The organism is Polaribacter sp. Hel1_85 (assembly GCF_000766795.1).
Classification (GTDB): Bacteria; Bacteroidota; Bacteroidia; order Flavobacteriales; family Flavobacteriaceae; genus Polaribacter.
This window is the reverse complement of the sequence record NZ_JPDS01000002.1, coordinates 1,216,103-1,446,788: the sequence shown is the minus strand read 5'-3', so window position 1 is coordinate 1,446,788 and position 230,686 is coordinate 1,216,103. Positions and strand designations below refer to the sequence as shown.

Annotated in this window: 230 protein-coding genes, 1 other RNA gene and 3 pseudogenes (2 of these 234 cut by a window edge); 103 read left to right on the top strand and 131 right to left on the bottom strand. The window is 29.0% G+C overall.

All coding sequences use genetic code 11. The annotated features are described in order from the left end of the window. Positions 1-1,161 carry the 5' portion of a chromosomal replication initiator protein DnaA gene (gene dnaA, locus PHEL85_RS13625; protein WP_036825966.1) on the bottom strand. It extends 267 nt beyond the left edge of the window, so only the first 1,161 of its 1,428 coding nucleotides appear in the window; its start codon is at positions 1,159-1,161; its stop codon lies beyond the left edge, outside the window. A 170-nt stretch (positions 1,162-1,331) separates the two neighbouring features. Here dnaA and PHEL85_RS13620 point away from each other — a divergent pair, with 170 nt between their 5' ends. Next, positions 1,332-1,730, top strand: coding sequence for an acyl-CoA thioesterase (locus tag PHEL85_RS13620; protein WP_036825963.1), 399 nt, complete (start codon positions 1,332-1,334; stop codon positions 1,728-1,730). A gap of 20 nt (positions 1,731-1,750) precedes the next feature. On the opposite strand, the gene PHEL85_RS13615 is transcribed toward PHEL85_RS13620, so the two are convergent. Genes PHEL85_RS13615 through PHEL85_RS13590 form a run of 6 tightly spaced genes read right to left on the bottom strand, consistent with a single transcriptional unit; the run spans position 1,751 to position 5,930 of the window. Beyond that, positions 1,751-2,335: a hypothetical protein gene (locus PHEL85_RS13615; protein WP_036825961.1), complete on the bottom strand. Its 585-nt coding sequence runs from the start codon at positions 2,333-2,335 to the stop codon at positions 1,751-1,753. A gap of 9 nt (positions 2,336-2,344) precedes the next feature. Then, positions 2,345-2,953, bottom strand: coding sequence for an IMPACT family protein (locus PHEL85_RS13610; protein ID WP_036825958.1), 609 nt, complete (start codon positions 2,951-2,953; stop codon positions 2,345-2,347). A gap of 1 nt (position 2,954) precedes the next feature. Further along, positions 2,955-3,818, bottom strand: coding sequence for an EamA family transporter (locus PHEL85_RS13605; RefSeq protein WP_036825955.1), 864 nt, complete (start codon positions 3,816-3,818; stop codon positions 2,955-2,957). Next, positions 3,815-4,426, bottom strand: coding sequence for an HAD-IA family hydrolase (locus tag PHEL85_RS13600; protein WP_036825953.1), 612 nt, complete (start codon positions 4,424-4,426; stop codon positions 3,815-3,817). Before PHEL85_RS13600 ends, PHEL85_RS13605 begins: the two co-directional genes overlap by 4 nt. After that, positions 4,419-5,462: a bifunctional diaminohydroxyphosphoribosylaminopyrimidine deaminase/5-amino-6-(5-phosphoribosylamino)uracil reductase RibD gene (gene ribD / locus PHEL85_RS13595; RefSeq protein WP_036825950.1), complete on the bottom strand. Its 1,044-nt coding sequence runs from the start codon at positions 5,460-5,462 to the stop codon at positions 4,419-4,421. The genes PHEL85_RS13600 and ribD overlap by 8 nt, the downstream gene beginning before the upstream one ends. A 9-nt stretch (positions 5,463-5,471) precedes the next feature. Then, entirely contained in the window at positions 5,472-5,930 is a 459-nt protein-coding gene (locus PHEL85_RS13590; RefSeq protein WP_036825948.1) for an LEA type 2 family protein, read from the bottom strand. Between the two features lie 52 nt (positions 5,931-5,982). On the opposite strand from PHEL85_RS13590, the gene PHEL85_RS13585 reads away from it, so the two are divergent. The 3 genes from PHEL85_RS13585 (at position 5,983) to PHEL85_RS13575 (ending at position 9,042) form a co-directional block, all read left to right on the top strand. Then, on the top strand, positions 5,983-6,474 hold the full coding sequence (locus PHEL85_RS13585; protein ID WP_036825946.1) for a GNAT family N-acetyltransferase: 492 nt from the start codon (positions 5,983-5,985) through the stop codon (positions 6,472-6,474). Next, entirely contained in the window at positions 6,471-7,379 is a 909-nt protein-coding gene (gene prmC, locus PHEL85_RS13580; protein WP_156109218.1) for a peptide chain release factor N(5)-glutamine methyltransferase, read from the top strand. Before PHEL85_RS13585 ends, prmC begins: the two co-directional genes overlap by 4 nt. Before the next feature lie 193 nt (positions 7,380-7,572). Beyond that, positions 7,573-9,042, top strand: coding sequence for a LuxR C-terminal-related transcriptional regulator (locus PHEL85_RS13575; protein ID WP_036825941.1), 1,470 nt, complete (start codon positions 7,573-7,575; stop codon positions 9,040-9,042). A 7-nt stretch (positions 9,043-9,049) separates the two neighbouring features. On the opposite strand, the gene PHEL85_RS13570 is transcribed toward PHEL85_RS13575, so the two are convergent. Further along, the gene (locus PHEL85_RS13570; RefSeq protein WP_036825939.1) at positions 9,050-10,378 is read right to left on the bottom strand and encodes a sugar MFS transporter; all 1,329 of its coding nucleotides are present in this window, start codon (positions 10,376-10,378) and stop codon (positions 9,050-9,052) included. A gap of 107 nt (positions 10,379-10,485) precedes the next feature. Then, on the bottom strand, positions 10,486-11,322 hold the full coding sequence (locus PHEL85_RS13565; RefSeq protein ID WP_052108574.1) for a TIGR00266 family protein: 837 nt from the start codon (positions 11,320-11,322) through the stop codon (positions 10,486-10,488). A gap of 174 nt (positions 11,323-11,496) precedes the next feature. Here PHEL85_RS13565 and PHEL85_RS18015 point away from each other — a divergent pair, with 174 nt between their 5' ends. Further along, positions 11,497-11,643 (top strand): hypothetical protein, encoded by a 147-nt coding sequence (locus PHEL85_RS18015; RefSeq protein WP_200882359.1) that lies wholly within the window; start codon positions 11,497-11,499, stop codon positions 11,641-11,643. A 1-nt stretch (position 11,644) separates the two neighbouring features. Here PHEL85_RS18015 and PHEL85_RS13560 read toward each other — a convergent pair whose 3' ends face one another. Beyond that, positions 11,645-12,100 (bottom strand): DUF4442 domain-containing protein, encoded by a 456-nt coding sequence (locus PHEL85_RS13560; protein WP_036825936.1) that lies wholly within the window; start codon positions 12,098-12,100, stop codon positions 11,645-11,647. A gap of 223 nt (positions 12,101-12,323) precedes the next feature. Here PHEL85_RS13560 and PHEL85_RS13555 point away from each other — a divergent pair, with 223 nt between their 5' ends. The 5 genes from PHEL85_RS13555 (at position 12,324) to PHEL85_RS13535 (ending at position 16,240) form a co-directional block, all read left to right on the top strand. Further along, complete coding sequence (locus PHEL85_RS13555; RefSeq protein ID WP_036825933.1) at positions 12,324-12,758, top strand: DUF4870 domain-containing protein; 435 nt, start codon at positions 12,324-12,326, stop codon at positions 12,756-12,758. Between the two features lie 19 nt (positions 12,759-12,777). Continuing rightward, positions 12,778-13,122 carry a PadR family transcriptional regulator gene (locus tag PHEL85_RS13550; protein WP_036825930.1) on the top strand — a complete coding sequence of 115 codons (345 nt, stop codon included), beginning with the start codon at positions 12,778-12,780 and terminating at the stop codon, positions 13,120-13,122. Continuing rightward, on the top strand, positions 13,115-14,794 hold the full coding sequence (locus PHEL85_RS13545; protein ID WP_036825928.1) for a PspC domain-containing protein: 1,680 nt from the start codon (positions 13,115-13,117) through the stop codon (positions 14,792-14,794). The genes PHEL85_RS13550 and PHEL85_RS13545 overlap by 8 nt, the downstream gene beginning before the upstream one ends. A gap of 94 nt (positions 14,795-14,888) precedes the next feature. Continuing rightward, positions 14,889-15,614, top strand: coding sequence for a head GIN domain-containing protein (locus tag PHEL85_RS13540; protein ID WP_036825924.1), 726 nt, complete (start codon positions 14,889-14,891; stop codon positions 15,612-15,614). Positions 15,615-15,715: 101 nt separating this feature from the next. Next, entirely contained in the window at positions 15,716-16,240 is a 525-nt protein-coding gene (locus PHEL85_RS13535; protein WP_052108573.1) for a nuclear transport factor 2 family protein, read from the top strand. Positions 16,241-16,435: 195 nt separating this feature from the next. Here PHEL85_RS13535 and PHEL85_RS13530 read toward each other — a convergent pair whose 3' ends face one another. Continuing rightward, complete coding sequence (locus PHEL85_RS13530) at positions 16,436-16,843, bottom strand: DUF2721 domain-containing protein (protein ID WP_036825923.1); 408 nt, start codon at positions 16,841-16,843, stop codon at positions 16,436-16,438. Between the two features lie 88 nt (positions 16,844-16,931). Between PHEL85_RS13530 and trmD the strand changes: the two genes are divergently transcribed. From trmD to PHEL85_RS13485, 9 genes are all read left to right on the top strand, one after another. Continuing rightward, the gene (trmD, locus tag PHEL85_RS13525; protein WP_036825920.1) at positions 16,932-17,609 is read left to right on the top strand and encodes a tRNA (guanosine(37)-N1)-methyltransferase TrmD; all 678 of its coding nucleotides are present in this window, start codon (positions 16,932-16,934) and stop codon (positions 17,607-17,609) included. Further along, positions 17,602-19,080 (top strand): glycosyltransferase family 39 protein, encoded by a 1,479-nt coding sequence (locus tag PHEL85_RS13520; RefSeq protein WP_036825918.1) that lies wholly within the window; start codon positions 17,602-17,604, stop codon positions 19,078-19,080. Before trmD ends, PHEL85_RS13520 begins: the two co-directional genes overlap by 8 nt. A gap of 111 nt (positions 19,081-19,191) precedes the next feature. Further along, positions 19,192-19,542 (top strand): 50S ribosomal protein L19, encoded by a 351-nt coding sequence (gene rplS / locus PHEL85_RS13515; RefSeq protein WP_036825916.1) that lies wholly within the window; start codon positions 19,192-19,194, stop codon positions 19,540-19,542. Positions 19,543-20,410: 868 nt separating this feature from the next. Then, positions 20,411-22,636 carry an NADP-dependent isocitrate dehydrogenase gene (locus PHEL85_RS13510; RefSeq protein ID WP_036825912.1) on the top strand — a complete coding sequence of 742 codons (2,226 nt, stop codon included), beginning with the start codon at positions 20,411-20,413 and terminating at the stop codon, positions 22,634-22,636. A 162-nt stretch (positions 22,637-22,798) separates the two neighbouring features. Beyond that, complete coding sequence (locus PHEL85_RS13505) at positions 22,799-25,168, top strand: TonB-dependent receptor (RefSeq protein ID WP_036826397.1); 2,370 nt, start codon at positions 22,799-22,801, stop codon at positions 25,166-25,168. Positions 25,169-25,172: 4 nt separating this feature from the next. Further along, positions 25,173-26,009, top strand: coding sequence for a DUF4249 family protein (locus tag PHEL85_RS13500; protein ID WP_036825910.1), 837 nt, complete (start codon positions 25,173-25,175; stop codon positions 26,007-26,009). A gap of 208 nt (positions 26,010-26,217) precedes the next feature. Continuing rightward, entirely contained in the window at positions 26,218-27,030 is an 813-nt protein-coding gene (murQ, locus tag PHEL85_RS13495) for an N-acetylmuramic acid 6-phosphate etherase (protein ID WP_036825909.1), read from the top strand. Next, positions 27,027-27,269, top strand: a complete 243-nt coding sequence (locus tag PHEL85_RS13490) for a DUF6095 family protein (RefSeq protein WP_036825905.1) — start codon at positions 27,027-27,029, stop codon at positions 27,267-27,269. The genes murQ and PHEL85_RS13490 overlap by 4 nt, the downstream gene beginning before the upstream one ends. A gap of 4 nt (positions 27,270-27,273) precedes the next feature. Further along, complete coding sequence (locus PHEL85_RS13485; RefSeq protein ID WP_036825902.1) at positions 27,274-28,266, top strand: DUF6695 family protein; 993 nt, start codon at positions 27,274-27,276, stop codon at positions 28,264-28,266. 12 nt (positions 28,267-28,278) lie between these two features. Here PHEL85_RS13485 and PHEL85_RS13480 read toward each other — a convergent pair whose 3' ends face one another. Next, positions 28,279-28,776 carry a DinB family protein gene (locus tag PHEL85_RS13480; protein ID WP_036825900.1) on the bottom strand — a complete coding sequence of 166 codons (498 nt, stop codon included), beginning with the start codon at positions 28,774-28,776 and terminating at the stop codon, positions 28,279-28,281. 248 nt (positions 28,777-29,024) lie between these two features. Between PHEL85_RS13480 and PHEL85_RS13475 the strand changes: the two genes are divergently transcribed. Further along, the gene (locus tag PHEL85_RS13475; protein WP_052108572.1) at positions 29,025-29,936 is read left to right on the top strand and encodes a hypothetical protein; all 912 of its coding nucleotides are present in this window, start codon (positions 29,025-29,027) and stop codon (positions 29,934-29,936) included. 156 nt (positions 29,937-30,092) lie between these two features. Here PHEL85_RS13475 and PHEL85_RS13470 read toward each other — a convergent pair whose 3' ends face one another. The 16 genes from PHEL85_RS13470 to PHEL85_RS17790 all read right to left on the bottom strand — a co-directional run bounded on the left by PHEL85_RS13470 (position 30,093) and on the right by PHEL85_RS17790 (position 38,666). After that, positions 30,093-30,344, bottom strand: a complete 252-nt coding sequence (locus tag PHEL85_RS13470; RefSeq protein ID WP_036825897.1) for a hypothetical protein — start codon at positions 30,342-30,344, stop codon at positions 30,093-30,095. Positions 30,345-30,348: 4 nt separating this feature from the next. Beyond that, positions 30,349-30,834, bottom strand: coding sequence for a thermonuclease family protein (locus tag PHEL85_RS13465; protein WP_036825894.1), 486 nt, complete (start codon positions 30,832-30,834; stop codon positions 30,349-30,351). A 25-nt stretch (positions 30,835-30,859) separates the two neighbouring features. Beyond that, positions 30,860-31,768, bottom strand: coding sequence for a hypothetical protein (locus PHEL85_RS13460; protein ID WP_036825891.1), 909 nt, complete (start codon positions 31,766-31,768; stop codon positions 30,860-30,862). Between the two features lie 3 nt (positions 31,769-31,771). After that, positions 31,772-33,043, bottom strand: a complete 1,272-nt coding sequence (locus PHEL85_RS13455) for a hypothetical protein (RefSeq protein ID WP_036825890.1) — start codon at positions 33,041-33,043, stop codon at positions 31,772-31,774. Between the two features lie 2 nt (positions 33,044-33,045). Beyond that, positions 33,046-33,438 (bottom strand): hypothetical protein, encoded by a 393-nt coding sequence (locus PHEL85_RS13450; RefSeq protein WP_036825888.1) that lies wholly within the window; start codon positions 33,436-33,438, stop codon positions 33,046-33,048. Between the two features lie 2 nt (positions 33,439-33,440). Beyond that, positions 33,441-33,686, bottom strand: coding sequence for a DUF4236 domain-containing protein (locus PHEL85_RS13445; protein ID WP_036825885.1), 246 nt, complete (start codon positions 33,684-33,686; stop codon positions 33,441-33,443). A 2-nt stretch (positions 33,687-33,688) separates the two neighbouring features. Then, complete coding sequence (locus tag PHEL85_RS13440; RefSeq protein WP_036825882.1) at positions 33,689-33,889, bottom strand: hypothetical protein; 201 nt, start codon at positions 33,887-33,889, stop codon at positions 33,689-33,691. A gap of 5 nt (positions 33,890-33,894) precedes the next feature. Beyond that, positions 33,895-34,047, bottom strand: a complete 153-nt coding sequence (locus PHEL85_RS18010) for a hypothetical protein (RefSeq protein WP_200882358.1) — start codon at positions 34,045-34,047, stop codon at positions 33,895-33,897. 90 nt (positions 34,048-34,137) lie between these two features. After that, the gene (locus PHEL85_RS13435) at positions 34,138-34,320 is read right to left on the bottom strand and encodes a YegP family protein (RefSeq protein WP_036825879.1); all 183 of its coding nucleotides are present in this window, start codon (positions 34,318-34,320) and stop codon (positions 34,138-34,140) included. Positions 34,321-34,411: 91 nt separating this feature from the next. After that, entirely contained in the window at positions 34,412-34,897 is a 486-nt protein-coding gene (locus PHEL85_RS13430) for a DUF5763 domain-containing protein (RefSeq protein ID WP_156109216.1), read from the bottom strand. A gap of 49 nt (positions 34,898-34,946) precedes the next feature. Further along, entirely contained in the window at positions 34,947-35,228 is a 282-nt protein-coding gene (gene yidD / locus PHEL85_RS13425) for a membrane protein insertion efficiency factor YidD (RefSeq protein WP_036825873.1), read from the bottom strand. Further along, complete coding sequence (locus PHEL85_RS13420; protein ID WP_036825871.1) at positions 35,225-35,461, bottom strand: hypothetical protein; 237 nt, start codon at positions 35,459-35,461, stop codon at positions 35,225-35,227. The genes yidD and PHEL85_RS13420 overlap by 4 nt, the downstream gene beginning before the upstream one ends. Before the next feature lie 10 nt (positions 35,462-35,471). Next, positions 35,472-35,783: a hypothetical protein gene (locus PHEL85_RS13415; RefSeq protein WP_036825869.1), complete on the bottom strand. Its 312-nt coding sequence runs from the start codon at positions 35,781-35,783 to the stop codon at positions 35,472-35,474. Positions 35,784-35,878: 95 nt separating this feature from the next. Further along, on the bottom strand, positions 35,879-36,547 hold the full coding sequence (locus tag PHEL85_RS13410; RefSeq protein WP_036825865.1) for a response regulator: 669 nt from the start codon (positions 36,545-36,547) through the stop codon (positions 35,879-35,881). A gap of 3 nt (positions 36,548-36,550) precedes the next feature. Next, complete coding sequence (locus PHEL85_RS13405) at positions 36,551-38,461, bottom strand: sensor histidine kinase (protein ID WP_036825858.1); 1,911 nt, start codon at positions 38,459-38,461, stop codon at positions 36,551-36,553. Positions 38,462-38,492: 31 nt separating this feature from the next. Beyond that, a complete protein-coding gene (locus PHEL85_RS17790; protein ID WP_156109214.1) occupies positions 38,493-38,666 on the bottom strand; it encodes a hypothetical protein in 174 nt (57 codons plus the stop codon). 371 nt (positions 38,667-39,037) lie between these two features. Here PHEL85_RS17790 and PHEL85_RS13400 point away from each other — a divergent pair, with 371 nt between their 5' ends. Beyond that, positions 39,038-39,778, top strand: coding sequence for a hypothetical protein (locus tag PHEL85_RS13400; RefSeq protein WP_036825853.1), 741 nt, complete (start codon positions 39,038-39,040; stop codon positions 39,776-39,778). Between the two features lie 79 nt (positions 39,779-39,857). Here the strand turns inward: PHEL85_RS13400 and PHEL85_RS13395 are convergent, their stop codons facing one another. The 18 genes from PHEL85_RS13395 to PHEL85_RS13310 all read right to left on the bottom strand — a co-directional run bounded on the left by PHEL85_RS13395 (position 39,858) and on the right by PHEL85_RS13310 (position 58,886). After that, positions 39,858-41,237 (bottom strand): OmpP1/FadL family transporter, encoded by a 1,380-nt coding sequence (locus PHEL85_RS13395; protein ID WP_036825851.1) that lies wholly within the window; start codon positions 41,235-41,237, stop codon positions 39,858-39,860. Between the two features lie 129 nt (positions 41,238-41,366). Beyond that, the gene (gene ettA, locus PHEL85_RS13390; protein WP_036825846.1) at positions 41,367-43,058 is read right to left on the bottom strand and encodes an energy-dependent translational throttle protein EttA; all 1,692 of its coding nucleotides are present in this window, start codon (positions 43,056-43,058) and stop codon (positions 41,367-41,369) included. A 53-nt stretch (positions 43,059-43,111) separates the two neighbouring features. Next, positions 43,112-43,294: a CAL67264 family membrane protein gene (locus PHEL85_RS13385; protein WP_036825843.1), complete on the bottom strand. Its 183-nt coding sequence runs from the start codon at positions 43,292-43,294 to the stop codon at positions 43,112-43,114. A gap of 146 nt (positions 43,295-43,440) precedes the next feature. Beyond that, entirely contained in the window at positions 43,441-44,433 is a 993-nt protein-coding gene (gene lpxD / locus PHEL85_RS13380; protein WP_036825838.1) for a UDP-3-O-(3-hydroxymyristoyl)glucosamine N-acyltransferase, read from the bottom strand. Positions 44,434-44,543: 110 nt separating this feature from the next. After that, positions 44,544-45,125, bottom strand: a complete 582-nt coding sequence (locus tag PHEL85_RS17425) for a hypothetical protein (RefSeq protein WP_052108571.1) — start codon at positions 45,123-45,125, stop codon at positions 44,544-44,546. Positions 45,126-45,218: 93 nt separating this feature from the next. Beyond that, a complete protein-coding gene (locus PHEL85_RS13370) occupies positions 45,219-47,243 on the bottom strand; it encodes an NADPH-dependent 2,4-dienoyl-CoA reductase (RefSeq protein ID WP_036825835.1) in 2,025 nt (674 codons plus the stop codon). Positions 47,244-47,365: 122 nt separating this feature from the next. Further along, positions 47,366-48,082, bottom strand: a complete 717-nt coding sequence (locus PHEL85_RS13365; protein WP_036825832.1) for a pirin family protein — start codon at positions 48,080-48,082, stop codon at positions 47,366-47,368. Between the two features lie 2 nt (positions 48,083-48,084). Then, a complete protein-coding gene (locus tag PHEL85_RS13360) occupies positions 48,085-48,522 on the bottom strand; it encodes a MarR family winged helix-turn-helix transcriptional regulator (RefSeq protein ID WP_036825829.1) in 438 nt (145 codons plus the stop codon). 2 nt (positions 48,523-48,524) lie between these two features. Next, positions 48,525-49,058 carry an NADPH-dependent FMN reductase gene (locus PHEL85_RS13355; RefSeq protein WP_036826388.1) on the bottom strand — a complete coding sequence of 178 codons (534 nt, stop codon included), beginning with the start codon at positions 49,056-49,058 and terminating at the stop codon, positions 48,525-48,527. 1 nt (position 49,059) lies between these two features. After that, positions 49,060-49,467: an OsmC family protein gene (locus tag PHEL85_RS13350; protein WP_036825826.1), complete on the bottom strand. Its 408-nt coding sequence runs from the start codon at positions 49,465-49,467 to the stop codon at positions 49,060-49,062. Further along, positions 49,460-49,819 carry a DoxX family protein gene (locus PHEL85_RS13345; protein WP_036825824.1) on the bottom strand — a complete coding sequence of 120 codons (360 nt, stop codon included), beginning with the start codon at positions 49,817-49,819 and terminating at the stop codon, positions 49,460-49,462. The genes PHEL85_RS13350 and PHEL85_RS13345 overlap by 8 nt, the downstream gene beginning before the upstream one ends. A 314-nt stretch (positions 49,820-50,133) precedes the next feature. Continuing rightward, the gene (locus tag PHEL85_RS13340) at positions 50,134-51,825 is read right to left on the bottom strand and encodes a hypothetical protein (RefSeq protein WP_036825822.1); all 1,692 of its coding nucleotides are present in this window, start codon (positions 51,823-51,825) and stop codon (positions 50,134-50,136) included. Between the two features lie 104 nt (positions 51,826-51,929). Next, complete coding sequence (locus tag PHEL85_RS13335; RefSeq protein WP_036825819.1) at positions 51,930-52,445, bottom strand: hypothetical protein; 516 nt, start codon at positions 52,443-52,445, stop codon at positions 51,930-51,932. Between the two features lie 45 nt (positions 52,446-52,490). After that, positions 52,491-53,726 (bottom strand): DUF6638 family protein, encoded by a 1,236-nt coding sequence (locus tag PHEL85_RS13330; protein ID WP_036825817.1) that lies wholly within the window; start codon positions 53,724-53,726, stop codon positions 52,491-52,493. 1 nt (position 53,727) lies between these two features. Beyond that, entirely contained in the window at positions 53,728-54,312 is a 585-nt protein-coding gene (locus PHEL85_RS13325; protein ID WP_036825813.1) for an NUDIX domain-containing protein, read from the bottom strand. Further along, positions 54,305-56,263, bottom strand: a complete 1,959-nt coding sequence (locus PHEL85_RS13320) for an AAA family ATPase (protein WP_036825811.1) — start codon at positions 56,261-56,263, stop codon at positions 54,305-54,307. Before PHEL85_RS13320 ends, PHEL85_RS13325 begins: the two co-directional genes overlap by 8 nt. Before the next feature lie 150 nt (positions 56,264-56,413). Beyond that, entirely contained in the window at positions 56,414-57,463 is a 1,050-nt protein-coding gene (locus PHEL85_RS13315; RefSeq protein WP_036825809.1) for a hypothetical protein, read from the bottom strand. Positions 57,464-57,542: 79 nt separating this feature from the next. Beyond that, the gene (locus tag PHEL85_RS13310; protein WP_036825806.1) at positions 57,543-58,886 is read right to left on the bottom strand and encodes a coiled-coil domain-containing protein; all 1,344 of its coding nucleotides are present in this window, start codon (positions 58,884-58,886) and stop codon (positions 57,543-57,545) included. 278 nt (positions 58,887-59,164) lie between these two features. Between PHEL85_RS13310 and PHEL85_RS13305 the strand changes: the two genes are divergently transcribed. Next, entirely contained in the window at positions 59,165-64,636 is a 5,472-nt protein-coding gene (locus tag PHEL85_RS13305; protein WP_162179438.1) for a T9SS type B sorting domain-containing protein, read from the top strand. 65 nt (positions 64,637-64,701) lie between these two features. Continuing rightward, a complete protein-coding gene (gene uvrB / locus PHEL85_RS13300) occupies positions 64,702-66,690 on the top strand; it encodes an excinuclease ABC subunit UvrB (RefSeq protein WP_036825803.1) in 1,989 nt (662 codons plus the stop codon). Positions 66,691-66,895: 205 nt separating this feature from the next. Here uvrB and sucC read toward each other — a convergent pair whose 3' ends face one another. Next, positions 66,896-68,098, bottom strand: a complete 1,203-nt coding sequence (sucC, locus tag PHEL85_RS13295; RefSeq protein ID WP_036825801.1) for an ADP-forming succinate--CoA ligase subunit beta — start codon at positions 68,096-68,098, stop codon at positions 66,896-66,898. A 276-nt stretch (positions 68,099-68,374) separates the two neighbouring features. Between sucC and PHEL85_RS13290 the strand changes: the two genes are divergently transcribed. From PHEL85_RS13290 to PHEL85_RS13245, 10 genes are all read left to right on the top strand, one after another. Continuing rightward, on the top strand, positions 68,375-70,765 hold the full coding sequence (locus PHEL85_RS13290) for a DUF5916 domain-containing protein (protein WP_235318279.1): 2,391 nt from the start codon (positions 68,375-68,377) through the stop codon (positions 70,763-70,765). Between the two features lie 94 nt (positions 70,766-70,859). Further along, complete coding sequence (locus tag PHEL85_RS13285) at positions 70,860-71,519, top strand: ABC transporter ATP-binding protein (protein ID WP_036825797.1); 660 nt, start codon at positions 70,860-70,862, stop codon at positions 71,517-71,519. Positions 71,520-71,525: 6 nt separating this feature from the next. After that, positions 71,526-71,936, top strand: coding sequence for a hypothetical protein (locus PHEL85_RS13280; RefSeq protein WP_036825794.1), 411 nt, complete (start codon positions 71,526-71,528; stop codon positions 71,934-71,936). A gap of 58 nt (positions 71,937-71,994) precedes the next feature. Further along, entirely contained in the window at positions 71,995-72,555 is a 561-nt protein-coding gene (locus PHEL85_RS13275; RefSeq protein WP_036825791.1) for a hypothetical protein, read from the top strand. Positions 72,556-72,558: 3 nt separating this feature from the next. After that, complete coding sequence (locus PHEL85_RS13270; protein WP_036825788.1) at positions 72,559-73,323, top strand: TIGR02757 family protein; 765 nt, start codon at positions 72,559-72,561, stop codon at positions 73,321-73,323. A gap of 76 nt (positions 73,324-73,399) precedes the next feature. Further along, the gene (locus PHEL85_RS13265) at positions 73,400-75,349 is read left to right on the top strand and encodes a BatA domain-containing protein (RefSeq protein ID WP_036825784.1); all 1,950 of its coding nucleotides are present in this window, start codon (positions 73,400-73,402) and stop codon (positions 75,347-75,349) included. Further along, entirely contained in the window at positions 75,346-76,602 is a 1,257-nt protein-coding gene (locus PHEL85_RS13260; RefSeq protein WP_036825781.1) for a dihydroorotase, read from the top strand. Before PHEL85_RS13265 ends, PHEL85_RS13260 begins: the two co-directional genes overlap by 4 nt. A gap of 5 nt (positions 76,603-76,607) precedes the next feature. Further along, entirely contained in the window at positions 76,608-76,934 is a 327-nt protein-coding gene (locus PHEL85_RS13255) for a hypothetical protein (RefSeq protein WP_036825779.1), read from the top strand. Positions 76,935-76,956: 22 nt separating this feature from the next. Beyond that, the gene (locus PHEL85_RS13250; RefSeq protein ID WP_036825777.1) at positions 76,957-77,598 is read left to right on the top strand and encodes an alpha/beta hydrolase; all 642 of its coding nucleotides are present in this window, start codon (positions 76,957-76,959) and stop codon (positions 77,596-77,598) included. Between the two features lie 136 nt (positions 77,599-77,734). Next, entirely contained in the window at positions 77,735-78,970 is a 1,236-nt protein-coding gene (locus tag PHEL85_RS13245) for a DEAD/DEAH box helicase (RefSeq protein WP_036825774.1), read from the top strand. Between the two features lie 138 nt (positions 78,971-79,108). Here the strand turns inward: PHEL85_RS13245 and PHEL85_RS13240 are convergent, their stop codons facing one another. The 3 genes from PHEL85_RS13240 to PHEL85_RS13230 all read right to left on the bottom strand — a co-directional run bounded on the left by PHEL85_RS13240 (position 79,109) and on the right by PHEL85_RS13230 (position 81,135). Continuing rightward, positions 79,109-79,714 (bottom strand): thioredoxin family protein, encoded by a 606-nt coding sequence (locus tag PHEL85_RS13240; RefSeq protein ID WP_036825771.1) that lies wholly within the window; start codon positions 79,712-79,714, stop codon positions 79,109-79,111. 18 nt (positions 79,715-79,732) lie between these two features. Next, positions 79,733-80,236, bottom strand: a complete 504-nt coding sequence (locus PHEL85_RS13235) for a TlpA disulfide reductase family protein (RefSeq protein WP_036825768.1) — start codon at positions 80,234-80,236, stop codon at positions 79,733-79,735. 116 nt (positions 80,237-80,352) lie between these two features. Beyond that, entirely contained in the window at positions 80,353-81,135 is a 783-nt protein-coding gene (locus PHEL85_RS13230) for a S1/P1 nuclease (RefSeq protein WP_036825764.1), read from the bottom strand. Between the two features lie 122 nt (positions 81,136-81,257). On the opposite strand from PHEL85_RS13230, the gene PHEL85_RS13225 reads away from it, so the two are divergent. The 9 genes from PHEL85_RS13225 to PHEL85_RS13195 all read left to right on the top strand — a co-directional run bounded on the left by PHEL85_RS13225 (position 81,258) and on the right by PHEL85_RS13195 (position 89,990). Then, a complete protein-coding gene (locus PHEL85_RS13225; RefSeq protein WP_036825761.1) occupies positions 81,258-82,118 on the top strand; it encodes an SPFH domain-containing protein in 861 nt (286 codons plus the stop codon). 55 nt (positions 82,119-82,173) lie between these two features. Continuing rightward, positions 82,174-82,332 carry a DUF4177 domain-containing protein gene (locus PHEL85_RS17680; protein WP_081965141.1) on the top strand — a complete coding sequence of 53 codons (159 nt, stop codon included), beginning with the start codon at positions 82,174-82,176 and terminating at the stop codon, positions 82,330-82,332. 2 nt (positions 82,333-82,334) lie between these two features. Then, on the top strand, positions 82,335-82,835 hold the full coding sequence (locus PHEL85_RS18005; RefSeq protein ID WP_200882357.1) for a hypothetical protein: 501 nt from the start codon (positions 82,335-82,337) through the stop codon (positions 82,833-82,835). Continuing rightward, a complete protein-coding gene (locus tag PHEL85_RS13215) occupies positions 82,832-83,632 on the top strand; it encodes an alpha/beta hydrolase (protein ID WP_235318278.1) in 801 nt (266 codons plus the stop codon). The genes PHEL85_RS18005 and PHEL85_RS13215 overlap by 4 nt, the downstream gene beginning before the upstream one ends. A 125-nt stretch (positions 83,633-83,757) precedes the next feature. Continuing rightward, a complete protein-coding gene (locus PHEL85_RS17675; protein WP_081965140.1) occupies positions 83,758-83,922 on the top strand; it encodes an Arc family DNA binding domain-containing protein in 165 nt (54 codons plus the stop codon). Positions 83,923-84,057: 135 nt separating this feature from the next. Further along, the gene (locus PHEL85_RS13210) at positions 84,058-87,246 is read left to right on the top strand and encodes a VPS10 domain-containing protein (RefSeq protein ID WP_036825759.1); all 3,189 of its coding nucleotides are present in this window, start codon (positions 84,058-84,060) and stop codon (positions 87,244-87,246) included. 19 nt (positions 87,247-87,265) lie between these two features. Then, positions 87,266-87,940, top strand: coding sequence for a DUF2490 domain-containing protein (locus PHEL85_RS13205; protein WP_036825756.1), 675 nt, complete (start codon positions 87,266-87,268; stop codon positions 87,938-87,940). Between the two features lie 2 nt (positions 87,941-87,942). Continuing rightward, a complete protein-coding gene (locus PHEL85_RS13200) occupies positions 87,943-89,250 on the top strand; it encodes a DUF819 domain-containing protein (RefSeq protein WP_036825753.1) in 1,308 nt (435 codons plus the stop codon). A 38-nt stretch (positions 89,251-89,288) separates the two neighbouring features. Then, complete coding sequence (locus tag PHEL85_RS13195) at positions 89,289-89,990, top strand: DUF4369 domain-containing protein (RefSeq protein ID WP_036825750.1); 702 nt, start codon at positions 89,289-89,291, stop codon at positions 89,988-89,990. Positions 89,991-90,073: 83 nt separating this feature from the next. Here the strand turns inward: PHEL85_RS13195 and PHEL85_RS13190 are convergent, their stop codons facing one another. The 38 genes from PHEL85_RS13190 to rpsL form a co-directional block, all read right to left on the bottom strand. Beyond that, positions 90,074-90,988: a dimethylarginine dimethylaminohydrolase family protein gene (locus tag PHEL85_RS13190; protein ID WP_036825748.1), complete on the bottom strand. Its 915-nt coding sequence runs from the start codon at positions 90,986-90,988 to the stop codon at positions 90,074-90,076. Positions 90,989-91,061: 73 nt separating this feature from the next. Next, positions 91,062-92,348 carry a citrate synthase gene (locus PHEL85_RS13185; protein WP_036825746.1) on the bottom strand — a complete coding sequence of 429 codons (1,287 nt, stop codon included), beginning with the start codon at positions 92,346-92,348 and terminating at the stop codon, positions 91,062-91,064. 175 nt (positions 92,349-92,523) lie between these two features. Beyond that, positions 92,524-93,813, bottom strand: coding sequence for a phosphopyruvate hydratase (gene eno / locus PHEL85_RS13180; protein ID WP_036825744.1), 1,290 nt, complete (start codon positions 93,811-93,813; stop codon positions 92,524-92,526). Positions 93,814-94,097: 284 nt separating this feature from the next. Further along, on the bottom strand, positions 94,098-95,204 hold the full coding sequence (carA, locus tag PHEL85_RS13175; RefSeq protein ID WP_036825743.1) for a glutamine-hydrolyzing carbamoyl-phosphate synthase small subunit: 1,107 nt from the start codon (positions 95,202-95,204) through the stop codon (positions 94,098-94,100). A gap of 72 nt (positions 95,205-95,276) precedes the next feature. Next, positions 95,277-95,963, bottom strand: a complete 687-nt coding sequence (locus PHEL85_RS13170; RefSeq protein WP_036825740.1) for a hypothetical protein — start codon at positions 95,961-95,963, stop codon at positions 95,277-95,279. Positions 95,964-96,090: 127 nt separating this feature from the next. After that, positions 96,091-96,810, bottom strand: a complete 720-nt coding sequence (locus PHEL85_RS13165) for a hypothetical protein (RefSeq protein WP_036825738.1) — start codon at positions 96,808-96,810, stop codon at positions 96,091-96,093. A gap of 99 nt (positions 96,811-96,909) precedes the next feature. Then, positions 96,910-97,383 carry a 50S ribosomal protein L17 gene (gene rplQ / locus PHEL85_RS13160; RefSeq protein ID WP_036825736.1) on the bottom strand — a complete coding sequence of 158 codons (474 nt, stop codon included), beginning with the start codon at positions 97,381-97,383 and terminating at the stop codon, positions 96,910-96,912. Between the two features lie 60 nt (positions 97,384-97,443). Further along, positions 97,444-98,436: a DNA-directed RNA polymerase subunit alpha gene (locus tag PHEL85_RS13155; RefSeq protein ID WP_036825734.1), complete on the bottom strand. Its 993-nt coding sequence runs from the start codon at positions 98,434-98,436 to the stop codon at positions 97,444-97,446. 94 nt (positions 98,437-98,530) lie between these two features. Continuing rightward, positions 98,531-99,136, bottom strand: a complete 606-nt coding sequence (gene rpsD, locus PHEL85_RS13150; RefSeq protein WP_036825732.1) for a 30S ribosomal protein S4 — start codon at positions 99,134-99,136, stop codon at positions 98,531-98,533. Positions 99,137-99,217: 81 nt separating this feature from the next. Then, on the bottom strand, positions 99,218-99,601 hold the full coding sequence (gene rpsK / locus PHEL85_RS13145) for a 30S ribosomal protein S11 (protein ID WP_036825729.1): 384 nt from the start codon (positions 99,599-99,601) through the stop codon (positions 99,218-99,220). 76 nt (positions 99,602-99,677) lie between these two features. Then, on the bottom strand, positions 99,678-100,043 hold the full coding sequence (rpsM, locus tag PHEL85_RS13140) for a 30S ribosomal protein S13 (protein WP_036825726.1): 366 nt from the start codon (positions 100,041-100,043) through the stop codon (positions 99,678-99,680). Continuing rightward, positions 100,043-100,159, bottom strand: coding sequence for a type B 50S ribosomal protein L36 (gene ykgO, locus PHEL85_RS17670; RefSeq protein WP_004568720.1), 117 nt, complete (start codon positions 100,157-100,159; stop codon positions 100,043-100,045). Before ykgO ends, rpsM begins: the two co-directional genes overlap by 1 nt. A gap of 13 nt (positions 100,160-100,172) precedes the next feature. Further along, the gene (infA, locus tag PHEL85_RS13135; protein ID WP_004568721.1) at positions 100,173-100,388 is read right to left on the bottom strand and encodes a translation initiation factor IF-1; all 216 of its coding nucleotides are present in this window, start codon (positions 100,386-100,388) and stop codon (positions 100,173-100,175) included. 1 nt (position 100,389) lies between these two features. Continuing rightward, on the bottom strand, positions 100,390-101,712 hold the full coding sequence (gene secY / locus PHEL85_RS13130; protein ID WP_036825722.1) for a preprotein translocase subunit SecY: 1,323 nt from the start codon (positions 101,710-101,712) through the stop codon (positions 100,390-100,392). Between the two features lie 13 nt (positions 101,713-101,725). Continuing rightward, positions 101,726-102,175, bottom strand: a complete 450-nt coding sequence (rplO, locus tag PHEL85_RS13125; RefSeq protein WP_036825720.1) for a 50S ribosomal protein L15 — start codon at positions 102,173-102,175, stop codon at positions 101,726-101,728. A gap of 14 nt (positions 102,176-102,189) precedes the next feature. Next, positions 102,190-102,372, bottom strand: a complete 183-nt coding sequence (gene rpmD / locus PHEL85_RS13120) for a 50S ribosomal protein L30 (protein WP_036825717.1) — start codon at positions 102,370-102,372, stop codon at positions 102,190-102,192. Between the two features lie 11 nt (positions 102,373-102,383). Further along, positions 102,384-102,908, bottom strand: a complete 525-nt coding sequence (gene rpsE / locus PHEL85_RS13115) for a 30S ribosomal protein S5 (RefSeq protein ID WP_036825714.1) — start codon at positions 102,906-102,908, stop codon at positions 102,384-102,386. 3 nt (positions 102,909-102,911) lie between these two features. Further along, positions 102,912-103,262 carry a 50S ribosomal protein L18 gene (gene rplR, locus PHEL85_RS13110; RefSeq protein WP_036825711.1) on the bottom strand — a complete coding sequence of 117 codons (351 nt, stop codon included), beginning with the start codon at positions 103,260-103,262 and terminating at the stop codon, positions 102,912-102,914. An 11-nt stretch (positions 103,263-103,273) separates the two neighbouring features. After that, positions 103,274-103,819, bottom strand: a complete 546-nt coding sequence (gene rplF / locus PHEL85_RS13105) for a 50S ribosomal protein L6 (protein ID WP_036825710.1) — start codon at positions 103,817-103,819, stop codon at positions 103,274-103,276. A gap of 9 nt (positions 103,820-103,828) precedes the next feature. Further along, positions 103,829-104,227 carry a 30S ribosomal protein S8 gene (rpsH, locus tag PHEL85_RS13100; protein WP_036825708.1) on the bottom strand — a complete coding sequence of 133 codons (399 nt, stop codon included), beginning with the start codon at positions 104,225-104,227 and terminating at the stop codon, positions 103,829-103,831. Positions 104,228-104,389: 162 nt separating this feature from the next. Continuing rightward, a complete protein-coding gene (gene rpsN / locus PHEL85_RS13095) occupies positions 104,390-104,659 on the bottom strand; it encodes a 30S ribosomal protein S14 (protein WP_036825705.1) in 270 nt (89 codons plus the stop codon). 3 nt (positions 104,660-104,662) lie between these two features. Then, positions 104,663-105,214 (bottom strand): 50S ribosomal protein L5, encoded by a 552-nt coding sequence (rplE, locus tag PHEL85_RS13090; protein ID WP_036825703.1) that lies wholly within the window; start codon positions 105,212-105,214, stop codon positions 104,663-104,665. A gap of 8 nt (positions 105,215-105,222) precedes the next feature. After that, complete coding sequence (rplX, locus tag PHEL85_RS13085) at positions 105,223-105,525, bottom strand: 50S ribosomal protein L24 (RefSeq protein ID WP_036825700.1); 303 nt, start codon at positions 105,523-105,525, stop codon at positions 105,223-105,225. Between the two features lie 12 nt (positions 105,526-105,537). Beyond that, entirely contained in the window at positions 105,538-105,906 is a 369-nt protein-coding gene (gene rplN / locus PHEL85_RS13080) for a 50S ribosomal protein L14 (protein ID WP_004568733.1), read from the bottom strand. A 1-nt stretch (position 105,907) separates the two neighbouring features. Further along, positions 105,908-106,165, bottom strand: coding sequence for a 30S ribosomal protein S17 (gene rpsQ, locus PHEL85_RS13075; protein WP_004568734.1), 258 nt, complete (start codon positions 106,163-106,165; stop codon positions 105,908-105,910). Between the two features lie 20 nt (positions 106,166-106,185). Beyond that, positions 106,186-106,377 (bottom strand): 50S ribosomal protein L29, encoded by a 192-nt coding sequence (rpmC, locus tag PHEL85_RS13070; protein WP_036825697.1) that lies wholly within the window; start codon positions 106,375-106,377, stop codon positions 106,186-106,188. Between the two features lie 11 nt (positions 106,378-106,388). Continuing rightward, a complete protein-coding gene (gene rplP / locus PHEL85_RS13065) occupies positions 106,389-106,820 on the bottom strand; it encodes a 50S ribosomal protein L16 (protein ID WP_036825694.1) in 432 nt (143 codons plus the stop codon). 22 nt (positions 106,821-106,842) lie between these two features. Then, positions 106,843-107,562, bottom strand: a complete 720-nt coding sequence (rpsC, locus tag PHEL85_RS13060; RefSeq protein WP_036825693.1) for a 30S ribosomal protein S3 — start codon at positions 107,560-107,562, stop codon at positions 106,843-106,845. 11 nt (positions 107,563-107,573) lie between these two features. Continuing rightward, positions 107,574-107,978 carry a 50S ribosomal protein L22 gene (rplV, locus tag PHEL85_RS13055; RefSeq protein WP_036825691.1) on the bottom strand — a complete coding sequence of 135 codons (405 nt, stop codon included), beginning with the start codon at positions 107,976-107,978 and terminating at the stop codon, positions 107,574-107,576. A gap of 6 nt (positions 107,979-107,984) precedes the next feature. Further along, positions 107,985-108,263, bottom strand: coding sequence for a 30S ribosomal protein S19 (gene rpsS, locus PHEL85_RS13050; protein WP_018943594.1), 279 nt, complete (start codon positions 108,261-108,263; stop codon positions 107,985-107,987). Positions 108,264-108,269: 6 nt separating this feature from the next. Beyond that, entirely contained in the window at positions 108,270-109,094 is an 825-nt protein-coding gene (rplB, locus tag PHEL85_RS13045; RefSeq protein ID WP_036825688.1) for a 50S ribosomal protein L2, read from the bottom strand. Positions 109,095-109,106: 12 nt separating this feature from the next. Then, a complete protein-coding gene (rplW, locus tag PHEL85_RS13040) occupies positions 109,107-109,397 on the bottom strand; it encodes a 50S ribosomal protein L23 (protein WP_036825685.1) in 291 nt (96 codons plus the stop codon). Between the two features lie 9 nt (positions 109,398-109,406). Continuing rightward, positions 109,407-110,036, bottom strand: coding sequence for a 50S ribosomal protein L4 (rplD, locus tag PHEL85_RS13035; RefSeq protein WP_036825683.1), 630 nt, complete (start codon positions 110,034-110,036; stop codon positions 109,407-109,409). Next, complete coding sequence (rplC, locus tag PHEL85_RS13030; protein ID WP_036825681.1) at positions 110,036-110,653, bottom strand: 50S ribosomal protein L3; 618 nt, start codon at positions 110,651-110,653, stop codon at positions 110,036-110,038. The genes rplD and rplC overlap by 1 nt, the downstream gene beginning before the upstream one ends. Positions 110,654-110,938: 285 nt before the next feature. After that, the gene (gene rpsJ / locus PHEL85_RS13025; protein WP_004568745.1) at positions 110,939-111,244 is read right to left on the bottom strand and encodes a 30S ribosomal protein S10; all 306 of its coding nucleotides are present in this window, start codon (positions 111,242-111,244) and stop codon (positions 110,939-110,941) included. Between the two features lie 19 nt (positions 111,245-111,263). Beyond that, positions 111,264-113,381, bottom strand: coding sequence for an elongation factor G (gene fusA / locus PHEL85_RS13020; protein ID WP_036825677.1), 2,118 nt, complete (start codon positions 113,379-113,381; stop codon positions 111,264-111,266). A 5-nt stretch (positions 113,382-113,386) separates the two neighbouring features. Then, complete coding sequence (gene rpsG, locus PHEL85_RS13015; protein ID WP_036825675.1) at positions 113,387-113,866, bottom strand: 30S ribosomal protein S7; 480 nt, start codon at positions 113,864-113,866, stop codon at positions 113,387-113,389. A gap of 26 nt (positions 113,867-113,892) precedes the next feature. Beyond that, positions 113,893-114,267, bottom strand: a complete 375-nt coding sequence (rpsL, locus tag PHEL85_RS13010) for a 30S ribosomal protein S12 (RefSeq protein WP_018943587.1) — start codon at positions 114,265-114,267, stop codon at positions 113,893-113,895. 176 nt (positions 114,268-114,443) lie between these two features. On the opposite strand from rpsL, the gene PHEL85_RS13005 reads away from it, so the two are divergent. The 7 genes from PHEL85_RS13005 to rlmB all read left to right on the top strand — a co-directional run bounded on the left by PHEL85_RS13005 (position 114,444) and on the right by rlmB (position 126,724). Further along, positions 114,444-116,108 (top strand): ShlB/FhaC/HecB family hemolysin secretion/activation protein, encoded by a 1,665-nt coding sequence (locus PHEL85_RS13005; RefSeq protein WP_036825672.1) that lies wholly within the window; start codon positions 114,444-114,446, stop codon positions 116,106-116,108. Positions 116,109-116,301: 193 nt separating this feature from the next. Next, the gene (locus PHEL85_RS13000; RefSeq protein ID WP_036825669.1) at positions 116,302-119,457 is read left to right on the top strand and encodes a SusC/RagA family TonB-linked outer membrane protein; all 3,156 of its coding nucleotides are present in this window, start codon (positions 116,302-116,304) and stop codon (positions 119,455-119,457) included. Positions 119,458-119,468: 11 nt separating this feature from the next. Further along, positions 119,469-120,887, top strand: coding sequence for a SusD/RagB family nutrient-binding outer membrane lipoprotein (locus PHEL85_RS12995; RefSeq protein ID WP_036825664.1), 1,419 nt, complete (start codon positions 119,469-119,471; stop codon positions 120,885-120,887). 14 nt (positions 120,888-120,901) lie between these two features. Then, a complete protein-coding gene (locus PHEL85_RS12990; RefSeq protein WP_156109212.1) occupies positions 120,902-121,702 on the top strand; it encodes a hypothetical protein in 801 nt (266 codons plus the stop codon). Positions 121,703-121,728: 26 nt separating this feature from the next. Then, on the top strand, positions 121,729-122,604 hold the full coding sequence (locus PHEL85_RS12985; protein ID WP_036825661.1) for a hypothetical protein: 876 nt from the start codon (positions 121,729-121,731) through the stop codon (positions 122,602-122,604). Between the two features lie 82 nt (positions 122,605-122,686). Then, positions 122,687-125,869, top strand: coding sequence for a PA domain-containing protein (locus tag PHEL85_RS12980; protein WP_036825658.1), 3,183 nt, complete (start codon positions 122,687-122,689; stop codon positions 125,867-125,869). A 90-nt stretch (positions 125,870-125,959) separates the two neighbouring features. Next, positions 125,960-126,724 (top strand): 23S rRNA (guanosine(2251)-2'-O)-methyltransferase RlmB, encoded by a 765-nt coding sequence (gene rlmB, locus PHEL85_RS12975; protein WP_036825655.1) that lies wholly within the window; start codon positions 125,960-125,962, stop codon positions 126,722-126,724. Between the two features lie 62 nt (positions 126,725-126,786). Here the strand turns inward: rlmB and PHEL85_RS12970 are convergent, their stop codons facing one another. Beyond that, the gene (locus PHEL85_RS12970) at positions 126,787-127,452 is read right to left on the bottom strand and encodes a rhomboid family intramembrane serine protease (protein ID WP_036825653.1); all 666 of its coding nucleotides are present in this window, start codon (positions 127,450-127,452) and stop codon (positions 126,787-126,789) included. 77 nt (positions 127,453-127,529) lie between these two features. On the opposite strand from PHEL85_RS12970, the pseudogene PHEL85_RS12965 reads away from it, so the two are divergent. Beyond that, positions 127,530-128,800 (top strand): annotated as a pseudogene (locus PHEL85_RS12965) (replication-associated recombination protein A). Here the strand turns inward: PHEL85_RS12965 and PHEL85_RS12960 are convergent. The 4 genes from PHEL85_RS12960 to PHEL85_RS12940 form a co-directional block, all read right to left on the bottom strand. After that, positions 128,797-129,363: a hypothetical protein gene (locus tag PHEL85_RS12960; protein ID WP_036825649.1), complete on the bottom strand. Its 567-nt coding sequence runs from the start codon at positions 129,361-129,363 to the stop codon at positions 128,797-128,799. The pseudogene PHEL85_RS12965 and the gene PHEL85_RS12960 overlap by 4 nt on opposite strands. A 234-nt stretch (positions 129,364-129,597) precedes the next feature. After that, the gene (locus tag PHEL85_RS12950) at positions 129,598-130,929 is read right to left on the bottom strand and encodes a DUF5723 family protein (protein WP_235318277.1); all 1,332 of its coding nucleotides are present in this window, start codon (positions 130,927-130,929) and stop codon (positions 129,598-129,600) included. 40 nt (positions 130,930-130,969) lie between these two features. Continuing rightward, entirely contained in the window at positions 130,970-131,515 is a 546-nt protein-coding gene (locus PHEL85_RS17420; protein WP_052108569.1) for a hypothetical protein, read from the bottom strand. A 38-nt stretch (positions 131,516-131,553) separates the two neighbouring features. Next, positions 131,554-132,240: a YjjG family noncanonical pyrimidine nucleotidase gene (locus PHEL85_RS12940; RefSeq protein WP_036825644.1), complete on the bottom strand. Its 687-nt coding sequence runs from the start codon at positions 132,238-132,240 to the stop codon at positions 131,554-131,556. 29 nt (positions 132,241-132,269) lie between these two features. On the opposite strand from PHEL85_RS12940, the gene PHEL85_RS12935 reads away from it, so the two are divergent. After that, on the top strand, positions 132,270-133,526 hold the full coding sequence (locus PHEL85_RS12935; RefSeq protein ID WP_162179437.1) for a lipopolysaccharide biosynthesis protein: 1,257 nt from the start codon (positions 132,270-132,272) through the stop codon (positions 133,524-133,526). After that, positions 133,523-134,125 carry an acyltransferase gene (locus PHEL85_RS17415; RefSeq protein WP_052108568.1) on the top strand — a complete coding sequence of 201 codons (603 nt, stop codon included), beginning with the start codon at positions 133,523-133,525 and terminating at the stop codon, positions 134,123-134,125. The genes PHEL85_RS12935 and PHEL85_RS17415 overlap by 4 nt, the downstream gene beginning before the upstream one ends. Here the strand turns inward: PHEL85_RS17415 and PHEL85_RS12925 are convergent. From PHEL85_RS12925 to PHEL85_RS12910, 4 genes are read right to left on the bottom strand one after another with little or no spacing between them, the layout of a single operon-like run. Next, positions 134,122-134,985 (bottom strand): hypothetical protein, encoded by an 864-nt coding sequence (locus tag PHEL85_RS12925; protein WP_036825638.1) that lies wholly within the window; start codon positions 134,983-134,985, stop codon positions 134,122-134,124. The two genes, PHEL85_RS17415 and PHEL85_RS12925, sit on opposite strands and share 4 nt — an antisense overlap. Position 134,986: 1 nt before the next feature. Then, a complete protein-coding gene (locus PHEL85_RS12920) occupies positions 134,987-136,291 on the bottom strand; it encodes a polysaccharide deacetylase family protein (RefSeq protein WP_036825636.1) in 1,305 nt (434 codons plus the stop codon). 39 nt (positions 136,292-136,330) lie between these two features. Then, a complete protein-coding gene (gene radC / locus PHEL85_RS12915; protein ID WP_036825632.1) occupies positions 136,331-137,017 on the bottom strand; it encodes a RadC family protein in 687 nt (228 codons plus the stop codon). 37 nt (positions 137,018-137,054) lie between these two features. Then, positions 137,055-139,304, bottom strand: a complete 2,250-nt coding sequence (locus tag PHEL85_RS12910) for a tetratricopeptide repeat protein (RefSeq protein ID WP_235318276.1) — start codon at positions 139,302-139,304, stop codon at positions 137,055-137,057. Between the two features lie 187 nt (positions 139,305-139,491). Between PHEL85_RS12910 and trkA the strand changes: the two genes are divergently transcribed. From trkA to PHEL85_RS12885, 6 genes are all read left to right on the top strand, one after another. Next, entirely contained in the window at positions 139,492-140,838 is a 1,347-nt protein-coding gene (trkA, locus tag PHEL85_RS12905; protein WP_036825629.1) for a Trk system potassium transporter TrkA, read from the top strand. A 4-nt stretch (positions 140,839-140,842) separates the two neighbouring features. Further along, positions 140,843-142,342 carry a TrkH family potassium uptake protein gene (locus PHEL85_RS12900; protein WP_036825626.1) on the top strand — a complete coding sequence of 500 codons (1,500 nt, stop codon included), beginning with the start codon at positions 140,843-140,845 and terminating at the stop codon, positions 142,340-142,342. A gap of 145 nt (positions 142,343-142,487) precedes the next feature. Further along, on the top strand, positions 142,488-145,793 hold the full coding sequence (locus PHEL85_RS12895) for a Calx-beta domain-containing protein (protein ID WP_036825624.1): 3,306 nt from the start codon (positions 142,488-142,490) through the stop codon (positions 145,791-145,793). A 28-nt stretch (positions 145,794-145,821) separates the two neighbouring features. Beyond that, positions 145,822-145,989 (top strand): hypothetical protein, encoded by a 168-nt coding sequence (locus PHEL85_RS18000; protein WP_200882356.1) that lies wholly within the window; start codon positions 145,822-145,824, stop codon positions 145,987-145,989. Positions 145,990-146,077: 88 nt separating this feature from the next. Next, positions 146,078-147,217, top strand: coding sequence for a hypothetical protein (locus tag PHEL85_RS12890; protein ID WP_036825621.1), 1,140 nt, complete (start codon positions 146,078-146,080; stop codon positions 147,215-147,217). Beyond that, positions 147,207-148,304: a nucleotidyltransferase family protein gene (locus tag PHEL85_RS12885; RefSeq protein WP_036825617.1), complete on the top strand. Its 1,098-nt coding sequence runs from the start codon at positions 147,207-147,209 to the stop codon at positions 148,302-148,304. Before PHEL85_RS12890 ends, PHEL85_RS12885 begins: the two co-directional genes overlap by 11 nt. On the opposite strand, the gene PHEL85_RS12880 is transcribed toward PHEL85_RS12885, so the two are convergent. Continuing rightward, positions 148,288-149,640, bottom strand: a complete 1,353-nt coding sequence (locus PHEL85_RS12880; RefSeq protein ID WP_036825615.1) for a UDP-N-acetylmuramate--L-alanine ligase — start codon at positions 149,638-149,640, stop codon at positions 148,288-148,290. The genes PHEL85_RS12885 and PHEL85_RS12880 overlap by 17 nt on opposite strands. 154 nt (positions 149,641-149,794) lie before the next feature. Here PHEL85_RS12880 and PHEL85_RS12875 point away from each other — a divergent pair, with 154 nt between their 5' ends. From PHEL85_RS12875 to PHEL85_RS12855, 5 genes are all read left to right on the top strand, one after another. Next, on the top strand, positions 149,795-152,698 hold the full coding sequence (locus PHEL85_RS12875; RefSeq protein ID WP_036825612.1) for a gliding motility-associated C-terminal domain-containing protein: 2,904 nt from the start codon (positions 149,795-149,797) through the stop codon (positions 152,696-152,698). 15 nt (positions 152,699-152,713) lie between these two features. After that, positions 152,714-153,649: a type IX secretion system membrane protein PorP/SprF gene (locus PHEL85_RS12870; RefSeq protein ID WP_036825610.1), complete on the top strand. Its 936-nt coding sequence runs from the start codon at positions 152,714-152,716 to the stop codon at positions 153,647-153,649. 11 nt (positions 153,650-153,660) lie between these two features. Beyond that, positions 153,661-155,730: an OmpA family protein gene (locus PHEL85_RS12865; protein ID WP_036825608.1), complete on the top strand. Its 2,070-nt coding sequence runs from the start codon at positions 153,661-153,663 to the stop codon at positions 155,728-155,730. Positions 155,731-155,904: 174 nt separating this feature from the next. Further along, the gene (locus tag PHEL85_RS12860) at positions 155,905-162,303 is read left to right on the top strand and encodes an alpha-2-macroglobulin family protein (protein ID WP_036825606.1); all 6,399 of its coding nucleotides are present in this window, start codon (positions 155,905-155,907) and stop codon (positions 162,301-162,303) included. A 46-nt stretch (positions 162,304-162,349) separates the two neighbouring features. Next, positions 162,350-162,769, top strand: a complete 420-nt coding sequence (locus PHEL85_RS12855) for a hypothetical protein (protein WP_036825602.1) — start codon at positions 162,350-162,352, stop codon at positions 162,767-162,769. Positions 162,770-162,804: 35 nt separating this feature from the next. Here the strand turns inward: PHEL85_RS12855 and PHEL85_RS12850 are convergent, their stop codons facing one another. Next, the gene (locus PHEL85_RS12850) at positions 162,805-163,161 is read right to left on the bottom strand and encodes a TfoX/Sxy family protein (protein WP_036825600.1); all 357 of its coding nucleotides are present in this window, start codon (positions 163,159-163,161) and stop codon (positions 162,805-162,807) included. After that, the gene (locus PHEL85_RS12845) at positions 163,161-164,147 is read right to left on the bottom strand and encodes a M28 family peptidase (protein ID WP_036825598.1); all 987 of its coding nucleotides are present in this window, start codon (positions 164,145-164,147) and stop codon (positions 163,161-163,163) included. Before PHEL85_RS12845 ends, PHEL85_RS12850 begins: the two co-directional genes overlap by 1 nt. 67 nt (positions 164,148-164,214) lie before the next feature. Here PHEL85_RS12845 and kdsA point away from each other — a divergent pair, with 67 nt between their 5' ends. Both kdsA and PHEL85_RS12835 read left to right on the top strand, forming a co-directional pair. After that, complete coding sequence (kdsA, locus tag PHEL85_RS12840) at positions 164,215-165,033, top strand: 3-deoxy-8-phosphooctulonate synthase (RefSeq protein WP_036825595.1); 819 nt, start codon at positions 164,215-164,217, stop codon at positions 165,031-165,033. A 24-nt stretch (positions 165,034-165,057) separates the two neighbouring features. Next, positions 165,058-166,005, top strand: coding sequence for a transglutaminase domain-containing protein (locus tag PHEL85_RS12835; protein ID WP_036825592.1), 948 nt, complete (start codon positions 165,058-165,060; stop codon positions 166,003-166,005). Here the strand turns inward: PHEL85_RS12835 and PHEL85_RS12830 are convergent, their stop codons facing one another. Then, complete coding sequence (locus PHEL85_RS12830; protein ID WP_036825589.1) at positions 166,006-166,377, bottom strand: DUF1801 domain-containing protein; 372 nt, start codon at positions 166,375-166,377, stop codon at positions 166,006-166,008. It lies immediately after the preceding gene. Between the two features lie 49 nt (positions 166,378-166,426). Between PHEL85_RS12830 and PHEL85_RS12825 the strand changes: the two genes are divergently transcribed. From PHEL85_RS12825 to PHEL85_RS12800, 6 genes are all read left to right on the top strand, one after another. Next, positions 166,427-166,969: a hypothetical protein gene (locus PHEL85_RS12825; protein ID WP_052108567.1), complete on the top strand. Its 543-nt coding sequence runs from the start codon at positions 166,427-166,429 to the stop codon at positions 166,967-166,969. Positions 166,970-167,040: 71 nt separating this feature from the next. Beyond that, positions 167,041-167,649, top strand: a complete 609-nt coding sequence (locus PHEL85_RS12820) for a hypothetical protein (protein WP_036825583.1) — start codon at positions 167,041-167,043, stop codon at positions 167,647-167,649. A gap of 27 nt (positions 167,650-167,676) precedes the next feature. Beyond that, on the top strand, positions 167,677-167,973 hold the full coding sequence (locus PHEL85_RS12815; RefSeq protein ID WP_036825580.1) for a winged helix-turn-helix domain-containing protein: 297 nt from the start codon (positions 167,677-167,679) through the stop codon (positions 167,971-167,973). Positions 167,974-168,026: 53 nt separating this feature from the next. Further along, complete coding sequence (locus tag PHEL85_RS12810) at positions 168,027-168,866, top strand: hypothetical protein (protein ID WP_036825578.1); 840 nt, start codon at positions 168,027-168,029, stop codon at positions 168,864-168,866. Positions 168,867-168,926: 60 nt separating this feature from the next. After that, entirely contained in the window at positions 168,927-169,616 is a 690-nt protein-coding gene (locus PHEL85_RS12805; protein ID WP_036825576.1) for a hypothetical protein, read from the top strand. 695 nt (positions 169,617-170,311) lie between these two features. Further along, entirely contained in the window at positions 170,312-170,521 is a 210-nt protein-coding gene (locus tag PHEL85_RS12800) for a hypothetical protein (protein WP_036825573.1), read from the top strand. A 308-nt stretch (positions 170,522-170,829) separates the two neighbouring features. On the opposite strand, the gene PHEL85_RS12795 is transcribed toward PHEL85_RS12800, so the two are convergent. Together PHEL85_RS12795 and PHEL85_RS12790 are read right to left on the bottom strand one after the other, a co-directional pair. Beyond that, positions 170,830-171,051, bottom strand: coding sequence for a DUF3820 family protein (locus PHEL85_RS12795; RefSeq protein ID WP_036825570.1), 222 nt, complete (start codon positions 171,049-171,051; stop codon positions 170,830-170,832). Beyond that, entirely contained in the window at positions 171,052-172,257 is a 1,206-nt protein-coding gene (locus PHEL85_RS12790; RefSeq protein ID WP_036825568.1) for an NAD(P)-dependent oxidoreductase, read from the bottom strand. 309 nt (positions 172,258-172,566) lie between these two features. On the opposite strand from PHEL85_RS12790, the gene ssrA reads away from it, so the two are divergent. Beyond that, positions 172,567-172,959: a transfer-messenger RNA gene (ssrA, locus tag PHEL85_RS17665) on the top strand. 668 nt (positions 172,960-173,627) lie between these two features. Here the strand turns inward: ssrA and PHEL85_RS12785 are convergent. Genes PHEL85_RS12785 through PHEL85_RS12775 form a run of 3 tightly spaced genes read right to left on the bottom strand, consistent with a single transcriptional unit; the run spans position 173,628 to position 176,192 of the window. Then, positions 173,628-174,356: a glycosyltransferase gene (locus tag PHEL85_RS12785; protein ID WP_036825566.1), complete on the bottom strand. Its 729-nt coding sequence runs from the start codon at positions 174,354-174,356 to the stop codon at positions 173,628-173,630. Between the two features lie 30 nt (positions 174,357-174,386). Beyond that, on the bottom strand, positions 174,387-175,487 hold the full coding sequence (locus PHEL85_RS12780) for a glycosyltransferase (protein WP_036825564.1): 1,101 nt from the start codon (positions 175,485-175,487) through the stop codon (positions 174,387-174,389). A gap of 18 nt (positions 175,488-175,505) precedes the next feature. Next, a complete protein-coding gene (locus tag PHEL85_RS12775; RefSeq protein ID WP_036825561.1) occupies positions 175,506-176,192 on the bottom strand; it encodes a cell division ATP-binding protein FtsE in 687 nt (228 codons plus the stop codon). Between the two features lie 162 nt (positions 176,193-176,354). On the opposite strand from PHEL85_RS12775, the gene PHEL85_RS12770 reads away from it, so the two are divergent. The 6 genes from PHEL85_RS12770 to PHEL85_RS12745 all read left to right on the top strand — a co-directional run bounded on the left by PHEL85_RS12770 (position 176,355) and on the right by PHEL85_RS12745 (position 185,891). After that, a complete protein-coding gene (locus tag PHEL85_RS12770) occupies positions 176,355-179,429 on the top strand; it encodes a tetratricopeptide repeat protein (RefSeq protein WP_081965139.1) in 3,075 nt (1,024 codons plus the stop codon). Continuing rightward, positions 179,429-181,192, top strand: coding sequence for a TonB-dependent receptor (locus PHEL85_RS12765; protein ID WP_052108565.1), 1,764 nt, complete (start codon positions 179,429-179,431; stop codon positions 181,190-181,192). Before PHEL85_RS12770 ends, PHEL85_RS12765 begins: the two co-directional genes overlap by 1 nt. 66 nt (positions 181,193-181,258) lie before the next feature. After that, positions 181,259-181,975 carry a CDC27 family protein gene (locus tag PHEL85_RS12760; protein WP_081965138.1) on the top strand — a complete coding sequence of 239 codons (717 nt, stop codon included), beginning with the start codon at positions 181,259-181,261 and terminating at the stop codon, positions 181,973-181,975. Then, entirely contained in the window at positions 181,965-182,591 is a 627-nt protein-coding gene (locus tag PHEL85_RS12755; RefSeq protein ID WP_235318275.1) for a hypothetical protein, read from the top strand. Before PHEL85_RS12760 ends, PHEL85_RS12755 begins: the two co-directional genes overlap by 11 nt. A gap of 236 nt (positions 182,592-182,827) precedes the next feature. Beyond that, a complete protein-coding gene (locus PHEL85_RS12750) occupies positions 182,828-184,261 on the top strand; it encodes a M20/M25/M40 family metallo-hydrolase (protein ID WP_036825555.1) in 1,434 nt (477 codons plus the stop codon). Between the two features lie 7 nt (positions 184,262-184,268). After that, positions 184,269-185,891: an amidohydrolase gene (locus tag PHEL85_RS12745; protein WP_036825553.1), complete on the top strand. Its 1,623-nt coding sequence runs from the start codon at positions 184,269-184,271 to the stop codon at positions 185,889-185,891. 13 nt (positions 185,892-185,904) lie between these two features. Here the strand turns inward: PHEL85_RS12745 and PHEL85_RS12740 are convergent, their stop codons facing one another. Both PHEL85_RS12740 and PHEL85_RS12735 read right to left on the bottom strand, forming a co-directional pair. After that, positions 185,905-188,121, bottom strand: coding sequence for an FUSC family protein (locus tag PHEL85_RS12740; protein ID WP_036825550.1), 2,217 nt, complete (start codon positions 188,119-188,121; stop codon positions 185,905-185,907). 220 nt (positions 188,122-188,341) lie between these two features. Further along, positions 188,342-188,575 (bottom strand): CDGSH iron-sulfur domain-containing protein, encoded by a 234-nt coding sequence (locus PHEL85_RS12735; RefSeq protein WP_036825548.1) that lies wholly within the window; start codon positions 188,573-188,575, stop codon positions 188,342-188,344. 112 nt (positions 188,576-188,687) lie between these two features. On the opposite strand from PHEL85_RS12735, the gene PHEL85_RS18350 reads away from it, so the two are divergent. The 4 genes from PHEL85_RS18350 to PHEL85_RS12710 all read left to right on the top strand — a co-directional run bounded on the left by PHEL85_RS18350 (position 188,688) and on the right by PHEL85_RS12710 (position 190,976). Further along, positions 188,688-189,518: an FKBP-type peptidyl-prolyl cis-trans isomerase gene (locus PHEL85_RS18350; protein WP_410477248.1), complete on the top strand. Its 831-nt coding sequence runs from the start codon at positions 188,688-188,690 to the stop codon at positions 189,516-189,518. 153 nt (positions 189,519-189,671) lie between these two features. After that, positions 189,672-189,998, top strand: a complete 327-nt coding sequence (locus PHEL85_RS12720) for an FKBP-type peptidyl-prolyl cis-trans isomerase (RefSeq protein WP_052108564.1) — start codon at positions 189,672-189,674, stop codon at positions 189,996-189,998. Between the two features lie 162 nt (positions 189,999-190,160). Then, positions 190,161-190,571 carry a hypothetical protein gene (locus tag PHEL85_RS12715; protein ID WP_036825542.1) on the top strand — a complete coding sequence of 137 codons (411 nt, stop codon included), beginning with the start codon at positions 190,161-190,163 and terminating at the stop codon, positions 190,569-190,571. A 66-nt stretch (positions 190,572-190,637) separates the two neighbouring features. Then, the gene (locus tag PHEL85_RS12710) at positions 190,638-190,976 is read left to right on the top strand and encodes a T9SS type A sorting domain-containing protein (protein ID WP_036825540.1); all 339 of its coding nucleotides are present in this window, start codon (positions 190,638-190,640) and stop codon (positions 190,974-190,976) included. A gap of 51 nt (positions 190,977-191,027) precedes the next feature. On the opposite strand, the gene trpA is transcribed toward PHEL85_RS12710, so the two are convergent. From trpA to PHEL85_RS12655, 12 genes are all read right to left on the bottom strand, one after another. After that, positions 191,028-191,795: a tryptophan synthase subunit alpha gene (gene trpA, locus PHEL85_RS12705; protein ID WP_036825537.1), complete on the bottom strand. Its 768-nt coding sequence runs from the start codon at positions 191,793-191,795 to the stop codon at positions 191,028-191,030. Next, the gene (locus PHEL85_RS12700) at positions 191,796-192,131 is read right to left on the bottom strand and encodes a hypothetical protein (RefSeq protein ID WP_036825534.1); all 336 of its coding nucleotides are present in this window, start codon (positions 192,129-192,131) and stop codon (positions 191,796-191,798) included. Between the two features lie 34 nt (positions 192,132-192,165). After that, positions 192,166-193,350, bottom strand: coding sequence for a tryptophan synthase subunit beta (trpB, locus tag PHEL85_RS12695; RefSeq protein WP_036826358.1), 1,185 nt, complete (start codon positions 193,348-193,350; stop codon positions 192,166-192,168). Between the two features lie 75 nt (positions 193,351-193,425). Next, positions 193,426-194,133 carry a phosphoribosylanthranilate isomerase gene (locus PHEL85_RS12690; protein WP_036825531.1) on the bottom strand — a complete coding sequence of 236 codons (708 nt, stop codon included), beginning with the start codon at positions 194,131-194,133 and terminating at the stop codon, positions 193,426-193,428. Positions 194,134-194,135: 2 nt separating this feature from the next. Further along, positions 194,136-194,924, bottom strand: a complete 789-nt coding sequence (gene trpC / locus PHEL85_RS12685) for an indole-3-glycerol phosphate synthase TrpC (RefSeq protein ID WP_036825529.1) — start codon at positions 194,922-194,924, stop codon at positions 194,136-194,138. A 74-nt stretch (positions 194,925-194,998) separates the two neighbouring features. Next, positions 194,999-195,169, bottom strand: a complete 171-nt coding sequence (locus tag PHEL85_RS17995) for a hypothetical protein (RefSeq protein ID WP_200882355.1) — start codon at positions 195,167-195,169, stop codon at positions 194,999-195,001. A 94-nt stretch (positions 195,170-195,263) separates the two neighbouring features. Continuing rightward, positions 195,264-196,253, bottom strand: a complete 990-nt coding sequence (gene trpD / locus PHEL85_RS12680) for an anthranilate phosphoribosyltransferase (protein WP_036825527.1) — start codon at positions 196,251-196,253, stop codon at positions 195,264-195,266. Positions 196,254-196,367: 114 nt separating this feature from the next. Next, on the bottom strand, positions 196,368-196,955 hold the full coding sequence (locus PHEL85_RS12675) for an anthranilate synthase component II (RefSeq protein ID WP_036825525.1): 588 nt from the start codon (positions 196,953-196,955) through the stop codon (positions 196,368-196,370). A gap of 193 nt (positions 196,956-197,148) precedes the next feature. After that, positions 197,149-198,540 (bottom strand): anthranilate synthase component I family protein, encoded by a 1,392-nt coding sequence (locus PHEL85_RS12670; RefSeq protein WP_036825522.1) that lies wholly within the window; start codon positions 198,538-198,540, stop codon positions 197,149-197,151. A gap of 278 nt (positions 198,541-198,818) precedes the next feature. Continuing rightward, the gene (gatB/aspS, locus tag PHEL85_RS12665) at positions 198,819-202,154 is read right to left on the bottom strand and encodes a bifunctional amidotransferase subunit GatB/aspartate--tRNA ligase AspS (RefSeq protein ID WP_036825519.1); all 3,336 of its coding nucleotides are present in this window, start codon (positions 202,152-202,154) and stop codon (positions 198,819-198,821) included. Then, positions 202,154-203,554, bottom strand: coding sequence for an amidase family protein (locus tag PHEL85_RS12660; RefSeq protein WP_036825516.1), 1,401 nt, complete (start codon positions 203,552-203,554; stop codon positions 202,154-202,156). The genes gatB/aspS and PHEL85_RS12660 overlap by 1 nt, the downstream gene beginning before the upstream one ends. 2 nt (positions 203,555-203,556) lie before the next feature. After that, positions 203,557-203,823: a hypothetical protein gene (locus PHEL85_RS12655; protein WP_036826355.1), complete on the bottom strand. Its 267-nt coding sequence runs from the start codon at positions 203,821-203,823 to the stop codon at positions 203,557-203,559. A gap of 337 nt (positions 203,824-204,160) precedes the next feature. Here PHEL85_RS12655 and PHEL85_RS12650 point away from each other — a divergent pair, with 337 nt between their 5' ends. The 12 genes and pseudogenes from PHEL85_RS12650 to PHEL85_RS12600 all read left to right on the top strand — a co-directional run bounded on the left by PHEL85_RS12650 (position 204,161) and on the right by PHEL85_RS12600 (position 214,367). Further along, positions 204,161-204,676, top strand: a complete 516-nt coding sequence (locus PHEL85_RS12650; protein ID WP_036825514.1) for a DUF2975 domain-containing protein — start codon at positions 204,161-204,163, stop codon at positions 204,674-204,676. Position 204,677: 1 nt separating this feature from the next. Further along, positions 204,678-204,884: a helix-turn-helix domain-containing protein gene (locus PHEL85_RS12645; RefSeq protein ID WP_036825511.1), complete on the top strand. Its 207-nt coding sequence runs from the start codon at positions 204,678-204,680 to the stop codon at positions 204,882-204,884. A 72-nt stretch (positions 204,885-204,956) separates the two neighbouring features. Then, entirely contained in the window at positions 204,957-205,829 is an 873-nt protein-coding gene (locus PHEL85_RS12640; protein ID WP_036825509.1) for an ABC transporter ATP-binding protein, read from the top strand. Between the two features lie 2 nt (positions 205,830-205,831). After that, a complete protein-coding gene (locus tag PHEL85_RS12635) occupies positions 205,832-209,014 on the top strand; it encodes an ABC transporter permease/M1 family aminopeptidase (RefSeq protein WP_036825507.1) in 3,183 nt (1,060 codons plus the stop codon). A 142-nt stretch (positions 209,015-209,156) separates the two neighbouring features. Beyond that, positions 209,157-209,657 (top strand): GNAT family N-acetyltransferase, encoded by a 501-nt coding sequence (locus PHEL85_RS12630; RefSeq protein WP_036825505.1) that lies wholly within the window; start codon positions 209,157-209,159, stop codon positions 209,655-209,657. A gap of 207 nt (positions 209,658-209,864) precedes the next feature. After that, positions 209,865-210,113, top strand: coding sequence for a type II toxin-antitoxin system ParD family antitoxin (locus PHEL85_RS12625; protein WP_036825503.1), 249 nt, complete (start codon positions 209,865-209,867; stop codon positions 210,111-210,113). Then, positions 210,106-210,405 (top strand): type II toxin-antitoxin system RelE/ParE family toxin, encoded by a 300-nt coding sequence (locus PHEL85_RS12620; protein ID WP_036825501.1) that lies wholly within the window; start codon positions 210,106-210,108, stop codon positions 210,403-210,405. The genes PHEL85_RS12625 and PHEL85_RS12620 overlap by 8 nt, the downstream gene beginning before the upstream one ends. Before the next feature lie 344 nt (positions 210,406-210,749). Beyond that, entirely contained in the window at positions 210,750-211,208 is a 459-nt protein-coding gene (locus PHEL85_RS12615) for a helix-turn-helix domain-containing protein (RefSeq protein ID WP_036825498.1), read from the top strand. Next, a pseudogene (locus PHEL85_RS17785) lies at positions 211,166-212,002 on the top strand (IS3 family transposase); the annotation flags it as partial. The gene PHEL85_RS12615 and the pseudogene PHEL85_RS17785, both read left to right, overlap by 43 nt. 164 nt (positions 212,003-212,166) lie before the next feature. Next, positions 212,167-212,595 carry a helix-turn-helix domain-containing protein gene (locus tag PHEL85_RS17410; RefSeq protein ID WP_052108563.1) on the top strand — a complete coding sequence of 143 codons (429 nt, stop codon included), beginning with the start codon at positions 212,167-212,169 and terminating at the stop codon, positions 212,593-212,595. Positions 212,596-212,606: 11 nt separating this feature from the next. Continuing rightward, positions 212,607-213,173: pseudogene (locus tag PHEL85_RS17405) on the top strand (IS30 family transposase); the annotation flags it as partial. A 120-nt stretch (positions 213,174-213,293) separates the two neighbouring features. Then, complete coding sequence (locus PHEL85_RS12600; protein ID WP_036825491.1) at positions 213,294-214,367, top strand: Fic family protein; 1,074 nt, start codon at positions 213,294-213,296, stop codon at positions 214,365-214,367. 119 nt (positions 214,368-214,486) lie between these two features. On the opposite strand, the gene PHEL85_RS12595 is transcribed toward PHEL85_RS12600, so the two are convergent. After that, positions 214,487-215,455 (bottom strand): IS110 family transposase, encoded by a 969-nt coding sequence (locus tag PHEL85_RS12595; RefSeq protein ID WP_081965153.1) that lies wholly within the window; start codon positions 215,453-215,455, stop codon positions 214,487-214,489. A gap of 469 nt (positions 215,456-215,924) precedes the next feature. Between PHEL85_RS12595 and PHEL85_RS12590 the strand changes: the two genes are divergently transcribed. Then, positions 215,925-216,884, top strand: a complete 960-nt coding sequence (locus PHEL85_RS12590; protein WP_036825487.1) for an L-threonylcarbamoyladenylate synthase — start codon at positions 215,925-215,927, stop codon at positions 216,882-216,884. 88 nt (positions 216,885-216,972) lie between these two features. Here the strand turns inward: PHEL85_RS12590 and PHEL85_RS12585 are convergent, their stop codons facing one another. Beyond that, on the bottom strand, positions 216,973-217,371 hold the full coding sequence (locus tag PHEL85_RS12585; protein ID WP_036825485.1) for a DUF1842 domain-containing protein: 399 nt from the start codon (positions 217,369-217,371) through the stop codon (positions 216,973-216,975). Positions 217,372-217,624: 253 nt separating this feature from the next. Between PHEL85_RS12585 and PHEL85_RS18285 the strand changes: the two genes are divergently transcribed. Next, positions 217,625-218,167, top strand: coding sequence for a hypothetical protein (locus tag PHEL85_RS18285; RefSeq protein WP_316931380.1), 543 nt, complete (start codon positions 217,625-217,627; stop codon positions 218,165-218,167). Between the two features lie 220 nt (positions 218,168-218,387). On the opposite strand, the gene PHEL85_RS18280 is transcribed toward PHEL85_RS18285, so the two are convergent. Further along, on the bottom strand, positions 218,388-218,516 hold the full coding sequence (locus PHEL85_RS18280; RefSeq protein ID WP_316931379.1) for a hypothetical protein: 129 nt from the start codon (positions 218,514-218,516) through the stop codon (positions 218,388-218,390). 4 nt (positions 218,517-218,520) lie between these two features. On the opposite strand from PHEL85_RS18280, the gene PHEL85_RS18275 reads away from it, so the two are divergent. Beyond that, positions 218,521-219,300 (top strand): RluA family pseudouridine synthase, encoded by a 780-nt coding sequence (locus PHEL85_RS18275; protein ID WP_316931378.1) that lies wholly within the window; start codon positions 218,521-218,523, stop codon positions 219,298-219,300. On the opposite strand, the gene PHEL85_RS12575 is transcribed toward PHEL85_RS18275, so the two are convergent. The 3 genes from PHEL85_RS12575 to PHEL85_RS17400 all read right to left on the bottom strand — a co-directional run bounded on the left by PHEL85_RS12575 (position 219,297) and on the right by PHEL85_RS17400 (position 223,252). Beyond that, a complete protein-coding gene (locus tag PHEL85_RS12575; protein WP_036825482.1) occupies positions 219,297-219,833 on the bottom strand; it encodes a hypothetical protein in 537 nt (178 codons plus the stop codon). The two genes, PHEL85_RS18275 and PHEL85_RS12575, sit on opposite strands and share 4 nt — an antisense overlap. 64 nt (positions 219,834-219,897) lie before the next feature. Then, positions 219,898-220,524, bottom strand: a complete 627-nt coding sequence (gene aat, locus PHEL85_RS12570) for a leucyl/phenylalanyl-tRNA--protein transferase (protein ID WP_036825479.1) — start codon at positions 220,522-220,524, stop codon at positions 219,898-219,900. Between the two features lie 76 nt (positions 220,525-220,600). Further along, entirely contained in the window at positions 220,601-223,252 is a 2,652-nt protein-coding gene (locus tag PHEL85_RS17400) for a chondroitinase-B domain-containing protein (protein ID WP_052108561.1), read from the bottom strand. 104 nt (positions 223,253-223,356) lie between these two features. Here PHEL85_RS17400 and PHEL85_RS12560 point away from each other — a divergent pair, with 104 nt between their 5' ends. Both PHEL85_RS12560 and PHEL85_RS12555 read left to right on the top strand, forming a co-directional pair. Further along, a complete protein-coding gene (locus tag PHEL85_RS12560; protein WP_036825476.1) occupies positions 223,357-223,989 on the top strand; it encodes a YqaA family protein in 633 nt (210 codons plus the stop codon). Positions 223,990-224,019: 30 nt separating this feature from the next. After that, on the top strand, positions 224,020-224,265 hold the full coding sequence (locus PHEL85_RS12555) for a DUF1456 family protein (protein ID WP_036825474.1): 246 nt from the start codon (positions 224,020-224,022) through the stop codon (positions 224,263-224,265). Positions 224,266-224,408: 143 nt separating this feature from the next. Here PHEL85_RS12555 and PHEL85_RS12550 read toward each other — a convergent pair whose 3' ends face one another. Together PHEL85_RS12550 and PHEL85_RS12545 are read right to left on the bottom strand one after the other, a co-directional pair. After that, complete coding sequence (locus tag PHEL85_RS12550) at positions 224,409-224,777, bottom strand: DUF3127 domain-containing protein (RefSeq protein WP_036826345.1); 369 nt, start codon at positions 224,775-224,777, stop codon at positions 224,409-224,411. A gap of 5 nt (positions 224,778-224,782) precedes the next feature. Then, positions 224,783-225,643 (bottom strand): flavin reductase family protein, encoded by an 861-nt coding sequence (locus tag PHEL85_RS12545; RefSeq protein WP_036825472.1) that lies wholly within the window; start codon positions 225,641-225,643, stop codon positions 224,783-224,785. A gap of 78 nt (positions 225,644-225,721) precedes the next feature. Here PHEL85_RS12545 and PHEL85_RS12540 point away from each other — a divergent pair, with 78 nt between their 5' ends. After that, positions 225,722-226,870, top strand: coding sequence for a sensor histidine kinase (locus PHEL85_RS12540; RefSeq protein WP_036825469.1), 1,149 nt, complete (start codon positions 225,722-225,724; stop codon positions 226,868-226,870). Here PHEL85_RS12540 and PHEL85_RS12535 read toward each other — a convergent pair. From PHEL85_RS12535 to greA, 3 genes are all read right to left on the bottom strand, one after another. Further along, a complete protein-coding gene (locus PHEL85_RS12535; RefSeq protein ID WP_036825466.1) occupies positions 226,856-227,329 on the bottom strand; it encodes a hypothetical protein in 474 nt (157 codons plus the stop codon). The genes PHEL85_RS12540 and PHEL85_RS12535 overlap by 15 nt on opposite strands. Next, positions 227,330-227,719 (bottom strand): HIT family protein, encoded by a 390-nt coding sequence (locus PHEL85_RS12530; RefSeq protein ID WP_036825463.1) that lies wholly within the window; start codon positions 227,717-227,719, stop codon positions 227,330-227,332. Positions 227,720-227,973: 254 nt separating this feature from the next. Then, positions 227,974-228,447 carry a transcription elongation factor GreA gene (greA, locus tag PHEL85_RS12525; protein ID WP_036825460.1) on the bottom strand — a complete coding sequence of 158 codons (474 nt, stop codon included), beginning with the start codon at positions 228,445-228,447 and terminating at the stop codon, positions 227,974-227,976. A 107-nt stretch (positions 228,448-228,554) separates the two neighbouring features. Between greA and PHEL85_RS12520 the strand changes: the two genes are divergently transcribed. The 3 genes from PHEL85_RS12520 to purE all read left to right on the top strand — a co-directional run. Continuing rightward, positions 228,555-228,971: a Rieske 2Fe-2S domain-containing protein gene (locus PHEL85_RS12520; RefSeq protein WP_036825457.1), complete on the top strand. Its 417-nt coding sequence runs from the start codon at positions 228,555-228,557 to the stop codon at positions 228,969-228,971. 58 nt (positions 228,972-229,029) lie between these two features. Beyond that, complete coding sequence (locus PHEL85_RS12515) at positions 229,030-230,184, top strand: 5-(carboxyamino)imidazole ribonucleotide synthase (RefSeq protein WP_036825455.1); 1,155 nt, start codon at positions 229,030-229,032, stop codon at positions 230,182-230,184. An 83-nt stretch (positions 230,185-230,267) separates the two neighbouring features. Then, a protein-coding gene (gene purE / locus PHEL85_RS12510) for a 5-(carboxyamino)imidazole ribonucleotide mutase (RefSeq protein WP_036825454.1) crosses the window boundary here: on the top strand, positions 230,268-230,686 show its 5' portion. It continues 61 nt past the right edge of the window; the window shows 419 of its 480 coding nt (coding positions 1-419); the start codon lies at positions 230,268-230,270; the stop codon falls past the right edge of the window.

The following is a 230,686-nucleotide window of genomic DNA, read 5'->3' as shown; positions in this document are numbered from 1 at the left end:
AATGTAATCTATAGAAACTTCTTTCTTCGTATTTTTTACAAACTTATCTACAATCTGTTTTGCTAGTTCTATAGAAAATTCTCTTCTGTTAAAAGAAGCTTGGGCAATCATCGAAATAATAACACCTTCTAATTCTCTAACGTTAGATTTTATATTCTTAGCAATATATTCTACAATTTCTTCTGGCATTTCTACACCATCTCTGTACAATTTGTTTTGCAAGATAGAAATTCTAGTTTCGTAATCTGGTGCTTGTAACTCAGCAGATAATCCCCATTTAAAACGAGATAATAAACGTTGTTCTATATCTTGCATGTCTACAGGCGCTTTATCCGAAGTTAAAATTACCTGTTTTCCATTTTGATGTAAATGGTTAAAAATATGGAAGAATACATCTTGTGTACCAGCTTTACCTGATAAGAATTGAACATCATCAATAATTAACACATCAATCATTTGATAAAAATGAATAAAATCATTTCTAGTATTCGATTTTACTGAATCTATAAACTGTTGTGTAAATTTTTCTGAAGAAATATATAAAACTGTTTTGTCTGGATATTTATCTTTGATATCAACACCAATAGCGTGTGCTAAATGTGTTTTACCTAAACCTACTCCACCATAAACTAATAGTGGATTAAAAGAGGTTCCTCCAGGCTTATTAGCAACTGCCATACCTGCAGAACGTGCTAACCTATTAGAATCTCCTTCAATAAAGTTTACAAAACTATAATTAGGATTTAATTGAGATTCAATTTTTACTTTTTGTAATCCTGGAATTACAAACGGATTTCTTAATTCTCTTTTATTAGATTCTAAAGGAATTGTAACTCTTTGAGGTTTTAAAGGATCTCTATTAGAACTAGGTATTTTAACAATTTGCGGTCTGTTACTGCTATAATTGTTTTCCATTTTCACATCGTAAATCAATTTGGCATCATTTCCTAATTGTCTTACTAATGCAACACGTAATAATTTAATATAGTGTTCTTCTAACCATTCATAAAAAAATTTACTTGGCACCTGAATTGTTAATGCTTCTCCTGAAAGTTTTACTGGCTTTATTGGTTCGAACCAAGTTTTAAAAGCTTGTGGTTTGATATTGTCCTTTATAAAAGACAAACATTCATTCCAAACTGAGTCAGCAGTTACAGTCATTAATTTAAGTGAATTATTAGGTTAATATATTAGGTTAAAAATGGACTTTCTATTCCTTTTTTTAAAGCTATACAAAAGTGTGAATAAAAAACAGGATAAAAAAATCAATTTGCTATTGATTATTAATTATTTTTTACGTAAAATACCATAAATCTAATTGTTCACTACTATTGAAAAATTCATCAACAAAAACTAGAATTCGATATTCAGAAACCGATCAAATGGGCGTTGTCTATCATGGAAATTACGCTCAATTTTTCGAATTAGGACGTACAGAATGGTTACGTTCTTTAGGAGTCACATACAAAGATATGGAAATCAGCGGAATAATGCTTCCTGTTATTTCTTTAAATTGTAATTTTATAAAATCAGCCTTATATGATGACGTTTTAACGATTAAAACAATTCTTAAAAAAAAGCCTATGGTTAAAATTGAGTTTGATTATGAAATTGTAAACCAAAATGATGAATTAATTTGTACAGGAAATACAACTTTGGCTTTTATGAATAGTAAAACAATGAAACCAACACGTTGTCCTGATTATTTATTGAAAAGTTTAGGGTATTAATTAACAAAACTCCCCTTTTATCAACTTTTAAATTTTTGAATATAAGCTTCTGTTTCATTTTTCAATTCAACAAAATCATATTCAAAATCAGATTCCCATTGAATTTCATTCACAGAAAAACCATCGAAACATTCTGTAGGAATCATATTAAAGGCTTTTAATGTGATAAAAAAACGCTCTAAACCTCCAAAAGGAAAATTACCTGTAGAAAATTCTATAATTCCATTTGTAGCATTTATTTCAAGGTGATTAAAATCTACTTCGAAACCAAATTCTAAGTAATTAAATATTGATAATACTTTTTGGGTTCCTAATTGTCCTAATTTGTCATTATCAATTTTAAGATATTTTTTTAAAAATGAAGTTGCATACTCTGGAATCGTATTTTGACATCTCTCTAGTTCTAATGCAACTTTATCAGAAGCTTCATCTATTTTTATAAACGCTTCTTCCATTTCTTTTTGACTCATGCTATTCCAATCAAAATCTGGCTCCTCATTTCCAAAATCAAAATCAGGTTGTCTTACAGCAACTAAATGATTGTACAATTTTTTAAAATCGTTAAATTTTTCGGTTTCATTTATTTTGAATTTGACGTATAACATGTTCTAAGTTTAATCTAAAGCTTTAATTTCTACTTTATATAAGTTCTCAAAAATACTAAAAATTGAATCCGCATCTTTTTTTCGTACAGAAATAATATACTCGCAATTCATTTCTAATTTTTGATTGACAATCTCTAATTGTTTTTCTTTCACAATTCTTTGCACAGCATTCATCATATCATAATTAAAAATTAATTTATACTGAATATTAATTGTTTTTTCTAAAATATCTGATGCTTCTAATGCTAATTGTGCTGAAGTTTTATACGCAGAGATTAAACCGCCAACGCCTAATTTTGTTCCGCCAAAATATCTTACAGAAACTACTAAAACATTGGTAACTTCAAAAGACTGTATTTGACCGTAAATTGGCATTCCTGCAGAATTACTTGGCTCACCATCATCATTTGCTCTAAATCTTGTTTTTTCAATGCCTAATTGATACGCATAACACCAATGGCGAGCAGAATGATGTTTCTTTTTCAAATCATCCAAAAAAGTTTTTACATCATCTTCAGACAAAACAGGAAAAGCATATCCAAAAAATTTACTTCCTTTTTCTTTAAAAAGTGTTTCTTTTGAAGGCTTTTCGATAGTTTTATAAACATCTTCTAACATATTACGCAATAGTTACTAATATGATTCCTACAATTGCTAATGCGACACCTATTTTGTTTTTTGTACTAAAATGTTCTTTAAACAACAACAAACCTACCAATGTAGAAACGATTACAACACCTACATTATTTACTGTAAAAAGTGTAGAACTTTCGAAACCTTCTGTTTGCAAAGCTTTTATTAAAAACACAATTGAAAAGTAATTAGGAACTCCCAAAACAATACCTGCAACAATATTTTTTAATCCAAATGCTTCTCTTTTCTTGATGGTTTTAATTGCTAAAACAATGAAGCCAAAAATGGCTGCAAAACCAAATAAACTACCAGAAAAAATAGAAACTTCTTCTTTAGGCACGAAATTAACCTCAACATATTTCAGCGTTGTATCTATTGCGCCAGAACCAAAGAAAAGTAAAATTGGAAATAACAATCCTGCTTTCTCTAAATTACTTTTTTCTTCTTTTACAGATGCTAAATAAACTGCAACTAATGCAATTACAATTCCTGCTACTTTTAAAGGAGTTACTGATTCATTATACAATAATACACCAAATAAAATAGGTATTACAACAGACATTTTACCTGCAACCGAAGCAACTGAAACTCCGTTATTTTGAGCAGTTTTTGCCATCACAAAAAAGATTGAAACAAATAACGCCCCTAAAACTGCAGCTCCCAAAGCCCAAGGTTGTTGATGAATTTCTGTAATAGCAATACTTTTTTCTGCTAAAGCAAATCCAATTATAAAAGCTACTATATAATTGATAAAAATCGCCTTTAAAATGTCTACTTTATAAATACCAAAGTATTTAAAAATAACAAATAAACCTGTTGCAAAAAGAATGCTTAATAGTAAATAAATCAAAATTGAATTTCTTTTTTGGTGAATAATTGAGTAACATCTTCTTGCCCTGGAATTAAATTCCAAGTATGAATTCCTATTGAATTTGCAGAATCTGTATTTTCTTTTAAATCATCTACAAATAAAGTTTCGCCCGCAATTAAATCATTTTCATTTAAAACAAACTTGTAAATTTCTGAATCTGGTTTTCTAAAATTAATTTCGTGAGATAAATAAAATTGCTCAAAATTGTTTTTAAACTCATTGTACAATTTTACTCCCCAATTATTTATCACCCAAGAAATATGCAAATCATTTGTATTGCTTAATAAAAACAATCTGTATTTTTTACTAGCAGCTAATTCTTTTAAAAACTCTAAACGTTTTTTTGGGAAATCTAATAAAATAGAGTTCCAAGCAAAAATTAAATCTTCGTTTTTAGTTCCGAATTTTTCATGATAAAATTTGATAAACGTATCTGTTGACATTAGTCCTTTTTCATATTGATGATACACAGCAACCATTTCATCAGAAATTTCTGTAACACCTAATTTTGCCATTTCTCTTAATGTTGCTGGTTTATCTAGGTTGATAAAAATATCGCCAAAATCGAAAATGATGTTTTTAATCATTTGTATATATTTTTAAAACATCTGTTTTGATGTTTATTTCTTCTTTAATTACTTTATTAAATTTAGGTGCTTTAATTCCTTCTTTAAGTTCTGTTTCACCAACAAAAACTCGAGCTTCATCCCACAAGTTTTCGTCAATAAATGTTTGTAAAGTTTTTGATCCTCCTTCAATAATAACAGATTGAATTTGATGTTTCATTAGAACTTCGCAAATTTGACTTGCTATGTTTTTTGAAAAATTAATAGATTCAAAAATTAGTTCTCGACTGCGCTCGAACTGACATTCTTGCTTTTCTGTAATAAAAATTGTTTTTACACTTCCGTCAAAAACACTTAAATTATTAGATAATCTTAAAGTTCTATCTAAAACAATTCTAATCGGATTCTGTCCAGACCAACTTCTTACATTCAATTTAGGATTATCTGCAATTACTGTATTTGTCCCCACTAAAATGGCGTGTTCTTCACTTCTCCATTTATGTACCAATTGTTGAGAATATTGATTAGAAATCCAAACTGGTTTCTGCTCATCTTTAGTTAATGGAGCAACAAAACCATCTTTAGTTTCTGCCCATTTTAGTATAATATAAAGTCTTTTTTTATCTTGAACAGTAAAAAAACGTTTGTGATGTTCTCTGCATTCATCTTCCAAAACACCAACAGTTACATTAATTCCTGCTTTTTCTAAACGCTCAATTCCTTTACCAGCAACCAAACTATTAGAATCTACACATCCAATAACAACATTTTTTAGTTGATGTTTTACAATTAAATCTGCACAAGGTGGTGTTTTTCCAAAATGAGAACAAGGTTCAAGAGTTACATATATTGTTGCTTCTTTTAAAAGCGATGTATCTTTTACAGCGTTTATAGCATTTACTTCTGCATGATTTCCACCATAAGCAGCTGTAAATCCTTCACCAATAATTTTATTTTGATGAACAACAACTGCTCCTACAGAAGGATTTGGGCGTGCAAATCCAATTCCGTTTTTGGCAATTTGTAAACAGCGTTTTATGTAAGTTTCGTGATTGATAGCTAAAAATTAAAATTTAATTTCCTGAATTTGATCAACAGGATAAACACTAGAATACCCAAAAACCTTGTACTTTATATCTCCTATAAATTGTACTTTAATAGATTTATTTAAAACAGAGTTTAACAATCCTCCTAAAATTCCATTTTTGTTATTTTCAAACACTTTTCTTGCTGGTATTACCACATTTAAAGGAATTGTAAAATCTTTTCTTGCAGGCACCTTAAATTCTTTTGAAGATACTTGTGCAACCTCTGCTCCATTTACAATTACCTTAATTTCATCTGTAGAAATTTTGCCACCAACATCATTTGGGTTTTTAAAAAAAGCTTCTGCTTTTAAACGAATAGTATCTCCTTTAAAAGAAGTAACTTTTACGTTATCAACATTAACAAATACGGGTTGTTTATTTACTGAACAGCTAGAAATAACGAAAATTATTATGGTAAAATATAAAAAGTTTTTCATCTAAAATAATTAAAAAAATAAGTAAATTGCTCATGCAAAAATACAGTATTAAATGACAAATCAAGATTTTATCATTAGAGAAATAAAACCAGAAGACAATGAACAATTAGCAATTGTAGTTAGAGAGGTTATTTTAGAAATGGGTGCTCCTAAAACAGGAACTGCTTATGAAGATAAAGCCACTGATAAAATGTTCGAAAATTTTGACAAACCAACATCATTTTATTTTGTTGTAGAACATAAAAACAAAATTGTTGGTGGAGCAGGAATTGCTCAATTAGATAATTTTAAAGGAACTACTTGCGAACTTCAAAAAATGTATTTTCTGCCAATAGCTAGAGGCAAAGGTTTAGGATCTAAATTGATAAAAACTTGTTTAGAAAAAGCAAAAACTTTAGGTTTCGAAAATTGTTATTTAGAGACCATGCCTTATATGGAAGCTGCAAGAGCTTTATACAAAAAGAATGGTTTTGCAAATCTTGATAAACCAATGGGAAACACGGGGCATTATTCCTGTAATGTTTGGATGATAAAAGAATTATGATTTTAAAAGAATTTAAAACTTTTTTTTCTGATGAATTATCAGATATCTATCCAAAAACAGAGATTGATTCTTTCTTTTTTTTGTTGATAGAAGATAAACTAAACTTACAAAGAATTGACACTGTTTTAAAACCAGATTTTCTTATTAATGAAACAGTTTTATTAGAATTAAAAAGCATTATTAATAGACTTCAAAAAGAAGAACCTTTACAATATATTTTAGGTGAAACTGAATTTTATGGATTGCCGTTTAAAGTAAATAAGAATACATTAATTCCAAGACCAGAAACTGAAGAATTGGTTGAGTGGATTATTCAAGAAGTTACAAAGAGGCAAAGTGATAAAGTAGTAAAGTTTAATACGGATGTCATTTCGACAAAGAATAAGGAGAAATCTCTTTCTATTCTTGATATAGGAACAGGAACTGGTTGTATCCCTATTTCTTTAGCTAAAAATTTAAAAAACGTTACTGTTTCTACAATTGATGTTTCTTCTGAAGCATTAAAAACTGCCAAACAAAATGCAATTTTAAACAATGTAGATATTTCATTTTTAGAAATGGATATTTTGGTTGCTGAAAAGTTACCTCAACAATATGATATTATTGTTTCAAATCCTCCCTATGTTAGAGAATTAGAAAAGGTTGAAATTAAAAATAATGTATTAGAAAACGAACCACATTTAGCATTGTTTGTTGATGATGAAAATCCTTTAATTTTTTATTCAAAAATTGCAGACTTAGCCAAAACATATCTTGCTAAAAATGGGCTTTTATTTTTTGAAATCAATCAATATTTAGGAAAAGAGACTAAAGAAATGTTAAACCAAAAAGGATTTAAAAACATTGAACTTAAGAAAGATTTGTTTGGTAATGACAGGATGACAAAAACGCGTATTAATACCTAATTTCGTTATTTTTTAACAATTTTGTTATATTATTATTACTTTTACAGTAAATCAACTAACAAAATCTCATGAAAAATCATTTAACTAGGAGGATAATATATTTTCATTTTAAGAATCGGAATACTTTAAATTTTTGATTTTTAATAAAACTCCAGAATATATATTTTTATAAAATTAATTTAATTCCCCAGTATTGATTAAGCCTGTTAAATTAAATCTATTTATAGTTATATTATGCTTTTTTTATTCTCTTAAATTTAATGCCGAAAGCTTTAGTTACATACAAGAAGAAGATAAAAACTTAATTGATTATACAATATTATATCACAGAACAACAAACTCAGACTCAGAAAAGACTATTACTTTTAAAGAGTTTAAAACGATGCCAAAAAGTAACAGTTTTGGTGTTGTAAATGGTGAGTATTGGTTTCGATTAGTTATTAATAAATCAACAGAATATAAAAATTTTATCGCCTTTATACCAACACATAATATTGCTAAAATTGATATTTATGAATATAAACACAATACATTAAATTACATTTCATCAACAGGGAATAATATAAAAAGAGAACAACTCCCTGTAAATTATAAGTTTCCAGCGTTTAAAATTAACGCTAAACAGAAATCAACCTTATATCTAAAAGTAAATTTCCCAAAAGAAGCTAATTTTCCATTAAAAATTATTTCTGAAAAAGAATTTGTCACTTTTACATCAAACAAACAAGTACTAAACAGTTTTTATTACGGAACATGTATCGTAATTATACTTCTAAACTTATTCTTCTATATTAAATTTAAAGATGAAAACTACCTGTACTACCTTCTTTTTCTTTCTTCATTAATGTTCATTTTTTTATTATATGATGGCTCATTGGTACATCTATTTAGAAGCAATACATTTTATTTTAAAATAGAGTTTTTAATTCACCTATCTGCAGCAATTTGGTTTATGCTGTTCTCAATTAAATTTTTAAACCTTAATTCTAGACATAAATTCAAAACCAAACTACTCTATATATTTCCTATTGGAATTACAATTTTTTACATCTTTTATTTTGCTACAAATAATTTCACTATTGCTGCTATTGGTGATGCTTTTGGAATAACACTTTTACCCATTTTATGGCTATTTGGCATTTATTATTTAAAACAAATACCTTACGCTAAGTTTTATGTTTTAGGTTACTTATTATTAATCCCTTTAGCTGTTTTTTTTATGATAGGCTTTCCATTTGGCCTTTGGGAAGTCAATGGCGAAATGTTGATTATAAAAATTGCTAGTTGGTTGGATATGTTTGTATTCACCTTTGCATTAACCTTTAGAATGAAAAATCAAAATGAAAAAAACATAAACACAATTGCTTTTTTACAAAGTACTATTCAGAACTCTAATGGTGGAATTAATAACAGAAAATCACTCACTTTAACAATCCCATATCATACTCTTTTAAAAGAAAATAATTTATCATCAAAACCACTTACATTAAGAGAGCTTGATATTTTAAAAGCCATTTGCGAAGGACTAACAAATAATCAAATTAGTGAGCTGCTTTTTATTTCTAAAAACACAGTTAAATATCACATTAGAAATATTTACACTAAGATTAATGTGAATAACAGAAATGAGTTAAAGAATAGAGTTCATGTCTTTGATAAATAATTTTATTTTACTTTTTTAAACCAACTTTATGTCCCCAAAAAGCAAAATATAAAATGATGATATAACAAGGCAATAAAATCCAATATCCAAAAGAAGAAGCTTCAATAAGTGCACTACTTTCATTTATTCCAGAAGAAATTAATGCTTCTTTTTTGTTATCAACTAGAGCACCATATAAAGGAGGAATAATTGCCCCTCCAGAAATTGCCATAATTAACAAAGCTGAAGCTGTTTTAGTAAATTTACCCAATCCTTCTAGAGCTAATGGCCAAATAGCTGGCCAAACTAATGCATTTGCAATTCCTAAAGCAGCTACAAAAAGCACAGAAGTAAATCCAGTTGTATACACAATACAGAAGGAGAATATAATTCCTAAAATTGCACTCGCTTTTAAAGCAAAAGACTGACTCATATATTTAGGAATTAAAAACACACCTAAAGCATAAGTAACCACCATTGCCATTAGTGTGAATAATGTAAAAAATTTAGCATCTTCAACAGGAATATTTAATGAAATTCCATAGGCAATAATAGTATCTCCAGCAACTACTTCTACACCAACATATAAAAACAACGCTAAAACCCCTAACCATAAATGTGGAAATTGAAAAATACTTGTTTTTGTTTTTACATCAGAATTAGTTTCTTCAATTGCTGATGGTTCTACATGTGGTAATGGCGCTTTTCTTATTAAGATTCCTAACAAAAATAAAACTACAGCCATTACAATATATGGTGTAACTACACTATCTGCCATTCTATTTAACAAACCTGCTTTTTCGATTTCATCAACAATGGTTAACTTTTCTTTTATTTCAGCAATTCCTGATAATAAAATAGCTCCAAATATTACAGAACCAAGAGCTCCTGCAACTTTATTAGCAATTCCCATAATTGCAATTCTTTTTGCAGCACTTTCTAAAGGCCCTAAAATTGTTATATAAGGATTTGATGCCGTTTGCAATAAAGTCATACCTGCACCTTGAATAAAAATTGCAGTTAAAAACATCCAATAAGTTCTTTCATTAGCGGCAGGAATAAATAATAATGCTCCAATAGCCATTACTATTAAACCTAAAGACATTCCTTTTTTGTATCCAATTTTATTGATAATATAAGATGCTGGCAAAGCCATAACAACAAAAGAAATATAGGATGCTGAGGCTACTAAATAAGACTGAGCGTCTGTAAGTTCATTTATGGTTTTCATAAACGGAATTAATGCTCCATTAATCCAAGTTACAAAACCGAAAATAAAAAATAAACCTGCAATAATAATTATTGGTACAAGTGTATTATTTTTTGAGTTATCAGAATTCTGAACAGTATTAGACATAAAATATGTTTTTAATAATTATAAGAAAAATGAAATATACGTATTAGTATATTGAATTTGTATTATAATTTTAAATTTCAATAAAATGTCTGAAAAATTAATCGATTTTAAAAACGATTATCACCATCTAATAAATCTCCAATTCCGCCTAAAACACTGCCTTCTCCTCTCTTTCCATTACCGGTTCTTGGCGCCATTGCTAAAACTCTACCTGCTAATCTGCTAAATGGTAAAGATTGTATATAAACTGTTCCTGGTCCTTTTAAAGTTGCAAAAAATAGTCCTTCACCTCCAAAAACGGTGTTCTTAATTCCACCAACAAATTCGATATCATAATCTACATCTTGTGTAAAACCAACAATACAACCTGTATCAACTTTTAAAACTTCTCCAGGTTGCAAAACTTTTTTTGCCATGGTTCCTCCTGCATGAATAAAACCTAATCCATCACCTTCCATTTTTTGCATGATAAAACCTTCTCCTCCAAACAAACCTCTTCCTAATTTCTTAGAAAATTCAATTCCAATAGAAACTCCTTTTGCTGCACATAAAAATGCATCTTTCTGACAAATAAATTTTCCACCAAACTCCATTAAATCAATAGGTACAATTTTACCAGGATAAGGAGAAGCAAAAGAGATTTGTTTTTTACCAATTCCTGCATTCGTAAAAACAGTCATAAATAAACTTTCTCCTGTTAAAATTCTTTTACCCGCAGAAAATATCTTTCCTAAAAGTCCTTTTTCTTGATTAGATCCATCACCTAAAATTGTATTCATTTTAATTTGATCGTCCATCATCATAAAAGTCCCTGCTTCTGCAACAACACCTTCTTCTGGATCTAATTCTATTTCTACAAACTGCATTTCTTCTCCAAAAATTTTATAATCTATTTCGTGTGCATTTCTATTTGATGAATTTTGAGGTAAGTTATCTTGATACATAATAGTTTGTTTTATGATTATATAATATTAGATGATTTGATTACAGTTTTGTTACAACATTCTCTAGGTTAATTTTACATCAACAAAAATTAATTAAACTTAATTTCTAATATTAATCCTTATTTTTGATGTATATAAAAAACTAAAAATACCTACTCATTAAAAAAAGTAATTATGAAGTATTTATCTCCAGAAATTGAAGCTTTATCTAAACAACATGAAATTACAAAATCTTTGGCACGTACAAATGTATCTTGTGGTATTTTTCAAGATTGTGATTATAATGAAGAAAGACCTCAACTTTATAAAAAGAAAAAATAGGTTATGGTTTTACTCTTAAACTCCAATGAAATTGGAATTTAGAAACTACTACTCCATCTTTATTAACACCTTCAGAAGTTAAAACAATAACTTGTCCTTCTCCTGTTTCTATAGATTTTTGAATTGCTTCACGAATTTCATTCCCACCTTTACAAGAAAATAAAATCCTACCAGTTGCTTTTTTATAAAACTCAGCTTCTTGTTTTGTTACTAACATAGAAACTTTTCTTTTAGAGTCTGTTATTGCCTTCATAACTAAAACACCCGTTGGCATTTCTGCTGCCATTCCTTGAGCAGCCCAAAACATACTATTAAACGGATTTTGATTCATCCATCTATGTTTTATAGAAACTACAACTTCTGTATCTGTTATAGAACGAACTCTTATACCTCCTAAATACGCCAATGGAAGCTTTATAAGGTTAAAAAGATTGACTTTTTTAGGTGTAAATTTCATTTTTATGTTTTAAATAATTTTAACAATAAATCTTTGGGATGACAATATAGCTAAAATAAAATTAAACAAAAACTCAATGTTTACAAGTAATACAAAGCTTTTACAAATCAATTTAAATACAAATACAAATGTTAAAAAAATGTTAATTATAGTACTATGTATTGCATAATACCTTCTTAAAGATATATATTTGCATAAGAAAGTATTATATAGTTTAGAAATTATGAAACAAAATAACGAAAACACCAATGCATTTTTAATACATATTTCTGCTTTTGCAGGATTTCTATTTCCTTTCGGAAATATAATTACGCCATTAATTGCATGGCAAACTTTAAAAGACAGAAGTGCTTTTTTAGATGAACAAGGTAAAGAAGCAGTAAACTTTAACATCAGTTATTCTTTATACATCTTTATTTTAACAATGTCTTTTGTTCCAGTTTTTATTGGTTCAATTTTTAGAAACCTTGACAATTTTGATAATTTTAATCATATAAATATCGATTTTGATTCTCATAACTTTTTTGGAGTTATTGGTTTAGCTTCATTAGCAGGAATTGTTGGATTAATAAAAGTAGCATTGATAATTATTGCCGCATTAAAGGCAAAAGAAGGAGAAAATTACAAGTACCCTTTTACAATAAAATTTATTAAATAATCATTTAAAACCACAATAAATGAAGATAGAAAACACAAAAGCACAAATGCGAAAAGGTGTTTTGGAATATTGCATTTTATCCATCTTAAAAAATGGAGATGCATACACTTCTGAAATTCTAAAAACGCTAAAAAGTGCTGAAATGATTGTGGTTGAAGGAACCATATATCCGTTATTAACACGTTTAAAAAACGCAGGCCTACTAACTTATAGATGGGAAGAATCAACCTCTGGACCACCAAGAAAGTATTATGTTTTAACAGAAAACGGAGGCATGTTTTTAAAAGAATTAGATAAAACATGGAGCAATTTAGTAAACGCAGTTAACCAAGTAATTAGCACAAAAACAACTAAAAATGAATAAGACTATCAACATAAATTTAGGCGGGTTTTTCTTCCATATAGATGAAGTTGCCTATCAGAAATTAAAACGATATCTAGAATCGATTTCTAGATCGTTAAGCGATGATCCGCAAGGAAAAAACGAAATTATTGCAGATATAGAAGCACGTATTAGCGAACTTTTATCTGAAAAAATTACGGATGCAAGACAAGTTGTAAATGAAGGTGATATTGATGATATCATTAAAATTATGGGACAACCAGAAGATTATGCAGAAGCCGAAGAAGAATATAACGACGCAAGCTATTCTTATAAAAGAAATAGTACTTCTGGAAAAAAATTGTTTAGAGATGGAGATGATAAATTTATAGGTGGAGTTGCTGCTGGTATTGCTCATTATTTTAATGTAGATACTATTTGGATTCGTCTTGGATTATTAGCTTTATTCTTTGGTGGTGGTTTTGGAATCATCCTTTATATTATCCTTTGGATTTTATTACCAGAAGCTAAAACTACTGCAGAAAAATTGCAAATGGAAGGTGAGCCAGTAAACATCGATAACATTGAAAAAAAGATCCGTGAAGAATTTAATAATGTTTCAGAAAACGTTTCTGTTTTAGCAAATAAAGCATCAGAAAAAATAAAAGATGGTGCAAATGAATTTTCAGAAAAAATGAATCAAACTTTTTCGGGAAAGACAAGAAAAAATAACGGGTTACAAGATTTTATCGATACATTAGGCAAGATTATTCTTGTGTTTTTTAAAGTGATTGGTAAATTTATTGGAGCAATATTAGTATTTGTTGCCGCTGCTGTTATTTTATCACTAATCATTAGTGGGTTTTCTGTTGGGAGTTTAGAATGGTTAAATGTTGATGGAGAATTTTTACAATATCCACCATTTTTCTATGACGCTGTTTTACCTAGATGGGTATTAACATTAGCAATGTTTTTATTGATTGGAATTCCGTTTTTAATTCTATTTGTTTTAGGGTTAAGAATATTATCTAGCAGTGTAAAACAATTTACAAAAGCAACATCTTTAACCTTATTGGGTATTTGGATTGTAGCCTTATTAACAATGATTTTTACAGGTTTAGACTTTGGTACATCTCATGCAAATTATGGTCAATCTGTTAAGAAAACAACTATAAACCTTGCAGAAAAAGATACTTTAACTTTAAAAATGGTAAATGATGATGAAATCTATTACAGACATAATTTAAGAAGAAGTTCGCATAAATATGAAGTTGATGTAGATGGAACACCAAAAGTATATTCTAACTATGTAAAAGTTGATGTTAAAAAGAGTAATTCTAACGAAGCTTACTTAATACTTCAAAAAGAATCTAAAGGTAAAAGTAAAAGTAGCGCAAGTAAAAATGCTGAAAAAGTTGAATATAAATTTGAAATTATTGATAACACTATTGTTTTAGATGCTTACTATTTATCAGAATATAAAAACATGTGGAAAGATGAAGAAATAAATATCACGTTTTATATTCCAGAAGGAAACACTGTTTATTTTGATCATTCTGTGAAAAACTTCTTATACAATGTAGATAATGAAGCAGATATTTATGATAAAGACATGGCAAATCATCACTTTAAAATGACAGATAAAACACTAAAATGTACAGACTGTATCGAAGAATTAAAAGATGATGAAATTATTGAACAAGAAAGTATTTAATACAATTCAACTATAAAAATCAACAATTGAGTAACCATCCTTTGATTTTAAGCGTCTAATAAAAGACATTTATCATCTAATTAAAACTAAACTCATGAAAAATTCAATATCAAAAGTTATTACAATATTATTTATAGCAACTATTTTCACTTCTTGCAGTGTAGATATGTTTAATAGAGTGAATGGTAATAAAAATGTTATTTCTGAAGTAAGAAAAACATCTAGCAAGTTTTCTGGCATAAAAGTCAGTACAGGAATTGATTTATATATTACGCAAGGCGAAAAAAACAAAATTATTGTAGAAGCTGATGAAAACTTGCATGATATTATTATGACAGAAGTAGAAGATGGTGTTTTAAAAGTGTATTCAGAAAAAAGTATTTGGAGAGCTAAAGCTAGAAAAGTACATGTTACTATAAAAGATTTAACATTACTTAAAGCCACAAGTGGAAGTGATGTTTATGGAAAAGGTATTATTAAAACTGATGAAATTTCTATTGCTGCTACAAGTGGTGCAGATATAAAAATTACGGTAGATGCAACAAGTGTAGAAACAAGTTCTACAAGTGGATCTGATATTAGAATTTCTGGAACCACTATTAATCATGCTTCTAGCGCAACAAGTGGCTCTTCTATTTATGCTTACGAATTAGAAAGTAAAAATGTAATTGCAAAAGCTACAAGTGGAGCAGACATAGATGTTTATGCATCAGAAAAAATAGAAGCCAAAGCAAATAGCGGTGGAGATATTGATTTTAAAGGAAATCCTAAATCAGTAAATAAAAAATCTAATTCTGGGGGAAGCGTCTCTAGAAAATAATTTCACCAAAAGACGATACCAACCAAAAACCAAATTTCTTGAGGTTGGAAACAACCTCAAGATTTTATAAGAAATCAACCAAAATTAACCAACCAATAATTATGAATTCTTTTTTAGAACCTTTTAGAAATTCATTTGTTTTTAAAGTGATTGTATTTATAGCAATGTTATTTTATAACTTTGTCTTAAATGCACAAGTTGATAAAAATTCTGACTTGTACAAAACATTAAAGTCTAATGACAGTGTCATTTTTGAAAGAACTTTTAACTTATGTGAAGTTGAAAAACTAGATGCTATTATTGCTGATAATTTCGAATTTTATCATGATTTAGGAGGTATACAGAATAGAGAAGGGTTTATAAAAGCTATTAAAGATGGTCTTTGTTCTAAACCTGGAAACAATAAAAGACAATTAGTTGTTGGTTCTTTAGAAGTACATCAATTAAAAAATAATGGTGTTTTATATGGAGCCATACAAAAGGGAAAACACACATTTTTACAAAAACAAAATTCAGAATTTAAAACTGTTGGGATTGCAGATTTTACACATCTTTGGATTCTTGAAAAGAATCAATGGAAATTAAAAAGGGTTTTAAGTTACAACCATAAACCCTACTCAGAATAAAAATTTATTAGAATAGCTAACTCTAATAATAGTTACTAATACTTGGTTTTATTAGTTTACTTGGTAAGTCGTCGTTTTGTAAAAAACGACGCTTACTTTTTTAGTTTGTTTCTAAATGCAAAAAAATATAACTTCGCTTACTACTGATGTAAAATATTAAAACGATTTTATATTATTGTGTTAGCGAAAAATTCACTACTTCTTTTCCAAATGTTCTTCAATATCAGCAATATGGTATTGTAAAGCTTGTGCAGAAATTTGTATCTCTTTTATTAATAAAGCTAAAGAAACTATTAGTAAAACTAAAGCAAAACCAAACACCCAAACTGCTGTAGTATGTAAATGTACATATATCAAAAACATTGTTAAAACACAGAACAACAGACTAGAAATGCCAAAAATTTGCATCCATCTTGTTAAGTTTAAACGTAATTTTAAATTCTTAATTTGCCTTAATAAAGAGGTGTCTTTTTTTTCTAAATAAATACCATGTAAATTTCTTATAACTGCTGCATATGCTAAAAAACGATTCGTATATGCTAACATAATTAATGAAATTGCAGAAAATAAAAGTGCCGGTGTTGTTAATGTTAATTCTTCCATATAAAAACAAAATTAATCAATAAAAAGAATTCTATTCTAAGCAAAATAGAATATTTCTAAAACGAACAAAAATGTTACATTTGCAAATATGCGAATAGACATTATTTCAGTTGCTCCCAACTTATTAGAAAGTCCTTTTAATCATTCTATAGTTAAAAGAGCAAAAGACAAAGGTTTGGCAGAAATTATAATTCACGATTTACGTGAATATGGTTTGGGGAATTACAAACAAATTGATGACACTCAGTTTGGTGGTGGCGCAGGTATGGTGATGATGATAGAACCAATTGCAAATTGTATTAAAAAATTACAAACTGAGAGAACGTATGATGAAATCATTTACATGACTCCAGATGCAAAAACCTTAAACCAAGGAACTGCAAATACACTTTCGTTAAAAGAAAACATTCTAATTCTTACAGGGCATTATAAAGGAGTAGATCAAAGAATTCGCGACAAATATATTACCAAAGAAATTTCTATTGGAGATTATGTTTTAACTGGCGGAGAATTAGCTGCTGCTGTTTTAGTTGATGCTGTTGTACGTTTAATTCCTGGTGTTATTGGTGATGAACAATCTGCTTTAACAGATTCTTTTCAAGACAATTTATTATCACCACCTGTATATACAAGACCTGCAGAGTTTGAAGGAATGAAAGTGCCTGATGTTTTACTATCTGGTAATTTCCCTAAAATTGATGATTGGAGAAGTGATCAAGCGTATAAAAGAACTGAAGAAATAAGACCAGACTTATTAGATGACTAAGTTTTTATCATTCACAAAAAACAACAAAGCCATTTCTTGGGTTTTAGGATTTCAACTTTTTAGGTTGATATTATTACCTTTTATGGGTTTAATGCCTCAAGATGCTTATTATTATTTATACGGACAAAATTTGTCACTTTCTTATTTTGATCATCCAGGAATGATTGGATACATTTTAAGAATTTTCACAGATATTTTTGAGCAATCTATTTTTGCAATCAAATTTGCAGATTTTACAATTACCTCATTAACAATATTGAGTTTTTATAAACTTGCTTCTTATTTTTTATCAAAACAAAAACTACAAAAAGCCCTAATATTATTAGCTTCTACCATTTTTGTTTCCATATTATCGTTTAATTCTACTCCAGATGTTCCACTATTATTATTCTGGACATTGAGTTTAATTTGTTTATACAAAGCTATTTTTGAAGAAAAAAAATTATTTTGGATTTTAGGTGGAATTGCAATGGGATTAGCCTTTAACAGTAAATACACAGCATTATTATTACAAATAGGACTAATTGCTTTTCTAGTATTCTCGAACAAATACAGAAAACTTTTACTTTCTCCATGGTTTTGGATTTCTTTAGTAATTTCTGTTGCAGTAACATTTCCTGTTTGGTATTGGAATTATCAAAACGAGTTTGCCTCTTTTGCTTTTCAATCATCAGAAAGAACAAGTTCTATTTCAGAATTTAAAATTTCTCCTAAAAACTTCTTTGGTGCAATTGGGCATCAAATGTTTTTATTATTGCCCGTTTTATTTTTAATTTTTATCACATTTACTTATAAATATGTAAAAAGGGCGTTATTAAAATTTAAAATTCCACAAGCTAAAACATTATTTTTGTTGGCATTTTTTGTTCCAAATTTTGTTGGATTTTTTAGCCTTACTCCTATTTATTGGGTAAAATTAAATTGGATGATGCCTTCTTATATTACAGGAATCATTTTAGCAGGCATGTTTATCAATAAGAGACTACTAAAAACTCAAATTATAATTTCTATTGTATTTCATGTATTGGTTAGCCTGCAAGTATTATTCTATTTAGTGCCTATTAAAAGTGATGATACTTGGGTTGGTTGGGAAGAATTAGCCATAGAAACCGAAAAATTACAGGAGAAATATCAAAATACCTTTGTGTTTTCTAATGATAATTATAAAACATCTGCGTGTTTAAACTTTTTTATGGATGATAAAGTGTATGCTCAAAACATTATAGGTTTACCTGCATTGCATTTCGATTATTTAGGTGATAATTTATCAGCTTTAAATAGCAAAAACGCTTTATTTATAGATTCTGACAAACGTTTTAAAAATAAAAACCTTAAAGGAGATTATCATCCTTTATTAAATAATCATTTTAAAAAAGTAACAGAATTAGAACCAATTATTATTAAAATTAACGGTAAAGAATCTAGAAAGTTCTGGATTTTCTATTGTACTAACTATCAAGCAAAAAAATAATTAGTTTTAGTTTTTTCAACAAAAAATATTGTTTACTTTTGCAACCGCTAAATTAACCTCTGACGAAAAAATCGTGAACGTTGCTTTACAAAACCAATTAAATTAAAAGATATGGAATCTTTAGTAAAATTTGTTCAAGACGAATTTGTAGCAAGAAAAGAATTTGCAGAATTTGCAGCAGGTGATACAATCACTGTTTATTACGAAATTAAAGAAGGAAACAAAACACGTACTCAGTTTTTTAGAGGTGTAGTTATTCAAAGAAAAGGAGTTGCCGCTTCAGAAACTTTTACAATCAGAAAAATGTCTGGTACTGTAGGTGTTGAAAGAATTTTCCCTGTAAACTTACCTTCTATTCAAAAAATTGAAGTTAACAAAAGAGGTAAAGTACGTAGAGCTCGTATATACTACTTTAGAGGTCTTACTGGTAAAAAAGCTAGAATTACTGAAAAAAGAAGATAATCTCTTTTACATAAAAGTATTAAAAAGCGTTGTGAATTTTCACAACGCTTTTTTTTAATGAACAAATGTTAATAACCGTAGTTAATATTGTGTTGATTTCTAATTAGTTAAAAATTTTTCAAATTCGAAAAACGTATCTATATTTACATAGGATTTACAAGCTAATTAAAAGTATTAAGTCTTCAAAAACTAATATAATTATCAAGTAAATACAATAAAGTAACGTTCTTTATATATTGTTTTTCTCATAAACTAAAGATTGGTTTATTTATATAAGTCGAAAATTGACAAATTATAGTAGATAACTTTTAATTTAAAAAGGGAACTTTAAACATAACAAAGGAAACATGGATGAAAATTTATGGAAACTCTGAGATAAATAAAGGTAACTTAATTAAAATAAAGGCTTTTTACAATAACTAAGTTAGAATAAACTTACATAAGCATATAGATTAGTATAGAGGTTTAGAAAAAAACAATTGAAACATTAATAAAAATTTTAGAAAAGTTGAATGCTTCTTTAAAATTAAGGATGTTTCAAAACAGAGGTAGTAAAAAGTAATTTCTTTGTTAAAAAAGAAATATAAAAGGCAACTTTTATTTGAACATTGCAGCAATGCAAGACAGTACAGGATACTATTTCTAGGAAGCCATATCACTGCAAGAAATTGTATGATATGGCTTTTATTTTGCGATAAACTCATATTCGTACAAATACCCTTTATTTATTATTAAATACCTATAAAAATGAGGTAATTAATAAAAATTAATCAATAAAAATATCACTTTTAATTCATAAATTTGCTTCGCTTTTTTCACGAAAACCATTTCGTAGAAATTAAATAAAATCTAAAAAAAATAACTTAAAATGAGCAAAATAGCTAAAATTGTATATACAAAGACTGATGAAGCTCCTGCTTTAGCAACACGTTCTTTCTTGCCTATTGTAAAAGCTTTTACAAAATCTTCTAATATAGAAATTGAAGTAAAAGATATTTCTTTAGCATCAAGGATTCTTGCTAATTTCTCAGATTATTTAACTGAAGAACAAAAAGTTGAAGATGCATTAGCTTTTTTAGGTGATTTAGCAAAAATGCCAGAAGCTAATATTATTAAGTTACCAAATATTAGTGCTTCTGTACCACAATTAAAAGCTGCAATTTCTGAATTACAGGCATTAGGTTATGCCTTACCAGATTATCCAGAAGAAGCAAATACAGATGAAGATAAAAAAATATTAGCCCTTTATAATAAAGTAAAAGGTTCTGCAGTAAATCCTGTTTTACGTGAAGGTAATTCTGACAGAAGAGCTCCAAAAGCAATTAAGAATTATGCTCGTAAAAACCCACATTCTATGGGAGCTTGGAGTTCTGATTCTAAAACACATGTTGCTACTATGAATGCAGGAGATTTTGCTCATAATGAAAAATCTGTTACTGTAGAGAACGCTACTACTGTTAGTATACAGCATATTGCAACTAATGGTTCTAAAACTACTTTAAAAGAATCGATTGCCATATTAGATGGAGAAATTATTGATGCAACAGTAATGAGTAAAAAAGCATTACTTGCCTTTTTAGACAAAGAATTTACTGATGCTACAGAACAAGGAGTGTTACTTTCTTTACACATGAAAGCAACAATGATGAAAGTTTCTGATCCAATTATTTTTGGGCACGCAGTTAAAACTTACTTTAAAGACTTATTTAAAAAACATGCAGCAACTTTTGAAGAAATTGGAGTTGATGTAAATAATGGATTTGGAAACTTACTAAGTAATCTTGATGAAGTTTCTGCTGAAAAGAAAGCTGAAATTTTAGCTGATATAGATGTTGCTTTTGCAAAAAATGCAGATTTAGCAATGGTAAATTCTGATAAAGGAATTACAAACTTACATGTTCCTTCAGATGTAATTATTGATGCATCAATGCCAGCAATGATTAGAACTTCTGGTAGAATGTGGAATTCTAAAGGAGAATTACAAGACACTAAAGCAGTAATACCAGATAGTTCTTATGCAGGTATTTATTCTGCAACAATAGATTTCTGTAAAAAGAATGGTGCTTTTGATCCTACAACAATGGGAACTGTCCCTAACGTTGGTTTAATGGCACAAAAAGCAGAAGAATATGGTTCTCATGATAAAACTTTTGAAATTGCTTCAGCAGGAAAAGTAGTTGTTGAAGATGCTTCTGGAAATACACTTTTAGAGCATACTGTTGAAGAAGGAGATATTTGGAGAATGTGTCAAGCTAAAGATTTACCAATTCAAGATTGGGTTAAATTAGCAGTTACTAGAGCAAGAGCTTCACAAACACCTGCAGTTTTTTGGTTAGATGAAAATAGAGCTCATGATGCAGAAATCATTAAAAAAGTAAACAAATATTTACCAAACCACGATACTTCTGGTTTGGATATTAGAATATTATCACCAATAAAAGCAACTGAATTTACTTTAGAAAGAATTGTAAAAGGAGAAGATACAATTTCTGTTTCTGGTAACGTTTTACGTGATTATTTAACAGATTTATTCCCAATATTAGAAGTGGGTACTTCTGCAAAAATGTTATCTATTGTTCCGTTAATGAATGGTGGAGGATTGTTTGAAACTGGTGCTGGAGGTTCTGCCCCAAAACATGTTCAACAATTTTTAGAAGAAAATCATTTACGTTGGGATTCTTTAGGTGAATTTTTAGCATTAGCAGTTTCTTTAGAACATTTAGGAACTACAAATAACAACTCTAAAGCTTTAGTTTTAGCTGAAACTTTAGATGACGCAACAGATAAATTCTTAGAAAATGATAAATCTCCATCAAGAAAAGTAGGAGAATTAGATAATAGAGGAAGTCACTTTTATTTAGCAATGTATTGGGCAGAAGGTTTAGCCAATCAAAATAGAGATGCAGATTTAAAAGCTTCTTTTACTAAAATAGCAAACAACTTAAAAGACAATGAAGCTAAAATTATTTCAGAATTAAATGAAATCCAAGGAAACGCGAACAACATTGGTGGTTATTATCAACCAACTGATAGTTTAGCAGATGCAGCAATGAGACCAAACGCAACATTAAATACAGTTTTAGAATCGATTTAATTTTCTAAAACAAATACATTTTTAATAAAAGCCGATGTTTTTCATCGGCTTTTATTGTTATTAACAACTATTTTAAAAAACTTCTTTTTTAACATTTTATTATCTTTTAGAGTTGTATTTTTGTTTAAAATATCAACCCAATTATTAAACAAAAAATTGTCTGTGAAAAAATTACTCTCTTTGTTATTATTTTTGACTTTTTCATTATTTAGTCAAGAAAAAAACACCATTAGTGGTACCATTTATGATGATAGTAATAATGAAACCTTAATTGGAGTTTCTATTTACTTTCCAGAAATAAACACGGGAACCACAACCAATGAATATGGATTCTATTCTGTTACTTTACCAGAAGGAACTTACAAAATTCAAATAAGTTATTTGGGATATTCAACTATTATAGAAACAATTAATCTTAAAGAAAAACTTTCCAAAAACTTCAAATTAAAAGAAGAGACAGAAAGTTTAGATGAAATAATTATTGAAGGTAATATTGAAAATTTGAATGTTAGAACTCCTCAAATGAGTGTAAACAAACTAACTTCAGCTACAATCAAACAAATCCCTGTAGTGTTAGGAGAAGCAGATATTATTAAATCTTTAATCTTATTACCAGGTGTTACAAGTGCAGGAGAAGGTGCTTCTGGTTTTAATGTAAGAGGTGGAGCTGCAGATCAAAATTTAATTTTACTAGATGAAGCAACCGTTTTTAATTCTTCACATTTATTTGGTTTTTTCTCTGTTTTTAATCCTGATGTAATTAAAGATGTAAAATTATATAAAGGAGGAATTCCTGCAAAATACGGAGGAAGATTATCATCCGTTTTAGATATTTATCAAAAAGAAGGAAATAGCAAAAAGTTTAAAGCTACTGGTGGAATTGGCTTAGTTTCTTCAAGATTATTAATTGAAGGACCAATCAAAAAAGAAAAAATATCATTTTTAGTAGGTGGTAGATCTTCATATGCACATATATTTTTACCACTTTTTGATAATGACAACACTGCTTATTTTTACGATTTAAACACCAAAATTAACTATAGAATTAATGATAGAAATAGCATTTTCTTTTCTGGATATTTTGGAAAAGATGTGTTTGGAATTAGTGATAGTTTTGTAAATAAATATGGAAATACTGTTGCCAATTTACGTTGGAATCATTTATTCTCAGACAAATTATTTTCTAATTTATCTTTAATCTACTCTGATTATTTTTACGGATTAATACTTGATTTTGTTGGTTTTGAATGGGATTCTGGAATTACAAATTATAACCTTAAATATGATTTTAAACATTACATAACCAGTGATTTTAAATTGAGTTATGGTATTAATAATATACACAGTAAATTTAATCCGGGTAAAATTAAACCCAACAGAGAAGATTCTGGTATTATTGCTGAAAAATTAATTGATAAATATGCTAATGAATTTGCGGCATATCTAGATGCAGAACATAAAATTAGCAACAAACTAAGATTACAATATGGAATTCGTTTTAGTAATTTTACAAGATTAGGACAAAGTGAATTAAATGTGTATACAAATGATGAAGCTGTTATTTATAATAGTGAATTTAAAAAATACGAATCTGCAGAAGCAATTGGCACAGAATCTTTTAAAAGAAGTGATGTTATTAGTAGTTTTAATAATTTTGAACCAAGAGTTTCTATGTCTTACATTTTAGACCAAAACACTTCTATTAAAGCTAGTTATAATAGAATGGCACAGTATTTACATTTACTTTCTAACACCTCTTCTCCTACTCCATTAGACGTTTGGTCACCAAGTGGAAAATATATAAAACCTCAACTTTTAGATCAATATGCAATTGGGTATTTTAAAACATTAAAAGAGGGAGATTACTCTATAGAAACAGAAGCTTTTTACAAAGACATTCAAAATAGAATAGATTATATAAATGGTGCAAATTTAGTTGCAAATAACGAAATTGAAACAGTTATATTAAACGGAAAAGCAAGAGCTTATGGTTTAGAAGTTTTGCTTAAAAAGAATGAAGGGCGATTTAAAGGTTGGTTGGCTTATACTTTATCTAAATCAGAGCAATTAACAGCAGGTAGAACTGTTAATGAACCAGGAATTAATAGTGGAGAATGGTATAACACACCATATGATAAAACACACGATTTTTCAATTAATGCTAGTTATGAATTAAATGAAAAATGGAAGTTTAATACCAATTTTGTTTTTCAAACTGGGCAACCAACAAATTATCCAGTTGGTCAATATGAGATACAAGGTTTAAATGTACCTATTTATGATGATAATAGAAGAAATGCAGACAGATTACCAGCTTATCATCGACTAGATATTTCTGCAACTTTAACTCCAGAAAAAAATAAAAACAGAAAATGGCAAGGAGAATGGGTTTTTGGTATTTATAATTTATATGGAAGACAAAATGCGGCTTCTATTAGTTTTTCTCAGAATAGAGAAACTTATAGAAATGAAGCTGTACAAACTTCTATTTTTGGAATGGTGCCTTCTGTTACTTATAATTTTAAATTTTAACAAGATGAAAAAGATATATTTACTTCCAATTTTAGCAATACTCTTTTTTATCAGTTGTGAAAAAGTAATAGATGTTGATGTTCCTTCAATTGAACCTAAACTAATTATAGATGCTTCTTTTGAAGTTTTGTTTGACCAAAACCCCGTAGTTGCAAATACCGTTGTAAAACTTAGTTTATCTAAAGATTATTTTGATGAAGAAATTCCAGTAGTTACAAATGCAACTGTGTTTTTAACCAACTTATCAGACAATAGTATTATTAATTTTTCTGAGTTAAATTCAGACGGAGATTATATGCCAAATTTTAATTCAAATTTTATTCCAGAGGATGATGTAGAATATGAGTTAACTATTATATACAATAATGAGACTTATAAAGGAAAAGCTACAAAAGTAAAATCGACAGTGATAAATGAAATTCAACAAGGTGATGATACACTGTTTTCTGGTGATGAAATAGAATTAGAAATTTCTTTTAAAGATGATGCTGCTTTAGAAAATTACTACTTATTTGATTTTACTAATGATTTATTTGTAACAATTGAAGATCGATTTTTAAATGGCTCTGAATACAATTTTTCCTATTATTTAGAAAGTGAAGAAACAGAATTACCATCAAAAAGGCTTGTTACCCTTTCAGGTATAACTAAAGAATATTTTATTTATTTTAGAATACTTCAAAATCAAAGTGGACAAAATGGTGGAGGTCCTTTTCAAACTGTTCCTTCATCATTATTAGGTAATATGATAAATACAACTAATGAAGAAAACTTTCCTTTAGGTTATTTTCATATTTCTGAAACTGACACTTATATAATAGATTTAGTAGAAAAAAATTAAATTCATTTTTAAACTTGCCTTTGCGTTAGGGATTGAAACGGCATCCTTTTTATGCTAAACTCGCAATAATATTTTTAGTAAATAATTTAATTTGTTAAGATTATGTATATACTGAAATAAATTCAGCATAAAAAGATATAGTGGAAAGCCCGTTAAAACGCCCAAAAAATAATACAGAATTTAACATAGAATTCTGTATTTTTGAATGATGACTTTTATAAAAACCACAGAACAAGATTCTAAATACAATCATCTAGAAAAGATGTCTGTAGCAGATTTATTAACGAATATTAATAACGAAGACAAAACAGTACCATTAGCTGTAGAAAAGGCTTTACCGCAAATTGAAGCGTTAACAGAACAGATTGTCAATAAATTGCAAAATGGAGGAAGATTATTTTATTTAGGCGCAGGAACTTCTGGAAGATTAGGTGTTGTAGATGCTTCTGAATGTCCGCCAACTTTTGGTGTGCCTCATGAATTGGTTGTTGGGATTATTGCTGGTGGAGATATTGCCATTAGAAAAGCGGTTGAATTTGCAGAAGATTCTAAAAACCAAGGTTGGTTAGATTTACAAGATCATAAAATTACAAACAAAGATGTAGTTGTTGGTATTGCTGCTTCTGGCACAACTCCTTATGTAATTGCTGCATTAGAAAAATGTAATGAAAACAATATTATTACGGGTTGTATTTCTTGTAATAAAAACAGTCCTTTATCTAATACTGCTCAATTTCCTATAGATGTTGTTGTTGGCCCAGAGTTTGTTACAGGAAGCTCTAGAATGAAAGCAGGAACTGCTCAAAAGCTAGTTTTAAACATGCTTTCTACAGCAACCATGATTCAATTAGGAAAAATTAAAGGCAACAAAATGGTTGACATGCAACTCTCTAACAATAAATTGGTAGAAAGAGGACAGAAAATGTTAGCTAAAGAATTAAATATCGACCAAGAAAAAGCTGCAAGTTTATTGCAAGAGTTTGGTAATGTAAGAAATGCCATTAAAAACTATGTAAAATGAGTACAGATGTAAATTTATTAGGCAAAGGATTAAAATATTTAGGCCTTTTAATTTTTCTATTTATTGCTTCTCCCATAACATTAACAATGGGTTTTAAAGCTTTAAAAAAGTTTGAAAATACACCTAAAGAGTATTTGTCTTATGTGATTTTATTTGTTGCAGGAGTTTTAGTGGTTTTTACAATTTACTTTGCGTTTAAAACTTTTAAAATTTTATTAAAAGCCTTATTTAATAATTAAAAGAATGCAAAATTCTGACGGAATAATAGTAATTCTCTCTTATCCAGATACAGTTGTGAGGCCTGCTTATTGGGAAAAATCTAGTAAGATTTGGCCAAAAATAGGTATTGGAGGCAAACATGCTGTACAAGCTGGTCATGCTGCATTGTTATTGATACAAAAAGGGAATTCAGAAATCAATTATTTCGATTTTGGAAGATACATTACTACTTATGGAAATGGACGTGTTCGCTCTAAAAAAACAGACCCAGATGTAGAAGTTGGTATAAAAGCTACATTTGAAAATGGTGAATTAAATAATCTAAAAGAAATTTTACTTTGGATTGAAAAACATCCAGAAAAAACACATGGTGATGGTAGATTAGTTGCCAGTACAAATGAAAAAATCGACTTTAATAAAGCTAAAAATTTTATTCATCAACTTATAGATGAAAAGGAAATTCCTTATGGCGCTTTTATAAAAAACGGAACTAATTGTGCTCGTTTTGTTACAGATACAATTATTGCTTCTTCTACAAATGAAAAAATTACTAAGCAACTAAAACAATCTAATTTATTTACTCCAAGTCCTATTGGAAATGTAATAAAAGGAAGTACAAATAATTGTATTTACACTATTTACAATCAACAAATTAAAAATTACAAAAACAGATCTATTACAAAAGAATACAAAGCTTCATTTTTTAAAAAATTTAAAGGAGAGCCCAATTTAATTGGAACGGAATTACCCAATAAAAAAGTTTTTGAATTAAAAAAAGGAACTTGGTTAGGTGGAATTGGAAGTGGTGCTTGGTTTATAATAGAAATACAAATCGATATTGAAACTTATAAAATATCAAGATATAATTCTAAAGGAACAAAAGACTTTGAAGCTCTATTTTGTATAGATAAAACATGTTTTAATCATCAAAAAGAATATCAATTTCTACATCCTACAAACTGTTCTGAAGTTTTTGTAAAGCAAAATGATACCGTTTATATTTTACAATTAAACTAAAGAGAATTATTCTCAATTTCTTTCTGCTCTTATTTTTGGAGTTGTAGGGTTAAAACCAAAATCTGTATCTGGTAATTCAATTCCTAATTGATATATTATATAACCAATACTAGCAAAATGATGTGTTGCATGACTATGCGCTTGCATTAAAATTGCTGATAATGTATAATCTGCTGATTCTAAACCTGCTCCTAAATCGTCTGTAACTGAAATCGTTTTGGTAAATTCTGTTGGATTTATTCCTTTAAGTTTATGAATAATTTCATTAAAATACTCAATACCTAAATTGGTATTCAATTCTAGCAATTCATTTCTATTTCTTTTATTCAAGTAAATTTTATTTGCTTCTAATCCTTCAAAAACACAAGAGAATACATCTAAAACATGACGTATATGACATCCTATACTAGAATAATATGGAGCAACAGAGGCATCTGAATATTGTTCGTTTGAAATCGTATTTAATAAGTTTATTCCTCTTTGTAGGTTTTTCTCGATGGCATCAATCATAAATCTCTTTTTGATTTTCTTAAGTCGTTAAAATTTTGTTCAATTTACAAGTTCTTATCGATTATTTAAAAAATAATTACCATTAACTTTAATTCATTAAAAATCAACAAAATACACAATTATACTTAAAGCATAATACGTTTTATTAATAGTCTTGTATTTTTTTGGCACACTCTTTGAAATTATGATAATCAAATACGGAAGCCGAAAAGTATTTAGAGTAGGCAAAACCCTTAAAACCATAAATTATGAAAAAAGGTGTACTTATATTATTAGGAATGTTCATGATGGTTTCTACTGTTGAAGCCAAAAACGGCAACGAATTACCAAACAGAATTGGGTTTAGTTACTCTTACAACAATGCTGTAAATTTTGTTGAACGTGGAGTTGAATTCTTCATTTTCACAAACGGTGAATTTGATTTTAACTCACATTATAATGATACTTATTACGATTATAACGGTAATCGTACCAGAAGAGAAAGCGGTATTAACATTGATAGAGATTATAGAGGAAGAATCAGTAGAATTGGAAACTCTTTTATTAACTACGATAGAAATGGAAATGTAACCAGAATTGGAAATGTTTTTATGAGATACTATAGAGGTAAATTAACCAATGTAGGTAACTTAACAGTGAGGTATAACTATTGGGGAAATCCTACTTTTTACGGAAATGTAAAGAATAATTATTACAACTATAATGGTTTTAGAATTAATCTGAATATTGGAGATATCTTTAATTACAATGATGCATATTTCTATAGAAATGATTTTAGAAGAAATTATTTTAAAATTAGAGAAGACAAAAACTATTATTACTATAGAGCGAACCCTAATGCTAATATTGGTAAAAGAAGTAAAACTTTAAGAAGAAGAAAACCAGCTTCAACTATTTTAAAGAATTCAACTAAAACGAATACAAGAAGAGGCAATACAACTTATAGAAAACCAACTTCTGTAAATTCTGATAGAAAAGTTATTACTGAAAAAAGAAACACAAATTCTACTACTAGAAGATCTAATGTAAATACTAACAGAAATTCAGTTTCTAAAAATAAAATTGAGAAAAGTATTAACAGAAAACCAACTACTACAAATAGATCTACAAAAAGAAAGGTTGATACAAAGAAAACGATTGAAAGAAAAAGAAGAAGTTAAAAAACAGGTATTTATACGCGGTTTGTTGTCAAGGTAGTTTTCTAAATTTGTAATATCAATTTTTAAATTAAATGTCAACTAACTACTAATTAGTTGTGATAGAAAAAGTAGAAGTTAAAAGCCTCATTTCGTTAAAGAAATGAGGCTTTTTATCTATTATGATTTTTCTTTAGTTTTAATCTCTTTCTTCTCTAATTTACATAAAATTCTCCCTACATTTTCAGCTTTCTTTTTTGTTATTTTTTTTATTTTAGACTTACATCGCTTTAAACCTTTACATTCTTTTTTTAAATGATACGTTTTACTTGATTTTGTAGTACAAATAAAAACTTCCTTTTCTTGTGTTTGAAAGGCAGTTAAAAAAATAAAAAGACTAAAAGTTAAAAGTAGTTTTTTTGTATTTGTCATTTTTTTAATTATTTCTAAAATTCCAAGGTTCTATTACATTTTGTTGAGACCACATACCTACTTTATTTTGTCTTGCTTCTTTTTCAATTATGTTGTAGCTAATATCTTTTGAATATTTTTTAAAGTGCATTGCTAATCCATTTAACACAAGTAATTTATTCAAGTTTTCTCCATTTTCAAATTCTACAACAGCAATTAGCCTTTTCCACCTATCTATTTTACCTTTTGAAATTATTATTACTTGTTTCCCAAAAATATTATCAGATACAAATTGTTTTGCTTTCTTACCAAAAGGCTGTCTTTTTTCTGGGCAATCAATATGCTCTAAACGAATAATAATTGGTTTGTTTTCAAATAAGACTTCAATTGTATCCCCATCTTTAATCCCTATTACTTTTGCTGTAAATTCATTTAAGTTTTGACGGTTTACAGAATTATTATGACAACTCAATAAGATTGTTAAAAACAATAAAAAAATTATTTTTTGCATTTTTTTCAGTTAATGACAATTAGTTCTAAAGAATAAAATCTTTGATAATTTTATCCATATTAGATGGAAGTCCAGCATTTTTAATTTCATATTTATTCACTTTCATGACTTTAAACCAATCATTCCAATATTTAACAATAACATCTTGTTCATAAGCATTTTTCTTGTCTGGGTTGATACCTAAAACCAATACTTCTAAATTATTTAAATTTTCAACAGCAGGAATAAATCCATAATTTTCTTTCTCAATTCTCTCTTTCCAATTTCTACTTGTTAATTTGAATTTTCGAATATCTTGTGGCGTTAAATAGCTTGTTTGGTTGTCTTCTATTATTTTGGTATTTCTATGATAAATATATCCATCTGTTAAAATTACTAAAATATTTCTGTAATTTTCTTCAATGCAATAATCTTTGACTTTATTTTTAAAAAAACGCCAAGTATCTGAGCCAATGTATAGATTATCCTCAATAGCTAACTCATAAATTTCTTTTGGTCTAAAACTATAAACTTCTTTGATTTCATCTAACAACTCTAGGTTTACATTGTCTCTTGAAATATGATATTTTAATTGACTCGAAATTCTGTTTATATTTTCATTTAATGGAGCTGGATCAAAATACATTTGTATCCTATCATTCATTTGTCGCACTCTTTTGTTTCGTAAATGCATATTAAAAGCTTCATAAACCGATTTAATATAAGCGATATCCCTCTGATAGAATTCCATGGATTCATTTGGATATTTTTTAGGATCAATTCTATCAGAAAGATCCAATAGAAAACTAATATTTAAATTCTGTTTACTTGTGTTCTGTCCTGAATCTTTATTTTGTATAATTTTCACTTCTTCTTTTTTTATTGAGCCTTTGGCACAGGAAAAAAAAAGAAAAAATAAAGTACAAATGGAAATTATGTTTTTTATCGTTTTCATTATTTAGCTTTTAGAAAATACTAGTTGTTGAAAATCCATATCTAGTAATTTTAATTCACTTAAATGTTTTTGTGCAACTTCTTCACATTCATTTTTTAACTCATTTAATTGTTTTTGAGGAAACTTTAATTCTGAATTAATAGCTTGATACCAACCTTCTTTGTATTGATAGTGATAATGTAAATATTCTTTTACAGGAAAGATAAATCCATCAATCTTTGATTGTAATTCAGAGATTTTTCCTTTTATGGATGTCAATTCATGCTTCAAGTCTTCAACTTTAGTTGCTAATTCAACACTATTACTATTTAAGTTTTTGATTTCTTCTTTTTTAGCGCTTATAAAAGCTCTTATTTTATCAACATTTTCATGCTCTTTCATAACAAAATCAAAGACTAATCCCCAAATAATATAGACAATAAAACCAGCAAAAATAATACCCCAAAAATTCACACTACTTATTGCTATTGAAGGAGAAAAGCTTTCACCTAATACCCTTTCAAAATCAAAAATCTTTTTTTCAATTAAATAAGCTAATATGACATCAAAAATAAATGTAAGCACAAATAAAGCCGCTAATTTTATAAATGAGGAAACACCTTTTGTTTTCTGAAACATATGAACTAAATATCCTAACCCCATAAAAACAAATGGAATTGTCCCTACAAAAACAGCTTCTAACCAACCATCTGAAATAGCATTTGTTAATGCATTTGGGGCAAATATTGCTGCAGTTAAACTACTAGTTTCAAAATCTTTAAAAAAAGCAGAATAAGATGCAGAAACATAAAAAACAAACAAGTAGATTGTAATTGGTAATAACAACACAAGACCTATGTAAAACTGTGCTTTTGGTCTTTTATCTGCATCAATACCATAGGTTTCTGGATTTTGTTTGACATCTATCATTTGAAATTTTAAATTGTCAATTTCTTTTTTAATAGTTTCTTTTTGTTCTTCATGAATAGACAATGCTGTATCCCTCTTTTTTAGTTCTGTTCTTTGTTTTTCTTGTTCTTCAGCATAAGGTTGTTTTAGTATTTGCTGTTCATTTAATTGTTTTCTACATAAATTCTCAAAACTATTGTACAAATTTTGAAGACCTACACTAAATGTAAGTGCACCTCCAGATGCTTTGGTTGAAGCTCCATAACCACTTTGGTAGTAAGTAACTCTCATTTGCTCTCTTGCCTCTTCTGTGTCTTCTCCTATTTCTGTTTGTTGTTTAGAAACAGTATTGTTTTTTAGTTTAAACAAATTTTTAATTGCTTCCATTTTTATGAATTTACACTTTTAATAATTTCTTCTTTACTGATATTTTTTTTAGCCGAATCCAATAAGTAGTCTGCTAATTGAGTAATGTTTTCATCTAAAAACTCAAATTTTTTACAATACTTTTTTAGTGTTGTGTATTCATCTTCTGTAACTTCTTTGTCTGCCCAAATCATTACAGCTAAATCATATAAATATTCAACTCTTAATTCTAATGATTCTGGTATTGAAGAATCATGAAAAGGGTTTAATAAAATTTCGTTCAATTGTTCTTTTGATATTTCTCTTTCTTCTGCAAACTTATAAAGCATTTGCATTTCTAAAACATCAAAATTATCATCAGAAAATGCCATTTGATACAATCTTAGAAAATGACTTTTTAATTCGGTTGAAATCATAATTATTTAATTAATGTGAATATTGAAATACTGAAAGTGAGTAGTAATAAAAAAAAACCTAAACAACCACCAGAAGATTTAGAAAACGTTTTTCTAAACGTTAACCCAGGAATACCAGTTCTTACAGAAAACCCTTTTGTACCAATTGTTCCTTTTTTGGTTCTTAAGCTTGATGAAATTCCAGATTTACTGAGATTCAACCCAAAACCTTTTCCTAGTTTTATTCTTTTTTGATATCTGAACCCCATAATTAACAATTATTACATTCAGATCTATCTACATACGTTTTGTTATTATTACTATTGTAATAATAACAACCTCCTTCTGGACCTGTATATAATGTTTTTCCATTATGAGTTCCACATGTCCATTCTTTATCTTCTTCTGATTCACAAGAGATAAAACTTGAAACACTAATTAGAAATATAAAAATGATGGTTAGCTTTTTCATATTACTTAATTTTTACAACCATCTTTATTACAAGAAATTGATTTATAAGTATTTTTCCAGTGTGTAGGTTTTTCAGTTGTGTCTATTCCACAACCTGTATTTCCACCTTTAAACCCTTTATGTACTTTTCCATTGTGTTCTGTATGTTCTACTGCCATAATTTTAAGTTTTAAATTAATATTAATTCAAAAGTAAACTCTATAAAAAACAAAACCTTACGGGTTTCCGTAAGGCTTAAAAAAATGTAGTTACAAATCTTCATCTACTCCTGCTTTTGAAGCATTTTCTTTAACAGACTCAATTCCATTTTTACATCCACTTTTAGTTTCATACATTTCACTAGTTGCAATAACTTTAAAGTTAGTAGCATACAGATTGAAATAATACTTATTATTACTACTTTTTCTAATTACAAATTTTGGGTAACTCATCTTTTTTATTTTTAAATTAATATTTAACCAAAAATACCTCCTCTATTAAACAAAACTTTACGGAAATCAGTAAGAACTAAAATTATTTGATTTATTTATGCTGATAACAAAAATCTCCACCTTTTACTTTTCGCTTACACGGCTTACCAGATTTAGTTCTTGCGCCACAAAGAGTTGTAGTATTTTTTGAAGAAGAAAAATAAGTTTTTCTAACACTCTTTTTTTTATCTTGACTTGTATGTTGGTAACAATAGCCATTTGCTATTTTGGTAAAATGCTTACATATTGTTCCTTTTTTTGTAATGCCTTTGCATCTAACAGATTTAGAAGAGCCAATAGCTTTATTTGTAAAATTATTAGTTTTTACTAAATCTTTAAAAACAGGCGGTTTACAAATTTTACATGGAGTTAAGCTATATTTTGAAATATCATTTTTACCTAATAACTTTTTTGAAACATTTTTAACCATTCTGCATGAAGACAAATGGTATTTTTTTCCTGATGGAGTTTTATAAACATTCTGAGCCTTTATAATAAAGCTCAGAAAAAATATAACTAAAAATAAAAAATACTTCATAATTTATTCTTTAAAAACAAAACCTTACGAAAATTCGTAAGGTTATTGACTATTCTAATAGTCTTTTAGCAATTTCCCCTTCATTAATTATTTCTTTATTAGGAAGAATCATATAAGTTTTTTTATTAATGGGATTAATAAATAACTCAAAACCATATTTACAGTTACTAATTCTAAATTTTAATGCTTTTAACCCTGATATAAATCCTTCTTTATACGTTTTATCATATACATAATGAGAACAAGATTTTCTAAAAATACAACAGGGAGGTTTTTCTTTTGATTTTAAAACCCAATAGAATTTAATAAAGTAAATTAAAATTAGTCTCACTTTGTTTTACTAAAAACAATCATTTGTCTTGAAGTTGTATAACCAGGTTTTGCTCCTAAACCAAAACAACCTGCATCTGGTTGAATAAACGTTTCTACACTCTCTAAACGAACATAACACCAACCTTGATTAGAATGATGTTTAATAATATCTTCTAATTGTAAAGCGACTTCTGTAGAGTTTTCTTTATTTCTATTTATTGACGGTACAAATGGTATTACTTTATATTCCATAATTTGAACTTTAACAATTTACTTCTACATCAATATTATCAACGCAAGTTTGTTTTTTTGAATGATTATTTGCTGTTTGAAATAAATCTGAATTAAGTTTTAAATCTTTAATTTTACTTATTTCAATACATCTCCAATTTTTAAAAGGGTTTGAACTTAATCCAGAACTAGAGTTACCTCCATATTGATAAAATAACGCTTGCTTATTTCCATTTTTTGTTCCAATCACGTGTGGTGTCATTTTTCTTACATAACCATTATAAGAACAAGTTATACATTCTCTATCTAAAATGGCTTGTCTAATTAAATCATAGTTTGACATATTATTTTGTTTTAAATTATTTTCAAAACTAATTCTCTAAAACAAAAAAAGACTACGGGTTTCCGTAGTCTGAATAATTTATACTTAAAATGTTTTTAAATCAACCCAAAATCTTTAGCAATAGCAACTAAATGTGTAGGATTATTAGCATCAAAATGTTCTTTTAAAAATTTTAATCTTTTTTCTACTGCACTAACACTAGAAGGTGATAGTTCTTTTTCTTTTAACTTTTCACTAATTGCTTCTTGTAAAAGTCCTTTAGATAGCGCTTCAATTAAAAAAATATCGTATTCAGTAATTTCAATCGCTTTTTTAGGGTGAATTGCAGAACTTAATTCTTCTGAAATATAAAATTCTTCGTTAGAATAAATATGCTGTATTGCCTTTTTTAGTTCTTTTTGCCCGTTTCTATTCTTCCAAACGTAGGCATTAATTTTTAGGGTTTTATATAAATGCTGAATTCTAAATGATTTGTCTTCTACAGAAAAAACAATAATTTTTAGGTTTGGAAACTCTTCTCTAACTTTTGCAATTAAAACATCACCAGAAGTTAGTTCTTGGTGATGATGATCTTTTACAAAAGACAAGTCTGAAATTAATAAATCATATTCAGCACCTTCTAACTTTCCTTTTTTTAATTTTAATAACGCTTCATCACAATAAGAAACATGTGCAATCTTAGAAATATTCATTTCTTCTAAAGCAGCTTTCAACCCACTATTTATAATATCAAAATCTTCTGCAATTAAAACTTTTTGAAACATCGTTTACTTTTTAAAATGGATACTTACTTTTAAACCTTTATCTGGCTTATTTTCAAAATTAATTGTTCCATTAATAGTTTTTATACGGGTTTCCATATTTTTAAGTCCGTTTTTAAAAACAATTGTATTTTCTTTAAATCCTACACCGTTATCAACATAGATTATTTCTAAACTTTTATTTTTTTTCTTACAAGATAAAACGACTAAACTCGCTTTACTATGCTTTTTCATGTTTACAAATAATTCATTAAAAACTCTATAGATTACAATCTGCTTGTCTTTGTTTAAATTATTTAAATCTAAAGAAGATAAATCTTTTAAAATGATCTTACAAGTAACTGAATTATAACTTGACACTAAGTCTTTAAAATAGTTTTCAAAGTCGATACCGGTTTCAATAGCGTCGTTTTCATGAGAAATTGCACGGGTTTTCAAATATATTTTATCGAGATCATTTATAATTTCTTCATTTTCAAACTTTGGGTTCTGAACTTTTATAATTGCATTATAAATTCCATTGCCTAACTCGTCATGTAACCTCCTGGCTATTCTTGTTTCAGTATTATAATTCTCCTGTAAAATTTGTTTTTTATGTTGCTGCTTTCTTCTATATATTAAAAACAACAAACCAGATGTTAGTAGAATACCTATAATTAAAACATTTTTCTTCTGATTATTTTCTTGCTCTGCAATTAACTTATTTTCAGTGGCCAATGTTTTAAATTTTAATTTTTGCTTTTCTTCTTCTTCGTAATTGTATTTAATTTTAGCAAACTTGTACTGCCTCTTTGTTTCTGCTTCTTTTAAACTATCTCTTAAACGAATACTTTCTTTATAATACTTAATAGATTTTTGTGATGTTTGAAGTGCAACAATTTTATCGATTGCTTCTATTTGATCTTGAGGGCTTTTTTCTTGTTTTGATATTACATACATTTTATTTGCATAAAACAATGATTTACTTTTATCCTTTTTAAAAAAATATTCAGATAAATGACCGTAACTTGCAATCAGTCCGTTAGTATCATTTTCATTTATTCTGATTGATTTTGCTAATAATAAATCTTTTAAAACTTTTTTATTTGAGTTTTGCAACCATTTTATATGAGCTAAATTATCGATAATTCTTGCTTTTGTTTTTAGATTAGTAATTGTATCTTTTAATAAGTTTTCTAGAGTTGAAATTGATTTTGAATAATCTTTTTGTTCTTTATAAACATTTGAAATATTATTCTGAATAGTATTTTTTTGATTTTCAGTTAATGAATATGACAATGTTTTTTTATAATTATAAATTGCTTGATTATAAAGTTGTTGTTTTTTTGAATTTATTGCCAAACAATTATAAAGTGAAATTATTGATTTATCTTGTTTACCATTCAAATATTTCAACCCATTAACAGCAGAAATATCGCTGTTTGTATAATCTCCAAAATCAGATTCAATAATTGCAATATTTCTATATCTATTTGCAATATTTATACTATCATTTATCTTTAAAAATTCATTTTTTGAACTTATGTAATAGTAATATGAACTATCTTTTAAATTTTTCCTGTAATTATAATATCCTAACTTATAGAAAATTTTTCCTTTTAAGCCTTCTTTTTTATTTAAAAAATCCAAATAGAACATTTTTTTTGTACAAAAAATAGCACTATCTACATAACCTAATTTATTATATAAAAAACTTAAATTATTAAGAATCAAATACCTTACAGAGTCATTTACTTTTTCTTCTCTTATTATTTTCTTTGATAATTCTAAACGCTTTCTATAACTATAATCTTTCTTTATTGATATTGTATACAAGCTATCTAAAATATTATTTTCTAATAAGTTCTTTTTATTATTTTCACAGGAAGAAAAACATAATAGAAATAAAAAGAGGAATGTAACTTTTACTAGTTTCATTCCTCTAAAGTACTATAAAAATTCAATAATATTAACCTCCATTAGCTGGATCTTCCTCTTCCTCTGGTAATTGCCCATCTTCTCCTCCTGTGGCTGATATTTCAGATTTTACTGGTTCCTTTTCTAAGTTTTCATCTAAATCTGTACAAGATGTAAAAACACTGTTTGCAAGTAATATTGCGAATACTAAAAATACTTTTTTCATAATAGTTCTTTTAAAAATTAAACAATAGTGTTGCTATCCGAATTTTAGAATTCAGCTTGTTTGTTGTTCACAACACATAAAAATTTAAAAGAGTCGCGCGCCTCTTTAGCGGGAAATTGTAGAATGAAATAGCGTAACAATCTTGTTTTCCCAATCAAAAAAACACCACTATAGCATTCTGCTTTTTTAGTAATAATTCTCTTCTTTTTTTTTTTAGAAAATTATCTCTACTGCAAATATCGGAAGTCATTTAAAGTTAGCAGTAGCCAACATTTGGACAATTTAGAACCAACTATAAATTGTCTAATTTTAGACAGTTTTAACGATGGTCTGTCTAAATTGTCTACTTTTGGACAACCAAACAACTTACTATGATTAAAGCACTTGTAACTGATTTTTTTAATGAGATTGAAAAAAAGGAACTTAAGAAGAATAAAAATGCGCAAGCAACTTTTTGGGTAGAAGAACTGCAAGAAGTTACCTCTATTCATAAAAATTATATCAGTGTTAGAAAAGCAACACGTTTATATAATAAATATGTTGAAGAAAGAGAAAATGTAATTGTTAAAGAGCCAAATAAATATCTTTTAGACTTTATGTCTCAGTATTTGGGTTGTACAGACTTTGAAGTATATCAATCTAAAAAAGAATCAAAAGAAGAAATTATTGAAGAAAAAGTTATTCCTAAAAACACTGAAGAAGAATCTTTTCTAGAAAAATATAAAAAACCCATTATTGGTGTTTCAATATTAGTCACTTTTACGTTACTGTTTTTCATCAATAAATACAATACTAATAATTCAGAAACTTGTATTATTTGGAAAGAAACTCATTTTGAAAAGAGTGCTTGTACAATAAAAAATGCAATCGATAATTCTATTTATAATATCAATATTGAGAAGTTCGAAAAAATAAAAGTTTCCAAAGAATTTCCTTTTTTTAAAAATGGAAAACCACTAGTTTGGTATGGGAAATCTGTATCAGGAAAAATGGAGTATTTTACACAAAGAGGCATACACCCAGAAACCTTAAAGGAATTAGATCCAATTACAGAATACATTATTAATAAATATATCTTCACAGAAAAGAGCGATAAAACTATTGTAAACTAAAAAAGCAGCTAATAAAATTAGCTGCTTTTTTTAAAATATAATATCAGTAAAAAACCGTTAATTAACGATTCTTATCTAGTTACTTTTTAAAATTATAAGTAATACCAAACTGAATCATGCTTGTTGTCATTTCATAACCAACTTTACTGTTAGGGATTTTCCCAAGTGGATTTGTAGTTGCATTCCAAGGACCTCCCATAACATCTGGAGTAGGGTTAAGCAAAGTTCCTTCTGTTTTCCCATCACTTGTTCCATAATGATACACACCATTTAACATTAAATTATCTGTTAATGGATAACTAAAACCAAATTGAAAAGCATTTGCAATAACTGCTGTTGCAGGTATTGAAAAGAAAGCCAATTCATCATCAATTGGATTACTACTGTACGTATAACCAACTCTTAAAGGTAGTTTTTCAATTCCTTTATACTGAAGTCCAACTGAAAGAATATTAATGTTTTTCCACCCAAAACCCTTTACAGCTCCTGTTGGAAATCCATTTTCAGCTATTACCCATCCTTCCTCAGCAAAACCATCTGTGTTTTCATAATCAACATGTCTATAATCCAATGCAAAATCAACATCTCCTTTAGAATACCCTAAACCAAATGATAATATTGCTGGGTAATCCATGTTAAAAGTTGTTTCAGGTGCTACTGAACCATCTAAATAAGTGTTTTTAAACTCTAAATCCCCAAATGATTGCCCAGTTTTGTATGATGCTCCTAATTTAATTCCTCCTGGTGAATTATAAAACATACCAAATTGCGCTCCAAAACCTAAAGCAGATGCTTTATCAGTAGTTGGATATCCAAGTGTTTGACTTGGAGCTGAAATTGGGCTCGGTGCTAATTCTAAAGCTCCATAATTAACTGTTGGCTGTATACCAAATGAAAAGTTATTAGAAATTTCATAAGCCCAAGTGAAACCAACTTGTAACAACATATAATCAGACTCTAAATGACCAAAACCTCCTGCCATTTGAGGAAAACTAATTGGGTTTACCGGTTGTGTTTGATCAAAATTAGGGTTTCCATTTCCCATACGATCTTGAGGATAATTAGAATTTTCTGGAAATGTAACTCCAAAACCACTAATTCCAAATGCTGAAACTCCAAAAGTATGTTTACTATCTTCTTTTCCCCAAACCATAGCAAATGCTGGCATTGGAGAAACACCTCTATCATCTTCAGTTACACCTGACATAGTACCATATGTAGAACTCAATTCTGGAGAAGAAAAGAAAGCTCCAATATTAAAGTCTATTATTTTATTATCGAATACAGATATTGCTGCAGGATTCCATTGTAAAGCACCACTAATATCTAACGGTTGTGCTGTTGATGCACCACCCATAGACATATTAACTGCTCCAACTCCTTGCATAATATGCCCTGCCTGTCCGTAAACTAAAGCTGATAGCATTAAAAATGCAAAATTTAAAAAATATTTTCTCATAATACTTCTGTTTAATTATTGTTAAAATTGTACGTTTTATACAATGAAATAAAGGTATGTATTACCCTATATCTCAACTATGACTTTTATCATAACTCAACAATAATTAAACAAAAGCAACCTGATTATTTATCGAATTAACTTTCTATATTTAATTCGTTTAGGCATTAAATCACCACCCAAACGTTTCTTTTTATTTTCTTCATATTCAGAAAAACCACCTTCAAAGAAGTAGACTTCACTATTACCTTCAAAAGCTAAAATGTGTGTACAAATTCTATCTAAAAACCATCTATCATGAGAAATTACCACTGCACAACCAGCAAAGTTTTCTAAACCTTCTTCTAACGCTCTTAAAGTATTTACATCCAAATCATTTGTTGGCTCATCTAATAGAAGAACATTTCCTTCTTCTTTCAATGTCATTGCTAAATGCAATCTATTTCTTTCTCCACCAGAAAGCGTATTTACTTTTTTGTTTTGCTCACTTCCAGAAAAATTAAAACGACTTAAATAAGCACGAGAATTTACTTGCTTTCCTCCCATCATTACTAAATCTTGTCCATCAGAAAAATTTTCCCAAATTGTTTTTTCTGGGTTAATATCTGAGTGTGCTTGATCTACATAAGCAATTTTGGCAGTTTCACCCACCTTAAAACTCCCTTTATCCGGAGTTTCTTCTCCCATAATCATTTTAAAAATTGTTGTTTTACCAGCACCATTTGGACCAATAATACCAACAATTCCTGCTTGAGGAAGATTAAATTCTAAATTATCATATAATAATTTATCACCATAAGCTTTAGAGACTCCAGTAGCTTCAATAACATTTGTTCCTAAACGAGGGCCATTTGGAATGTAAATTTCTAATTTTTCATCAACTACTTTCTGGTCTTGACTCATTAACTTGTCATAATTTTTCAAACGTGCTTTCTGCTTTGTTTGACGACCTTTTGCTCCTTGACGAACCCAATCTAACTCTCGTTCTAATGTTTTTTGACGTTTAGAAGCAGTTTTGCTTTCTTGAGCCATTCTCTGAGATTTTTGGTCTAACCAAGAAGAGTAATTTCCTTTCCAAGGAATTCCTTCTCCTCTATCTAACTCTAAAATCCAACCTGCAACATTATCTAAGAAATATCTATCATGCGTTACAGCAATAACAGTTCCTTTATATTGTGCTAAATGATGCTCTAACCAATGTACAGATTCTGCATCTAAATGGTTTGTTGGCTCATCTAATAATAAAATTTCTGGTTCTTGTAATAACAATCTACATAATGCAACACGTCTCTTTTCACCTCCAGAAAGTACTCCAATTTTTTTATCAGAATCTGGAGTTCTTAAAGCATCCATTGCTATTTCTAATTTGGTATCTAACTCCCAAGCATTAGCAGCATCAATTTTATCTTGTAACTCTGCTTGTTGAGCCATTAATTTATCCATTTTGTCTGCATCAGAATATACTTCTTCTAGACCAAACATATCGTTTATTTTGTTGTACTCATCTAAAATTGCTACTGTTTCTGCAACTCCTTCCTTTACAATTTCTAAAACTGTTTTCTCTGGATCTAATTGAGGTTCTTGCTCTAAATATCCTACATTATAACCAGGAGAAAAAGTTACATCTCCTTGAAAGTTCTTTTCTACACCCGCAATTATTTTTAATAAAGTTGATTTTCCAGATCCATTTAAACCTAGAATACCAATTTTTGCTCCATAGAAGAAGCTTAAATAAATATCTTTTAAAACTTGTTTTCCTGTTGATTGATAAGTTTTAGACAACTTATTCATCGAAAAGATTACTTTCTTATCGTCGCTCATTATAATATAATTGTATTTAATTTAAAAAATGCTACTGAAAGCTGTAGACTTTGTTATACTCTTCCTTTTAAGGCATTAAATACCCAAGCAATTGCAAAAAAACCAACACCAACAGCTGCAAATCCCCATGCTGAAACTTCTCTGTATTTAAAAATACCGATTGCTATTAGTCCCAATCCTACAACTATCATTATTAAAGTTGCCAATCCAAGCACTGTATTCTTATTCATTCCCATAATTCGTAATTAGTTAGTTTGATTCGCAAATATCGTATTTATTTGGTAAAAAATCTTATTAAATTAATACATAAGAGAGTAATAATGCCAAAAAAATAAAATATTGAATCGTAAATTTGAAATTTTTATATAAAATGAATTAAATACTAATTTCTTGCAAGCTTTCGTAAAGCAACCCATTGTTTCATTTTTTCTCTAGAATCACAAGCTGGATAACCAACAACTGTTTTACCAGCAGCAACATCTGCAATAACTCCAGATCCTGCACCAACTTTTGCTCCAGAATGAATAGTAACATGATCTTTTATAGAAGCACTTCCTCCAATAATTACTCCATCTCCAAGAGTTACAGAACCTGCTAAACCGCTACTTCCTGCCATTATACAGCATCTTCCTAAAACAGAATTATGTCCAATTTGAACTAAATTATCAATCTTACAACCATCACCCAAAATTGTAGAGCTAAACTTACCACGATCTACACAAGAATTAGCACCAATTTCTACTGCATTTCCAATTACAACATTTCCAATATGAATAATTTTAACCAAACCTCTGCCATCATTACTTGGTCTATATCCAAAACCATCAGCACCAATACTAACATTTGTATGAAAAATACAATGACTTCCAATTATACTTCTTTCTCTGATCACTGTTCCAGACCAAACGACAGTTTCATTTCCAATAGTTGTATCATCAAAAACAGAAACATTTGGGTAAATTGTTACATTATCTCCTAAAACTACATTTTTACCTATATAAGAATTTGCACCAATTTTACAACCTTTTCCTAATTTTGAGGTTTTATCTATTACTGCAGTTGGATGAATTTCTGTTTCAAAATAAGGTGATTCTGGCTCAAATGCTTCTAAAAGAATTGCCATAGCCAAATCAGGATTTTTTACTTTTATAAAAGCTTTATTCTCTTCTGGAGTTATTTTTATGCCTTCATACACAATAGCAATACTTGCTTGAGAATTCTCCCATAACTTTGCGTATTTTGAATTTCCTATAAAAGTAATATTGCCTTTTACTGCTTTTTCAATTTGTTCTGGTGCATTTATTTGATCGTTACAATTTCCAATAAGTTCACCATTAATCAGTGTTGTAATTTCTTGAGCAGTAAATAATTTCATATATAGTTTTTATGTTTTGCTAAAAATAGCGTTTTTATTTTTAACCTTTTTTTGATGAGTCTTAGAAACAAAAAATCCTACTTAAGTAGGATTTTTATGAAGTTAATCTTTTATTGTCTTCTCATTCCTCCACCATTCTGCATTTGTCTCTGGCCTTGTCTCTGGTTATTTTGAGGTCTTTTCGGTTGAAAGCTTTCTTTCTTTTTCTTTTGATATTTCAACCATTTTTTAAATTGTTTTTCTGATAAAATTTTCTCTAAATTATCATTTAACTCTTTTTCTATTTCATGAATATCATCTCTTACAGGTTTGATTAATTCATCTACCTTTTTTCTTAGGTTTTTTCTTGCTTCCATGTCACCTCCTTTAGAAATCGAGTTTACTACCACATCCAAATCTGTAAATTTTTTAGAATTTAAAAATGAAATCTCTTTCACTTTAAAATTATAATTTTTCAATTCTTTACTCACTAAAAACTGATTATTATCTCCTTTAACCTTAGTTTTCTTGATTACTTCTTTTATGTCGTAATAAAAAACACCAGCCATATTACTAGCATTAAATTTCACTTCTTTTTGTGTTTGATTTGATTGTGGAGATTGGCCTTGTTGCCTTCTACCACCTCCTCCTGGAGGTTGAGCAAAAACATTAAAAGATAAAAAAGTTATTACAATAAAAATTACATTCTTCATTATTGATATTATTTTGAGATAAACACTATTTGTTTAGATGCAACTATTCTAAAAAACTTGCAAATTATTTTAGTTTAATAACACTAAAAATAATTACAATTTAGCTGCTAATCTAGCACCTTGGTTAATAGCTCTTTTTGCATCTAATTCGCTAGCAAAATCTGCACCACCAATTACATGTACATTTTTACCTAAGTCTAATAATGGTTGATATAATTCTTTAAAAGGCACTTGACCTGCACAAATTACTACATTATCTACTTCTAGAATTTTGGCTTCTTCATTTTGAATATAATGCAAACCTTTATCATCAATTTTAGTATAAGAAACTTCACCAATAAATTGAACTTTTTTCTTTTTTAATGTAGACCTATGAATCCAACCTGTTGTTTTACCTAGGTTTCCACCAAACTTTCCTTTACTTCTTTTAAACATAAAGACTTCTCTAAGTGAAGCTTCAAATTCTGGCTTTACGTTTTCAATACCTGCTCTTGCTTCTAGCGATTTATCGATTCCCCATTCTTTTAGCCAAGCATCAATATTTTGTGAAGTAGCTTCACCTTCATGAGTTAAATATTCTGAAACATCAAAACCAATTCCTCCTGCTCCAATTACCGCAACACGTTTTCCTACTGGCTTTTTCAATTTTAAAACATCAATATAACTCAATACTTTCTGATGATTGATGCCTTCAATTTTTAATTCTCTTGGTTTAATTCCTGTAGCAATTACAACTTCATCAAAATCTGAATCTTTTAAATCATCAATAGAAACTCTAGTATTTAATTTAACAGCAACATTATATATTTGTATTTGTTTATTAAAGTAACGCAAAGTTTCATAAAACTCTTCTTTACCCGGAATTTGTTTCGCTATATTAAACTGACCTCCAATTTCTTTATCAGCATCAAACAGAGTAACAATATGTCCTCTTTCTGCTGAAATTGTTGCTGCTGCTAAACCTGCAGGACCTGCACCAATTACTGCAATCTTCTTTTTATTTTCTGTTGGATGATAATTTAATTCTGTTTCATGACAAGCTCTTGGATTTACCAAACAACTTGCTACTTTTTGCTGAAAAACATGATCTAAACATGCTTGATTACAACCAATACAAGTATTAATTTCATCATCTTTTTCTTGTTGTGCTTTATTTACCCATTTTGGATCTGCTAAAAATGGACGTGCCATAGAGATCATATCTGCATCTCCTTCTGATAATATTTTCTCAGCAGTTTCTGGCATATTGATTCTGTTAGAAGTTACTAAAGGAATTGAGAGTTCTTCTTTCATCTTTTTGGTAACCCAAGTAAAAGCTGCTCTTGGCACTGATGTTGCAATTGTTGGTATTCTAGCTTCGTGCCACCCAATACCTGTATTTATTATTGTTGCTCCAGCTTTTTCTATTTCTTTTCCAAGCTGAACAACTTCTTCCCAAGAAGAACCATTTTCTACCAAATCTAACATAGATAATCTGTAAATAATGATAAATTCTTTACCAACAGCTTCTCGTGTTTGTTTTACCAATTCAATTGGTAAACGCATTCTATTTTTATATTCTCCACCCCAAGAATCAGCTCTTTTATTGGTTCTTTTTGCAATAAATTGATTGATTAAATAACCTTCTGAACCCATAATTTCGATTCCATCATAACCTGCAACTTTAGACAGTTTTGCACAGTTTACAAAATCGCGAATTGTTCTTTTAATTCCTGATTCTTTTAACTTAAACGGTTTAAAAGGTGTTATTGGCGATTTAATTTTTGAAGGTGCAACATTAAATGGATGATAACCATAACGACCAGCATGTAAAATTTGCATACAAATCTTACCTCCTTCTTTATGAACTGCTTCTGTTATTTTTTGATGATGTTTTGCGTGTTTATTTGTAGACATTCTTGCAGAAAAAGGTGCAGTCCAACCTTGTACATTTGGTGAAATTCCTCCTGTAACAATTAACCCTACGCCACCTTTTGCTCTTTCTGCATAATAAGTAGCAATCTTATCTATTCCATTCTTTTCTTCTTCTAAACCTGTATGCATAGAACCCATTAAAATTCTATTTTTTAAAGTTGTAAATCCTAAATCTAACGGTTCAAAAATGTGCTTATATTTCATGTCTTTTGGAATTAAATTTATTATGCATGCATAATACTTTGCAAGATATGTTTATTTTTTGGAAAGAAAAAACCTCAAAGAAATGATTCTTTGAGGTCTAAATTATTTTATAAAAATGATTTCTACATAGGTACTTCTATTAGTAATAATTCTGAACTAGATGAAGTATTGATCGTAAAACTATCTGTTTCATAAACTCCTATAGCATCTCTAGAACTCATTTTTGTTTCACCAATAGTAAAGCTGCCAGAAATTGTCATTATGTAAACACCATGTTTCTTAGATTTTAATTTATATTTAAAACTTTGATTTTCCTCTAAATCTATTCTAGAGATTTGAGCATCTTGGTGTATTTTTAAACTATTTTCATCATCAGAATTAAACGAACTTACTAATATTTGTAATTTATTTCCCCTGTCACTAACATCAAATTCCTTTTGGTCATATCTTGGTTCTACACCATTTTTTTCTGGAATTACCCATAATTGGAACAAACTTAAATGTTCTGTTGCAGAACCATTTATTTCTGAATGATATACACCTGTTCCTGCAGACATTACTTGAACTTCTCCTGGTAAAACAGGAATCCAATCATTTGCCATATTATCTTTATGCTTTAAAACACCTTTTAACGGAATTGTAATAATTTCCATATTATCGTGAGGATGTGTTCCAAAACCCATGCTTGGAGCAATTAAATCATCATTTAAAACTCTTAACGCTCCAAAATGTGTTCTGTTTGGATCATAAAAATTAGCAAAACTAAATGAATGATTTGCCTGTAACCAACCATGATCTGCATGACCTCTTGAGGTTGCTGTATGAATTATTTTTTTCATAATTATCTTATTTTATCTAATAAATCACTCAATATAACTGCTTCATCATCAGACAAATTGTCTAAAAAAGAAATATTTTTATAATCATCGATTGTTGATAATAATTCTAAACCAGGTTTTGTGATTTTTACATATACTACTCTCCTATCATGATCACAACGCTCTCTTTCAATTAAATTTTTATCACATAATTTATCCATTAAACGTGTTGCATTTGGCGCTCTTTCAATCATTCTATCTTTAACAATTTGTACCTTAATTTTGTCTTTTGCTCCACGTAAAATTCGAAGTATATTATATTGTTGTGGAGAAATTCCATAAGGTTTAAAAAACTCAGTTTCTTTGCTACTTAACCAATTTGCAGTATATTTTATATTGATTAATGCCTTTACTTTATTACTAACAAACTTCGATTTTATGTCTTTAGAAATATCACCCATTTTTACTGATTTACTGCTTTCTCAAATAAATTTACTTGCACTTTCAAAGAAGCCAATAAATCTTCATTTATTATTTTACCTTCTTTAAAATTGTCATAAAAGTTAGGTAAAGAATACGTAATTAATTCTTTTGCTCCTTGTCTTGAAAATCTTTGTTCTCCAGCAGCTAAAACAAATTTACCTCCCATTCCTCCAGGAGAAGTTGCCATTAATAACAAAGGTTTATCTCTAAAAATTTTTCCTTCAATTCTTGAACTCCAATCAAAAATATTTTTAAAAGCGGCAGCGTAAGAACCATTATGCTCTGCTAATGATAGGATAAAACCATCATAATTATCTAACAAAGAAGTAAATTTCTTTACAGCTTCTGGAAAACCATTTTTTTCTTCATCTTCACTAAAAATTGGTAAAGTAAAATCTCTTAAATCAATTACATCAAAAGAAGTGTTTTCTAGATTTTCTGCAGCAAATATTGCTAATTTTTTATTAATAGAAGTAGAACTCGTACTTCCTGCAAATGCTAATACTTTTTTCATTTTAAATAATTTTTGATTCAATTAAAGTTTCTCCTTTTACCATTTTAGCAACAGGACATTTTCCTGCAATAACCAACAGCCTTTTCTTTTGATCTTCTGTAATTTCTTTTTCGAAAGAAATATCTTCTTCCAACCATTTTTTAATTCCTTCTGAAGTTTGCTCTTCCTTTTGAAAAACATTGACGGTTATTTTACCAACGTCCCAACCCTTTCTTTCTGCATACATTCTTAAAGTAATTGACACGCAACCACCTATTGCTGTAAGTAGGTATTCTACTGGAGTTGGACCATTATCATCACCTCCAGAAGCTACAGGTTCATCTATTGTTAAAAAATGATTTCTTGTTTTTGCTTCTGCTAAATAGTTTTTATTTGATAAAACTACCTCAGCGTTTTTAACTTTATCCATTTGTAATTTTTTTATTTGTTATATAAGATGTAATTAATAGAATCATTGCCAATATTGCTCCCATTTGTTCTCCATCACTAATCATTATATGTGCAAAAAAAGCAAATATAAAAGCGAAGAAAAAACCTGCATACGCCCATTCTTTTATTGTTTTATTAACAACAAACCATAAAGCAACCAAACCTAATATTTTTGCAATTGCATAAGGATAAATTATATAGGTTGGATATCCAAAATTGGAAAACATACTTGCTACTTCTGCATGATTGAAGAAGTACATTCCTGCAGAAAAAAGCATTAATAAAGTTAATAATCCTGTAGAAACGTAGTAAATAATTTTAGTTGTTTTCATCTTGAATGTTTTTAAATTCTAGACAAAGTTACAAAATAAAAATTTATTTACCAAGGAAAATAAATCCAAGGAAACATAAATCAATTCTTTTAAAAAAAGAGCTATGTATTTTTCTAAATTATTAAAACACATAGAAACATAAAAAACAAAGGCTTACTCTAATATTCTAAAAGTTAGCAAACGAGTTTAGCCCTGATTGAACGACTTGTTTGAGCTCTTTTGAGGAACGAAAAAAGCGAGTAGTGAAAGCAGGAAATAGCTACAAATCTTTCGACTGCGCTCAAGATGACATCCTGAAATAAAATTAGCACTGACTACTGATTATTTTTAATAGAATCTATTTGCTTCTGAAGTTTTTCTATTTCTTGACGTTTCTTTTCTTGCTTAGTTAACAGCTTTATAGAGTCTAAAATTTGTTGGTTTTTCTCTAAAACTGTATGCTCTTTTTCGAAATAAATATTTGACCCTTCACTTGTTCTCCAAGCTTCGTTTAATTGATTATACACCTCTTCATTCCAAGTACTTGGTTTTTTAGCGTTGATCCAAACTACATCTCTATATTCGCTATCTACCAAAGCCAAATCTGGTGTTGCAGAACCATCAAATTGTTCTGGATTGTTGGCACTTATTGTAGAAACAGTTCCTAAAAAGAACATACGTTTTCTACCCGCAATTTCTTTAATATATGGTCTAAATTCTACAGGTGTATTCGAGTTCCAATCGTATTCTTTTTTAGATTCTTTTACTTTTAAAGGCATTGCAGAAACACCAGCATAACCTTGTTTTTTTGATGCATGATCGTAATAATACAACTTATCTGTACCATCTGCAGGAATAAAAACGCTGTAACTTAAACTTGTTCTTTCGCTACCAACAGGCTCTAAACCAAACCAATGATATAAACCGCTAAAAGCGTCTGTTTTTGAATCTGAAAAATTAAAATCTGTAACATAAGGTTGTGCATTTTGATCTTTTGGAGCTTCTGGAATTTTTACAGCACTTTCCATATTCCAAGGTAATGGATCTGAAAAACCTGCTAAAAATTTTAAGCTTTCTGCTTGCAAACGTGAAACTCTTTCTGATAAGGTATTTTGCTTTGTTAAATAAGCATAGTTTTTCATTTCTGATGGAGAAATATAAGTTCCTTTACCAATGGTAATTCTTTCTAAATAATCTTTAATATCATGTTCTCCGTTTTCTATAACCATTACACCTCCAAAAGTTGGATAAGGAAAAAAGAAACCTTTCCATCTTATTAAACTTACCACCTCTACCCAAGCACCTTTATCATTTTTCATGTAATAGGTGTCACTTGGTTGGTAATTGAACAACATCCATGGATTTAAACGTTGTACAACTGCATTGTAGGTATTTCTACTAAATTTTAAAGATTCTCCAATAGAAAATGTAACTGGAATTCTATTTTCTGATGAAAAACGCGGAAATGGTGTTGTACTAGATACAGAAAAAACTTCTTCTGTATTGTCTTTAATTCCTTGCCAAACATATTTTTCTGTTGGCTGAATTGCCATTGTCCATTGATTTTTTCCATCAACCCTAACTAAATGAGGCAATGAAACATCTTTTGTTTCTCCTACAGATTCATTTGCCATTGAAAAAATATTTCTTAAAGGCTGAATTCTTTCGTTTTGAGTTAAAGGTAATTCGCTAATTTCTACTTTATTTAAATCGTTAAAAACATTATATGTTTTCATATAATCGTAGAAATTCATACTCCAACCTACATAATATAAAACCCCAAAAAAGAGCGATAAGAAAAATAAAATTCCGATTCTTTTACCAGTACTTGCAGATTTTCTAAAGTTTCTCAATCCTAAAAACAATAAAAAAGAGCACAATACTATGATGAAAATAAATTTTCTAATAAATAATAATGCTGGCTGATAATCGTCTCTTAAAAAGAACAATAATCCAATTAAAATTATACTAAATAGTATGACTCTTTTCTTTTGTTTTGATCCTTTATTCCAATAATTTTTTAACATAAATAAGCCCACCTTAATCCTCCCAAAGGGAGGAAACTTGCAGCGTGAGTAACTGTGTTTAATTTGTTTTTATCTTCTAACTGAAAACTGCTACTGTTTACTCTTTATTTCAAAAATCCTTTATCCTTTAATCTTTCTCTTGCACTTTTGGTTTCTGCTTTAGGTGCTTCTTTTGGAAGCTTTACATCTTCTGCATCTTTTGTTTGCAAATCTTCAATAAAATCTTTTCCTTTTTCTATAACTTCATCAAATTTTTCTTCAATAGCATCTGATTGTTCTTCTATAATTTCTGACGATTTAAATATAGCTCCTGCAATATAGGTTCCTATTAAAGTTCCAACAATCATAGATGCAAATAATGAAATTGTAGTGTAATTTATTGGAATTAAAAATTGAATAATTAAAATTCCAACTAGAAAAAAAGCAGCAATATAAACCAATCTTAAAATTAAGTTTTGCTTAAAAACAAACCCTTTTTTATCTGTTGGTTTCATTTGTAATTCTTCTGAATTCATTATTTTATTAAAAAATCTATAGATTTTATTTCCTTGAGATTCTCGCCAATAAATAACAACTCCAAATAAAATTGCTGCGATAAATATGATGATTTCTAATGTCATGATTTTAAAATGTTTGAAGTTCTCTATAAAATTAGTCTATTTTTTCTAAAAATTGTTACAAATTGTTTCAATTACCCAATCTTGAGTAGAATCTTCTAAATTTTTATACACTTCATAAAACTGCTCTTTATCGTACCAATATAAAAACAACACATCTTTTGGTGCAATATTCACTAACAAATGCCAAATTAAATCTTGATGATTTGCTCTTAAAGACGAATGTGGTTTATGCAATGAAAAATAAAATTCTTCATCAATTATATCTTTAATTTTTATGTCTTTATTAATTGTTTTTTTATCCATATAACGCTCAACACTCATTACTTTTTTACGAGAATTTATGTCGATTTTATTCAAATAACTTTTAAATAACATCTTGTCATTCAAAATCTCTTTTATTGGATGTTGTGTTTCTTTTAAAAATTCTGAAAAAATAAATTTCTTGATTCTTTCATATCTTTTAGTTGTTACTTCTTCTGATAAATTACACTCAATAATTACATGATCTTTTAATTGAGCTATTAATTCTGTTTGAGAAATATGAAACATCATTACATCAAAAGTAGTATCATTTATAGCTTCTTTGTATGCATTTTTATCTTCGAAAATTAAAATAGGCGAAATGAAGTTTCTTAACAGATATACTCCTCCGAAAGCTTTTGTAAAAAAAGAATCTGTTGTAAAAACAAGCTCTTCTAAATGTAGATTTCTTTCTCTTAAATCTCCGTATTTTTTTGCTGATTTTAAAAGTTGCTGATGAATATCTTCATCAATAAAGTTATTCTCATGATTGAAAATTTCAACCAACTTTAACTGCTCTTCTTTTGCCTTGTTTAAGTTATCTATTAAATGAAATCTAATTGTAATATCTTTATATCTTAAAATATCTAATGGCTCATAAAACGCATCAATTTTTTGATCAAAATCAACACAAATAGCAGAATCTCTTGTAATATCATTAATACTTTTTTCATGTTTTTTAAACACAACTTTCATCAATGCTGCATCAAAAGAATGAAACGGATTATACACTGGCAATCCTTTTTGTTTTGGAGTAATTATAATTGCATGTGTGTTTGCTTCACCATTATTTAGGTAAAAAGGTGCTCCTTTTTCTTCAGCAATTTCAGGACTCCAACCTACTCCATCAATCGTAAATTTTTTCAATTTGGTTTCTGAAAAACCAAGTTTTACTAAACATTTATTGTAGCGTTCTACCAATTTTCCGCTCACAGAAATTGATTCGCTTCTATATAAATTGGCTTTTATTAGTTTATCCATATTAACCTAATAATTGATTAATTTGTGCATATTGTAATAAAACAATCGTTCTTGTATCTATAATTTCTCCGTTTTCTAACATTTTTACAGCTTCTGTAAAAGGCATTTCTAAAACTTCAATATCTTCTGTTTCACTTTCTAAACCTCCTCCTTCACTCACTTTCATATCATCTGTATATTCCCCAACAAAAAAGTGCATTTTTTCCGTTAAAACTCCAGGGGAAGAATATCCTTCATATACTTTTTTAACAGATTTTAAACGAATACCAACCTCTTCTTCTGTTTCTCTTATAACACATTGTTCTGGATTATCTTCATCTAATAAACCAGCAGGAATTTCAATTAAAAACCCTTCTTTATTGTCGTGTAAAAAAGTAGGCAGTCTAAATTGTTTGATTAAAATCACCGTCTTTTTAGTTGTATTGTACAACAATATTCCTGCTCCATGGCCACGTTCGTATACTTCACGCATTTGGTTTACCCAACTTCCATCTGGCATTTGATAATCAAAATTAAACTTATGAAGCGCGTAATAATTATCCGACAATAAAGTCTTTTCTATATTTTTGATTCGATTATTACTCATTCTCAAAATTTCTTCTTGCTTCTAAATCAATATTCATTTGATTCACTTTTGCATCTACTTTTCGTTTAAAATCTGTATCTGCAATGGTTGCTACATTATCTAAATAACGTACAACTTCTTGCCTTCTTACTTCAGAAAAATTTAAACCTTTCATATTTGCTTTCATCAATTCTTGCAACATGTTAAACTTTGTTTCATATTTCTGTTTGAAATAAATTTCAGGATTAGAAAACCAATCTTCTTCTAAATCAAAATCTGTTAATCGCAATGAAATTGCAGATTGAATATTACGTACATCTCTAGACGAAAAGAATGGAAATATTTTCTGAATTTCTTTGTACAAAATCGCAAAAAACAAATGTTCATTCGATTTATGATTTCTTTCTGCTCTATCATATGCTTCTAAAACTCTTTCTTCGGATGGTTTTTCTATAGAACTTAAAATTTCTCCCATATTTTTTGTCAAACCTTGGTCTTTTAAAAACTCGTAATTTGATGGGTCTTGCATATTCACAAAATCTGGCATTGTTTTTTCAAACTTTTTCCACCAAATATAATCTTGATCTAAGAAGTCGTGTTCTGTTCTTGCTCCGTCAATTTTAAATCTACCTTGTACACGAGAAATAACAGCTTTGTCTAACATTTCTGGTAAATTGGTAAATAAACCTATTGAAGAATTTCCATAATTTACGGCATAAGCTCCTTCTGTATAACGTAAGAAAACACCAATTACTTCTTTAACTCCGGCAGAAACTCCTTGTGCAGTTCTTTCTTGTAAATTATTTTCTGCATCATCAATTGGTGCAAAAATTAATTTTGTTGGATCTTGCATCGGCTTCATCCATTCTACCATTTTTTCTGCAGATCCTCCTTGAAAAGTAGAAATCAACGTATCTGGCATTGGATGAAATAAAAACGGAATGTCTAAATTGTCTGAATGCTCTTTTAAACGAGTTGCAATTGCTGCAATTAACATCGATTTTCCTGTTCCTGGAATTCCATAACCCATAAAAACAGGCATAAAACCACCTAATTCTTGAAACGGATTTTTCTTTGCATCAAAATCGTAACTCAACATTCTTTCTGTTAATCTGCGTGCAAAATGTTTAGCATCTTTATTCCCTACAATTTGCTCAAATTGAATTTTATTAAACTCAACACTTTTTGCAGTTCCAGAAAAAACGTTTTCCCAACCAGAAACTGCAAATTCAGAATTTTCTAATTTATAGGTTCTATCTACAATGGTTTCTGTGTATTCTAAACTGCTTTTTCTAAGCTGAATTTCATCAATTAAGGCTTCATAAAAAACCACTGTAAAATCGATTACATCTTTGTCTGATTTTACAATTTCTGGATGTCCTAAATATTTATCAAAATAAAATAAAGAACATGCAATTCCTTTTAATGGTGATAAAAGAGAAACTTCAGGAATACCAGCAAATTTTTGTTTCATAACTGATAAATCATCTGAAGCATGGGGTTTTAAATCGTGTAAAATTTTATAAGCTGTTGCAAATAATTGAAACGCAGTTGCTGTTTGCATTTTACTTTCAAACTCACGTTTTCCTTGAGAATCTAATGCAGATTTTCGCTCATTTAATGATGATAATCCTGATGAATCGTAATAATTATCTTTAATCCAGATTCCTAAAGTAATTCCTTCTTGCACAGCATATAAAGTCTGATTTAAATACACAGGAATTGCAATTGAATCTGGTAATAAACGTTTTTTTAAGGCTAAAATAGTTTTTGAAACTGAAGTAATTTCTACATTAGATCCTGAATTTGCTCTTGACAAATACAATAAAATTGAATCGTCTTTTGCATCATTTTCTTTACTTTTTGCTCTATTACTTTGCTCCCATTGAACTGATTTTAAATAACCAGAAGCTTCATCGCGAAGCATATCTAGTTCATTCTGTTTTATTGGAAAAGTTGAGTTGTGTTCCATATTTTTTTAGTCTGCAGTTGGCAGTCTTCAGTAAACAGTTCACTCTGCTTTTATTACTCTGCCTGTTATTTTTTTTCTTTTAATTTTTTATTTCACAATCTTGCTGACTGTAAATTGCTGACTGAAAACTGTCAACTATTTACTGTCAACTTATATTTTATCAATTTTTAAATCTGACATTTCTATTGGGGATTTTGCTAACTTATGTAATGTTTCTGGCGCAACATTGTGCAACAACTGTATAATTCTATGTGGTGCAAAAACATACTTTTGTTTGATAACATCACTCCATTTTTGCATGGTTTGTTTCGAGAAAAAACCACCTTCTTTAAAAGTATCTCCAGAAAACACTTCATCAATTTTTAGTGATAAAGCATACGATTCTAAAGGAATTTCCTTACGCGCAATTCCTCCTAAAATAGCGTGTGTAATTTCGTTTTCATCTTTAGCAAACACATTATGAAAAGGACCTAAATCTATTCTCTTAATATGTTTTGGCTGAATGTTTTCTAATTTTCTATCAATAGAATATGCCATAGTATCTAAAGACATTTCTCTATCTGCACTTTCTTTTAATACTTGATATAACTTTTCTTTATCATCTGAAATACGTTTGCCATCATAATTAAAATACATGTAGCAAATATATGGTCTGTTTGTAGTTACATCATAAAAACTCCAACTTGTCATTAAATTTCCATGACCATTTTTTGGGGTTTCTATAATTTTACCTTGCACAAATCTGTTGAAAATATATTGCTGTTTTACAGATTGATAATAAACTATTGAAGAAGCTTGAAAAAGTTTATCTCTTTTTATAGGTTGTTTCTTTTTTAATAGGGTGTCTAAAAACTCCTCTTTTAAATTTTCTTTTCCTTTTAGTTTACCAACATATTCATTCTTCAATTCTAAATCGTTGTACAAAAACCTGAATTCTAAATAATTAGGAAAACCAGAATCTGTTAAATCGACTTTCATATTATCTTCTTCATCATACATATATTTAATACGCATTGCCTCAATAGAATATAATAGTAAGTCTGAATATTGCTTAAAAATAAGCAACTCTTGATGATTGCATAGTTGTTCTTGTTGTACACTTACAATCAATTCTTTTAGCACAAAATCTACCATTTTATGATAAAAAACGTATTGCTCTTTAGAATTTAAAATTGCTGAATCTAAAGGTGTTGTAATCATAGGATTTTAGTTTTCAGTATTCAGTAGCAGTTCACAGCAATCAACTGACTGCAAACTGCTACTGTAAACTGCTTACTTTTTAGGATAATAAATCGTCGTCTGAAGTATCTTTTTTTGGAGCTTCTGTTGGCTCACTATCATCTCCTTTTGGTGCATTTGCATCTGCCTTGTAATAATCTTCAAAAATCTCTTTCATGTCGATTCCATATCTATCTGCAAAATTCTTTTGAATATCGATATCTTTTTCACGAATTTCGTGTAAAGCCTCTGCATACGTACTGTAAACACCTTTCATTACTTTTTCGTGAACAGGAATATTGTCCATCATTTCTTGACGAGCTCTTGCACTTGCAGAATGCATAGATGCTAGAGTTTCTCCAATATGTTCATCAGTTTTTACACCTAAATGTTCTAAAATAGCGGCAAATTCTTGATCAGTTCTTGCTTTTAAAGCAACTACATAACCATCATAATATTTTAATCTTTCTTCTGTATCTGACTTTAATTTTGCTCTATGCGTTTGTAAATTAGAACGTAAAGAAGTTAATACTTTAATGGTTAAATTGTGTTTGTGTACAAAACTATCCTTACTTGCAGCTAAAGTTGTATAAGCGTTTTTAAGACCTTCTAACTCCTCTACTTTTTGCTCTATACCAGTCATTTTTCCAATTGCTTCTGAATAGGCTGTAGATTGTTTATCTGCAATTTCATCTAATTCTTGACGAGCTTGTTTTAACAAGGCATATTGCTCTTCTAATTGATCTTCTACTTCTTTCTTTTTTTCTAAAGCTTTTGTATGATTTTTAGAAGCTTCAACAATCGCATCTTTTAACTTCTCTTCTACTTCTTTAATTTCTACTTCTCTATTTTTAAGTCGCGTAACTGCTGCTTGAGATTTGTATGAAAGTTCACTCAACAAAGTTTGAATGTCTGCACTTTCTATACGTTCTTGAAACATTGCTTTTGCCTTATTATCTGCACCTGCTCTTACTTTTTCTGCTTCTTTAAATTCTATTTGCTCTCTTTTAATCTTAGATTTTCTTCCCCAAAGATTATTCCACCAAGTATCTGGTTTGTTTTCTGCATCTTCTAATTCTACTCTTGCTCTTTCTAATGCTTTTTGGGCATCATCAATAACTTTTTGTTCTGTAGGATTTAATGCAGAAAATTTCTCGAACATAATACCAACTTCGTCTTGATAATCTGTTAAATCTTTAATGGCATCTAAAAGTGTAGTTCTATCTTTTTCTGCCATGTGTACAACATCATCTAATGTTGCGTTTAAAATTTTCTGGCGAGATTCTGGATCATCTTCTTGCGCCAATTTAGATTTCATGGTATCAATAGCTTTCCCCCAGTTTACATCTACTTTTTCAGTTTTTTTGTTAGAACTAGTTTCTAGTAAGTCAAAATCATCAGACATAGTTATTTTGTGTTTTTTAAAAGTTGAACAATTTTTAGACAAGCAATTTCGTTAAAAATTTCGAAATAAAATAAAATTACTTCTAATTATATGTAGCAATTAAACCTTATTTGTTACAAGAAGTCTAATAAATTTAAAACTTTATCTATTTCTTGCAGATTTCTTGTTATTTTTAACAGCCAATTTGCTTTTTTAAGTCCTTTATGTTGAAATCTAAATTATCAATCTTATTTATTATCATATTTAATATAATTTGTGTTAATAATATTCAAGCTCAATTGAGTAAAAAACATTTTATTCCGCCTTTAACTTATGCAGAAACAGGAAATGCAAATCCTGAAAATCAATATTTTTATATTTCTACACCTAATAATCAGAACGTAAGTTATACTATAAAGCAAATAGGAAATTCTTCTGGTGATATTACAGGTTTTGTTTCAAGTTCAACGCCTCAAGAAATATTAATTGGTTCTGGTGATAGTCAACTTTTTGTAGATTCTAGACAAACAAGTGTAGTTCATTCTGATAAAGGTTATATTATAGAAGCTGATGACGTTATTTATGTTTCAATTCGTGTTTTAGCTGGTGGAGGAGCACAAGCTGGAGCATTAGTTAGTAAAGGTGCTTCTGCTTTAGGCACAACCTTTAGAGCTGGAATGTTTACCAATGAAAATCCGCAAGACAACTACTTGAACTTTATTTCTGTTATGGCTACAGAAAATAATACAAAAGTTACTTTTGATGATTTACCTACAGGTATATTAATTAAAAACTACACAGGAAATCTACCAATTACAAATATCCTTTTAAATGAAGGCGAAAGTTATATTGTTGCTACAAATGCAGTTGATAATACAATTAACAGAGATGCTTTAATTGGTACTTTAATAACCTCAGACAAACCCATAGTTACAAATGTTGGTTCTGCTAATGGAAGTTTTCATAACGGCGGAGGAAGAGATTATGGAATTGACCAAATTGTTGGAATTGATAAAATTGGAAGCGAATATATTTTTGTAAAAGGTGATGGTTCTGATGGTTGGGAAAACGTTTTAATTGTAGCACATGAAGATAATACATCTGTGCGCATTAATGGAAATGCAAATTTATCAACAGTTATAAATACTGGGGAATATTATTTAATTGAAGGTGCTAGTTATAACAGCAATGGCAATTTACTTGTAGAAACTTCAAATCCAATTTTTGCTTATCAAGGAGTTGGCGCAAATAATAGTGAAGCAAATCAAGGTTTATTTTTTGTTCCTCCTTTAAGTTGTGAAAACAGAGGAAAAGTAGATAATATTCCTAATATAGAAAATATTGGAACAGTAACTTTTACTGGAGGAATTACAATTGTTACCAACAAAGGAGCTACTGTAAATATTAATTCTCAACCAATATCAAATTTCACAACATCAGGCCCTTTTGATGTTGATGGAAATACAGAATATATAACTTATAAAGTAACTAATTTAACTGGTGATATTTCTATAGACAGTAGTGGCGAATTGTATTGTGCTTATTTTAATCAAAATGGAGCAGCCACCTCTGGAAGCTTTTATTCAGGTTTCCCTTCATCACCAGAAATTAATTTTGATGCCACTGTTTCTGCTTTAGGAAATTGCATACCAAATGTAACTTTAGAAGCTGCAAACACAGATCTATTTGATGAATTTGAATGGTTTTTTGATGATGAAAATGGTGGTGGTTTTGTATCAACAGGAAATACAAACCCTACTTATACACCTACAAATCCAGGTAGATATAAATTAATTGGAAAAATAACCTGTTCTGGTTCAACTTTCGAGTCTGTAGAAGTTCCTGTAAGTATTTGTCCTGATGATTATGATGGTGATACAATTATTGATAATATCGATGATGATCTTGATAATGATGGAATTTCAAATTGTAACGAATCAATAGGCAATGCAACATTAAATATTGCAGATTCTAATAATCCTAGTATCATTTTTCAAGATAATTCAACAAACAACAGTACAACTAGTGTTTATACAGAAACTGAAACTAGTAATACTTTTTCTGGAGACAACATAGGGAATTTCACATCTGTAATAAACCCTGCAACAGATACAAAACTAAAATATGAATTAAAGTTTAATCAAAATATAAATTTTAAATTTAGTCAAAACAAAGCTTTAAACCATACTATTTCTAATGGTGAATTTTTCATCATTAAAATTGTCCCAAATAATAAAAATATTACTCTTATAGACCCTGATGACCAGCTTTTAGTTGATACAAATTTTGATGGAGTTTTTGAAGCAGGAGTTACCAACCTATCAGCTTCAGAAATTTGGTTTAAATACGCTGCAAATACAACTGGAGCAACAAGTACATATGAATTTGTTGCTCATCAAGTAAATCAAATTGATTTTAAACATCAATCAACTGGAATTACAACAACCTCAACTTTTAACGGAAACATTCAATTAACCTGTTTCTCAAGAGATTCTGATAGTGATGGAATTGAAGATTCTTTAGATTTAGATTCTGATAATGATGGAATTCCAGATTTCTACGAAACAGCAAATGATAGTGATAACGATGGAATTCTAAATTACCTAGATATAGATTCTGATAATGATGGTATTTTTGATTTGGTAGAAGCTGGAAATAGTAATTTAGATACTAATTTTGATGGAGTTATTGATAATGCTATTTCAAAAATTGGTATAAATGGTTTGGTTGATAACTTAGAAACAACTCCAGATGATAAAACACTTGCTATTAATTACACAATTGTAGACACAGATACTGATGGTATTTTTAATTTTATAGAATTAGATTCTGATGATGACACTTGTTTCGATGTTATTGAAGCTGGTTTTACAGGAAATGGTTCTGGTATTTTAAACACATCTACTTTTGCAGTTGATAATTTTGGAAAAGTTATTAATAATACTGATGGATACACAATCCCTAATGTAAACTACTTAACGAGTGCTCAAATAAGTTTAAATACTACTTTTGATGATGTTGCTTTTTGTGAAAGCTCAATTGAAACTATAACAATAGATTCCAATGCAGATGGTTTTCAATGGCAGGTTTCTACAGATAATGGTACCGTTTTTAATAACATTACAAATAATACTATTTACAATGGAGTTACTACAACTTCTTTACAAGTTTCCAATATTCCATTAACTTATAATAACTATCAATATAGAGTGGTTTTAACTAGAACTGGTAATAGTTGTCCTTTTACATCAAATGCAATAAAACTAACAGTTAATCCATTACCTATTCCAAAAGAAAATCCTACAGAATTAAAACAGTGTGACTCTGATCCTGATAAGCAAACAACTTTCAATTTAACATTAGCAGAAAGTAATATTTCTAGCAATTCAAAAGATACTTTTCAATATTTTACAACAGCAATTAATGCCAATACTGGCTCACCTCAAGTAGCAGATAAAACCAGTTATTTTGTTGACACAGCAGGTGAAGCCTGGGTTAGAACAATTTCAGAATTTGGTTGTTATACTATTTCCAAAATCAATTTAACAGTTAGCTACACACCTAACGAACCGTATGAGGAAACTTTTTTAGAATGTGATGATTTTTTAGATGCTGATGGAAATAATACTGCTGCAAATTCTGACACAGATGGAATAACCTTTTTCGATTTCAGTACTGCTCCAAGTAAAATTTCTATCGATCCGGATATTAGAATAGAGTTTTATGAAACTGAATTAGAAAGAACACAATCCATAAATGAAATTCAACTTTTGCAAAATATCTCTAATTATAGAAACAATAATATTCCAAATATAACTGGAAATAAATTCCCGATTTTTTATAAATTAATTAGTAAATCAAATAACGATTGTTCTGGTTTAGGACAAATTTATCTACAAGTAAATCCTGTTCCAATAGCTGTTACAACTTCAAATTTAGAGTTTTGTGATGATGATTTATCAGGAAGTACTGCAGATGGAGAAAATGCAAATATAAATCTTAGAGATCATGTTGTTGACATCTTAGGAACAACTCAAACTGAAGCAGATTATATCGTTTCTTTTCACACAACAGCAAATGGAGCTAATACAAATACTGATGTTATTACTAATGACACCAGTTTTACAAATACGGCTCAAAATGGTTTTACTTTAGGTGATATTAGTGAGCAAACTATTTTTGTGCGTGTACAAGATAGAAATGGAACTCAGCAATGTTTTAACGACCACGTTTCTTTTAAAATAATTGTAAATCCTGTTCCTACTATTTCTTCAACTGTAGTTGATTTTGCAGTTTGTGATGTCCCTACTTCTTCTGATAGCGATACTAGAAATCGAATTGCTCAAAATATCGATTTAACTTCTAAAGACATCGAAATTTTAGATGGTAAAACAAATCATAGAGTTGCTTATTATGCAACGCAACAAGATGCTGAAAATGGTAACGAAATTACAAATCCTACTGATTTTCAAAACATAACGAGTCAAACTGTATTTCCCACTAATTTTAATACAGATGATCCAGGAATTGAAACCATATTCTTTAAAATATTTGATTTAGGTGGTAATATGTGTGAATCTGTTTTTGCAACTTTTCAGTTATTGATTTACCCAGAACCTAATATTCCAATCAATATTTCTAATTATTCTGATTGTGATAATATTTCAGATAGTTTTGCTGATGATGATAATGGTATAAATGGAGATATTTCTCTTAAAAATAAAATACCAGAAATTCTTATCAATTATCAGCCCGCTGAATTTGCAGATTTCTCGGTAACTTTTTACACTTCTTTAGCTGATGCAGAATCAGGAAACAGTTCTTTAGCAATTGATGAAAATATATTTGAAAATAACAACAACAATCAAACAATTTTTGTACGTGTAGAAAACACAAAAAACACGCCAATTATTTGTGTAAATACCCAACTCTCTTTTAATATTAATATTATTTCTTTACCCGAATTTACAGTTACTGGAGAAGATCCTAATAATCCTCAAATTCTGTGTTTAAACTACACAACTCCACATATTCTTGAAGTAGAAAATCCTGCAGCTGGTTATGATTATGAATGGGAAGATAAAAACGGAACTGTATTAGGAACCAATTCCACTTTAACCATTAGTGAAGGTGGAGAGTACACTGTAAAAGCAACAGATATTACAACTACATGTAACAAAAGTAGAACTATTTATGTTGAAGAATCTGAAAAAGCAACCTTGCTACAAGAAGCTGTCACAATTATTGACGAATCTAACAATATTGGGAGTAATGATAATATATCTATTTTTATAGATACTGTTAAAAATCCATTAGGCAAAGGAGATTATCAATTTGCTGTTAGAAATGATGATTATGGAGATATGTTTCCTGCAATTGGGTTTCAAGATGAACCACTTTTTGAAAATCTTGAAGGTGGAATTTACACTATTATTGTAAATGATAAAAATGGTTGTACTCCAGATGAAGAATTGCAAATTTCAGTAATTCAATTTCCTAAATTCTTTACACCAAATGGAGATGGAAAGAATGATACTTGGGTAATTAAAGGTGCAAACAAAACATTTTATCCTAATAGCAGCATTAATATCTTTAATAGATTTGGGAAATTTGTTGCACAATTACCAATTGATAGTCAAGGTTGGGACGGAAACTATAATGGTAAAATATTACCTTCTGATGATTATTGGTTTAATATTCAGCTAATTCCTGCTGATATTACAAAACCAACTATTAATAAAAAAGGACATTTTTCTCTATTAAGGAAATAAATATTACTTTTTAAAAGTTAAAAAAATACGGATATTTTTATACAAAGTATCCGTATTTTTACATCATGGAATTTAAATTGGTATCAGAATTTTCTCCAACAGGAGATCAACCTCAAGCAATAAAAGAACTTACAGAAAGTATTCTTGGAGGTGAAAAATTTCAAACTTTATTAGGGGTAACAGGTTCTGGTAAAACATTTACGGTTGCAAATGTTATAGAAGAAATAAAAAAACCAACCTTAGTTTTAGCACACAATAAAACATTGGCAGCTCAATTATATTCAGAATTTAAACAATTCTTCCCTGAAAATGCTGTAGAATACTTTGTTTCTTATTACGATTATTATCAACCAGAAGCATACATTCCTGTAACAGGAACTTATATCGAAAAAGATTTGTCTATCAATGATGATATTGAAAGACTTCGTTTAAGCACAACTTCTTCCCTACTTTCAGGTCGTAGAGATGTTTTAGTAGTAGCTTCTGTTTCTTGTTTATACGGAATTGGAAACCCTGTAGAATTCAAGAAAAACGTAATTCCTATTCATGTAGACCAACAAATTGCAAGAACAAAATTTTTGCATCAACTAGTTCAAAGCTTATATTCTAGAACAGAACACGAAATAAAAAGTGGAACTTTTAAAGTAAAAGGAGATGTAGTTACCATTTACCCTTCTTATGGTGATAATGGTTATAGAGTTCATTTTTTTGGTGATGAAATTGAAGAAATAGAATCCTTCGATTTAGAAAGCAATACTGTACTTGAAAAGTTTGAAGAACTCACCATTTACCCAGCAAACCTGTTTGTAACTTCTCCAGATGTATTACAAAACGCGATTCATCAAATTCAAGAAGATATGATGAAACAAGTAGATTATTTTAAAGAAATTGGTAAACATTTAGAAGCAAAACGTTTAAAAGAACGAACAGAATTCGATTTAGAAATGATACGCGAATTAGGATATTGTTCAGGAATTGAAAATTATTCTCGTTATTTAGATGGTAGAGAACCAGGAACAAGACCTTTCTGTTTGCTAGATTATTTTCCTGATGATTATTTAATGGTGGTTGATGAAAGTCACGTTACAATTCCACAAACACATGCAATGTATGGTGGAGATAGAAGCAGAAAAGAAAACTTGGTAGAATATGGTTTTCGTTTACCTGCAGCAATGGACAATCGTCCGTTAAAATTTGAAGAATTTGAAGAAGTTCAAAATCAAGTTATATATGTTTCTGCAACTCCTGCAGATTATGAATTGCAAAAAACTGAAGGTGTTTTTGTAGAACAAGTAATTCGTCCTACAGGGTTATTAGATCCAGTAATAGAAATTAGACCAAGTTTAAATCAAATTGATGATTTAATTGAAGAAATACAAACTCGTGTAGACAAAGACGAACGTACTTTGGTGACCACTTTAACCAAAAGAATGGCAGAAGAGTTGACCAAATATTTAACAAGAGTTGCAATTCGTTGTAGATATATACATTCTGATGTTGATACTTTAGAACGTGTCGAGATTATGCAAGATTTACGTAAAGGTTTGTTTGATGTTTTAATTGGAGTAAATTTATTAAGAGAAGGTTTAGATTTACCAGAAGTTTCTTTAGTTGCTATTTTAGATGCAGATAAAGAAGGTTTTTTACGCTCTCACAGATCGATTACACAAACTGTGGGTAGAGCAGCAAGAAATGTAAATGGTTTGGCAATTTTATATGCTGATAAAATAACAAACAGTATGCAAAAAACGATTGATGAAACAGAACGTAGAAGAGAAAAACAAATAGCTTACAACACAAAACATAATATTACTCCTACTCAAATCAATAAAAAGATAGATGACACTCTATCTAAATCTGCAGTTTCAAGTTATCATTACGACAATGCAAAACAAGTTGCTGCAGAACAAGATTTACAATATTTACCAAAAGAAGAAATAGAAAAACGTATTAGAGAAAAACGCAAACATATGGAAGCTGCTGCCAAATCTTTAGATTTTATTGTTGCTGCCCAATTAAGAGATGAAATTGCAGTTTTAAAAGAAAAATTGTAAATTCTTTATGAAAAGAGGTGTTTTTACCTATTGATTTTTTAACTCAAAAAAACTAACTTCGCTAACGCCGATTATAAATCACTTGTGCTGAACTTGATTCAGTATTAAAACGGACATCATAATCGTCTTAAGTTAGCGAAACTCATAAAAAAAAGCCTCACAATTAATTGTGAGGCTTTTTTTACTAAATATATTTTCTAAGAAACTACTTAGAGGCTTCTAAAACTTCTTGTACTTTATCAGCAGCTTCTTGAAATTCTGTAGCAGAAATAATTTCCATTCCAGAATTATCTATTAATTCTTTTGCTTCTTTTGCATTTGTTCCTTGTAATCTACAAATAATAGGTACATTAATTTTGTCTCCCATATTTTTATAAGCATCTACAACACCTTGCGCTACTCTATCGCAACGTACAATACCACCAAAAATATTTACTAAAATTGCTTTTACTGCTGGATCTTTTAAAATAATTCCAAAAGCAGTTTCAACTCTAGCTGCATCTGCAGTACCACCAACATCTAAAAAGTTAGCAGGTTCTCCTCCAGATTCTTTAATTAAATCCATAGTTCCCATTGCTAAACCAGCTCCATTTACCATACACCCAACGTTTCCGTCTAAATCTACATAGTTTAAACCTGCAGCTTTAGCTTCAACTTCAATTGGGTTTTCTTCACGTAAATCACGCATTGCTGCATAATCTCTGTGTCTGTATAATGCATTTTCATCTAAAGAAACTTTAGCGTCAACAGCCATAATTTTAGAATCAGATGTTTTTAATACTGGGTTAATTTCAAACATAGAAGAATCCGATCCAATGTATGCTTTGTATAAATTAGTAACAAACTTTGTCATTTCTTTAAAAGCAACACCAGATAATCCTAAATTAAAAGCAACTTTACGTGCTTGAAAAGGCATAATTCCTAATAAAGGATCAATTTCTTCTGTAAAAATTAAATGTGGAGTTTCTTCTGCAACAGTTTCAATATCCATTCCACCTTCCGTAGAATACATAATCATATTTTTACCAGTTGCTCTGTTTAATAAAACAGACATGTAGTATTCATCTGGTTCAGAATCTCCTGGATAATAAACATCCTCACAGATTAAAACTTGATTTACTTTTTTTCCTTCGGCAGAAGTTTGAGGTGTAATTAACATCATTCCAATAATATCATTGGCAATGCTTTCTACTTCTTGTAAGTTTTTAGCCAACTTAACTCCTCCACCTTTTCCACGCCCACCTGCATGAACTTGCGCTTTAATAACATGCCAACCTGTACCGGTTTCTGCTGTTAATTGTTTTGCTGCATCTACAGCTTCTTTATGATTGCTAGCAACAATTCCACGTTGAATTCTAACGCCAAAACTGCTTAAAATTTCTTTTCCTTGATATTCGTGTAAGTTCATTTGTAAATGTTTAAAAACGTTGTCAAAAATACAAATTCATATACAAAACCATGCATAGTTTTCATTAAAAATTAATTATCATTCTTTTTATCTCAAATTTTCTTTAAGAAACATTTAACACTCCAAGAATGTAACACTTCAAATTTTAAGATGTCTTTCTTATAATTAACACGATTTTAAGAATTATCTCTCAATTGATAAATACTTTAGCAATGTGTTTACACATAATCAACCAAAAATTACATGTTAAAAAAAACCATTTTACTACTGCTTGTAATGTTATCATTACATCAGTTACCAGCACAAAACAAAGAAAATCGGAAAACAATAAAAACCACAAGAATTAAAAAAGCACCTAAAATTGATGGTGTATTAAATGACAAAGCCTGGAAAAATGCAGAATTAATTACAGACTTTATTACTTTAAGACCAGATAACGGCAAACCTGTTTCATCAGAATACCAAACCATTGTTAAAGTTGTTTATAACAATGATGCTATTTACATTTCTGCTCAGATGAATGATCCTGATCCAGAAGGAATTCCTCAAGAATTTGCAACAAGAGATAATTTTAGTATTGCAGATTTCTTTTTGGTAACTATAAATCCTAATGACGATGGCCAGAACCCTTTCGAATTTGTTGTTCAGGCTACAGGAAACCAAGGTGATGCAAAGGTTTCTAATGGAAATGAAGACTTTAATTGGAGTGCCGTTTGGAAAAGTGCTACAAAAATTACAGATAAAGGATGGAATGTAGAAATGGAAATTCCATACAGAGCATTACGTTTTGCTAATGAACCAATACAATCTTGGGGATTTAATTTTCACAGAAGATTAGAAAAATTAAACCAACAACATACTTGGACTCATATTGATAATTCTGTTGGAAGATGGACACAATATGATGGTTTGATAACCGATTTTAAAGATATTAAACCAACTACACGTTTAAATTTATACCCATATGCGTCTGCTACAACTACCACATTTGAAGGTCAATCTGAATTTGATTGGAGTGTTGGAATGGATATTAAATATGGTCTATCAGAAAACTTTACTTTAGATGCTACTTTAATTCCAGATTTTAGTCAAGTAGGTTTCGACAATGTTGAATTAAATCTTGGTCCTTTTGAGCAACAATTTTCAGAACAACGTCAGTTTTTCACAGAAGGTACTGAACTTTTTAATATTGCAAATTTATTTTACTCAAGAAGAATAGGCTCTTCTCCTATTGATCAATTTGATGTTTACGGAAATTTATCCGCAGATGAAGAAGTAACAGATTACCCAGGAAAAGTAACCATGTTAAACGCAGTTAAAATTTCTGGAAGAACAAAAGGCGGATTAGGTATTGGATTTTTTAATGCTATTACAGAAAAAACAAATGCAACTATAAAAAACACAAATACTGACGAAATTAGAAAAGAAGTAATTGCTCCTTTTACAAACTATAATATTATGGTGCTAGATCAACAGTTTAATCAAAACTCAACTGTTTCTTTAATTAACACCAATGTTACTAGACATGGTGAGTTTAGAGATGCTAATGTTACAGCTTTAGACTGGCATATTGAAACCAAAGACAGCAAATATAATGCAGATGGTTCAGTTAAAATGAGTAATATTTCTGATGATGTCAATAATAATGGTACTGGATATTATTTTGATAACAGTTTTGGATACAACTCTGGACATTGGAACTGGGAAATTGGCTATAATTTTGAAAACAAAGACTACAACCCAAATGATTTAGGTATTCTTTTTAGCAATAACCAACAAACAATTTATGGCAGTGCAGGTTGGAGAACCTTACAGCCTACCAAAAAATTTAATTCTTACAATTTTTACTTTTATAATAATGCAGAATTTCAACATTTTTCGGGAATTTACACAGGATATCAAGCTAGTTTTGGTGCAAGTGCACAAACAAGAAATCGCTTCTACTTTGGAGGTAATATAAATTATGAAACAGAAAGTAAAGATTTTTTTGAACCAAGACAGGGTACAACTAGCGGTATTTACTTTTTACAACCTGAAAGAAAAAATATAAATACATGGATATCTACAAACTCACAAAAAAAGTTTCAAGTAAATGCAGATGTATGGTATACAGGGTACTCAAATAACCCAAAAGTAGGATATGGTTTCAGTATTTCTCCTCGTTATCGATTTACAAATCAATTTTCTTTACAATATAGTTTGAATTACAATCAATTTTATGACGACCAAGGTTATATAAATGAAGATGATACAAACATTATTTTTGGAATGAGAGACAGAAAAAACTACACAAACACTATTTCTGGAAAATATAGTTTTAGCACAAACTCTTCTCTTTCTTTAAGTTTTAGGCATTATTGGGGTTCTGTAAATTACAATAGTTATCACAACTTAAATTCTGATGGAAACTTAAACCCAAACACAACATATATTGGAGATGATGTTAATTTTAATAGCTGGAATTTAGATTTAAATTACATTTGGCAATTTGCTCCTGGAAGTCAATTAATTGCATTTTATAGAAATTCTATTTTTAACGAAGACACAAAATCTAATTTAGATTTCTTTAAAAATTTAGATAATTTATTCGATCAATCACAAAGACACACATTCTCTGTAAGATTTGTTTACTTTATAGATTATAACAAACTTAAAAATATTTTCTAGTTAGATATTTTGATATCTTTAGTTCATTAGAAATCAGAAAAGCTTCATCGTTTTTCTGATTTCTTTTTTATACATTCGTTACAAAGTTTTAAGTATGATAATTGGTAAAAACATTCACAAATATTATGGGGATGTAGAAGTTTTAAAAGGTTTAGATTTACATATAAAAAAAGGAGAAATTGTTGCTATTGTTGGCCCTTCTGGAGCAGGCAAAACAACATTGCTTCAAATTTTAGGAACTTTAGACAAGCCCCAAAAGGAAGAAAACTACGAATTAAAACTAAACAACGTTTCACTTAACAACCTAGCAGATAACGAGCTTTCTTCTTTTAGAAACAAGCATATTGGTTTTATTTTTCAATTTCATCAATTATTACCAGAGTTTACTGCTTTAGAAAACGTCTGTATTCCTGCCTTTATTGGAAATAAACCAAAACAAGAAACAGAAAAAAGAGCAAAAGAAATTCTTGAATTTTTAGGATTATCTCATAGAATAAGCCACAAACCAAACGAACTTTCTGGTGGAGAACAACAAAGAGTTGCTGTTGCTAGAGCTTTAATAAACAATCCTTCTGTTATTTTAGCTGATGAACCAAGTGGAAATTTAGATAGTGAGTCTGCTAAAAACTTACATGAACTATTTTTTAAACTTCGTGATGAATTCGGACAAACCTTTGTAATCATTACTCATAATGAAGAATTGGCAAACATGGCAGACAGAAAGTTGACTATGAAAGATGGAAAAATAATTTAACCAAATATGAAAAAGTTAGGTCTATCTTTAATTACGATTCTAATCTTAAATTCTTGTGCATCCATATTAAATGGTAAAAAGACTTCTGTTAAAATTTCAGCAGATAAAGAAAGTAAAATTATTTATGAAAAAGACACACTATCTATCAATAGAAAAGGAGTAATTATAAAACCTGTTCGTTCTAAAAAAACGTTAACGATTACAGTTTTAAAAGATAGCTTAAAAGAAAAATTTTATTTAAAACGAAAATTATCTAATTTCTTTTGGCTTAATATTTTTAATAATTATGGTATTGGAATACTTGTTGACTTTACTACAGACAAACGTTTTACCTATAAACATAATTTGCATTTTGCTACAGATAGTATTACAAAAAAAATAATTTTAAGTACAAAAAAAAATAGCACTACTTCCTAAAAATAAATTTTTCATATACACATCCCCTTTGCAGTTTCTTGATTTTATTTCCATACCTATGGGGACCTTAGGTACAGAATATTTTATAAAAGACAATATAAGTTTAAGCGCTGAATATGGTTTTAGAAATACAAGTTATCCCAATAGTGACTCTAATGTTTTATACCTAAAAGAAAAAGCAAGTACTTATAGATTTGAAACAAAGTTTTACAATAACATCAACCTAACAAACAATGTTCATTTAAACGAATATTTAGCACTTGAAGTTCGCACAATAAAAAGCCAATATAATGACTACATTAATTATACCGTAATTAACGATATAGATACACACGAGTACATAACCGATGATTTTGCTACTAAAAAAACCGTAACAATAATTAATTTAAAGTATGGATTACTTGTACCTATTGGAGAAAAATTTTATTTCGACTTTTATTCTGGCTTAGGCGTAAGAACTAAAAAATATCAACATATAAACTTAGAATATAATAAGCTTATCCATCAAACTAATTTTTCTGATGATATATCGTTATTTGATTATAAACGTTTTAAAAGTTATGAAAAAAAATCATTTTTAAACTATTCATTAGGATTCAAATTTGGAATTAAATTATAAAAAATGAAGAAATCTGAACTAAAAGAATTCTTAGATGAGAAAGTAAAGCTTTATAACAATCCTAAATTTATAGAATCAGATCCAATTCAAATACCACATCAATTTTCTAAAAAAGAAGATATTGAAATTGCCGCTTTTTTAACAGCTACCATTTCTTGGGGAAACAGAAAAATGATTATCAAAAATGCAACTAAAATGATGGATTTACTTGATAACGCTCCCTATGATTTTATCTTAAACCATCAAGAAAATGATTTAAAGTCTTTAGAAGGTTTTGTTCATAGAACTTTTAACGCAATAGATTTACAACAGTTTATAATATCACTAAAAAACATTTACAGCGACCATAAAGGGCTGGAAAACGCATTATCTATTAAAGGTAATGATACAACATATAAGAATGCTATACATCACTTAAAACAGGTGTTTTTTGAAGTTTCTCATCATCAAAGAACAAAAAAACATATTTCTGATCCCTTGAAAAATTCTGCTGCTAAGAGAATAAATATGTTTTTACGTTGGATGGTTAGAAAAGATAATTCGGGTGTAGATTTTGGGATTTGGCAAACTCACAAACCGGCAAATTTATCTTGTCCTTTAGATGTACATTCTGGAAATGTTGCCAGAAAATTAAAACTACTTTTACGAAAACAAAACGACTGGAAAGCACTTTCTGAACTCGATAATAATTTACGAAAATTAGACAAAAATGATCCTGTAAAATATGACTTCGCATTATTTGGTTTAGGTGTTTTTGAAAAGTTTTAATTAGTAGTTAACAACTAGTCTACTCTTTATAATTTTTATAATAAATTAGTATTTTAGAAAATACGTGAAAAAATAAATGCAATTTAAAAATCCAGAAATCTTATACTTTTTAGGACTACTAATTATTCCTATTTTAGTACATCTTTTTCAACTACAAAAATTTATAAAAGTACCATTTACAAACGTTGCATTTTTACAAAAATTAGCGCAGCAAACACGTAAAAGTTCACGCATAAAAAAGTGGTTAATTTTAGCTTCTAGAATGCTTTTATTTACAGCGATAATTTTTGCATTTTCTCAACCTTATTTTAGCAACAAAACATCAAACAAAAAGCAACATAATTTTATATACTTAGACAATTCCTTAAGTACAAATACTAAAGGTGAAAAAGGAAATTTACTACAAATATCGGCACAAGAAATTATAGAAAATGTTTCAGAAAAAGATGTATATTCGTTGCAGACAAATTCAGGTTTTTATGATAAAATTACAAAAACTGAATTAAGAAATGTTTTACTAAACATTAAAGAAACTTCAAAAAGAGTAGATTTATCTACAGTTTTACTAAAATTTAACGCCAATTTAAATAATGAAACAAAAAGTTTAAATAAGACAATACTTATATCTGATTTTCAGAACACTTACAAAAACGAGTTTACAAATGTAACACCCTCTTTTTCTGCCATAAAATTAGAATCTTCTACAAAAAACAACATTTCAATAGACAGTGTTTTTATAAGCAACTCAAATGCAAGTAATTTTACTTTAAATGTTCTTGTAAAAAATCATGGTGAAGCAAAAAACAATATTCCTATAGCAATATACAACAAAGCCAAACTTATTAGCAAAAGCTCCTACTCTTTTGAAAAGGACACTCAAAAAATAATTGAGTTTAAAATTCAAAACCAAGAAGAATTTAACGGAAAAATAACAACAACTTTTAGCGATACTTTTGCGTTCGACAACGTGTTTTATTTCACCTTTAAAAACGATCAAAAAATTAATGTTTTATCTATTGGAAAGAAAGCAGATTTTCTTTCAAAAATTTACAATAAAGAAGCCTTTAACTTTACACAATCTACACTTCAAAACACCAACTACAATTCAATACTAAAACAGCAATTAATTGTTTTAAATGAGGTTGAAGATATTTCAGAAATGGTATCAAAAAAGATAATTGAGTTTTCAAAAAATGGAGGAAACTTAGTTATTATTCCAAATGAAAATTTAGATATTATCTCTTATAATTCATTTCTAAAAAAATTAAATGCAGGAAAAATTCAGGCTAAAAAAATTGATACTTTAAAGATTACAAATATCAATTATACCCATCCTTTATTTCAAAATGTTTTTTCAAAAAAGGTAACCAATTTTCAATATCCAATTGTTAAGAACCACTACCCTATTTCATCAAAAAACGCAAGTAATATTGTTTCATTTGAAAACAATACATCTTTTATTTCTCAAATTAAAAATAAAGAAAGTAACGTCTATTGGATCTCAAGTTCTTTAGATAGAAAAAATAGCAATTTCATTAATTCACCATTAATTGTTCCTGTTTTTTACAACTTCGGGAAATTGAGTTTTAAACATCCTCAATTATTTTACAGAGTTGCTACTGAAAACAAAATTGATATTAAAACAATCATTGATAAAGATAAGGTCTTAAGAATTGCTAACTCAGAAATTTCTTTTATTCCTTTGCAACAGAAATTTCAGGATAAAGTTAGCATCATTACAAAAAACCAGCCTTTAAAATCTGGCCTGTATAGTATTTTAAAAAACAATGACACTATACAGAAATTAGCTTATAATTATCCAAAAGAAGAAAGCTTACTAAACTTTATGGATTTAAATGATTTGAAAAAAGCAAATAAAAATATTACCGTTTCTAGTTCTATTTCCGATATTTTTCAAGAAATAAATAAAAAAAATGAAGTTCATTGGCTTTGGAAATGGTTTTTAGCGCTGGCAATTGTATCTTTGCTACTAGAAATTTTGATTTTAAAATTCTATAAACCATGACCACGCTTATAAAATCGGCAACGATTATAGACCCTTCAAGCCCATATCATAATCAACAAAAAGACATTTTAATTATCAACGGAATCATTGATAAAATAGCTGATTCTATCACAAAAAAAGACAGCTATCAGTTAGTAGAGCTAGATAACTTACATGTTTCTTGTGGTTGGTTTGATACTAGTGTTTCTTTTGGAGAACCAGGTTTTGAAGAAAGAGAAACTATTAAAAATGGATTAAATGTTGCTGCAAAGAGCGGTTTTACTGCTGTTGCAATAAATGCAAACTCTAACCCTGTAATTGATAATAAAGCTGCGGTTGAGTATTTATTACACAAAGCAAATGGTTTTGCTACAAACCTCTACCCTATTGCTGCTTTAACACAAAAAAGCAAAGGTATAGAAATGGCAGAATTGTTTGACATGCAACAATCTGGCGCCATCGCTTTTGGAGATTACAATAAGCCCATTGCAAATGATAATTTAATGAAAATTGCACTTTTGTATGCTCAAAATTTTGATGGTTTGGTTTTTAGCTTTCCTAAAAACAATTCTATTGCTGGAGAAGGAATTGCAAATGAAGGAATTAACAGCACAAAACTTGGACTCAAAGGAATTCCTGCTTTAGCAGAACATATACAAATTGCTAGAGATTTATTTTTATTAGAATATACAGATGGAAAGTTACATATCCCAACTATTTCTACTGCAAAATCTGTAAGCTTAATTAAAGAAGCAAAAAAGAAAGGATTACAAGTAACTTGCAGTGTTTCTGCACATCATTTAACATTAAATGATGATGAATTACATGGTTTTGATAGTAATTTTAAGGTAAATCCTCCTTTAAGAACTAAAACGGATGTTAAAGCTTTACAAAAAGGAATTAAATCTGGAGTTATTGACATAATTACCTCAGACCATAATCCTATTGATATTGAACATAAAAAACTAGAATTTAGCGAAGCAAAAGATGGAACTATTGGTTTAGAAAGTGCTTTTGGAGCTATAAATTCAGTTTTAGAATTAGACAACTTTATTGAAACTATTACAACAAAACCAAAAGCAATTTTTGGTTTAGAAAATTACTCTATCAAAGAACAAAATAAAGCAGAAATTACTTTATTTAATCCAGAAAATGAATATACTTTTAACAAAAAAGATATTTTATCAACCTCAAAAAATAGTGCTTTTTTAAATAAAAGTTTAAAAGGAAAAGCATATGGAATTTACGCTAACAACCAACTAATAATAAATTAAATATCATGGAAAATCATACAGCAAACGAAGGAAAAACAACAGCAATTATTAGCCATTTATGGGTTATTGGACTAATTATAGCTTTTTTTATGAATAATAGTAAGAAAAATTATTTTGCGAGTTTTTACATAAGACAAATGATAGGATTAAACTTATTACAAATTTTAAATGGATGGATCATTTATAAATTCATAGGATCTACCGCAGGTGCAATAGTAGGATTTATTATTTTCGTTTTATGGGTAATTTCTTTGATAGGAGCTATAAAAGGTGAAGAAAAAAGTGTACCCGTTTTAGGTGATCAATTTCAAGATTGGTTTAAAAACATTTAATCTCTAAAAAAGTAGTCAAAGAATGAGCGATTTACAATACCTAGTAAGACAACCAATAACAGCAGTTGAAAACCCGCCTTTATTAATTTTATTACATGGTTATGGTAGTAATGAACAAGATTTATTTTCTTTTGCAGAAGAATTACCAGATGAGTTTTTAATTATTAGCGCACAAGCACCTCTACCAATGGGAGGTAGAAGTTACGCTTGGTATTCTATTAATTTTGATGACAAAAACGGTAAGTTTTCAGATTTAATACAAGCAAAAGAATCTATAGATAAAATAGCTGTTTTTATTGATGAAATAAAGACAAAATACAATACAAACCCTGAAAAAACATTTTTATTAGGTTTTAGTCAAGGCGCAATTTTAAGCTACTCTTTAAGCTTTTTCTACCCTAATAAGGTACAACATGTAATTGCGTTAAGCGGTTATGTAAATACTGAATTACTTCCTGAAACTATTTCTAAAGAAATTAAAACGGATTATTATGGTTCTCATGGTTCTGTAGACCAAGTTTTACCTGTAGAATGGGCTAGGAAAAACAAACCTTTTCTAGACAACTTAGGTTTAAACAATGTATATTCTGAATACCCTGTTGGACACGGAGTTGCTCCACAGAATTTTTATAGTTTTAGAAAATGGATTGAAGAACGTTTGTAGATTTATTTTTTATTTTAAAACAGACTTCATAATCATCTTAAGTTAGTAGATTCTATAAAAAGCTACTTTTTTAAAATGCAAAAATCAACAAAAACAATAGTTTCTTTTAAACTACCTTTGCATTAAAAAATAATCAATGCAGTTTTCTGAATTACCTTTACATAAATCAATCTTAAAAGCAGTTGCTGAAGAAAGGTTTCACACACCAACTCAAGTACAAGAGAAAGCAATTCCTTTAGTTTTAGCTAAAAAAAACATTATTGTTTCTGCTAATACTGGTACAGGAAAAACTGCAGCTTTTGCATTGCCTATTATTCAGCTTTTGCTGGATAAAGAAGCATCAGAAAAAGGAAAGAAAAAAATAAAATCTTTAATTATTACTCCAACTCGTGAATTAGCTATACAAATTTTAGAAAACTTTAAAAGTTATAGCAGACACACAAATTTAACCACTACAGCTGTTTTTGGAGGTGTTTCTTTAGATCCTCAAAAAGAAATTTTAGCTAAAGGTGTAGATATTTTAGTTGCAACTCCAGGAAGATTAATTGACCTTCAAATACAAGGAAACATAGATTTAAGTGCCATTGAAATTTTTGTGCTTGATGAAGCAGATTTAATGCTAGACATGGGCTTTATTGCAGATATAAAAAAGATTGAAGCCTTATGCCCAAAGAAAAAACAAACGCTACTTTTTTCTGCTACAATTCCAGAAAAAATAGATGAATTAGCAAATCGGATTCTAAAAAATCCTATTAAAATTGAAATAAATCCACAAGAAACAACTGCAAAAAATATTGGTCAGTTATTATATTATCTACCAAAGAAAAACAAAACAGATTTGTGTTTGCATTTATTGAGAAATACCATCAATGGAAAAATAATCATCTTTAGACGTACAAAATTTGGAGTTGATAAATTAGAAACCTCTTTAAAGAAAAATGAATATAAAGTTACTAGTATTCATGGAGATAAAACCCAAGCGATAAGAAATAAAGCTATTGAAGATTTTAAAAATAAAAAAGCAAATATCTTAATCGCTACTGATGTTGCTGCACGTGGAATTGACATTACAAATGTAGATGCCATTATTAATTTTGATATTCCTAATATTCCTGAAACCTATATTCATAGAATTGGTAGAACTGGTAGAGCAGGAAAATCTGGAATTGCATTTTCTTTCTGTTCACCAGATGAAAACGCTTATATTAAATTGATTGAAGCTTTAATTGAAAAACCAATTAAAGTAATTACTGAACACCCTTACCTTATTGCTCCTCCAAAACATAGAAAAAAGCAACCAAACACAATTAGTAAACATAAAAAAGGAAGAAAGTCTGAAGCTTCTAAAAAGAAGAAAAAACGTTGGTACTAAAATAATTTAATCCCAATGAATTTAACTTTAAAACATCTCCTTGAAAACTCAAAAAGGTTTTATAAAAAATAGAGCATGAAAAAACCCCAAGTTAAAACTTGGGATTTTTTATATAGTCAAAAATTAATTAATCTTTTCTTATTGCACTTTTATAGAACAACCAATGGCTCTTGTTTGTGTTTTTGAAGGTTTTTTACCTGCTAACAAAGCTTCTATAACATCTTCTACATATTTTTCAGTTACTTTATCTGGGTTTCTAGAACTATTGTCAATTGCACCAATATATTCAACTTTCATTGTTTGCTTATTTACAACATAAACATGTGGCGTTTTGCTTGCTCCGAATTTTGGATACACTTTTTGGCCTTCATCAAACAAATAAGGAAAAGTAAATCCTTTTTCTGATGCACGTACTTTCATATCCTCAAAACCATCACCTCTAGAAGCTTTTGGGTCATTAGGATTTATTGCAATTACCGGAAAACCTAATTTTTTATACTTTTTATCTAAAGCAATTATTCTATCTTCATTTGCTACTGAATATGGACACATGTTGCATGTAAAAATGATTACAAATCCTTTTGCATCAGAATAATCTGATAAGGAAACCATTTGATTATCAATATTTTTTAATTTAAAATCTTCAATCTTATCACCAACTTTATAACCTTCAGTTACTTTGTTTGTAAATGCTGTTGCTATTATAGCTACAAATAATAATAGAATCGTTTTTTTGAATTTCATATTGTTCTTGTTTAAAGTTTATAATAAAGATTTTAATTCAATTTCTAATTTTTCATAATCAAAAGATTGCTCATAGAATTTTCGGCCTTTTGAGCTATAAATTAAAGTAGCTGGTATTGCTCCAGACCAAGTAGAATCTATTGCTTTTATCCAAACATCTTCATTTACATCATCTAACAAAACAACTTTAGATTTTAACTCCTTTTTGTTGATAAACGGAATCAATCTTTTATCAACTTGTTTTGGAAAATCTAGACTCACTAAAATTACTTCAACATTTTTAGTAGCATACTCTTGTTTTAATTTTTCGAAAGCAGGTAACTCCTTAACACAAGGTGCACACCAAGTTGCCCAAAAATTGATAACATATGTTTTATCATCATTTTTTTCTAACAATGGTTTTAACTCATTATATGTGTAAGATTTTACAGAAGTTACCTCTAATTTATCATCTTTAACAACTTCTTTTTTACATGAAGAAAAGCCTATAAAAATTAAAAGAATAAAAATTGATTTTTTCATGATTTTTTAAAATTACATTTTTTAGGAGTGTAATAAAAATAATTAACTCATTATTAACAATAAAGACCTTATAAAATTAATTTTACAAGGTCTTTATTTATTTGATTTATAAATGTTTAACAAAAAATTTCATTCAATATTTTTGCCAATCTAATTCCACCTTTTTGTAGTTGAGTTCTAACGGTTCCAAAATGGTCGTAAGAATATCTGTATTTTAAATTTTCACCAACATTTGCAGACTTATACACTTCTTTGGTAATTTCATGAACCTCATCAACCCATTCAATAATAGTTCCCTTTTGAATTGCCTCAACTTGTTTTTTAGACAAATCTTTTGCATTACCAGCTAATTCTAAATAACTCATGTTCCATTCTTCAATCATTTTTGTATCCCAAACTGAGTGCAAATTTGTTCCTCTACCAAACCATTGAACTTGCACAGTATTACCTCCTTTATCTTCACGTTGGCCAATATGCATTGGTTGATGTAAATCTCCAACAAAATGAACCAACATTTTCAAATAAAAGACTTTGTCTTCTTCAGCACTGTTTTTATCTTTTAAAACTTCAATACATTTATTAATTCCCGTTACTAAATCTCCTCTTGGATTTTTCTCTGCATCTGCATATTTTTCATCCAAATCCATATTAATATAATGCCAAGAATAAAATTCGCTGAATTTTCTATCAGATTTTATTTCATCTGCATATGTAGAAACAAAAGCTAAACTCTCTCCTTTTAACAATTTATCAATTTTTCTTTTTGCCCTATTTGTTAAATGTTTTTCAGCAATTTTACCTGTAGTTCTGTGTCCTGTTGGCCCCCAAAATACAGTTTCCTCAATTGTAGGGTTTGAGAAAAAAAATAGTGATATCAATAAAAATAATTTAATTTTCATCTTGAATTTTTAAAATTAGGTTTCTACAAATTTATAAAAATAATCATCACAAAGTTTGTAAAATCAAAAAAAAATAATATATCTTTGTGATATCATTTTAATATCATAATAAAATTAAACACATGAAAGCAGAGAAAATTATTAAACCAGCAAATGGTTATTTAATGTTACTAATCGTTTTACTATTGTTTTTTGGAGGAATAGCAATAACGATTAATCAAGAGACTCCTATTTACTTAATTGCTACTCTAATTGGTTTTATTGGTTTCTTCGGATTTATCCTTGTAAATCCAAATACTTCTAAAGTAATTTTATTATTTGGTAAATATGTAGGTACTATAAAAGATAATGGTTTGTATTGGGCAAATCCACTGTTCAGAAAAAAAACAATTTCTTTAAGAGCTAGTAATTTTGATAGCGAACGTTTAAAAGTAAATGACAAATTAGGAAACCCAGTAATGATTTCTACTATTTTAGTATGGAGAGTTACAGACACTTACAAGGCTGCTTTTGATGTTGATAATTATGAAAACTTTGTACGTGTACAAACAGATGCTGCAGTTAGAAAATTAGCTAGCATGTATCCTTATGATAATTTTGCAGATGAAGGCCACACAGAAGATATTACGTTACGTTCTAGTGTAAATGAAGTTTCTGAAGCTTTAGAAAAAGAAATTGAAGAACGTTTATCTATTGCAGGAATTGAGGTTTTAGAGGCAAGAATTGGATATTTAGCGTATGCACAAGAAATTGCTTCTGCAATGTTAAAAAGACAACAAGCCACAGCAATTGTAGCTGCAAGACATAAAATTGTTGAAGGTGCTGTTAGTATGGTAGAAATGGCCTTAGAAGAACTAAACAAAAAAGACATTGTTGAGTTAGATGAAGAACGTAAAGCTGCTATGGTCAGTAACTTAATGGTTGTTTTATGTGGTGATAAAGATGCTTCACCCGTTTTAAACACAGGAACTTTAAGCCATTAAAAAGCCTTTCTATCTTCTTAAGAAAAGAAACTCATGATAATTAAAGAAATTAAAAATGAAAGAATATAAAGTAGTAAATTGGAAAATGGGGTTGACAAGAAATAATGAAAAACTTGAAGATACCCTGAACCAATATGCAAGAGAAGGTTGGATTTTAAAACATATAGCAGAAAATACATCTAGAATTGTTTTAGAAAGAAATAAAAACAGATAAAAGTGAAAGTTTTTAAAGAAGAACAACGTTTTACACAAACTTGGTTAATTGTACTTTTAGCTTTTAGTATTATTGTTCCAATTGCAATAATTGTGAAAGAATATTTTAAAGAAAATACTAAAATGACAACAAATGAATTTGTTTTAACATTAGCAGGAATATTAATTTCTGTGCTATTCATCTTCTTGTTTAAACTAACTACAAGAATTGATGAAAAAGGGATTCATTATCAGTTTTTTCCTTTTCATTTTTCAATGAGATTAATTGCTTGGAATGAAATTTCTAAAGCAGGAATTAGAACCTATTTCCCTATAAGTGAATTTGGTGGTTGGGGTTTAAAAGGCGGTTTCTTTTTTAATAAAGGAAGAGGAAAAGCAATTAATGTTTCTGGTGATATTGGCATTCAATTAGTTTTAAAAAATGGTGAAAAATTATTAATTGGGACACAAAAAAAAGAAGAAGTAAATAGAGTGTTAGAAACCTATAAAAACAAACTAACATGATACGTATAATTGCATATTTAATAATTTCAATATTCGGAATTGCAGTTTCTTTAGCTCAAGTAAAATCAGAAGAAATTTTACTTAAAAATGGAAAGATAGAATTACCAGGAACGTTAACGTTTACTCAAGAAAATACTCCTTTAATAATTTGGGTTCATGGCTCTGGACCCGTAAATAGAAACGGTAATCAACCTGCACAAAATATAAAAGCAAATTATATAAAACAATTTAGAGATGCTGTAAATAAAGAACAAATTGCATTTTTTAGTTTTGACAAAAGAACTGCCAATAAAAATAATATTAAATTTTTAACAGATATAAAACTTCAAGATTTTGCTTTAGATGTTGAAGAAATCATAAATTATTTTCATTATGAAAAACGTTTTTCTAAAATCATTTTAGCTGGTCATAGTCAAGGTTCTTTAATTGCAATGTTAGCAGCAAAAAAAGCTGATAAATATATCTCTATTGCTGGAGCAGGAGAAACGATTGATAAAACTATTATAAAACAAATTAGCAAAAACAATTCTACTTTAGGTGAAGCCGCAAAAAAACAATTTGATACACTAAAAACAAAAGGAAAAATTGAAGTTGTAAACCCGTTTTTAATGAGTGTTTTCGCAAAACAAAATCAATCTTTTTTATTTTCTTGGATGCAAATAAATCCTTTAGAAAAAATCAAAAAACTAACGATTCCTATTTTAATTATTAATGGTAAAAAGGACATACAAGTTCAAGTTTCTGATGCTGAAACATTAAAAAAAAGCGCAACCAAAGGCAAAATTAATTATTATTGAAAACATGAATCATGTTTTAAAGAATATCAATAAAGATGAAGACAATCTAAAATCGTATTTTTCACCAGATTATCCTATATCAGAAGAACTAATTAGTACCATCGTAAAATTTGTAAGAGAATAACATGGCAAAGAAGAAAGCATTCGCGTTGCGAGTTAATGAAGACATGATAAAAGCAATTGAAAAATGGGCTGCAGATGAATTTCGTTCTACAAATGGGCAAATAGAATGGATGCTAATGCAAGCGCTTAAAAATGCAAAAAGAGAACCTAAAAAGAAAGAGGAATAGATTCAGATTCTTTAAACTAAGCTCATACATAAATATTAAAATAGAAAAAACATTAAAAGAAACGTTCAATTTTCATTGAGCGTTTTCAATTTTTGTATCTTGTTGCCATTAAACTTAACTCCAAAATAACATACTATGAAAAAAATATTTACATTACTTTTTTTATGTGCTACTACCCTACTATTTTCACAAGATTTTTCTATGGATTTGGTAAAAAACATGAAACCAAGAAATATAGGTCCTGGAGGAATGTCTGGACGTGTAACTTCTATTGATGTTGTAGAAGCAAACCCAGAAATAATGTATGTTGGTACAGCTTCTGGTGGAATTTGGAAATCTACTTCTGGTGGAACAACTTGGAAACCAATTTTTGAAAAAGAATTAACAGCTTCAATTGGTGCTGTTGCAATTCAACAATCAAATCCAAGTGTAATTTGGGCAGGAACTGGAGAAGGAAATCCAAGAAATAGCCTAAATGGTGGATTTGGAATCTATAAATCTTTAGATGCTGGTAAAACCTGGAAATCGATGGGCTTAGAAAAAACAAGACATATTCATCGCGTAATTATAGATCCTACAAACCCTAATACTGTTTACGTTGCAGCAATTGGTTCTCCTTGGGGAGAACACAAAGAACGTGGTGTTTATAAAACTATTGATGGTGGTAAAACGTGGAAACAAATTTTGTTTACAAACATAAAATCTGGTGCTGCAGACTTAATTATGGATCCAACAAATCCAAATAAATTAATTGCTGCAATGTGGGAACACAAACGTGATCCTTGGTTTTTTAAATCTGGTGGAACAGGAAGTGGTTTGTATATGACGCATGATGGAGGAGAAAATTGGAAACAAATTACAGAAAAAGAAGGTTTTCCTAAAGGTGAATTAGGTAGAATTGGAGTTGCAATAGCACCAAATAACCCTGAAATAATATATGCTTTAGTAGAAGCTAAAAAGAATGCACTTTATAAAAGTGTAGATGGAGGTTTTAAATGGACAAAAATAAATGATAAACCAGGTATTGGAAATCGTCCTTTTTATTACTCAGAGATTTATGTTGATCCACAAAACGAAAATAGAGTATATACAGTCTTTACTTACGTAAATGTATCACAAGATGGAGGTAAATCTTTTAAACAATTAATGCCTGCTTATCGAGCAAATAATGGAGTTCATCCAGATCATCATGCTTGGTGGATTCATCCTAAGAATGGTAAATTCATGATTGATGGAAATGATGGAGGTTTAAACATTTCAAAAGATGGAGGTAAATCTTGGCGATTTATTGGTAACATTCCTGTGGCACAATTTTATCACATAAATGTAGATAATGAATATCCTTATAATGTTTATGGGGGAATGCAAGATAATGGTTCTTGGAGAGGTCCTGCTTATGTATGGAAAGCACAAGGAATTAGAAATTCTTATTGGCAAGAAATTAGTTTTGGTGATGGTTTTGATGTAGTTCCTGATAAAGATGATTCACGTTATGGTTGGTCAATGAGTCAACAAGGTTCTGTGTTAAAATATGATTATATCACAGGAAATAATTACTCTGTAAAACCTACACATCCAGATGCAAAAGTGAAATTACGTTTTAATTGGAATGCAGCCATCAACATGGATCCTTTTGATAATGCTACTTTATATTTCGGAAGTCAGTTTGTACATAAATCAACAGACAAAGGTTTAACTTGGACTGTGATTTCTCCTGATTTATCAACCAATAATCCAGAAAAATTAAAACAAGCAGAAAGTGGTGGTTTAACTATGGATGCAACTGGAGCAGAAAATCATTGTACAATTTTAGTAATTGAGCCAACAGTTTTAGAAAAAGACGTTTTGTGGGCTGCAACTGATGATGGACAAGTACACATTACAAAAAACAGTGGAACAACTTGGACAAATGTTGCTAAAAACATTAAAGGTTTACCTGCAAATAGTTGGATTACTCAAATAAAAGCATCCAATAAAAATAAAGGTGAAGCATTATTAGTTGCCAATGATTACAGACGTTTTAATTACACTCCCTATGCTTACAGAACTAAAAATTATGGTAAATCTTGGGAACGAATTGTAGATGAAAACGATGTACAAAGCTATACACTTTGTATAATTGAAGATCCTTTAAATAAAAACTTATTGTTTTTAGGAACTGATGATGGTTTATATATTTCTATAAATGCTGGAAAAAAATGGACAAAATGGACAAATGGATTTCCTACAGTTCCTGTAAAAGATTTAGTAATTCAAACAAGAGAAAATGATCTAGTTATTGGAACTTTTGGAAGAGCTGCTTGGGTTTTGGATGACATTAAACCTTTAAGAACAATTGCAAATGGAAATATTACTTCGAAAAGATTAGAGTTATTTGCTCCACCAGTTGCTTATCAAGCTGCAACACAACAACCAACAGGAAGTAGATTTGGTGCAGATGCAATATATCAAGGTGAAAATCGAAAAAGAGGAGCTATTATTTCTTATTACATCAATGCACCTTTAGATAAAAAAACAAATAATAAACAAAACGAAAATGACTCTAAAGAAACTGAAAATACTGTTAAATACGATTCTATAAAACTTGAAATATTTGATAGAGTAAGAAAAATTAGAACATTAAAAATAAAAACTCCTAAAGAAAATGGAATTCACAAGACAACTTGGGGTTTAAGAGAAAAAGGAGTTGCAAGAGCATCTAGAACAATTAGAAAATCTAAAAGAGAACCAAGTGGAGTTTCTGTGAAACCTGGTGTTTATAAATTAAAAATGACTTATGGAGATGCTATTTCTGAGCAAAATATTAAAGTAGAATTTGATCCTAGATTACAAATTTCTCAAACAGCAATTAATCAAAAATATGATGCAAGTAAAGAATTAGAAGCCTATCAAGAAAAAATAGCCAACGTTGTTAAACAATTAGTTGAAAACAAAAATGCTGCAACAAACTTAAAATCTCAATTATCTAAAAAAGATAAGAAAAAGTATAAGAATGAAATAAAATCTTCGACAGAAATTATTGAAAAAATTGATAATTTAATTGCTCTTTACCTTGGTAAGGTTGATAAAAGGCAAGGAATTACACGTAACCCTGAAGTCACTGTAAATCAACGTTTTTCTTTAGCTAGTAGATATATTCGTTCTCGTTTTGGAGAACAAACTTCTACAGAATCTATTTTAATGAATCAATTTAAAATGGAATTTAAAAAAGCTTTAGAGCAAACTAATAAATTTATTAATTCTGAATGGAAAGCATATAGAAATACTACTGAAAAAATTAAAATATCTCCTTTTAAAGAACCTATAATTTATGTTATTAAATAGATTGTAGTTATTAAAAAAAATGAGAAAATTAATTATTATTTTATGTTTTAGTCTGTTTTCATTTGTGGCAAAAGCTCAAAATTCCCCTGAACACAAATTAGGAAGTTGGTACATGTATAATGGTTCTCACAAACTATCTAAAAATATAAAACTTAAAACAGGTGCACATTTTAGATATTTTGAACTTGCTTCAGAATATCAACAAGAAATTTATCGAATGGGGCTCAATTATAGTCTTAATAAAAAAGTAAATTTTACTGGTGGTGCTGTATATTCAATTACAGATACATCTTATAAAACAGATTTACCAGACTTATATGAATATCGCTTTTATCAAGATTTAAATATTAAAGTTAATTGGAATACAATTCAAGTAAACCATAGAATTAGATTAGCACAAAGGTTTAAAAGGCAAAATTTAAAAGATGAAGTAAAACATAGAATAAGATATGGGTTATTTTTAAAGTATCCAATATTTCAAAAATGGGAAACCTATGCATTTAGTGAAATATTTATAAAATTTGCAGCAAAAGCATTTAGTCAAAATAGAACTGGTGCCGGATTAATTAAAAAAATTAATGAATCAGTAAAGCTAAAAATAGGCTATTTTTACACAAAATTCTCAAATAGTAGTCTTCATAGAGTACAATTAGGCATTATTTTAAACACAGATTTTACAAAAAAAACAATATAAATATGACAGCACCTACTTTTACAAACGATGCAATCGTTTTTGGAATATTAATGTTATCACTCGGGTTCGTTTTCTATACAGAAAGTAAAACAAGTGGTTTTTGGCACAAATTTTACAAAATTGTTCCTGGTTTATTTATGGCATATTTTATTCCTGCAATTTTTACAACTGCCGGAATTATATCCCCAGAATGGGAAACGACAAATACTGTAGGAGAAATTGTAAAAGAAGAATCTCAATTATATTATGTTTCTAGTCGTTTTTTATTACCTGCAGCATTAGTTTTAATGACATTAAGTATCGATTTAAAAGCTATTTTTAACTTAGGTTCTAAAGCATTAATTATGTTTTTTACAGGAACTATAGGAATTATAATTGGAGGTCCTATTGCAATCTTATTAATCTCAATTTTTTCTCCAGAAACAGTTGGTGGAGCAGATTTTGATGCGGTTTGGAGAGGGCTTTCTACACTTGCAGGAAGTTGGATTGGTGGTGGAGCAAACCAAACTGCCATGTTAGAAATTTACCAATACAATCCTCAAAAATATGGAGGGATGGTTTTTGTTGATATTGTTGTTGCCAATATTTGGATGGCTATTTTATTAATAGGAATTGGTAAAAAAGATAAAATTGATAAATGGCTTGGAGCAGATACTTCTGCAATCGAAGAATTAAAAGAAAAAGTTTCTGCCTTTTCTCAAAAAACAAAAAGAAACCCTACGTTAACAGATTTAATGATAATGTTAGCAATTGCATTTGGTACAGTTGGGTTTGGTCATTTTGCTGCATCCTATTTAAGTACTTTCTTTAATAATTTAGTTTCAGGTATTGAATCAGAAACCTGGAGAAATGTCTTTACCTTTTTAGGGTCTGGCTTCTTTTGGTTAATTAGTATCTCTACAATTGTTGCAATTATATTATCCTTTACAAAAGCAAAAAATTACGAAGGTGCAGGTGCTAGTAAATTAGGTAGTATTTTTATTTATGTATTAGTAGCTTCTATTGGTATGAAAATGGATTTGGCTATGATTTTCGACAATTTAGGTTTAATTGCTATTGGTGTTGTTTGGATGACAATTCATGCTGGTTTACTAATTTTAGTAGCAAAATTGATAAAAGCACCTTATTTCTTTTTAGCAGTTGGTAGTCAAGCAAATGTTGGTGGTGCTGCTTCTGCCCCTATTGTTGCTCAAGCTTTTCATCCTTCTTTAGCAACAGTTGGTGTTTTATTAGCTGTTTTTGGATATGCAATAGGAACTGTAGGTGCAATTTTGTGTACTATTTTATTAGAATTATCAGCGACTCTTTAAATAAAAATGAGCATATTTGCAGACGAAAATTTAGATTTATGAAGAAAATTATTACTCTTTTAGTACTATCAATTTTAATAACAGCATGTTCTTCTAAGAAAGAAGGAAACATGATTGTAAAAGGACAAATTAAGGGTCTTAAAAAAGGAACTTTATACCTGCAAAAAATGAAAGATACACTTTTAGTATCTGTAGATTCTGTAAACTTAATAGGAAGTGATAAATTTATTTTAACTGATAATATAGAATCTCCTGTATTATATTATTTAACTTTTGATGGAAATACTACTGATAAAAGAATCTTATTTTTTGGAGAAAAAGGTACAATTACTATTAATGATAAAGTAGAACAGTTTGGCTATACTCCAGAAATTTATGGATCCAAAAATCAAGAACTTTTAGATAAATATAATAAAATCAAAAGAAAATTTCAAAACGATCGTTTGGAGTTTATCAAAAAAGATTTTGATGCTAAAAAAGTAAATGATACAGAGCTTGTTGCTCAATTAGAGAAAGAATATAACAAATTAGCAAAAAAAAGAGTTTTGTTTACAACTAATTTTGCTATTACAAATGCTGATATGGAAGTTGCTCCATATATTGCGCTTACAGAAATGTATGATGCCAGTTTAAAAATGCTAGATACAGTAAATAGTTCTCTATCAGAAAGAATTAAAAAATCTGATTACGGTAAACGTTTTGAAGAATACGTTAGTAAGATAAAATCAAACGAGAAATAATAATTTCTCATAGTATATAATTACATAAAACCGAGCAAATTGCTCGGTTTTTTATTGTGAAAAATTTATAAAAAAAGTCTTACTTAATCTCTTATTAAAGGTAATGTAGAACATCGCAACAAACCTTCTTGTTTAGCTATTTCTGCATAAGGTACTTCTTCTACAGTAAATCCATTTGATCTAAGCCAGGTATTAAGTCTAGTAAAGTTTTTTTCTGAAATAATAACTTCTTCAGAAATAGAAAAAACGTTACTATTCATACTATACATTTCTTCTTTTGTAATTTCAAAAATATTTTCTTTTCCAAAGAAATTAACCAACCATTCATATTCTTTTTCAACTAAAAAACCATTTTTATGAAGAATTGCTTTATCTTTTCCTATAGGCTGAAAACAACAATCTAAATGCAGTGCATTTTCTTTTGCATTTGTATTCGATTTTCTTAGCTCAAAAGACTTCACTATTTTATGAGGGAATAATTCCTGAATGGCAATTACAGCATCAATATTTGTTCTAGCTGTTATATAATCTGCATAATCATTTCCAGAATAAGTACCAATAAATATATAATCATTCCATGGCATAACATCTCCTCCTTCTACATGACATTCTTCTGGTAAAACAATAACTTTATCTGGATTTATTTGAGAAATCACTTTATCTATAGCCTTATACTCTCTTTCTCTATCTGGTAAAATATTTGCTTCAATAAATATATCATCTATAACAAAAGCAATATCTCTAGAAAAAATCTGGTTATAATTTTTAATTATATCTGGTCTAAAAACTTTTACATCATACTTATTTAAAACTTTAGCAACTGCCTCCATTTCTAAGAGCATGTCTTCCTCTTTTGGATATGTACCTGCTAAAACATGCTCAACACTTTTTGGGTCATAGCAATCTTCTACTTTAGGAACATTTCCATTACTTTGAGCTGTACCTAAAATCACAGCTCTTAACCGAGAAGTTTCGTTTTTTATATTTAATTGTAACATTATTTATAATTCGATAAAAAAAGCTTCATAAATCATGAAGCTTTTAAATTTTCTGTAAAATAATACTATTTTTTTATCTTTTCTCTAATTCTGTAAAATGTCTTAAATTTTCTCCTATATAAATTTGACGAGGACGACCAATTGGCTCTTTTCTAAGACGCATTTCTTTCCATTGTGCAATCCATCCTGGTAAACGACCTAAAGCAAACATTACTGTGAACATATCTGTAGGAATACCCATTGCTCTGTATATTATTCCAGAATAGAAATCTACATTCGGATATAATTTTCTTTCAACAAAATAAGGGTCATTTAATGCTTCTTTCTCTAAACCACGAGCAATATCTAAAATTGGATCATCAACTCCTAAATCATTTAAAACTTCATCAGCTGCAGCTTTAATAATTTTAGCTCTCGGATCAAAGTTTTTATAAACTCTATGACCAAATCCCATTAAACGGAAGGGATCATTTTTATCTTTTGCTTTAGCCATGTACTTTTTAGTATCTCCACCATCAGCTTTAATAGCTTCTAACATTTCTAAAACTGCTTGATTTGCTCCACCATGTAATGGCCCCCAAAGTGCAGAAATTCCTGCAGAAAGAGAAGCAAATAAACCCGCATGAGAAGAACCCACTATTCTAACAGTAGATGTAGAACAATTTTGCTCATGATCTGCGTGTAAGATTAATAATTTATCTAATGCATTTTTAATGATTGGATTTACTACAAAATCTTCATTAGGTTGTTTAAACATCATGTACATTAGATTTTCAACATACCCTAAATTTTTTCTTCCATAATTTAAGTGAAATCCTTTTTTCTTTCTCATTGTCCAAGCTACCAAAGTAGGAAACTTAGCAAATATTTTAACAATTGCAGTATACATTTCTTCACGAGAATTTATATCTACAGAAGAAGGATTAAAAGCTGTTAAAGCACTTGTTAAAGAAGATAATACTCCCATAGGATGGGCGTTTCTTGGAAATGCTTCAATAATTTTTCTTACATCATCATCTACTAAAGAATGACGCTTAATGTCTGCATCAAATTTTGCTAGTTCTTCTTTGTTTGGTAAATTACCAAAAATTAAAGCATAAGATACTTCTAAAAAATCTGCTTTTTCTGCTAATTCTTCAATTGAATAACCTCTATAACGTAAAATTCCCTTTTCTCCATCTAAAAAAGTAATTGCGCTTTCACAAGAACCTGTATTCTTATAACCTGGGTCTATTGTTATTATTCCATTGGTTGCTGTTCTTAATGTTTTAATATTAATGGCAACTTCATTTTCGGTTCCTTTTACAAGTGGAAATTCGTAAGAATTATCTCCAATCTGTAATTTAGCTGTATCTGACATTTAATGATGATTTAATGTGTTGTTTAGTTTTACAAAGATATCATATTTTACAGGATTTTCAAGGGTTGAAGCAATAGTTTTTAGATATTTTAAGATAACATAAAATTATATAAGAATTCCACAAAAAAACCTCATAATTTCTTATGAGGTTTCATTTATAAAAAGAGAAGTTTTCTTAAATATTAAAAGCTTTTTCTTTTGGGAAATAAGCTACCTCACCTAATTCTTCTTCGATACGTAATAATTGATTGTATTTTGCCATTCTATCAGAACGAGAAGCAGAACCAGTTTTAATTTGACCACAGTTTAATGCTACTGCTAAATCAGCAATAGTATTATCTTCTGTTTCTCCTGATCTATGAGACATAACTGAAGTAAATCCAGCATTTTTAGCCATATTTACAGCTGCAATAGTTTCAGTTAAAGAACCAATTTGGTTTACTTTAATTAAAATTGAATTTGCAATTCCGTTTTCAATACCTCTAGATAAACGCTCTACGTTTGTAACAAATAAATCATCACCAACTAATTGTACTTTATCTCCGATTTTTTCAGTTAAATATTTCCAACCATCCCAATCGTTTTCATCCATACCATCTTCAATCGAAATAATAGGGTATTTACCAGCTAATTCAGCTAAATAATCAGCTTGTTCTTTACTAGTTCTAATCTTACCTGTTTCACCTTCAAATAAAGTGTAATCGTATTTACCATCTTTATAAAATTCTGCAGCAGCACAATCTAAGGCAATTTTAATTTCATCACCAAAAGAATATCCAGCATTTTTAACTGCTAGAGCAATAGTTTCTAAAGCGTCTTCTGTACCTCCTGCTAGGTTTGGAGCAAAACCACCTTCATCACCTACAGCTGTAGATAAATTTCTATCATGTAATACTTTCTTTAAATTATGAAAAATTTCAGAACCCATTTTCATAGCTTCCGTAAAAGTTTCTGCTTTAACTGGCATAATCATAAATTCTTGAAATGCAATAGGTGCATCAGAATGAGAACCACCATTAATAATATTCATCATTGGCAAAGGCAAAGTATTAGCAGAAACACCACCTACATATCTATATAAAGGCATTCCTAATTCATTTGCAGCAGCTTTAGCGGCAGCTAAAGAAACTCCTAAAATTGCATTAGCACCTAATTTAGATTTATTTGGGGTTCCGTCTAAATCAATCATTAATTGATCAATTGCATTTTGTTCGAAAACTGATGTTCCTAATAATTCTGCTGCAATAATGTTGTTAACATTATCTACTGCTTTTAAAACACCTTTACCCATGTAATCTTTACCTCCATCACGTAATTCAACAGCTTCATGTTCTCCTGTAGAAGCTCCAGAAGGAACTGCTGCTCTACCTAAAACACCATTTTCTGTAGTTACATCTACTTCTACTGTTGGGTTACCTCTTGAATCAAAAATTTGACGTGCGTGAACGCTGATTATAATACTCATTTTATTATTTTTTAATTAATTTTAAATCTTCTAATTACGATTGCTAAATTACGAAATGTATAAGGCATTTAATAGTTTGTCTTTAATTAATTACGAAAACGTTTGCTAAGAAGAATTTGAGTAAATAAAAAACCCACTCACAGAATGAGTGGGAAAATTGCTATGAAAAAGAATGTGATTTTTACATCACAATTCAAAAATAGTTATATAATACTTTGTAAACATTAAAAAGTAGATGAATGTCCAAAAACATTCGACCAATAATAATAAAGTTACGATATAACTTATTTTGATCCTTTGATATTTTCTATAAATTGATCAAATAAATATTCTGAATCATGTGGTCCTGGACTAGCTTCTGGATGATATTGTACAGAAAATGCATTCCTGTTTTTTAATCGGATTCCTGCAACAGTATGATCATTTAAATGAACATGTGTAATTTCTACATTCTCATTAGATTCAGCATCTTCTCTATTAATTGCAAAACCATGATTTTGAGAAGTAATTTCACCTTTACCAGTTAATAAATTCTTAACAGGATGATTTATACCTCTATGACCATTATGCATTTTGTAAGTTGAAATTCCGTTTGCTAATGCAATAACTTGATGTCCAAGACAAATACCAAATAAAGGTAAATCTCTTTTAATAATTTCTCTTGCAACTTCCTGAGCTTCAATTAATGGTTCTGGATCTCCAGGTCCATTTGAAATAAAATATCCATCAGGATTAAAAGAAGCTAAATCTTCAAAAGAAGAATTATAAGGAAATACTTTTATACAAGCTCCCCTTTTAGCTAAATTTCTTAAAATATTCTTTTTAATTCCAATATCTAGAGCTGATATTTTAATGTCGGAATTTTCATCTCCAACTAAGTAAGGTTCTTCTGTTGAAACTTTAGAAGCTAATTCTAAACCTTCCATACTTGGTACTTCTGCTAATTGTTTTTTTAAGTCTTCAATGTTATCAACATTTGTAGAAATAATTGCATTCATTGCACCATTATCTCTTATATATGCAACTAGTGCTCTTGTATCTACATCAGAAATAGCTACTAAATTATGTTCAGTAAACCAATCTTTTAAGTTACCATCAGAATCAACCCTTGAATGAGTAAAACTAAAGTTTCTACAAATTAAACCTGAAATCTTAATTCCATCAGATTCTACTTCATTATTATTTACTCCATAATTACCAATATGTGCATTTGTTGCAACCATTAACTGACCAAAATATGATGGATCCGTAAATATTTCTTGATAACCTGTCATACCTGTATTAAAACAGATTTCTCCAGTAGAAGTTCCTTCTATTCCTACAGACTTTCCATAAAAAATTGTTCCATCTGCTAATAAAACTAAAGCCTTCTTTCGTGTTTGATATTTCATTGATTGTTGTTGTTGTGTGTTGGTGCAAAAATATAAAAAAAGGGATAAACATTTACGTTTATCCCTTTTAGTTTATAATGAATTGTAATGTTTAAATAACTTTGTAATATCAACTTCTTTTCTATAAGAAATTTTATTTTTTTTAATAAAACTTTTAATTTCTTTTCTTTTATCTTTTAAAAGAGATAATACATCTTTTTTATTCAATTTAATTTCAAGCAGATCGCCATTAATAAATGCAAAATATTTATTTTTGATAGCATAAGTATCTTTTATCATTTCCTTATGTGTCATAGGATTAATCTTCCCTTTTTTAACATAGATAATGTTCTTTTTTAAAAAACTTATTTTATTCCCATTAAAAAGAACTGCTAAAAAATGATCTGCAGAATGAAAATAATATCTTTTATAAATAACATTATTTAACTCAACATACTTTATATTATTATTATCAAATTCAAAAATTGAATCATTAGGAAATTTAGTAACAAATTTACTTTTTATTAAATCGAAATTAGAACGATTAAGACTGTAAGAATTTTTATCATTTGTATAAATGATCATTTTGTTTAACCAATTTGTAAGTAAATACGTGGTCCCTTTTATATCGTTGTTTTCAATATTCTTGGTCCAAATTCCTCTTCCAAGTCCTCCATTACCTGTACTATTTTCTCCATTAAGACTATTGTTGACAATTATAGTCTGAGAAAAAGTACTGATAAAAATAAATAATACAGGTAAAATAATTAGTTTCTTCATAATAGTATGTATTTAACTTAAAACTTAACAACAAAAATTATGCCATAATATAGAATTTTAGAATTATTTTTTTTTATTCCCCAAATATAAAAAAGAGGATAAACGTAAATGTCTATCCTCTTTTAATTCATAATGAGTTATAATAATTAAAAATATTTATAAGATCTGTTTGTTTATTAATTAACAAATTATTCTTTTTTATGTGCTTTTTTACTAAACCTTTTTTATTGGACAATAATTTTAGAATTGTAGATTTTTTTAATTTGATTTCTTTTAGTTCACCCCCTTTTTCAATATATAAAACATTATTAATTACCACTCTATCTTTTCCAATTTTTCTTTGAGTCATTGGATTTACTGAAGCATACTTAATTTTAGACACATAAGCTTTATACAAAGAAAGTTTATCACTTTCATAAATAACTTCTAATAATTGACTTACACCTAAATCAATGTCTTTTGAAACAAAAGTTGTATTTTTAATATAAAATTTACTAATATCTTTAGAATTAAAAGCATATATATTTTTATTACCATCCTCCAATTTAGCTTCAATTCTATTAAGTTTAATGTTAAAATTACAATTTAATAACTTGTAACCTTTATTATTAAAATCAAAGATCTGAGCCAAATTAGTCCAATCATCATATAAGTAAAAACTACCATCAATTGCCGTTTTAGTTTTATTTTTTACCCATTCACCTTTAACAAAATTCATATAATTATTAGATCCACCTCCAAAACCATTGGAACCAGAAGGTAAATTAGATGAATTTCCTTGTGGGCCCTGAGCAAATGAGGGAGAAACTGATAATAATACAATTAAAATATATGTTGCTTTTTTCATGAAATAATATTTAGTTTAATTAAAGCTCTAAAAATATAAAATAAAAGGGATAAACGTAAACGTTTATCCCTTTTATATAATTTAAAAAATTTTCATTTTTTATTCTTCAGACTTTTCCTCTGATGCATTTCCTTCTACTTGAGCAGAATCAGCTTTTTTGCTTCTTCCTCTACGAGTAGTTTTCTTTGCTTTTTTACCATTAGGGTTATAGATTTCGTTGTAATCAACTAATTCTACCATTGCCATAGGAGCATTATCTCCCTGACGATTTCCTAACTTGATAATACGAAGGTAACCTCCTGGTCTATCTGCTACTTTTACAGAGATTTCTTTAAATAATTCTGTAACAGCATATTTATCACGTAAATGAGAAAATACAACACGTCTATTGTGAGTAGTATCACTTTTAGACTTTGTTATTAATGGTTCTGCGAAAACTCTTAATGCTTTTGCTTTTGCCACTGTTGTGTTAATACGTTTGTGTTCTATTAAAGAACAAGTCATATTAGCTAACATCGCCTTTCTATGCGAAGTTGTTCTTCCTAAATGATTATGCTTTTTTCCGTGTCTCATGACCTTTGTTTTATTGTTTCATCTTGCATCAACTCATTATGAGGAGCAAAATATGAAAAATTAATCTCTATCTAATTTGTATTTTGTTAAATCCATTCCAAAACTTAAACCTTTAACAATAACTAATTCTTCTAGCTCTGTTAATGATTTTTTACCAAAGTTTCTAAACTTCATTAAATCACTTTTATTAAAAGAAACTAAATCTCCTAATGTATCTACTTCTGCAGCTTTTAAACAATTTAAAGCTCTTACAGATAAATCCATATCAATTAATCTAGTTTTTAATAACTGACGCATATGTAATGATTCTTCATCATATGTTTCTGTTTGTGCAATTTCATCTGCCTCTAAAGTGATACGCTCATCAGAGAATAACATAAAGTGGTGGATTAATATTTTTGCAGCTTCAGTTAATGCATCTTTTGGATTGATTGAACCATCAGTATCAATATCGAAAACTAATTTTTCATAATCCGTTTTTTGTTCTACACGAAAATTTTCGATTGCATATTTTACATTCTTAATTGGTGTGTAGATAGAATCTGTAAAGATTGTTCCTATTGGTGCAGAAGCTTTTTTATTTTCTTCAGCAGGTACAAATCCTCTACCTTTTTCTATAGTAATTTCTGCATTTAATTTTACAGATTTATCCATATTACAGATTACTAAATCTGGGTTCAATACTTGAAAACCAGAGATAAACTTCTGTAAGTCTCCAGCAGTAAATTGCTCTTGACCAGATACTGATATGGATACAGTTTCTCTATCAGTTTCATCTATTTGTTTCTTAAAACGAACTTGTTTTAAGTTTAAGATAATTTCTGTAACATCTTCTACGATTCCAGGAACTGTAGAAAACTCGTGCTCAACACCATCAACTCTTAATGATGTGATTGCAAATCCTTCTAAAGAAGATAATAAAACTCTTCTTAAAGCATTACCCACTGTTAAACCAAAACCTGGTTCTAAAGGTCTAAACTCAAATCTACCAGAAAAATCTGTAGATTCAATCATTATAACTTTATCGGGCTTTTGAAAATTTAAAATTGCCATTTTTCTTCGTTTTAATTGTTATTTAGTTGCGCGGTTTATAAATGTGAAGAAATAATTATAAACCCTTTGGCTAAATTTCAATATGATTAATTTATTACTTAGAATATAATTCTACGATTAATTGTTCTTTGATATTCTCTGGAATCTGTAATCTTTCTGGTACTTTAACAAAAGTTCCTGTTTTAGTATCAGAATTCCAAGTTAACCATTCAAATACATTGCTGTTAGATGCTAATGCATTTTCGATAGCTACTAAAGATTTAGATTTTTCTCTTACAGCAACAACATCTCCTTCGTTTAAACTATAAGAAGGAATATTAACGATTTCACCGTTAACAGTAATATGTCTGTGAGAAACTAATTGACGAGCTCCACTTCTAGAGTTAGAAACCCCCATTCTGTAAACAACGTTATCTAAACGAGATTCACATAACTGTAATAAAATTTCACCTGTAATTCCAGAAGCAGATTGTGCTTTTTTAAACAAGTTACTAAACTGACGTTCTAAAATACCATAAGTATATTTAGCTTTTTGCTTCTCCATTAATTGAGTTGCATATTCAGATTTTTTACCTCTTCTTCTAGCATTTCCATGCTGTCCTGGAGGATAATTTCTTTTTTCGAAGTTTTTGTCTTCTCCAAAGATTGCTTCGCCAAATTTACGAGCAATTTTAGTTTTTGGTCCTGTATATCTTGCCATTTCTTTTTTGTTATAGATAGGGATTATGAATTAAGGCTTACTCCTTCGATAATCTGATTCCTATCAAGTTAAAATATTTAATTATACTCTTCTTCTCTTTGGTGGACGACATCCATTATGAGGAATAGGTGTAACATCAATAATTTCTGTTACTTCAATACCTGCATTGTGAATAGATCTAATAGCAGATTCTCTACCATTTCCTGGTCCTTTTACATAAACTTTTACTTTACGTAAACCTGCTTCTTTTGCAACGTTTGCACAATCTTCTGCTGCTAATTGAGCTGCATAAGGAGTATTCTTTTTAGAACCTCTAAAACCCATTTTACCTGCAGATGACCATGAAATTACATCACCTTTCTTATTTGTTAAAGAAATAATGATATTATTAAAAGATGCAGTTACGTGCGCTTCTCCAATAGCATCAATAATTACTTTACGTTTTTTTGAACTTGCTTTTGCCATAATTTTTCAGTTTTAGTAATTTAGTTTTCTAATTCTATAGTTAAAACTATTATTAGATCTTGATTACTTATCTAACTTATTTTTTCTTGTTAGCTACAGTTTTTCTCTTACCTTTTCTTGTACGAGAGTTATTCTTAGTTCTTTGCCCTCTTAATGGAAGACCAAGTCTGTGACGAATTCCTCTTTGACAACCGATATCCATCAAACGTTTGATGTTTAACTGTACTTCAGAACGTAATTCTCCTTCAATTGTGAAAGATCCTACTTGTTCTCTAATTGCTGCGATTTGATCATCTGTCCAATCTTGAACTTTAATGCTCTCATCTACTTTTGCTTCTGCTAGAACTTTAATTGCTCTGCTGCTTCCTATACCAAAGATGTAAGTTAAAGCAATAACTCCTCTTTTATTCTTTGGAATATCAATACCTGCTATTCTTGCCATTACCCTTGTCTTTGTTTAAATCTAGGATTTTGTTTATTAATCACGTATAATCTACCTTTTCTGCGAACTATTTTGCAGTCGGCACTTCTTTTTTTAACTGATGCTCTAACTTTCATCTGTTTTGTTTTTTTAGTATCTGTAAGTAATTCTTGCCTTTGATAAATCGTATGGACTCATTTCTAATTTCACCTTATCTCCAGGTAATAATTTAATATAATGCATACGCATTTTACCAGAAATGTGAGCCGTTACAATATGTCCGTTTTCTAATTCTACACGAAACATTGCATTTGATAATGCTTCTGTAATTGTTCCGTCTTGTTGAATTGCTGATTGTTTAGCCATATTATTTATTCGATTTTCTGTTGCTATTTCCCGCTTTCATTAAACCATCATAATGACGATTTAATAAATACGAATTAATTTGTTGCAACGTATCAATTGCAACACCAACCATAATTATTAATGATGTACCTCCATAAAACATAGCCCAACTTTGTTGTACTCCAAACTGAACTACAATTGCTGGTAAAATAGATAACGCTGCTAAGAATAACGATCCAGGGAAAGTAATTCTAGATAATACAGAGTCTAATCTATCTGCTGTGTCTTTTCCTGGTCTAATACCTGGTATAAAACCACCACTTCTTTTTAAATCATCAGCCATTTTATTCGTAGGAATAGTAATTGCTGTATAGAAATAACTAAAAATGATAATTAACAATGCAAATATAACATTATAACCAAGACCATTCATATCCTGTAAGCTTGCCATAAATGGAAACCTTTGAGCCAAAGCAACTGGTAAAAACATAATTGCTTGTGCAAATATAATTGGCATAACTCCTGCTGCATTTAATTTCAAAGGGATATAATCTCTTGATCCTGCAACGTTTTGTACGTTTCCTGCAACTGTTCTTCTGGCATATTGAACTGCAATCTTACGAACAGCAGTAACTAATAGCACAGTTAATAAAATTACTACAAACCAAACAATGATTTCAATTAAAACCATCATAATTCCACCAGCTCCTGCATTTGTTGTTTTTGCAACAAACTCTTGTAAAAATGCTGCTGGAAAATTAGCGATAATACCAACTGTAATTAATAATGAGATACCATTACCAACTCCTTTGTCTGTAATACGCTCTCCTAACCACATTGCAAAAATTGTTCCTGCCGTTAAGATAATGATTGATGATATCCAGAATGTTGCTCCTGTTACTAAAAATGCCTCTGGTCCTAAACCAAATTGAGTTTTAATAGCAGTAATATACGTAGGTGCTTGCACTAACGTAATTCCAATAGTTAACCATCTAGTTATTTGCGTAATTTTTTTACGTCCACTTTCTCCATCTTTTTGTAATTTCTGTAAATAAGGAACCGCAATTCCCATTAACTGAACTACAATAGATGCAGAAATATATGGCATAATACCAAGTGCCATTACTGACGCCCTAGCAAATGCTCCTCCTGTAAATGCATTCAATAATCCTAAAAGACCACCTTCAGTACTATCTTTTAATGCTGATAATTGTAATGGGTCTATTCCAGGTAAAGGAACAGCCGCCATAAAACGATATACTGCAATTAAACCGATAGTTAGAAGAATCTTATTCTTTAATTCTTCTATGCTAAAAATTTCTTTTAATCTATTAATAAAATTCATCATTTACGGGATGTTATAAAGTAACAGCTTCTCCTCCAGCTGCTTCGATAGCTGCTTTTGCTGTTGCTGTAAATTTATGTACAGTTATGTTTAATTTAGATTTTAATTCTCCACCACCTAATATTTTTACTAAGTCGTTTTTACCTGCTAATCTATTAGCAATTAGAATGTCTAAATTAACTGTATCAGTTATCTTTCCACTATCAACTAAAGATTGTAATTTATCTAAATTGATACCTTGGTACTCAATACGATTAATATTTGTGAAACCAAATTTTGGCACACGTCTTTGAAGTGGCATTTGCCCTCCTTCAAAACCAATCTTTTTAGAATAACCTGAACGAGATTTCTGACCATTGTGACCTCTTGTAGCGGTACCACCTTTTCCAGATCCTTCACCCCTTGCAATTCTTTTTCCTTTTTTAATGGAACCTTCTGCTGGTGTTAAATTATGTAAACTCATTTTTTCTAAATATCTTATTTAATTTCTTCGAAAGAAACTAAGTGTTTAACTGTATTTACCATACCTACTATAGATGGAGTTGCCTCATGCTCTACAGTTTGATTCATTCTACGTAAACCTAATGCTTCTAAAGTTCTTTTTTGACTTTGAAGACGCCCGATTTGACTTTTTACTTGTGTAACTTTAATTTTTGCCATCGTTCTTAGATTTATCCGTTAAATACTCTTTCTAAAGAAATACCTCTTTGTTTAGCAATAGATGCTGCACTTCTTAACTGTAATAAAGCATCAAAAGTTGCTTTAACTACATTATGAGGATTTGATGATCCTTGAGATTTTGATAATACATCATGAATACCAACTGAATCTAATACTGCTCTTACAGCACCACCAGCAATAACCCCTGTACCATGAGATGCAGGTTTGATGAATACTTTTGCTCCACCAAATTTACCTTTTTGTTCATGAGGTAAAGTTGCATCTAAAATAGGAATTCTTACTAAATTTTTCTTAGCGTCTTCAATTGCTTTTGCAATTGCAGATGCTACATCTTTAGATTTACCTAATCCATGACCAACAACTCCATTACCATCTCCAACAACTACGATTGCAGAGAAACCAAATGCTCTACCACCTTTTGTTACCTTAGTAACACGTTGTACACCTACTAACTTATCAACAAGTTCTAACCCACTAGGTTTAACTCTTTCTACGTTTTTATATCCTTGCATAATTTCTTAAAATTTTAAACCAGCTTCTCTTGCAGCATCTGCTAATACTTTAACTCTACCGTGATATAAATATCCGTTTCTATCGAAAGCAACTGTTTCTATACCTGCCTTAGTAGCTTTTTCTGCAATTGATTTACCAACTACTGTTGCTGCTTCTGATTTAGTACTTGCTTTTACTTCTTTATCTCTAGATGAAACTGAAGCTAATGTTACTCCGTTTACATCGTCTATCAATTGAGCGTATATTTCTTTGTTACTTCTATAAACCGATAATCTTGGTTTAGTAGATGTACCAGAAATAATCTTTCTGATTCTACGCTTAATTCTAGCTCTTCTTTGTAGCTTTGATAATGCCATAATACTATATATTATGCAGATTTACCTGCTTTTCTTCTTAATACTTCACCAACAAACTTAACACCTTTACCTTTATAAGGCTCTGGAGCTCTGAAAGAACGAATCTTAGCAGCTATTTGACCAACTAATTGTTTGTCAAATGAAGTTAATTTAATGATTGGGTTTTTCCCTTTCTCTGATACTGTTTCAACTTTCACCTCTGGAGCTAATTCTAAAACAATATTATGAGAGAAACCTAAAGCTAAATCTAATTTTTGTCCTTGATTTGAGGCTCTGTAACCTACACCAACCAACTCCAAGTCTTTAGACCAACCTTTACTTACACCTTCAATCATATTATTGATTAAAGCTCTCATTAAACCATGTTGTGCTTTATGGTTTTTACTTTCTGATGCTCTATCTAAAGTAATAGTTCCATCTTCAATTTTAATTGTAATACCGTCTGAAATCTTTTGAGATAATTCTCCTAATTTTCCTTTTACAGTAATAACATTGTCTTTTATGTTTACATCTACACCTTGTGAAATGCTAACGGGATTTTTTCCTATTCTACTCATTTCCTTTGATTAATAAACGTAACATAAAACTTCTCCTCCAACATTCTCTTGACGTGCTTTTTTGTTTGTCATTACACCTTTAGATGTAGAAACAATAGCAATTCCAAGGCCGTTTAATACTCTTGGCATCTCTGTAGAGCCAACATATTTACGTAAACCTGGTGTACTGATTCGTTGAATTTTTCTAATTACTGACTCTTTTGTTTCTTTGTCATATTTTAAAGCGATCTTAATTGTTCCTTGAACTTTATCGTCATTGAACTGATAACTTAAAATATACCCTTGATCAAACAAAATTTTAGTCATTTCCTTCTTCAAGTTTGAAGCTGGAACTTCCACTACTCTGTGTCCTGCTGCGATAGCATTTCTTACTCTTGTAAGAAAATCCGCGATTGGATCTGTATACATACTTATTTATATTGCGATTACGGTTTTCAAATACCTCTATTTATGCTACAGATTTCTCTGTGATAATTGAACCTATAATCAGTTAAAATTCTTATACTCAAAAAAAATAGAGCGTGCAAAGATACACATTCTATTTTTATTTTTAAGCTTTATTTTTGATTTCTACCAACTTGCCTTTTTAACACCTGGTATTAATCCTTGATTTGCCATTTCTCTAAACGTAACACGAGATAAACCAAATTGTCTCATATATCCTTTTGGACGTCCAGTTAACTTACATCTATTGTGCATTCTAATTGGTGAAGCGTTCTTTGGTAATTTTTGCAATGCTTCATAGTCTCCAGCTTCTTTTAAAGCTTTTCTCTTTTCTGCATATTTTGCAACTGTTTTTGCTCTTTTACGTTCGCGAGCTTTCATTGATTCTTTAGCCATTTCTTAATTTTTTTTGAATGGTAAACCTAATTCTCCTAATAATGACTTTGCTTCTTTATCAGTATCTGCAGAAGTTACAAAAGTAATATCCATTCCACTAATTTTTTTCACTTGATCAATATTAATTTCTGGGTAGATGATCTGTTCAGTAATTCCTAAATTGTAATTACCTCTTCCATCAAATCCATTAGCTTTTATACCGTTAAAGTCTCTTACACGAGGTAAAGAAGCTGTAACTAGTCTATCTAAAAACTCGTACATTTTATCACCACGTAAAGTAACTTTAACACCAATTGGCATCCCTTTACGTAATTTAAATGCAGCAATATCTTTTTTAGACATTGTAGAAATAGCTTTTTGACCTGTAATTTTAGTCAACTCTTCTACAGCATAATCTATTAATTTCTTATCTGCAATTGCAGCACCAACACCCTTAGAAACAACTATTTTTTCTAATTTAGGTACTTGCATTACATTCTTATAACTGAATTCTTCAGTAAGAGCTTTTACAACCCTTTCTTTGTATTCTGCTTTTAATCTTGGTACGTAACTCATGATTATTCTTATTTTTTAGTTTTTTTAGAGATTCTAGTCTTCGTATCTCCATCAACTTTATAACCTACTCTTACAGCAACTCCATCTTCAACTAACATAACGTTAGAAATATGGATAGAAGCTTCTTTTTTCACAATACCACCTTGAGGGTTTTGAGCACTAGGTTTAGTGTGCTTAGAAACTAAGTTTACACCTTCTACCAATACTCTATCCTTATCTTTAAGGATTTGTAAAACTTTACCTTCAGAATTTTTACTAGTACCTGTAATCACTTTTACAGTATCTCCTGATTTTATTTTGAACTTCTTCATCTTATTAATGATTTAAAGCACTTCAGGTGCTAATGATACTATTTTCATGAATTGTTTCTCACGAAGCTCACGTGCAACAGGACCAAATACACGAGTTCCTCTCATCTCCTCTGTAGGATTTAAAAGTACACAAGCGTTATCATCAAATCTGATATATGATCCGTCCTTACGTCTTACTTCTTTTTTAGTTCTCACAACAACTGCTCTAGATACTTGACCTTTTTTTACAGTTCCGTTTGGAGTTGCAGATTTAACAGATACAACAATCTTGTCTCCAATACTTGCGTAACGTTTTCTTGTTCCTCCTAAAACTCTAATCACTAAAACTTCTTTTGCTCCAGTGTTATCTGCGACTTTTAATCTTGATTCTGTCTGTAACATATTATTTAGCTCTTTCTAGGATTTCTACTAATCTCCAACGTTTAGATTTACTCATAGGTCTAGTTTCCATGATCCTAACAGTATCACCTTCGTTGCAATCATTCTTTTCGTCGTGTGCAACATACTTCTTCGTCTTTAATACGAACTTTCCATACATTGGGTGCTTTACTCTCTTAGTTTCAGCAACAACAATAGATTTTTCCATTTTGCTACTAGAAACAACACCAATTCTCTCTTTTCTAAGATTTCTTTTTTCCATCTTTAAAACTGACTATAGAATTATTGTAATTCTCTTTTTGTTAATTCTGTTGCAATTCTTGCTACAGTTCTTCTTAAGCTTCTCAATTGCAATGGATTCTCCAAAGGAGTTATTGCGTGTGCCATCTTAAGATCAGTATAATTCTTTTGCAACGCTCCAAGCTTTTCATTAAGATCAGCTATAGATAATTCTTTTACTTCAGATTGTTTCATTTTATTTAGAATTATGCGTTAATATCAAAATCTCTTGCAATTACAAACTTCGTTTTTACCGGAAGTTTTTGAGCTGCTAAACGTAAAGCTTCTTTTGCCACATTGATTGGTACTCCACCAACTTCAAACAAAATTCTACCTGGTTTAATAACTGCAACAAAATGATCTGGTGCTCCTTTACCCTTACCCATACGTACCTCTAAAGGTTTTTTAGTGATTGGCTTATCTGGAAATATCTTAATCCATAATTGCCCTTCTCTTTTCATATGACGGGTTGCCGCGATACGAGCTGCTTCTATTTGACGAGAAGTTAATAAATTCTGGTCTAAAGATTTAATACCAAACATTCCATTAGAAAGTTGATTTCCTCTACCAGAAATACCAGTCATATTTCCTTTCGCCTTCTGTACCTTACGGTATTTTACTCTTTTTGGCTGTAACATTTTTAATTTCTAATTTTAAAAATTATTTTCTTCTACGAGGTTGTTGACGTTTAGATCTATCACCACCTTTATTACCTTGCTTTTTAGACAAACCAACTAATGGAGATAATTCTCTTTTACCATAAACCTCACCCTTCATAATCCATACTTTAATACCTAATCTTCCGTATTGAGTATGAGCTTCTACAAGTGCATAATCGATGTCAGCTCTAAAAGTAGAAAGAGGAATTCTTCCTTCTTTATAATGCTCTGAACGCGCCATTTCAGCTCCGTTTAAACGTCCTGAAATTTGGATTTTAATCCCTTCAGCGTTCATACGCATTGTAGCTTGAATAGCCATCTTAGTAGCTCTCTTGTAAGAAATTCTATTTTCAATTTGACGAGCAACACTAGTTGCAACCAATTTTGCATCTAATTCTGGACGTTTAATCTCAAAAATATTAATTTGAACTTCTTTTCCTGTAATTTTTTTAAGTTCTTCTTTTAACTTGTCTACCTCTTGACCTCCTTTACCAATAATGATACCTGGACGTGCAGTAGTGATAGTAACGGTTACAAGTTTTAAAGTTCTTTCTATAATTACTCTAGAAACACTTGCTTTAAATAATCTAGCATTTACATACTTTCTTATTTTATCATCTTCAGCTAATTTATCTCCGTAGTCATTACCACCATACCAGTTAGACTCCCAACCTCTGATGATTCCTAAACGATTCCCAATTGGATTTGTTTTTTGTCCCATTTCTACTTTGATTAATTACTTAAATTTTTACTACCTAACTCTAAAGTAACGTGATTAGAACGCTTACGAATTCTATGAGCACGCCCCTGTGGAGCTGGTCTTAATCTTTTTAACATTCCTGCGCTATCTACACAAATAGATTTCACAAACAATCCAGCTTCTTCTATAGATGCATCTTCATTTTTAGCTTGCCAGTTTGCAATTGCAGACAATAACAATTTCTCTAAATTTATAGATGCTTCTTTTGGGCTAAATTTTAAGATTTGTAAAGCTTTTTCAACTTCAACTCCTCTTACTTGATTTGCTACTAAACGCATTTTTCTTGGTGATGTAGGACAGTTAGTAAGCTTCGCGAAAGCACGTTGCTTTCTATCTGCTTTTAACTGATCTGCCATGTTTTTTTTACGAACTCCCATATCCTACTATTTTTTTCCTTTATTTTTAGCACCAGCGTGTCCTCTAAAAGAACGAGTTGGTGAAAATTCGCCTAACTTATGCCCTACCATGTTTTCTGTAACATAAACTGGTACAAACTGACGTCCATTATGAACAGCAATAGTTTGTCCTACAAAATCTGGAGTAATCATACTTGCTCTAGACCAAGTTTTGATTACAGTTTTGTTACCAGCGTCTACATTTGCTAACACTTTTTTCTCTAATTTATAGTGAACGTAAGGTCCTTTTTTTAATGATCTTGCCATAACTTATTATTTCTTTCTACGTTCTATAATATACTTATTACTAGCTTTAGTCTTAGATCTAGTCTTAAATCCTTTAGCAGGAATACCATTTCTAGATCTTGGATGACCTCCAGAAGCACGACCTTCACCACCACCCATTGGGTGATCTACAGGATTCATTCTTACTGCATTAACTCTTGGTCTTCTACCTAACCATCTTCTTCTACCTGCTTTACCAGATACTAATAATTGATGATCTGAATTAGATACAACACCAATAGTAGCCATACATGTTAACAAGATTAATCTTGTTTCACCAGAAGGTAACTTTACAGTTGCGTACTTACCATCTCTCGCCATTAACTGTGCAAAAGAACCAGCAGAACGAGCCATAACAGCTCCTTGACCTGGGTGTAATTCAATACAAGAAATTGTAGTTCCTAAAGGGATTTCACTTAATGCCATTGCATTTCCAATTTCTGGTGCAATATCACTTCCTGATACAATTGTTTGACCTACTGTTAAACCGTTTTGTGCTATTACATAACGCTTTTCTCCATCAGCATAACTAAGTAAAGCAATAAATGCAGTACGATTTGGATCATACTCTATAGTTTTTACTGTTGCGGGAATACCTTTTTTCTCTCTTTTAAAATCGATAATACGGTATCTTTGTTTATGACCACCTCCTATATTACGAGTTGTCATTCTACCCTGACTGTTTCGACCTCCAGATCGTTTTTTCGGAGCAAGTAAACTTTTCTCCGGCTTATCAGTTGTTATGGTGTCGAACCCATTTACAACTCTAAAACGCTGACCTGGTGTTATTGGTTTTAATTTTCTAACTGACATTTTTGTCTTTTCTTAAAGATTGTTATAAAAATCAATGCTTTCTCCTTCTGCTACTTGTACAATAGCTTTCTTGTATCCACTCTTAATACCAGTTACTAAACCTTTTTTAGTAAACTTAGTATTTCTCTGAATTGGATAATTTAAAGTCTTAACGCTTAAGATAGAAACACCATAAGCAGCTTCAACAGCTCCTTTAATTTCTAACTTGTTAGCATTCTTATCTACAACAAATGTAAAACGATTATATAATTCGCTATCATTGGTTGCTTTTTCCGTGATAATAGGTTTTATTAAAATACTCATTATGAATCCCTATTTACTTAAATTTGTATTAATACCTTCTAAAGAACCTTCAGTAATAACAACTTTATTAGCGTTTAAAACACCGTAAGTATTAATCTCTGAAGCTTTCACAACTTTAGCCTTCTTTAAGTTACGTGATGATAAATACACATTTGCATTTTCATTACTTAACACGAACAAAGATTTTTTAGTATCTAATTCTAACGCTTTTAAAACATCTACAAAGTTTTTTGTCTTTGGTGTATCAAAGTTAAAATCTTCAATTATTACTAAATTTTTGTCGTTTGCTTGAATACTTAAAGCTGATTTACGAGCTAAACGTTTTAAGTTTTTATTCAACTTAAAAGAATAACTTCTTGGTCTCGGTCCGAACATACGCCCTCCACCTCTAAAAACACCAGACTTGATAGAACCTGCTCTTGCAGTACCAGTTCCTTTTTGTTTTTTTATCTTTCTTGTAGAACCAGAAATTTCAGCTCTTTCTTTAGCCTTATGCGTTCCCTGACGTTGGTTTGCCAAGTATTGCTTTACATCTAAATAAATTGCATGATCATTAGGCTCTACACCAAATACATCGCTAGAAAGTTCAACTTTTCTACCTGTATCTTTTCCTGTAATATCTAAAACTGCTACTTTCATTATTTCTGAATAGTTACAAAAGCATTTTTGTGTCCAGGAATAGCTCCTTTAACAACAAGTAAGTTCTTTTCAGCAACTACTTTTAATACTTTTAAGTTTTGAACTTTCACTTTATCTCCTCCCATTCGGCCTCCCATGCGCATTCCTTTGAATACTCTTGCAGGATAAGAAGCAGCACCAATAGAACCTGGAGCTCTTAAACGGTTATGCTGACCATGAGTAGCTTGACCTACACCAGCAAATCCATGACGTTTTACAACACCCTGAAAACCTTTACCTTTAGAAACACCAGATACATCAACAAACTCACCCTCTTCAAAGTGATCTACTGATATAGAATCTCCTAATTTATACTCTTCTTCAAACCCTTGGAATTCTACGACTTTTCTTTTAGCAGTGGTGCCAGCTTTTTTAAAGTGACCATCTAACGCTTTGTTAGAACTCTTCGCCTTTTTGTCATCGAAACCAAGTTGCAACGCACTATAGCCGTCAACCTCTTCGGTTCTGACCTGAGTGACAACGCAAGGACCTGCTTCGATTACTGTACAAGGAATATTCTTCCCGTTTTCATCAAATAAGCTGGTCATTCCAATTTTTCTTCCTATTAACCCAGACATTTAGTTAAAATTTTAGACGATAGATATTTACCCAGCGCGTCTATTAATAATTATTTGTTTGAAACTATTGTTTCATTTCCATCCTTTAAATTTCAATCAAAAAAAACAGCGCAAAACAAATTCAACGCTGATTTTGTTTTTTCCGTTTTTCTTTCGCGAAACGCTCCAGACATGTTACTATTATTGAATATTAATCAAAAAATAGTGTCACCCTACTCTATTTCGGGTTGCAAAAGTATAAAAAACTTTCGGCTTAACAAAATTAAACCGAAAGTTAATATTTACTTATACTTTAATCTCAACTTCAACACCACTTGGTAACTCAAGTTTCATTAAAGCATCAATAGTTTTTGAAGAAGAACTATAAATGTCTAATAATCTTTTGTAAGAAGCTAATTGAAATTGTTCTCTAGATTTTTTGTTTACGTGTGGAGAACGTAAAACAGTAAAAATCTTTTTATGCGTTGGTAATGGTATTGGCCCGTTTACTACAGCACCAGTACTTTTTACCGTCTTCACTATTTTTTCAGCAGATTTATCTACTAAATTGTAATCGTAAGACTTTAATTTTATTCTAATTTTTTGACTCATCTTGTAATTATTAAGTAGATTATCCTTTAGATTTGGCTATTACGTCTTCAGATACATTAGAAGGCGTTTCTGCATAATGTGAAAATTCCATAGTAGAAGTTGCTCTACCAGAAGACATAGTTCTTAAAGCTGTTACATATCCAAACATTTCAGATAATGGAACAATAGCCTTTACAACTTTAGATCCAGCACGATCACTCATGTCGTTAACTTGACCTCTTCTTCTGTTTAAATCTCCTACGATATCACCCATATTAGCTTCTGGTGTTAACACTTCAACCTTCATTAAAGGTTCCATGATTTTTGCTTTTGCTGATTTTGCAGAAGCTTTATACCCCAATTTAGCAGCTAATTCAAAAGATAATGCATCAGAATCCACTGCGTGGAAAGACCCATCTCTTAAAGTAACTTTCATTGAATCCATTTCATAACCAGCTAAAGGACCATTCTTCATAGCCTCTTTGAAACCTTTCTCTACAGAAGGAACAAATTCTCTAGGAACATTACCTCCTTTGATTACTGAATCAAATTGTAAGCCCTGAACACCTTCATCAGCAGGTCCAATAGTAAATGCAATATCTGCAAATTTACCACGACCACCAGATTGCTTTTTATAAACCTCTCTATGATCTGTTGTAGCTGTAATAGCTTCTTTGTACTCTACTTGCGGTTGTCCTTGATTTACTTCAACTTTAAACTCACGTTTTAAACGGTCTACAAGTACATCTAAATGCAACTCACCCATTCCAGAAATAATAGTCTGTCCTGAAGCTTCATCAGAACGCACTGTAAAAGTAGGATCTTCTTCCGCTAACTTAGCAAGACCAATACCTAATTTATCTACATCTGCTTTTGTTTTAGGCTCAACAGCAATACCAATTACTGGATCTGGAAAATCCATTGACTCTAATACTAGAGGGAATTTTTCAGCAGTTAAAGTATCACCTGTTTTAATAGATTTAAAACCAACAGCAGCACCAATATCTCCAGCTTCGATATAATCAATAGCATTTTGTTTATTAGCATGCATCTGATATATTCTAGAAATACGCTCTTTTTTACCAGAACGATTATTTAAGACATAAGATCCAGCATCTAAACGACCAGAATATGCTCTAAAAAATGCTAAACGACCAACAAAAGGATCCGTTGCAATTTTAAACGCTAAAGCAGCAAAAGGCTCCTTTACATCTGGCTTACGTAATTCTTCTTCTTCTGTATCTGGATTTACACCTACAATACCTTCTTTATCCATAGGAGAAGGCAAATAACGACATACAGCATCTAAAAGAAACTGAACACCTTTATTTTTAAAAGCAGAACCACAAATCATAGGAATGATAGCCATATCCATTACAGCGGCTCTCAATGCATTATGCACTTCTTCCTCTGTTATAGAATCTTCATCTTCCATGAATTTTTCTAATAAGTTCTCATCATAACTAGCTACTTCCTCAATAAGGTTAGCACGTAATAATTTTGCCTCTTCTTTTAATTCTTCTGGAATATCAACAATATCAAATGTTGCGCCCATTCCTTCTTCATGCCATATAATAGCTCTATTTTTAACTAGATCTACAATACCCTTGAAGTTTTCTTCATCACCAATATTTAAAACAATAGGAACTGCATTTGAACCTAACATTTCTTTTACTTGATTACAAACCATCATAAAATCAGATCCTTGACGGTCCATTTTATTAACGAAACCAATTCTTGGTACTTTATAATTATCTGCTAATCTCCAGTTCGTTTCAGATTGAGGCTCAACACCATCAACAGCACTAAACAAGAAAACTAAACCATCTAATACACGTAAAGATCTATTTACTTCTACCGTAAAATCTACGTGACCAGGTGTATCTATAATGTTAAAATGGTAATCTTTTGTACCATCAATTGGCTTACTATTCTCTGTTGGAAATTGCCATGTACAAGTTGTAGCAGCAGAAGTAATTGTAATACCTCTTTCTTGCTCTTGCTCCATCCAGTCCATTGTAGCTGCACCATCATGCACTTCTCCAATCTTATGAGAAACACCTGTGTAATACAATACACGTTCTGTAGTTGTGGTTTTACCAGCATCAATATGAGCTGCAATACCAATATTTCTTGTGAATTTTAAATCTCTAGCCATTTCTATTAAAATCTAAAGTGAGAGAATGCTTTATTAGCTTCTGCCATTTTGTGAGTATCTGTACGTTTTTTAACAGCAGCCCCTTCTTCTTTAGCCGCGGCTAAAATTTCAGCAGCTAAACGCTGTGCCATTGTTTTCTCGTTTCTTTTACGAGTGTACAAAATCATCCATTTGATAGCCATAGAAACCTTACGGTCTGGTCTAATCTGCATTGGAATTTGGAATGTTGCTCCACCTACACGACGAGATCTTACTTCTACGTGAGGCATTACATTTGACAAACCATCTTTCCAAATCTCTAAAGCCGATTTCTCTTCGTCTTCTCCTTTTCTTTCTTCTACGATCTCTAATGCATCGTAAAATACTTTAAACGCTACTGACTTCTTACCACTCCACATTAAGTTATTAACGAAACGTGTTACTAACTGATCATTAAACTTTGGATCTGGTAATAAGACTCTTTTTTTTGCTGCTCTTTTTCTCATGTCTTTACATTAAAAAAGTTACTAAATTACTTTTTTGGGCGTTTTGCACCATACTTAGACCTACGTTGAGTTCTTCCCTCAACACCTGCTGTATCTAATGCTCCACGTACCACGTGATATTTAACACCTGGTAAATCTTTTACCCTTCCACCTCTAACTAATACTATCGAGTGCTCCTGTAAGTTATGTCCTTCACCTGGGATGTATGCGTTTATCTCATTACCATTTGTCAATCTAACTCTGGCAACTTTACGCATTGCTGAATTAGGTTTCTTTGGTGTTGTAGTATAAACACGTGTACAAACTCCACGTCTTTGAGGACAAGACGACAAAGCAGCCGATTTACTCTTCTTAGTTATTTTGGTTCTTCCTTTACGAACTAATTGTTGAATAGTTGGCATACTAAATTATTACTGTTTTTCGTTTATAATTAAACCTTTACTCTTTTTTAAGAGTCTGCAAATGTACAATTAATTTCTAATTATACAAATATCAGTAAGTTATTTTTTCTTAATCAATATTTATTAAGAAGTTTTTACGATTTTATTTTACATTTGAACTCAATATATAGCCCATTTTGAAACAAAAACATAGTCATTATATATATATCATATTTTTAATATTTTCTTTTAAAGGAATTATTGCACAAGATTTAACTCTAAAAATAACATCTAACAATAAAGAAGAATTAATTATTTTAAATGAAATTGATTATCAAAAAAAACACAAAGACACAATTTCTATTAACAAAGAAATTGAAAAGGTTTCTGATTATTTAAAAAAAACAGGGTACTTAACTAACACAGTAAATCAAATAAAAAAAAATGACAAGAAACATATCGCTTACTTCTTTTTAAATAACAAAATAGAAACTGCAGTAATTATATTAAACACCAAATCAGAGGTTCATTTTGACAAATCAAAAATAAAAAATGGCACCATCTCTATTCCTTTAAAAGAATTACAAACTACTTTATTAAACATTTCAAAAAAATACGACAAACAAGGTAAATCTTTTACAAAAATTCAGCTGAAGAATATTGAAATTAAAAACAAAACCTTATTTGCTCATCTAGATATTAAACAGTCAAAAAAAAGATCAATTAACAAGGTTATAATTAAAGGATATGAAAACTTTCCAAAATCATATTTAAAAAACTACTACAGGTTAAATTCTAAAACGATCTTCAATCAACAAAAAATTAAAGAAATATCTAAAGCTTCCAAAGGCTTACAATTTATTAAGGAAATAAAACCACCTGAAGTATTATTTACAAAAGATTCCACCTTATTATATATGTATCTTAAAAAACAACAAAACAATAGTTTTGATGGAATCGTAAGTTTTGCATCCAAAGAAAATGGTGATGTCTTATTTAATGGAAATATTGATCTATCCATAAATAACATTTTAGACACCGCTGAAAAAATTCAGTTATTTTGGAATAGTATTGGAGAAGAAAAACAAGAATTTAAACTGACAACTGAAACCCCCTACATCTTTAACACAAAGTTTAGTCCTCAACTTGCTTTTTCAATATATAAACAAGATTCAACCTTTTTAAACACAAAGTTTGATTCAAAATTATTTTACAGTATAAACCCAAACACTAAATTGGGTTTCACTTATAATTCTGAATCCTCTGAAAACCTTGAAAAAGAATTAAATAACAATGTAAAAACATTTAGCAATTACTTTTTGGGGCTTCAATTTCAATTTAACAAACCTAAAAATGATTTCTTTTTTAATGATAAATTTCATTTAGAAGTAAATCCAACTTTTGGAAGAAGAAAATCAGATGAGAATACTTCAAATCAATTTAAAATTGAGGCTTCAACTTCATATCTCTGGGTTTTAAATCTACGCAATAGCATTTATATTAAAAACAAGACTGGATACTTAAATTCTGATTCATTTATTGACAATGAGCTTTTTAGAATTGGGGGATCAAATAGTATTAGAGGTTTTAATGAACAAAGCATATTTGCCAGCAATTATTCTTACTTTAACTTGGAATATAGATATCTAACTTCAGAAAAATCATATTTATATAGCATAACAGATATTAGCCACATTAAAACTACATTTAATACTGAAAAGCTTTTAGGAATTGGCCTAGGCTATTTATTTAACACAAATAATTCACAAATAAACTTAAATGTTTCTGCTGGTAAAAAAACTACTCAAAGCATTGATTTAAAAAACGTTAAACTAACAGTAAATTGGGTCAATTACTTCTAGAAGTATTATATTAAAAAAAAGTAAATTATCCATATATTTTCATACAATTCAACTCGATTTTCTATCATTTTCTCACCAAAATAAACAACAACGTAACAATTTGTTATTTTTTTTGAGATATTTTGTGTTAAAAAATTGTTTATTTAAGATATATTTAAGACTTTTGGCTTTAATTAATTCAAATAATTATACAATGAAGACAAAGTTTAATGGATTTTTAACGCTACTCTTAGCGTTGGTCGTGCAAATTTCTTTTGCACAAACAAAGACTATTTCCGGTACTGTATCTGATAAATCAGGTTCACTTCCAGGAGTTAGTGTATTAGTTCAGGGTACAAAAACAGGTGCAGAAACTGATTTTGATGGTAAATATTCTGTCATGGCAAAATCTGGAGATGTTCTAGTATTTAGGTACCTTGGATACAAAACAGTAATGAAAACTGTTGGAAACTCTAACACTATTAATGTTTCTTTAGAAGAAGGTGGTGAAGTTTTAGATGAAATTATTGTAACAGCTCTTGGTATAAAAAGAGAGGAAAAAGCTTTAGGATATGCTACACAACAGGTTAGCTCTGAAGATTTGACTACAGTTAGAGATGCAAATATTGTTAACTCTTTAAGTGGGAAAATTGCTGGTGTTAGTATAACTAATACTTCTGGTGCTGTTGGTGCATCAAGTAGAATCGTAATTAGAGGTATATCTTCTATTAGTGGAAATGCACAACCTCTAGTTGTAGTGGATGGTGTAGTAATGGATAATACTGCTTATGGTGGATCTTCTAATTCAGGTGGTAATAGTACTCCTAATGGTTTAGCAGATTTGAACCAGGATGATATTGAAACATTAAATGTTTTAAAAGGTGGAGCTGCAACTTCATTATACGGTATGCGTGGAGCTAATGGTGTAATTGTTGTAACTACCAAATCTGGTAAATCAACTGACAATAAGTTAGGTATTGAAATTTCTTCTAATGTAAGTTTTGAGAATGTATATATTTTACCGGACTACCAAAATTCTTACGGGCAAGGTTATAGTTCTAATTATTTCGAGTTTGTGGATGGTACTCAAGGTGGTACTGGAGCTGGTGCAGATGAAAGTTGGGGGCCAGCTTTAGATGCTGGTTTAGAGTTTATTCAATGGAATTCCGTTAATGGAGAAGCGTTACCATGGGTATCACAACCAAATAACATTAAAGATTTCTTTGAAACAGGTATGACAACCAATAATAACATTTCTTTTTCTAAAGGAAATGAAAATTATAATGGTCGTATTTCAGCAGGTATTACGGATCAAAAAGGGATTTTATACAACACCGATTTAACTAAATATAACTTAAGTGGAAAGTTAAACTTAAACTTATCAGAAAAATGGTCTGTAGGTATGAGTGCGAGTTATATTAAAACTGAAAGTGATAATCTTCCTTCTGTTGGTTATGGTGATTCCAACAATCAATTAGGACAGATAGTTTGGTCTGGGAGAAATGTAGATTGGAATGCATTAAGAGATTATAAAAACTTACCTCTGGGTATTTCTTCAGGAGGAATTCCTACACCAATAAACTGGAATTTATCTTATAACAATAATCCTTACTGGGCCTTAGATACAAATACTAATTCATTTGATAGAAACAGATTAATGGGTAACATTTCTATAAGCTACCAAATGACTGAGAAATTTTCTATTAGTGCACAAACTGGTATTGATTACTTTAACTCTTTAGACACAAAAAAACGTGCTTTTGGAACTCATGAATCTCCCCGTGGTTCTTATGAGGAATATCAAAGAACTAGATATGAAATTAACTCACAAGCTATTTTAAGTTATAATACTGAAATTGGTGAGGACTTTAAGGTAAATGCTAATATTGGAGGAAACAGCATGGTTAACGACTATCATAGATTACGAATGATTGCTCCAGAGTTACAAATCCCTAATTTATATAACATTTCAAATACTAGAGACGGTGTTACACAGACTCTTTTCCAAGAACAACAAGATAGAAGAATTAATAGTGTCTTTGGTTTTGCAGGTGTTTCTTATAAAGATTATTTATTTTTAGATTTTACAGCTAGAAATGACTGGGCATCTGTATTACCAGTTGCACATAACAGTTTCTTTTACCCAAGTGTTACTGGTAGTGCTATTTTAAGTGATATTTTTGATATGCCAAAAAACGTAATATCTTACTTAAAAGTAAGAGGTGGATGGTCTAAAACAGGTAGTGCAGGTCCTCTTGCTCCATATAGTATAGAACCAAGTTTTGCATATTCTACTCAACCTTGGGGTTCTACTCCAGTTGCTTTTTATCCTGGAACATTATGGAATCCAAATATTAAAAATGAAGATACTGTTGAAAAAGAATTTGGTTTTGAAACTAGGTTACTGCAAAGTAGAATACGTTTAGATTTTACGTATTATGACAAAAAAACGTCTGATATTATTATGTTAAAAGATATTGATCCTGCATCTGGTAATACTGGATATTGGGACAATGCTGCAGATATTACTAATAAAGGTATTGAGTTAACTTTAGGTGCAGATATTATAAAAAGTGAAGATGGTTTTAACTTAGGTGTGGATATTAATTTTGCAAAAAACACAAATGAAGCTCAAAATATAGATGATGATCCAACAACTAATAATGGTCGTGTTGTTATGGGTGGCTTATGGAATGTAGATATTATAGCTCAAGAAGGAGAAGCTGTAGGTGCAATCTATGGACCAGCATTTGAGAGAACTACATCTGGAGATATTATTTATGAAGATGGAATCGCTCAAATTGATGCAACAAATAAAGTATTAGGTAATATTAATGCTGATTGGACTGGAGGTTTAGGTTTAAACATGTCTTATAAAAACTTAAGATTAACAACTTTATTTGATGTTAAAAAAGGTGGAGAAATATATTCTCAAACAAACTCATGGGGTAAATTAGCCGGTGTTTTAGAAGAAACTATTCAAGGTCGTGAAACTGGTATTGTTGGTGCAGGTGTTAGATCTGACGGTAATGGCGGTTATGTTACCAATGACGTTGTTGTTCCTGCGAGTACTTTTTATAGTTCAACATACTCCCAGAATATAGCAGAATCTTCTGTATATGATGCTTCTTTTGTTAAATGGAGAGAACTTTCTTTGTACTATACACTTCCAAGTTCTTTAATAAAAGGTACAGACGTAGACCAAGTTTCTTTCGGTTTAACAGCAAGAAACTTAGCTATTCTATACAAAAAAGTTCCTCATATTGATCCAGAATCTGCTTTTAGTAGTGCAAGTGGGCAACAAGGATTAGAATATGCTCAAATACCTTCAACAAGAAGTATTGGTTTTAGTCTAAATGTTAAATTTTAAATTTAAAAAAAATGAAAAAAATAAAATATATAATCTTACTACTTCTTGTAAGTCAAACTTTTGTATTCACAAGTTGTGATGACAACTTTGAAGAAGTTAATAAAAACCCTAATGACCCAAGTGTAGTTCCAAGTGAATTATTACTTGCTGGAATAATTAGGGGTACTGCAAACACTTTACAAAGTACTTTTAATGGAGGAGAAACAGGTTCTTGTTGGGTACAACACTTAGGAAAACCAGTTTATAATGATAATGAACTTTATATACCTAGACAATCAACTATTGATGGTGTTTGGCAAAATTTATATTCTGTTGTTGCAAAAGACGCTTCAATAATGGAGCAGTTAGCCAACGAAGAAGGTAATAGCAACTTAGAAGGTGTCGCTTTAGTTTTAAGAGCAAATGCTTTTCATAACTTAACAGATATTTACGGAAATATTCCAATGTCAGAGGCACTTTTAGGAGATGCTGGTAATATTACACCAATATATGACGATAGTGAGACTGTAGTATATCCTGCTATTTTAAGTATGCTAGATAAAGCAATGTCTTTATTAAACGGAACAGGAGATATAGATGCAAGTCAAGATTTAATGTATGGTGGAGATTACACACTTTGGAAAAAATATGCTGGTTCTTTAAAATTTAAAGTTTTAATGCGTGCTGCCGCTGGTGGATATAACGCTACTAGTCAATTAAAAGCTTTAGTTGCTTCTGGAAATTTATTTACTAGTAATGCTGACGAGGCAAGATTAGTTTATTTAGCTTCTGCTCCAAATGCAAATCCATTTTTTGAAACTTTAGTAGATGGTGGTCGTTCGGCAGAATGGTGTTTGAATGAGGAATTAGTAGAATTTATGAAAGCTTACAATGACCCTAGATTGGCAGTTTATGCACAAGAAGTTGGTGGAGATGGTTCTGGTGGTGGTTATGTAGGTAAACCTGCAGGTATTAGAGATATTGGAAACTCTTTTTATGGAGATTCTAATAATGTTTCTTTAATTGGTACCAAATACATAGAAGCAGAACAACCTTATTATTTTATGACGTATGCACATTTAAGTTTATTAATGGCAGAAGCTGCTGAAAAAGGATTAATTGGTGGAGCTGCTGCTGATTACTTTAAGCAAGGAATAGATGCTTCTATGGCTAGTAATGGAGTTGCTGCAGTTATAGACTATACAGGTGGAGCTAATCAAATTGCTGAACAAATTTGGGTAGCATTATATATGCAAGGTTTTGAAGCTTGGTCTGAATGGAGAAGAACAGGTGTACCTGTTTTACCTTTGGCAATTGATGCTGTAGAAACAAGTATACCTACAAGATATTCTTACCCTCTAACACAACAGTCTCTTAATAATGTAAATTACACGAGTGCAGTTGCAACTCAAGGAGCAGATAAATTAACTACGTCACTTTGGTGGCAATAAAAAATAAAACTAAAATGAAAACATTTAAAAAAATATTAATTGTTATGATTGCAATGGTTACCATTGCATCATGTCAAGTAACAGATGAAGATACTGTAGCAGAAGTTGCTAGTGAAGCAGGTATGATTATTAATGTTGTTACTACTCCAACAAGTTCTATACTTGGTAGTCCTGAAGGTGGTGTTGATTTAAAAGATGCCAAAGTTAATATTACTAACGCTTATTTAGATTTAACAGTTAGATTATCATCAGGTAATTTAGATAATATTTCTAAAATAGAAGTTGTAAAATCCTTTAATGGAGGTGCTGAAGTATCTTTAGGAGAAAGCACAACATTACCATATAATATAGTTATTTCTAATTTAACTGATTTACTAGCAGATACAGGTGTTGTAGAAAGTGATCTTAGAATAGGCGATGATTTATCATTTAAAACTAAAGTACATAAAAAAGATGGGAGTGTTTTTTACTACAGTACTTCATTAGGAGATTATTCATTGGTTGTAAATTGTTCTTCTAACTTAGCTGCTGCTTATAGTATCTCTTTATCTTCCGGCGTGTATACTTGTACGGTAACTGAAGTATCTCCAGGAGTATATTATGCTGATAGAGTACCATTTTTCAGTAATGCATACTGGTTTGAGTTTACAGATACTTGTGGTGTTTTGAAAATGACAGATTTCCAATATAACCCAGGTAATCAACTTGAAGGATTTGGTTATGTAGCTGCAAATGGAGATTTAGTTTGGGAATCTGTATCAGTTGGTGGAACTAGTGTAGATGGATGGGATATCGTAATGCCTCGTTTACCTTAATAAAAATTTAAAAAACACATATAAAAATGAAAAATACAATTAAAAATATTGGCTTATTCGCCATTGTAGCTGTTTTCTTTGCATCTTGTGAAGATGACAATGACAATACAGGTGCTTCATTACTTAATTATTCACCAGCAACTGTAACACTTTCATCTACTTCAAATACTGTATTTGATGAAAGTGCTATTGACGCAGATGATGAAAGTACTTACGTTGTAACTATCACAGCAACATTGCCATCACCACAACCTGTTAATGCAGTAATTGACTTAGTTCAATCTGGAGGTACTGCTAGTGCAAGCGATTTTTCTGCAGGTACTATTACAATTCCTGCAGGGTCATTAACAGCTTCAGCTGATGTAGAAATTATGCAAACTGGTGATATTGAAGGAACCGAAACTTTAGACATTACAGGTAAAGCTAGAGCAAACTTTAATATAACTCCATATACATTTTCTGCATCTATAGAAAATGATTATATTAATGACCATTTAGAGTTTTCTACTACTTGGAGTGGAAGTTACACTTATGAGTTAAGTACTGGAACTGCTGAAAATACTGTAGATTTTTGTGGTGTAGATATTGATGTTCTAGCGTATGAACTTGCTACTGGTAATTATTATGATCTTGGAGGTACAGGTAGTTGTACAGAAACAGGATCAATGGGAGAGCTACCTGATGGAGATTATTATGTATTATTATATATTTATGGTAATCCTTATGCAACTTTAGGACAAACAGAAATTGTACCTGTTTCTATTTCTTATAGCCAAGAACATTTTGACACAAGTGGGTCATTTGTTAGTGAAGCCGTAACTTTAGCAACACCAGAACAAGAGTTACTTGCTGTTGCTCAAATAACTAAGAGTGGTTATAACTTTACAGTAACTCCATTATAAAAATAGAGTACTTTTATTAATACAAAAAGCACCTCTGTAAATAATATTTACAGAGGTGTTTTGCTTAAAACATATAAATCTTATGAAAAAAAACATCCTTTATATAATCTTAATGGGTCTTGGCCTTTTAATTTTTTTAGCTTTATATTTTAAGTCTAATGAACAATTAAGTTCTATAGATCAAATAAAAACACTACATAAGCAAAATTTAGGTAAAAATCCTTTTAAAGAAACTTTAAAGTTATCTAAAAAAGAAAGAAAAAGTTTAGGTTTAACGCCTAATAAATATAATGAAGAACAGTGGATTTTAACAATGAATCCTGAATTAGGAAGGCCTACTCCTATAAAAGTTGCAGAATTACAAAAAGAATTAATACAAAAAAATAATTATCAGTCAAGAACTCCAGGAGATGCTTCTGATAATATGTGGATAAACAGGGGACCAAATAATGTTGGTGGTAGAACTAGAGCATTAATGTTTGATCCGAATGACACAACAGACAATACTGTTTTTGCAGGAAGTGTTAGTGGTGGTCTTTGGAAAAACACAAATATTTCTGATGAAAATTCCGTTTGGAAAAGAGTTGATATCCCTGAAAATTTAGCCATTTCAAGTATTACTTTTGACCCAAATAATACAAATATTTTTTATGTAGGTACAGGAGAATCTTATGTAGGACATACAGACGGAGCGGTAAATGGAGATGGAATATGGAAATCTGTTGATGGTGGTACAAGCTGGGTAAATGTTTTTGGTGGAAACACAGGAGTTAGCTACTTTGTATCTACTTCTAGGATTTCTATAGATAGTCCTTCAACAATTACTGGTGACTATCAGTCTTTTCCTACTACAAATTTTGGGCCTGAAATAACTTCTACAATTTCAGCAGACTTTATATTAGCAAACGATAGTAATGGAATTCCTACAGAAGCTTGTAGTAGTTTTGGTCCTGATGCTACAGGTAAAATAGCAGTAATAAGAAGAGGAGATTGTAGTTTTGTTGATAAAGTTAAAAATGCACAAAATGCAGGTGCAATTGCTGTCATTATGATGAATAATGTTTCTGGTGAACCAATACCAATGGGAGGAGAAGATGCTACAATTACAATACCTTCAGTAATGATTTCTAAAGAAAGTGGGGATGTTATTGAGGCAGCAATGTCTTCTGGTACAGTAAATGGTTCTTTAAATCCAGCTGAAGGAGATTTTACAGCAACCGTAGTTCCAGGTGTTCAACACATTAACGACATTAAAATAAGAAACAATGCTGGTGTTTCAGAAATATATGTAGCGGCAGCAGATGCTTTATATGGGTCTTCAAATGCAGCAACAACTGTTGGTGGTTTGTCTTATGGTTTATATAAATCTGTTGATAATGGTACTAATTGGACAGAATTAACACTTCCTTTAACAGCTAACGATCATAAACATTGCCCTAATGATCTAGAAATTGGTGCTGATGGTACGATATGGTTATCGACTACACAAAGTAAATTATATGGAGATGGTGGAGGTGAAATTTTTTCATCTACAGATGGTACAACATTTACAAACAAATATACTGTTGCAAATGGTGCTAGAACTCAAATAGCAGTTTCATCTACAGATGCTAAAAAAATATATATTTTGGCTCAGTTAACTACTGATGGAGTTTCTATTAAAAAAACAACAGATGGTTTTGCGCTTTCATTTTTAACACAATCAAAAACTTTACCAAATGATGCAGACACTGGTATAGATGCTACAGATTTTACAAGAGGACAAGCATTTTATGATTTATTACTAGAAGTAGACCCAAATAATGATGAAGTAGTATATACTGGAGGTATTGATTTATTTAAATCTACAGATGGTGCAGGAGCTTGGTCTCAATTTACACATTGGTATGGAGGTTTTGGACATCAGTATGTTCATGCAGATCAACACATAGCTGCTTTTGGTCATAATGACTCAAATAAAGTAATATTTGGTAACGATGGTGGGGTAGCTTACACTTCTAATGGCGGAACTATCACTGAAGAAAGAACAAATGGTTTAATTACTTCTCAGTATTATACAGTTGCTGTAGGACCAACAGCCGCATTTACAGAAGATTATTTTGCTGGTGGTTTACAAGATAATGGTACTCAGTTAATTGAAAACGGAACCAAAACAACTCCAGATGAAGCAACAGAGATTCAAGGTGGTGATGGTGCATACACATTTTTTGATCAAGATGGTACTGATAGATATGTAATTGCAAATTATGTATATAATGGGTCTATCAATTTATATAATTTTGATGGTGATGATGTTGAGATAAATGATGAAGATGGAAGTAATGGTGCATTTATAAACCCACAAGCTTTAGATTCTAATTTAGATATTTTATATTCTAATTATTCTGCTGATGGAAATTATATAGTAAAAAGGTATGCTGGTATAAAATCTGACGCAACATTAACAAAAACAGATTTAATTGATGAATTATTAACAACAACACCTACAGCTTTTACGGTATCAACACATACAACAACATCATCTACATTACTTGTTGGTACAGTTTTAGGAGATATTCTTTTAGTTGAAAATGCAGATGGAGCAACACCAACTTGGACAGGTTTAGATCAAAACTTACTTGTAGGTAGTGTATCCGACGTTGAATTTGGACAAACAGAAAATGATATTTTTGTTACTATGCATAATTACGGTGTAAATAACGTATGGTACACGAGTGATAAAGGAGTTACATGGAATGCAAAAGATGGTAATTTACCAGATTTACCAGTAAAAACAATCTTACAAAACCCTCTTAATTTAGAAGAAGTGATTATTGGAACTGAACTTGGAGTTTGGTATACTGATAATTTTTCTGCTGAAAACCCTACGTGGAAAACTTCTTATAATGGGATGAGTAATGTTAAAGTTTTAGATTTAGATCTAAGAGATGATAATATGGTTTTTGCAGCTACACATGGTAGAGGTGTTTTTTCTGGAATGTTTACAGCAGAATCACTTAGTGTAGATAAAAATATTTTCACTTCATCATCTATCAAAGTATTTCCTACAATATCAAATGGAGAAGTTTTTATAACATCACTTAATAATATTGAAAAGACTGAATTAAATGTTTTTAATATAACTGGTCAAAATGTTTATTCTAAAACATTAAATATTTCAAGTGAAAAAACTGTTATAAATTTAACTAATTTAAAATCTGGAATCTATTTTATTAAAATAGGAAAAGAAGACAGTAAAATATCTCATAAAATTATTATTGAGTAATACGTTTTCTTAATTCTACTACATAAAACCACCAAAAGAATTCTCTTTTGGTGGTTTTTTTATGCTCTTTATTTAGCATACATTTGCAACATGACAACAGAGACAGTAGAAACAACAAATATATTTGGTATAAGAGCTATTATAGAAGCTATAGAAAGTGGTTCTACCATTAATAAAGTATACTTACAAAAAGGGTTAAGGGGAGAATTGTTTTACGAACTTAATAAGTTAATTAAAACTCATAATCTTAGCACAAGTATGGTTCCTGTTGAAAAACTAGATCGGTTATCTAAAAACAATAATCATCAAGGTGCTGTTGCTCAAATATCTCCAGTAGAATTTCATGATTTAGAAGAATTAATTGAAAAAACAATAGATAGTGGTAAAACTCCACTATTTTTACTTTTAGATCAACTTTCTGATGTTAGAAATTTTGGCGCAATTATTAGAACTGCAGAGTGTACTGGAGTAAATGGAATTATCATTCAAAAAAATGGAAGTGCTCCCGTTAATGCAGAAACCATAAAAACATCTGCTGGTGCAGCTTTTAAAATCCCTATTTGTAAAGTAGATCATATAAAAGATGCTTTGTTTCTATTACAAGCATCAGAAATTAAAACTGTAGCTGCCACAGAAAAAACAGAAGAATCTATTTATGATATTGATTTAAATCAACCCATTGCCATCGTTATGGGATCTGAACATAGAGGTGTAAACCCTTCAATATTAAAAATGGTAGATTATAAGGCTAAATTACCTTTGTTAGGTGAAATAGCATCCTTAAATGTTTCAGTTGCTTGTGGCGCTTTCTTATACGAAACTGTTCGACAAAGATTAGTAGCAGTTAGCAGTTAGCAGTAGCAGTAGCAGTAGCAGTAGCAGTAGCAGTAGCAGTAGCAAAAATAAAAATACACTTTCTATTCTTGTAACTCCTCCTCTGCTTTTGGAGGTGAAAAATTTCCGTTTTCATCAAATAAAGCATCAAATTCTGTTTCAGTAAATTGATGCTCTTCTCTTACAATTCCTTTTTTACGATAGGTAATTGCAAAGATAAGTCCAACAAGAAATCCAGATAAATGCCCTTCCCAAGAAATACCTTCTTTTATGGGTAAAACATACCAAATCATACTTCCGTAAAGAAAAATAATAATAAGTGATAAAGAAACTAATCTGTAGTGTTTTTTTATCATACCACTAAAAAAAACGAAACTAAAAAGTAGGTATACAATTCCACTTGCACCAATATGATAGGATTCTCTTGCAATACACCATGTTAAAAAACCAGTAAAAAAACCTCCAAATAATAAAACCTTGTAAGAAACATCTTTATAAAAATAAAAAAGGCTACTTAAAAGCACAAATAAAGGAATCGAATTATTAAAAAGGTGACTTGTATTGCTATGTATAAAATGAGTTAAGAAAACACCTCTAAAACCAACAAAAGTTCGTGGTAGAACGCCAAATTTATTAAAATTGTAGTTAAAACTTATTTCAATCCAATATATAAACCAAATTGCAACCACATAAACAATTGGAATTAAAAAAATGGACTTCGATATTTTTAATTGATTTTTATCATTCATCAGAATTAAAAATAACAAAAATCTAACCAAATACAATTTTTACAATTATTGACAGAAATGTTTATTATTTTTACTGAATGAATGAACCTTTGGCAGAAAGAATTAGACCTAAAACGCTTAATGATTATATAAGCCAGCAACATTTAGTTGGTAAAAATGGTGTTTTAACAAATTTAATTAAAAAAGGAATTATTCCTTCTTTAATATTGTGGGGACCTCCAGGTATTGGAAAAACTACTTTAGCTAATATTATTGCTCAAGAATCTGGAAGACCTTTTTATACTTTAAGTGCCATAAGTTCTGGCGTAAAAGATGTTAGAGAAGTTATTGAGAAAGCAAAAAAAAGTGGCGGATTATTTACTGCCAAAAACCCTATTTTATTTATTGATGAAATACACAGGTTTAGTAAATCTCAACAAGATTCTCTTTTAGGAGCTGTAGAAAAAGGTTGGGTAACTTTAATTGGTGCAACAACAGAAAACCCAAGTTTTGAAGTGATTCCTGCCCTACTATCTCGTTGTCAGGTTTATATTTTAAATTCTTTTGATAAAAATGATTTAGTTGCTCTTTTAAACAGAGCAATGGAAAAAGATGAATTTTTATCCAAAAAAAAATAACATTAAAAGAAACAGATGCTTTATTACAGGTTTCTAGTGGTGATGCTAGAAAACTATTAAATATTTTTGAATTATTAGTTTCTACTGAAGAAGAAATTGAAATTACCAATACTTTAGTTTTAGAAAAAATTCAGAAAAATACAGTTAGATACGATAAAACAGGCGAACAACATTATGACATAATTTCTGCTTTTATAAAATCTATAAGAGGCAGTGATCCAAATGGAGCTGTATATTGGTTGGCAAGAATGATTGAAGGTGGTGAAGATGTGAAGTTTATTGCAAGAAGATTGTTAATTTCTGCTTCTGAAGATATTGGGAATGCGAACCCTACTGCCTTAATTTTAGCAAACAACACTTTTCAATCTGTTTCTGTAATTGGATTTCCAGAATCTAGAATTATTTTGAGTCAGTGTGCTATATATTTAGCAAACTCACCTAAAAGTAATGCTTCTTATATGGCTATAGGAAATGCACAAGAATTGGTAAGAAAAACCGGAGATTTATCGATACCACTGCATTTAAGAAATGCACCAACTAAATTAATGAAAGATTTAGATTATGGTAAAGATTACAAATATTCTCATAATTACCAGAACAGTTTTGTAGACCAAGAGTTTTTACCACATGAAATTTCTGGAACAAAATTATATGAACCTGGAGATAATTCAAGGGAAAATAATTTTAGAGAAACCCTAAAAAACAGATGGAAAAATAGATATGATTATTAGAATTTAAGATTGTAATTCTTTACAACTAATTTTCCATTTTCATAATATTCAGCAACCCAAATATGATCACTTTTATACATAATTCCGTTCTTATCTTTAATTATAAAAACATCTTTTACTTTTGTTTTTAATACTTGAAAAATAATAGCAGGAATTGTATTTACTAGTTGAAAACCATTAGATTTTTCTTGAGCGTATAAAGTTTCTACAGTAGAAGAAGGTATTTTATTATTTTTTGAAATAACCTCATCTTTTTGAGCTACTTCTTTTACTTCTGGAATTATTTCTACAGGAATAACTTTCTTAATTGGCAAAGTTACTTCTGTTTTAAGGTTCTCTTCTTTAACATCAATTTCATTTTTAGGTTGGTACTTATATTCTAAATCTCCCATAGTTGCATATGCATTTCTAATAGCTTCATGATAGGCTTTTTTATAATCTTTCTCTTTACTTTTCCCTTCTTTAGAAGTATATATAATAGTACCAAAACAGTCTTTTAATTCAATTATATTCTTAACCGAAAACATGCTAGATTTATCACTAACATTTGCTGTTAAAGCCATGCATCTATTTTGAAGTAAATCTTTAGGAAAACTTTCATTACTTAAAAAAACAATAAACCCTTTTTTTCTAATAAAAACTTAGTTAAAGAACTTGTTTGATATTGATCTGAACTCTTTAAAAACTCAAATCTTTCTGGAACAATTATATATTTATAATCCTTAATTTTTTCTTGTTGACCATATGTTAATATTGTTATAAAGAACAATAAACTGAATACTATTTTCTTAATCATTTTAATTAAATATTATATTAATTCCTAATTGTACTGAAATGTTATTTGCAGATGCAATATCGTTAAATTGTGCAATATTATCAACCATTCCATAAAAATTTACTTTACCTATTTGAGAAGAAATTCCTACACCAATATTGTAAAATGAATAATCATCTACTGTATAAGTAACCTTTGCGTGTAATTTTTCTGAAAAAGATTTTTCGAAAAACCCTGTTAATGCTAATTGTGAGTTTAATGGTCTAAATACTGAATACAATTGAACTCCAAATGCATTTCTATAAAAATCCTTATAGGTATTATCGTAACAATATTTACTCCTTTTTTGACCAAAACTATATTTTAAAGAAGCATTTAATTTTGTTGGCCTCCAAGAAATGTATGAATCTTGATTATCACCACTTGGTACTTTCTCTTTAAAATCTGCATCTAAATCATCCCAATAATTTATTGGATTTGTTGGGTTATACCCAAACTCAATACCATCAAAAACATAACTTCCATTAACAACAGAGTTTTTTATATTCTTCTTATGTTTGATAAAACCAAAATCTACAATACTACCCGTTAATTCTAATTGTTCTGATAAGTGATAAGTAAATCCAGCATCAAAACCGATTCCTAAATTTGAACCTAAAAAAGTATTTCCTAAATAGGTATTTGGATCATCCATATATTCATCACCCTCAACCAAACCAGAAGTTTTTAAATTAATATTAACATTATCTAAATAATGTCTATAAATATTATCAGAACCATTTACAGTTGTAAAAGTTCCAGTATTATTAGAAGTTTCTAGATTTAAAGCTGAAGAATAAATTTTAAACCTAGCTCCTAAAGTTAACTTATCACTTACTTCTCTAGTAACACCAAAATGCAATACTCCTAAAACATCAACTTTATATAAAATCTGAGATAAATCAAAACTTTTGTTTAAATAAGCCGAATTTCCATCTGTGAGAAGTGTTATTGGGTCTTTAGCAAAATAAGAAATAGCATCAAACTCTTCGTAAAATCCAAAGCTAAAATAGTTTTTGTCGTCATATCTAAAACCACCATTTAAAACTTCTATTTGAAAATTTAACTTTATATGATCTCTAATAGTTAGTTTCTCTAAAACTTCAGAAACTTTATCATTTATTGATCTATTATCAACTCTAAATAAGTCTGATATTGTAAAACCTGTTATACCAACTTCTGATGAAAACCCTGAAAGCATAGGAACTCCTACATGAAATTTATAATTAGTTTCTGCTCCTGGGTTTAAAAGTAACGTTTGTGGTAACTCTGCAAAATTGTATAATACTTGCTTATTTTGGCTATATGTTTTCATTACAAACAGAATAATAAACAAGAGGAATATTCTTTTGATTTTATGCATCTGTATCTATGTAAATTTTTGCTGATGATTTAAACTCAAACTCACTTGTATCTGCAGGGTCTAATTGTACAGTAGAGTTAACAATTTTAACAGTTATTCTAACCTTTACTGTGTTTTTTACATTTGAATTAGTACTTACCTCAACTGTTTCTTGAAATTTATAGTCTAAATTATTTGCATTAACATTTATTTCTTGAAATGTATGTGTTGCCGAATTATTTTGATTTAAAAAAACTATTTGAATTGTAAAATCTCTATCAAACTCGTTTTTTATTTCGACATTAAAATCAATTTTTACCAAATTATCTCTAAAATAACTGTTTTCAAAAATTTTAAAATCAGTAATATCTGTCTTCTCATTTTCTTGTACTCCTAATTGATTAAAGAACTGAAAAGGTAAAACTGTAAAATATGTTAAGGATGTTGTATATTCTGGAGTAGCATTATAATCTTCTATTTGCGAAAAATCTAAATTATCTGTACAAGAAACTATAAAAAAAAAGCAGCATAAAAAAGGAAATATTTTTTTGGGGGTCATTTTGTAAAATGTAATTTTTGTTATAAACGATTAACAGGCTAAAGATATTGTTTTATTTCTAAAAGAGAAGAAATAGAAATAAATCCATCATTTTTTACAATCTCATTTTCAAAATTGCAATGAATTGCTTTCATACCTATGCTTAAAGCTCCATTAATATCGGCCTCTAAATTATCTCCAATCATAATTGAATTTTCTTTATCTGCACTTGCTAAATCTAACGCATGGGTAAATACTTTTGGATTTGGCTTTTTTACTCCCACTGATTCTGAAGTAATTACTTTATCAAAATAATGGTAAATATTAGAACTTATCATTTTTTTACTTTGAACTTCTTCAAATCCGTTTGTTATAATATGTAATTTATAATTTTCTTTTAAATAATCTAATATTTCAAAGGTTCCATCAAAAAGATGATTAAAATCTGCTAAACATTCAATATATTGTTCTGCAATTAGAGTTATCGTTTCATCAGAAATCGTGTAATTAATGGTATCAAAAGTATTTTTTAACCTACCATATCTTAACTCATCTTTTGTTACCTTTTCCTCTCTATATAATTTCCAATATTTAAAATTAATAGGTTTATATACTTTTAAAAAAGAGTTTAAATCTGTTTTTATATTATTAATACTAAAAACTTTTTGAAAAGTTAAATCTGAGTTTTTTTCAAAATCCCATAAAGTGTGATCTAAGTCAAAGAAGACGTGTTGTATGTTTTTCATTTACATTATATTTGAAAAAAACTTTTTAATTGAAACTAAAAATAAATAAAAAACCGTTATCTATTTTCATTAAAAACATTTTGGTAATGTTTAAAGGTACTTTAATTGCACAAATTATTGCAGTTGTTAGTTCAATTTTTATTGCTAAAATATATGGTAGTGAGGCGTATGGAGTTTTAAGTGTATATATTAGTTTTTCTTCTATAATTTCTATATTAAATTCATTACAATTAGATAATTATATTGTTACCTGTAAAGACAAAATAATTAGTAATCACTGGTTTAATTTTCTTTTTTTACTGATACCCATAATAACCATTTTTGGTTCAGTAATTTTAATACCGCTCCATAGAGTTTTTTTTTATAAAACAATTGAAAATAGTGTTATAATATTAGCAATTTTAAGTGCTATTCTTCTTAGCTATAATAAAACACATGAATATTTTTTAACTAGTTACAAAAAATTTACACCAATTTCTTTTGCTAAAATACTTTTAGTTTTAATAAATATTTTTTTTCAGTTTGTTTTTTATCTGAAGTTTAAAATCTATGGATTGGTTTATAGTTCCTTTATTTCTGTACTTATTGTTAGTTTATATTTCAGTTTTAAAAACAAAGTATATTTTAAACCAATAGATTATACAATCGTTAAAAATAATATTAAAAAAAACAAATCTATATTAACTTATTTACTGCCTTCTAGATTTATAAATAATTTAACATCTCAATCAGTTCCTTTATTTATTTATGCTTTTTTTAGTCTGCAAGAGGCTGGTGTTTACTTCTTCAGTCAAAAAATTTTAACAATGCCACTTTTTATTATATCATCTTCTATATCTACTGTATATTTTGAAAGAGCTACAAGCCTAATGCAAACCTCAAAAAAAGAGCTATTTAAAGCTACTAAAAAAATTATAACATTTAATATGTTAACAATGTTTACTTTTTTAGTGCTAATAAATACGGTTGGCATCTATATATTGGAAATGTTTTTAACCGAAAACTGGGTGAATTTAAGATTATATTTTTTAATATTATCCTTTTTAGTTTTAAGCAGATCTTCTTTTAGCCCAATTAGTAATATTATGGTTGTTTTAGATAAAAACAGTATTAGTTTACTCTTTAATGTATATCTTTTAATAGTAAATATTATAGCTTTTTATATTGGCTTTGTTAAAAATGATTTAACATATACTATTTATATACTTTCCTTTTTAGGTGGTATAGGTTATTTAACTCTTGCTTTTTATTTTTTAAAAATCATAAAAAAACAATCAATTATATGAAAAAACCATCATTATTTGAAAAACTAGATTTTATACTATTTGGACACTTAATAAACTTTTTATATTCAGACTATTTTAGACCCAAATATGGTTATCAAAAATATTATATTTTATTTTTTCATTTTTGGATTCCACAAAAATTATTTAGATTAAACCCAAAAGCAAATTGGCCTGTTCATTTTACTTCAAAAGTATTGGCTGCAAAAAATATTAAAAAAGGTATTTTATGTGATCCTGGAGACAACCCAAATGTGTACATACAAGCTAACAATGGGTTAATTATTGGTAATAATGTAGGTTTTGGAACTGGCTCTAAGGTTATTTCTGCTAATCATTCACATACAAATCATTCTAAACACACCAAAACACCACCAATAGTAATTGGAAATAATGTTTTTATTGGTGCAAATAGTGTTGTTTTGTCTGGAGTAAACATTGGAAATAATGTAATTATTGGTGCTGGCTCTATTGTATCTAAAAACATTCCATCAAATTCAATAGCAGTAGGAAATCCTTGTAGCGTAATTAAAGAAAATTTACCTTATAAAGAATCTATAATTAAAATAAAGTATAATAAAAAATATCAAAAAAAAAATTAAAAAATACTCTTGGTTAAAACACTATAACTCTCTTTATCTGAGCCAAAACTTTTATAAAATTTTGCTACACCAGTAATCATAGAGCCTTCAAAATCAATAAAACAATTTTTCCTTTTATATTTTTTTATAATCTCTGTAATAAGTAAAGTAGAAGCTCCGTTCTTTTTTCCAAAATCATTACTAACAGGTACTAAATAAGTAATTCTTTTACCATTATCTAGTAGTAAAACAGATGCAACTAAACATTCTTTACTTCTAATTCCAAAACACCTTACTACATTAGAGTTTAATTTTAAAATATTTTGAAGTACTTCTTTCATAGAAATATAATTTCTAAAATTTTTATCGTTTAATAAATAAAAACCGTAAAACTCTTTTATTCCTAAATTTTCTTCAAAAGTTAAAGTTGATAGCATGGCTTTTTTTAAATCTCTTTTTCTGTTTTTAGTAAACTTCTTATAATTGTTTTCATATTTTTTTTCAATTTTTAACAGGTAATTATTCTTTAAGTTCATTTTATAAGTCAAAAAATTACCTGAATTAAAATTCAATGAAATTTTCACAAACTTTTTAGGAATGTGGTTTATCATCTTTTCTTGTAATGCTTCTGAAACTATTTCTTTTGAAAAAACACCCAATTGTTGACAAAAATAAGGCTGGCTTACATACTTTATAAAAAACTTTTTTCTCCAAGGAATAGGCATAACAGCTTTATAATTATCCAAGACTAAAACATCCCAATTGTCTGCTACAATATCTAAATACCAAGAAAATGCATAAATTCTAGATTGAATAGAATTTTCTATACAAGCATCATATTTTTCAACATTAAGATTCTTCCTTTTTATATATTCAATCATATTAAGATATTGCTATTTTAATCATGGAATCGTATAAACGTTTCCAGCCTTTCCATCGTAAATAATCGCTTAAACTTTCATTATGAAACAAGGTTATAAAAGTTCCATTTACTGCTTTTACTTCATTTTTTAAATCTCTAATTCTTCCTAAAGATTGTCTTGGAGTTAGCTTCATATAATCATTTAAAGTAGTATCCATTAAAGCAAAAGGAAATACTTTAAGCGGAGTTTGAATTTCAAAATCTAAATCGTAAAAATAAAAAGGAGTACAAGTACTTGCTCTAAAGCCAACATTACTTGCATATCCCATAGAATAATCTTCCTCTACTTCTAAGTCTATTAAATTTTGATACGTTTCTGGCAAACTAAAACGTAAATAATGCTGTCTAGATCTTTGAATTGGCATATTAATAATATGCTCTAATCTTATTTTTTCTTTTTTTAATAACTCTGCATTATTCATTGTAAAATAAGAAGGATGCAAACCAACTTTGGCATAATCTACCATCTCTTTAATAAGTAACCTATACTTATTTTTTGATGCTGAAACATTGGTGTCAAAAGTGGTATAATCACCTATTAAGAAAAAGAAAATAGTTTTAATATTTCTTTCTTTTCTAATGTCTATAATTTGCTGAAAAGTATCAAAAGGGTCTTTCTTAATATTGAATGTAACAGCAAATCTACTCCATACATTTAAGAGTCTAAAGTGTGCCAAATCATTTAAAAAACCACCAACACTTCTAACTAAACTTTTATATTTATAACAATATGCATTATCTATGTCTACAGTAGAAATAAATTCATATTCACGTTTTTTATACTCATAATCTGGAAACTTTTCTTTTAAAGCATCTAATAATTTATAAGCCCAAATATCTACAACTGGCTTTTCTAAAAAACGATATTTAAACGCCAAACTTTGTTCTGCAGTATAACGTCCATGAAAATCTTTTACATGAGGGAGATATTCTTCGTACCTAGATATTAAATAAAAACTTGCTGCAAAAATATCATAGGGAATCGCAGATTTTGGTCCCGTTTTAAAGAAACAAGGAACGTCATCCCATTTTTGGATAACTATTTCCATATCATTAACTCCTTGTTCAAAAAGTAAATCATTACTTTTTACAAAAAACTCATTTCCTAAAGGTGTTTTGGTATAAGTTATTTTTGGGCCATTATGAGCCACAAACTCTTCTACTTTAGACGTAAAATCTACAGGAATCATTAACGTTCTTGTAAAAATATGCTTAAAAATATAACGAACCCTTGGAGTAACTTTATGTGAGTAAACTAATAACATTTAATGTATTATGATTTTACAGTATCGATTTTTTGTTAACTACAAAACACCTTCATCTGCAAAGCTAAAATACGCTTTTTCGGTAATTATTAAATGATCTAAGAGTTTTATATCTAAAGTAGTTCCTGCTTCTTTAATTCTTTGAGTAAGTTGTTTGTCTGCATTACTTGGTTCTAATTTTCCTGATGGATGATTATGACACACAATTATACCTACAGAAGCTAACTCTAATGCTCTTTTAAACAGTAATCTTATATCTACAACTGTTGCTGTTAGACCTCCTTTGCTAATTTGAAATTTAGATAAAACTTTATTAGAATTATTTAAAAAAAGCACCCAAAATTCTTCATGCTCTAAATCTCCAATAACGGGTTGCATTACATTAAAAACATCTTTACTACTTGTAATTTTGGGTTTCTCTAAAGCGATTTCTAACTGCCTTCTTTTTCCTAATTCTAAAGCTGTAATAATAGTAATTGCTTTTGCTTCTCCTATTCCTTTAAAAGTTGATAATTTTTCTGCGGATAATTTAGCAAGTTCATTTATGTTTCCATCAACAGATTGTAAAATTCTTTTTGATAAAGCAACTGCACTTTCTTGTCTATTTCCAGAACCAATTAAGATTGCTATTAACTCTGCATCAGAAAGCGATGTTTTTCCTTTTGCCAACAACTTTTCTCTTGGCCTATCATCTAGCGCCCAAGATTTAATGGTTAACTTTTCCATATTCTTTTTTTATAAAAATACGAAAATGAAACTAAAATTATAATTGGTTTAAAAAGCTTCTATATTGTTGGTTATTTGGGTACAAATTAATTAGTTTTTGCACAATATTTTTTGCTTTGTTTTTTTGGTCTGATTTAGAGTACACATATGCCAAAACATATAGTAAACCTTCATTAGTTGAATCTACTTTTAAACCTGAGACTATAATTTTTTCAGCATTTTTATACTCTTGTTTCTTATCATACAATAACCCTAAATTATAATAAACACGTATGTTTTCTGGCATTAACTTTGTAGCATTTTTAAGTTGAACTATAGCATCATCTACTCTATTTAACTCAGCATACATTAAGGCAAGAGAATAATAAACTGGTCCAAATTGAGGTTCTTGCTCAATTACTGTTTTAAATGCTTCTTCTGCCTTAACGTATTGTTTATTATTATAATATAACGTTGCTAAATTCACACGAATTTGATTGTTAATATTATCAATTTCCAAAGCACTTTCGTAACTTTCAATCCCTTTTTCTAAGTTACCTGCTTTAATATAATAATTACCTTTTTTAATTCTTGTTCCTACAAAATCTGCATTTGTTTTTAAATGTAAGAAAAACTCTTTTTTAACTTTCTGATAACTCTCTTTATACACTTCAGGTATTTCGTTTTCAGACATTGCTCCTAATCCGAAAAAAGCTTTTACTCTAATACTTCTTTTAGGATCTTCTAACAATGGTAAAAAATAAGAATTGTAATCTTTAGTATTTATTGTACTTAGAACATCTACACTTGCTCCTCTTACTAAAGCAGAATCATCATTTAAAAGTGTTATGTATTGTTCTACAAAATTCTGTGCATTGTAATTAGACAATACTTTTGTAGCTGATGCTCTTACAATTTCTGGTTGATGTGAATCATTCATCAATTCAATTAAACCTACATGTCCATTTGGTTGCATTGTAATTCCTGGTGCTAATTTTTCTGAGTAATGAATAGAATCTACGGCTCCAAATAATTTTGTAAAGTTTTTTGCAGCCCAAGCATCATCTTTGTCTTTATGACAACCAGAACACGCATTTGGCGTTCCATATTTTAAACTTAAATCTGGTCTTGGCACTCTAAAACTATGATCTGGTCTAAAATCATTCCCCATATAAAAACGCCCTGGCATATGACAACTTACACATTTTGAAGATTCTGTGTTTTGTGGATGAGCATGATGTTTTGGTGTATCATATTTTTCTGGAACATGACATTGAGCACATAATTTATTCCCATCAAACTTTAGTTTTAATGAATGTGCATCATGACAATTAGTACAAGTAACATCATTTTGATACATTTTACTCTGCGTAAATGAACCATATACATATACCTCATCTAAAATTTGCCCATCTGCTTGATACAATCTTTCTTCTAATAATTGAGGATAATAATGATCTAACATAGTTCCTTCAAAATTAAAAGCTTCAGAAAATTGTTCTCTTCTCATATGGCAACGTGCACATTGATCTACCAGTTCTTTAGGCCCTGTTTCTGTTGTCATTTGAAAACTTCCGTTAGAAACATAGTTTTCTCCCATTGTTTCAACATCAGTAACATGTTGTTTTCCTGAACCATGACAAGCTTCACAGTTTACATTGATAATTGCAAATTCAGTATCATAACTATGTGTTTTTTCATCGTAGTTTTTACGAACGTTTGTAGAATGACAATCTGCACACATATTATTCCAATTTAAACCTCCTCTAGACCAGTGTAACCATTCTGAATGCACAACTTTAAAATCTGGATATAAATCGAACCATTTATTTTTAACAGAATCCCAAGCTGTTCTTAAACACTGGTAATGACCATCAGGAAATTGAACAATATATTGTTGTAAAGGTGTAATACCAAAAGTGTAAACAATTTTATAATCGTGATTTTTACCATCTGGTCCGTCTGTATTTACATAAAAATCTTTTCCCTTTTTGTAAAACCTAGAAGTTACACCTTGACTTGTAAATTTTTCATCATTAAAATTTGCAAGAATTGTTAAACTATCTGCAATTTGCATTGCTTTATCATGATGAGAACCTTTCCACTTTTTAAACTGATCTTGATGACATTCTTTACATTTCTCATCACCTAAAAAATGACTATCTGGAATGAGTTTACCTGAAAGAAAAACACCTTTATCCTTTTCTACTTCTTTGTATTCTGTTTTTTTATCGCAAGACGAAAAGGAAATCATTAATAATAATGAAATTTTAAAAGAAGCTGAAGTAAAAATATATCTTAATTTCACGTAGAAAGTGTTTTATAAAAATTGTAAAAGTAAAACTAAAGTTTCTATTCACTAGAAAAAAAGATAATTGTCAGTTTTTTTCAAAAAAAAAAATAAAAGGCATTTATAAAAAATTGAAAACTTTCATTTATTGTTATTTCCAGCAAAACTCTTTATATCTTTGTATTTTATATTCTATATTTAACACATGAAAATTATTATAGCTGGTGCTGGAGACGTTGGTTTTCACTTGGCTAAACTTCTTTCTTACGAGTCTCAAGATACTTACATCATAGATTTTGATGGTGAAAAGCTTGAATATATTAATAATCATTTAGATGTTATTACCAAAAAAGGTGATGCAACTTCCATAAAGTTATTAAAAGAAATAGGAATCGATTCTGCAGATTTATTAATTGCAGTTACAGATAGCCAAAACACAAATTTTACAATTTCTGTAATTGGTAAATCTTTAGGCGCAAAAAAGACAATTGCAAGAATCGATAATTCTGAGTTTTTAAATGAGTGTGAAGTTGATTTCAAACAATTCGGGTTAGACTTTATGATTTCTCCTCAAGAATTGGCTGCTAACGAAATAAAAATGTTGTTAAATCAATCTTCATTTAATGATACTGTAGCGTTTGAAAGTGGTGTTTTTAATGTAATGGGAACTCCATTAACATATAATTCTCCAATATTAAATTTAACCGTAAAAGAAGCAAAACAACAATTTCCAAAAGTACATTTTACAACAATTGCAATTAAAAGACAAGGTGTTTCTCAAACTATTATTCCTAGAGGAGATTCTACTTATCAATTAGATGATCAGGTATATTTTTGTGTACCAAATTATAGCATGAAAGACCTCTACCCTATTATTGGTAAGAAACAATTTGACATTAAAAATGTTATGATTTTAGGAGGAAGTAGTATTGGAGAGAAAACTGCTAGAAATCTTTGTAAAGATAATTTTAAGGTTAAACTTATTGAAAAAAACAGAGTGAAGGCAGAGTTATTAGCTGAAAAGCTTAATAATACTTTAGTTATTAATGGTGATGGTAGAGATTTAGAATTATTAGAAGAAGAAAACATTAGAGAAACTGATGCTTTTATTGCTGTTACAGGAAATTCTGAAACGAATATTATGTCTTGCTTAGTAGCAAAATCTAAAGGTGTAAAAAAGACAATTGCCCTTGTTGAAAATATGGATTATATTGATATTTCTCAAACTATTGGAATTCAATCTTTAATTAATAAAAAATTAATTGCTGCTAGCAATATCTTTAGACATATAAGAAAAGGAGAAATTTTAGCATTGGCTAATCTACACAATATTGATGCAGAAGTTTTTGAATTTGAAGTTCAAAAGGAGACAAAAATAACAGAACGTGCAATTAAAGATTTACGTTTTCCAAGAGAAGCCGTTTTTGGTGGAATCATTAGAAATCAAACAGCAATTATGCCATCTGGAGATGTTCAACTAGAAATTGGTGATAAAGTAATTGTGTTTTGTTTACCAGAAGCAATAAATGCTGTAGAAAGATTATTTAAATAATAGAATGGGATCTTTAAATACCAAAATAATATTTCGCTTCTTAGGTATTACAGCAATATTAAACGGATTCTTTATGTTTATTGCGTATCCTTTTAGTGTTTATCATAATGAAAATGCTAAATGGGGTATTTTGGGCGCAGGAATTGTAACTGTAATTATTGGACTTTTACTTTACTTTTTAAACAAACCAGAGAGTACAAGTATTCAAAAAAAAGAAGGGTACTTAATTGTTACTTTGGGTTGGTTAACTCTTTCTTTAACAGGAATGTTACCTTATTTACTTTCAGAATCAATACCCAGTATAAGTAATGCTTTTTTTGAAACACTTTCTGGATATTCTACAACAGGTTCTTCAATTTTAACTGATATAGAATCTATGCCAAAAGGAATCTTATTTTGGCGAAGTGCAACACATTGGATTGGTGGAATGGGAATTATTGTACTTACAATTGCAATTTTACCTCTGTTAGGTATTGGTGGTATGCAGCTTTTTATGGCAGAAGCTCCAGGTCCATCTGCAGATAAACTTCATCCAAGAATTACAGATACTGCCAAGCGTTTATATTTAATTTATGTTACACTAACCATAGTTCAATTCTTATTATTAAAAGTTGCAGGTATGACTTGGTTTGACGCCATAAATCATGCAATGGCAACAATGAGTACAGGTGGTTTTTCAACAAAAAACAGCAGTGTTGCTTTCTATAATAATTTACCTTTTGTACAATATATTATTATCTTTTTCATGTTAGTTGCAGGAACAAATTTTGTACTAACTTATTTTGCTTTAAAAGGTAAGGTTCAGAAAGTTTTTCAAAGTGAAGAATTTAAATATTACTTTTTCGGAATTATTGGCGTATCAGCTATTATTACAATAATTATTTACTTTTTTCAAGACCCAAATTTACAAACAACCATTGCACATCCAATGATTTATGGAAAAGCAGAAAGTTCTATTAGACACTCTCTTTTTATGGTTACTTCTGTAGTAACTACAACTGGTTTTGTAACTGCAGATTTTACAATGTGGCATTTTTTTGCTACTGGTATTTTCTTTGCTTTATTTTTTACAGGTGGTTCTGCTGGTTCTACAAGTGGTGGAATAAAAGTAGTAAGACATATTGTGATGCTTAAGAATAGTTTTTTAGAATTTAAAAAGGCATTACACCCAAATGCAATTATACCAGTAAGGTATGATGCTAAAGCTGTAAATCAGTCTATTGTTTTTAATATTATTTCTTTCTTTATTATTTACATGCTTATTTTTATTTTGGCGTCTGTAATACTTACACTTTTAGGATTAGACTTTATGTCTGCATTAGGAGCTGCAGCATCTTCCTTAGGTAATATTGGACCAGCAATTGGTAGCGTAAGTCCTGTAGATAATTATGCACACTTATCTGATGGTGCAAAATGGTTTTGTTCTTTTTTAATGTTAATTGGGCGTTTAGAACTCTTTACCGTACTTATTTTATTTACTCCTTTCTTTTGGCGTAAAAACTAGTTTTTTTTAAGTAAACAAAAATTAAATTTACGTTAAAAATAAAACCCTTGTTTTACACTCATATTAACTAATTGTTAAATAGATTTTTAGTTGTTTTTGTTTCACTAAAAATTGTATTTTTATTGCAATAATAAATCAATTTAACATGAAACAAAAAAACTTTTTAAAAATTGCAATGCTTTTTACTTTTGCAATGATTACACAACTTGGTTTTAGCCAAATATTAATAGAGCATTTTAATGATGATTCTCAATTTACAAAAAGCGAATCCTTTTTCACGGATGGATCTGGTGATTATTTTGGAATTATAGACCCTACAGATGGTTCAACCAATGATTTCGACAATAACCCAAATAACAATACTCCTAGTGGTTTAGCGTCTTTTACAGGAATTACTGGTAATTATTTAACCGGAGAAGATTTAAATGGTGAAGGAGGAAACACATTTAGAGAAATAACTTGGTCTAACATTAATATAAATGGTTACACTAATTTAAATATTTCCATCGACTTAGGTGCAGTTACTAACAAATTTGATGCTGGAGAAGGTATTAAACTTGAGTATAAAATAGATGCTGGTTCATATACCGAAATTTTTGATTTTACTAGTCCTGGTGGAAATAGTGCTTTGACAGATGGTGTTACATCGTTAAATTTAGTATTACAAACTATAACAGAAAACATTCCATCAACTGGAGTTTCTTTGGATTTAAAATTAACAGTTAGAGGAGAAGCTGGAGATGAACAATTCGTAATAGATGAATTAATATTAAATGGCACAGCACCTTCTACTCCAACTATTGGTTTTGATGCAGCAACAAGTTCTCAAACTGAAACAGATGCTACTTTTAACGTAAACTTACCAGTAACAGTTTCTAATTATGATGGAAATCAAATAGATGTTAATGTTTCGGTAACTGGAGGAACTGCAGAAGCTGGAGACTATACATTAAACACAAGTACATTATCTTATACTGCAGATGGTTCTCAAAATATTTCTTTAGACATTATTCCTGACACAGAAGATTTTGATGATGAAACCATTATTTTAACAATTACCGAAACAAGTTCTGTAACTGGTTTAGTTATCTCTCAATCTACACATACTGTAACAATAAATGATGACGAAAATCCACCAACTATTGGTTTTGATACTGCAACAAGTTCTCAAACAGAAACAAATACAACTTTTAATGTATCAATACCCGTTACTGTTTCAGATTATTCAGGAACACAAATAGATGTTAGTGTCGCTTCTTCAGGAACTGCAGAAGGAGCAGATTTTACTTTAAACACTACAAGTCTTTCTTTTACTACAGATGAATCTCAAAACATTTCTTTAGATATAAATGCTGATGCTGATGCTGATAAAGAAACTGTAATTTTAACTTTAACAGAAACAAGTTCTGTAACTGGTTTGGTTATTTCTACAAGCCAACACACTGTAACAATTACAGATGATGAAATTCCTCCTGTTCCAACAGCAGGTTCCGTTTTTATTACAGAAATTCTTGATTCTGAGAATGGTTTCAACAATGATTATCTTGAGTTATTTAATAATTCTAACGAAACTGTTAGTTTAGCAACAAGTAAACTATTAAGATTTAGTTCTGCTGGAGCATATGAATATTCATTTGATTTTGGTGTAGATGAATCAACAGCATCAGTAGATGTTACAATACCTGCGAATGGTTTTTTAATTATAGCTAGAGGTTCTAGCAGATCTAGTTTTAATACTGCTAATAGTATAACTTTAAATCCTAGTGTAAATTTTAATGGTGGGCATTCAGATTTATATTTTGGAACAGGAAGAAGATGGAAACTTAAAACAGGAGGAACAGCAGATACTGATGATGGTACTTTAATAGATGATACACTTACTGGTGTTGGATCTACCAAAGATTATAGAAATATTTTTACTGATACTTTCGTAACAGAAACACCTACAGATGGAACTCCAGGAGAGTTAGAATATTTAGTATATTCTGGTGGTGCTTGGGTAAATTCTGTTGCAATGGATGGAACAACTGCTACAAAAGATGCATATTTTTATGATAATTATACAGTTTCATCAAATGCATCTGTTAACAATATTGGTGTGGCCTCAGGTAATTCTTTTATTGTAAATACAAGCTCAACATTAACTGTTACAGGTAGTGTAACTTACAATAGAAATATTACAACACCAGCTACAACTGGAGATACAAATTTAGACAAACTAGAAGGTTGGCACCTAATGTCTTCTCCTGTTACAGGACAAGCATATGGAACAACTTGGGCAGATACAAATGAAATTGCTAGCGGAACTGCTTCTAACAGAGGTATTGCAACTTATAATAACACTGTTGCTTCTAGTAATTGGGTATATTCAGATGGTACCACAAGTACATTTGCTACAGGGGCAGGTTACTCAATAAAAAGAACTACAACTGGTGATGTTTCTTTTACGGGAACTCTAAATACTGGAGATATTAGTGATGTTGCTATTACAACTGGCACAACTAGTTATAATTTAGTAGGTAACCCATACACAGCTTATATAAATAGTGCAACTTTTTTAACAACTAATACTAGTTTATTAGACTCTGAAACAATTTGGATTTGGGATTCATCAACAAAAAATTATGTTGCAAAAATGACTGGTGATGCCTTTAAAATTGCCCCAGGACAAGGATTCTTTATAAAAGCATCTGCAGGAGGTAATTTAACTTTTGAAGAAACCTCTCAAAGTCATGAAACTGATACTTTCTTAAAAGCAATTAGCACTGAAATTGTTTTAAGTATAACTGATGGAAACTCTATAAGGTTTGCAAAAGTAAGATACAAAGAAGGAAGTAGTAAAGCCTTTGATAATGGTTTTGATGGTGAAACTTTTAAAGGAATTCCTAACAGTTTTGATATTTACACACAATTATTATCTAATAACATAAATAAAAATTATCAAATTCAATCATTACCAAATTCAGATTATGAAAACATGGTAATTCCTGTTGGTGTAAATGCTATAAGTGGAAAAGAAATTACTTTTACTGCAGAAGCTTTAAATTTACCTTCAGATACTAAAGTATTTTTAGAAGATAGGTTAACAAATGTTTTTACTCGTTTAGATAAAACTAATAGTGAATATAAAATAACTTTATCAGAGGCTCTAAATGGTACTGGTCGTTTCTACATTCATACAACTCAAAGTGCTTTATCTGTAAAAGATGATGCTATTTTAAATTCAATTAGTATTTTCAAATCAGATGCTTCTACATTAAAAATTATTGGATTTTCACAAGGGAATGCTAACATAAAGTTATTTAGTATTACAGGAAAACAAGTAATGAATGCTTCTTTTAAAACTATTGGAGCTAAATATATTTCTTTACCCAAATTAGCAAAAGGAGTTTATATTGTTCAATTGGAAACACAAAACGGTAAATTGAACAAAAAAATAATTTTAGAATAAAATCGAGAATTTTTAAATATAAAACATCATGAAAAAACAAATAAAAGATACTCAAGATATTTCTCGTAAAGAAGCAATTAAAAAAATAGGAAATTTCGGTAAATATGCAGCTTTAACTGCACTTGGAACCTATCTAATTCTTAGTCCACAAAAGGCACAAGCTCAAAGTCCAGAATCTCCTGGTACAGGTTTCTAGCAATCATATAAATATTTTATTAAAAGCGCCTCAAAATTGAGGCGTTTTTAATTTTATATATTTAATAAAATAGCTACTTTTATTCTTTATGAAAAAACAATCAAATTTATTATATAAAACAGTTGAAGACAAAACTATTGTTTGGTTTGAAAACAGTAACGAATATCTAATTTTAGAAAATACAACTGCAGATATTTTAAAAAGATTAAGCAAAGGAATCTCTGTAAATGAAATTGCTGAAGCATTATCTAAAAAACTTTCAGTTCCTATAGGTAAGACAATTGATTTTATATTGGATCTAGAAAAAAGAATTTACCAACCAAAAAGTAATGTTGAATCTGAATTGATAAATGATTACAGAGATATAAAAGCTCCAAAATCTTTTGAATTCATAAAGTATTACAAAGTTAATAATGTTGTTTTTAAAGTATCATATTTAGGTGAAAAAGAGCTATCTCTTGTACATCCAAAATTTGCTCATTTAGTAATTGATAATTCTGAAAATTTTGATTATCAATTTGATGTTTTTATTAATAATAAATACATTTTTCTTTTTGTTGATCAGAAAATAATAGGTGCTTGGAGTAATAAGAATGTTCATTATTTTCAAGGTAAATTTTCTATGCAATTGATACAGAAAATTCATCAAAAAAAGGAAGATGAATGGATGGGAGTTTTTCATGCTTCTGCGGTAAGTAATAAAAAAAAATCTATCCTTTTTTTAGGTGATTCTGGAAACGGAAAAAGCACTTCTCTTGCATTATTACAAGCTAATGGTTTTACTTGTTTAGCAGATGATTTTGTACCAATGGACATTGAAAAAAGAGAGGTTTATAGTTTTCCTTCAGCAATTTCTATAAAGAAAAATAGCTTAGAAACATTATTACCAATTTATCCGGAATTAGAAACATCTGCTGAATATAATTTTAAAAGATTAAACAAAATTGTACGTTATTTAAAACCAAATAACAAAAACTATTTTAGTCACTTACCTTGCAATGATTTAGTATTTATTAAATATGAAAAAGATTCTGATTTAATCTGTGAAAAGATTTCGAAGATTGATGCTTTCCAGCAATTAATTCCTGATTCTTGGTTATCTCCTAAAAAAGAAAATACACAAATATTTTTAGATTGGTTTACATCACTAAATTGCTACCAGTTAACCTATTCTAAAAACGAAGAAATGATAAAAACTGTTTCTAAAATATTCGAGAATGAACTATAAAGAAACCTTATTTTTTATTGGAAAATGTTTAACAATAAATCATGAAATAAAAAATAAGGTTTTAATAGAAACAGAATTAAAATCAGGCAACATCGATTGGGATCCTGTTGTAAAAGTAAGTACTGCACATTTTGTGTTTCCGGCGTTATATTGCAATCTTAAACAAGCTAATTTCCTTCATTATTTACCAAAAGAATTGGTGAATTACATGGTTCATATTACTGATTTAAATCGTGAACGGAATCAACAAATAATTGAGCAAGCTAAAGAAATTAACGAGCTATTATTAGCTGAAAATATTGCACCAATTTTCTTAAAAGGTACAGGAAACCTAATTGAAGGTTTATATGAAGATATTGCTGAAAGAATGGTTGGTGATATTGATTTTATAGTATCTAAAAAAGACTTTAAAAAAACTGTAGAAATTTTAAAAATCGAAAAATATAGTGCAAAAAATGAAGTTTATATGGACTTTCATTGGCATTATCCTAAAATGGTTAAAGAAAATAGAATTGCAGCGGTAGAAGTCCATAACAAAGTTTTAAAGAAGCCCTACACTAGTAATTTAGGTTATGAAACTCTAAAAGAAAATTCATTTTCTGTAAGTAATTGCAATATTGCTTCTTTTGAGAATCAACTATTAATTACCATCTTACAAAAACAAATTAATGATAATCTATATTTTTCTAAAACCCTAACATTGAGAAATGTTTATGATAGTTTTTTATTGTCTATTAACACAACTTCAAAAAAAAGAAATCTAAAAAATAAGACTCTAAAAAAATATCTTAATAATTATAAAAGATGCGCTTCAAAGCTTTTAAATTCACCTGAAAGTTTAGAGTACACTATAAATAAAGAATCAAAAAAATATTTAGAATCGTATCTAAAAATTATAGGAAACTCTAAAAAAGAACTCAAAAAAATTAGAATCATTAACTCTTATATAAAGATTAAAGACAAAATAAAAATTTTACAATATTCATTTACAGATAAAGAGTATAGTTCATATACTTTTAGACGATTTAAAGACTTTAATTTCTTTTTAAAACAATTTGGTATAAAAAAACCTAAACCAAACGCTTAACTTCCTCAAAATCTAAACCTCCATAATTACCAGAACTCATTAAAACAACAGCAGTTTTATCTAAATTCTGATCAAATAAAAAGTCTTTAAATTCTTGTGGATTTGTATAAATAATCAAATCTTCTCTTTCAAAAGCATTTGCAATTTGTTGTGCTGTAACTTCTTCTAATTGTTTAATTTTTACTGCATGAGGAGAATAAAAAACAACTGCTATATCAGCAGCATTCAATGCTCCCTTATATTCAGCTAAAAACTCAGCATTTAAACTAGAATACGTATGCAATTCTAAACAAGCCAAAACAATTCTATCTGAATATTGTTCCTTTACAGCTTTTGTAGTTGCTTCTACCTTACTTGGTGAATGTGCAAAGTCTTTAAATACAACAGTAGAATTACTTTCTGCAATTTTTTCTAAACGTTTACTAGCTCCACTAAAATTGGCAATTGCTTCATAAAAATCATCTTCATCAATCCCCATATGCTGGCAAATCCACTTTGCACCTGCTAAGTTTTGTAAATTATGTTTTCCAAAAATCTCTAAAGGTAAATTTCCTTCTGATGTTTCTAAAAAAGTAATTCCGTTTTCAATAAAATACTTTGGAGATTTATATGGGTATTTTTTAATATGATTTTCTGATGATTCTACAACTTCTTTTACAATTTCATCTTCCTCATTATACACCATCATTCCTCCATTAATCATAGAATCTGTAAAGATTGAAAACTGCTCTATGTAATTTTTGAAAGTTGGAAAAACATTGATATGATCCCAAGCAATTCCACTTAATAACGCAATGTTAGGTTTGTATAAATGAAACTTAGGACGCATATCTATTGGCGAACTCAAATACTCATCCCCCTCTAAAACAATAAAATCATTTTCTTCTGTTAAATGCACCATGGTTTCAAAACCTTCTAATTGTGCACCAACCATATAATCTACATCTTTTTCATGATAATTCAACACATGTAGAATCATAGAAGTAATCGTAGTTTTTCCATGAGAGCCACCAATTACAACACGTGTTTTATTTTTTGACTGTTCATATAAAAACTCTGGATAAGAGTAAATTTTCAATCCGAGTTCTTGCACTTTTAATAACTCAAGATTGTCTTTTTTTGCATGCATCCCAAGAATAATCACATCCAACTCTGCCGATATTTTCTCTGGAAACCATCCAAATTCATTGGGCAATAAACCATACTTTTCTAAACGAGATTTAGATGGATCATGAATAGTATCATCACTTCCAGAAACTTTATATCCTTTTAGATGTAAAGCAATTGCTAAATTGTGCATTGCACTTCCTCCAATTGCAATAAAATGTATGTTCATGTATCTCTAAATTATTTTTTTGTAAAGATAATAAAGTAAGTTTTACTAACCTTTTATCTTTAATAGCTTTCTTAAAATTTTATTATAAAAAAAATGCTTAATTTTACTTTAATAATAATAAGGTTATTTTTTAACCTTCCCCTATAAAATTCTTATGTTACATAAACCCCTAATTAAAATAAAATTAATATATTTTATATATATTTTTTCTTCAATTTTTCTTGTAAATAATTTACATGGACAATGTGCTGGATCTAACAATTCTATTACAATTTGTGATAAAGAATTAGATGCAGCAAATCAAACATTCAACCTTTTTAACCAACTAGCTGGTACACCAGAATCTGGAGGTGTTTGGAAAAGTGATAATCCTCAAAATCAAACTGCTTTAGATACTGCTACTGGTATTGTAAATCTATGGAAAATTAACAGGTTTGGTGTTCACTCTTTTATATATACAAACTCAAATTGTAACGAAAGCGCAATAATTACAATTAATTTAGGTGGTTATCCTGGTGAAGACAATATTAATGGAGGTGCAAACGCATGTAGTACGAATTCTTCTGTAGATTTATATACCTTTTTAGATAATAATTTAACAGATTTAAATGCTGATATCAATGGAGAATGGGAAGAAACTCCTACTACTCCAAAAGGTTTTCTAAGTGGACAGTTTTTTAATGCACAAGCAGCTGAAGAAGGAACTTATTCTTTTACGTATACTGTAGAAAGTGTTGATAATTGTTTGCCAAAATTTGCAACAGTATTATTAGAAGTTCATAGAGCTCCAGAATCTGGAACTCCAGAAAATATTATCATCTGTAAAACTGAAGATTTCTCATTATATACTAACGTTAACTTATTCGATCAACTTACCGAAGAAGATAATGATGGAATATGGGAAGATATCGATGGAACTAATCAAATTTCAGATGCATTTGATTCAACAATTAATATTCAAGAGATATATAACACTTTTGGCCCTGGTGATTATAAATATGATTATACCGTTTTTCAAACTCATGGTGTTTGTGTAGAAAAAACATCGACTGTAATTATTTCTATTCCAGAAATTAAAGGGCAATTTGAAGTAAACAAACAATGTATAAAGAATCCTATACTAATTGAAATTCTTTATACAAACTCAAACAATGATAAAATTACGTATGACCTTGAATATGAAATTACAAATGCTAATACAAATAATTTAGTTTACTCTGGTACAATTACCAGTATTACAAATGATCCTAATGATGTGTTACTTGAAAAAACTTCTATAGAATTACCTTCTGGCGCTATTAATGAAACTGGTAGATATAAAATTACAGCCTCAAAAATATCTAATGTTAATGGTGTTATTTGCAACTCTTTAGAAATATTAGAAAATGAATTTGTAATTTATAACACAGAAACTTCTATTCCTGAGTCATGTTTTAATGGTACCGATGCTCTGATTACAATTAGCAATTTAATTGATGACAATGGAGAACAATCAAATAATTCATATAACATTAATTACGTTATAGAAGATTATATTAACAATAGCTCTAAAATTGTCGAAAATCAAGCAATAAGCTTTTCAGACGGAACAGCAATTTTACCTGTTGACATCTCAGTTTTTCCAGATAATGCTATTGATTACAATTTAACAATTGTTAATCCTACAGAAAATGGATTTGAATGTATTGACTTTGATTTTTCTGCAGCATTAATTCCTGAAGATATTCAATTAGACTTTATAATTGATGATGATTGTAGTGCTACAGAAATAAAAGCTGTTATTGATGCTCCTACTCTTCATAATGGTACTTATACAATTGATTATATAGTATCTGAAGTTGACAACTCAAATATAATATCTAAAAACACAATAATTATAACTGGAGGAATCGCAAAATATGATATCGACATTTCTAACTTAACTGCAGGTAATTATAAAGTAATACTAGAAAGTGTACAAGATGATGTGAATACTTGTAGAACAGAATTTGAATTCAAAAAAACAGCATTTTTCTCAATAAAAGGACATCCAGATGCACCAAGTCTTGATGCAAATCAATCTTTTTGTTTGAACTCAACAAATGCTCCAAAAATTTCTGACATTGTTGTTTCATCTGGAGAAAATCTTATTTGGTATGAAGACAACACAACTTTAATTTCTTTAGATATAGCTACATTATTAATAGATGGAGAAGATTATTTTGTGAGTTCTAGCAACACTGCTAATGGTTGTGAAAGTGAACAACGTTCATCTGTTGTTGTAAAAATTAATAAACCATCACTAATAACTTCTAGTAATACAAGCCCTGCTTTTTGTGCAATAGATAATGTTTCAATTGCAAATTTAGATGCAGTTGCAAAAGAAGGAAATATTCTTTGGTATGATTCTTTAACAGGCGGAAACTTATTAAATACAACAACGGTTCTAGAAAATGGAAAAAATTACTTTGCTGTAGAAAGTATTGATGGTTGCGAATTTAATACTCGTTTGCAATTTAATGTAAATATTACTTCATTAACAAAACCTACTTATACTGGTTCAAATTCATTATGCTCTTTAGATAATTTATCGCTTTTTGATTTTCAAAAAAATATAAATGCTGACATCAATTCTAATCTAATATGGTATGATTCTTTGCAAGGAGGCTTCGAAATTAATAATTCTGAAAAAATTCAAGAAAATGTAAATTATTATGTGGCAAGTATCAGTTCAACTTCAAATTGTGAAAGTGAACGTTTATTGATATCTGTTGGTCTTTCAGAATGTAATCCAGAAAATTATGGGTTTTATATTCCAGATGGTTTTTCTCCAAATGGTGATTCTATAAACGATTTATATTTTATACCTAACATAGAGCTCTTTTATCCTAATTATAGTATTGAAATTTTTAATCGATATGGACAATCTATTTTTACAGGAAATAAAAGTAAACCTTCTTGGGACGGTAAAAATAATAAATCTGGAAACAGTGCTACAAGTGGAGTTTATTTCTACATTTTAAACTATAATAAAGATAACATAAAACCTATACAGGGTAGAATTTACTTGAGCAAATAACACAATAAAAAATAGATGAAAAAAATAATCCCCTTAATAATTTTCGCATTTCATTTTTTTGCCTTTTCACAGCAAGATCCACAATATACACAATACATGTACAATCAAAGCATAATCAATCCTGCTTATGCTACAAATGATTTAGATGTTATTAATTTAGGTGCAATGAATCGTTCTCAATGGGTTTCTGCTGTTGGAGCGCCAAAAACATATACATTTTTTGCTCATGCACCTCTAACCGAAAAAATTCAAGTGGGTATCTCTTTTATTACGGATAATATTGGTGATGGTATTTTAAAAGAAAATAATGTTTATGCAGATTTTTCCTATGTATTACAATTAAGCGAAACTCAAAAACTATCATTAGGTTTAAAAGCTGGTTTTACTAATTTTCAAACAAATTTTAGTGATTTTAAGCTTCCTGATGGACTTCTTACAAACGATGAAGCTTTTAATAATCAGAATAGAATGCTACCAAATTTTGGTGTAGGTGCTTTCTATTTTACAGATGATTATTATGTCGGTTTTTCTGCTCCTAATTTTTTAAAATCAAAACAAATTGAGCAAAAACAAGGTCAGAACAGATTGGGTGCAGAAGAAATTCATTACTTTTTAACAGGTGGTTATGTTTACGAACTTAATAATCAATTTAAAATTAAACCATCATTTATGGCAAAAGCTGTAAAAGGTTCTCCAATTATCTTAGATACTTCTATAAACGTATTATTCAATAATAAATTTGAAGGCGGAATCTCTTATAGAATAAACGATTCTTTTAGCGGAATGGTGAATGTTAGAGCCACAAATAATTTAAGAATTGGTTATGCTTACGATTATACTACCTCTAACCTAGGAAACTTTAATTCTGGAACACATGAAATAATGCTACTCTTTGATCTCTATTTAATTGAGTTCAAAAAAGGGTATGACAAATCTCCAAGATTCTTTTAAAATTTAGCATTATGAAAAAAACAATAATTACAATATTCTTTTTGTGTTTTGCAGCAATTACCAATGCACAATCGTCTGATATTAATAAAGCAAACAAGTATTTTGAAAGAGCTTTTTATGCAGAGGCAATCCCTATTTATGAAAATGTTTTGGAAGACAAAACAACAATGGAAGCTGTACAAAAATTGGCAGATAGTTATTACTATTTATATAACATGCCAAAAGCGAATCGTTATTATAAATACCTAGTAGGTTTTTATGGAAGTCAAATTTCTGATGAATATTACTTTAAATATATTCATACGTTAAAAGCAATAAACAAACATGATAAAGCTAATGAAGTTTTAAAAGGTTTTTACATCAAAAAAAATGATAAAAAAAACTTAGAAAAATTAAATGAATCTATAAAATATTTAGAAAATATTAAAGCTATTGGGAACCGTTATCAAATAAAAAACTTAGCAATTAATACTGAAAATTCTGAATTTGGGGCTATTAATCAAAATGATAAAATTATATTTTCTGCTTCAAAAAAAGAAAAGAAATTATTTGAGAAATCTTATAGATGGAATCGTAAACCGTATTTAGATTTATATGAAACTCCTATTGATAAAATTCATTTAGGTGATAGTATTGTTAAAAGTATTTCTGCCAATATTAATACTAAAGTACATGAAGCAAATGCCATATTTACTAAAGATGGTAAAACAGTGTATTTTACTAGAAACAACTTTATAAAAAACAAAAGAAATAAAGACAAAAAGAATATAACGCATCTGCAAATTTTTAGAGGAGAATTAATAAATGGTGAATGGACAAATATTCAATCTCTACCTTTTAATCATATTGATTATTCTACAGAACATCCTGCGTTAAGCAACGATGAAAAAACGTTGTATTTTGCTTCTGACATGTCAGGTGGTTTTGGTTCTTTTGATATATATGAAATTGCAATTCTTGCTGATGGTGATTTTGGAAAACCTAAAAACTTAGGAAAAAACATAAACACAGATAAAAAGGAACAGTTCCCCTTTATTTCAAAAAATAATGAACTTTATTTTTCTTCAAATGGGCTTCCAGGTTTTGGTTCTTTAGATGTTTTTATTAGTAAATCGATAAATAATCAATTTTCTAAACCAGACAATGTTGGTTTGCCTATTAATTCTGGTTATGATGATTTTGCTTTTAATATAAATACAGATACTAAAGAAGGATATTTTTCATCAAACAGACCTTCTGGAAAAGGTAGTGATGATATTTATAAAGTTTCAGAAAGAAAACCATTAATTATAGAAGAATGTGAACAATCTATTGCCGTTTTAATAACTGATATAGACACAAAAGAAGTATTAGAAAACGCAACTATTCTAATTAAAAAAGGTTTCAAAACTTTAAATGAAGTGAAAACAGATTCTGTTGGTAAATTCCGTTTTAATACAGAATGTAAATTATCTTACACGCTAGTTGCTTCAAAAAATGGTTATCTGCAAGAACAAAAAATTTTAATAATTGATAATATCAGACATAAAAACAATAAAATTTCTATAGCGCTAAAGTCTTTGAAACAAATTGAGAAAGAAAAAGAAATTGCTCTACAAATAAAAAAAGAGAAAGAATTAAAATTGAAGTTAATCGCTGAGCAAAAAGTGAAGTTAAAGAAGAAAAATAAAATTGAAAAAATTATAGCTTCAGAAAAAAGTATCGAAAAAAATAATGATCGATTGTTTATAAAAACAGCAGATATAAATTTTGATTATAAACTTTGGTATTTACGAAAAGATGCAAAAACGGCAGTAAACAAAGTAATTGCTTTAATGAAAAAACATCCAAAAATGGTTGTTGAGATCGGAACGCACTCAGATATTAGAGGGCACAACCAATACAACCTTAATCTATCTCAAAAAAGGGCTAATTCTGTAAGAGAATATTTTATTGAAAAAGGAATTCAAGAGAATAGAATTTCGGCAGTTGGTTATGGTGAAACCCAACCCATAATAAAATGTAAAACAGAAGATTCTTGCACTGAAGAACAACATGAATTAAATAGAAGATGTGAATTTATTGTCAAAAAAATAGAGTAATAAATATAAAACGAGCCAATTGGCTCGTTTTTTGTATCGTTTAAAAAAAGTATTATTTATCTTTAGAACAAAACTCATTAAAAGGATAATTATCACTAAATAAAAGCTGATAATTATTTTATATAAGTTTAAAACTGATTTAAAATTACTATTAAAGTATTAAATCTAATACCTATGAAAAAAACGACAACAACGCTATTAATGATTCTTTTATTTTCTTCTTTTATTAATGCTCAAAACTCCTTTAAAAACCTTTGGCTAGAAGTAGAAAAACTTGAAGTTGACAATCTTCCAAAATCTGCCTTAAACATCGTTGAAGACATCTATAATAAAGCTGAAAAAGAAAACAATTCTCCGCAAATTATAAAAGCCCTTTTTTATAAAAGTAAGTTTTCTTTGATCTTAGAAGAAGATGCGCAATTAAAAATAATAAACAGTTTTAAAAAACATATTGGTAAAAGTGAATTCCCAACCAAAAATGTATTAGAAAATGTTTTAGCAAATTTATATTGGCAATATTTTAATCAAAATAGATACAAGTTCTACAACCGAACAAAAACAGAAAACAAAGTTGACAATAATGATTTTAGAACATGGGATTTAGACACTTTATTTGAAGAAATTCATTGTCATTTTGAAGCCTCTTTAGAAAATAGTAAGCAACTGCAAAATACAGATATTTATAAGTTTTCAGATATTTTACAAATTCAAAAAGGTGCAAAAATTTACAGACCAACTTTGTATGATTTCTTAGCAAATAATGCTTTAGATTTTTACAAATCATCAGAAACTGCTATTACAAGGCCTTCTTATAAATTTGTTTTAGACAATTCTTCTTTTTTAAGTGATTATAAAACATTTTCAAAATTAAAACTAGAAACTAAAGACAGTTTGTCTTTGCAGTTTAATGCGTTAAAAATCTATCAAAAATTAATTCAATTTCATTTAAAAGAAAACAATTTAGATGCTTTGGTTGATATTGATATTCTCAGGTTACATTTTGTGAATCTGTATTCAAGTTTTAATGATAAAGAAGCTAAATTTCTATCAACTTTAAAATCTTCAAAAAAACTTTTTAGCAAAAAAGCAGTTAGTGGAATTTACGCTTTTGAAATCGCTAAAATTCACAGAAACAAATCAGAAAACAAACTTGCAATTACAATTTGTGATGAAATAATTAAACAATTCCCTAAAAGTATAGGTGCAAAAAACTGTACTATTCTTAAAAATCAAATTAAGGCAAAATCGCTTTCTATCACTGCAGAAAAATTTATTCCTATCAATAAAAAGTCAAGAGTTTTAATTACCTATAAAAACATAGATAAACTTCATTTTACTGCTTATAAAATTACTCCTAAACAATTACAAAAAATCAATAAAACATATAAACAAAACGAAAAAATTAAACTGATTTCTTCTCTTGAAAAAGTAAGTAATTGGAATGCTACTTTAAGAAATGAAAATGACTATTTACAACACACAACAGAAGTTATTATTCCTGCTTTTGAAAACGGAAATTATCTAATTGTATCATCAGAAAGTGAAGATTTAAAAGAAGATTCCATTTATGGTACAGCTGCAATACAAGCAACAAATCTAACTTTAATAGAAAATACTTTTGATGGAAAACACAATTATCAAGTTGTTGACAGAAATACTGGAAAACCAATTAAAAATGCTTCTATACATTTAAAAAACAAGAGCAATCATGAAGATAGATATATCAACAAAACTTTAACTACAAACAAAAATGGTTTTGCTTCTTTTAAAAGTAGAAATTATTATCATAATGTAGAAATTACAATAAAAACTAAAAAAGATATTGCACTTTTTAGCAATTATTATTTATCAAAAAATTACAGTCCAAATAAAAAAAGAGACAACCATACAACTATTAAAACGTTTTTATTTACAGACAGAAGTATCTATAGACCAGGACAAATAGTTTACTTTAAAGGAATCACAATTGAAACTTATAAAGGGAAATCTACAATTGTTTCAAATAATGATGTTTCTATTACATTAAAAGACGTAAACAGGCAAGAAATTAAAGAATTAGAATTAAAAACAAATGAATTTGGCTCATTTTCAGGTGAATTTATAATTCCTAATAATGGTTTAACGGGCAATTTTACATTAGAAAGCAATGTAGATTTATTCGAAAACTATATAAATATTTCTGTAGAAGAATACAAAAGACCAAAATTTGAAACAGTCTTTAAACCTGTTACAAAAAGTTATAAAATAAACGATTCTATTACTTTAAATGGTTTTGCAAAAGCTTTTTCTGGTGCAAATATTACTGATGCAAATGTAGTTTATAGCGTTCATCGAAAAGTTCAATATCCAACTTGGTATTATTGGAGAAGACCAAATCCTAGTTCTAGTTCTCAAGAAATTACGCAAGGAGAATCTGTAACGAATGAAAAAGGAGAATTCGAAATTATCTTTAAAGCAATTCCAGACGAAAGTGTTTCAAAAGAAAATCTTCCTGTTTTTACTTATGAAATTACTGCAGATGTAACTGACATCAATGGAGAAACAAGAAGCGCTACTACAACTGTAAAAGTTGGTTATCATAGTTTATTGGCAACTGTTTCTATTGATAATAAAATAGATAAAAATCAAAATGAAACGAGTTTAAAAATTGATACCAAAAACTTAAATGGCGAGTTTGTTCCAGCAAAAGGAACCGTTAAAATATACAAGTTACAAGCACCTAAAAATCCGTTAAGAAAAAGACCTTGGGCAACTCCAGATTATCAAGATATTTCAGAAAATGAGTTTCGAAAATTATTTCCACATAATGCTTATACTAAAAGCGAGTCTGAAGATAGTAATTGGGAAAAAGGCAAACTCGTTTTCAATAAAAAATTTAACACCCAAAAATCTAAAGAAGTTCTACTTAAAAATACTAAAAGTTGGATTTCTGGAAAATATATTGTCCTTTTAGAAAGTGAAGATAAATTTGGGCAAAAAGTAAAAGATGAAAAAACAATTTCTTTACATGATACCAAAGAAAAACAAGTTGCAGACAATAAGTTATTTACAATAAACACAGATAAAACGAACTATAAAATAGGTGATAACGTTGCATTAACAGTTGGTTCTGCTTCAAAAGATATTACTGTTACTGTTCAAATTGAAAAAAACCATACAATTATTGAAACTTGTTTATTAAAGTTAAATAACACTTCAAAAACCATAAAGATTCCTGTAAACAAAGAAGATATTGGTGGTTTTGCTATTAAATATCAACTTGTAAATTATAATGATTTTAAAAGTGGAAATTTATTAATTAATGTTCCAGAAAAAATTGAAACTATTGATATTGAAACCACTATTTTTAGAGACAAATTACAACCTAGACAAGATGAAACTTGGAGTTTTACTATAAAAGATGATAAAAATAACGAGGTTGCCGCAGAAGTTTTAGCTTCTATGTATGATGCTTCTTTAGATGAATTTAAACCACATAATTGGCAATTTAATCCAATAACTCCAAAACCAACTTACTATTCTTATGGAGTTAGTCATGCAAATCAAAGTTTTGGAAACACTTATTTTAATATTAGTAATAATCAAAGAAGATATAATGGTTTTATATCAAATTTATATAATTCTTACAATTGGTTTGGCTTTACTTTAAATGGAAATAGATGGCAACATCAACAATATTTAAGAGAAGCTAAAAGAAAAATAAACAATAGTAGAAAAGAATTTGATGGAACTATTACAGGTTTTGTTTCTGAAAGAAACGGAGAACCTTTACCTGGTGTTTCAGTAATGATAAAAGGTACAACTTTTGGAACAGAAACAGATTTTGATGGAAATTATTCGCTTAAAATTAAAAAAGGTGATGTTTTAATTTTTAATTATTTAGGGTTTATTTCGCAAGAAATTTCTGTAAATAAACAAACAAATATTGATGTGTTATTAGAAGAAGATTCTCTTCAATTAGATGAAGTAGTTGTAGTTGGTTATGGAAATCAAGATAAAAGAAAACTTAATAAATCTGTAAGTGCAGTTAGAGCGCTTGAAGGCAAAGTTGCTGGAGTTGAAGTATTAATGGAGGAATCTGAAGTGGTTGAAGATGTTCCTTTTGCAGTTATGCTAACAGATGAAAAAGAAAAAATATCTTTAGAAGGAATCCAAATAAGAAAAAACTTTAAAGAAACCGCATTCTTTTTCCCGCAATTAAGAACAGATAAAAACGGACAAGTAAGTTTCAACTTTACAATGCCAGAAGCATTAACCAAATGGAAATTGCAATTATTAGCACATACAACCGAATTAAAATCAGCAACAAAAACATTACAAACTGTCACTCAAAAAGAATTAATGGTGGTACCAAATACTCCAAGATTTTTAAGAGAAGGAGATAAAATTACCTTGAGTGCAAAAATTACCAACTTAACAAATAACACTTTAAGTGGTTTTGCAAAATTAATTTTGACGGATGCTATTTCTGGAAAAAAAATCGATATTGATTTAGAAAATACAAATCCTAACAAAAATTTCACAGTAGATAAAGATGGAAATACAGAAGTATCTTGGAATCTTTCAATTCCAGAATCTGTGCAAGCTGTTCAATATAAAATTGTAGCAAAAGCTGGCGATTTTTCTGACGGAGAACAAAACGTATTACCCGTTTTAACAAACAGAATGTTGGTAACAGAAACTTTACCTATGTGGATTCGCTCTAATCAAACAAAAACTTTTACGTTAGATAAGTTGCAAAATAATACATCTTCAACGTTAAAAAACCATAAGTTGACGTTAGAAATGACATCAAATCCTGTTTGGTATGCAATTCAGTCTTTGCCTTATTTAATGGAATATCCATATGAATGTGCAGAACAAACTTTCTCTAGATATTATGCAAATACGCTGGCAAGTTTTGTTGCAAATTCGAATCCAAGAATTCAAGAAGTATTTAATGCTTGGAAATCTTCTGATGCTTTGTTATCTAATTTAGAAAAAAATCAAGAATTAAAATCAATGATTATTCAAGAAACTCCTTGGCTTCGAGATGCGCTATCAGAAACTGAACAAAAGAAAAGAATTGCTTTATTGTTCGATTTGAATAAAATGAAAAATGAGCAAGAAAAAGCTATCAACAAATTAAAAGATATTCAGATGAATTCTGGTGGTTTCCCTTGGTTTAAAGGCAGCAGATATGCAAGTACTTTTATCACCCAACATATTGCAACTGGTTTTGGTCATTTACAAAAATTAGGTGTTACTAATTTTGACAAATCAACTCAAAAATTGATTGAAAAATCAGTAAAATATTTAGATGGAGAATTGTTAGAACAATATCACAAACTTTTAAAAAGAGCTGAGGAAATTAAACAACGAGCAAAAACAAAAAAGAAAGGTGAAAAAGCATATAAAGATTATTTATCAAAAAATAACTTAGGTTATTTTACCATTCAGTATTTATACATGCGTAGTTTTTATAATGATATTTCTTTGGATGACAACCTGCAAAAAGCTATTGTTTATTATAGAAATCAAACAGTAACTTATTGGAATGATTACAATTTATATGCTAAAGGACAAATTGCTTTATCATTATTTAGAAATGATAAAAAAGAAGCTGCAAATAAAATTTTAAAATCTTTAAAAGAAAATAGTATTACTTCTGATGAATTAGGAATGTATTGGAAATCGAACACTGCAGGTTACTATTATTATCAAGCTCCTATTGAAACACAAGCTTTAATGATTGAAGTTTTCTCTGAAGTAGGTGTCATTTCGAATGAGCCTGAAAGTGCGAAGAGAAATCTCAATGATATAGACAACCTTAAAGTTTGGTTATTAAAAAATAAACAGACAAATAGATGGAAAACAACCAAAGCAACCACAGAAGCCGTTTACGCATTATTATTAAATGGAAGTGATTGGATTTCTGTAACAGAAATGGTAGACATTAAAGTTGGTGATAAAGTAATTGACCCAACAAAGTTGGAAAACGTAAAAGTAGAAGCTGGAACAGGTTATTTTAAAACTTCTTGGAATGGAAGCGATATTAAAAAAGAAATGGCTTCAGTTACTATCAACAAAAAAGGAAATGGAATTGCTTGGGGAAGTTTGTATTGGCAATATTTTGAAAATTTAGACAAGATAACTTCAGCAGAAACTCCACTTAAATTGAATAAGAAATTATTCTTAAAAGTAAATTCTGACACAGGAAAACAATTAAAAGAAATTACAGAAAACACACAACTAAAAGTTGGAGATTTAATTACTGTAAGAATAGAATTACGATCAGACAGAAATATGGAATTTATCCATATGAAAGATATGAGAGCTTCTGGTGTAGAGCCAATAAATGTACTTTCTAAATACAAATGGCAAGACAATTTGGGCTATTATGAAAGTACAAAAGATGCAGCAACCAATTTCTTTTTTGATCGTTTACCAAAAGGGGTTTATGTTTTTGAATATGATGTAAGAGTTAATAATGTTGGTGATTTTAGTAACGGAATTACAACTATACAAAGTATGTATGCTCCAGAATTTAGTAGTCATTCCGAAGGTGTGAGAATACATATTTCAAAAAAGTAAACTAAAAAAAAAAGATTACTTTAGTAAAAAATTTAAATAAAAAATCATGAAAAAAGTATTATTAGTATTTGGCTTTATTTTAGCTGCAACATTTTCTACAAATGCACAAGACATCTCAAACCATGCAATTGGTTTGCGTTTAACGAATGAAATTTCTTATCAAAAATCTATGGGTGAAAATAATCGACTAGAAGTAAATTTAGGCCTAAGAAATGATCTTAAAGCAACAGGTTTATATCAATGGGTTTGGAAAATTGAAAATAAATTAAACTGGTTCGCTGGTGTTGGTGGTGGTTTTAGTGACGATAGTTCTGTAAAATTGTTTGGTAGTGGAGTTGTTGGAATTGAATATAATTTTGAATCTCCATTTTTAGTTTCGATAGATTATAGACCAGAAATTGGAATAACAGGAGCTTTAAATGAGCTAAATTCTGACTTTGGTATTAGTGTTCGTTACCAATTCTAGTTCAAACTATAAAAATAAATTAAAAATCCTCTAAATTAATTTTTAGAGGATTTTCTTTTTTTACTAGCTTTTGCTAACGGATTAAAGTCTAAAGCCAATTGCAACCAATAATGTAAATCTTTGTCTAAATCTATAGCTTCATCGCTTAAATACACAAAACCTTTCATAGTTTTCTTTGTAAAATCCATACTTCTACATCCTTCTTTTTCTAAAGATTCTTGAAAAATATCAGGATTTATTCTAGCCATTATTTGATCTTTCATAACACCTACACACATTTTTTCATCAACCATAAAAACAAAGCCTCCAAACATTTTTTTAGGCTCAAAATGGATGCTTTTTTCTCTAAAAAATTGAGAAACTCTGTCTGCTAAATATTCTGAATAAGCCACTATTTTTTCTCTTCTAAAACAACTCTTGTTGGCGTATCTTGTCCACTAATAATACTTTCAGTTCCTTTTGCAACTGCTTTTATAGTTTGTGTAACCACTGTCATATTTAAAGTTTCAGCTTCATCAGAAGCTTTATGGTAATCTTTATCAGTATCAATTGGCGAAGTAGAAAAAGTATGAGATGGTACACCTAACCTAGCTAAAGAAGCATTATCAGATCTAAAAAATAAATTGAATTTCGCATAAGGATCTGGGTGTAATGTATAACCAGAACCTTCTAAGTTTTTCTGAACAATCTTACCAAAATCAGAACGTTCAAAACCTGTTAACCAAGCTGTATTTGGTCCAAAACTTGGTTCCTTTCCTATCATTTCTAAATTAATACCAGCAACAAATTTAGAAGCATCAATTCCCTTACCAAAATGTGTAGAACCTATTAAGCCCATTTCTTCACCCGTAAAAGCAACAAAAAGAATGGTTCTTTCATTGTTTCCTTTTCCTTTAAAATATTCTGCCAAAGTTAAAACTCCTGTTACTCCAGAAGCATCATCATTTGCACCATTGTAAATACTATCTAATTGTCCTTCTTTTTTACGAATTCCTAAATGATCATAATGTGCAGAAACCACAACAATTTCATCTTTTTTACTTTTTCCTTCTAAAACACCAATAATATTACTTGTTGTAATTTCTTTTTTTGTTTGTCTGTGTGTAAACGTAAAAGTTTGTCTATAATTAGTTAAAGTATCATAAGTACTTAAACCTATTCTTTTAAACTCATTTTCTATATATTTTGCAGCTTTTTCAATTCCTGGTGTTCCCGTTTTTCTACCTTCCATATCATCATCAGCCAAGGTATATAAATGCTTTTTAACAGTTACAGAATCTATGGTTGCTTCTTTTTTTACTGTAACTTCTTTTTTGGGTTTTGTTTTACAAGAAAACACGAATGTTACTACTAATACTAAAGTGAATAGTTTTTTCATTTTTATTTGGTTTTAAAAGGCTAAATATAGCTAATTTTATTTCGTATTTTTGCTAAAAATTTTCAAAATGGATTTATCTCTAATACCAAATATTAAACATACAGATTCTAATAATTTCTTTTTACTTGCGGGTCCTTGTGCTATAGAAGGTGAAGAAATGGCTTTAAGAATTGCTGAAAAAGTAATTACAATTACTGATAAATTAGAAATTCCTTACATTTTTAAAGGAAGTTTTAAAAAAGCAAACAGAAGTAGAATTGATAGTTTTACAGGAATTGGAGATGAAAAAGCACTAAAAATTTTACGTAAAGTTTCCGAAACTTTTAACGTTCCAACTGTTACAGATATTCATGAAGTTTCTGATGCTGCAAAAGCTGCAGAGTATGTCGATGTTTTACAAATTCCTGCTTTTTTAGTACGTCAAACAGACTTAGTAGTTGCTGCTGCAAAAACTGGTAAAGTTGTCAACTTAAAAAAAGGCCAATTTATGAGTCCAGTTGCTATGAAACATGCTGTACAGAAAGTAAAAGATGCAGGTTCTGAAAAAGCTTGGATAACAGATAGAGGTACTATGTTTGGTTACCAAGATATGATTGTAGATTTTAGAGGAATTCCGGAAATGAGAGCTTTTGCTCCAACAGTTTTAGATGTTACTCATTCTTTACAACAACCAAATCAAGCAGCAGGTGTTACAGGAGGAAGACCAGAAATGATTGAAACAATTGCAAGAGCTGGAGTTGTAAATAATGTTGATGGTTTATTTATAGAAACTCATTTTGATCCTGCAAACGCAAAATCTGATGGAGCTAACATGTTACATTTAGACAATTTAGAAAGTCTTTTAACTAATTTAGTAGCTATTAGAAAAACGATTAATGGTTTGTAAGATTTTTGTTATCTTTAAAACTATATGAAAAAGTTAATATTTTTAATTCTATTTTTATCACTAAACATATCTTCTCAAGATTTAAAAAAAGTTGATTTAATTATTTATTCCTATCATTCAATTACTTCTGCTGAGCAATTAGCAAAAAGAATTGATTATGATTTTAATACTGATATAGAAAAAATTAGAGCGTTATACACTTGGTTAACGTTAAATATTCAATATGATTATTCCGTTTCAACTAATATCAAATCTCCAGAAATAATTATTCATAACGGAGAAATAGACTTAAAATATAGATTAAGATGGATAGAAAACAATTTAGTTTCGAAAACAATTTCTACAAAAAAATCTGTGTGTTATGGTATTGCTATAACATTTAAAAAAGTTTGTGATCTTTTAAATTTAGAAAGTGAATTAATAAAAGGTTATACAAGAACACTTAATAACGAAATTAATTATATTCCTAAAAACAAAAATCATATTTGGAATGCTGTAAAAATCAATGAAAAATGGGTAATAGTTGATGCTACTTATGGTTTAAAAAGGAATGCAAAAAACTCTAAACCAAACTATTATTATTTCGATATTGAAAAAGAAAAATTAAATCTTACACATTTTACAAGTAATCCAAAATGGATTAATTATTTAAATCAAAAAAAACTTAAAAACTTTTGTTATCAACCAATATTTAGTGATGCATATTTTAAATATAATGTTGAATTAATAGAACCTTTAAAAGGAAAAATAACTTCGGAGAGAGAAAAAATTATTTTAAAAATTAGAAACATAAAACCTGAAACTGAAATTTCTTACAAATTTGAAGAATCTCTATATAGACAAATCCCCACAGTTAAGAGTAAAAATTACACAACAAATATTGTAATTGATAACCCTAAAAAAAACACAAACCTTTATATCTATCTTGATGGTGAATATGCTTTGTCTTATAAAATCACAAAACCAGAATAATTACTGTCTCTTATAAAAACCTTTGTCTTTTAGTTGATGTGCTTCTTCTAAAACCGTTAACAATACTTCTTCATTAATATCTTCTATAGTAAAATATCTTAATGATTTTACTACTTTTCTGTTTTCTGAAATTAAAAACTCATTGTATTTTGTTAAATGTGCAGACACCCAAAAAGCAACATCAACATACCCTTTTTTCTTTGATGGATTTAAATAACAAAAGGGTTTATCGTCTAAATAATAAAAAGGAATTTTCCATTTAAATTGCAAATCAACTTCAGGAAAACTTGTTTCAATCAATATCTGCAAATGCATTAATATTGATTTAAAAGGCTCTGGTTGGTTTAAAATATATGCTTCTGCAGGTTTCATTTTTGTATATTCGCGGAAGTTAAAAAAAAATCTGATAAAGAACATTCCTATGCAAGATAATTTTCAAGTCAATTTTTCTATAAAAGGTATAACAAGCATTTTAATTGGAGCATATCTTTTTATTTCAGGGTTTTCTATTGAAACGTTGTTAAATAACAAAACTTCATTAGAAACGCTATCTTCAAATACGATAGAAAACCTAATTATACTAATTGCTGTTGCATTTGTTCTATTATCAACATTAACATTATTCTTTATAGGAAAAAAAAATGTTGAAAAATTAAAACTCCAACTTTTTAATGATAAAACAAAAGCCGCAGTTAAAAAATATAGTATCGTAATTGGTATTACCTTTATTTCTCTATTCGTTTTAATGAACCTAGAATTAACAAACTACCTCGCTCCTACTTTTCTTATTTTTCACGGAATTTTATTACTTCTATTCAAAAAGAAAGAAAGAAAAAACCTGTTAGTTTTATCAGCTGTTAGTTTACTTTTAGCAGTTATGTGTTTCTTAATTCCTACTTATTGGTCTTCTTCTCTTTCTATTTTAGGAATTGCTCATGTTGCTTACGGAGTTGTAGTTAAATAATAATTTCTTTTCTAATTTAGTTGCTCATTTAAAAAATTATCTTTTACTTTGTATTTCAAAGTTCTTTAAAGATGAGTCAAAAAGATTATTTAAGAGACATATCAGAAATTAAAAACTTAATGAGTAAATCGTCTAAATTTATTTCATTGAGTGGATTGTCTGGTATTTTAGCAGGAATTTACGCATTAATTGGTGCTGGTTATTACTATTTTGCTTTTGATAAGAAAATAGATAATTCATCTCAGTTAACAACTGATTTAGTCTACTCTATAACTATTATTATTTTAATTGTTAGTTTCGCTACAACAATTACAACCATCTTTTTTACATCTAGAAGAAGTAAATTTACTGATGAAAAAACTTGGAGTATTACTACAAGAAACTTAGTTAAATCTTATTTAACAACCTTAAGTATTGGTGGAGTTTACATCATAATAAATCTATTTCAAGAAAATTATACTCACCTTATTCCATTAATACTGTTATTCTACGGATTAGCATTAATTAACGCTTCTAAACATACAAGCAACATAGTTAAACCCCTTGGGATAATTGAAGTTATTTTTGGTCTTATTTGTGCATTATTTCCTAGTTATAGTTTTTGGTTTTGGGTTATTGGCTTTGGAATTGTACATGTTGTATATGGAAGCATTATTTATTTTAAATATGATAAAAAATAATTTTTTTATAAACGAAAACTATTTCATTTGAAAAACATTATTCTAAATATAAATAAAGCATTTGATCATAGAGTTCGATTGGGAATCATGTCAGTTTTGACAGTTAATGATCATGCTGATTTTAAAAGATTGAAAGAATTACTTGGTGTAACTGATGGTAATTTAGCTAGTCATTTAAAAGCTTTAGAAAAAGTACAATATATTAAAGTAGAAAAACAATTTATAGGCAGAAAACCAAATACTAAATACTATACAACGAATTTAGGTAAATTAGAATTTAAAAAACATATTGAAGCTTTAGAAAAATTAATAAGCAAAAAATAATTTTTTTGCACCTTAACTTTGAAAAACAAAGTTCTTTTAAAAAAAACACAATTATGAAAATAAAAACATTAATTATTATTCTTTTTGTACTAACAATATCTAAAATAAAAGCACAAGATATTATAACAAAAAAAAATGGCGAAAAATTAAAAGTTATTATTAAAAAAGTTGAAAAGAATAACATCAAATATGTAAATTTTGATGATCCAAATGGAGTTCTTTTTACAATTGATAAAGTATTAATAAGTGAGGTGAAATTTGCTTATGGAGAAAAACTAGAAGTTAAAAATCCAGAAGAAGATCCATTTTACTTTACAGAAGACAAAATAAATAATATAATGTTCAACTTTTCCGCTTTTGCAAACAACACACTTGGACTTGCTTATGAAAAATCCATAAAACTTGGACATTCTATTATGGGTGAAATAAAGGTTTACGGACTTGGAATTAAACAAGAAAATGAAAAAAGCAGAAATGGAATCGGTTTAGATTTCTATTATCGACTAAAAACTCAATCATTATTTAATAAAGGAGAATATAGACCTAATCATATTTTGAGTGGATCTTACTTCTCTCCTATTGTTGGTTTTAGTACTGGTGAACTATATTATAAAAAACATACAATTACAGAAAAAACATCTCATACTTTAGTACATTTTGGAATACAATATGGAAATCAATGGATAATACAACGAAAAGTATCTGTAGATGCTTCATTTGGGTTTCATTACTATATAGGAAATACAAAAGGAAATGATAATGAACAACCTATAAAACTTGGAAATATGTTAGGGGAAGAAAACAAGTTATTTAGTTTTAATTTAAGAGTAGGATTTTTAGTTGGTAAGAAAACATATATAAAGAAAAGTGAAAAAGGAGAATTAAAAAAGTAAGTAAAGTGGATGCTTTGGTTAAACTAAAGTATCTTACTTTCTTATAAAAAAAATTAAAAAATGAAAATAAAAAAACAGTTACTTGTATTAACTTTAATAGGAGTATTATTTAGTTCTTGTAATACAGAAGAACCAAAACTTAATCTTGATTTAAACTTGAACACGTTAGAAGGGAAATGGCTTATAAACAATTCTACAGAATATGATTTTATAGAATTCACAAATGAAGGTATATTCTTTATAAACAAAAAAGAAGTTACTAATGACCCTGATTTTTCTAATTTTAGTATTTATGAAATTGTAAATGATAATATTATAGGAATCGCAAATTTGGGAGCTATATTTGTTAACAATCTTACAGAGTTTAAAATGGATTTTGTTCTTGAATTATCAGACAATACTCAGATTAATTTAACAGCAAATAAAACTTCATTTATATCGGAATCTGAAAGAACAGCATTAATTTCAAAAATCTGGGGTATAGAATCTATTAATGGGTTAGAAAATGATTTAGGTATTTTACTTTTCTCTAAATCTGGCACTTTTTATGAAATAAGATCTAATATAAAATTCGGAGAATGGAATTGGTGTAATAATGAAGAAACAAAAGTTTCAATTACCACAAACAGCTCTAGTTTAGATTGTACAAATAATCAAGTAATTGAAAATATAACCTTAACTGATAATTCTTTCACAGGAATTGATAAAAGAAATGGCACTCCAGAAACAATAATATTGAAAACAGATTAAATTTCAGGTTATTTAAAATTATTATATCTAATAGAAGTGTATTGTAAATAATTTGACGCAACCATATAGAAGTTTCTGTATCTTTAAAATATAAAGTAGCGAAACAACTAACAACGATTTTAATTACTACCTTTCCATAAATCTCGGAACTAAAGATATAAATAAAATGGATAAATTATTTGTGATATATGTATACGTGCTATTTATTTACTAAGTTTAGTGTATTAACAATGTAATTAATCTCTCAAAATAAATTGAAAACTAAAAACAAATGAGAAAGAAAATTAATTTTTTTTATTATAAGCTACTTTATCTTTTTATGCTTAGGAGTTGTTTCTTGTGGAGATAGTTGTGGACCATTCCATGATAAATTTAAAGTAATTGATTTAGATTGGAAAACTTATGAAGCTACATTTTCTGAATTACCCAATAATCAACTAAGCTTATCTGAAATAATTCAAAATTCTGTTTCATATAGTAAATTTTCAATATTTATTGAACCTGAAAAAGAATCGTATTTTTCAGCTATTAATAACAATAATTCAATAAGCTTTATAAATTCGGCCTATGCTTGTGACCCTGCTCCAGTTGAGACTAATGATATTATTGAAAATATTGAAATTTTTGCAAATAATAATTTTGACTCTAATCATCTTATAGGTCAAAATTTAGTTGAACTCTTTAATATTATAATTTTGGATATAGAAAAAAATATCTACTATGAAAAATTTGATTTAAAGACTTATTTATATACTAAACCTAAAGTTCCTACTGAAATGACTTTAATTTTAAAAAGAGCACCACTACAGACTTCTAATTTTAAATTTATTGTCAAATATTATCAAAATGGAAAAGATATAAATTATATAGAATTTGAAACTAATTCGATTGAAATAAAAGTATAAAAACAAATTACCAAAACCCTATATAACAAATTGTGTAGTTTAGTACTTTATCAAAGTTATTTGCAATTTTGTTACACCTGTTTTTCCTTTAAAAAATCTAAGTACCTACAACTTAGAATAACATAAACAAAATTAAAAAGATGTTAAAAGAAATAACATTATTGATTTTATTACTTTCTTTTTTTAATGCAAACTCTCAAGGTTTAACAAAGAAAAACCTTTTGAAGTTAAATGAATTAAGTATAAAAAAAGAAAAAGGGAGCGTGATAAATTGATAAAATTGTTATATTAAAAATCTTTATAAATATTTAAAATCGAATCCTAATTTCTCTTACAATATCTTCTAAACCGTTTAACTGAAGTTCATAAACGAGTTCCATTTGTTTGCCTAATTTTCCATTAGGAAAACCTTTATTTTTATACCAAACTATATAATGTTCTGGTAAGTCAATTAGAAATCTGCCTTTGTATTTACCAAAAGGCATTTTCATTTTGGATAATTCTATTAGAAATTGTTTGTCTTGTGTCATTTAATCTTCTCCGTCAACAAAATCTTGTAAATAAGAAAAACGTACTGTCAGTTTTCCATTTTCTGTCATTTTAGCACGTGCTAAAACTCCGTCTTTATCATTATTAAAAAAAGCAGGAATTACGTTTTCTAAAAACATTTCTCCAAAACCTTCACTTGCATCTTTTGGCAATTCACAAGGTAAATTATCTACAGCCATTACTACAATAGCATTTTCATCTTTATAATCTACTTCAGTTTCTGTTTCTGGATTGTAACCGTAAATTGGGTCTGCAATTGTTGAAGCTTTTAAAGTTGATGCTACTGGCCCATCTACGTCACAAGAAATATCCGCAACAAATTTTATTTTAAAATCTTTCGATTTTGCATCTTCTCTAGTAAATAAATAAGGTGCACCATTCCCGTAAAAATGTCCTGCAATAAATAAATCAGATACTTTTGCAAATTTCATAAAATCTGATTCATAATTTTCTGGATGATCGTAAAAATCGAAATTATCAATAACTTTTCCGTCTTTACGTTTGTTATAATCTAAAACATCTGCTAAACAATAAACAGGTTCTTCAAATGAGTTATTTAGATATTCATCTACAGAAACTTCTTTTATGTGCATTGCATCTAACATTTCTTTTGCTCCGTAAGCAACTTTTCCATTTCCAGTTAAAAGAATTTTTATGTTTGGTAAATTGATTTTATTTAATTCTGAAATCAATTCTTTTTGGCTATCTAAATTTTCTGCTTTTGGTAAATTGAAAGTTTCTTTTGTTAAACCAATTGCTCTAAAACCATTGTAAGCACCAACAATACCTGCATAACGTCCAAAACCGATTAAACGCATTCCGTTTTCTCTAACAATGGTTTCATGATCATATAATTCAATATTTTTCTCTAAAATTGCTAATAATAACTTTCTATTATAAGGTTGTTTTTTGATAGTATGACTAAAGAAAAAATATTTTTTATTTGGAATTAAATTTTCAATTGGCACTTCTTTTACCCCTAATAAAACATTGCAGTCTGACATATTTTCAGTTACTTCTAATCCTGCAGATTTATATGCTTCATCAGAGAAAACTCGAATTTCTGAAGACTCTACTTTTATGGTAGCATCAGAGAATTTTTTGTTGAATTCTTTTAGTTTTTCAGGAGAAAAAACGACTCTTCTATCAGGTGGGTTTTTACGTTCTTTAATAATGCCAAACTTCATATTTCTGTGTTTTTAATAATACTGAAATGAGTATAATATAATTGGTATAATATTTGTTCGAAGATATTAGAATTTATAATGATAAGCAACTGTATTTTTTATACTTTTGCAGACCGCGTTAAGGATTGAAACGACATCCTTTTTAACTTTTTTGTTAAAAAGATATAGTGTAAAGCCTGACTTTAGCTTTAAATGCTTTTAAAGCAAAGTAACGCCCAAATTATAAATGAAAAGAAATAAATTGATGAGTTTCCAAATCAAGTTTGGAATTAATTCAATTACGCTAAATAAATTTAGCTATTTCATTGAGGGGACGACTGGTTTTGACAGCGAGGACAGTGAATTTGTAAGCATACCAAGGCATGAAATAATACTTGTAAAACTGATTTCAACTTTTTAAACGGCGAAGATAACTACGCTTTAGCTGCTTAATCCGAATCATAGTAGGATTAGCCTAGGCACACAAGGTGTGCAAGCTTTATGTCCATGAAAAGCCTTGATTTACGGCGTTTCACTTTTGGGCATCGTAAAAGTAAATATAGAAAACTTGAAGCTTTGGCAAGTTTTTGAAACTAAAGAAGATAAGCTAAAAGCAGGTTGTTCTTAACCAACTTTTAGTCGAAAATTAAGAAAGAACTAAGTATGTAGAAAGCTTTTTGGCTGCTTGTTTGGACCCGAGTTCGATTCTCGGCGTCTCCACAAAAACAAAAAAACCTCCAAATTTGGAGGTTTTTTTATTATTTTAATTAACTAATAAACTCTCTTTATTAACAACTTTTCTAAGAAATTTTTTAGCTCCTTTTTAAAAAACTATAGAAGAAAATAAATAAGGAATACTTATAAATTTTGTTTTGCAGTTATAACATTTGTAAAACTTAGAATTAGGGATTAGCTTTAAAATAAAATTTCTAGTTAGTCTTCTTCTGGTACTAGAATTGCATTCTGGACATTTACACATTTTTTAGGGGGATTAATTAAAGTTAATAAATAAATCTTCTTTAACTTTTCCATGCAATTAACAGTCTAATTTAAAGTTTTTTTCTTAATAATCTGTTCTTTTTTGTTTATAATTTTGAAATTAATTAAAGATTGCTCTTAGTAAAATAAAACTATCGTTTTAAAGTAGTTATATAGCAAAAAAAACTCCAAATTTGATTTTTTTTTGGTATTATTATCTTAATTGATTAATAATTTTAATACCCAAATTTTACCTTTTTATTATTATTATTTCTTAGATACTTTTTTAGTTCAAATTCTAAAAATTATTGTCATTTTTAATTGAAACATCCTCTATGAATAAAAAAATGTCCATTATAATAAAATTATTTCTTGTTTGAATCTTACTTTTCGAACAACATTCACTTACCCCACTAACTATAACTATTTATGATTTGTCTCAGAAAATATTTTGGAAGTATTACCATATAAAAAAATGGTACTAATATTTTAGAACTTAGAGCTACTTTAAGTCTTATTTCTTCTTTATAACTAATCCAATCTCCTATTTTTGAAACACCATCAGAATTACATTTAGCAATTAAAACATCTGACAACATACATTTTGAGTTCTTTTTAAATAATAAAATGTTAAACCAATAATCAGAAAAAATAGGATATTTAAGACTGTATTTCTGCTCTTTAAATAAGTCCTTCTTATAAAATGTTCCTTGATGATGTAGTCCATTTCTAATCCACATTGAGAAATTCCAAGAAGGGTTTTTAACTTTTTTATTTTTATTATAAATAAAAGGAATTGTTTCTCCTTCATAAATAATCTTTCCAGAAATTAAAGAAATGTCATCTGAATATGGTTTTGAAAACACCTTTTCCAAAACATCCTTATCCTCTAAGACATCTCCACTGCCAAGAAAATACAACCATTTACCTGTTGATAAAGAAATTCCTTTATTCATAGCATCATAAATCCCAATATCTTTCTCTGATAGATACTGAAAAGGAAAAGAAAGTGTTTTTAAATATTCTTGAGTATCTGTATTAGACAAACCATCAACAATCCAAACCTCAACACTTTTGAAAGATTGAAATTCAATACTTTGTATGGTTTTTTTTAATCCATTAAGATTATTTAAAACAGGAATTATTATGGATATAATTGGATTGATATTATTTTATTTAAAGTATTTATCTAATTTTTTTGCTTCAGTTTCCCAACACAAAATCTCTTTTGTTGCTCTTTGATTTTTTTTAATTTCACTCAATAGAGATTCATCTCCTAAAACTTCATTAATTTTTTTTGCTATTTTTTCTGGCGAATAATCATCTACCATTACACCTACTTTATATTGATTTATAATCCTTGAAATCTCAGGCATATTACCAGCAACTATTGGAATTTCTGCATGAATAAAATCGAAAAGTTTATTTGGAAGTGAAAACTTAAAACTTAAACCTAAAGGTTCTTCTAAAACCATACCCAAAGTTGCTAATTTTGTATAATTCATAAGTTTATCTCTATCTATTCTCCCTAAAAAATAAACTCTATCTTCCATTTTTTTTTGAATAACAAAATCTCTTAACTCTTGTTCTACTTTACCATAACCAATAATAATTAAATCTAAATTATCAATAAAATGTAACGCTTGAATCATAGGTTTTATTCCTCTTCCAGGGTTTAAAACTCCTTGATATAAAATAGTTTTTTTGTTTGTTGGAAAACTAACTTGCTCTATTTCTTTATTATCATTTTTAAAAGGAATATTTCTAATTACACCCATTCTATTATGATATTTCTCATCGTAAAATTCAGAAATAGATTGACTTACTGTGTAAGATTTATTTATTTTTGGAAGAAAATAGTCTTCTAATTTTCTCCAAAAATTCTGAACAAATTTTCTACCCTGCAATTCTGGTCCTTCAGAAAATAATTCGTGACTATCGTAAACTAAATCAATATTTTTTAATTTACTAACAAAAAAACAAGCAGGTAAAGTATCTAAATCATTAGAAATTATATAATTATATTTTCTAAATAAGGTATAAAAAAACAACCTGATATTATACTCTGCATAAAACAAAAAATTATGGTTAAAAAAATGTCTTTTTCTAATAATTTTATAATCTCTTTTTACTAAAAATGTATTAGGAAGGATTCTACCATATACAACAACTTCAAAACCTTTTTTAATGAGGTAACTACATATTTTATGTACTCTATAATCTGTTGAGATATCATTTGTTACGGCTACAAAAATCTTCTTTTTTTGTTTCAATTTTTTTAAGATTATAAACTAAACAGTAGTTTTCTGAGTAACTTCAAACAAATCTCCTCCTTCACATTTTAATGTTTTCTGTTTAAACTTCACAATTAATTGATAATCGTGCGTAGCCATTAAAATAGTTTTTCCACTTTTATGAATATCATTTAAAAGTTCCATGACTTCTAATGATGTTTTTGGATCTAAGTTCCCTGTTGGCTCATCAGCTAAAATTAATTCTGGATCATTTAATAAGGCTCTTGCAATTGCAATTCTCTGTTGTTCTCCTCCAGAAAGCTCAAAAGTTTTCTTGTAATATTGGGCTTTCATACCAACCTTATCTAAAACCTCGTTAATTTTTTCTTTTATCTTTTCTTTATCTTTCCAACCTGTAGCTTTTAAAACAAATTCTAAATTTCCAAAAACAGTTCTATCATTTAACAATTTAAAATCTTGAAAAACAATTCCTATTTTTCGTCTTAAAAACGGAATTTCTTTTTCCTTTATTTGTTTTAAATCAAAATCAACAATATTTCCAATACCTCTTTGAAGCTTTAAATCTCCATAAAGAGTTTTCATTAAGCTACTTTTTCCACTTCCTGTTTTACCAATTAAATAATAAAACTCTCCTTTTTGTATGGTTAAATTAACTTTAGACAATACCAAATTATCTCTCTGATAGATATCAGCGTTTTCTAAATATAAAACTGGTTTTTCCATAAAATAACTTGTTTCTACAAACTTAAAAGTTTCTAACGATTTTATACTATGAATTCTAAACAATTCTTACTTTTGATTTAAAATGCTTCTACATTTTTTATTCTTCAATCAAACAAAATTAAAAAATGTTCGTTATCCATTTTAAGTATCAAAAATAATTTTATGAGATTTGTTTTTTTAAGAAAACGTTTTTTTACTTATTTCATTTTTCTAATATCATTTATTGGCTATAGTCAACAAACGATAATAGATGCTAGTATTTTAACAAAATACAATGATGCTACAAAGTTGTTTAATAACAAAGCATATGCTGCAGCTCAAAAAATATTTATAAAGATAGATGAAACAGCAATAACCAGTTCTAACTTAAAATCTGATGCTGCATATTATGACGCAATTTGTGCTGTAAAATTAAACCAACCTGAAGCGGATAAAAAAGTTTTAGCATTTATTGAAGAAAATCCAAACAGTAACAAAAAAAACAAAGCTTTTATAAACGTTGCAAACTATTATTTTGCTAATAAAAAAGCTGCTTATGCACTAAAATGGTATCAAAAAGTAAATGTTGACATTCTTTCTAAAGAAGATAGAAAAGAACTCAATTTTAAAATGGGATATTCTTATTTAGTAACCAAAAACTTAACTTTAGCTAAAAAACAATTTCTTCCATTAATAAATGATCCTAAATATGGAAATGATTCTAGATATTATTATGGATACATTGCATACAAGTTAGAAGATTATGGAATTGCTGAATCTACTTTAAAAGAAATTGCAGATAATGACACTTATCGAATAGAAATCTCTTATTATTTATTAGATATTAGTTTTCAAGCGGGTAAATTTGAACGCTGTGTAGTTGTTGGTGAAGAACTTATTAAAACAGTAAAAAGAAAAGAAAGATCTGAAATTTCTAAAATAATTGGCGAAAGTTATTTTAATCTAAAAAAATACAGTGAAGCAATTCCTTATTTAAAAGCCTATACTGGTAAAAAAGGAAAGTGGAATAATACTGATTATTATCAATTAGGTTTTGCCTATTACCAACAAAATGATTTTGAAAATGCTATTAGTAATTTTAATAAAATTATTGACCAAAAAAATTATGTTGCACAAAATGCTTATTATAATTTAGGTGAATGCTACCTTAAATTAGATAAAAAATCAGAAGCTTTAAATGCATTTAAAACTGCTTCTGAAATGGAGTTCAATAAAAGCATAAAACAAGATGCTGCTTTAAATTATGCTAAATTAAGTTATGAAGCTGGTAACCCTTTTAAAAGTGTTGCAGAAGTTTTACAAGATTATTTAAAAGCGTATCCAAAATCAAAAGCTTACGAAGAAATTAATGACTTGGTTATTTCTTCCTTTCTTCATCAACAAGATTACACTGGTGCCTTAACTTTTTTAACTAAGAAAAAATCTAATAAAAATAGTTCTTTAATTTCTGAAATCTCTTTATACAGAGGTATTCAATTATTTAATAATGATAAATTAAAAGAAGCACTTCCTTTTTTTAAGATTAGTAAGAAATCTGAGAACTCAGAAATTCAACAGAAAGCACAATATTGGGAAGCAGAAGCATTTTATAGATTAGCTAATTATAGAGAAGCTTTAACAAAATTTATGGATTTAAATAAATTTTTAAAATCTAAAAATGATGAAGAATATTCGCTTATAGATTACAATATTGGCTACAGTTATTTTCAATTAAAAGAATACGAAAAAGCTACTGAGTATTTTGTGAAATTTCTAAAAAAAGATATTATAGAATCACAAATAAAAGACGATGCTTTTATACGTTTAGGAGATAGTTACTTTGCAACAAGAAACTATAAGAAAGCTATTAATTCTTATAAACAAGTGCTCCAAAATTTTGGTTCTGATGCAGATTATGCTCAATATCAAATAGGAATGAGTTTTGGTTTTACTGAAGATAATAAATCAAAAATAGAAGCACTTACTAAGGTTGTAAATGATTATCAAATTTCAGACTTAAAAGATGATGCCTTATTTCAATTAGCTAATACGTATACTTTAATAAAAAATAATGAAAAAGCGCATCAAGCCTATAATCGATTAATAAAAAAACATCCTAATAGCATTTTTTTACCTAAAGCGTTAGTGCGTCAAGGTTTATTATATTATAATGATAATCAAAATGAAAAAGCTTTAGAAAAATTCAAAAAAACAACAAGTCAATTTCCTAATTCACCAGATGCTTTTGAAGCTGTTGCTAATGCAAGAAACATTTATATAGATAGTGGTAATTTAGATGATTATATAAGTTGGATAGCTACCTTAAAATTTATTAATGTTACAAATTCTGATCTCGATAATACTTCTTTTGCTGTTGCTGAGAAAAAATATTTTGAATCTAAAAACGGTGATGATATTATAGATACCCTTTTAAAATACACACAATCTTTCCCTAATGGAATACACAAACTAAAAGCAAATTATTATCTAGCAGATATCTTATTTAAAGTAAAAGAGTTTGATAGAGCAATTACGTATTATGAAGTTATTTTAGAGGAAGAACAAAATGAATATAGTGAAGATTCTCTTGCCAAATTAGCACAAATATTTTTAGAAAAAGATGAGTTTAACAATGCGCTACCTCTTTTAGATAGATTAGAACAAGAATCTTATGCCACAGAAAATATTTTATTTGCACAAAGTAATTTAATGAAAGGCTATTATGAAACAGAAGCTTTTGATTTTGCTTTAGAATATGCTAAAAAAATACTTTTAAGAGATAAGTTAGAGAATAAATTAGAGAACGATGCAAAAATTATTATTGCACGTGCTTCTTTAAAAAACGATGACTTTTATACTGCAGAAGAATATTACACAGAAGTAGAAAGAAATGCATCTGGCGAGTTAAAAGCAGAAGCACTTTATTACAATGCATTCTTTAAAAATCAACAAAATGAATTTACCGATTCTAATAAAATTATTCAGAATTTAATAGCAAACTATTCATCTTATAAGTATTGGGCAGTAAAAAGCTATGTAATAATGGGTAAAAATTATTATGGTTTAAAAGATGCTTATCAAGCTACTTTTGTTTTAGAAAATATTATTAAAAACTTTAAACAATTTAAAGATATAGTTGAAGAAGCAGAAAAAGAATTAAAAACAATTAAAGAAAACGAAGCCAAAACTAATAATTCTGTAACTCCTTTAAATGAAGAAGATACAGATGAAAAAGACTCTAAAAAGAATAAAAATTAATGAAAAAAGGTTTCACATTATTTTTAATATGCTTTGTTTTTTTAAGTTTAAATGCTCAAAAAAAGGAACAAGCTAAAGACACTGTAAAAACAGAAGTTGTAAATATTATTACCAAATACAACCCCAAAATTGCTGATGCTAAAAAAATTAAAAAGAACCCAAAAATAAAACTGCTCCAAAAGAATGAAAAGAAAAAATTAGAATATTCTATTTTTTCGGCACCAGTTGCATCAACTTTTATACCTAAAAGTGGAGTTGTAAAAGGCATTGATGTTGGTGTTAAAGAACGTATTTATAAAAACTATTTAGCCGCTGGATTTGGAAATTACAAAACTCCATATTTTGAAACTTATTTACATCACAGTGCACGTTTTAAAAATGAATTTGGCTTTAATGCAAAGTATTTAGCATCTCAAGATAATATTAGAAGTTCTGTACTTAATAGTAATTTTTCAAATTTCAATATTGGTGCATTTTACAAACAACAAGATCGATATTTCGACTGGAAAGTAAGCTTAAATTCTGAAAGAAATTTATATAATTGGTATGGTTTACCAGATATCATTTTCACAGAACCTACAACCAATTTTATTAATGAAGAACAAGTGTATAATTATTTTGAATTAAATGGAGAATTTAATTTTGTTGACTCTTACATTGATTATGGAAAGATTAAAACATCCTACTTTACAGATCGTTTTAACAGTTCTGAAATTTTAGCAGAATTTGATGTTAAACTAGACATCCCCTTAAGTTTCTTAAGTCAAGAATTAAATGCAATAACTATAAAAAATAGTGTAGAATTCTTAAAAGGAGAATTTAAAAACAGTTATAAGGATTTTAACCCAATTAAGTATTCTACCACTACAATAAATTTGAATCCTTATTATAAAATGAGTTTTAAAAACTTCAATTTTAAAACAGGTTTAAAAACAATTGCATCCTTAGATTCAGAAAACAATGCTACAAACATTTTTATCATTCCAGATTTGTTTGCTCAAGGACCAATAATAAAACAGTATCTAAATATTTATGCTGGTATTTCTGGTGATTTAAATACAAATACATATAAAAGTTTTACAGAAGAAAATCCATATGTTTCTCCAACCCTTTTTATAACTCAAACTTTCGAAAAATCTAATTTATTTATTGGTTTTAATGGAAAAGTGAATAGTAATATAAGCTTTAATATTAAAGCTAGCTCTATTACAGAAGAAGACAAACCTTTATTCTTAAGAAATGCATCAAAATCTGATGGAACAAATAATATTGTAAATGGTCATACTTTAAAAGGATATGAATATGGAAATTCTTTTAATGTCTATTATGATGATGTTAAAACCACTTCTTTGTTTACGGAAATAGAATATGATTTTTCTAAGAATTTATCTCTTGGAATTCAAGGAACATATAATATGTACACTTTAGAAAATGCTTTAGAAAATTGGAACTTACCTACCATTGAAGCTTCTTTTTCTTCAAAATATAAAAAAAACAAATGGTTTGCTACTGCAAATATTTTTTATGTAAACGAAAGAAAAGATGCTATTTATAACGGACAATTTCCAACTAGTTTTAAAGGAATTAAAACCCTAAATTCTTTTGTTGATGTTAATTTAAATGGAGGTTATCATTTTAATGATAAATTCTCAGCATTTCTAAAACTAAACAACATTCTAAATACAGATTACCAACGTTTTGCAAACTTTAACACACAAGGATTTCAAGTTTTAGGTGGCATTACTTATAAGTTTGATTTTTAAATTATTTTTTTTTCTAAAAGTGTAAAAAATAATAAAATCAAACTTTCCTTTTATTATATTTACTTCATGTATTATTACCTCATTATTGCTCTACAAGTATACTGTGTGTATCATGCTTATAAAAATAAGAATGATATTTATTGGTATTTCATCATTTTTTTTATTCCTTTAATCGGATGTATTATTTACCTTTTAACTCAAGTTATTAACAAAAGAGATGTTACAAATAGTATTGAAGAAATTACGACCATAATCAACCCTACCAAAAAGGTTAAAGACCTTGAAAAAGAATTAAATTTTTCTAACACATTTCAAAATAGAATTAATTTAGCCGATGCTTATTCTGAAATAAGAGATTATAATAATGCCATTTTACATTATGAAAAAGCGTTAGAAAGTAATTTTAAAAATGATCCACATACATTAAACAAATTAGTGCGTTGTTATTTTGAAACTCAAAATTTTGATAAGGTTATTGAATGCTCAAAAAAGATAAACTTAGAAAAAGACTTTAAAGAAACTGTTTATTTTTATGGTTTAGCTTTAGAACAAAAAAACGAATTTGAGAAAGCTGAAATTCAATTAAGAAAAATAGATATTAGATATTCTCATTATAATGAAAGACTTGAGCTTGCAAGGTTTTTAATTAGAAGAAATAAAATTGAAGATTCAAAAGAAATTTTAGCAGAAATTATTTCTGAAATAAACTCAATGTCGAAAGTTAATTCTAGAAAACTTAGAGGCGTATTTTCTGTGGCTGAAAAAATGTTGAATGAAAATTAAATCTTTTCTTAGGATAATTATCCACTTACTAATTTCAGTTTTTCTAACTTTTATAACTCAAATTGGCGGAATCTTATATTTAATTTCATTGCTTCTCATTTCTAATAAAAAATCAAACTATCAACTTAAAAGAACGCTCTTTTTTATAATTATATATTTAGTTTCAACATTTTTAATTGTACCAAAAATTGCTCCAATTTTTGATCGTGTTAAAATTGAAGATAATAATAAATTAGAAGCTCATAATTTTATACAGAAGCTCTTTAACAGAAACTATGTTACCAAAAAAATGCACTCTGTATTAACAGATGTTTCATTGAAAATAAACAAAGAATTCCCTCATATAAAAGTTATTTATTTAGATGCCAATTTTCCTTTTCTTGATGGATTTCCATTACTCCCACATTTAAGTCATTATGATGGAAAAAAAAATGACATTTCTTTTATTTATCAAGATGAAAAAGGAAAAATCACAAATTCAAAACCTTCAAATAGTGGTTATGGAATCTTTGTAGAACCTAGTAAAAATGAAATCAATCAAACCATCCTTTGTAAGAAAAGAGGTTTTTGGCAATATGATTTTACCAAATATTTTACTTTTGGTAAGCTTCAATAAAAGCTTAAATCTATCAGAAAAACCAACAAAAAAACTCATTCGTAAAATATTAGAAAACAATAAAGTAAGTAAACTTTTTATAGAACCTCATCTTAAATCTAGATTAAAACTCAATAATTCTAGGATAAGATTTCATGGTTGTGGAGCTGTTAGACATGATGATCATATTCATTTTCAAATAAAATAATTTCTCATTTCATTTTTGTAGATTTATCAAATCAAATAATCTACTCATTATGAAAAAACTATCTCTCCTACTTTTATCTGCAATCCTACTTGTATCTTGTAATAACAAAACAGAAAAAACAGTTGATAAAACGAATTTCTCATCCGAAGAAAAAATAGATTCTACGAAAATAAAAACCTTATTCAATAGTGCTCTTACTCAAGGAAAATCTTATGAATGGTTAAGAGATTTAACTCAAAATATTGGAGGTCGTTTATCTGGATCACCACAAGCTGCTAAAAGTGTAATTTGGGGAGAACAATTAATGAAAGAAGTTGGTTTAGATTCTGTTTGGTTGCAACCAGTTATGGTACCTCATTGGATAAGAGGGGAAAAAGAAATAGCGAATTACACAACAAATGGAGTGCAAAAAAATGTACCAATTTGTGCTTTAGGCTTTTCAATTGCAACTCCAAAAACTGGAATTACAGCAGAAGTTATAGAAGTTAAAAGTCTAGACGAAGCAAAATCTTTAGGAAACAAAATGAGAGGTAAAATTGTATTTTTTAATGGCGCTTTCGATAACACTTTAATAAATACATTTAAAGCTTATGGTGGTTGTGTTGGTCAGCGTTATGCTGGCGCAATGGTTTGTGGAGAATTTGGAGCAAAAGCAGTTATTGTTCGTTCTATGACAAATGGAATAGATGATTATCCCCATACAGGAAGCATGAGTTATGGAGATTTACCTAAAGAACAATACACACCAACTGCAGCTATTAGTTCTAGAGCTGCAAATATTTTGAGTGAAGATTTAAAGCAAAACCCGAATTTAAAATTCTATTTTAAACAAAGTTGCAAAACGCTTCCTGATGCTCCTTCTTTTAATGTTATTGGAGAAATTAAAGGTTCTGAAACTCCAGAAAATATTATGGTTGTTGGTGGTCATTTAGATTCATGGGATTTAGGTGAAGGTGCTCATGATGACGGAACAGGTATTGTACAATCTTTAGAAGTTGCTTATTTATTCAAAAAAAATAAAATCAAACCAAAAAATACTTTAAGAGTTGTCTTTTTTATGAATGAAGAAAACGGAACAAGAGGTGCTAAAAAATATGCTGAATTAGCTAAACTAAATAAAGAAAATCATATTGGAGGTTTAGAATCTGATGCTGGAGGTCATACCCCAAGAGGTTTTTCTATTGATGCAAATGCAGTAAATACAAAATTATTACAAAGCTGGAAAAAGCTTTTGTCTCCTTATGGTTTACACGATTTAGACAAAGGTGGTTCTGGTGCAGATATTGGTCCATTAAAAGGAGAAAATGTAACTTTAGTTGGTTACAGACCAGATTCTCAACGTTATTTTGATTATCATCATACAAGTACAGATACTTTTGATAAAGTAAACAAAAGAGAGTTAGAAATGGGGAGTGCTTCAATGGCAAGTATCATCTACTTAATGGATAAATATTTATATAATAACACACCTGTAAAACCTTAATAAAATCATGAAAAAAATATTTTTATATTTCTTAACAATCAGTTTATTTACATTTTGTAAAAAACAAGAAGCAGACACTATTGTTATCAATTCTAACACCTATACTGTAAATAACAGTTTTGATAATGCAGAGGCTTTTGCCATTAAAGACGGAAAGTTTATTGCAGTAGGTTCTAAGGATGATATTCAGAAAAACTATACTTCTTCAAATGTTATAGATGCTAAAAACCAAACAATTGTTCCTGGTTTAATTGATGCTCATTGCCACTTCTTTGGATTAGGAATGCAGCAGCAAAAAGTAAATTTAAGAGGCACAAAAAGTTATGATGAAGTTTTACAAAAGTTGCTAGATTTTCAGAAAGAAAAAGGTGCAACATTTATTACAGGTCGTGGTTGGGATCAAAATGATTGGAAAGTAAAAGAGTTTCCTACCAAAGAGAAATTAGATCAATTATTTCCTACAATTCCTGTTGCTGTTATAAGAGTTGATGGACATGCTTTATTAGTGAATGAAGCTGCTTTAAAATATTCTGGACTCTCTAGCACTAACTTTCCTAAAAGTGTTACAGGAGGAGAATTTCATCAAAAAAACGGAAAATTAACGGGTGTTTTAATTGATGCTGCAATGGATTACATTAAAACACCTGATTCTTCTAAAAAAGAAGTGATTCAAGGATTGTTAGATGCACAAAAAATATCTTTTTCTTATGGTTTAACCACTGTTGATGACGCTGGTTTAGATAGAAATGTAATTGAATTAATAGATAGCTTACAACAAGAAGGAAAACTAAAAATGCGTATTTATGCAATGGTTTCTGGAGATAAACAAGAACAAATTGATTATTATATCAATAAAGGAAAACTAAAAACAGATAGATTAAATGTGCGTTCTTTTAAGGTTTATGGAGATGGTGCTTTAGGTTCTAGAGGCGCTGCAATGCGTAAATCATATTCTGATAGAGAAAATCATTTTGGAGCCTTAATTTATAGTCCAGAAAGATATCAAGAAATTGCAAAACAAATTGCTGCTTCAGATTTTCAAATGAATACACATGCTATTGGAGATTCTGCAAATACTTGGTTACTTAAAACATATAAAGATGTTTTAAAAGATACAAAAAACAGACGTTGGAGAATTGAACATGCTCAAATAATTACTGAGGATGATTTTGATAAATTTGATAATATTATTCCATCTGTGCAACCAACTCATGCTACTTCAGATATGTATTGGGCAGAAGATAGAGTTGGTAATGAAAGAATAAAGGGAGCTTATGCTTATAAAAGATTATTAAATACATATGGAAAAATTGCTTTAGGTACAGATTTTCCAGTTGAGCAAGTAAATCCGTTTTTAACTTTTTATGCAGCAACTATTAGAAAAGACATCAATAATTATCCAGAAAATGGATTTCAAATGGAAAATGCTTTAACAAGAGAGGAAACCTTAAAAGGGATGACAATTTGGGCAGCTTATTCTAATTTTGAAGAAAATGAAAAAGGATCAATAGAAGTTGGTAAATTTGCAGATTTCGTGATTTTAAATCAAGATATTATGCAAGTTAAAGGAAGTAAAATCCCTAAAACAAAAGCAATCTCAACGTATTTAAATGGAGAGAAAGTTTTTTAATTGATAACAAATCTTAAATATTTTTAACTTTTTTGACTAAGTTTACTGACAAGTTATGCAACCATCTTACTTGCTCAAAAACCAATTGCGTTTCACGCAATTGTACTCTCATATCATTTGTAACAGGTAACCCATTTTCTATTTCTTTAGCTCTTTGTTTTGATATTTTATGAAAATATTCTTCATAATTCTTTGTAGCAATTTCTAGACTTTCATTTGCTAAACCATTTTTAAAATCTTTATTATTCAAAGTAGCAATCGTTTTTTCTAAATTAGAAACAATGTGCTTTACAAATACTTCAAACTCATCTGGAACATTACCTGTTTCATTAGTTCTTATAAACATTCCTAAAGATGAAAGTGATGATAAATAGGTATTACAGATTGTTATCAATTCATAAATTATTCCAATATTTTCTTGTTTAGACTTTGGCTCTTGCGCCAATCTTTGATAAGCTGCATTTAAGTTTCCAACCTGAAGAAATGCTTCTTTTCTAGCCAACTTTAATTCTGTAGATGCTTCACCTTTTTGGTGATATAATAAATCAATTTGTTTTAAAAATTCTAAAAAACCTTCAATAGAATGGATAAAAAACTCTTTGATATTTTTTGACTCCCAAGCAGGCCAAAAGAAATAATTACCAATATAAGCCAAAGCTGCACCTATTAAAGTATCAAAAACTCTAAATTCTATAACCGTTAAAATATCAGGATGAATTAAAGCGTACATAAAAATAACATATAGCGTTATAAAAGCTGCTCCATTTCTATAATTTTGTTTTACTAAAGAAAACCCAATTACTAAAGACAATGCCGCTATTAACCCATAAATTATTGGGTTCTGTGTTAGAAAAACGATTCCAACACCAACTGCAGCTCCTATTAATGTACCTAATACCCTATTCTTAGACCTCTGTTTAGTTAAACTATAACTAGGCCTCATAATAACAACAATCGTTAATAAAATCCAATAAGATTGTTGCAACTCTATAGCATAACCAATAATAAACCCAATTAACATGGTAACTGTCAATCTTAACGAATGCCTAAAAATTGGCGACTTTAAACTAAAATTTTCTTTTAGCTTTTTAAAATCGTAATCTTGAGCCGTTATAAACTGCTGTGCATCTTTTATTTCTCTAATTTTATCGTTTTTAGAATATTTATTTAATATTCTAGCAATATCAACTAAGTTTCTTATTTGCTTTTCTTGATACGTTTTAAAATTTATTAAAAGTATAACCCCTTCTCTAGATTCAGATAAGTCTGTATTTACCTTATAAATCTCAATATGGTTTTGTATTTTTTTAAGTATAACTTTAAACTTATTATTAAAAATAAGTTTTTCTTCTTTTAAAATAACTTTAGAAATATGATTTAATCTTTTCGAAATTTCAAAAATTAATACTTTAAACTCATCTATTTTCTCAGGATGATCTTTAAATAAAATATCAATTTTTTCATAATCTACAGTATTTGAAATAGCAAGTTCATATATTTCCATTATTTTAGAAAAAATCAATTGCTGGCGTCTTGTTCTATTGCTAAAACCAGAACTTAATCTTTTTTCTAAAATAACTTCTCTAATAGTTTCATGTAGTTCATTTAACTCTGTTTGGAGTTTAAAGTTTTGCTCTAAAAATGAACTTCTATCATTGGTTTCAACCAAAAGTTTTCCTCGAATTTTTATAAATTCAGAAGTTTTTTCAAGTAATTCTACAAATAAATAATCCGTTTGAACCTGTGGAAATGCTAATTGAGTTAGAATTGTTAAAAACAAATACCAAATACCTCCTAAAGCAATAAATAAGGAATGTTCAAAAAGAGAAATTTCAGTACTTTGATAAGCAAAAGCTAAAACTAGAGATAATAAACCTGCTAAAGAAACTAAAGAAGCTCTAAAACCAAATACCGAAATATAAGAAATAGAAAAAACTAAACTAATTAGCAAAGGGAATATTACAAAAAGATAATTACTGAAATAACCTATTAATAAAGTAATAACAAAAACTAAAATTATAGAAGCCAAAATACCGTAAAACTTATGCTTTAAGCTACCTGCGATATCAGATGGAGCAGAAAAAATTGCACCTAAAGCAATACTAAATCCAATTTCAAAACTATCAAAAAAATAAATTGAAACTAATACTGGAATTGCCATTGCTAAAGCAACTAAAAATGCTTTAAGGAAGTGTAGACTTTTAAAGTATCGTATTAAATTTTTAACCATAATTATAATTAAGCTACAAATTTAAGAAGTATTTTTAGGGAAGTCTACTAATTTTATAAATATAAAAGAGAAAGATAATTATGATTATATATCTTAATTTTTAAAAATTAAATAAAGCTTAATTGTGGTTGCTTATTTTAATCTTAAGATATTTTAAGAAGATAAGATTTATTCTTTAAAAATAATTATCATTCCTAATATCTTAGGAATGACATTTTTTCTATTTATGAGAACCGTCGCAAAAAGGTTCGTTTTTAGTTTCTTTACAAGCACATAAATATTTTATTTCTGTTTTTTCTGCAGTAAACACATTTGGACTCATTCCTGTTCCTCTATGCTTTCCATCACATAATGGTTGGTTTTCAGATAACCCACAAGTACACCATGCATAGTTTTTCCCTTCTTCTAATTCAACAGGTAAAGGTGCATTTCCTGCTCTTTTTGGTAATTCCATATTTTTGTTTTAGAGTATCAATATAGGTAATTTTATGATTAATTTCAATTTTGAAATTTTATAATGATTTATAATTCATTTATATTCGCCTAAATTTAAAAAAATCATAATAATGAAATCATATTTATATTTATTTTTCTCAATATTTCTTTTTACTTCTTGTGCTGGTGATGACTCTCCCACTTTTGAAACAGAAGCAGACATCCTAGAATACATTTCAGAGAACAACTTAAACGCTACAAAAACTAATTCTGGGTTATATTATGTAATTAATAATGAAGGTACAGAAACGAGACCAACAGAAAATGACATTGTAGAAGTTGATTACAAAGCCTATTTTTTAGATGGTACTATTTATGATGAAAGAGAATCTGTTATATTAGATTTAAGTATAGTTATTGATGGCTTAAGAGAAGGAGTTCAACTTTTAAAAGAAGGTGGAGACGGAACTTTATTGATACCTTATGAATTGGCTTTTGGAGAAACAGGAAATAGTTCTGGTACAATTGCCGGAGGTACTGTTTTAATTTTCGAAATAAAACTTAAGGCTTCTTATCCTGATTATGAAACTCAAAATGAAACTTCAATTTTAAAATATATTGAAGACAATAATTTAAATGCAACAAGAACTAATTCTGGTTTGTATTATGTTGTTAATAATGAAGGAACAGGTACACAACCTACAAGTACTTCTAATGTAACTGTTGCTTATAAAGGTTATTTTTTAGACGGAACAGTCTTTGATGAAAGTGACTCAAGTGGAATTTCTTTTGGATTAAATCAAGTAATATCTGGTTGGACAGAAGGAATTCGACTTTTTAAAGAAGGTGGAGATGGAATCTTATTAATTCCTTATACTTTAGGTTATGGAATTAATGGAAGTGGTTCTATTCCTGGAGGGGCTGTATTAGTTTTTGATGTAAAACTTATTAGTGTAAACTAAATATAGATAAAAAATGAAACCTTACTTATATCTTTTTGTTTCAATATTTTTTTTGTTTCATGTTCTTCTTCCGAACCTAAAATAGAAGAAGAAATTATTGACTATGATGCTTTAAATGAAACTGAAATTCAAGACTACATTTCTAATAATAATTTGAATCCTCAAAAAAGTAATACTGGTCTTTATTATATCATTAAAACAGAAGGAACTGGAAATACTCCCAATGAAAACTCAACAATAACTACTTATTACAAAGGATATAATACTGATAGTATTTCTTTTGACGAATCTAAACCTGAAGGAATAGAATTTAAAATGGATATGCTAATTGAAGGGTTTAAAGAAGGTATGACTTATCTAAAAGAAGGTGGAGAAGCTACTTTTATTATCCCATCAAAACTAGCTTATGCTAACTCTACTTATTCTGCTTTAAGATATGAGGTTTTAATTTTCGATGTAAAACTAATTAACGTAAACTAAAAGGCAGGTTTATAACTCATAAAAAAAGCGAAACTTAATAAGTTTCGCTTTTTTTTATTTTATGAAATAATCGGTTTTTAAAAGTTTAAAAAAATCATTATATTTGGTAAACCACTTTGGTAAACCAAAAATATTAACTTTAAATTTAAAACTATAGAAAAAATGATTACTCTAAACTTATCAAAACAAAAAAAAGCAATTTTAACTGCTTTCGTATTTATATTGACTTTAAATACATTTTCACAAGACCCAGCAACAACTAGTAACGACCTTATTTCTGGAGTTACAGTAGAATCTTTCTTTGCAGAACAAGTAGATGCAGATGCTGGAAAAAATAATGCTGCTGCTCATCTTGTTGATGGAGATGGAGATACTGATTGGGCTGGAGAAAGCTCAGGAGATAGAGGTGAAACATTAATACTAAACCTTAATGGATCTTACGAATTAGCAGAAATTCAATACTTATCTGTGGCTAAATTATACTTATTTCAAATTTGGGTTTCTACAACGGGTACTGATTCAGGAGATTTTACAAATGCTTTTCCTAATGATGGTGATGCAATGGCTATTTAGTAAGTAGTGGAGATTTAACTTATAAAGTTTTGTTTTAGATATCCTATTTCTGGAGCTAAATATGTAATGATAAAATGTTATGGAAGATCTGATAGTACTTGGAACACCATTAGTGAATTAGGTTTTTATAAAGAAGGAACTACAGCTTCTACTATTAGCAATGAATTAAGTCAAATTTCTTTATATCCTATTCCAGCTAATCATCAATTAAATTTAAAAAACTTAAGCAACAAAGTAAGTAAAATTGAAATTTTCAATTTATTAGGAAAGAAATTAATTACTTCTAAAATTGAAAAAACAAACTTATCTATCAATACTTCTAATTTAGCTAGTGGAATGTATTTAGTGAAATTATCAGACATTAATAATGTAAGTGCTTCTAAAATGATTGTTGTACAACATTAAAAAAATAATGACAAAAAAAAAAGCGAAACTTAATAATTTTCGCTTTTTTTTTTAAGAGATTATTGGTTTTATAAAATCATCAATTTTATCAATTCCATTTTTACCTAAGTTTTTAATAAATGCAGAACCGATAATAGTTCCGTTTGCATAATTACACGCAGTTGTAAAAGTCTGTTTATCAGAAATACCAAAACCAATTATTAAATTACTTTGTAAGTTCATGCTTTTTATTCTTTCGAAATATGTAACTTGATTATTAGAAATATCTCCTTTAGCTCCAGTAATAGAAGCTGAAGCAACTACATAAATAAAAGCTTTAGAATAAGAATCTATCTTTCTAATTCTTTCTTCTGATGTATGAGGAGTAATTAAAAACACATTTGTAATTCCGTATTTTTCAAACAAGTCTTTATAATGATTTTCAAATTCAATCATAGGTAAATCTGGAAGAATAACTGTATCAATACCACAATCTACTATTTTCTGACAGAATTTATCTTCACCATATTTTAACATCTGATTTAAATAACCCATTAAAACTAAAGGCGTTTTATTAGAACCTTTAACTTCTTTTAATTGATCAAAAATTAAATCTAAGTTAATTCCGTTTTCTAATGCTTTCTGACTACTATCCTGAATTGTTGGTCCATCAGCTAAAGGATCAGAATAAGGTAAACCAACTTCAATAAAGTCTACTCCACTTTTTTCTAATTCAGTAATTACTTTAGTGGTGTCATCCAAATTTGGATATCCACAAGTAAAATAAATAGACAATAAATTTTCATCTTTTTTCTGAAATAATTCTTGAATTGAATTCATTTATTTTTCTTTTGTTTCAATATTAAAAAAAAGTTCATAATTTTTATAGTTTTGGATATTTACTTTCTTAGAGGTGTTTTTCCCAAATAAAATAAATTCATATTCACCTGAATTTAAAACATATAATTTAAACTCTCCTTTTTTATTAGTTTGTAAGATATTTTGTTTTTTACCACCTTGATGACCACTCTTATCAATAGGAAAAGGGCCATTAACAAGAATCATTATTTTTTTATTGACTTGAATTGTATCTTTCCCTTTTATATAACTCACTTTAAGATTTAAATCCTTATCGATTTTTTTAATCTGAGAAGATACAGTTACGGAAATTAACATTAGAATAATAAAAAAAAAGACTTCATCATAGATACTACTCTTCTAAATGTTTGATATAAGTACTTAAATCCTTATCTCCTCTACCAGATAAATTCACAACCACAACTTGGTCTTTTTTAAACTTTATTTTTGGTAAAACAGCCAATGCATGAGCACTTTCTAAAGCAGGAATTATTCCTTCAATTCTTGTTAACTCATAAGCGGCAGTTAAAGCTTCTTTATCTGTAGCATTCAAAAAAGTAGCTCTTTTAGAATCATATAAATAAGCATGTAAAGGACCAACTCCAGGATAATCTAAACCTGCAGAAATAGAATACGGCTCAACAATTTGCCCATATTCATCTTGCATTAAAATAGTTTTAGATCCATGAATAATACCAACTTCTCCTAATTGAGATGTTGCAGCACTTTCTCCAGAATCAACACCTAAACCTCCTGCTTCTACAGCAATTAGTTCAACTTCTTTATCATCCATATAATGGTAAAAAGCACCAGCAGCATTAGATCCTCCACCAACACATGCAATAATTGTATCCGGATTTTCTTTTCCTGTTTTTTCTTTTAATTGCCATTTTATTTCTTCAGAAATTACAGCTTGTAAACGTGCAACCATATCTGGATATGGATGAGGACCAACTACAGAACCAATTAAATAAAAAGTTTCTGGATTCTGAATCCAATATCTTATGGCTTCATTTGTAGCGTCTTTTAAGGTTTTACTTCCACTTAAAGCAGGTATAACTTTTGCTCCTAACATTTTCATACGAGCAACATTTGGCGCTTGACGCTCAATGTCTTTTTCTCCCATAAAAACAGTACATTCTAAGCCCATTAATGCACAAACTGTAGCAGTTGCAACTCCATGTTGCCCTGCTCCTGTTTCTGCAATAATTTTAGTTTTCCCTAATTTCTTAGCAACTAAAACCTGACCAATTGTATTATTTACTTTATGTGCGCCAGTATGATTTAAATCTTCTCGTTTTAAATAAATAAAAGCACCATATTTTTCTGACAATCGTTCTGCTAAATACAAAGGACTTGGACGACCTACATAATCTTTTAATAAAGATTTGTATTCTTCTTGAAATTCTTCAGATTCTAAAATCTGAATATAATTATCTTCTAATTCTTTTACATTAGGATATAACAATTCTGGAATAAATGCTCCTCCAAATTGTCCGTAATATCCATTTTTGTCTGGTTGAAATTTTGATTTCATATTTTCTAATATTCGTTCAATTGTCATTTCGACTTTATGGAGAAATCTCTAATGTCTATTATAGATTTCTCGACTTCACTTTGTTTCGCTCGAAATGACAGATTCTTTAAATTCTTTTAAATCTTCAATTCTCTTAACTCCTGGTTTACTTTCAAATTTACTATTTACATCTAAAGCATAAATAGGCAAATTAGATTTCATAATTTTCTTGACTTCTTCAACATCTTCTAATCCGATTCCTCCACTTAAAAAGAAAGGTGTATCAAAAGGATATTTTTCTAAAACAGACCAATCAAATTTTGTTCCGTTCCCTCCTCTTTCTTTTCCTTTTGTATCAAATAAGAAATAATCTACAACCTCTAAATATGGCTTTAAAACATCAAAATTAAATTCATCTTTAATTCCGAAAACTTTAATAACCTCAACGTCATTTTTAGAAATATAATGTTGATTTTTTTTCTTTTTTATCTGCTTATTTTCTTCAATCTTTAGTTCTCGACTGCTCTCTAACTGACATTTTAATTCTTTTATATATGCTACAGTTTCATCTCCATGTAATTGGATTGCATCTAATCTGTATTCTTCAACCAAAGAAATTACAATCTCAATATATTCATTAACAAAAACGCCTGTTTTTTTAATTGAATTAGAAAATTCTGGAATAATACCCTCAAAATTTCTTTTTGATTTTTCATAGAAAATAAACCCTAAATAATCAGGTTGCAACTCTGCAACTTGCTGGATATTTTCTACATATTTCATTCCACAAACTTTCAGTTTCATACTTATCTAATTTGATTGATAAAGTCTAAACAAGCTTCTCCTGGATTTTCTGTTTTCATAAAGTTTTCTCCAATTAAGAAACCTTGAAAACCAAATTCTTTTAATCCTGTAATAATCTTTGGATCAGAAATACCGCTTTCTGAAACTTTTAAACAAGTATCAGGAATTTGACCCGCTAATTTAATTGAATGCTCTAAATCAACTTCAAAAGTCTTTAAATTACGGTTATTAATTCCGATAATTTTATTATCTAAATCATTAATTTTATCTAAATCTTCTTGCGTATGTACTTCGTATAAAACCTCTAAACCTAGATCTGTTGCTAAGTTTCCGTAGTTTTTTAATTCTGTTGATGTTAAACAAGAAGCTATTAATAAAATTACATCTGCTCCAATTGCTTTTGCTTCTACAATCTGAAATCCATCAACAATAAAATCTTTTCTTAAGATTGGTTTTTGTTCATTGATGATTCTTGCTTCCATTAAATCTGCCATTGTTCCACCAAAGAAAGAAGTGTCTGTTAAAATAGATTGAGCAGCAACATTTGCATCTAAATATCCATTAGTAACATCTGCAATTGTTGCTTTGTCATTAATGATTCCTTTTGATGGAGATTGACGTTTGTATTCAGCAATAATTCCTGTAGAACCAACTTCTAACAAAGATTTTTTTAATGAAAAAGTTTCTCTTCCAAAACTTGGACTTTTAACTAAGTTTTGAACAGGAACTTCTGCTTTTATCTTTGCAATTTCCTTCTTTTTAAATGCGATTATTTTATCTAAAATTGTCATTTCTATATTAACTTTATGTCTGGTCGAGCGCAGTCGAGACCTAACTTAACCTCTCGACTGCGCTCGAGGAGACATTATTTATTTAACTTTTTGTTCCTATACTTAAGAAAGAAGTAAACGATAATTCCAACAACCAAACCAATTATAGTTTGTTTAAAAAGTTCTTTGGTTTGAATTCCGATTGCTGCTCCCATTAATAGAAAAGCAGGAATAATTAGAATTAAGTTTTTTTTCTTTTTTGTCATTTTCTACTTTTTGTCATTTCGACTTTATGGAGAAATCTTTTATTTTTTATGATGAGATTTCTCAACTTCATTGCATTCCGTTCGAAATGACAATCTACATTCTTACTAATTTATCTAATGTTTGTTTTGCTTTTAAGCCAAAAAGTGAATCTTTAGCTTCTGCAAAAGCTGTTTGAAAAGTCTTGTTTTCATCAACAATTGTCAATGCAAAAGCAGCATTTGTTAATACTACATTATTTTGTGCTTCTGTTCCTTTTCCTTCTAAAATAGATTTAAAAATTTTTGCTGCATCTGCAACAGAAGTTCCTCCAAAAATTTCTGATTGTTGAATTCTTTTCTGCCCTAAATCTTCTGGATTTATAATTTGTTCACCGTTTTTTGTAAACAACTTAAATCCGCTTGTTAGCGAAATTTCATCATAACCATCTAACGCATGAATAATTCCGTAATTAATATTTTCTTCTTGTAAAATGTAATTGTACAAACGTGCAATTTCCATATTAAAAGTTCCTAACATGTGGTTTTTTGGCGAACTTGGGTTTACCAAAGGACCTAGCATATTAAAGAATGTTTTTAACGCCAAAGCTTTTCTTGTTGGTCCAACAGCTTTCATTGCCGGATGAAATTTTGGAGCATGTAAAAAACAAATATTTGCTTTTTCTAAATGTTCTTTTAAAACATTTTCATCATTAGTAAAATTGTAGCCAAAACTCTCTAACATATCTGAAGAACCAGATTGAGAAGACACAGAATAATTACCGTGTTTTGCTACTTTTTGTCCTGTTCCTGCAACAATAAATGATGTTAAGGTTGATATATTGAATGTATCTTTTCCATCACCACCAGTTCCAACAATATCAATGGTATTATAATCTGATAAATCTACTTTTATTGATAATTCTTTTAATGCATTTCTAAAACCAGAAAGTTCATCTGCCGTAATTGGGCGCATCATAAAAACAGTCATAAAAGAAGCTAAATGTGCATCATTGTATTTTTCTGCAGCAATATCTTTTAAGATTTGTGTAGCTTCAGATTTAGACAATCTTTCGTGATTATAAAGTCTATTTAAAATTTGTTTCATAAAAAAAGCCCCTTTTAATTTCCCCGAAGGGGAAAAACACTTTTGTGTTAATATCTTTCTTTTATTTTTTATTCTTTTTTTCTCAAACTTGCTAGTTCCTTCCCTTTGGGAAGGTTAGGATGGGCTTGTGTTGTGCTTATTTATAAAATTAGTAACCAATTGCTCACCAACATCTGTTAAAATAGATTCTGGATGAAACTGAACTGCAGAAATTGGAAATTCTTTATGTTCAATTGCCTGAATTAATCCATCTTCATCTCTTGCAGTTACCTGAATTGATTCTGGAAAACCTTCATCTGTTGCTGCCCAAGAATGATAACGTGCTGCTAAAAATGTTTCTGAAACATCTTTAAAAATAGTCGCATTTTTATCTGTTACTTTCATTTCTGTAGCAACTCCGTGGAAAACCTCATCTAAATTGATAATTGTTCCTCCAAAAACTTCTGTAATTGCTTGTAAACCTAAACAAACTCCAAAAATTGGCTTTATTCCTGCGTAGGTTTTAATTACCTCTTTTAAGATTCCTGCTTCATCTGGAATTCCTGGTCCTGGAGATAACATTATTATATCGTAGTTGCCTACATCTGCAATACTGATTTCATCGTTTCTAAAAACTGCAGGAAAATTTCCTGTAATTTTTTCTACCATATGAACTAAGTTATAGGTAAACGAATCGTAATTATCTAATATTAATATTTTCATTTTTCTATCTAATTGTCATTGCGAAGCAAATTTTTAATTTGCTGTGGCAATCTGTTTATTAATTAAGAGATTACTTCGTTGGAAAAACTCCTCGTAATGACTTAAAACTCAATTTGCGTTAGGGATTGAAACGGCATCCTTTTTATTTTCTTTTTAAAATAAAAAGATATAGTGGAAAGCCTGTTAAAACGCCCTAAATATTCTCTGCCAAAATCAACGCTTTTTTTAACGCTGCTAATTTATTATTTACTTCTTGTAATTCTTTTTCTTCATCGGAATGAATTACGATTCCTGCTCCTGCTTGATAATATAAAACGTTGTTTTTACTTACAAATGAACGAATTGCAATTGCCAAATTTACAGAACCGTCTAAACCAATAATACCTACTGCACCTCCATAAAACCCACGAGATTGGTTCTCATAAGTATCTATTAATTGCATTGCCTTGTATTTTGGTGCTCCACTTAAAGTTCCTGCAGGAAAAGTGTCTCCAACAATTTCTATTGGGTTTCCTTTTAACTGACCAGAAACTGTAGAAACTAAATGAATTACGTGGCTAAAATATTGTACTTCTTTAAATACCTCAACTTCTACATTATCTGCATGTTTACTTAAATCATTACGAGCTAAATCTACCAACATTACATGCTCTGCAGTTTCTTTTTTATCTGCTGATAATTTTTTTCCTAACAAGATATCTTTTGCCATATCACCAGTTCTTCTAAAAGTACCTGCAATTGGATTAATAGTTGCTTTACCTGCAGAAATTTTAATTTGTGCTTCTGGTGAAGATCCCATTAATTTAAAAGAACCATAATCGAAATAAAATAAATAGGGTGATGGATTTATAGAACGTAATGCTCTATACACATTAAATTCATCTCCTTTAAATTTTTGTTGAAATTGACGTGATAAAACAAGTTGAAAAACGTCTCCTCTTTTACAATGAGATTTTGCTTTCTTTACATATTCTATAAATTCTTCTCCTTTTATATTTGAAGTTTCTTCGCCATCAATTTCGAAATTCTGCGTATTAAATGTCTGAGCATCTATAATTGATTGAATTTCTTTTATGCGAGATTCTGTACCTTCTTCAATATTTTCTATCAATGTCATTTCATCATTAAAATGATTGATAGCAATAATAAATCTGTAAAAACTATACTGCATTAAAGGAATTGCAGATGGAGCTTCTTTTACATTTAAATCAATATTTTCGAAATACTGAACAGAATCATAGGTTGTATAACCATACAAACCGTTAAATGATTTTAATTCTGCAGGACAATCTAAATCTATTGTTTGACTGTAACTTTCGAAAATTGCGTTAAAATCTCTTCCTATTTCTTTATTTTCTAACTCAACTCCTTTATGAGAAAAACTTAAATGATGATTTTCTGCTTTTATAGAAACCACAGGATCTATTGCTATAAAAGAAAAACTTTCGTCTTTACTATGATAGTCTGAGCTTTCTAACAACAAAGTGTTAGCGTATTTATCTCTAAAACGTAAATACAAACCTACAGGTGTAACTGTGTCTGCCATTTTTGTTTTAGAAATTGTTTTAAATTGTATTTTTTTCATTCTTCTATTATGTGTCATTGCGAAGCAAAAATTTAATTTGCTGTGGCAATCTGTTTATTTATAAAGAGATTACTTTGTTGTAAACTCCTCGTAATGACGCTTAATAAAAAGCGAAAAGGCTTATCGTGAGATAAGCCTTTTTATTATATTTTTACATATAGTATACTTCTCACTTATTTAATAAGAGAGTTCCACCACCATGTATTGTTTAAAATATTCTTCATTGATGGAACAAAAATAACATAGATTTTTGATTAGACAAATTTTATCTAAAAAAATTACCTCATTATTTTTACATTCATCTCTTCTACTTTCTTATCAGAAAGAATAGATGGTGCATTAAATAATAAATCTTCTGATGATCCTGTTTTTGGAAAAGCCATTACTTCTCTAATAGAAGCTTTCTTTTCTAAAATCATCATTAATCGATCTACTCCCCAAGCAATTCCTCCATGAGGTGGTGCTCCATATTGAAACGCTTTATACATCGTTCCAACACTTTTCATCATTTCTTCTTTATTGTAACCCATATTTTTATAGGTTGCTTCTAAAATATCTGCTTTGTGTGCACGAACAGAACCTCCACCAATTTCATAACCATTTAAGATTAAATCGTATTGTTGCGCGATAATGGTTCCTATTTCATCTCCTTCTCCATTCATGTGCTTTTCTAAATCATAAATTGCTGGCATAGAAAAAGGATTGTGTGTAAATGTCCATCTTCCTTCGTCTGTTTTTTCAAACATAGGGAAATCTACCACCCAAGCTGGTCTTAATTCTTTAGGGTTTATCAATTTTAAGATTCTTCCCATTTCTTGACGAACAGCATCTAATGCTTTATTTGCAGTTGCATAATCTGCTGCTGAGAAAAATACAATATCTCCTACTTGAGCATCTGTAGCTTTTATAATATTAGCTGCAATTTCTTCGCCTAAAAATTTAATAATTGGCGATTGTAAATCGTTTTCATTTACAATAATATATGCCAAACCACCTAAACCATTTTGTTGTGCAATGGCAGTTAAGTTTTCTATTTGTCCTTTAGACATACGTTTGTTTCCTTGCTCTTCTGCAGAAACCTTAATACATTTTACAATTCCACCGTCTTCAATTGGTTTACTAAAAACTTGGAAAGTTGTATCTTTTACAATATCTGTAATATCTTGCATTTCTAAACTATAACGTAAATCTGGTCTATCGCAACCATATTTATCCATAGCATCTTTGTAAGTTATTACTTCAAAAGGACGTAAAATCCATTTTTTACCATAAATTTTCTTCACAATTTCATTAAACATTTTGGTGTTTAAATCGATAATCTGTTGCATACTTGCGTATGCCATTTCAATATCTAATTGCGTAAATTCTGGTTGTCTATCTCCTCTAGAATCTTCATCTCTAAAACAACGTGCAATTTGGAAATACTTTTCAAAACCACCCACCATTAACATTTGCTTAAACTGTTGTGGCGCTTGCGGTAATGTATAAAAAGAACCTGCTTGTTTTCTTGTAGGAACAATAAATTCTCTTGCTCCTTCATCTGTACCTGCAGTTAAAATTGGAGTTTCAATTTCTAAAAATTCTTCCTCGTCTAAAATATCTCTAAGTAACTTAATTACTTTATGTCTGTTTACAATTGCTTTACGAACTTCATCATTTCTATGATCTAAAAACTTATACTGAAAACGAGTAGTTTCATTCGTTTTCATCGCTCTTTTTATTTCAAAAGGAAGCGTTTTAGATAAGTTTAAAATTTCTAATGCAGCTGTTTCTAATTCTATTTTACCAGTTCTTAAACCTGCGTTATAATCATCTTCGTTTCTTTGAACTACAACTCCAGTAACCATAATTACGGTTTCTGGTTTTAGCTTTACCAATTCATCTAGATTAGGGAAAGTTTCTCTACTTAAACGAACTTGAAATATTTGATTGCTAGAATCTCTTAAATCGATAAAAATTAACTCTCCGTGATCTCTAACACTAGAAACCCAACCAGATAAAGTTACTTCTTCTTTGATAGATTCTTCTGATAATTGAGAAATTTTATGAGTTCTATATTCTTCTTTAATTACAATAGGAATTTCTGGAAGCGTTTCTTCTTCAGTTTTTGCCTTTGGTTGATCTCCATTTGCTTTATTAGGTTGACCAACTTTTGCATTCGTATTCTTATTTGTAGAATTTCCTTTAAGGTTATCTAAAATTTCTTGACGAATTACTTTCCCTGAAGCTCCTTTACCAATAATGCCAATTACCTTACCAACAAGAATACCTGCTTTACCTTGGTTTCCTGATTTTATATCATTTGCAATAGCTTCGTTTTCTGATATTACTTTTAAAACAGCAGCCTTAATTTGATCTTCTGAAATGGTATTTTCTTCAAAGTATTTGTTGTAATCGAAATTTCTATCTTTTAAGTAAGATGTAATTCCGTTTTGAACTAAAACAGAAGTAATTTTATCCTCTTTAAATAATTGAAAAATTTCAATCAATTGATCTACACTATGAATATTTGCATACTCATCTGCTCCAAGATTGTTTACTAAAGTTTTAGCAACAAAAGAAGGATCTTTAATTACATTATTAATTTCTACAAAAGTTTTAGAACGTAAAGCATCTGCAGTAAAAAACTTTGCATCTTGAGGTAAAACTCCACCTTTAATCAAAATAGATTCTACAGCAAAAGGTAAAGAACTTACATCTACATCTATACTTTCTACAACTTGTTTAATGTTTACAAATGGTAAATCTGGTTCAGAAATAAAACGATAATCTGCTTCAAATTCCTTTTTACGCATTGTTTTGGTTTGCTTTAAATCTGCATCCCATAAAACAGTTGTTTGATCTGGTCTAAACGCTTTATTTTCTATATAATAATTTAATTGCTTTTCTACTTCTTCCTTTAAAGCATCTACCATAAACTTAAATGAGTTTAAGTTTTTGATTTCTGTTCTTGGGTTTAAATTATACGTATGTTTCTTTCTAAGCGATACAGAAACATCACTTTTAAACTCACCTTTTTCTAGGTTTGCTTCGGATATTTTTAAGTTCTGAACAATTCTTTGAATATACTGTGCATAGGTTGATGCATCTTCGATATTACGAATACAAGGATCTGTTACAATTTCTATTAACGGAACACCAGCTTTGTTAAAGTCGACTAAAGAAACTTTCTTTTCGTGCATTAATTTAGCAGCATCTTCTTCAATATGAGTTTGCGTTAAACTCACTGTAAACTGAGTTCCATCATTTCTATAACAAGAAACTTGTCCGTCTGGAATTACAGGATTATGAAACTGTGTTATTTGAATATTCTTTGGATTATCTGGATATTCATAATGCTTTCTATCCCAAGAAATAACTTCATTTTTAAAAGTAGAGTTTACCGCTTTTCCAAAATAAATTGCTTTTGTAATTGCTTCTTTATTTATAGATGGTAAAACCCCCATTTGTCCTGTACAAACAGAACAGATATTTTTATTAGGTTCTTCAATTTCTTGATTTGCACAAGAACAAAATAATTTGGTATTCGTATTTAAACGAACGTGTGTTTCTAAACCAATTACTAACTCTAAATCGTGCTTTTTTAAAAGCTCATTTAATTGTTCCAATTCCATTATATCGTATCTTTTAAGAAGTTAGCAAACTTCAAAACGAGTTCGTCATTATTTTTTGCTGCTGTAATTTGCAATCCTGTTTCTGTTCCTTGTGGTACAGTTAAAGTTGGTAATTGTCCTAAACTAAAACCAACCGTATAAGCATCTGACAAATACATTGCTAAAGGATCACTTAAACTGTCTCCTATTTTTGGCGGAGAATTTGGTGTAACTGGTGATAAAATAATATCAACTTCTTTAAAATCTTTTTCAAAATTATCAGAAATCTGATCTCTCAAATTCAATCCTTTTAAATAAATTTCATCAGAAAAACCTTGCGATAATACTTGATTTCCACCAACAATTCTACGTTTTGTTTCTTCAGAAAAATTTTCTGAACGTGTAATAGAATACGTATCTTTTAAATTATCTCCTTCAATTCTTGCTCCGTAATTTGTACCATCTAATCTAGATAAATTAGAAGCAGTTTCTGCCATTGCTAAAGTGTAATATGTAGAAACTAACGTATCTGATTCAAAGAAATCTAACTCTTTTACTTCAATTCCTTTTGCTTTTATTTTTTCTATGGATGCTAAAAAATCTGATTTTACTTGTGCATCAATAGCATCATTTTCGATGAAATTTTTAAAATAACCAATGGTTTTAATTTCATCAGCATTTAAAATATTGTCTTCTAAAATTGTTTCTGATTGATAAGTAGTCTGATCTTTTATATCCTTTCCACTCATCACATTTAAAACAATTCTAATATCTTCTATAGATTTTGCAATTGGACCTACACAATCTGTTGATGAAGCATACGCCATTAAACCGTATCTAGAAATTCTTCCATAGGTTGGTTTTAATCCGTAAATATTATTGTAACCTGCTGGCTGACGAACAGAACCTCCTGTATCTCCTCCAATTGAAAATACTGTATAATCTTTTGCAACATTTACTGCAGAACCTCCACTAGAACCTCCACCAACTAAATCTGGATTGATCGCATTTTTTACGGCTCCAAAAATGGTGTTTTCTGATGACGAACCATGTCCAAAAGAATCACAATTTTCTTTTACTAACGGGATTGCACCTGCATCAAATAATTTTTGAATTGCTGTTGCAGTATAAGAAGACTTGTATTTTTTTAGTAAATCAGAACTTGCAGTTGTATACGTTCCTTGCACCATGTATACATCTTTAATTCCAAAAGGAATTCCTTCTAACAAACCAATTTCTTGTCCGTTTGCAATTTTAGCATCTACTTTTGCAGCTAATTCTAAAGCTAAAGTGTCTAAAAGTGAATTGACTGTATTGTTTGTGTTTGATTTTAATAAATCTAATCTTTCTTGCACTAATTGGGTACAAGTAATTTCTTTATTCATCAATTGCTGATGAATTTTATGTATTTGCGATTCCATAATTATTCTTCTATCACTTTAGAAACTACTAAAAAGCCATTCTTTTCTTTCGGAAAATTTTCAATAATGATTTGTTTTTCGGCTTGTGGACTATCAATGACAACATCTTCTCTTAGATCATCTAAAGACACAGCATTATTATGATTTTTATTAAATGAGTTATTTGTAGTATTTGCTTTTTTAATTACTTCAAATAATTTGTTCACAGTTTCTGAGGGCTGTGCTCCTTTAATACTAGACAATACGTCCACTGTCATAATTTTACTCATCTCTTCTATTTTTAGTTTCCCACTTTCGTAAGAATGACAATTAATTTGAAACCTCAAAATAAATTGCGAGGTGTATTTCTTTAATTAAAAAAAAGCTCGATCGAGCTTATATTTTTGTCTCACTTGGGAAATTCCTCCGGAATTTCTCCGTTCGTGTTTTATTTACTAAATTCATTGCTTAAACAACGCAACAAAGCTTATACAACAACGTTGGCGGTAATTAAAAAATTAGTCAGGATAGATTAACTATATTCCAGAAATTATGTAATTATTTTTTTTAAAATATCGTTTTACGATAATTAATTATATATTTGCGATATAATTAAGCATCATTAAAATGAAACAGACCAAAATAATTTCCATAATATTACATTATATATGCTATTCTATAGCTGCTATTTATCTTGTTAGCTTTGTGTTTTCGACATTTAGTTTGCTAACTGAATATGGCATTGAGCCCTACAAAGACAACCAAAGATTACACCTAAATTATCCTTTTACCAATGAAGCTTTATTTAATATAGAGAATAATCTTCCGTACATTATTTTTTCATTTTTATTGCCTTTATTGGTTTATGGCATTTTCTTTTTACTTGCAGCAAGATTATTTAAAGTGTTTTTTCAGCCTAAATTATTTACCCTAAAAAATGTTTCCGAATTAAAGCGATTTTATCTTTTTAATATTTTTGTTCCATTGCCCATTGTGATTTTCTCTAGTTTTTTCGTAGTTATTGAATCCTTTATTTGGGCTTTAGTATTTATCCATTTTATCCTCGGAATTTTCAGTTTGTTTTTCGCCAATATTTTTAAACGAGGATTGCAATTACAGGACGAACAAGACTTATATATTTAATATGCCAATAATTATAAACATAGATGTAATGCTCGCCAAACGGAAAATGAAAAGTAAAGAATTGGCAGATAACATAGGAATTACACCTGTAAATCTTTCGGTTTTAAAAACAGGAAAAGCCAAAGGTGTACGGTTTGAAACTTTAGAAGCCATTTGCAAAACGCTGGAATGTCAACCTGGAGATATTTTAGAATACACCGAAGAATAACATCCTAAAACATATCATTTTTTTAAAAGCAACAAACTGTTGCCTAACATTATACTGCCTAAACTCAATATTATGAACACACTAGAAATTAAAAATCTCTGCCTTACTTACAAAAACAAACATCAGGCTATACAGAATCTTTCGCTAAAAATTGATAACGGAATGTTTGGTCTTTTAGGTCCTAATGGCGCAGGAAAATCGTCTTTAATGAAAACCATTGTTGGACTACAAAAACCAACTTCTGGAAGTATCTCTTTTAACGATATTAATGTTGTAGGTGAACCTAATTTTATTAAAAAAAACCTAGGCTTTTTGCCACAGGATTTTGGTGTGTATCCAAAAGTGAGTGCTTATGATTTACTAAATCATATTGCCATTTTAAAAGGTGTTAAAAATGATGTTGAGCGTAAAACGCAAATTCAATACTTATTAAACAAAGTGAATCTTTGGGATTTTAAAGACAAAGAAGTGCACACGTTTTCTGGTGGAATGAAACAACGTTTTGGTGTTGCTCAAGCATTATTGGGTAAGCCAAAAATTATTATAGTTGATGAACCAACAGCAGGTTTAGATCCTGAAGAGCGCAACAGGTTTAACACACTCTTAAATGACATAAGTGCAGATGTTGTGGTTATTCTTTCTACACATTTGGTTGAAGATGTGAAAAATTTATGCTCACAAATGACCATAATGAACAAAGGACAAATTTTAAAAACAGGACAGCCAAAAGCATTAATTACAGAACTGGAAGGCAAAATTTGGTCTAAAGCAATCAATCAAAATGAGTTGGAAAACTATCAAGAAAATTTTCAAATCATTAGTCAGCAACTAATTGAAAGACAATTGCAGATTACTGTTTTTTCTGAACAGCAGCCAACTGGTTTTACAGCTATAAAACCGCTTTTAGAACACGTTTATTTTTACACGCTAAATCAAAATAAGTAATTATGAATACCATTTTTCAATTTGAATTAAAACACAGTTCCAAACATTGGGTTATTATTCTATTTGCTTTGGCACTTATAGGTGTTGGCCTTTTTTGTGGACTAAAATTTAATCTAACGGTTGGTGAAGGCATATATCTCAACTCGCCATATACCATTGGTTTTATGATGGGAATGTTAAGTCTGGTGATTCTGTTTTTTGCTATTCCGTTTTCTAGTCAACTCTTATTTAAAGAATGGGACTCCAAATTTGATGTGCTGTTTTTTGCACTTCCATTTTCAAAAGTGACGTATTTAAAAGGTAAGTTTTGGTTTCTTTTTTTAAAGACATTTTTATGTTTTACATTCTTGATTTTAGGTTTTGTTATTGGGCAGAATTTACGCGTTGGAGACGAAATGCAAGCTGGTTTCAATTTGTGGCATTATTTGTATCCTCTTTTAATTTTCGGATTTCTTAATTGCTTTTCTGTATGTAGTTTTTTATTTTTCATTGCTTATGCAACTCGAAAAAAATTGTTAGTAGTTGTTGGAGGCTTGTTACTTTACGTATTATATATGGTGCTTTTGGTGTTTTCAAATTCGCCATTTATGTCTAACAGTTTGCCACAGTCGCTAGCTGTGCAACAACTTTCTGCATTGCTAGATCCTTTTGGTATTTCAGCATATTTTTATGAAGCAAGAACATTTTCGGTACAAGATAGAAATGCATCTATTGTGTCTTTGTCAAATCTACTTTTAATAAATAGATTGTTGGTTGTTTACGTTTCAGGATTCTTTTTATGGATGAGTTATCGGTTATTTTCATTTTCTTTAAATAGAGGAAAAGGCACTAGTGAAAAATTAAAATTAAATCCAAAAAATTCTATAATTCAACTAGATAAAAATGTCATTTCAAAATTATATTTTGATGCATCGGCAAGTTTAAAATCGGTAATTTCTTTTGCCAAAATAGATTTGATTTATCTCTTTAAAAGTATTACCATAGTTGCTGTTTCCTTATTATTGCTATTTTATGTTGGTATGGAAATGTATGCCGAAATAGATAAAGGCATCAGGCTACCTGAAAAATATGCAAGTTCGGGACTTTTGGCAACTGTAATCATTAAAAACTTTCATTTTCTTGGGATGCTGATTTTGACGTATTTTATAAACGATTTGTATTGGCGAAGTCAAACTTCAGATTTTGAATTTATAGAAAAAAGTACCTATTTTTCAAAAAATAAACTGAAAGGTCATTTAGTTTCTATAACTATTTTAATTGGGTTTTTTACGTTGCTTTTAGTAGCGGAAGCTATCGTTTTTCAATTCATTTATAACTATCCAACAATTGATTTTAAGGCTTATTTTGGTGTGTTCATTTTTAATACCTTTCCGTTGTTGTTATTTTCGGCTTTTGCATTATTGACTAATGCTGTTTTTAAAAATCGCTTTGTTAGTTTAGGTGTATCCACCATTGCTGTACTTGTTTTTACTACACCAATTTTTAAAATGATTTTGCCTTATCCATTATTACAAATATTTTCAGGTTTTAAAGGTGGATATAGCGATTTTAACGGATTTGGAATATACATTTTTGCCTTTTTTCAACGCTTACTATTTGGTGCTAGTGTTATTGCTTTACTTTGGTTACTAAATGGACTTATAAAGACAAAAGTGTGGTATTACAAGAAGTCTATTTCGGTTATTATTATAGTCATTTTGGGAGTTTTTACTGGCATCTATTTTATGAATGGTTATCTGCCAAAAAATGAAACTAAAACTAATGCGGAAGCTGTAAACTATGAAAAAATATACAGCAGTTTTAAACTTTTAGAACAACCAACCATTACAGATGTTACTACAGAAATTGATTTGTTTCCTTCTAACAATGCTTATAAAATTCAAGGAAAATATCTATTGAAAAATCTAACTGATAGTCCGATTGAAAAAATATTAATCAACTTTCATCCAGATTTAAAAATTGAAAATGCAGTATTTACGAGCCCAAATGAAAACTTGAAAATTGATGCTTTTACAACCGAAATTAAATTAAAGAAACCTTTACAACCCAATGAAGAAGCTACTGTAAACTTTAAATTATCTTACAAATGGTTTGCAGTAAATGGTCATCAATCGTTTAATGCTATCATCAACAATGGTTCGTTTATGCGCATTAGTAATTACTTTCCAACCATTGGTTATGATACCTATTTTGAATTGGACAATCCACAAAAACGAGACGAATTTCAGTTAGATAAAATTTCAGAATTAAAAAAAATAGAAGCACCAGAAGTTTTTAAAAATGACTTTATTAATTTAAAAATGACCGTTTCTACCAGCAACAATCAAACTGCAATTGGTACAGGAGATTTAATAAAGAAGTGGTCTGCAAAAAATAGAAATTACTTTGAGTATCAAGCAAAATATATTCCGTTTCGTTTTGCTGTGTCTTCTGCAGAATATCAACAAAAATCTACTGTTTATAAAGGTATTGATATTACTATTTATTATACTGAAAATCATTTTGAAAATGTAGATCATCTCATCAATAATGCAAAAATCACATTAGATTATTGTATCGAAAACTTTGGAGCTTATCCTTTTAACAGTATAAATTTTGCTGAGGTATCATCGTTCACAAGTGGTTTTGCTGCTACTGCATATCCTTCTGCTATATTTATGACGGAGGATATGATTTTCCATACCAATATTCAAAGTGATAAAAAGCAAGACGTCATTAATGAGTTGGCAGGACACGAGCTTTCGCATTTATGGTGGGGAAATAACCAAATAAATCCAGATGAAAGAGAAGGTGCTCAAATGCTTACTGAGACTTTGGCGATGTACACAGAAATGATGTTGTATAAAAAAATGTATGGAAAGGAAGCAATGATGGAACGATTAAAAATTCATCAGCAAATTTATGATAACGAAAAAGGCTATTATGAAAATCAACCACTTTACAAAGTAAAATATGGAAATTCTCACATAGCCTACTCAAAAGGCGCCATTGTTATGGTAAAATTGAGTAATTTAATTGGGGAAGATCAAGTAAACAAAGCGCTTAAAAATTTTCTGATAAACAATGCTTATCCTAAAAAGTCAACGTCTTTGGATTTACTTGATGAAATTTACAAGGTTTCGATAGATGAAAATAGTAGAGCTAAAATTGATAAACTGTTTAAAAGTATCTTACTAGAAAATTAATAAAAGGTGTTCTTAAAAGATCTTAAATCAATAATAAAACTAACACCAATAACGTATACAACTCATAACTTACTAACTGTTTAACAAAAATTAAGGAGTATTTACAAGTCCGTAGTCGGTAATTAGAGCAAAAAATCAATAAATGAATATTAAGTTTAAACAAATTGATATTAAAGACAAAAAATTAGTCCTGAACTTATTTAAGGAAACCGCAGAGAAAATAAACAAGATGAATATTAACCATTGGCAATATTGGAAAAATCCACCCCAAGAAAAAATAAAATGGGTTGAGGAAGGAATTCAAAATAATGAGTTCTTTTTTATCGATAATCTGAAAGGTAATAATATAGGGATGGTTAGAATTTTAAATGAAGATTTGTTGTATTGGGGGAAACAAAATGAAAAAGCAATATATATACATTCTTTAGTGATTAAGGAAGAATATAACGGAAAAGGAATTGGAAGTAAAGTGCTTGAAAAAATTGCAAGCAATGCAAAAAATTTTAATTGTAAATTTTTAAGACTTTATGCCGATTCGAAAAACCGAGGACTTTGTAGTTATTACGAAAATATAGGTTATAAGAAAGTTGGAATGAAGAAATTACCTTTATCAATTAATAATCTTTACGAAAAGGAATTATAATAACTACCGCCAACACCGTGTATAATTAATGGCTTGTTCTCGCATACTTACGAAAATATTCGTAGATTTTCTATTTGGTTTTTATTTGCTAAATTATGTGCTTAAAAACGCCACTAATCATACACAATAACGTTGGGTGTAATTTAAAAACGAGATAAATTTGGAGTTTTTACCAAAAATTGGTAAATTTGAGTAAATTTATTAAATATGAAAAATACATCAATATCACTCGGGAATTATTTTGACCAGTTTGTAAGTTCACAGGTTACTGTTGGAAGATATAAAAATGTGAGTGAAGTAATTCGTGCAGGACTCCGACTCTTAGAAGACGAAGAAAGTAAGGTAATTGCTTTAAGAAATGCTATCCAAGAAGGACTGAACAGCCCAATAGTTGAAAACTTTGACTTCGAAGAAAACTTAAAGAAATTAAAGTCTGAAAAACGAAAGAATGTTTAAAATTTCGTTTAGACAAAAAGCAAATGAAGACCTAAATAACATATGGAATTATACTTATGAAAACTGGTCTGAAATTCAAGCAGATAAATATTATGCGACAATTAAATTTGCTTGTTTAGAAATCGGAAAGAACCCTGATTTAGGAAAAGTTTACAACGGAATAAATAGAAATTTACTAGGATTAAAATCTGAAAAACATATAATATTTTATTCTTCAACTTCTAAGAATGAAATTGAAATTATTAGAATATTACACGAAAGAATGGATTTAAAAAATAGACTGACAGAATAAAAACTACACCCAACAAAGAACTGAGCTAAAAAACAACTATTTTCTTCGTTAAATTTATTCAATATTATTTTAGGCTCAAAATGCTTTTACTTGGTATTTTGAGCTTTATTTTTTCTGATTAGATATCAAATTTATTAAAAGACAAACTTAAGCCGTATATAATTTATTGCTGGCTTCTCGCCTACTTACGAAAGTCCTCGCGGACTTTCTATCTGTGATTTATTTGCTAACTTTAGTGCTTAAAACACACAACTAATCATACACAAAACCGTTGCCATTCATTGACGAAATGAACTTTCCTGAAATAGGTTGACTAAAAATTAAGCAATTAATTACAGTCACTTATGAAAACAAAAAATGAACACTGGCGAAAAAAAAGCTATCAAAAAGTAACTTTAGAAACCAAACTTTTAGTCGTTGACCAAATTCTTAACGGACAACTATCCAATAACCAAGCTTCAAAAAAATATGATGTTCCTAGAACAACCATTACCTATTGGTTAAGAAAATACAGTACCTTAGTACAACAAAATACAGGTATGAGTAAAAACGATGAAATTAAAAAGCTAAAGGAAAAGATTGAAGAACTTGAGTTTCAAAAAGACTTCCAACAGGACATTATCGCTGATATGGAACTTATTACAGGCGTTGATATGTCAAAAAAGTCATTACCCAAAACATTAGCAAAAGAGATAGAGCTAAAGAAAAAGGCACGTATAAAAGAAAGTGGCTTTATGGATGTTTTGGGGTTAGCAAACAAGCCTTCTACAAAAGACTCAAAGTACAACGAAAACAAGAAGTAGACCATCAAAAACTAATCAAATTAGTTAAGCAATACCGCAAAAAAGTAGGTTCTAAAACTGGTGGAATAAAACTTTATGCTGAGCTTAAAAAAGACTTTATAAACGCTGATATTAAGATAGGTAGAGACAAATTCTATCGATTCCTCAGACTTAATAATCTTTTGATTCCTAAAACTAAAAATTACATCACAACGACAAACTCAAACCACATGTACAAAAAATATAAAAACCTGGTTAAAGACCACGTGCCTACTCGACCTGAACAACTTTGGGTAAGCGATATTACATACATTAAAACCGAGAATGGACATAATTACCTCGCCTTAGTAACAGATGCCTATTCTAAGCAAATTATGGGGTATAAAATAGATAACCATATGAGAACATCGCTTTGCAGTGATGCGCTTGCTATGGCTATTAAAAACAGAAAGTATCACAATCAAAAAATTATTCATCATTCGGATAGAGGTTTTCAATACTGTAACCCTAAATACACAGCATTTGCTGAAGAAAATGGAATTATAATAAGTATGACTGAACAATACGATCCCTATGAAAACGCTGTAGCTGAACGAATTAATAGAACTTTGAAATATGAATATGGTTTAAAACAAAACATTAAAAACACTGAATTAGCACAAAAAATGACAGATCAAGCCGTCTATATTTATAACAATTTGAGAACTCATTTTAGCATAGATCTCAGAAAACCTGCTGAAGTCCATCTAAATCCTAACATCAAATACAAATCCTATCGAAAAAATAATGTAAATTTACCTGAACTTAAGATTTAACAACAGAACTAGTTCAAACTATTTTTTGCCTTCTAAACGGCTAAAAAAAATTGTTTGAACGGTATAAATTAAACTAAAAAAAGGTCAACCTATATCAGTATAATACAAACCACTCCTCCATTCAATAACTTAACGCAACAAATCTAAATTTATAGATTTGTAAAATGGAAATAAAAAAACATAGACGATTAACTTTGAAAGAAAGAGTGATTATTCAGACTCTTTTAAATGAAGAAAAGTCTAAATCTTATATAGCAATTAAACTCAATAGATCTCGTTCAACTATCGGTAGAGAAGTGAATAAATGGGTGCAAAAAAAAGAACATAAATATCATGCTGAACTTGCTCATTGGTGTGCTAAAGAAGATTATTTAAACAAGAGAAATTTAGATAAAATAAGCACTTATTCTTTACTCAAATTTTTTGTCTACAAAGGACTTTTATCAAACTGGACTCCTGAACAAATTTCTGGAAGATTAAAAGAGTTGTATCCTAATAATCTAATAATGTCTATTTCACACGAAGCTATTTATAGACACATTTATACTAGACCACAAGCTCGTTTAAATAAAAAACTAATCAAAAACTATTAGTACGTAAAAAAACAAGACGTAGAACTCCTAAAAAAAGACGTGGTGGTGGAAGTAAAATTATAAATCAAGTCAGCATTGACAACAGACCACAACATATTGAACTTAGAAATGAAGTGGGACATTGGGAAGGAGATTTAGTTATTGGAAAAAATCATAAAAGTGCTATTGGAACTATTGTAGAACGCAAAACTAGATTTACTTTAATAGTAAAATTAGAGTCTAAAAAAGCAGGTGAAGTAGCTAATGAGTTTTCTAAAATATTAAACAAATTAAATCCTATTTATAAAAAATCAATAACATATGATAACGGAATTGAAATGGCGAGACACGAAATAATTACTAAAAATACAGGTATGAAAATATACTTTGCACATCCATATTCTTCCTGGGAAAGAGGAACAAATGAAAATACAAATGGACTCATTAGAAGGTATCTCCCAAAAGGAACAAACTTCAATGAAATTGACATAAATAAACTCCAAACTATTCAAGAAAAATTGAACAACAGACCAAGAAAAATTATAGGATATAAAACTCCAAAAGAAATGATGGATTTAGAACTTAAATTTGTAGCTTAGTAACATCAAAAAACATAAACGCTTTGTTGCGTTAGAACATTGAATCCAAGAAATCGCATATTTAATTTAATTGAACTATTTTTTGTATTTTTGGTACATATATAATTTACAAGAGATAAAATGTCCCAAATCAATAAACTTGCAAAACTTCCACCAAAAAGAGAAAAAGTAGAAACTATTGAAATTCTTCGTCAATTGAGTAAATCCTCAAATTCGTTAGGAGAATTAAAAGGAATTGCTAAAACTATTCCTAATCAAGAAATGTTGATCAATGCTGTTGTCTTACAAGAAGCTAAAGATAGTTCGGAAATAGAAAATATTATTACGACACAAGATGAATTATATAAAGCTTTAGCTACAAACACAAAACAACCAACTCAAGTTAAAGAAGTTATAAATTATAGAAGTGCTATTTTTTCTGGTTTTGAATTAATTCAGAAACAAGGATTTTTAAAATTAAAAGATATCGAAACTATTCAAAAAACCATTATCGAAAATAATGCTGGAATTCGCTCAATGGCTGGAACTGTGCTAAAAAACGATAAAACTGGAGAAATTGTCTATACACCACCACAAGAAAAAGACGAAATCTTAGATTTATTAGGCAATTTCTTAGAACATTTTAATGTTAAACAAAACGATTTAAATCCGCTAATTAATTTAGCTATTTTACACTATCAGTTTGAAAGTATTCATCCTTTTTATGACGGAAATGGAAGAGCAGGAAGAATACTAAATATTTTATACCTAATCATAAACGACCTTTTAGATATTCCTATTTTATATTTAAGTTCATATATCAACGAAAATAAAGCAGATTATTATCGTTTACTAAATACAGTTAACAGTAAAGACGAGTGGTCTGAATATATAATTTATATGCTAAAGGCTGTTGAAGTAACGTCAAATAGAACCATTGAGAAAATAAATTCAATTAAAATATTATTGGATCAAACTATAATATTTGCACAAGAAAAAGAACCTAAAATTTACAGAAAAGAATTAATTGAATTACTCTTTGAACAACCTTATTCGAAAATAGAATTTGTTGTAGAAAAATTAAACGTAGAAAGAAAAGCGGCTTCACGATATTTAAAAAAAATGGAAGGAATTGGAATATTAACTTCTCAAAAAATCGGAAGAGAAAGCGTTTATGTAAATACAAAATTGATAGAAATATTGAAAAAGCACTAAGTACAACAAAGAACTGAGCTAAAAAACAACTATTTTCTTCGTTAAATTTATTCAATATTATTTTAGGCTCAAAATGCTTTTACTTGGTATTTTGAGCTTTATTTTTTTTTTTAACTTATTTATTTAGACAAAACAGAAACATAAGTTTCATCATATGCTAATCCAGATTTGGCAATCGCAAAACTCTGTTTTAACAACTTATTAGAAACTGCAATTAATGCCAATTTCTTACTCTTACCTTTGTTTACAATTCGCTCATAAATTTCTCTACAGCCTTTATTATGTTTACAAGCTGTAAATGAACACAAAAACAAAAGGTTTCGTAGCTTTCTATTACCAACCTTACTAATTCTTGCTCTTCCCCTTACACTACTCCCAGATTCTCTTATTGTTGGTGTGATTCCTATATAACTACAAAGTTGAGAAGCTGTTTCAAACTTTTTAAAACCATCTGTTACCACAATTAAAAACAATGCTGTCTTTAATCCTATTCCTGGAATACTTGTTAAAAGAGTTAATTGAACTTGTTGTTCTTGCTTTACTAAAGTAAGTAACTTTTCTTCTATACCTTTAATCTCTCTTTCTAAATGCTTTTTAACACGAATTAACGAGCGATAAACCCATTTTGATGGAATCCCTAAGACTTCTTCTCCATGAATTTTATTCTTGGTAGCTGTTCGTTTTTTTATTAAACTATCTAACCATCTAAAGAGTTGTAAACATTCACTTTGAACTTCTGTAAGAGCATTATATAATGGAACTTCGTTTATCTTTCCATAATCACAAATTGCTTTGGCATCACTTTTATCTGTTTTAACTTTTGCCAATTTCATTTGAATGAAACGCTTTATTGATAATGGATTGACAACAGAGACAATAACACTTTGCTTGTATAAAAACTGAGCTAATCTGTAATGATAATAACCTGTGGCTTCCATAATTACTAATGAATTTTTAGGAAGTCTTTTTAAAAAAAACTTAAATCCAGATACATCATTTTTAAATTGATTATGACCACTTTTACTTCCATAAACATCAAACACATCTTTGCTAATGTCAACTCCAAAAATTTCCTTATATTTATTCATAAAAACTGATTTATGAAAGAATAACCTACCAGGACTCACAACAACTTGAAAACGAGATCTAGGTCTCACAGAACTGAACGTGATTTATAGTAGAAAAGAGAGAGGATTACCAATGTTGTCGAAGTCGAAAGCTTCACCGTATATATTAACCTTAATTCTCTCTTTTATTCTTTCTGATTAGATATCAAATTTATTAAAAGACAAACTTAAGCCGTATAAACTTTATTGCTAGTTATAGCTCACTTGAGAAATTCCTCCGGAATTTCGCCGTTTGTGATTAATCTATTAAATTAGTTGCTTGAAACACGCAACTAATCTTACACAACAACGTTCGAAAAATCTATCGATTTTTTAGTCCATTAAAGGTTTTTGTGGTTTAAGGTATTTTCTCCTAGCATTCATCCCCAAAAAAAATGAAATTTAACTTTGATGAAAACTTCAATTTTATACGTAATTTTGCAAACGAATTATGAATATTATTTCTAAAGACATACAAAAAGCAATACAGTTGCTAACAAAAGAAGAATTGGTTGCAATACCTACTGAAACAGTATATGGTTTAGCTGGTAATATTTTCAGCGAAAAAGCCATTAAAAGTATATTTTCAACTAAGAAAAGACCATTTTTCAACCCTTTAATTGTACATATTCCTTCAGTTGAATCTTTAAAAGATATTATAACTCATGTACCTAAAAAAGCAAAATTATTAGCAGATGCTTTTTGGCCAGGATCTATGACTTTAGTTTTAAAAAAGAATGCTAAAATACCAGATTTAATTACTGCAGGAAAAGGTACAGTTGCAGTTCGTGTTCCTAATCATCCTCTAACTTTAGAGTTATTAAAACAATTACCATTTCCTTTGGCTGCGCCAAGTGCAAATCCTTTTGGAAGTATAAGTCCAACAAAACCAGAACATGTAGAACGTTATTTTAAAAATGATATTCAAATGGTTTTAGATGGAGGTTCTTGTAAAAACGGAATTGAATCTACCATTATTGGCTTTGAAAACGATAAACCTATAATTTACAGATTAGGAGCTTTAGCACTTGAAGATATTGAAGCTGTAGTTGGGAAGATTTCCATCAAAAATAAGAAAGAAGAAAGCCCTGATGCTCCAGGGATGTTAGCAAGACATTATGCTCCTTCAACCCGTACTTTTTTAGTTGATAATGTTGCTGATGAAGTTAAAAAACATCTAGGTAAAAAAATTGGTGTTCTAGTATTTAAAAATTCTTTAAATGATACTTCTTTAACCGAAATAAGATTATCAGAAAAAGGTTCTATGCAAGAAGCTGCCTCAAAATTATACGATTCTTTACACGAATTAGATCATCAGAAATTAGATGTAATTATTGCAGAAAGATTTCCTGAATTTGGTTTAGGAAAATCTATTAATGATCGATTACAACGTGCAACCTTTAGCTTATAAACAAATACAGGAAAAAAATATTTTTAAAACATCAATTTTCCTGTAATTATTTCTTCTGTTAGTTTTTAACAATAAAACTGGTTAAATTTTAGTTGTCAGATTTTACTGGTACATCGTCTATATCTGTGTTACCATAAGAAAACCCTCCTTGTCCATTCCAACTATTATCAATAGCCATATGAGCAGAAAATTTACTTAAATAAGAACCAATTGCTGGTGGTGGTACGGATTGTACATACTCTCCTTCTAAACTAACAATTTTGGTTACCTTTCCAAAACCTGTAGCTCTAATTTGGCCTTTTACTTGGGCAACTATTTTACTATTTGGGCCTGAAATTGCTTGTGTAACTTCTACTGTTCCAGATACACTATTTGCTGCTGGCACTACTACTAAAGAGAAATGTGCAATTGGAGCTCCAGGCATTCCAACGTTGCCAATAGTTCCTTTTGTTAAATATGCTCCTGCTAATGCTGATGAATTTTCCATTATTTTAAATTTTATTTTTACCCTACTCTATTTAAAGGTTTTTCGGTTTCACCTCTTATAATTATTAAATTACGGCCGTACAATTAATAATTACCCTACAAACCTATAAAAATAAATTGCTGATTTTCATCGTATTAACACCTGTTTTAAGAAACCAGTACAAGCATACAAGTAAAAACAATTGTTTCATTATTCTTTTTAATTATTCGCTTTACATCTATCTTTGTAAACCATATAGCTAACACAATCCAAATTGATCTTTAAACATTTTATCAAATTTTCTAGTCCAATAAAAGACATTGAACTTCCAAAGAAGTTTACTTTCCCTTTTTATTATGAGCCTCATCCTTTGGCTAAAATTGCTGCAGAAGAAGTTCAAGGATATTTAGAAAACCAATCTGATTTTAAACATAATTTTGGACTTTCGGATAAAGAAACCTCATTAGCAATTGGTAAAATGTTTGGAGTTTTAGTTGTTAAAAACCAACAAAATGAGATTGGTTATTTAGCTTCATTTTCAGGAAAATTAGCTGATAATAGTTTCCCAGAAAAATTTGTTCCACCAGTATTTAATATGAGATCAAATGGTAGTTTTTATCTTGAAGGAGAAGAAGAAATTAACCAAATAAACAAAAGATTATCTCAAATAAAAAAAGATGAAACATACTTATATTTAAAGAAGTCTTTAAAGACACTATCAAAAAAAATTGATGACGATTTAACTTTGGAAAGAGAAAAATTGAAATTTAAAAAAAAGATAGAAAAACTAGAAAGAAAACTGGAATTTCAACCTTAAATGATTCTGACTTAAATAAACTAAATGAAAAGTTAGTTCAAGAAAGTTTCAACAACCAGTTTTATTATAAAGAACTTCAAGAATATTATAAAGATAAAATTGCTAAAAAGAAAAAAGAGTTAGCCGTTTTTGAAAATGAAATTAAATCACTAAAGAAAAGAAGAACAGAGAAATCTAATTATTTACAACAGACACTTTTTAAAAATTACGCATTCTTAAATCAAAAAAAAGAGCAAAAAAACTTATTAGATATTTTTAATAATCCTGATATAAAACCACCTGCTGGTTCTGGTGAATGTTCTGCTCCTAAATTATTGCAATATGCTTTTTTAAATAATTTAAAACCCATTTGTATGGCAGAATTTTGGTGGGGAATTTCACCAAATTCAGCAATTAGAAAACATAAAAACTATTATCCTGCTTGCCAAGGAAGATGTAAACCCATTTTATCTCATATGTTAGATGGTATAAAAATGGATGACAATTTATTATTAGAAAATTTAGCTGAAAAACAAGAGTTAGAAATCATTTTTGAAGACGATGTTTTATTAGTTATAAACAAACCAGCTGAGTTTTTATCAGTTCCAGGAAAAAACATTTCAGATTCTGTTTACACAAGGATTAAAGAGAAATATCCTGAAGCTACAGGACCTTTAATTGTGCATCGTTTAGATATGTCTACTTCAGGAATTTTATTGTTAACCAAAAATAAAGAAGCAAATAAAATTTTACAAAGTCAGTTTATAAAAAGAACCATTAAAAAGCGTTATGTTGCTTTATTAGATGGAGATTTGTCTAAAAACATCGGGGAAATAAAACTTCCTTTACGTGTAGATTTAGATGACAGACCAAGACAATTAGTAGATTTCGAGTATGGTAAAAATGCTGAAACACATTGGAAAGTCATAAAAAAAGAAAATGGTAAAACTAAAGTTTATTTTTATCCAATTACAGGAAGAACGCATCAATTACGAGTACATGCTGCTCATAAAAACGGGTTAAATATGCCTATTGTTGGTGATGATTTGTATGGAAAAAAAGAAAACAGATTGCATTTACATGCAGAATTTATTGAGTTTTCGCATCCATCAACAAATAAAATAATGAATTTTACAGTTGCTCCTGATTTTTAAAAAAATAAAAATCCAATTCCTAAGGAAATACTATCTAATCTGTTATTTTCAAAACCAATAATTCCTTTTCTATGAAAATCTAATCTAAAAATTGTATTCCATCTTGCTGATCCTGCAACCTGAGTTCCTAATCCTATTCTATAATAATTTCCATCTGGGTAATTTACTGAAGGTCGCCACATTTTACCATAACTTACTTCTGTAAAAAAATTATCTCCTTGATCTTCAGTTATATTATATTTTAAACTAAAATAAGTTGGAAACGCACTTACAGCATAGTTCCAATGATAATCAAAACCACCATTTACACTTAAAGCAACTCTTTTTTTAAACTCATAACCAAATCCCATTCTAAAAAAAATAGCATTTGGCACCAAAAATGGTTCACCATCATCTGGATCTAAGGTATAATGCTCATTTATAGATAAAGTTACATTTCCTGAACCTGTAAAAAATGGTTTTCCTAATTTTTCTTGAGAGAATGAAGTTTGCGTTGCTAAAAAAAGCAACATTATTGGTAGTAGTTTTTTCATATTATAGCTTTGGGTTGCCACAATTGAATCAAAAATTGTTCCTTTTCTTAAGAATTGAAAAAAATTAACTTTTTAAAATCTCTAAAAAAGTTTCTCTTGCTACTTCTTTTGCACCCAAACTTGCTAAATGTTCGTTATAAATTTGACAATCTATTAATGAATAATCTTTATTTTTAGCTAAATGAATAAATGCTAATTTTGAAGCATTAGAAATTTTACTAAACATACTTTCTCCACAGAAAATATTATTTATTTCTAATCCATACAAACCACCAACTAATTCTTCGTTTTTCCAAACTTCTATAGATTTTGCGACTCCTTTTTTATGTAAGTTAATATAGGCTTGCTCCATATCATCAGTTATCCAAGTTCCAAAACCATCACTTCTTTCAACGTTTTTACAATTATAGATTACTTCTTCAAAGGCCTTGTTTTCAGTAATTATAAATTCATTTTTATTGATGACTTTTTTCATCGATTTAGAGACTTTAATTTCATCAGGAAATAAAACCATTCTCTCATGAGGACAATACCAAACTATTGGCTCTCCTTCAGAAAACCATGGAAAAATTCCATTTTTGTAAGCATAGATTAATCGTTCTTCAGATAAATCTCCACCTAAAGCAATAATACCATCATCTGTAGTAAATGTATATGATGGAAATTCAATTTTATCTGTTAGCCAAATCATTTTGTAAAAGTAGTTAACAAAAAAACCTCATCAAAAATTGACAAGGCTTTTTCTTAGAAAAGGTAGGTGCAATATTTTAATGTTGAATAATTATTTTTTTAGATTGTTTCTCTTGCTTAGGGCTTAGTATATGAACAATATATAGTCCGTTTGCAAATCTTGAAGTATCAATCGTTAATTCTTTTTGAGACGTTTTAATTTTTTGAGTAGTTATTACTTTACCGTTTAAGCTTATTACCTTTACACTAGTAACATTATCATTTATATTACTTAAGTGCAGCGTGTTATTTGTTGGATTTGGATATACTAAAGTATTTAATTGCTGAACATTATCTACAGATAAAGTTTTAGTTTTATAGAACTCAATTTCTTTTATTGTATTCCAATCACTTGGTCTTGCTGGTTGACCATAACCAATTATTTTCACATATTTTACAGCAGAAATTACTGTTGGTAAAATAAATGCTTTAAATTCTCCTGTAGAATTACTTGTTAAATTTCCATCTGTATTTCCTTCATTGGGAAACGCATTAGAAAAACTAGCTTCTGCAGTATCTGTTGTAGAAACCCAAATTTGAAACTCATACGTTTTTCCACTTGTAGTTGCAAAATCAACTAAAGCTAAATCAAAAGTGCCTCCTAAATTATAAACAATTTCTCCTGGAACTCCATTTCCAGACCATTGTGTATCAAAATCTTTATCCAAACTATGTATAGCTACATTATTTTTATCATTATCTGGGTCTATTTCTTCATGAAAAACAGATGCTACAGTAACATTGTCTGTTGCAGTATCATCATTAATTAAAGTAAATGTAGACCTTGGATCTGCAGCTGCTTGTGTTATATTTAACAACCTGGTTAAATCTCCTCCAGTAATTGTTACTTTACCTGTACGTTCTGTAAATTCAATATTTGCAGTAACTGTAATATCAAAAGAACCATTATTAGAACCTGAACTTGGTGTTACTGTTACCCAATCACGATCATCTGTAACTGACCAATCTACATTTGCTGTAACTGTAACTGTTTGTGTCTCTTCTGGAACACCAAAACTTGTTATCGTAGAAATATATAAACTTTCTGAACTATCATCTGTTTCATATGCATTTGGCCCAACATCAGCTGGTTGTAAAGGCATAAATCTTTCTGACTCTGTACTAAAATGATCTGCTCCTGGATTGCTGTTTGTTGGTCTTGTTTGTCCTTCAATATCTATAGTTATTGTTTCGGAAGTAACTGCATTTGCATACGTAGGTGAAGATGCTGATGTTCTCCAAACTGTATAATCATTATAACTTTCTGAAACTAAAAAAGGATTTTCATCTTTAACCATAGATTCTGTAAAAGAAGTGGTAGTTGCATCTACAATTGTAGTAGCACTACCTGTTGGATTAAATAAATTATTCTTCCAAGTAATATCGGTTCCTTGATCATTACCATCTTTAATGGCTACCAATGCATTTTCTGAACCAGTTATTAAGTTATTAGCTATTGTAATATTTTCTAAGTCTTTGCTATACTTACCATTATTGCTAAAACCAATTTCAATTCCATGGCTATTATCTACTAAGGTATTGTATGCAATTAAAACATTTTTTGCAATAAAATGTGCTGATAAATCAGAATTCCCTTCTACTGCATCACCCATTGTAAGAGTAATAGGGGCATCCCATCTTGTACCATTTAAACCCTGCATGTAATTATTAATAATAACATGATCTTTTCCGTAAATTCTAATTCCACCTGTATAAAGAGTGGCGCCATCTGGTGAAGTACTAATTGGTTTATCTCCTCCAAAAAAATAATTTCCTTCTACACGATTTCTATCACCATGTCTTAAAGACAAAGTTCCATAACTTTTTAAGAAAGTGTTATGTCTAATAATATTATCACTAGATTTTACAGATACAATCTCTGGATCTCCATCACAATCTTCAAATAAATTATATTCTACAGTTGTATAACCACTAGATTGTGACATTTCACTCCAACCAACTCTTATTGATTCTTGTTCATTTACAGCTCTTGGACTGTTATTTTTAAAGTAATTATGGTCAATTCTATCATATTGAGATTGATAGAATATTTCAGTATCTTCATCTTCATTCCCATCAACAGTTATATAATGTCCTGGTCTAGATTTATTCTGAAAAATATTATGATCTATTCTATTATTGTGACTTGGCCATTGAAAAGGGTAACTTTTATCATCCCAATAACCACCAATATAAATCCATTTTGCTGTACTGTCGTCATCTGTTTTTAAATTGAAAACATTTCGAGTAATTCTAATATTATTTGAGCCTTCAAACTTTATGATAGTACTTTTGTCTTCACCATCAAAAATAAACCCTTCTAAAGTTATGTACGCAGATTTTCTAAATACAAAACCAGAGCCTCCTGTAAGTGTAACAGCTCCAACAGTTTCTGCTTTTATTATAATAGGGTTTTCCTCTGTTGCCATAATTTCAAATGTTCCACTAAAATCATCATAAGATCCATTTTTAACTATAAATGTACCTCCTTCTGTGGCCGCATTTACAGCGTTTCTTAAATCGGTATCACTTGTATAAAGGGTTTGTGTATATAATTCTGCCTGTATTGTAAGAAGAATTATAAAAGTGAAAAGAAATTGAGCCTTCGAAAAATTTAATTTCTTACTTTTTTTGGGTAAAATTGCAGTTTTTTCATAAAAAATATTTGGATAACCAGATTGGTTAACCAAATATACAAATTAAATTTAATTTATCTATATCTTAAAAGTAGATAATTTGTAGTATTTATAGATTAGAAGTCACTATTTTTGCAAACTATTTCAACAAAAGTTAGATGTCTAAAACGACAAGAAAAAAAAGAATAAAAACTAAAAAAGAGAGAGCTAAGCTAATGCACAGCTACTACTCTAGAACTGGTTTTTATATGTTTATTTGGGAAAGCTTAAAAAAAGCTTTTATCCCAATAGTCTCTGTTGTTATTGGTCTATTTTTGGTAAATAGATATGTATATAATATTAATGAAGGATTAGAGTCTATTACAGAAACGTTTTCTAGACTTGGTATTTTTTCTTTTTTCTTTACTTCCGAAACACTGTTGGGGTTAATTCCTCCAGAAATATTTATTGCTTGGACTAAAAAAACCGCAGAACCAATTTTAAATCTGGCCATACTTGCTACTCTTTCTTATTCTGGAGGCCTACTATCTTACTTTATTGGGAAAATGGTTTTAAGAATAGACTCTGTAAAAACTTATTTAGAAGTAAAAATGGCTAAGCACCTTAAGAACTCTAAAAAGTGGGGTGGTTTCTTAATATTAGTAGGTGCTTTATTACCAGTGCCTTTTTCTATTTCTTGTACTGCTGCTGGTATGATTAAATATCCTTTTAAAAACGTTGTTTTATTTGGATTATTTCGTTTTGCTCGATTTGCAATTTATGCATGGGCAATTTTTAAAGTTGTAGATTAAACTCAGATTAAAAATAATTATATTTGCTAAATGGGATTAACAAATAATGACATTTTAAAAAAATTACGCGTAGCTCATAAATTACGCGATACTGATATTGTAAAAATTTGTGCTTTGGTAGACTTTAAAGTAAGTAAAGCAGAATTAGGTGCTTTATTTAGAAGTGAAGATCACGATAAATATGTAGAATGTGGAGATCAAATTTTACGTAACTTTTTAAACGGATTGGTTATTCATTTACGTGGACCAATGCCAAAAAAGGGAGAAAAAAAATAGTTTCAGATATTTAGACTCTGGGATTATTAGATCTTTAGATTAAAAAAACAAGACAAAATTTTATATAAAAAAAGAGTGTAATTTAAAAATCACACTCTTTTTTTATTTTTATCTAAAATTCTAACTATTAAAAATTCAATAGTCTAGAAAGGTAAATCATCTGGTTCTGCATCAGAAACTTTAGATGCTGGCTGAAATTGATCTACTGGAGGTAAATTACTACTTGATGCAGCTTGAGATAAGTTTTCAATTCTCCATCCTTGAATAGAGTTAAAATATTTAGCTTCACCTTGTGGATTAATCCACTCTCTACCTCTTAAATTGATTGCTACTTTTACATCTTGACCAACAGAATAATTGTTTAACAAATCACATTTGTCTTGTACAAATTCTATCATTATCATTTGTGGATATTGATCATCTGTTGTAACTACTAATTCTCTTTTTCTAAATCCGTTAGCTCCAAAAGTCTGTACGTCTCCAATTAATTTTACTTTACCAATAACTTCCATAATTTCTATTTTAATAAAAGTACTTTCCAAGCACTTTCTACATCATTCTTTTTTAAATACGCTTGCGCAAATGTATGTTTTTTTGTGGGTTCTAATCCAATAAATTCAGGATGTTCTTTACTAAAGTTATTAACAGACTCTTCATTTGGCAATTGTTCTACATTACCTAACATCCCTAAATTGTTACCAGTTAAAACGGTACTATTTCTAATTTCAGCTGGAATTTTATCAATTCCAATCCCCAAAGTAGAAATTGGTTTCGGAATTTCAAAAAACCCATCTCTAGCTCTTGTATAATAGCTTCCTCCTGCTCTTGCTACTAAATCAATTTTGTGTTGATCTATGTTGCCATCATCAGATAAAACATCTTCAGAAATATGTACTTTTACTACTTCACAAACTATTAAATTTCCTGCTCCACCTTTATCACCTGTAAAAATAACATCATTTACTTTACATTCGAATTGCACAGGAGATTCTGCTACTCTAAATGGTTTCACTTCATCTGATGGTAACATTGTAAATCCTGCTTTATCAAACTCATTTACGCCTTCTGGATATTCTGTAGAACTTAAAGACATTTGTTGTACAATATCATAATTTACAACATTTATTACCACTTCTTTTGTAGCCAAAGCATTGTCTAAAGTGTGTTTTGTAGTATTATTTTTAACCCTTCTTGCAGGAGAAAAAATTAATATTGGTGGATTTGCTCCAAAAACATTAAAAAAACTAAAAGGCGATAAATTTGGGTTTCCGTTTTCATCAATTGTACTTGCAAAAGCAATGGGTCTTGGTGCAATTGCACCTAATAAATAACCATGCAATTTTTGAGTAGAAATCTCTTTTGGATTGATAGACAGCATACATAAATTTTTAGATACGTAAATATACTATCAAATCTTTAAACGAGTTATATACTGGAAACCTTTATATTTGTTTTAATGATTATTTTCTCAAACACACTATTATTTAAACGAATTACTATTCTAGTTTCGTTTGTTATTGTTTCCCTTATTCTTTGGAATACTTATACATTCTTTCAAAAATTTAAACATGAAGAAAGAATTAAAATGGAAATTCTGGCTGCTGCACAAAAAGAATTGGGTAATAATGATGATTTGAATGCTAATGTTGATCTACCTTTAAAAATTTTAGAAAACAATAGCAACATTCCTTTAATTTCTGTTGATGAAAACGGTTTAATGGAGTCTCAAAATCTAGATTCTCTTAAATCTTTAGACCCAAAGTACTTAGAAGCACAATTAATAAAAATGAAGGCCGAAAATGAGCCGATTGAAGTTAGTTACAAAGGAAAAAACAAAAAACTTATTTATTATCGTAATTCTGATTTATTAAACAAACTAACCTATTATCCTGTTGCTTTAATTCTTATTTTGTTTCTGTTTTTGAGTGTTATTTATATGTTTTACAATTCTAATAAAGTTGCTGAAACTAATAAACTTTGGACAGGAATGGCAAAAGAAACTGCACATCAAATTGGTACACCTTTGTCTTCTTTATTAGGTTGGATTGCTATTTTAAAAATGGAAAAAGTAGATGATAAATATGTTGAAGAAATAGAAAAAGACGTTAGTAGATTAAATACAATTGCAAATCGATTTTCTAAAATAGGTTCTACACCAGAATTAAAAAAAGAAAATATTGTTACCATCACAAAACAAGCTTTCGATTATTTAGAATCACGTAGTTCTAAGCAAATTTCCTTTTCTTTTTCTACTACTGATGATGAAATTTACACCAAATTAAATACAGAATTATTTGGTTGGGTTATAGAAAACCTCATCAAAAATGCTATTGATGCTATGTTAGGTAAGGGAAAATTGAAACTAAATATAGAAAACACTGCTAAAAAAGTAAAAATCACCATTTCTGATACCGGAAAAGGAATGTCTAAAAAATTATATAAACAGATTTTTAAGCCTGGTTTTACCACAAAAAAACGTGGTTGGGGATTAGGTTTATCGCTTTCTAAACGTATTGTTACAGATTATCATAAAGGAAAAATATTTGTGCAAAAATCTGAAGTTGGGAAAGGAACTACTTTTGAAATTCAATTAGACAGGGTTTAAAATTAGTTTTTTCAACAAAGAGATTTGACCTAAATGATAATAAGCATGCTCTATCATTCCTTCAATATTTCTATAAAAACTTCCGTATTTTTTGTCTACAAAATTACTATTTAAATTTTCTTCTGTTAATTGCTCAATGTGATTAGAGAAAATACTAGCATTTGAAAAAAGACTTTCTTTTAGAGCTATCCATTCTTTTTCATTTTTAATTTCTGGCGCATTAAAACTGTACATATCTCTAATATCTAAATCACCTCCTTCAAAAACATTTATAATTCCATCTAGATAATAGTTTACATGAAAAGTTAGTAATGCTATTGTATTTAAAGAATTAATTTTTTGAGTTGCTTGTTGCCAATTAACGTCAGATAATTGTTGTTTGTAATTTGTATTTGCAATCCAAGTTCCATCTAAAAAAACTTCTTTAAATCTGTCAGAAATTTCTTTTGATTTTTTCATTTACTCAAATTTATCAGCAATATTTTCTGCTAAAGCAACAAACTCTTCATTTGTTAATTGTACTTTGTCTTTAAACTGTATTTCAGACATTTTATTAATCGGAATTAAGTGAACATGTACATGAGGTACTTCTAAACCAATAACACTCATACCTATTCTATTACAAGGAACAGCTTTTTCTAACGCTTTTGCAACTCTGTAAGAAAAATCCATCAAATCTTTATATTCTTCTTTTGATAAATCAAACAATTTGTTTTCTTCCTTTTTTGGAACCACCAAAGTATGACCTTTTGCATTTGGATTGATATCTAAAAAAGCGATATAATTATTGTCTTCTGCAACTTTGTAACAAGGAATTTCTCCGTCTATTATTTTTGTGAATATGCTCATATAAAACAGTTGTTAGTTGTTGGTTTTTAGTTATTAGTAAATATAAAAAAGAATTCGGGTTTTAGCAATGCTAAAAACCCGAATTTATAATTTTAAAGTTCTATTAAGTTTATTGATAATAATAAAAGCTTGTAAACTAGTTTAGCCCTGATTGAACCTTTCGACTTCGCTCAAGACAGGCTTATTGTTTGAGCTCTTTTTGTTTTTCTAACAAAAAAGCGAGTAGTGAAAGCAGGAAATAGCTTCTAAAAAAATTATCTAGAAATATCTATAACTTCAAATTTCATAATTCCATTTGGAACCTGAATTTCTGCAATATCGCCAACTTTTTTACCTAATAAACCTTTACCAATTGGTGAGTTTACAGATAATTTTCCGTTTCTAACATCTGTTTCAGAATCTGCTACTAAAGTGTAAGAAAATTCCATTCCATTGGCTACATTCTTAATTTTTACGATAGAATGAATCAATATTTTAGAAGTATCTAATTGAGATTCATCTAGAATTCTTGCATTTGAAATTACATTCTTTAATTTTGCTATCTTAAATTCTAAATGAGATTGTTCTTCTTTTGCTGCATGGTATTCTGCATTCTCACTTAAATCTCCTTTATCTCTTGCATCTGCAATTTCTGTAGTAACTCTTGGACGTTCAACTTGTTCTAGTTGCAACAATTCATCTTTCAATTTCTTTAATCCTTCTGCTGAATAATATGATATTTCACTCATGATGTTTAAATTTAAAAAATCCCATTACCTAAACAGGAATGAGATTGTCTTACAAATGTACAAAATATTTGTAAATTGCGATCGTTATCAAGATAACAAAGATAATTATGATAAAAAAGTTTGCTATTTTGCTATTCGTCTTCGTCTTATTTTCATGTGAAGACAATACACAAATTAATGATTGTTTTACGGGCGTAAACCTAAATGAAGTTTTAAATACAAGACTACCTGGTTACCAAACTTTAACTATAAATGGTACTAGTAAAACCTATTCAATTAACGGTAGATCTATTTTTATTATAAGAAACAATTCGTCTAACTTTATAGCTTTCGATTTAGAATGCCCAGACAGAAGTTGTAATACACCTTTAGATATTTCAAATTTACCAACTGTAACTTGCTCTTGCCATAATAAAAGCTATAATTATTTAGAAGGCGGAAGGCTCATAGGAGAAGAAGGTTGTGGTATGTTAATGTATACAGTTAACTTAATTGGTAATGATGCTATACAAATAAGAAATTAATTTAGTAGATTAGTTAAATTGAGTTGCTTATTTTTGCTGAAACACAACAATATTCAACGTGAAAAATTATTTTTCTTCAAATTTTAAACTAGGTGTTCTTGGTGGTGGACAATTAGGTAGAATGCTTTTAGCAGAAACGCAAAAGTTCGATATTCATACTTCTATTTTAGATAGTAATAAAAATGCACCTTGTGCAGAAATTTGCAACACATTTGTGGTTGGAGATTTATTAAATTTTGATGCCGTTTATAACTTTGGTAAAACAGTAGATTTGCTAACTATAGAAATCGAAAATGTAAATTTAGATGCTTTAGATAAATTAGAAGACGAAGGTTTAACTATTTACCCAAAACCTAAAGATTTACGAATAATTCAAAGTAAAGCAAGACAGAAAAATTTTTATGTAGATCACCAAATTGCTACTGCAGAATTTTCTCATTATGCTTATCTAGAAGAATTAAAACATTCTTACGAAAATAGTATTATTGATTTTCCTTTTGTTTGGAAAGCTGCTCGTTTTGGTTATGATGGAAATGGTGTGAAAATTGTTAGAAATGTAGAAGATTTAGAATCTTTGCCAAATGTTGAATGTATTACTGAAAAACTGATTCCTTTTAAAAATGAATTGGCAGTAATTGTGGCAAGAAATGCTGATGGTGAAACAAAAACATATCCTGTTGTAGAAATGGAGTTTCACCCAGAAGCCAACCAAGTAGAATATGTTATTTGTCCTGCAAGAATAGACTCTCAAGTAGCAGAAAAAGCTAGAAAATTGGCTTTAAAAGTGGTAAGTGATTTAGATTTTGTTGGTTTATTGGCTGTAGAAATGTTTCAAACTGCAGATGATAAAATCTTAGTTAACGAAGTTGCTCCAAGACCACATAATTCTGGTCATTATTCTATTGAAGCAAGTTATACCAATCAGTTTGAACAGCATTTACGCTCAATTTTAAATCTTCCATTAGGAAATACAGATAGTAAAGTTGCTGGAATTATGGTAAATTTAGTGGGTGAAGAAGGTTTTTCTGGTGATGTAATTTATGAAAATATTGAAGAAATTTTAAGTATTGATGGAGTTACACCTCATATTTATGGCAAAAAAGAAACACGTCCTTTTAGAAAAATGGGACATGTTACTATAGTAAATCATGATATTGATACCGCTAGAAAAGTAGCACAAAAAGTAAAAGAAACAATTAGAGTTATTGCATAGCAATTACTCTAAAGCTGAACTTGATTCAGCTTCTTATAAATAAGAAACAGATTCTGAAACAAGTTCAGAATAAAAAAATAATTATGGTAGGAATAATAATGGGAAGTGATTCTGATCTTCCAATAATGCAAGAAGCAATAGATATTTTAGAGAGTTTTGACATACAAATTGAGGTAGATATTGTTTCTGCTCACAGAACTCCAGAAAAACTAGTTGATTATTCTAAAAACGCACACAAAAGAGGCATTAAAGTAATTATTGCTGGTGCTGGAGGTGCTGCTCATTTACCAGGAATGGTCGCTTCTATGAGTCCTTTGCCTATTATTGGTGTTCCTGTAAAAAGTAGAAATTCTATAGATGGTTGGGATTCTGTTTTGTCAATTTTGCAAATGCCTGGTGGAGTTCCTGTTGCTACTGTAGCTTTAGATGGAGCAAAAAATGCGGGTATTTTAGCAGCTCAAATAATTGGAGCTTCAGACAAATGTGTTTTAGATAAAATTGT

Bases quoted from the DNA above. Each gene is read 5' to 3' on its own strand.
- PHEL85_RS12810 (WP_036825578.1), top strand. From the start codon at position 168,027: ATGAAAATAAAAACATTAATTATTATTCTTTTTGTACTAACAATATCT.
- PHEL85_RS12710 (WP_036825540.1), top strand. From the start codon at position 190,638: ATGATAAAATGTTATGGAAGATCTGATAGTACTTGGAACACCATTAGT.
- PHEL85_RS13435 (WP_036825879.1), bottom strand. From the start codon at position 34,320: ATGAGTTACCCAAAATTTGTAATTAGAAAAAGTAGTAATAATAAGTAT.
- trpC (WP_036825529.1), bottom strand. From the start codon at position 194,924: ATGACAATTTTAGATAAAATAATCGCATTTAAAAAGAAGGAAATTGCA.
- PHEL85_RS12890 (WP_036825621.1), top strand. From the start codon at position 146,078: ATGAAAAAACAATCAAATTTATTATATAAAACAGTTGAAGACAAAACT.
- rpsH (WP_036825708.1), bottom strand. From the start codon at position 104,227: ATGTATACAGATCCAATCGCGGATTTTCTTACAAGAGTAAGAAATGCT.
- rplD (WP_036825683.1), bottom strand. From the start codon at position 110,036: ATGAAAGTAGCAGTTTTAGATATTACAGGAAAAGATACAGGTAGAAAA.
- carA (WP_036825743.1), bottom strand. From the start codon at position 95,204: ATGAAATATCAAACACGAAAGAAGGCTTTAGTTTTATTAGCAGATGGA.
- PHEL85_RS12655 (WP_036826355.1), bottom strand. From the start codon at position 203,823: ATGAGTAAAATTATGACAGTGGACGTATTGTCTAGTATTAAAGGAGCA.
- PHEL85_RS18350 (WP_410477248.1), top strand. From the start codon at position 188,688: ATGAAATCATATTTATATTTATTTTTCTCAATATTTCTTTTTACTTCT.
- PHEL85_RS12845 (WP_036825598.1), bottom strand. From the start codon at position 164,147: ATGAAAAAACTATTCACTTTAGTATTAGTAGTAACATTCGTGTTTTCT.
- PHEL85_RS13315 (WP_036825809.1), bottom strand. From the start codon at position 57,463: ATGATTACAACACCTTTAGATTCAGCAATTTTAAATTCTAAAGAGCAA.
- PHEL85_RS13590 (WP_036825948.1), bottom strand. From the start codon at position 5,930: ATGAAAAACTTTTTATATTTTACCATAATAATTTTCGTTATTTCTAGC.
- trpB (WP_036826358.1), bottom strand. From the start codon at position 193,350: ATGAAATCAAAATTTCAACCAGACAAAAATGGATATTACGGACAATTT.
- PHEL85_RS12560 (WP_036825476.1), top strand. From the start codon at position 223,357: ATGTCTAAAACGACAAGAAAAAAAAGAATAAAAACTAAAAAAGAGAGA.
- PHEL85_RS13270 (WP_036825788.1), top strand. From the start codon at position 72,559: ATGAAGAAATCTGAACTAAAAGAATTCTTAGATGAGAAAGTAAAGCTT.
- PHEL85_RS12900 (WP_036825626.1), top strand. From the start codon at position 140,843: ATGGGATCTTTAAATACCAAAATAATATTTCGCTTCTTAGGTATTACA.
- infA (WP_004568721.1), bottom strand. From the start codon at position 100,388: ATGGCTAAACAATCAGCAATTCAACAAGACGGAACAATTACAGAAGCA.
- kdsA (WP_036825595.1), top strand. From the start codon at position 164,215: ATGGATTTATCTCTAATACCAAATATTAAACATACAGATTCTAATAAT.
- PHEL85_RS17420 (WP_052108569.1), bottom strand. From the start codon at position 131,515: ATGACCCCCAAAAAAATATTTCCTTTTTTATGCTGCTTTTTTTTTATA.
- PHEL85_RS13445 (WP_036825885.1), bottom strand. From the start codon at position 33,686: ATGGGGTTCAGATATCAAAAAAGAATAAAACTAGGAAAAGGTTTTGGG.
- PHEL85_RS12865 (WP_036825608.1), top strand. From the start codon at position 153,661: ATGAAAAAAACAATAATTACAATATTCTTTTTGTGTTTTGCAGCAATT.
- greA (WP_036825460.1), bottom strand. From the start codon at position 228,447: ATGAGTGAAATATCATATTATTCAGCAGAAGGATTAAAGAAATTGAAA.
- PHEL85_RS12980 (WP_036825658.1), top strand. From the start codon at position 122,687: ATGAAAAAAAACATCCTTTATATAATCTTAATGGGTCTTGGCCTTTTA.
- rpsL (WP_018943587.1), bottom strand. From the start codon at position 114,267: ATGCCAACTATTCAACAATTAGTTCGTAAAGGAAGAACCAAAATAACT.
- rplS (WP_036825916.1), top strand. From the start codon at position 19,192: ATGGAATCTTTAGTAAAATTTGTTCAAGACGAATTTGTAGCAAGAAAA.
- rpsS (WP_018943594.1), bottom strand. From the start codon at position 108,263: ATGGCAAGATCATTAAAAAAAGGACCTTACGTTCACTATAAATTAGAG.
- PHEL85_RS12625 (WP_036825503.1), top strand. From the start codon at position 209,865: ATGAAAAATACATCAATATCACTCGGGAATTATTTTGACCAGTTTGTA.
- prmC (WP_156109218.1), top strand. From the start codon at position 6,471: ATGATTTTAAAAGAATTTAAAACTTTTTTTTCTGATGAATTATCAGAT.
- gatB/aspS (WP_036825519.1), bottom strand. From the start codon at position 202,154: ATGGAATTGGAACAATTAAATGAGCTTTTAAAAAAGCACGATTTAGAG.
- uvrB (WP_036825803.1), top strand. From the start codon at position 64,702: ATGGAATTTAAATTGGTATCAGAATTTTCTCCAACAGGAGATCAACCT.
- PHEL85_RS13360 (WP_036825829.1), bottom strand. From the start codon at position 48,522: ATGGGTGATATTTCTAAAGACATAAAATCGAAGTTTGTTAGTAATAAA.
- PHEL85_RS12925 (WP_036825638.1), bottom strand. From the start codon at position 134,985: ATGATTGAATATATAAAAAGGAAGAATCTTAATGTTGAAAAATATGAT.
- PHEL85_RS12940 (WP_036825644.1), bottom strand. From the start codon at position 132,240: ATGAAAAACATACAACACGTCTTCTTTGACTTAGATCACACTTTATGG.
- murQ (WP_036825909.1), top strand. From the start codon at position 26,218: ATGACTTTTATAAAAACCACAGAACAAGATTCTAAATACAATCATCTA.
- PHEL85_RS13275 (WP_036825791.1), top strand. From the start codon at position 71,995: ATGGGGACCTTAGGTACAGAATATTTTATAAAAGACAATATAAGTTTA.
- PHEL85_RS13165 (WP_036825738.1), bottom strand. From the start codon at position 96,810: ATGAAAAAAGCAACATATATTTTAATTGTATTATTATCAGTTTCTCCC.
- PHEL85_RS13255 (WP_036825779.1), top strand. From the start codon at position 76,608: ATGGAAAATCATACAGCAAACGAAGGAAAAACAACAGCAATTATTAGC.
- PHEL85_RS13260 (WP_036825781.1), top strand. From the start codon at position 75,346: ATGACCACGCTTATAAAATCGGCAACGATTATAGACCCTTCAAGCCCA.
- PHEL85_RS18015 (WP_200882359.1), top strand. From the start codon at position 11,497: ATGAAGTATTTATCTCCAGAAATTGAAGCTTTATCTAAACAACATGAA.
- PHEL85_RS12675 (WP_036825525.1), bottom strand. From the start codon at position 196,955: ATGAAAATATTAATATTAGATAATTACGATTCGTTTACCTATAACTTA.
- PHEL85_RS13490 (WP_036825905.1), top strand. From the start codon at position 27,027: ATGAGTACAGATGTAAATTTATTAGGCAAAGGATTAAAATATTTAGGC.
- PHEL85_RS13170 (WP_036825740.1), bottom strand. From the start codon at position 95,963: ATGAAGAAACTAATTATTTTACCTGTATTATTTATTTTTATCAGTACT.
- PHEL85_RS12575 (WP_036825482.1), bottom strand. From the start codon at position 219,833: ATGAAAAAACTACTACCAATAATGTTGCTTTTTTTAGCAACGCAAACT.
- PHEL85_RS13535 (WP_052108573.1), top strand. From the start codon at position 15,716: ATGAATTCTTTTTTAGAACCTTTTAGAAATTCATTTGTTTTTAAAGTG.
- rplN (WP_004568733.1), bottom strand. From the start codon at position 105,906: ATGTTACAGACAGAATCAAGATTAAAAGTCGCAGATAACACTGGAGCA.
- PHEL85_RS12630 (WP_036825505.1), top strand. From the start codon at position 209,157: ATGAATATTAAGTTTAAACAAATTGATATTAAAGACAAAAAATTAGTC.
- PHEL85_RS12530 (WP_036825463.1), bottom strand. From the start codon at position 227,719: ATGAGCATATTCACAAAAATAATAGACGGAGAAATTCCTTGTTACAAA.
- rplV (WP_036825691.1), bottom strand. From the start codon at position 107,978: ATGGGAGTTCGTAAAAAAAACATGGCAGATCAGTTAAAAGCAGATAGA.
- PHEL85_RS13215 (WP_235318278.1), top strand. From the start codon at position 82,832: ATGATACGTATAATTGCATATTTAATAATTTCAATATTCGGAATTGCA.
- PHEL85_RS13600 (WP_036825953.1), bottom strand. From the start codon at position 4,426: ATGATTAAAAACATCATTTTCGATTTTGGCGATATTTTTATCAACCTA.
- PHEL85_RS13320 (WP_036825811.1), bottom strand. From the start codon at position 56,263: ATGGAACACAACTCAACTTTTCCAATAAAACAGAATGAACTAGATATG.
- PHEL85_RS13585 (WP_036825946.1), top strand. From the start codon at position 5,983: ATGACAAATCAAGATTTTATCATTAGAGAAATAAAACCAGAAGACAAT.
- PHEL85_RS12835 (WP_036825592.1), top strand. From the start codon at position 165,058: ATGAAAAAGTTAATATTTTTAATTCTATTTTTATCACTAAACATATCT.
- rplP (WP_036825694.1), bottom strand. From the start codon at position 106,820: ATGTTACAGCCAAAAAGAGTAAAATACCGTAAGGTACAGAAGGCGAAA.
- PHEL85_RS12540 (WP_036825469.1), top strand. From the start codon at position 225,722: ATGATTATTTTCTCAAACACACTATTATTTAAACGAATTACTATTCTA.
- rplB (WP_036825688.1), bottom strand. From the start codon at position 109,094: ATGTCAGTTAGAAAATTAAAACCAATAACACCAGGTCAGCGTTTTAGA.
- PHEL85_RS12535 (WP_036825466.1), bottom strand. From the start codon at position 227,329: ATGAAAAAATCAAAAGAAATTTCTGACAGATTTAAAGAAGTTTTTTTA.
- rpsM (WP_036825726.1), bottom strand. From the start codon at position 100,043: ATGGCAAGAATAGCAGGTATTGATATTCCAAAGAATAAAAGAGGAGTT.
- trpA (WP_036825537.1), bottom strand. From the start codon at position 191,795: ATGAATTCAATTCAAGAATTATTTCAGAAAAAAGATGAAAATTTATTG.
- rpsC (WP_036825693.1), bottom strand. From the start codon at position 107,562: ATGGGACAAAAAACAAATCCAATTGGGAATCGTTTAGGAATCATCAGA.
- PHEL85_RS12645 (WP_036825511.1), top strand. From the start codon at position 204,678: ATGCCAATAATTATAAACATAGATGTAATGCTCGCCAAACGGAAAATG.
- rlmB (WP_036825655.1), top strand. From the start codon at position 125,960: ATGACAACAGAGACAGTAGAAACAACAAATATATTTGGTATAAGAGCT.
- PHEL85_RS12650 (WP_036825514.1), top strand. From the start codon at position 204,161: ATGAAACAGACCAAAATAATTTCCATAATATTACATTATATATGCTAT.
- PHEL85_RS12700 (WP_036825534.1), bottom strand. From the start codon at position 192,131: ATGTTAATTTCCGTAACTGTATCTTCTCAGATTAAAAAAATCGATAAG.
- radC (WP_036825632.1), bottom strand. From the start codon at position 137,017: ATGGAAAAGTTAACCATTAAATCTTGGGCGCTAGATGATAGGCCAAGA.
- PHEL85_RS13195 (WP_036825750.1), top strand. From the start codon at position 89,289: ATGAAGAAAATTATTACTCTTTTAGTACTATCAATTTTAATAACAGCA.
- ykgO (WP_004568720.1), bottom strand. From the start codon at position 100,159: ATGAAAGTTAGAGCATCAGTTAAAAAAAGAAGTGCCGACTGCAAAATA.
- trkA (WP_036825629.1), top strand. From the start codon at position 139,492: ATGAAAATTATTATAGCTGGTGCTGGAGACGTTGGTTTTCACTTGGCT.
- PHEL85_RS18000 (WP_200882356.1), top strand. From the start codon at position 145,822: ATGAAAAAACAAATAAAAGATACTCAAGATATTTCTCGTAAAGAAGCA.
- PHEL85_RS12590 (WP_036825487.1), top strand. From the start codon at position 215,925: ATGAATATTATTTCTAAAGACATACAAAAAGCAATACAGTTGCTAACA.
- eno (WP_036825744.1), bottom strand. From the start codon at position 93,813: ATGAGTATTATAATCAGCGTTCACGCACGTCAAATTTTTGATTCAAGA.
- rplR (WP_036825711.1), bottom strand. From the start codon at position 103,262: ATGGCATTATCAAAGCTACAAAGAAGAGCTAGAATTAAGCGTAGAATC.
- PHEL85_RS13420 (WP_036825871.1), bottom strand. From the start codon at position 35,461: ATGGAATATAAAGTAATACCATTTGTACCGTCAATAAATAGAAATAAA.
- PHEL85_RS13245 (WP_036825774.1), top strand. From the start codon at position 77,735: ATGCAGTTTTCTGAATTACCTTTACATAAATCAATCTTAAAAGCAGTT.
- trpD (WP_036825527.1), bottom strand. From the start codon at position 196,253: ATGAAACAAATTTTAAATAGACTTTATAATCACGAAAGATTGTCTAAA.
- PHEL85_RS13250 (WP_036825777.1), top strand. From the start codon at position 76,957: ATGAGCGATTTACAATACCTAGTAAGACAACCAATAACAGCAGTTGAA.
- PHEL85_RS13185 (WP_036825746.1), bottom strand. From the start codon at position 92,348: ATGTCAGATACAGCTAAATTACAGATTGGAGATAATTCTTACGAATTT.
- PHEL85_RS13265 (WP_036825784.1), top strand. From the start codon at position 73,400: ATGCAATTTAAAAATCCAGAAATCTTATACTTTTTAGGACTACTAATT.
- rplE (WP_036825703.1), bottom strand. From the start codon at position 105,214: ATGAGTTACGTACCAAGATTAAAAGCAGAATACAAAGAAAGGGTTGTA.
- PHEL85_RS13345 (WP_036825824.1), bottom strand. From the start codon at position 49,819: ATGAAAACAACTAAAATTATTTACTACGTTTCTACAGGATTATTAACT.
- PHEL85_RS12715 (WP_036825542.1), top strand. From the start codon at position 190,161: ATGATTACTCTAAACTTATCAAAACAAAAAAAAGCAATTTTAACTGCT.
- PHEL85_RS13530 (WP_036825923.1), bottom strand. From the start codon at position 16,843: ATGGAAGAATTAACATTAACAACACCGGCACTTTTATTTTCTGCAATT.
- ettA (WP_036825846.1), bottom strand. From the start codon at position 43,058: ATGAGCGACGATAAGAAAGTAATCTTTTCGATGAATAAGTTGTCTAAA.
- PHEL85_RS13450 (WP_036825888.1), bottom strand. From the start codon at position 33,438: ATGATTTCAACCGAATTAAAAAGTCATTTTCTAAGATTGTATCAAATG.
- PHEL85_RS12870 (WP_036825610.1), top strand. From the start codon at position 152,714: ATGAAAAAAATAATCCCCTTAATAATTTTCGCATTTCATTTTTTTGCC.
- PHEL85_RS12760 (WP_081965138.1), top strand. From the start codon at position 181,259: ATGTATTATTACCTCATTATTGCTCTACAAGTATACTGTGTGTATCAT.
- PHEL85_RS13280 (WP_036825794.1), top strand. From the start codon at position 71,526: ATGAAAAAGTTAGGTCTATCTTTAATTACGATTCTAATCTTAAATTCT.
- PHEL85_RS13285 (WP_036825797.1), top strand. From the start codon at position 70,860: ATGATAATTGGTAAAAACATTCACAAATATTATGGGGATGTAGAAGTT.
- aat (WP_036825479.1), bottom strand. From the start codon at position 220,524: ATGATTTGGCTAACAGATAAAATTGAATTTCCATCATATACATTTACT.
- PHEL85_RS13545 (WP_036825928.1), top strand. From the start codon at position 13,115: ATGAATAAGACTATCAACATAAATTTAGGCGGGTTTTTCTTCCATATA.
- rplX (WP_036825700.1), bottom strand. From the start codon at position 105,525: ATGAAGAAGTTCAAAATAAAATCAGGAGATACTGTAAAAGTGATTACA.
- PHEL85_RS13440 (WP_036825882.1), bottom strand. From the start codon at position 33,889: ATGAAAAAGCTAACCATCATTTTTATATTTCTAATTAGTGTTTCAAGT.
- PHEL85_RS13480 (WP_036825900.1), bottom strand. From the start codon at position 28,776: ATGATTGATGCCATCGAGAAAAACCTACAAAGAGGAATAAACTTATTA.
- rplW (WP_036825685.1), bottom strand. From the start codon at position 109,397: ATGAGTATTTTAATAAAACCTATTATCACGGAAAAAGCAACCAATGAT.
- PHEL85_RS18280 (WP_316931379.1), bottom strand. From the start codon at position 218,516: ATGGGTTTTAAATTATTTAAAAAAGCATATTGCAATAATTTAGGAGCA.
- PHEL85_RS17415 (WP_052108568.1), top strand. From the start codon at position 133,523: ATGAAAAAACCATCATTATTTGAAAAACTAGATTTTATACTATTTGGA.
- PHEL85_RS13225 (WP_036825761.1), top strand. From the start codon at position 81,258: ATGAAAGCAGAGAAAATTATTAAACCAGCAAATGGTTATTTAATGTTA.
- PHEL85_RS17995 (WP_200882355.1), bottom strand. From the start codon at position 195,169: ATGACAAAAAAGAAAAAAAACTTAATTCTAATTATTCCTGCTTTTCTA.
- PHEL85_RS12860 (WP_036825606.1), top strand. From the start codon at position 155,905: ATGAAAAAAACGACAACAACGCTATTAATGATTCTTTTATTTTCTTCT.
- PHEL85_RS13000 (WP_036825669.1), top strand. From the start codon at position 116,302: ATGAAGACAAAGTTTAATGGATTTTTAACGCTACTCTTAGCGTTGGTC.
- PHEL85_RS13465 (WP_036825894.1), bottom strand. From the start codon at position 30,834: ATGCAAAAAATAATTTTTTTATTGTTTTTAACAATCTTATTGAGTTGT.
- PHEL85_RS13190 (WP_036825748.1), bottom strand. From the start codon at position 90,988: ATGTTACAATTAAATATAAAAAACGAAACTTCTCGGTTAAGAGCTGTG.
- rpsJ (WP_004568745.1), bottom strand. From the start codon at position 111,244: ATGAGTCAAAAAATTAGAATAAAATTAAAGTCTTACGATTACAATTTA.
- PHEL85_RS12770 (WP_081965139.1), top strand. From the start codon at position 176,355: ATGAGATTTGTTTTTTTAAGAAAACGTTTTTTTACTTATTTCATTTTT.
- PHEL85_RS12555 (WP_036825474.1), top strand. From the start codon at position 224,020: ATGGGATTAACAAATAATGACATTTTAAAAAAATTACGCGTAGCTCAT.
- rpsD (WP_036825732.1), bottom strand. From the start codon at position 99,136: ATGGCAAGATATACAGGACCAAAAACTAAAATTGCTCGTAAATTTGGC.
- PHEL85_RS13355 (WP_036826388.1), bottom strand. From the start codon at position 49,058: ATGAAAAAAGTATTAGCATTTGCAGGAAGTACGAGTTCTACTTCTATT.
- PHEL85_RS17675 (WP_081965140.1), top strand. From the start codon at position 83,758: ATGGCAAAGAAGAAAGCATTCGCGTTGCGAGTTAATGAAGACATGATA.
- PHEL85_RS12825 (WP_052108567.1), top strand. From the start codon at position 166,427: ATGCAAGATAATTTTCAAGTCAATTTTTCTATAAAAGGTATAACAAGC.
- rplQ (WP_036825736.1), bottom strand. From the start codon at position 97,383: ATGAGACACGGAAAAAAGCATAATCATTTAGGAAGAACAACTTCGCAT.
- PHEL85_RS13240 (WP_036825771.1), bottom strand. From the start codon at position 79,714: ATGAAATTCAAAAAAACGATTCTATTATTATTTGTAGCTATAATAGCA.
- PHEL85_RS13415 (WP_036825869.1), bottom strand. From the start codon at position 35,783: ATGTCAAACTATGATTTAATTAGACAAGCCATTTTAGATAGAGAATGT.
- PHEL85_RS12750 (WP_036825555.1), top strand. From the start codon at position 182,828: ATGAAAAAACTATCTCTCCTACTTTTATCTGCAATCCTACTTGTATCT.
- PHEL85_RS13550 (WP_036825930.1), top strand. From the start codon at position 12,778: ATGAAGATAGAAAACACAAAAGCACAAATGCGAAAAGGTGTTTTGGAA.
- PHEL85_RS12985 (WP_036825661.1), top strand. From the start codon at position 121,729: ATGAAAAATACAATTAAAAATATTGGCTTATTCGCCATTGTAGCTGTT.
- PHEL85_RS12895 (WP_036825624.1), top strand. From the start codon at position 142,488: ATGAAACAAAAAAACTTTTTAAAAATTGCAATGCTTTTTACTTTTGCA.
- PHEL85_RS12735 (WP_036825548.1), bottom strand. From the start codon at position 188,575: ATGGAATTACCAAAAAGAGCAGGAAATGCACCTTTACCTGTTGAATTA.
- PHEL85_RS13230 (WP_036825764.1), bottom strand. From the start codon at position 81,135: ATGAAAATTAAATTATTTTTATTGATATCACTATTTTTTTTCTCAAAC.
- PHEL85_RS13560 (WP_036825936.1), bottom strand. From the start codon at position 12,100: ATGAAATTTACACCTAAAAAAGTCAATCTTTTTAACCTTATAAAGCTT.
- rpmC (WP_036825697.1), bottom strand. From the start codon at position 106,377: ATGAAACAATCTGAAGTAAAAGAATTATCTATAGCTGATCTTAATGAA.
- fusA (WP_036825677.1), bottom strand. From the start codon at position 113,381: ATGGCTAGAGATTTAAAATTCACAAGAAATATTGGTATTGCAGCTCAT.
- PHEL85_RS13555 (WP_036825933.1), top strand. From the start codon at position 12,324: ATGAAACAAAATAACGAAAACACCAATGCATTTTTAATACATATTTCT.
- PHEL85_RS12960 (WP_036825649.1), bottom strand. From the start codon at position 129,363: ATGGCTTTAACAGCAAATGTTAGTGATAAATCTAGCATGTTTTCGGTT.
- PHEL85_RS12990 (WP_156109212.1), top strand. From the start codon at position 120,902: ATGAAAACATTTAAAAAAATATTAATTGTTATGATTGCAATGGTTACC.
- PHEL85_RS12600 (WP_036825491.1), top strand. From the start codon at position 213,294: ATGTCCCAAATCAATAAACTTGCAAAACTTCCACCAAAAAGAGAAAAA.
- PHEL85_RS18010 (WP_200882358.1), bottom strand. From the start codon at position 34,047: ATGGCAGTAGAACATACAGAACACAATGGAAAAGTACATAAAGGGTTT.
- PHEL85_RS13330 (WP_036825817.1), bottom strand. From the start codon at position 53,726: ATGGATAAACTAATAAAAGCCAATTTATATAGAAGCGAATCAATTTCT.
- PHEL85_RS12620 (WP_036825501.1), top strand. From the start codon at position 210,106: ATGTTTAAAATTTCGTTTAGACAAAAAGCAAATGAAGACCTAAATAAC.
- PHEL85_RS12640 (WP_036825509.1), top strand. From the start codon at position 204,957: ATGAACACACTAGAAATTAAAAATCTCTGCCTTACTTACAAAAACAAA.
- PHEL85_RS13430 (WP_156109216.1), bottom strand. From the start codon at position 34,897: ATGAAGTATTTTTTATTTTTAGTTATATTTTTTCTGAGCTTTATTATA.
- PHEL85_RS13485 (WP_036825902.1), top strand. From the start codon at position 27,274: ATGCAAAATTCTGACGGAATAATAGTAATTCTCTCTTATCCAGATACA.
- PHEL85_RS13520 (WP_036825918.1), top strand. From the start codon at position 17,602: ATGACTAAGTTTTTATCATTCACAAAAAACAACAAAGCCATTTCTTGG.
- PHEL85_RS13610 (WP_036825958.1), bottom strand. From the start codon at position 2,953: ATGTTAGAAGATGTTTATAAAACTATCGAAAAGCCTTCAAAAGAAACA.
- PHEL85_RS12670 (WP_036825522.1), bottom strand. From the start codon at position 198,540: ATGAAAAAAATACAATTTAAAACAATTTCTAAAACAAAAATGGCAGAC.
- PHEL85_RS13370 (WP_036825835.1), bottom strand. From the start codon at position 47,243: ATGAAATATAAGCACATTTTTGAACCGTTAGATTTAGGATTTACAACT.
- PHEL85_RS12880 (WP_036825615.1), bottom strand. From the start codon at position 149,640: ATGAACATACATTTTATTGCAATTGGAGGAAGTGCAATGCACAATTTA.
- PHEL85_RS12755 (WP_235318275.1), top strand. From the start codon at position 181,965: ATGAAAATTAAATCTTTTCTTAGGATAATTATCCACTTACTAATTTCA.
- PHEL85_RS13365 (WP_036825832.1), bottom strand. From the start codon at position 48,082: ATGAAAAAAATAATTCATACAGCAACCTCAAGAGGTCATGCAGATCAT.
- PHEL85_RS12790 (WP_036825568.1), bottom strand. From the start codon at position 172,257: ATGAAGTTTGGCATTATTAAAGAACGTAAAAACCCACCTGATAGAAGA.
- PHEL85_RS13410 (WP_036825865.1), bottom strand. From the start codon at position 36,547: ATGTTTCAAAAAGTTTTAATTGCAGAAGATTTTGATATTATAAATAGT.
- rplO (WP_036825720.1), bottom strand. From the start codon at position 102,175: ATGAGTTTACATAATTTAACACCAGCAGAAGGTTCCATTAAAAAAGGA.
- rpsK (WP_036825729.1), bottom strand. From the start codon at position 99,601: ATGGCAAAAGCAAGTTCAAAAAAACGTAAAGTAATTATTGATGCTATT.
- rpsG (WP_036825675.1), bottom strand. From the start codon at position 113,866: ATGAGAAAAAGAGCAGCAAAAAAAAGAGTCTTATTACCAGATCCAAAG.
- PHEL85_RS13475 (WP_052108572.1), top strand. From the start codon at position 29,025: ATGAAAAAAGGTGTACTTATATTATTAGGAATGTTCATGATGGTTTCT.
- PHEL85_RS12885 (WP_036825617.1), top strand. From the start codon at position 147,207: ATGAACTATAAAGAAACCTTATTTTTTATTGGAAAATGTTTAACAATA.
- PHEL85_RS12585 (WP_036825485.1), bottom strand. From the start codon at position 217,371: ATGGAAAATTCATCAGCATTAGCAGGAGCATATTTAACAAAAGGAACT.
- rpsN (WP_036825705.1), bottom strand. From the start codon at position 104,659: ATGGCTAAAGAATCAATGAAAGCTCGCGAACGTAAAAGAGCAAAAACA.
- PHEL85_RS13400 (WP_036825853.1), top strand. From the start codon at position 39,038: ATGATTAAAGCACTTGTAACTGATTTTTTTAATGAGATTGAAAAAAAG.
- PHEL85_RS12595 (WP_081965153.1), bottom strand. From the start codon at position 215,455: ATGAATAAATATAAGGAAATTTTTGGAGTTGACATTAGCAAAGATGTG.
- PHEL85_RS13500 (WP_036825910.1), top strand. From the start codon at position 25,173: ATGAAAAAGATATATTTACTTCCAATTTTAGCAATACTCTTTTTTATC.
- PHEL85_RS12765 (WP_052108565.1), top strand. From the start codon at position 179,429: ATGAAAAAAGGTTTCACATTATTTTTAATATGCTTTGTTTTTTTAAGT.
- PHEL85_RS13335 (WP_036825819.1), bottom strand. From the start codon at position 52,445: ATGACATTAGAAATCATCATATTTATCGCAGCAATTTTATTTGGAGTT.
- PHEL85_RS12920 (WP_036825636.1), bottom strand. From the start codon at position 136,291: ATGTTATTAGTTTACTCACATAAAGTTACTCCAAGGGTTCGTTATATT.
- secY (WP_036825722.1), bottom strand. From the start codon at position 101,712: ATGAATTTTATTAATAGATTAAAAGAAATTTTTAGCATAGAAGAATTA.
- PHEL85_RS13350 (WP_036825826.1), bottom strand. From the start codon at position 49,467: ATGGATAAAGTTAAAAACGCTGAGGTAGTTTTATCAAATAAAAACTAT.
- PHEL85_RS13340 (WP_036825822.1), bottom strand. From the start codon at position 51,825: ATGTTAAAAAATTATTGGAATAAAGGATCAAAACAAAAGAAAAGAGTC.
- PHEL85_RS12855 (WP_036825602.1), top strand. From the start codon at position 162,350: ATGAAAAAAGTATTATTAGTATTTGGCTTTATTTTAGCTGCAACATTT.
- PHEL85_RS12820 (WP_036825583.1), top strand. From the start codon at position 167,041: ATGAGTCAAAAAGATTATTTAAGAGACATATCAGAAATTAAAAACTTA.
- PHEL85_RS12615 (WP_036825498.1), top strand. From the start codon at position 210,750: ATGAAAACAAAAAATGAACACTGGCGAAAAAAAAGCTATCAAAAAGTA.
- PHEL85_RS12875 (WP_036825612.1), top strand. From the start codon at position 149,795: ATGTTACATAAACCCCTAATTAAAATAAAATTAATATATTTTATATAT.
- PHEL85_RS13405 (WP_036825858.1), bottom strand. From the start codon at position 38,461: ATGAAACTAGTAAAAGTTACATTCCTCTTTTTATTTCTATTATGTTTT.
- lpxD (WP_036825838.1), bottom strand. From the start codon at position 44,433: ATGAAATTATTTACTGCTCAAGAAATTACAACACTGATTAATGGTGAA.
- rplC (WP_036825681.1), bottom strand. From the start codon at position 110,653: ATGTCTGGGTTAATAGGAAGAAAAATTGGAATGACCAGCTTATTTGAT.
- PHEL85_RS13155 (WP_036825734.1), bottom strand. From the start codon at position 98,436: ATGGCAATTTTAAATTTTCAAAAGCCCGATAAAGTTATAATGATTGAA.
- PHEL85_RS12995 (WP_036825664.1), top strand. From the start codon at position 119,469: ATGAAAAAAATAAAATATATAATCTTACTACTTCTTGTAAGTCAAACT.
- PHEL85_RS12660 (WP_036825516.1), bottom strand. From the start codon at position 203,554: ATGGAATCGCAAATACATAAAATTCATCAGCAATTGATGAATAAAGAA.
- PHEL85_RS17790 (WP_156109214.1), bottom strand. From the start codon at position 38,666: ATGAAAAAAGTATTTTTAGTATTCGCAATATTACTTGCAAACAGTGTT.
- PHEL85_RS13615 (WP_036825961.1), bottom strand. From the start codon at position 2,335: ATGTTATACGTCAAATTCAAAATAAATGAAACCGAAAAATTTAACGAT.
- PHEL85_RS12745 (WP_036825553.1), top strand. From the start codon at position 184,269: ATGAAAAAAATATTTTTATATTTCTTAACAATCAGTTTATTTACATTT.
- PHEL85_RS13570 (WP_036825939.1), bottom strand. From the start codon at position 10,378: ATGTCTAATACTGTTCAGAATTCTGATAACTCAAAAAATAATACACTT.
- PHEL85_RS13200 (WP_036825753.1), top strand. From the start codon at position 87,943: ATGACAGCACCTACTTTTACAAACGATGCAATCGTTTTTGGAATATTA.
- PHEL85_RS13385 (WP_036825843.1), bottom strand. From the start codon at position 43,294: ATGGGAATGAATAAGAATACAGTGCTTGGATTGGCAACTTTAATAATG.
- PHEL85_RS17410 (WP_052108563.1), top strand. From the start codon at position 212,167: ATGGAAATAAAAAAACATAGACGATTAACTTTGAAAGAAAGAGTGATT.
- PHEL85_RS12545 (WP_036825472.1), bottom strand. From the start codon at position 225,643: ATGCTGTCTATCAATCCAAAAGAGATTTCTACTCAAAAATTGCATGGT.
- PHEL85_RS12830 (WP_036825589.1), bottom strand. From the start codon at position 166,377: ATGAAACCTGCAGAAGCATATATTTTAAACCAACCAGAGCCTTTTAAA.
- PHEL85_RS12550 (WP_036826345.1), bottom strand. From the start codon at position 224,777: ATGGAAGTTATTGGTAAAGTAAAATTAATTGGAGACGTACAGACTTTT.
- PHEL85_RS13325 (WP_036825813.1), bottom strand. From the start codon at position 54,312: ATGAGTAATAATCGAATCAAAAATATAGAAAAGACTTTATTGTCGGAT.
- PHEL85_RS12970 (WP_036825653.1), bottom strand. From the start codon at position 127,452: ATGAATGATAAAAATCAATTAAAAATATCGAAGTCCATTTTTTTAATT.
- PHEL85_RS12950 (WP_235318277.1), bottom strand. From the start codon at position 130,929: ATGAAAACATATAGCCAAAATAAGCAAGTATTATACAATTTTGCAGAG.
- PHEL85_RS13460 (WP_036825891.1), bottom strand. From the start codon at position 31,768: ATGAAAACGATAAAAAACATAATTTCCATTTGTACTTTATTTTTTCTT.
- PHEL85_RS12795 (WP_036825570.1), bottom strand. From the start codon at position 171,051: ATGACACAAGACAAACAATTTCTAATAGAATTATCCAAAATGAAAATG.
- PHEL85_RS13510 (WP_036825912.1), top strand. From the start codon at position 20,411: ATGAGCAAAATAGCTAAAATTGTATATACAAAGACTGATGAAGCTCCT.
- PHEL85_RS13310 (WP_036825806.1), bottom strand. From the start codon at position 58,886: ATGTCTGATGATTTTGACTTACTAGAAACTAGTTCTAACAAAAAAACT.
- PHEL85_RS13205 (WP_036825756.1), top strand. From the start codon at position 87,266: ATGAGAAAATTAATTATTATTTTATGTTTTAGTCTGTTTTCATTTGTG.
- PHEL85_RS13395 (WP_036825851.1), bottom strand. From the start codon at position 41,237: ATGAGAAAATATTTTTTAAATTTTGCATTTTTAATGCTATCAGCTTTA.
- PHEL85_RS13290 (WP_235318279.1), top strand. From the start codon at position 68,375: ATGTTATCATTACATCAGTTACCAGCACAAAACAAAGAAAATCGGAAA.
- rpmD (WP_036825717.1), bottom strand. From the start codon at position 102,372: ATGGCAAAAATTAAAGTTACACAAGTAAAAAGTCAAATCGGGCGTCTT.
- PHEL85_RS17425 (WP_052108571.1), bottom strand. From the start codon at position 45,125: ATGAAGAATGTAATTTTTATTGTAATAACTTTTTTATCTTTTAATGTT.
- PHEL85_RS17680 (WP_081965141.1), top strand. From the start codon at position 82,174: ATGAAAGAATATAAAGTAGTAAATTGGAAAATGGGGTTGACAAGAAAT.
- PHEL85_RS12805 (WP_036825576.1), top strand. From the start codon at position 168,927: ATGAAAATAAAAAAACAGTTACTTGTATTAACTTTAATAGGAGTATTA.
- sucC (WP_036825801.1), bottom strand. From the start codon at position 68,098: ATGAACTTACACGAATATCAAGGAAAAGAAATTTTAAGCAGTTTTGGC.
- PHEL85_RS12775 (WP_036825561.1), bottom strand. From the start codon at position 176,192: ATGGAAAAACCAGTTTTATATTTAGAAAACGCTGATATCTATCAGAGA.
- PHEL85_RS13455 (WP_036825890.1), bottom strand. From the start codon at position 33,043: ATGGAAGCAATTAAAAATTTGTTTAAACTAAAAAACAATACTGTTTCT.
- PHEL85_RS12520 (WP_036825457.1), top strand. From the start codon at position 228,555: ATGATAAAAAAGTTTGCTATTTTGCTATTCGTCTTCGTCTTATTTTCA.
- PHEL85_RS18275 (WP_316931378.1), top strand. From the start codon at position 218,521: ATGGCAGAATTTTGGTGGGGAATTTCACCAAATTCAGCAATTAGAAAA.
- PHEL85_RS12690 (WP_036825531.1), bottom strand. From the start codon at position 194,133: ATGAAACTGAAAGTTTGTGGAATGAAATATGTAGAAAATATCCAGCAA.
- PHEL85_RS13210 (WP_036825759.1), top strand. From the start codon at position 84,058: ATGAAAAAAATATTTACATTACTTTTTTTATGTGCTACTACCCTACTA.
- PHEL85_RS13235 (WP_036825768.1), bottom strand. From the start codon at position 80,236: ATGAAAAAATCAATTTTTATTCTTTTAATTTTTATAGGCTTTTCTTCA.
- PHEL85_RS12740 (WP_036825550.1), bottom strand. From the start codon at position 188,121: ATGGTTAAAAATTTAATACGATACTTTAAAAGTCTACACTTCCTTAAA.
- trmD (WP_036825920.1), top strand. From the start codon at position 16,932: ATGCGAATAGACATTATTTCAGTTGCTCCCAACTTATTAGAAAGTCCT.
- PHEL85_RS13540 (WP_036825924.1), top strand. From the start codon at position 14,889: ATGAAAAATTCAATATCAAAAGTTATTACAATATTATTTATAGCAACT.
- PHEL85_RS13565 (WP_052108574.1), bottom strand. From the start codon at position 11,322: ATGTATCAAGATAACTTACCTCAAAATTCATCAAATAGAAATGCACAC.
- PHEL85_RS13470 (WP_036825897.1), bottom strand. From the start codon at position 30,344: ATGACAAATACAAAAAAACTACTTTTAACTTTTAGTCTTTTTATTTTT.
- rplF (WP_036825710.1), bottom strand. From the start codon at position 103,819: ATGAGTAGAATAGGAAAAAATCCCGTTAGCATTTCACAAGGTGTAGAT.
- PHEL85_RS12635 (WP_036825507.1), top strand. From the start codon at position 205,832: ATGAATACCATTTTTCAATTTGAATTAAAACACAGTTCCAAACATTGG.
- rpsQ (WP_004568734.1), bottom strand. From the start codon at position 106,165: ATGGAAAAAAGAAATCTTAGAAAAGAGAGAATTGGTGTTGTTTCTAGT.